Below are 226,707 nucleotides of genomic sequence, written 5' to 3'. Positions count from 1 at the left end.
GACAGGACCGTCAAGATGGTTACTTAATTGGAAATGTCACCCTGGCCCTGTGTGGGGTGGAGTGTCCGTAATTTCCGGCCGGGACGGCCGTTTCCGGCCGGACGCCGCGACCCGCCCGCCCCCGCGCCCGCCCCGTGCTAGGCGCGTTTCCGGAGGTCAACGACGCCCCGCCGCACGAGCGGCCCGTCCTGAGGGACGCCCGGCGCGCGCGGTCCCGCCGCGGCGTGCGGCGGCGTGCCGGCGGGGGTCAGGGGCGGCCGATGTGGGCCACGAGGTTGAGGCCGAGGACGAGGTCCAGATGGATGAACGACTCCAGCTTCGCGCCGTCCGGGACGCCGGGGTCGTCCGCGAGGCGGTCGAGGACGGCGAGGGCGGCCGGGCTGTCGAGGTCGTCGGCGAGCGCCGCCTCGGCCTCCGCGACGTACGCGCGGTGCAGGGGGCGGCCGGGGCCGCGCGCCCAGCCGGCCACCAGCGAACGCCACCGCGCCAGGTCGTCGCGCGCCGCCGGGCCGAGGCCGGCGACGTCGACGGGGTCGCGGTAGCGGGCGCGCAGCATCGCGAGCCGTACCCAGAGCACGTCGCCGTCCGCGCCGACGCGCGCCTGGGCGTCCCACCAGTCGCCGTCCTCGAACGGCACGGCGAGCGAGGACGCGCCGTCCGGGCCCACCAGCAGGGCGCCGTCCGGCGGCGGAGCGGTCTCGAACTCCGGGACGCTGAGGTCGCCCGGCGCCACGTGGACGGGGGCCGCGCCTGGCGAACGCGTCACGACGGGATGCAGGCGGCCCCGCTCGGCCACGCGGCGGAGCAGGTCGGCGGCGACCAGCGCCCGTTCCGCGCCGCCGGACACGTGGACGCGCACGGGCCCGGGGGCAGGTCGCCGGTCCGCCCGGTGCGATGGTCGTACAGCCGCAGCATGGGACCACCCTAGGCGCGATCAGATCAGCGGGTCGGTGAGCAGGCCCCCGGGCATGGGCGCGGGGCCGTCCGCCTTGCGCACGGCCGCGAACCGCAGCCGCACGTAGTCGGCGACCCAGCCCGACTCGCGGCGCAGCGCGGGCGCGGCGAGCTCGTTGACGCGTTCGAGCAGCGGCTCGACCATCTCCGGCGGGACGTCGCCGAGCGCGCGCGCCGCGTACGCCCGGACCCAGTCGGCCGCGCCGTTCGGGCCCTCGGTCATGCGGGTCGGGCGGTCGGCGTGCTCCAGCAGCCGCAGCGTGAACCCGCCCTCCTCCAGCCGTGCCGCGTACTCGGCGGGCGACGGGAAGTACCAGGGCAGCTCGGGCTCGCCCAGCCCGAACACCCGCCACGCGGTCTGCATCGCCGCGATCAGCTCGGCGCAGTTGCCCGCGCCGCCGAGCTCGCCGACGAACCGCCCGCCGGGCCGCAGCGCCGCGTGCACCCGCGCGATCACCGCGTCGGGGTCGCGGGTCATCCAGTGCAGGGCCGCGTTGGAGGCGACCGCGTCGAACGACTCGCCGACCGTGAACTCGTGCGCGTCGCCGACGATGAACGACAGGCCGGGGTTCAGCGCGGTCGCCTGCGCGATCATCTCCGGGGCGCCGTCGATGCCCAGCACCTCGGCGCCCCGTTCGGCGATCTCCGCGGCGAACGCGCCGGTGCCGCAGCCGAGGTCGATGACCCGCTCGCCCGGCTGCGGGTCGAGCAGGTCGACCAGGGGGCGCCGTGCGCGGAGACGTACCCGAAGGCGGAGTCGTACGTCGTCACGGCCCAATTCACTGTCATAATTTATCGGACATGAGTGGCAGGGGAGGCTGCGTTGCCGAGGACGGCCACGCGGCGGTGATCCGCGTCACGCCCGCCGCGCCCCGTCCGCGCGCCGTTCCCGCGCCCGTACGGTCGGGACATGGGTGACGCGCGGGGCGAGATCCGGATCGTGGGGGCCGAGGGAAGCGACGGGCTGGAACTGCGCACTCAGGGGCTGGAGGCGCTCGGCCTGCCCGAGCTGCGCGTCACGGGCCTCCCGCCCTACCTCGGCCAAGGCTGGGCGCGGGTGCTGGCCGCCATCGCCGGGCGGCTCGCGGCGGACCCCGCCGAACGGCCCGATCTCGTCCTCCCGCCGGACGTCGCCGTCCACCTCGTCGAGAACGGCGACGGCACCCTGACCCCCGTACGCCCGCCGAGCGAGGACGGGCACGGGGACGGGGACGGGCACGAGGACGGGCGCGGGAACGGGGACGAGGGCGACTGGCGGCGGGACGTGCTGCTCAGGCTGTTCCCCGCGGCGCGGAGCTGAGCGGGCCGTCCCCGCCCCACCTGCCGGGATCGTCCCGCTACGCTCCATGGTCATCTCCGTCCGACCGAGGAGTGGCCTTGGCCCGCACGAACGCCCGCCCGGACGCCCGCCCAGACCCCGACGACCGCGCCGACCGCGATGACCGGGGCGATGACCGCGCCGACCGCGCCGACCGGGCCGACCGGGCCGACCGGGCCGACCGCCAGGCGGAACGGACGCCGTACCGGATCAGGCCGTCGCGCCTCCCGCTGCTCTGGGCCGTGCCCGGAGCGGCCGTCTCGTTCGCCCTCGCCCTGAGCTTCCTCGTGTACGACGGGTACGGCGTGTGGACGATGGTCCTCGCCGGGATCGCCGCGCTGCCCTGCTACCTCGCCGCGATCCGCACCCATCTGGCCGGCCACGTCGTCGGGGACAGGCACGGCGTCACGACCCGTTCGGCGCTGTGGAGCGTGCGCCGGTTCAGGTGGAAGGACGTCGAGAGGATCGAAATCCGTCCCACCACGTTCGGGCGCAAGGTCGCCGTGGTGCTGCGCAAGGGCAAGGGCCAGTACGTGCTCGCGGCGCCGCGCCGGACGCTCTTCGCGGGGGAGCCCGAACTCCAGGAGAAGCTCGACGCGCTGAAGAGCCGGGCCCGCCGGAACGTGCCGATCGACGGCGGCGGTGACGGCGACGGCGCCAAGGCGGCGTCGCGCTTCCGCGCGCCCGTGCTCGTGTTCTGCGCCATCGCGGTGATGCTCCTGTTCGAGCAGCCCTGGCTGAGCGACTGGTGGCCGGGCCGCAAGGAGGCCGCCGCCCTGCCGCGCGCGTGCTCGGTGGCCGACGAGGGGACGGCCCGCCGCCTGCTGCTGCGTCCCGTACGGGCCGAGGACTTCCACGCCGACCGCGACCCGTACTACACCTCGGCGTGCCGCTGGACGCACGCCCGGCCGGACGGGGTCGTGGAGCTGGGCTACCAGCGGTACCCGCGCTCGGGCCGGCAGAGCGGGTCCGGCGCGGCGGGCGAGCGGATGCGGTTCTACCGGTTCACCCTCGGCACGGTCCGGGTCCGGCGGCTCGGCGACGAGGCGTGGCAGCGCGCGGAGGAACTGGGCAGGATCCGGCACGTGGACGTGTGGGCGCGGCGCGCCAACGTGATCGTCCACGTGGACCGCGCGGGGGACGGCACGCAGGGGGAGCTGACCGCCGAGGCGCAGGCGCTCGCCCGTGAGGCCATGGGGCGCCTGCGGCTGGAGTGACCGCGTCCTAGAATCGTGTTCTAAAGTCAGGCGCGAGAAGGGGCCGCACGTGTCGTACACCGAGATCGAGTACGGGGTTCAGGACGGGATCGCCACGGTCACGCTGAACCGCCCGCACCGGATGAACGCCTACACCTACGTCATGCGCACCGAGATGCTCGATGCCTTCGACCGGATCGACGCCGACGACGCCGTGCGCGCCGTGGTGGTCACCGGGGCGGGCCGGGCGTTCTGCGCGGGCGCCGACCTCGGCGGCGGGGGCGACACGTTCGACAAGGAGAAGTCCAAGGACATGTTCGCGGGGAGGACGACGTCCTGGAGGACGGCACCCCGCGCGACGGCGGCGGCACGGTCGCGCTGCGCATCGCCCGCTGCCTGAAGCCGGTGATCGGCGCGTTCAACGGCGCGGCGGTCGGCGTCGGCGTCACGATGACGCTGCCGATGGACGTGCGGCTGGCGAGCGAGAAGGCGAAGTTCGGCTTCGTCTTCGCGCGCCGCGGGATCGTCACCGAGGCCGCGTCGAGCTGGTTCCTGCCGCGCCTGGTCGGCATCGCCCAGGCGATGGAGTGGGCGGCGACCGGGCGCGTGTTCGGCGCCGAGGAGGCCCTCGCCGGACGCCTCGTCTCCCGCGTCCACGCGCCGGACGAGCTGCTGCCCGCCGCGTACGCCCTCGCCCGCGAGATCGCCGACAACACCTCCGCCGTCTCGGTCGCCGCGATCCGCCGGCTCATGTGGTCGGGCCTGTCGGCGCCGTCCCCCTGGGACGCGCACGCCGCCGACTCCCGCCTGATGGCCGCCCTCGGCGGCGCGCCCGACGCCAACGAGGGCGTCACCTCGTTCCTGGAGAAGCGCCCCGCCGCGTTCCCCATGCGCGTCACCACCGACCTCCCCGCCCAGGTCCCCGACTGGCCCACCCGCTGACCTCCCGCCCGCCGGCCCCGCCGGCCCCGGCGCGCGCGGACGGCTGCACGGGGGGCCAAAGGGCGGGCAAACGCGGGGGCATGCGGGACGCGGGTGGTGGGGTGATCTTGTAAAGAGGTGGTCGGACGGGGCGTTTCGCGCGGGTCCGGGGGGCTTGGGGACGTGTAGGGCGCGAGACGCGGAGGGTATGTAGCGCCCCGAGGCAACACGTTTCGGGGGTGCGTGGTGCGAAGCAGTTATTCCGTTGCATTCGTCATGACCGGTGTCATGCTCGCCGCGGCCGGGTGCGGGCAGGCGCCGAGCCGGCGCGCGCAGGCGGCGCGCCAGCAGGTGGCGGTGGGAGGGCAGCGGGCCAAGCCCCCGCGCCCCCGCCGCCGCGCAGGATCGACTGCGACCAGGCCCGGTGCGTGGCGCTGACGTTCGACGACGGGCCGGGGGAGTACACCGGGCGGCTGCTCGGCACGCTGCGGACGGCCGGGGCGCGCGCCACGTTCTTCATGCTCGGGGAGAACGTGCACGCGTTCAGGGGAGTCGTGCGGCAGATGGCGCTGGACGGGCACGAGCTCGCCAACCATACGTGGTCGCACCCGCAGCTCACGGCGCTTCCCACGAGCAAGGTCCGCTCGGAGGTGCAGCGCACGCAGGCGGTCATCGAGGAGGCGTCCGGCGGCGTGCGGCCGAGGCTGATGCGGCCCCCGTACGGCGCGACCGACAAGCGGGTCGGGGCCGTCGTCGGGATGCCGGAGATCCTCTGGAGCGTCGACACCCTCGACTGGCAGCACCTGGACGCCGCGCGCAACGTCAAGGTCGGGGTGAGCGAGCCGAAGCGCGGCGGGATCGTGCTGTTTCACGACATCCACAAGCCGAGCGTGAACGCCGTGCCGAAGGTGCTGGCGGGGCTGAAGCGGCGCGGGTTCACGTTCGTGACGGTGTCGGAGCTGTTCCAGAACCGCAGGCTGGAGCCCGGCCGCACCTACACCGAGCTGGCGCCCAAGGCCGCGCCGCAGCCTCCGGGCCCGCCGCCCGGCTCGCCCGCGGGGCCGCCTTCGGCGACGACCCCGGCGAGCCCGTCGGCTCCGGCCAGCCCGTCCGGGCCGATGAACCCGGCCGCGCCGCCGCAGGGGGCGGGGCCCTCGGGGGACGCGCCGTCGCCCCCGGTCGCCGACGTGCGGGCGCCGAAGGTCCTCGCGCCCAGCATGCTCGCGCCCGAGGTCCTGTCGCCCCTGGCGCGCTAGGCGCTAGAGCTCCAGCTCGGGCTTGAGGCGCGCCAGCGTCCACGCGCGGCGGCGCCGGACGGCGAGGACGAGCAGCACGAGCGCGCCCGCCAGGAACCCGGCCAGCACGCCGCAGTCGCGCCAGGCGTGGGACGCCTCGCCGCCGAAGATCGTCGTCCGCAGCGCCGCGTCGAAGTAGGTCATCGGGACGACCCGGTGGACGGCCTGGAACGGCAGCGGCAGCGTCTCCACCGGGTACAGGCCGCCGCACGACACGAGTTGCAGCATCAGCAGGACCAGCGCGAGCGCGTCCCCGGCCGCGCCGAACACCACCCGCAGCAGGTGCACGATGCTGAGGAACGACGCGACGCCGAGCGCGAGGACGCCCAGCGTCGCGGCCGTGTGGACGGGGTCCAGACCGAGGCCGAGCTCCAGCGACGCGTACAGCACGCCGGTCCCGGCGAGGCCGATCAGCAGGGCGGGCAGGTACGCGGCGAACGCGACCGTGGCCGATCCGGCGCTGCTCGCGAGCAGCCGTCCGGGCAGGGGCCGCAGCATCAGGTACGCCACGAGCCCGAACACCCACAGCGCGATCCCGAAGAAGAACGGCGACAGGCCGCGCCCGTAGACGCCGCCGGGATGCAGGTTGGACGACGCGACGTTCACGGGCTGGGCGAGCGTCTTGGCGTCGCGGTCCCGCCGGTCGGCGGGCGGCACCGGCACCCGGCTCTCGCCCGAACGCAGCCCGGAGGCGAGCTTCGCGGCGCCGTCCTTCAGCTTCCCCTGGCCCGCGTTGAGCTTCTGAGCGCCCGCGAGGAGTTCGCCGCTGCCCGCGTTGAGCCGCTGCGCGCCGTTCAGCAGGCGGGCGTTCCCGGCGTCCAACCGGCGGGCTCCGTCGGCGAGGCGGGCGCTGCCCTGGTCGAGCGTCCGGGCGCCCTGGAGGAGGCGGGCGTTGCCGTTGTCGAGTGCGCGGGCCCCGTTCGCCAGGCGGGCGCTGCCTTGGTCGAGCGTACGGGCGCCTTGCAGGAGCCGCGCGTTGCCGTTGTCGAGCGCGCGTGCGCCGGTGAGGAGGCGGGCGTTGCCGGCGTTGAGGGCGCGGGCTCCGTTGGCGAGGCGTGCGTTGCCCCGGTCGAGCGTACGGGCGCCGGTCAGCAGCGCGCCCGCGCCCTGGTCCGCCTGCCGCGCGCCTGCGGCGAGCCGCGCGCCGCCCCGGTCGAGCCGGACGAGCCCGTTCGCCGCCTCCCGCAGCTTCCGCTGGACGGCCGGGACCTGCCGGTCCATGCGGCGCGCGTCGGCCGCGAGCCGCCGCGTCCTGCCGTTGACGCGGGCGGCGGCGTCCGCGACGAGCCGCGCCCGTGCGGCGGCGCGGTCGGCCAGGCGCAGGACGTCCCCGAACACCGGGTCCCTCCGCAGCTCGGGATGCCGTCCGGCCAGCAGGCCGAGGCGTCCGGCCATCGTCGCGTCGAGCCGCTTCGCCGCCGCGGCGGCCGCCGCGAAGCGCGGGTCGCGGGCGACGGCGGGATACCGCGCGGCGAGGGCCGACAGGCGGCGCTCGACGGTGCCGTCCACGGCCCGCACCGCCTCGCGCAGCCGCCGGAACGGCGCGCCGCCGACGATCTCGGGATGGCGGCGGCCCAGCTCGTTCAACCGCCGGTCGAGGTCCGCGGCGAGCCGCGCGGCCCGGCCGCTCAGCTCGGCCGCCAGCGCGGTCAGCCCGGCGGCCTCGCCGGACGCGCCCACCGCCGCGTCCGCCAGCCTCGGCAGCCCTGCGACCGCCCGGCCGGCGAGCGGCACCGCCTCGCCCGCGAACGCGTGGATGCCCCGCGACAGCCGGACCGTTCCCGGTGCCAGCTCGGCGGTGCCCCGCTTGAGCCGCGCTGCGCCACTCGCCAGCTCGGCGCTGCCCTGCTCGGCCCGCCCGAGCCCGGCGGCGAGCGCGGCCGAGCCCTGCCCGGACCGGCCGAGGCCCGTCGCGAGCGCTCCCGATCCCCGCTTCGCCTGCCCGAGCCCGGCGACGAGCGCGCCCGTGCCCCGCCGCGCCTGGCCGAGCCCGGCGGCCAGCTCGGCGGAGCCCTGCTTGGCCGCGCCGACGCCGCCGACGAGCGCCGCGGTTCCCTGCCGGGCCTGGCCGAGTCCGTTCGCGAGTGCGCCGGAGCCCTGCTTGGCCTGGACGAGCCCGTCCGTGAGCGCGGCCGTGCCCTGCTGGGCTTGCCCGAGCCCGGAGGCGAGCGCGGCCGAGCCGTTCTGCGCCTCCCCGAGGCCCTGCTGGAGCCGTTCCGCGCCGCCCGCCGCGTCGCCGAGGCTCTTCCTCAGCTCGGCGAGCTTGCCGAACGCCGCCGTGAAGTACGCCGAGACCGCCGACTCGTTGACGATCCGCTGGAGCTCGGACTGCGCGACCTTGGCCATCACGCTGACCAGGTAGTTGTTCGCGTCGTTCAGCGTGATCGCCATGGACGCCTGCTTCGGCGTGCCGATCGCGCCGCTGGTGATCCGCGAGCTGAAGTCGGGCGGGACGGACAGGACGGCGTAGTAGTCCCCCTCCCGCAGCCCCTTCCGGGCCCGTTCCGCGCCGGTCTCGCGCATGTCCACCAGGTGCTCGGACCGCAGCCGCCGGACGAAGTCGCCGCCCGCGTCCACCGTCCGGCCCTGCACCCGGACGGGACGGTCCTCGTTCACCACCGCGACGGGCAGCTCGCCGATCCGGTCGTACGGGTCCCAGTTGGACCACAGGTAGATGCCTCCGTACAGCAGCGGCACGAGCGCGAGGAACGCCAGCCCGGCGACCTGCATCGGCGTGCGGAAGCGCCGCAGCTCGTACGCCGCGAGCCTGAGCGCCCGCATCAGTGCTCCCCGAGCGTCAGCAGCACGTCGGCGAGGCCCCCGGCGGGCGACGGCTCGGTGGTCGAGGCGACGACCGCCGCGCCGAGGTCGGCGGCGCGCCGCGCCGAGGACCACAGCGCGTGCTGCCCGGCCCCGTCCGAGCCCGCGTCGAGGTCGTCCAGGACGAGCACGTCGGGCCGTTCCATCACCGCGAGCGCGAGGGCGAGCCGCGTCGCGTCGCCCGGGGACAGGTCGCGGACGCGCCGCCGGCCGGGCACGTCGAGGCCGACGACCTCGCAGGCCGCCCCGAACGACTTCCACGCGCCCCCGAACGACTCCCGCGCCTCCCGGCTCCGCGCCGTACCGGGCAGGGTGAGGGCGCGCTCCCGGACGTGGTCGGCGACGCGCAGCTCCGGCTCCAGCTCGGCGGCCCCGCCCGCGCGCGCGACGGCGGCGCGGCCGCGGACCCGCGCCGCGCCCTCCGGCAGGTCGAGCCCGCACACGCGCAGCGCGCCGGACGTCGGCCGCATCCGCCCCGCGACGGTCAGCAGCAGCGACGTGCGCCCGCTCCCGCCCGGCCCGGCCACCGCGACGAGCGTCCCGGCGGACGCCCGCAGCGTCACCCCGCGATAGACCCACCCGCGCCGCGTCCGCACTCCGAGGTCGTCGGCCTCGACGACGGGCGGCGGCTCCTCGCCGCGGACCTCCGCCGCGCCCGCGCCGGTGCCTTCCTCCGGACCCGTCTGCTCTGCGTCCATGTCGCCCCCCACATCGCCCCCCACGAAGACCCTGTGGAGGACGGGGCGGGAGGAAACGCCGGGACCGGTGATGACTTCCCGGTCATCGCCAAGGCTTTGCTGATCGTTGCCCGGGCCGGTGAGTCGTTCGTCTCACTCGCGGCGGCTAGGCGCGCGCGTCGCCGCCCCGGCCCTCGGCGCGGGCCTCGCCGGACCCGGGCCGCCGGACCTCGCCGGGCCCGTGCGCCGGCGCGTCGGCGCCCTCCGCCCTCTCGGCGCGTTCCTCGTCGTCCCACGGTGAACGGCGCGGGCGGCGGGGCGGCGGCTGCGGCGGGACGACCTTGGCCGCGACCATGGCGTCCTCGGGGACGTCGACCACTTCGCCGGTCCTGCGGCGCACCGTGAGCGTCTTGCCGGACCAGGATTCGAGCACGCCCACGACGTCGCTGTACTCTCCCGTTGGCAGACGGCGGCGCAGCGAGATCCGCTGACCCACGTCCGCAGGACCGATGGAGACCACCAGCCGCGCGGCGAGACGGCCGGACATGTGAGGACCCCCGTGTCGAATCGACTGAGCCGTGGTGGCAATACTATTCACAGCGAGCTTGCGGTGAGCCGTGACGTGCGGCGGGGCCGGAAACCCGAGAGGAGTCACTGACGTGACCTACGTCATTGCGCAGCCCTGCGTGGACCTGCTCGACAAGGCATGCATCGAGGAGTGCCCGGTCGACTGCATCTACGAGGGGAAGCGTCAGCTCTACATCCACCCGGACGAGTGCGTCGACTGCGGTGCGTGCGAGCCGGTTTGCCCGGTTGAGGCCATCTACTACGAGGACGACGTCCCCGAGCAGTGGAAGGACTTCTACAAGGTCAACGTGGAGTTCTTCGACGACCTCGGCTCGCCCGGCGGCGCCTCCAAGGTCGGGAAGATCGAGAAGGACCACCCGATCGTCGCCGCGCTGCCCCCGCAGAGCCAGGACGACTGACCCCGGTAGGAGCTGACCTCAAGGCCGTGCCTCCCGCACCGGGGGTCACGGCCTTGTGTCCTGTGAGGCGCTCTCGCGACGAGAAGCGCGCACCGCACGTGACGTCTTCGAGGAGGATGCGGGTTGTTCACCCTGCCGGATTTCCCGTGGGATCGGCTCCAGCCCTACAAGGAGCGGGCCGCCGCCCACCCCGGCGGGATCGTCGACCTGTCGGTCGGCACGCCGGTGGACCCGACGCCCGCGCCCGTCCGCGAGGCGCTCGCCGCCGCGTCCGACGCGCCCGGCTACCCGCAGACGTACGGGACGCCCGCGCTGCGCGAGGCCGTCGCCGGGTGGCTGCGCCGCCGGCTCGGCGTCGCGGGCGCCGACCCCGACGCCGTGCTGCCGGTGATCGGCACCAAGGAGCTGGTCGCCTGGCTGCCCACGCTGCTCGGCGCGGGCCCCGGCGACCGGGTCGTGTTCCCCGAGCTGGCGTACCCGACCTACGACGTCGGCGCGCGGCTCGCCGGCGCCGAGTCCGTCGCGACCGACGGGCTGCTGGCCCTCGGCCCCGGCACCCCGAAGATCGTCTGGGTGAACTCGCCGTCCAACCCGACCGGCAAGGTGCTGCCCGCCGAGCACCTGCGCAAGGTCGTCGCGTGGGCGCGCGAGCGCGGCGCGGTCGTCGTCAGCGACGAGTGCTACCTGGAGTTCGGCTGGGACCCGGCGAGACCGCCGGTGTCGGTCCTGCACCCCGACGTGTGCGGCGGCTCCCACGAGGGGCTGCTCGCGGTCAACTCGCTGTCCAAGCGCTCCAACATGGCCGGGTACCGGGCGGGCGTCGTCACCGGCGACCTCGCGCTCGTCCGGCGGCTGCTGGAGGTCCGCAAGCACGCCGGGATGATCGTCCCGGCGCCGGTGCAGGCCGCCATGGCGGCGGCGTTCGGCGACGACGCGCACGTGGACGAGCAGCGCGAGCGCTACGCCCGCCGCCGCGCCGCCCTGCGCGAGGCGTTCGAACGGCACGGCTTCCGCATCGACCACTCCGAGGCGTCGCTGTACCTGTGGGCGACCCGCGACGAGCCCTGCTGGGACACCGTCGCGCACCTCGCCGAGCTCGGCGTCCTGGTCGGCCCCGGCGACTTCTACGGCCCGGCCGGCGGACGGCACGTCCGCGTCGCGTTCACCGCCACCGACGAACGCGTCGACGCCGGAGCCGCCCGCCTGTGACCCCGCTTCGAGCACGCCCCCGCTTCCGGTCCGGTGGCGGGGGCTGTTTCGTGCGGGGACCCGTGCGCGTACGGCCGGGTGCGGCCGGGTTCGGCCGCCGTAGGGGCGAAGTGCCCGCGCACGCCGTTGATGATGTCGGCTATTTCGGTAGTATCCGCAGGTCTATGCCGACCTGACGACGAATCGATGGAGGTGCGCATGGGCGGGGTGACCGTCGCGGTCCTGCTGGCGCTGATCCTGGTCGCCCTGATCGTGCTCATCGCCGTGATCGTGCTGCGCGGCCGGTCCAAGCCGTCGCCCGCCGCCGCGCCGCCCGCGCCGCGCGACCCGTTCGCGGCGGAGGACCAGGTCGGCGGCGACCCGAGGACGCTCAAGGCCGGCGACATGGTCGAGTACCTCGGCACCCGCTACTTCGTGCGCGGCTCGCTGCGGCTGCGCGAGGGCGGCTTCACCTGGAGCGAGCACCTGCTCGACGCCGACACGGCCGAGGGGGCCAAGGTCTGGATCTCCGTGGAGGAGGACCCGGACCTGGAGGTCGTCTGGTGGACCGGGTACGACATCGGCGACCTGCGGCCCGGCGAGCGCACCCTGACCGTCGAGGGCGTCGAGTACCGGCGCGACGAGCACGGCACCGCCGACTACACCAGCGAGGGGACGACCGGCGTCGGCGTCCAGGGCCGGGTCGAGTACGTCGACTACGAGGGCCCGCGCGGACGCTACCTGTCGTTCGAGCAGTACGGCGGCGGCACCTGGGAGGCGGGGCTCGGCGACCGCGTCCCGGACGGCGCGCTGACGATCTATCCCGGAAGCTGATCGTTGCTCGCCCCCCTCGACACCCCCTACGCGGACTCGCGCGCCGACGCGCTGTCGTTCGCCCTCGGCCTGCCGCCGCTCGACGCGCTCGCCGTCCTGCCCGTCGAACGCGGCGGGCTGGCCGTCGAGCTGCGGCTGCTCGGCGCGTCCCACCAGGTCATCGCGCGCCCCCTCGGAGCGAACGCCTCGCCGGGGCCGTCCGCCGGGGCCGCCGGGGCCGCGGCGGCGGAGCTCAGTGAGACCGTGGCCTGCCTGCCGTCCGGGACGGCCGGGGAGCCGCTCCCCTCGCGGGCCGCGCGGACGCTGGCGGGAGGCTGGGCGTACGAGTTCGCGGCGGCGACCGAACGGCACTCCGGCGACGCGTCGTTCGGCCGGGCCGTGGACGGCCTGCGCTCCGCCCTCGCGGGCCGCGACGACGACGCCCTCGCCGGGACGTTCCCCGGCTCCCCGCACGCCGTCACCGCGCTGGCGCTCGACGCCTCCGGAACGGGATGGCGCACCTGGCACTCCTACCCCCAGACCCGGGAGATCGTCATGACCCGCAGCAGGCTGGTGAGACGGCCGTGACCCGCAGGCACTATGTGATCGGCGCCGTCGCGGTCGCGGTGATCGCCGTGATCGTCCTGGTGGTGGTGCTGGTCAACGGCGACGACTCGCCCGACGAGTGGGTCTCCGAGAAGTACCGCAAGGTGGCGGCCGGGACGTTCCACGCGTCGAAGCCGCCGCGCGCCGTGGCGGGGGAGATCACCAAGAAGTTCCATGCGATCGACCGGGTGGACGCCCTCGGCTTCGGCGACGCCCCCGCCGGCGGCACCGGCGGCACCGGCGGCACGGTCCCGGGCACGGGCGGCACGGGCGGCACGGTCCCCGGCGCGGCGCCGGGCGGAGGGATCTTCCTCCAGTACCCGAAGACGGTCATCGGGGTGCTGCCGGACGGCCCCGGCAGCCGGATCACCGTCGACCGCCCCTCCTCGGGCTACAGCCGGTACCACTCCTACGTCGGCGGGCGCTGGAGCGCGCCGGGCCGCGACGGCTGGAACAGCAACGGCAGAGCGTCCTTCCGCGGTGGCGGGCCGGGCTCGGGCAAGTGACCGCGCAGAGCGGATAAGGAGTTTCCTTCGATGAACGACATCCTGTCCGAGGGCGGCGCCACCCTGGCGTACGGCGCGCTCGGCATCGCGCTGATGGCGCTCGGCTACCTGGTCGTGGAGGTCACCACGCCGGGGCGGCTAGGCCACCAGATCTGGACGCAGGCCAACCGGGGCGCCGCGCTGCTGCTCGCGGTCAAGCTGCTCGGCGTCGGCATGATCGTCACCACCGCGATCGTGACCAGCGACTCCGACCTCGGCGACGGCCTGGTCGACACGGCCGTCTACGGGCTGCTCGGGATCGTGCTGATGGTCCTCGCGTTCTACCTGCTCGACCTGATCACGCCCGGCCGGCTCGGCGCGACGCTGGTGGACGGCGCCGCGATCCACCCGGCGGGCTGGGTCGTCGCCGCCGCGGACCTCGCCGTCGCCGCGATCGTGGCCGGAGCCGTCTCCTGACGGCCCGGGACGGACGGGGGAGTCCTTGACCGCGGAAGCGACGGACGCGAAGCACGACCCGAAGGACGCGAAGCACGACCCGGCGGACAAGGCGGCCGCGGAGGACGGCGGCGAGGCCGCGCCGCTGAGCGTGCCCGCGCGCGCCGCCCGCGCGATGGTGCTGGCGGCGGTGTTCGCGTGCGCCGCGTGCGGGCTGGTGTACGAGCTGGCGCTCGTCGCGCTCGGCAGCTACCTGGTCGGCAACTCGGTCACGCAGGCGTCGATCGTGCTGTCGGTGATGGTGTTCGCGATGGGCGTCGGGTCGCTGGCCGCCAAGCCGCTCCAGGGCCGCCCCGTCGCGGCGTTCGCGATCGTGGAGGGCGCGCTCGCGCTGGCGGGCGGGCTGTCGGTGCTCGCGCTGTACGCGGCGTTCGCCTGGCTCGACCTGTACGTGCCGGTGCTGGTGGCCGTCGCGTTCACGGTCGGGGCGCTGATCGGCGCGGAGATCCCGCTGCTGATGACGCTGCTCCAGAAGATCCGCAGGCAGGACGCGGGCAGCGCGGTCGCCGACCTGTTCGCCGCCGACTACGTCGGGGCGCTGATCGGCGGGCTGGCGTTCCCGTTCCTGCTGCTGCCGGTGTTCGGGCACGTCAAGGGCGCGCTGCTGGTCGGCGTGGTCAACGCGGTCGCCGGGATCGCCGTCGTGCTGTGGCTGTTCCGGCGGCGGCTCGGGCGCGCGACCCGGGCCGGGCTGTGGACGGGCATGGCCGCCGTGCTCGCCGTCCTCTGCACGACGTACGCGCTCGCGGACGGGTTCGAGGTGTCGGCGCGGCAGGCCCTCTACCGCGACCCGATCGCGTTCTCCACCCGGACGCCGTACCAGGAGATCGTGATCACCAGGAAGGTCGCGCTGTCGGGCCGTCCCGACGTGCGGCTGTTCCTGAACGGCGACCTCCAGTTCTCGTCGGTGGACGAGTACCGCTACCACGAGGCGCTCGTCCACCCCGCGCTCGCGGGCGCGCGCGGCAGGGTGCTCGTCCTCGGCGGCGGCGACGGCCTCGCGCTGCGCGAGGTGCTGCGCTATCCGGACGTCCGCGCCGTCACGCTCGTGGAGCTCGACCCCGAGATGCTGCGCCTCGCCCGCACGTACGGCGACATCGCGGCCCTCAACCGGCACGCGTTCTCCGACCCGCGCGTGCGGGCGGTGACCGCCGACGCGTTCTCCTGGCTGCGCGACCTGGACCAGCGGTACGACTCCGTCATCGTCGACATGCCCGACCCGGACGACGTGTCGACCGCCAAGCTCTACTCCGTCGAGTTCTACGGCCTGGTGAAGCGGGCCCTCGCGCCCGGCGGGCGGATGGTCGTCCAGTCGGGCTCGCCGTACTTCGCGCCGAAGTCGTTCTGGTCGATCGAGAAGTCGATCGCCGCCGCCGGGTTCGCGACGACCCCGTACCACGTGGACGTGCCGAGCTTCGGCGACTGGGGCTACACCCTCGCCGCGCCCGGCGCCGCGCGCCCGGAGCTGTCGCTCGCCCCGGGCGCGCCCCCGACGCGCTTCCTCGACGCCGACGTCCTGCGCGCCGCCGCCGTCTTCGGCAAGGACCTGCGCCACCGCGACGTGGACGTCAACACCCTCGACCACCCGCGCCTCGTCCAGTACGAGGATCAGGAGTGGCGCGACGCCTGAGCCGCCGCGCCCGCGGTGCCGTCCGTCCCGTCTCCGTCCTCGTCGTCCGCGAAGACGCGGCCCATCGCGCCGAGCAGGCGCGGGCGGTTGCGGACGATCCAGGCCAGGTAGCCGATCCCGGCGGCGAGCCACACCACGATCAGCGCCAGCGCGACGCGGTTCGGGCCGGTCGGCAGCGGGACGAGCTGCCCGTAGATCGGCAGCAGCAGCAGGACGGCGGCGACGGCGGGCACCGCGCCGTGCTTGAGCACCGAGAACTCGGCCCGGTGCTCGCGCAGGTAGAAGCGGATCAGCGAGACGCTGATCGAGATGTAGATGACGACCATCGCGACGCCGACGATCTGCCCGGCGAAGCCGTACATCCCGAGCGGCTCGATCCACACGCCGCCGACCAGCGCGGCGGCCATCGAGAACACCATGTAGCAGGCGAGCGCGGCCTGCGGCACCTGGCCGTGCCCGACGGTGCCGAGCCGGCGCGGGATCAGCCCCTCGCGGCCCATCGCGAAGATCACCCGGACCTGGGCGGTGACGCCGGAGATCAGGTTGGCGAACTGGCTGTTCAGCACGGTCAGCGCGAGCAGCCAGCCGACGCCCCAGTACTTGTGCATCAGCGTCGTCCACGGCTCGGCGTCGGTCGCCAGGGCCTTGTGGTCGCCGAACCCGACGGCCGCCGACCAGCCCGCGAGCACGTAGAACAGGCCGATGCCGAGCACCGCGGTGAACAGCGCGATCGGGATCGCGCGGCGCGCCGAGCGGGCCTCCTCGCCGAGCGTCCCCGCCGACTCGAAGCCGATGAACATCAGGATGCCCCACAGCATCCCCTTGCCGAGCCCGGAGATCCCGTCGTGCGCGGAGCCGGGGCTGAACGGCGCGAGCGTCACGCCGTCCGCGCCGCCCTTGCCGAGGATCATCGCGAACAGCGCCAGCAGCACGCCGATCTCCAGCACCAGGAACACCAGCGCGGTCTTGGCCGACTGCGAGACGCCGAGCGCGCTGATGCCCCAGACGACCGCGCCGAACAGCACCGTGAACACCCACCACGGAACGTTCCAGTCGAACTCGGTCCTGAAGAAGTCGGCGGTGAACGAGCCGATCGCCGACAGCAGCATCGGCCCGACCATCCCGTACGCCAGCAGCAGCAGCCACCCGGACACGAACCCGCCGCGCTGCCCGAACCCGTGGGTGTTGAAGGTGTAGGCGAAGCCCGCCGTCGGCAGCTTGCGCGCGAACGAGGCGATCACCGACGCCACCAGCAGGCAGACGACCATCGCGAGCAGGATGGCGAGCGGCAGCGCGTAGCCGGCCGCCGCCGCGGCGAGCGGCGTGTTGAAGAACACGCTCGTCGCCGGGCCCATGAAGGCCATCGATATGACCGCCGCGCCGACGGCGCTGAGCGCGCCCTTGCGCAGGCCGGAGGTCTGCTGTTCCATTGCGTTCTCCTTGAGCGGTGCCCTCGCGGGCGAGGGGGGTTCCCGGCGCGCGGCCCCGGACGGGACTCGCGGCCAGGGGGCTTACGCGACCCCGTCGGCCGGGCGGGCTTCCACGTCGTAGACCCCCCGGAGGTCGAGCGTCCCGGTGCGGACGCCCGCCACGGCCTGCGTACGCCCCCGCGTCACGAAGACCTGCGGCCGGAAGCAGAACACGACCGAGTCGCCCACCCGGACCCCGCGCGCCCGCGCGCCCGGGATCCGGCAGTAGTAGTGGATGGCGCCGGCGTCGGCGGTCTCCACGTCGAGGACACCGGCGTCCCCGTCCCGTCCGACGATCGCGGTGAGCCGGTAGTCGCCCAGCACCTTGTCGACGTAGTAGCCCGCCGCGAAGGCGTACGCGTCGTCCCCGTCGAAGTGCGATACCTCCGACACGTAGACGATCGCGGGCACCTCCGGCTGGCCTTCGTCGAACAGGTGCAGCGGCGTGGTGCCGTGCAGGCCGTTGCCGGGCTCGACGTGCGTCGCGCCGAGCCGCGCCTGCTCGGCGAACGTGCCCGCCGACGTCGTGCCGGGCGCGTTCACCTGCGTGATCTCGAAGCCCGCCGCGCGGAGCCGTTCGGCCGCGCCGGTCAGCGTGGCGAAGTTGCGGGTGGCCTTGACCGTGCGGGTCGCGGCGTCGGCGAGCATGCACGGGAAGTTGGTCACCCCGGCGACCCGCAGATTCCCGACCGCCTCGACCTGCGCCGCGGCCTTCTCGATCTCCCCGGCCGGGAACCCGCCGGCGTGGCCGAAGTAGTAGGTGTCCTCGGGGCCGCGCACGCGCAGCAGCACGTCCTGGACACGGCCCGCGCGGCGGGCGGCGGCCCCGATCCGCGCGGCGATCTCGGTGTTGAAGACGGTCACGACCTCGGGCTCGGCGGCGACCACCGCGTCCTGCGCGCCCCGGTGCGGCTGCACGAGGTGCCCGACGTGCCCGATCCTCGTCCCGGACCGCCGTACGGCCTCCATGCCCTGGACGTCCACGGCGACGGCCCGGTCGATGCCCGCCGCCGCGATCGTGCGCAGCGCGTCCGGGTTGCGGCCGAACTGCTTGGACATCACGTACAGCTCCAGGCCGTGCCGTTCCGCCTCGGCGACCTCGGCCGCGGCGTTGGCGGCGAGGGCGTCGAGGTCGAGCAGGTAGGTGTTGGCGCGGACCCGCCCCTCCTGGTGCAGCCGTACGGCCGCCGAGGCGAGACCGGGGTTGGTGTCACGCAGGCGACGCAGGAACATGCGGGTCCTCCTTGGTGAGGTGCTTCAGCACGGTCGTGGCCACGCCGCCGAGATCGGGCAGCGCGACGTCCATGCCCTGGTAGACGGCCTGGAGCGCGGTGACCCACGAGCCGATCGCGCCCGCCGGGTCGCCGAGCGCGGACGGCCGCAGCAGCGGCGGGCGCGGGGTGACCTCCGCCAGCGCCGCGCGCAGCCCCGGCAGCCACGGGCCGAACGCGGGCGCGACGCCGCCGCCGAGGACGACCACCTCCGGCTCGTACGCCACCGTCACCGCGGTCAGCAGCACGCCGAGCGCCTCGCGCGCCTCGTCCAGCACGGCGCGCAGCCCGGTGCCCGCGCCGTTCGCGGCGGCGGCGAAGATCTCGGCGGCGTCCCCGACGGCGTGGCCGCGCTCGCGGGCCCGCCGCACCATGCCGCCGCCGGAGATCGCGTCCTCCAGCGTCCCCGCGCCGTGCGGCAGCACGCCGAACTCGCCGACGCCCCCCGTACGGCCCGGCAGCGGGCGGCCGTCCAGGTGCACCGCCGCGCCGAGCCCGGTCCCGGCCGCGACCAGCACGGCCGTGCCGTGGCCCCGGGCCGCGCCCGCGGTGACCTCGCCGCGCAGCGCGGCGTTGACGTCGTTGTCGAACGCGAGGACGCCGGTCAGCAGGCCGTCCAGCGCCTCGCGCAGCGCGGTGCCCTCAAGCTGCGGCAAGTTGGGGACGGTGCGCACCGCGCCCGTTCCCGGGTGGACGGCCCCGGGCAGCCCGATCGCCGTCGCGCTCGGGGCGGTGTCGCCGGTCAGCGCGCCGATGTGCCCGGCCAGCCAGGCCGCGATCCCCGCCGCGTCGCGGTCGTGCGGCGTGGACTCCCGGGCCCACGCCCGGACCCGCCCGCCGAGGTCGGTGACCAGGAACCGGGTGTGCGTTCCGCCGAGGTCGACGCCGCAGACCACCCGGTCCTCGCCCGCCAGCCGCAGCGCGAGCGCCTGCCTGCCGGGCCCGCCGCCGGACATCGGGCCGCCCTCGCGCACCAGCCCGTCGTGCATCAGCTCGTCCACGACCCGCGAGACCGTCGCCTTGCTCAGCCCGGTCGCGCGGCCGATCGCGACGCGGGTCGCGGCGCCGAGGGCGAGCAGGTGCCCGAGGACCGCGGCCCGGTTGGCCCGCCGCGCGTCGCTGCTCTCCACCGCGCCCCCTTTGGTTTCACCCTGAAACAAATTGCGTGTGAGCTGGTATATCTCCAGCGAGACACCGGTGTCAAGGAAGCGTTAAGAAGGCTCAGCCGCGGGGCACCGTACGCCGGATCGCCCGGTCCACCGCCCGCTCGAACGAGGTCACCAGCGACTGGAGCATCAGCGGCTTCAGCTTCGCCGCCAGCTCCAGCAGCCGCTCGCGCTCCTCCGGCGGACGCCCGCGCTCGCGGTACGGGCGCACGACGGTGTCCTGGAAGACGTCCTGCAACTCCTCCGCGAGCGCCGTCGTGTGCCGTTCGACGGCCTCGTGCGAGGCGATCAGCGTGTCCAGCGGCATCGGCAGCCCGGCCAGCTCCGCGCTCACCCCGAGCAGCGCCGGGCTGAGCACGCGGACCCGCCCGTCCGGCAGCGCCTCCGCCACGCCGAGCGCGCCGAGCCGCGCGAGCGCCTCGTCGTCCAGATGCCGCCCCGCGCGGCGGTCCAGCTCGTGCCGGTCCAGGTCCTCGGGCCGTTCGGGGGCCCAGGGCGACAGCAGCGCCCGCTGGAGGGCCAGGTCCTCCGGCGAGGCGTCCAGCGGGATCCGGCGCAGGTGCTTCTCAACGGCGGCCAGGGTGAGCCCGAGCGACTGGAGCTCGCGCACCAGCTCCAGCCGGGCGAGGTGCTCGGGCCCGTACAGCCCCGTCCGCCCCCGCAGCCTGGGCGGGGGCAGCAGCCCGCGGCCCGCGTAGAAGCGCACGGTGCGCACCGTGACGCCCGCGCGCCCGGCCAGCTCGTCGACCGTCATCTCCATGGGCTCTCCCGCTACGTGACAGTGCCAGTGTTACATTAACCCTGTATCAGCACGTACTTACGCAAGGGAGCCCGCCGGATGGCACGAGCGATCTTCACCGAGGAGCACGAGGCGTTCCGCGAGATGGTGCGGTCCTTCATCGAGAAGGAGATCGCCCCGCACCACGAGCAGTGGGAGAAGGACGGCGTCGTCTCCCGCGACGTCTGGCTCGCCGCCGGCCGCCAGGGCCTGCTCGGCATCGACATGCCCGAGGAGTACGGGGGCGGCGGCAACCCCGACTACCGCTACTACGTGGTCCTGAACGAGGAGTTCGCCAAGGCGGGCGTGCACGGCCCCGGCTTCTCCGTCCACAACGACATCAACGGCGGCTACCTGCGCCAGCTCTGCACCCCGGAGCAGAAGGCCCGCTGGTTCCCCGGCTACTGCTCCGGCGAGCTGATCACCGGCATCGCGATGACCGAGCCCGCCGCGGGCTCCGACCTCCAGGGCATCAAGTCCACCGCGATCAAGGACGGCGACCACTACGTCCTGAACGGCTCCAAGACGTTCATCTCCAACGGCATCCTCTCCGACCTGGTCATCGTCGTCGCCAAGACCGACCCGTCCGCCGGCGCCAAGGGCGTCAGCCTCCTCGCCGTCGAGCGCGGCATGGAGGGCTTCGAGCGCGGCCGCAACCTCGACAAGGTCGGCATGCACGCCCAGGACACCGCCGAGCTGTTCTTCGACAACGTCCGCGTGCCCAAGGAGAACCTCCTCGGCGAGGAGGGCATGGGCTTCATCTACCTCATGCAGAACCTCGCCCGCGAACGCCTGTCGATCGGCGTCACCGCCCAGGCCGCCGCCGAGTCGGCGTTCGAGCAGACCCTGGAGTACTGCAAGACCCGCGAGGCGTTCGGCCGCCCGATCGGCAAGTTCCAGTACAACCGCTTCACCCTCGCCGAGATGAAGACCGAACTCACCGTCACCCGCTCGTTCACCGACGAGTGCGTGGTCAAGGAGAGCAAGGGCGAACTCACGGTAGACGAGGCCGCCATGCTCAAATACTGGAACACCGAACTCCTGAAGCGCGTCGTAGACCGCTGCCTCCAACTCCACGGCGGCTACGGCTACATGATGGAATACCCCATCGCCAAGGCCTACCAGGACGTCCGCATCCAGACCATCTTCGGCGGCACCACAGAAATCATGAAAGAAATCATCGGCCGCAGCCTCGGCGTCTAGACCGCTTCCCGGTCAGCGGTCGAAGTGATCGCGCAGGAGCTCGGCCACTTCGTCGGGGGCCTGTTCCGGGATCCAGTGCCCGATACCGGTCAGCGTGCGGGAGGTGTACGGACCGGTCACGAATCTGGGCGTGAGCTCGGCCCCCGTGCGGCCCAGCGCCGGGTCCCCGTCGCTGTTGACGAACAGTGTCGGGACGGCGACCCGGGCCAGCCGCCCCGGCGGGTTGAGGGGCATCGCCCGGTACCAGTTGAGGGCCGGGGTGAGCGCCCCCGAGTCGAGGAGGTCCGCCGTCCTCGCGGCGCTGGCCTCGGTCTGGCCGCTGGCCACCAGCCCGGCGATGACGCGTGACCTCGCCCCGCGGCTGATCCCGCGCACGAGTAGCTCGGGCAGCCAGGGAACCTGGAACAAGAACATGTACCAGGACATCAGGATCTGGCGGCTGGTGAAGAGCGCCCGCATGAACGCCGCGGGGTGCGGGACGGACAGCGCGGTCACTGTGGCCACCGCATCCGGCCGGGTGGCCGCGAGCGTCCAGGCGACGACCGCGCCCCAGTCGTGGCCGACGACGTGCACCTTGCGGCCGCCGAGCCCGGCCTCCTCGATGAGGGCGAGGACGTCCTCGACGAGTTCGGACAGGCGATAGGCGTATCTTCCGCGCGGGCGGGCCCGAGGTGAATATCCGCGCTGGTCGGGCGCCAGCGTGCGATATCCCGAGGTGTGCAGCAGCGGTGCGAGCCGTTCCCAGCAACGCGCCGTCTGAGGAAAGCCGTGCAGCAGCACCACAACGTCCCCGTCGAGCGGACCCTGGTCGGCGACGTCGAATATCAAACCGAGACGCTCGAACGACGAGATCCGCCGCCCTCCGACATTGTGCTGCGCAGTCACGGGCGCCCCTCTTCCGGTCGCCGTCGATGGCACTTCGACGGTCCAACCCAATGTAATCGCCGATTACATCCTTTCTCGGGACGTGTGTCAATGGGGCGACGCGGAAGCGGTGACCGTGCATCGTTCAGATGGGCATGAGGGCCCAGACGATCTTTCCTTCGCCGGTGGCGGAGGGGCGGGTGCCGGCTTCTTTGGCGTAGGCCGTGATGATGGTGAGGCCGCGGCCGTTCTCAGCCGTTTCGTGGGCGCGTCGGTGGACGGGAAGGGCGGGGGACGGGTCCCAGCACTCCAGCAGGGGCGCTTGGTCTTGGACGGTGCAGCGGAGGCGGATCTGGCGGCCTTGGGCGGCGGCGACCGCGTTGGTGACGATCTCGCTCATCACGAGTGCGGAGTCGTGGATGAGGGCGCGGCCGTAGCCCCACCGGGTGAGGGCATCGCGGACGAGTTCCCGGGCCAGGACGACCGAGGGCGGTTCGGCCGGCAGCGTCAATCGGACCTCGGGGATGACATGAACCGGGGCTGGCGTCTTCTGATCATTCATGAGGGCCGTCCTGGAGTCGGTGGAACGTGCCCTCACTCTCAGTGCATGGGGGTTAACGTGTAGTGGATTGAAGCCCGGACAATACACCTGTAGGTGAGCGATGAGTGTTCGAGAGTCGATCGACCCGAAGTCTTCGCTGTGGGCCTGGCTGGCCTTTGACCTGTGGTTTTACCGGACCCAGCGGGGCCTCTCACTCGCGCAGACCGCCATGATCGTCCAAGTGACGCGGGGGACTGTATCCAACTGGGAGGCGGGACGTCTGCGGCCTCGTGACACGTACATGAAACGACTGGACGAGAAGTGGAACACCGGCGGCCACTTCGAGCGGCTGCACATGTTCGCCTGCAACGGCCACGACCCCGACTGGTACAAGCAGTACTTGCAGTACGAGCGGGCGGCGACGAACATCGAGATCTACCACGGCAAGACCATCCCCGCCGTTCTACAGACCGAGGCGTATACCCGGGCTCTCGTCGCCGACAGCGAACATGGGATAGATGTCGCCAAGGAGATCGACGCGCGGCTGAAGCGCCAGGAGATTCTGGCCAGGGATGATCCGCCCTACCTGTGGGTCCTTCTTGACCAGGAGGTTCTTGAGTGCGCCGTGGGCGGCCCTGACGTGATGCGGGAACAACTCGCCTATCTGGTCGAAGTCGGAAGACTTCCCCGGGTGACCATCCGTATCATTCCAAGATCGGCAGGGCGTCATCCCGGACATGATGGGGCGATCCAGATCCTCCGGGTAAGCTCGCGGGAAGTGGCCTATGTCGGGGCGCAGCTTGGCGGACGGCTCATCGAGGGCGGAGACGAGACCGCGGCGCTCGCGCTTCGATTCGCGCAGATCGGGGCCGTCGCTCTGTCGAAGAACGACTCCCGAAGTTGGATCGAGAAGACGATGAGGGCATACGCGAGTGATCAATTGGCGTAAGAGTTCCCACAGTGGCGGCGACAGCGATCCGGCCTGTGTGGAGCTAGCGAGGTTGGCTGGTCAGGTCTGGGTTCGGGATTCCAAGGATCCGGAGGGTGGTCGGCTCCAGTTTGGGCGGGCGTCGTTCGCCGGGTTGCTGGTGCGCGTGAAGCGCGGCGACCTCGGCCTTTAGCGAGTCGATCCCCGCCCGAGCCTGTCGAGGGCGCCCAACGGATGAATGGCGCGCAGCCACAGAAGCAGGCCGAAGATCCAGAGGGATCGAACGGAGCGTTTCAGTGCGAACCGTTGGAGGAGGGCTACCGACTCTAGGAAAACATCGCTGACGCACCTGCACCGTCCAGTGGAGTTAATTTGCCCGGAGGTATGGAACCCCCGAAGCGGAGCCGATAGTTCGGATCGGTTGCTGATGGGTTCTCCCACCAAAGACGTACAGTCTAACTACTGGGATTGGTGACAACGATTCAGGGCGGAGATTCGTCAAGAAGGCATGATGTCGCGAGAGGGGAGTGGCCAAGAAGGTAAGCGCCATCGCGGTAGTCCTACGCAGCCTTTGTGGATCGATGTACCGGTGACATGATATCTCCTCATGGCGATGGGAGTCCTGCTCCGCTACCGGGGTGCATCTCGCAATCGGGATTTACCGAGTGGAATGGAGACACTGGATGACTCGGGCCGGCGCAGTGGCGCAGCGTCACCTGACACTGTTCAACGAGTGCGTGCACAGTGGGGACTTCTCGGCTCTCCTCGCAGAGTTCGCCCAAGATGCCGTGCTCAAATTCGAGAACGTACCCGGAGCGGGAACTCTGGAGTTCCAGGGACTTCAGGCCATCACCACGGCATATGAGCAGCAGCCGCCGGACGACCAGATCGACAGCACCGCCGAGGCGTTCGAAGAAGGCGAGAGCATCGTGGTTCCGTTCGCATGGCGCGCGGACAGCAGTACAGGGGTCATGCGGTTGACCTACGCCGATGGTCGTCTCGCCCAGATGGTCGTGATCTTCGACTAGGCCGTGGGTTCGGCTGCCGTCTACTGGTGCGTGGTCAGGCCGGTGTGGCCAGGCCCATGAGCTTGCCGCAGCGCCGGATCGCGGCTTCGTCTCCCGCGATCGTCAGGCGGCCGGTCGCCACTGCGTCGAACGGCGACAGCAACTCGGCGCCGATTCGAACGAAGCTCCGCGCATCTGTGGACGCCACAATGACGGGTGCGTTCGCCGGCCCCCGGTGGGCTGTGGCCTCTCATCCTGAACGCGAATGTGGAAGACCTCGTTGTCGACCCGGAACTCGTACGACTCGTCGAGAGACGGATCGGGTCTGCCGTGGATCATGGCCTGTACCGGGCGTTCGAGCGGGCGTCGTTCGCTGGGCTGCTGGTGCGGGAGAAGCGCGGCTAGCTCGGCCTTTAGCGAGTCGATCTCGGCCCGAGTCTGTCGAGTTGAGGGCGTCTGCCGGTACTTCACCCAAGAACTCGGTCAGGGGATTGTTAGGGCTAGGACGCCTTCGGTTAGGCCGATTATCAGGTGGTCGTCTACGTGGGTCAGGGCCAGGGCTCGGCTGTGGACGGGGATCGTCATGACGAGCTTGGAGCGTTCGGGGTCCCAGATGCGGACGGCCTCGTCGGTGCCCGCGGACGCCAGGTAGGTGGGGCCGTCCGGGCGGGGGACGGTGCAGATCGACTTGATCTCGCCGGTGTGGCCGGTGAGGGTGCAGCGTTCGGCGCCGGTCAAAGGGTCCCAGATTCGTACGGTCGCGTCGTCTCCGGCTGTCGCGAGGAGGGGGGCGCCGGTGGGGGTCGGCAGTGCGCACAGGGTGCTGACCCAGCCGTCGTGGCCCCGGAGGACGCGGTGCTCGCCGGTTGAGAGGTCCCAGATGCGGATCGTGCGGTCGTCGCCTGCTGAGGCGAGGAGGGACTGGCCGTCCGGGTGGGGGAGGGCGCACAGGGCGTTCACCCAGCCTCCGTGACCTCGCAGGACCGTGCGGATGCCTGAGTCGGGGTCCCAGATCCGTACGGTCGCGTCGGTGCCCGCGCTGGCCAGGCGGAGGGGCGGCCCTGGGAGTGCGCACACCGCGTTCACCCAGCCTTCGTGGCCGGTGAGGACGCGCGGGGCCTCTTCGCCTGGACTCCAGATGCGGATCTTGGTGTCGGTGCCGCCGCTGGCGAGGAGCGCGTCGCCGCTGGGCGTTGGTAGCGGGCATACCGCGCGTACCTCGCTCCAGTGGCCGGTGAGGATGCGCTGGACGGTGCCCTGGCGGGGGTCCCAGATCCGTACGGTGCCGTCGTCGCTCGCCGTCGCCAGGAGGGCGTCACCGTCGCGGCGGGGGAGCGGGCAGGCGGAGCGGAGCCAGTTGTGGTGCACTGACTCGGGTACCGGTTCGGGCGTGGGCGGGACCCGTGTCTCGCCGTGCGGAGCCCAGATCCGTACGGTCGCGTCCGCGCTGGCCGTCACCAGGAAAGCGGAGCCGTCGGGCTGGTGCAGCGCGCACACCTGGTTGACCCGCTCGTTGTGGCCGCTCAGCGTCTGCGGTGTGGAGTCGGTGCTGCTGTCCCAGAGCAGTACGGCCGGGTCGTCGCCCGCGACGGCGAGGCGCGTGCCGCCGAACGAGCCCGCGAACTGGCACAGCCCGTTCAGCGACCGGGTGCTGCCCGTACGGGCGTAGGGGAACATGCCGGTCGTCGGGTCCCAGAGCCGCACCGCCCCGGTGTCGTCGGCCATGGCCAGGCGGCCGACGCCGTCGCGCAGCGCCAGCGGGCACAGCGCCCTGACCGCGCCGCGCATCACCCCGGCCAGTTCGTGGTGGCGGACGCCGGTGTACGGGTCCCAGATCCGTACGGACGAGTCGTCGCCCGCGGTGGCCAGCAGGGCCGTGCCGGCCCACGGCATCGGGCATACCGCTCGCACCGGGCCCGCGTGCGCCATCAGCGTGCGTTCGAGCGCGCCGGTGCCGGGGTCCCAGACGCGGACGGTTCCGTCGTGGCCCGCGCTGACCAGCGACGGCGGGCCGTCGGAGGCGGGGGGAGCGCACAGCGCGTATACCGGGCCGATGTGGCCACGAAGGATGTGGTGGGTCGCGCCGGTGTCAGGGTCCGAGATGCGTACGGTCGCGTCGTCGCCCGCGGTTGCGAGTAACACTGTTTCGTCCGGCCAGAGCACGGCGGACACCGCGTACACCGGGCCGGTGTGGCCGGTGAGGACGCGGTGGGTCGCGCCGGTGTCAGGGTCCCAGACGCGGACGGTGCCGTCGTCGCCCGCCGTCGCGAGCAGGACCGTGCCGTCCGGCCAGGGGACGGGGCACACCGCGTTCACGCCGCCGTCGTGGCCGCGCAGCACGCCGATCTCCGAACGGCCCGACGTGACCGCCCACGCGGCGCGGTACGGCAGGGCCGCGCCGGGCGGCTCCAGGTCGCGCAGGCCGGCGTCGGACCGCGCCTCCATCGCCTCCGTCACGGTCAGCATGGCGGCGCGTTCGCCCGGCCCGGCCTTGAGCGCCTGCGGCGTCAGTCTCAGGAGCCGGGCGCGCGCCCGCGCCGTCGGAGACGTCGCGCGGCGCGACGCCGCCAGCAGCCGCGTGAGGTCGGCGTGCGCGATGTAGAGCCCGTCGGCGAGGACGTCGTCCATCGCGTCGCCCGCCGCCGCGTGGACCGGCAGCGAGCGCAGCAGGTAGCCGGGGACGCCGCGCCACGACCGGGCCGCGCCGAAGTCGAGGAACGCCCGGGTCAGGCACCACTGGTCGACGCGCGGCTGCGCGCGCTCGGTGCGGGCCGCGAGCAGCACGTCGTTCAGCGCCTGGTGGAACAGCCGGTACAGCGGCTCGCCGTCCTCGCCGCCCGACTCGACCAGGAAGTTGGCCGCCGAGGAACGGGCGAAGCCGTTCAGGTCCCGCGCGGGCAGGTCCGTGCCGTACAGCGCGTGCACCGCCGTACGCCACAGGTCGGGCGAGAACCCGGGCGCCTCGGCGAACGCCAGCGCGGTCAGCAGGTCGGACGCCGGGACGCCCCGCACGGGCGGCACCCGTTCGAGGAACGCCCGCAGCGCGTCGTCGACCTTCCCGACGAACGACAACTCCGCCGGATCGACGGCCCGGTCGTCGTAGAGGCCGTGGCTGCGCGCGACCAGGCCCGCGACCAGGAAGTTCCGGTCGGACAGGGCCGCGATCCGCGCCGCGACCGGGCCCGCCACCGCGTCGTCCTCGTACGGGTTGCCGGACCGTTCCGAGCCGCGGAGCTGCAACGTCGTCAGCGCGTACGCCGCCAGGTCGTCCAGCGCGAACATCTCCGGCCGGTCGAGGTCGAGCAGCGCCGCCGCCGGGCCGAACGCCCGCAGCAGGCTGCCCGTGTCGTCGTGGCGCCGCGTTCCGACGACGACGCGGACGCCGGGGCAGGTCTGGGCGAGCGGCAGCGCGATGCCCGACACGATCCGGCGGGCCTCGGCCGCCGTGGTCGCCTCGTCCAGCGCGTCCACGATGACGTTGAACCGGCGCGGGCGCTCGGTCAGCGCCTCGGCGACGTCGGGCGCGAGGTCGTCCACCCGCGCGGGCGGACGGGCGGACGCGGCGCGGGCGATCTCGCGCGCCACCTCCAGCGCGCTCTTGCCCTTGGCGTGCACCGCGCAGTGCACGGACCCCGGCGTCGCGCGCACCGCGCCGTCCTCGGGGAGCCGCGCCCGCAGCGCCCGGTCGGCGGTCGTGACGATCCGGCCCAGCACCGCCGACTTGCCGACGCCCGGCGAGCCCGTCACCACCAGCGCGCGCCGGTCGGGCGCGTCGCCGTCCAGCCACGCGACCAGCTCGGTCAGCGCGCGGGTCCGGCCCTGGAAGCGGTACCCGCGCTCGCTGTCGACCGTGACGCCCCGCGCCCGGGGGCTCCAGTGCCGCGCCGTCTCCGGATCGCCCTCCAGGCTCCAGCCGGCCGCGGGCGCGTCCCGCTCGCGCTTGAGTCCCCACGACGACAGCGCGACCTCGTCGGCGTCGCCGACCGTCCACTCGGTGAGCAGGTGCAGCTTCTGGTCGGGGAAGCACCGGTCGGCGCGGTGCAGCGTCACCGCCTCCCCGTCGCCGTGCTCGTTCGCGCCGACGACCACGGCGATGACCGCGCCCGCCTCCGGCGACCACACCCCGGCGCCGCGGAAGCCGTCCTCCAGCCGGTACGGCGAGGACCGGTCGGCGTCCAGCCGGACGAACCCGTGCCCGAGGTCGATGCCGATCCGGCCCCGCGCGTCGTTCCCGCGCGGGCTCGCGGCCGGGAACCCGAACGCCCACCACCGGCCCGCGACGAGGCTCGCGGGGCTGTGCGTGCGCAGCGGCGCGGGCGCGACCGCCGCCGGCTCCTCCAGGACCAGCAGCGCCAGCTCGTACCGCCCGTCCGAACGGACCACGTCCGCGACCCGGTACCGCCGGTCGTCGTCGTCCTCCGCCTTGGGGAACTCCACCCACAGCGGCCCCGTCCTCGCCACCCGCGCGGACGTGAGCAGCCGCCGGTCGTCCAGCAGGACGGCCGACCCCAGCCACGCGACCTCGTCGAAGACCACGGCCGCCCACGCGCTGTCGCCCGGATACGGCGAGCCGTCGTGCTCGTGAGCCTCCACACCCGTCTCCCCGCACGTCCCCGGACGCCGCCGTCCACCGGCGCCCGCCGGACCCATCCTCGCGACGCCCGCGGCCCCCGGCCTCCTTTCCCCCACAGTGACCGCTCCCGGACGTCCGCGGAACGCCTCCCACCCGGCCGCAACGGGCCCCAGAGGCTTTCGTCCAGGCCGGACGGCGCCGCACGGCAAGGCGGTACGGTGACTCGCACGGCAGCACGCACGGAGGAAGATTCGATGATGGTGGTCAGCACCGGGCGCCCCTGGGAAGTGCGCTACACCTGGTCGACCGGGCTCAACGGCGTCGAACGCTTCCCCACCTCCGAACGCGCCCTCCGCTTCTGGAGCGAGCTGCTGAAGCGGGCCTCCCCGCCCCTCTCGGTCACGGTCACCGCCGAGAACACCGACACTCACGAGACGCTGCCGGCCCCTCTCGTCGCCAAGAACTGCGGCACCTGCGACGGCGCGGGCGGATGGACGGACATCAAGACCGACAGATGGGTCACCTGCTCCCGCTGCAACGGCACCGGCCAGGAGTAACCGGCCGGAAGCGCCCGCCCGGGGCCCGTTCCCGCAGACGCCTGAATGAATGTGCGCGGATGCCTCTGTCAGCGTGCGCAGGCGCGGTCGGGCCCATCCCGGCCACGCCGCTCCGCGCGGGGCGGGTCAGCGGAGGATGACGCGGTCGGTGGGGGCCTTGGTGTCGGGGGTCCAGCCGTCGTGGCCGGCATCGGCCTTCCAGTGCTTGCCGGCGTAGCGGACCTCGGCGAGGCCGTACGGCTGGGCGTGGGCGACGGCCCAGGAGGCGACGGCCCAGCCCGAGCGGCGGGTGGTGACGCGCAGGGCGTCGGTGGGGGCGGGGGAGGCGGTGCCGCCGGCCAGGAGCTGGGGGCCGTCGAGCTGGAGCCGGCCGCCGAAGGCGCGGCGCAGCTCGCGGACGGCCTCGGCGCGGCGCGGGGCCGTGCGCTCGTCGGGCGGGTACCAGCAGCGGGCGGCGGCCGGGTCGCGGCCGGTGAAGACGCGGGCGAGCAGCTCGCCGTCGTCCTCGTGCTGGGCGTACGCGTTGCCGTCGGCGCTGCGCTGCACGATCTGCGCGGCGTCGTGCAGGTCGCGGTCGAGGTAGTCCTTGACCTTGACCAGCGCGTCGTAGAACTTGCTGGTCGCCTGGACGGGGTCGCGGAGCTTCTCCGGGGTGCCCCAGCCCTGCGAGGGGCGCTGCTGGAACATGCCGACCGAGTCGCGGTCGCCGCCCGGCAGGTTGCGGATGTGCGACTCCTGCATGGCGGTCGCGTAGGCGATCACCGCGGCCCGTTCGGGGAGCTGCTTGCGGAACGCGACGGCGGCGATGGTGGAGGCGTTGGCGGCCTGTTCGAGGTCCAGCGGCATCTTGCCGAGCGAGGAGCGGATCTCGCACCCCGAGCCGTGCAGATAGGGGCGGGCGCGGTCGAACGCGACATAGCCGCCGACGCCCAGGAGCAGCACGGCGACCGACCCGGCGGCGGCCCAGCGCCACCGCCGGCCGTGCCCCTTCACCCTCGACCAAGCAGCCACGCGATGACCGTACCGGGAGATGGCCCCCAGTAAGCTCAAGGGCCATGACCGAAACGTTCACCAGCCCGATCTCCAGCGCCATCGACGAGCTGTGGGAGCGGCGCGCGGAGCTCAGCCCGGACGACACGGGCGCGCGCGGCGCCATCGTCGCCGCCGTCGACCAGATCGACTCGGGAGAGGCCCGGGTCGCGCTCATCGACCCCTCGTCCGACGAGGTGGTGGTGGACGAGCGCGCCAAGCGCGCCATCCTGCTGAGCTTCAAGGTGCTCGGCATGGTGCGCTCGCAGGTCGGCGACTTCCAGTACCACGACCGCATCCCGCTGAAGAGCCGCCTCGACGGTGTGCGCGTCGTGCCCGGCGCGATCGCCCGCTGGGGCGCGTACCTGGCGCCGGGCGTGGTGCTGATGCCGTCGTTCACCAACATCGGCGCCTACGTCGACTCCGGCACGATGGTCGACACGTGGGCGACGGTCGGCTCGTGCGCGCAGATCGGCAAGAACGTGCACCTGAGCGGCGGCGTCGGCATCGGCGGCGTGCTGGAGCCGCCGAACGCCAAGCCCGTGGTCATCGAGGACGAGGCGATGATCGGCAGCCGTTCGATGATCGTCGAGGGCGCGCGGGTCGGCCGGGGCGCGGTCGTCGGGTCGGGCACCAACCTGTCGGCGTCCATGCCGGTGATCGACGTGGAGACCGGCGAGGAGATCAGCCGGGGCCGCATCCCCGACTGGTGCGTCGCGGTCGGCGGCACCCGGACCAAGGAGTTCAAGGGCGGCACGTTCGGGCTCCCGGCCGTGCTGATCCTCAAGCGGCTGGAGGAGGGGCAGCGGCACGACAAGGCGTCGCTGAACGACATCCTGCGCGACCACGGCGTCAACACCTGAGCCGCGCGCATGCGCCTTGAGCGCCCCCGGCCCCGCCAGGGCCGGGGGCGCTCGGCGTTCAGACGGGGAGGGAGAGGCCGAGGAACGAGCCGCCCGTCGCGTCGATCGTCTGCGCGGTGACCCAGCGGGCGCCGTCCGAGGCGAGGTAGGCGACGATGTCGGCGATGTCGTCCGGCTGCCCGACCCGGCCGAACGCCGAGTAGGACGCGGCCTCGGCCCGCTTGGCGGGGTCGTCGAGCCAGGAGTTCATGTCGGTCTCGACGATGCCGGGGGACACCGCGTTGACGGTGATGCCGCGCGGTCCGAGCTCGTGCGCGAGGGTCAGCGTGAGGGTCTCCAGCGCGCCCTTGGTCATCGCGTACGCGCCGATCGCCGGGGACGCGATGCGGGTGGAGCCGGTCGAGACGTTGACGATCCGGCCGCCGTCGCGCAGGCGCGGCAGCGCCAGCTTGATGACGAAGAACGGCGCCTTGGCGTTGACCGCGAAGACCCGGTCGAACGCCTCCTCGTCCACGTCGGCGATCGGCGCGGCGAGGCTCACCGCCGCGTTGTTGACCAGGATGTCCAGGCCCGGCTCGGCGCCCGCGGCGGCGAGGCCCGCGTCGAACGCGGCCCACAGCGCCTCGGCGTCGCCGGGGACGCCCAGCTCGGCGCCGACCGCGAACGCCCGCCCGCCCTCCGCCTCGATCGCCGCCACCGTCTCCTTCGCGGCCGCCTCGTTCGAGCCGTAGTGGACGGCGACGAGCGCCCCGTCCGCCGCGAGCCGGCGCGAGATGCCCGCGCCGATGCCCCGGCTGCCGCCCGTGACCAGTGCCGTCCTGCCGTCGAGCGTGCCCATGGCCGCGCCCACCTTTCTCTAGTGATCGCTACAGAAAGGAACCGTAGCACATAATCTAGCGATCGCTATATAATTCGTTCCATGGCGACGAGACAGCGCGGCAGGCCGAGGGCCTTCGACCGGGACGCGGCCCTGGACAGCGCGACGCGGCTGTTCTGGGAGCGCGGCTACGAGGCGACCTCCGTCGCCGACCTGACCAGGGCGATGGGCATCGGCACGCCCAGCCTGTACGCGGCGTTCGGCGACAAGCGGGCGCTGTTCAGGGAGGCCGTGGCGGGCTACGCGGGCCGCTACGGCGACTTCACGCGGCGCGCGATGGAGGAGGAGCCCACCGCGCGGGCCGCCGCGGCGCGGCTGCTGCGCGAGGCCGCCGCCGAGTACACCGAGCCGGGCCGCCCGCGCGGCTGCCTGGTGATCACGGCCGCGACCAACTGCTCGCCCGCGTCCGCCGAGGTCGAGGAGGAACTGCGGGCGATCCGCAACGGCAACGTCGAGGCGTTCGAGCGCAAGATCCAGCACGACGTGGACGAGGGGGTCCTGCCCGCGGACGCCGACGCCCGCGTGCTGGCGCGCCTCCTCGGCGCCGTTCTCCAGGGCCTCTCCCAGCAGGCGCGCGACGGCGCGTCCCGCGCGGACCTGGAGGCCGTGGCCGACACCGTCATGCGCGCCTGGCCCGCCGAGACCCGCTGACCCGCCCGCGCGAACGCGGGCCCGGCCTCAGGGCAGCAGGGACGGCTCGTACGGAGTGATCTTGAGGGTGCGGGTGGTCAGGGCGGCGAGCGCGGCGGCGTAGCCCTCGCCCGCGTCCAGGTCGGCCAGCCGGACGGCCGGGACGGCGGCGTCGTGGTCCCAGGCCAGCACCTCGGCGGGCTCTCCGGGCGCCGACACGTGGACGGCCGACATCGGCGCGGCCAGCCCGTGCCCGGTGGCCTTCAGCAGCGCCTCCTTGCGGCTCCAGTACGCGTGGAACGCGGTCCGGCGGCCCGCGGGCGGCAGCGCCGCGAGCACGTCGCGCTCGGCGGGCGTGAGCACCATGTCGCCGATGGCGTCGATGTCGCGGTCGCTCTCGCGCTCGACGTCCACGCCGAGCTCGACGCCCTCGGCCAGCGCCAGCACGACCCGTTCGCCCGAGTGGGACAGCGAGAACGACCACCGCGACCCGGCGAGGCGGGGCTTGCCGTGGTCGCCGCCGCAGTGCTCGCACCGCGTGCCGAACGCGATCTCGGCGGGGGCAGCCCGGTCGCCTCCGCCAGCGCCCGCCGGGCCAGCGCGCGGCCCGTGACGAACCGGGCCTTGTCCTCGGCCCGCATGAAGCGCTCGTAGCGTTCCCGCTCGCGCCCGTCGAGCATGGCGCGCAGCCCCGCCCCGTCCACCGGACGCGACCAGTGGACGGCGATCTCCAGCACAGGCATCTCCACGCCGCGATGATAGATCGGCCGCCTTGGGGACCGCTTGGGCCGCGAGGCCCGGGAACGGTCCCGGCCCGGCGTACGCTTGCTGCCCATGCGGCTCGATCTCTTCTCCGACGTGGCGGACCTGACAGCGGCGATCGTCGACATCCCATCGGTCAGCGGGAGGAGAAGCCCCTCGCCGACGCGGTGGAGGAGGCGCTGCGCGCGCTTCCGCACCTCGCGGTCGTCCGCGACGGCGACACGGTGGTCGCCCGCACCGCCCTCGGCCGTCCCGAACGCGTCGTGCTCGCCGGGCACCTCGACACCGTCCCGCTGAACGGCAACCTGCCGTCCCGCGTGGTGGGCGACCGGCTCTACGGCTGCGGAACCACCGACATGAAGAGCGGCGTGGCCGTCGCGCTGAAGCTCGCCGCCGCCGTGACCGAGCCCACCCGCGACCTGACGTACGTGTTCTACGAGTGCGAGGAGGTCGAGGCAGGGCGCAACGGCCTCAAGCGCCTCGCCGAGACCCGCCCCGAGCTGCTCGCGGGCGACTTCGCGGTGCTGATGGAGCCGACCGGCGGGCTCATCGAGGGCGGCTGCCAGGGAACGATGCGCGTCGACGTCAAGGCCACCGGCGCGCGGGCGCACAGCGCGCGCGCCTGGATGGGGTCCAACGCGATCCACGGAGCGGGCGCGATCCTCGACGTCCTGCGGGCGTACGAGCCGACCCGTCCGGTCGTGGACGGGCTGGAGTACCACGAGGGCCTGAACGCCGTGTTCATCTCCGGCGGCGTCGCGGGCAACGTCGTCCCGGACGAGTGCGTCGTCACCGTCAACTACCGCTTCGCGCCCGACAAGTCCCTGGCCGACGCCGAGGCGTACCTTCGGCGAACGTTCGACGGCTTCGAGGTGACCGTGACCGACGCCGCGTCCGGCGCCCGGCCCGGCCTGACCCACCCGGCCGCCGCCGCGTTCGTCGCGGAGAGCGGCGCCGAGGTCCGCGCCAAGCTCGGCTGGACGGACGTGGCGCGCTTCACCGAGCTCGGCGTCCCGGCCGTCAACTACGGGCCCGGCGAGCCCACCCTCGCCCACACCAAGGACGAGCACGTCGAGCTGCCCCTGATCGCCGACTGCGAGCGCCGGATGCTCGCCTGGCTCGCCGCCCCCGCCGGACCCGCCTGACCTCGCCCGGCGCCCGGCGGCGGCGCGCCGCCGGGCCCGCCGGAAATGGGACGTGGCCGCCGCGGGTCCCGGCTACGGTGAGGGTCATGACATCCGAAGTGAGCCCCCGTACGCGACGGCAGGGGCCCGCCACGCTGCGTGGAAGGGCCGTACCGCAGACGACCACCGACCAGCGGCTGCTCGACAGCCGCGGCCCGTCGGACTGGCTGCACGCCGACCCCTGGCGGGTGCTGCGGATCCAGGCCGAGTTCGTCGAGGGCTTCGGGCTGCTCGCCGAGCTGCCGAAGGCGGTCAGCGTGTTCGGCAGCGCCCGCACCAAGCCGGGCTCCGAGGAGTACGAGCTCGGCGTGGACATCGGCGCCCGGCTGCACGACGCCGGCTACGCGGTGATCACCGGCGGCGGCCCCGGGATCATGGAGGCGGCCAACAAGGGCTGCGACGACAACGGCGGCCTGTCGGTCGGGCTCGGCATCGAGCTGCCCTTCGAGCAGAAGCTCAACGACCACATCGACATCGGGCTGGAGTTCCGCTACTTCTTCGTCCGCAAGACGATGTTCGTCAAGTACAGCCAGGCGTTCATCGTGCTGCCCGGCGGGTTCGGGACGCTGGACGAGCTGTTCGAGGCGATCACCCTCGTCCAGACCGGGAAGGTCACCCGGTTCCCGATCGTGCTGGTCGGCACCGCGTTCTGGGGCGGGCTGATCGAGTGGATCCGCGCCACGATGCTGCCGTCGGGCAAGATCTCGCCCGAGGACATGGACCTGATCCACGTCACCGACGACCCCGACGAGGTCGTGCGGATCGTGGTCGACGCGCACCACCTGCACGAGCAGCGCCTCCAGGAGGAGGAGGCCGCCCGCGCCGCCGCCCGCGAGGCCGGGAACGGCAGCTGATGGGGCTCGCCGTCTGCGTGTTCTGCGCCTCCAGCACCAAGATCGACAAGATCCATGTGGACCTGGCCGCCGAGGCGGGCGCCGAGCTGGCCCGCCGCGGGCACAGCCTGGTCAGCGGCGGCGCGCAGGTGTCGTGCATGGGCGCGGTCGCCCGCGCCGCACGCGCCGGGGGCGCCCGCACCGTCGGGGTGATCCCCGAGGCGCTGGTCGACGTCGAGATCTCCGACGAGGCCAACGACGAGCTGATCGTCACCCCCGACATGCGGGCCCGCAAGGGCGAGATGGACCGCCGCAGCGACGCGTTCCTCGTGCTGCCCGGCGGCATCGGCACCCTGGAGGAGCTGTTCGAGATCTGGACGGCCCGCGTCCTCGGCATGCACGACAAGCCCGTCGTGATCCTCGACCCGACCGGGGTGTACGAGCCGCTGCGCGAGCTGATGAAGGGCCTCGCCGAGCAGGGCTTCGCACGCGCCAAGATCTTCGACGCGATCGGCTGGACCGAGTCCGTCGAGGAGGCGTTCGACCTGCTGGAGCGCTCCCAGCCGCGGATCCAGGCCACCCCCGAGGACTACGCCGAAGCCGAAATCTGACCCCCCGCCCCACCGCCCCGCTCCGGTGCCCAGCGCGTCCGCGCGCCCGCGCCGGGCCGTGGGGCGCGGGGCGGGCGAAACGTCGTCCCTAATCCTCCGCGCCGCTCGGTTGCTCGCGTGCGGACGGGGGCGGTCACGGGGGGTGACGGGGCGGCGGCGCGGCAAGGCGGATGTGTCCTGGGGGTTTGTCGGCGGTCCGCCGCTCGTTCACACGGGGTTCAGGGGGCCGGACGAGGCTCCGGCGTGATCCCCTTACGTGAAGGAGTCCTCATGTCCGTGTCCCGTCGCGGGGTTGTGAAGGGCGGCGCGGCCGGCGCCCTGTCGATCGCGCTGGCCGGCAGCCTCGACGCCGTCTTCCAGACCTCCGCGGGCGCCGACGCCGGCGAGGCGTACGGCTACGGCCCCCTCATCCCCGACCCGAAGGGCGTGCTCGACCTGCCCGAAGGCTTCTCGTACAAGACGCTGTCGGTGGAGGGCGCCCCGATCTCGTCCGGCGTGGTCGTCCCCGGCCACCACGACGGGATGGCGACGTTCCCCGGCAGCAAGCCCGACCGCACGCGGCTCGTGCGCAACCACGAGCAGTCGAACAACGGCACCCGCGCCGTCGCCCCGCCGGAGCTCACCTACGACCCCGCCGCGTGGGGCGGCACCACCACCCTGGAGGTGGACCGGAAGGGCGACCTGCTCTCGCAGTACGTGAGCCTCGCCGGCACCTCCACCAACTGCGCGGGCGGCCGTACCCCCTGGGGAACGTGGCTGACCTGTGAGGAGACCGAGGGGTTCGGCGCACAGACCAAGAGCCACGGGTGGGTGTTCGAGGTCGACCCGCACGGCAAGCGCACCAAGCCCGTCCCGCTGACCGGGCTCGGCCGCTTCGCGCACGAGGCCGTCGCGGTGGACCCGCACACCCTCACCGCCTACCTGACCGAGGACGCCGCCGGACCGTTCGGCCTGTTCTACCGGTTCCGGCCCCGGGCGCACCGCGGCGACTACCACGCCTACCTCCAGGGCGGACGGCTTGAGGCGCTGAACGTCCGCGGCGTCCCGGACCTGTCGCTCGTCCAGGAGCCGGGCACCAAGCTGCACTGCCGCTGGGTCGCGGTCCCTGACCCGTCGGCGGCCAAGACCTCCACCCGCAAGCAGTTCGACACGATCACGCGCAGCCAGAAGCTCGAAGGCGCCTGGTGGGGCCACGGCAAGGCGTACTTCGTGTGCAGCTTCTCGCACAAGTCCGACGGCGCCGCCGCCGACCACGCCGGGCAGGTCTGGACGTACGATCCGAACACCAACGAGATCGAGCTCCAGCTCGTGTTCAAGCCCGGCGGGCGCTTCGACGGCCCGGACAACATCACCGTCTCCCCGTACGGCGGCGGCGTGATCCTGGCCGAGGACGGCGACGGCGAGCAGTACCTCGTCGGCACGACCAAGAAGAACAAGCCGTTCGCCATGGCCCGCAACGCCCTGAACGGCAGCGAGTTCACGGGCGTGACGTTCTCGCCGGACGGGCGGATCCTGTTCGCCAACCGCCAGTCCGACCCGGGCGCCACGTTCGCCATCACCGGCCCCTGGGACCGCCTCCGAGGCTGAGCTCCGCCGAGCCCGTGCCACGCCCCTCCGGGGCACGGGCCCCCGGCCCGCCGTCACCCGCCCGGACGGCGGGCCTTCGCGCGTACGGGCGCCGGGCCTCGCCTGTACGGGCGGCGTTGCGCGGCGGGGCCTTCGCGCGTACGGGGCGTTCGTTGTCGTCGGCGGGTGCCGCGGTCGTCGAGCAGGCGCCCGAGCCCTCGCCCGGCGGGGCGGTCAGGCGAGGCCGCGCCGGGAGACCAGGGGTTGGCGGGTGCCCTCGATCGACGCGACCATGTCCAGGACCTGGCGCAACGCGGCCTCGTGGTCGTCCGGGGCGCGGAACACCCGCGCTCCGAGCCAGGCGTAGACGGACGCGGCGGCGAGCAGGCCGGCGTCGGGCACGTCCGGCCCGTCCGCCGTGAGGGTGACCAGGACGGGCGCGCCCCGGCCACCAGCTCCGCCACCCGGGCCGCCGGAGGGGCCGTTCCCGCGTCCGCCACCCCGGCGGGCACCGCCGCGTCCAGCGGCAGGACGCTCCGTTCACCTGAACCCATAACCCCTGATCGTGGCACGGCCGCGCCGGTGGAAGGTACGCGCGGCGGGCCGGAACCCCGCGGCGGGACCGGGGCGTTCACGGGGGAGGAGGACCCGCCGGGGCGAACGCACGGCCCCGATCGTGGCACGATCGTCCTGCGGAGACTCCGCGGCGCGCAGGTGCCGCGGTGCGGAGACGCGGACAGATCGGAGCTTGATCGTGGTTGTGGTGCTCGTCCTGGCCGGGGTGGCCGTGCTGGGCGCCGTCGTGGCCCTCGCCATGGGCAGGGGCGGCGAACTGGCCGAGCCGCAGCCCGACCATCCGCCGCTGCCGCTCGGGGACCCGATCACCGGCGCCGACGCCGCGCTGCTGCGGCTCCCGCAGTCCCTGTGGGGATACCGCAAGGACATCACCGACGAGGCCGTTCACCGGCTCGCCTACGCCCTGGCCGAACGGGACGCGCGGATGGCGCTGCTCGAACGGCGGCTCGACGACCTGCGCCACCGCCTGGGCGAGACCGAGGGCCTGCCGGGCGCGTTCCCCCCGGACACCGGCACGTGGACGTTCGGCGCCCTGGACGGCCTGCACACCGCCACAGCCGCCGCCCTGGCCGCCCCCGCGCCCGTTCCCCTTGCCGAGGAGCCGCCCGCCGCCCCGCACGCGGAGGCTCCCGTGGAGGCCGCGGCCACACCCGCTGGCACGGAGGCCGCAGACGCCACGGAGAACGCGATCGGAGCCACAGCGGCACGACCGGCGACTGAGCCCGGCCACGCGGACGCGCTCGGCGGTGCGGAAGGCGCGCCCGCGGGCGGGAACGGTGCGACGCGGGTCGGGGCGGCGGGGAGCAGGACGACGGGGACGAGGCGGAGCTGTTCGAGGACGACCCGGTGGAGCTGCCCGAGCCGGAGCCGGAGGAGACCACCGATCCGGTGCGGACGCCTCGGCGTCCGCGGCCCGTCGGGCTGGTCAAGGAGAGGAAGGACCGGCCGTGAGCGCCGTCGCCGTGCACGCCGAGGCCGTCGCGGACGCCCCGGCGGAGAGGCTGTTCGCCGTGCTGACCGACTGGCCGCGGCACGCCGAGTGGATGCCGTTCACCCGGGCCGAGGGCGGGCACGAGGAGGGCGCGGAGCTGGAGGCATGGACGGGCGTCGGCCCCGTCGGCTTCCTGGACACCATGGTGATCACCGACTGGCGGCCCGGACGGCGGGTCGCGGTCCGGCACACGGGCCGGGTGGTGCGCGGGGAGGCGTGGTTCCGGGTCGATCCGCTGCCGGACGGCCGCAGCCGCGTCATGTGGGCCGAACGGGTCGACCTGCCGTTCGGCGTGCTCGGCCGCGCGGGCTGGACGGTCGCCGGGCCGGTCGTCCGCGCGTTCATGGCCCTCGGCCTCCGCCGCCTGGCGCGCCTCGCCTCGGCCTGACCCGCCCCGGCGCGGGTCGGGCGGACGGCCGGGAGGGATGCGGTACGGCCGGAGTTGTCCGAGGTATGAGGTAGAACGGGCCGGTGAGCACCGCGATTCTCGGCGACGACGGGCTGGCCCGATGCCCGTGGGGAGTGTCGGCCCCCGACTACGTCGCCTACCACGACGAGGAATGGGGCCGTCCGGTCAGGGACGACCGGGGCCTGTACGAGCGGCTCTGCCTGGAGGCGTTCCAGTCGGGGCTGTCCTGGCTGACGATCCTGCGCAAGCGGGAGGGGTTCCGCGCGGCGTTCGCCGGGTTCGACCCGGAGAAGGTCGCCGCGTTCGGGCCGTCCGACGTCGAACGGCTGATGCTGGACGCCTCGATCGTCCGCAACCGGGCCAAGATCGAGGCGGCGGTCGCCAACGCGCGGGCGGCGCTCGACCTGCCCGGCGGCCTCGCCGCGACCGCCTGGCGCTACGCCGACCCCGACGCCCCCGCCCGCGCCGACACGGCCGACGTCCCCGCGTCCACCGACGGCTCCAAGGCCCTCGCCAAGGAACTGAAGAACAACGGCTTCCGCTTCGTCGGCCCGACCACGGCGTACGCGCTGATGCAGGCGTGCGGCCTCGTCGACGACCACCTCCTCGACTGCCACCGCCACGGCGCCTACCGCTGACCCCCGCCGGGGCCTGCGGTGGGGGCCTGGCGGGGCCGAGGGGCTCGCCGCGTCGCCGTTCCATCACGGGTGGGCGCGGAGGGGCCGGCCGTGGGTCATTCGGCCTTGGCCGCCTCCAGCACCGGTACCCCGGCGGCGCGGCGGGCCGGGAGGGCCGAGGTGGCGAGCGTCACGAGCGCGGCCCCGGCCGTGACCAGGACCGGCAGCCACCACGGCGCGTGCGGGCGGAGGAACGAGCTGCCCGAGGCCGCGTACATCAGCGCCACCGTGCCGACGGCGGTGGCGAGGCCGAGGAACGTCCCGAGCAGGACGACGGTCGCGGCCTCCCAGCGGACGATCGAGCGGATCTGCGCCGCCGTCGCGCCGACCGCGCCGAGCAGCCCGAACTCGCGGGTGCGTTCGCTGACGCTCATCGAGACGGTCGTCGCCATCCCGAACAGCGCGAGCACGAGCGACATGCCGATGAAGCCGTAGATCACGCTGAGGCCGTTGGTCATCGCGCGGGACGCGTGCCTGACGTACGCCGAGCGGTCCATGACCTTCGCGCCCGGCACGCCCGCGACGGCCCGTTCGAGGTCGCGCGCCGTTCCGCCGCGGACGAGGACGGCGCGCGTCTCCGCGTCCGGGTCGATCCGGTCCATCGTGGCGGGCGAGACGAGGGCGCCGTCGGCGAAGACGTGCGACGGGTCGTGGTAGATGCCCGCGATGCTCAGCGTGACGCGGCCGCGCGTCCCCTTGACGACGATCTTCTGGCCGCGCTTGAGGCGCTGCTTGTTCGCGATCGCGGAGGTGACGCCGACCTCGCCGGGCCCGAGCGGGCGCAGGCGCCCGCCGAGCCGCATCATCGAGGACAGCCCGGTCTGGTCGGCGCCCGTCAGCGAGAGGTAGAGCGGTTCGGGCTCCTCCCCGGGGACGGGCGGCGCGGCGGGGGCGAGACGAGCTTGGCGTCCGAGGCGGTCAGCGCGGTCGCCTTCGCGACGCCGGGCGCCCGCGCGATCTTGTCGGCGGTGTCGCGGGGCAGCGGCACGGGCCCGTTGGACGTCTTGCCCGTGGTGGTGACGGCGTGCTCGGCCCGCATCACCTTCGTCCCGGCCTCGTCGAACCGGGCGTTCGCCGACAGCACGATCAGCGCGGTCGCCGAGACCAGCGCGACGCCGAGCATCAGCGACGACGCGGCGGACGACACGCGGCGCGGGCTGCGGGTGATCGTGGCGCGGGCGAGCCGTCCGGCCTCGCCGCTGACCGCGTGCCCGATCCGCCCGACCAGGCCGCCGAGCGGGCCGACGAAGAACGGCGCGAGGACGGCGAGCGCCGAGACCGTCACCATCGAGCCCATGAGGATCAGAATCATCGTGCCGATGGTGCGGTCCTCGCCCGACTCCTCGGCCCTGATCGCGAAGACCGGGCCGTAGAACATCCAGGCGCACGCGAACACCGCGAACGCCGCCGCGAGCCGCGGCCACCGGCGGCCCTCCGCCTCGGCGGTGGTGGCGCGCAGCGCCTCCATGGGCGCGATCCGCGCGGCCCGGCGCGCCGCCCGCCACGCGGCGAGCTGCGTCACGGCGACCCCGGCGGCGGCGGGGATCGCGAGCGCGACCCACCCGAACTGCGCGTCCGCGGCGCTGATGTCGAACCCGTCCCGCGCGAACAGCGACGTCAGCACCGCCGACACCGGGTAGCCGAACAGCACCCCGCCGATCGACGCGACCACGCCGAGCACCAGCGCCTCCAGCCGGATCAGCGCCTTGATCTGCCGGGGCGTCGCGCCGATCGCGCCGAGCAGCGCGAGCCGCCGGGTGCGCTGGCGGACGAGCGTGCCGAACGTGTTGGCCACCACGAACAGCCCCACGAACACCGCGACCGACGCCAGCATCCCGATCGCGCCCCCGACGGACGCGCCCGCGCCCTGGAGCTCGGCGGACTGCGCGTCCTGGACCGACCGCGCCGTCCGCACCGTCGCGGCGTCCTTGCCGAGGTCGCGGGCCAGGTCGCGCTTGAGCCGCTGGGGCGTGACGCCCGGCGCGGCCTTGACCCACACGGTCTGCCACGTCCCGGCGGGCAGCCCCGCCGCCTGCCGTACGGTCTCGGGCGGCGCGAGGATCAGGTCGCCGGCCGCGACGGAGCTGTGCCCCTGAACGGTCACGACCCCGACGACCTTCACGTCGCGGGTCTGCCGGGGAGCAGCACCTTCATGGACGAGCCGGTCTTCAGATGCCCGGCCCGCGCGACGTGCCGCAGGACGGCGACCTCGCCGTCGGCGGCGGGAGCGCGTCCGGACTCCAGCTTGTACGGGTTCAGCCGCGGGTCGCCGACCCACGGGCGCAGCAGCGTGCGGGCGCCGCCGGGCGGCACGATCGTCCCCTTGCGGCCGGCGGCCGTCACGTACACCGCGGCGTCCCCGGCCGCCGCCGCGACGCCGGGCCGCCCGGCGATCCGGTCGGTCCGCACCCGGCCGTCGGGCGCGGCGTAGACGTCGTCGGGGTCCGCGGACCCGCCCTGGACGAGCACGTCCGCGCGGGAGTACTCGCTGGCGTCGCTGCCCGACATCGCCTCCTGCGCCCGCAGCGCGAACTGGAGCGATCCGGCGATCAGCCCCACCGAGAACAGCGCGGCGAGCATGGTCGCGATGAGCCGTACCCAGCCTTCGGCGAACGACCGGCGCGCGATGAGCCACACGGGTATCAGCCCTCCATCCGGCGCATGCGCTCGTGGACCTGGTCGATCGTCGGCGCGGGCAGCTCGTCCACGATGAGGCCGTCGGCGAGGAACAGGACCCGGTCGGCGTAGGCGGCGGCGACGGGGTCGTGGGTGACCATGATCACTGTCTGCCGGTAGGCGTCCACCGCCCCGCGCAGGAAGCCGAGGACCTCGGCGCCGGCGCGGGAGTCGAGGTTGCCGGTCGGCTCGTCGGCGAACAGCACCTCGGGCCGGGTGAGCAGTGCGCGTGCGACCGCGACGCGCTGCTGCTGCCCGCCCGACAGCTCGGTCGGCCGGTGCCGGAGCCGCTGCCGCAGCCCGAGCGCGTCCACGATGGCGTCGAACCACTCGCGGTCGGCGCGGCGTCCGCCGAGTCGTCCGGTGAGGCGGATGTTCTCCTCGGCGGTGAGCATCGGCAGCAGGTTGAACGACTGGAACACGAATCCCAGGCGGTCTCGCCGGAGTTTGGTGAGTTTCGTTCGCGAGAGCCCGGTGATGTCGACTCCGCCGATCAGGACCCGTCCGGAGGTGGCGGTGTCCAGGCCGGCCAGGCAGTGCAGGAACGTCGACTTCCCCGACCCGGACGGCCCCATGATCGCGGTGAACTGACCCCGCGGGAACACCGCCGACACGCCCCGCAGCGCGGCGACCGCCCCGTCCCCCTGCCCGTACGACTTGGTCAGCTCCGCCGCCACGGCGACGTGGTCGACGACGGGCGGCGCGGCGGATGTCTGTGTCATGCCTCAAGCCAACCGCCCGGACCCCGCCGCCCACACTGGCGCGCCCCGGAGGACCCGAGGTAGGGGCAGCCCCACTACGGCCGGATGGAGAACGGGAGTAGACCTGGCCCTACCCCGGGTCGGCGGTCCGGTCTACAGACCCGGGGCGTCCCGCCGCGATTGCCTGAACGAGCGAGAAACCGCAGTTCAGACGATGACGGAACGGGGTGACCACGACCGTGGCGGCGCTTCGAGAGACACCACCGGTCCGACCGGCGGGCCCGGCCCGCGCCACCGGCCCGACCCGCCCGGCGATCCGTCGCGCGACGCCCCGCACGGTGCGGGTGGCCGGGGGCGCGGGGGCCTGGCTGTACGGGGGGTCGGCGGTGTTCGCCGCAGGGACGGCGGCCGTGACGCACCTCGGGCCGCACCGCGTGTGGGGGCAGATCGCGGCCGTCGCGTACGGGCTCGGGGCGCTGGCCGCGGTGACGGGCCGGGGACGGCGGCGTCCGGACGCGGTGGCGTGGGGGTGGCGTTCGGGGCCGTGCTCGTGCCGCTGGCGGTGCTGGTGCTGAACGGCTGGGCGCAGCCCGAGGTGGGAGTGGTCGAACGGGCGGGCGCCAGGCTGTGGGAGCACGGGACGCCGTACCTGGGGCCCGATGACCTGCACGGCGGGTACGAGGCGTACAACCCGTACCTCCCCGGCATGGCGCTGCTCGGAATCCCGGACGCGCGGCTCGTGTTCGGCGCTGTGCTGGTCGGGGCCCTGGCGCTGGCGGGCCCGTGCCGCGGCCCGGTGGGGCAGGGCCGAGGGACAGCGGGACCGGTCGCCTCGCCGCCGGCGGCGATGGCGGCGGTGGCGGCGCTGGTCGCCTCGCCGGTGGTGGCGCTGCCGATGGCGGTCGGCGGCGACGACCTGCCGGTGATCGGGCTGGTGTGCCTGGGGCTGTCCCTGGCCGGGCGCGGCCGGGACGGCGCGGCCGGGCTCGTGCTCGGGCTGGCGGGCACGCTCAAGGCGACCGCCTGGCCCGCGCTGGCCGTGTGCCTGGTGCTGGTCGCGGTACGGCGCGGGCGGGCGCGGAGGTACGCGGGCGCGGCCGGGGGCGTCCTCGCGCTGGGGGTGCTCGTGCCGTTCGCCGTCGATCCGAGCGGCTTCGTGGAGAACGCGGTGCGGTTCCCGCTGGGGCTCGCCGGGGCGGCCTCGCCCGCCGACTCGCCGCTGCCCGGTCGGCTGCTCGCGGAACTCGGGCCGTACGGGCACGCGGCGGCGCTGGCCGCGCTGGGCGCCGCCGCCGCGGGGATGGCGGTGTGGCTCTTCGCGCGGCCGCCCCGCGACGTGCGGGCCGCCGCGTACAGGATCGCGGTGGGGCTGGCGCTCGCCACGGCGCTGATGCCCGCGAGCCGTTGGGGCTACCTGGTGTACCCCGCCGTGCTGGGCGTGTGGGCCCGGCTGCGCCGCGAGGAGGAACTGTGCCTCGCTGCCTGATCATCACCAACGATTTCCCGCCCCGCAAGGGCGGCATCGAGACGTTCGTGTACGAGGTGGCGCGGCGTTTTCCGGAAGGCGAGGCCGTCGTTTATACGTCGGCTGAGGCGGGTGGCGCGGAATTCGACGCCGGGCTGCCTTTTCCGGTGATTCGGGACCGTTCTCGGACGCTGTTGCCGACAAAGCGCGTCGAACGGCGCGTGCGGGAACTCGTCGCGTTTTACGGGTGCGATTCGGTGTGGTTCGGCGCCGCCGCCCCGCTGGGCCTGCTGGCGGGCCGGGTGGGCGTCCCGTCGGTCGCCACCACGCACGGGCACGAGGTCTGGTGGGCGGGCGTTCCGGGCGCCCGCCGGGTCCTGCGCCGCATCGGCGAACGGGCCGACGTGGTGACCTGTCTGGGCGGGTTCACGCGGGCGCGGATCGCGGCGGCGATGGGTCCGGGCGTGGAGCTGGCACGGCTCGTTCCGGGCGTTGATTCGGATGTTTTCCGGCCGGATCTCGACGGTTCGAGCGTACGGGAGCGTTACCGGCTGGGTGATCGTCCGGTCGTTCTCAGCGTTTCCAGGTTGGTCCGCCGGAAGGGACAGGATCGGCTGATCCGCGCCATGGCGGAGGTGCGCGAGGAGATTCCGGGAGCGACGCTCCTCGTCGTCGGCTCGGGGCCCGAGGAATTCTGGCTGCGCGGCCTCGCGCGCGACGGGGTCGTCTTCGCGGGCGGGGTTCCGCACGCCGAGCTGCCGCCGTTCTACGCGGCGGCCGACGCGTTCGCGATGCCGTGCCGGACGCGCCGCCTCGGGCTGGAGGCGGAGGGCCTCGGCATCGTGTTCCTGGAGGCCGCGGCGGCCGGGCTGCCCGTCCTCGCGGGCGACTCGGGCGGCGCGCCGGACGCCGTGCGCGACGGCGTGACGGGCCGCGTCGTGGACCCGTCGTCCGTCTCCGGGATCGCGCGGGCCGTCGTCCAACTGCTGAACGCCCCGGAGATGGGCGCGCGCGGGCGCGCGTGGGTACGGGACGAGTGGTCCTGGGACGGCACGTACCTGCGGCTCCGTCACCTGCTGGCCCGCGCGTCTCGTACGGTCGGGGCATGAGGACGGGGGACGGCGGGGCATGAGGACGGGGGACACGGTCTGGCGCGCGATGGCCGGGAACCCGGTGCGGTTCCTGCTGTCGCCGTGGCCGTGGCGCTCGCTCGCCTACCTGGCGTCCGGCCCGTTCACCGGGGTGGCCTGGCTGCTCGCGGCGGCCGCCCTGCTCGGGCTCGGAGTGGTCCTCACACCGGTCGTGGTCGGGGTCTTCCTGCTGGCGTGCCTGCCGCTGTCGGCGATGGTGTTCGCGGCGGCGGAACGCCGGCGGCTGCGCCTGGTGGACCGGCGTCCCGCGCCGTCCCCGCACGGCGAGCCCCGGCAGACCGGCGTGCTGCCCTGGGCGCGGTACCGGCTCGGAGAGGCCGCCACCTGGCGCGAGCTCGGCTACGCGCTCCTCGCCGCGCTGCTCACCGCCGTGGACGTCGCCGTGCCGTTCGTCCTGCTCGTCGGGGCGGCGGCTCCGGCGTCCGCGCCGGTGTACCTCGCGCTGGGCGACCCGGTCGTCTTCGGCCCGGACGTGACGATCGACCGGCAGGAGACCGCGTGGCCCGTCGCGGCCGTCGGCCTGCTTCTGCTGGTGCTCGCGCTGTACGTCCTCACCGCCCTCGCCGGGGCGCGGGCGGCGCTGGCGCGGGCGCTGCTCGTCCGCCCCGCCGAGGAGGAGCTCGGCGAACGGCTCATCGCGGTCCGCGCGTCCCGCGCCCGGATGGCCGACGCGTTCGAGGCCGAGCGCCGGAGGATCGAGCGCGACCTGCACGACGGCGCGCAGCAGCGGCTCACCGGCCTGATCATGACGCTCGGCCTCGCCGGGATGGACGCGGCCGGGTCCGCGGAGCTGATCGACCGGGCGCGCGGGGAGGCGCGGGCGGCGCTGGAGGAGCTGCGCGACCTGGTGCGCGGCATCCACCCGTCCGTGCTGACCGACCGGGGCCTGCGGGCCGCGGTGGAGTCCCTCGCCGAACGGTCCCCGGTCCGCGTGGAGGTGGACGTCGAGCTGCCCGGACGGCCGCCGGAGGGCGTCGAGTCCGCCGCGTACTTCGTGATCGCCGAGGCGCTCGCCAACGTCGCCAAGCACAGCGGCGCGACCGTCGCGACGGTGACGGCCCGCCGGGACGGCGCGGCGCTGCTGCTGCGGATCCGCGACGACGGCCGCGGCGGCGCGGCGGTCGAGGGCGGCGGCGGGCTCCAGGGCCTCGCCGACCGGGTCGCGGTCTACGACGGGACGGTCCGGCTGTCCAGCCCGGAGGGCGGTCCTACGATGCTGCGGGTGGAGATTCCGTGCGAGTGGTGATCCCGTGCGAGTGGTGATCGCCGAGGACTCGGTGCTGCTGCGCGAGGGCCTGAGCCAGATCCTCGACCGTTCCGGCCACGAGGTGGTCGCGGCCGTCGCCGACGCGCCCGGCCTCGCGGACGCGGTCGCCGCGCACGCGCCCGACGTCGTCGTCACCGACGTGCGGATGCCGCCCGGCTTCCGCGACGAGGGCCTGCGCGCCGCCCTCGCCCTGCGCGAGGAGCGCCCCGGCCTGCCCGTCCTCGTGCTGTCGCAGTACGTCGAGCAGTCGTACGCGGCCGACCTGCTCCAGACCGGCGGCGGCGTCGGCTACCTGCTGAAGGACCGCGTCGGCGAGGTCGCCGAGTTCCTCGACGCGCTCGGCCGCGTCGCGTCCGGCGGCACGGTCATCGACCCGGAGGTGGTGCGGCGGCTGCTCGCCCGCCGCCGCGACGGCACCCCGCTGGACCGCCTCACGGCCCGCGAGCGCGAGGTGCTCGCGCTGATGGCCGAGGGCCGCTCGAACGGCGCGATCGCCCGGAGCCTCGTCGTCTCGGAGGCCGCCGTGATCAAGCACGTCGGCTCCATCTTCACCAAGCTCGACCTGCACCGGACGCCGGACGACCACCGCCGCGTCCTCGCCGTCCTCACCCACCTCCGCACCCCGCCCCCGCCCTGACCACCCGCCCGCCGAACCGGGTCTCACGGCTCGGGGTCGAGGATCGGGGCCGGGTAGGGGAGGGCGCGCCGGTCCTCCGGGGGCAGCCGCCACGGCGCGTGGGCGTCCCGCGCGTCCAGCCCGGCCAGTTCGGGCACGTACCTGCGGACGTACGCGCCGTCGGCGTCGAAGCGGGCGGCCTGGCGCAGCGGGTTCAGCACCCGGTTGGGACGGGTGTCGTTGCCGGTGCCCGCGACCCACTGCCAGTTCCCGGCGTTGTCGGCCACGTCGCCGTCGGTGAGCCACGCGCCGAAGTGGGCGAGCCCGTGCCGCCAGTCCACGCGCAGGTTCCGGGTGAGGAACGAGGCGGAGATCATCCGGGCCCGGTTGTGCATCCAGCCCTCCCGGCGGAGCTGCCGCATCCCGGCGTCCACGATGGGCAGCCCGGTGCGGCCCTCCCGCCACGCGTCGAGCGCGTCCGCGTCGTCGTGCCAGCGCCGGTCGCGCGGACGGTAGTCGCGGCGGCCGATGTCGGGGAACGCGGCGGTGACCTGGTGGTGGAAGTCGCGCCAGGCGAGCTGGCGGACGAACGGCTCGCCGCCGGGCCGTCCCCGCGCCGCCGCGGCCAGCTCCAGCGGCGACACGCACCCGAACCGCAGGTACGCGCTCAGGCGGGACGTGCGGTCGCCGGCGAGGTCGTCGTGCCCGTCGCCGTACCCGGGCAGGCCCTCGTCCAGCCAGCGCCGCATCCGCTCGCGCCCCGCGGCCTCCCCGCCCGCGAGCAGGTCCGGCGAGGCGCCCGCGGCGAACTTCTCCGCCACCACGTCCAGCTCCACGTGCCCGTCCGGGCATCGCCGGTCGGTCAGGCCGTCGGCGGGCGGGGGTGCCACGCGGTCCGGGAGCGCGGCGGCGGGACGTCGCGGCGCGGCCTCCCAGGCCCGCCAGTACGGGGTGAAGACCTTGTAGTGGTCGCCGCCCGCCGGGGCCAGGGCGCCCGGCGGGACGACCGTCGCGCCCGGCAGGGCGGACACGCCGATCCGCGCCGCCTCGCATTCGCGCTCCAGCCGGGCGAGCCGCCGCGCCGCGTACCGGGACACGTCGCCGGACAGGAACACCGCCTGCGCCCCGGCTCGTCCGGCGACCCGGACGGTCTCCGCCACCGGGTCGCCGCGCCGCAGCAGCAGCCCGCCGCCGAGCGCGCGGAGCGACCCGTCCAGATCCCGGAGGGCATCCACCAGGAAACGCACGCGGTTGGGCGACGCGGGCAGCAGAGCCTCGTCGAACACGAACATCGGCACGACGTGCCGCGCGGCGGCGCAGGCGGCGGCCAGGGCGGGGTTGTCGTGCACCCGGAGGTCGCGGGTGAAGAGCATCACAGCGGTGTCCATACCTGCGCCCCGCCTTCCCTTGATCCTTACCGGTTCCCAGGCATAGGGGGACGGGCGGCGAGGGGCAACCGCGGACGGGCAAAGATCACGCCCGGATCGGGGCACCTCGAAGCCCCGCTCGGCACCGCAAGGCCCGTACGGCGCGGCACCGCAAGGCCCGTACGGCGCGCGGCCTGCACCGCCTGGAGACTCTCCCGACCCCGTCCCCCTGACCCGGGCCCCGGTTCCCGGCCGGGAGGCGCTCCAAGGGGCTCCTGAGGCCGCGGAGGGGGCAGTGGCCGCAGGCGGTCAGTGGGTCAGCGGCCTTGGAAGGTCGGCTGCTCCTTGTTGAGGAACGCCTCCGTCGCGTTGTGGTGGTCGGCGGTTTTCTCGCAGAGGTCCTGGAGTTCGGCCTCGCGCTCCAGGGAGGACGCCAGGTCGTGCGTGGCCGCGTGGTCGAGGGCGGCCTTGACCGCGCCGTACGCGACGGTCGGGCCCGCGGCGAGGCGGCGGGCCAGCTCGACCGAGGCCGGAGCCAGCTCGTCGGCCGGCACGACGCGGCTGACGAGGCCGAGGGCGAGGGCCTCGGGCGCCTTCACGGGTTCGGCGAGCAGCAGCAGCTCGGCGGCCTTCGCCCGGCCGACGAGGCGTTGCAGCGTCCACGACATCCCGCTGTCGGGCGCGAGGCCGATCCTGGTGAACGCCGTGGCGAACGACGCCTTCTCCGACGCCACGACCAGGTCGCACGCGTACGCCAGGGACGCCCCCGCCCCGGCCGCGACGCCGTTGACCGCCGCCACCACGGGCTTGGCCATGCCCGCGAGCGCCAGCACGATCGGGTTGTAGTGCTCCCGGACGGTGCCGTCGAGGCCCTTGCCCGCGGCGAGGTTGTCGGCGTGCTCGCGCAGGTCCTGGCCCGCGCAGAACGCCCGGCCCGCGCCCGTGAGGACCACCGCCCGCGCCTCGCCGTCCGCCGCCGCCCGCTCGACCGTCTCGCGCAGAGCCGCCTTCATCCCGGCCGTCAGCGCGTTCATCCCCTGGGGGCGGTTGAGTGTGATCGTCGCCACGCCCTCCGTGACGTCGTACAGCACCGTCTCGGCCTCAACGGTCTCCGACGTCTTCGGCATCTCCGACACCTTGGTCCTCGCCTTCCGCTCGGGAGCCTCCGAGGCAACCTTCGACGAACCGGGACGCCGCGGGCAAGAGCCGCGCCGCCTCCGCGTCGAACAGCCGCGCGGCCCGCGTCCCCGGCCACCCGTCCGGCAGCAGGTCGGCGGGCAGCCCGGGTCGCTGAACAGGAACTTGCGCCACTCGTGCACCAGTCTGCTCCGCACCGCGAACGCCCGCTCGTCCGGGTCCGGCCCCGCCTCCCCGGCGGAGGCCAGCAGCGGGCGGGCGTCGGCGAGCCACCGCTCGTACGAGCGGCCGAGGCCGTCCAGGTCCCAGGCCCGCGCCACGAGGCCGCGCGCGTCGCCCTCGTACGCCGAGCGGAACCGCTCGGCCCGGACGGACTCCGCCGACAGCAGCGCGTCCAGCTCGCTCGACGCCCTCGGCCCGATCCAGGTCGTCTCGTCCAGCCGCGCGTAGCCGAGGTACGTCAGCCCGGCCCCGAGCCGTTCCCGGCGGGCCCGGTCCCGCACCCGCTCGACCACCAGGACGTGCCACAGCCCGTCCCAGGGTTCGAGGTCGCGGTAGATGCGGTGCGCCGCCTCGTCCAGCCTCCGGACGGCGGGCGGCGTGAGCGCGTAACCGGGCCCGAGCGGCGTCGGAACGGGCTCCAGCCAGCCCTGCCGCACCATCCGCGAGACCGCGGTGCGGACGGCGGGCGCCGCCACGCCGAGCGCGGCCAGCAGCCGGACCAGGGCCGCGACCGGGGCCCTTCCGCCGCGCTCCCTGAGGTGGTCGCCGTACAGATCGAACAGCGCCGAACGTGCGTTCATGCCCGCAGTCTCTCGATCTGGAGGCTGATCGTTACCACTTCGCGCCCGGAAGACGAGATAATGGACCACTACTGATGACGCGGATGCGACAGGCGGCCACGCGGCCAACGGTGCCCGGAGGCCCCACGCGGCCCTAGGCAGGAAGGGGATGCACGCATGGCGGCGATGAAGCCGCGGACGGGAGACGGTCCGCTCGAAGTGACCAAGGAGGGGCGCGGCATCGTCATGCGGGTCCCGCTTGAAGGCGGCGGACGCCTCGTGGTCGAGCTCTCCGCCGACGAGGCCAAGGAGCTCGGCGAGGCCCTCAAGCAGGTCGTGGGCTGACGGTCACGCACGCCCCGAGACGCGGTGACGGTCCCGGCGTGCCCGCCGGGGCCCTCGCCGCACCCGCGCCCCCGCCCGGCAGGAGCGGCGCCGGACCCGGCGCCCGCGCAGCGAAGATCTGAGAAGGGGAACCACCACCATGCCCATCGACACCCGGGTCGTGCCCGCCGGCGGAACCGTGTCCAGCGCGGCCGCCGAGCTCGGGGCCGAGCTGGTGGCGGTGCCCGTCCGGCAGGGCCCGATCGCGCCCGCGGCCGAGGTCGCCCAGGGCCTGCCGTTCACCCTGGACGAACTGCTGGCGCTGCACCGGGCCAAGGGCGAGCCCGGCGAGATCGTCGCCACCCAGGTCCGGATCGACGGCACGGTGCGGGAGCTGCTGCTCTACGGCGTGGGCGAGGCGACCCCGGCCGACCTGCGCAGGGCCGGGGCCGCGCTGGCCCGGCGCGGGAAGGGCCGCGACGCGCTCGTCGCGGGCGTCCCCGACGGCGACCTCGCGGCGTTCGCCGAGGGCGCGCTGCTCGCCTCGTACGAGTTCCGGATCGGGGCCGCGCCCGCCAAGCCCGCCCTCGGCGTCCTGACGGTGCTGACCGAGGCCGGGCCCGAGGCGGCCGGGCCCGCGGTGGCGCTCGGCGCCGCGCGCGCCCGCGCGGCGGCCCTCGCCCGCGACCTGGCCAACACCCCGTCCGGCGAGAAGGGCCCCTCCTGGCTCGCCGAGCGCGCCGCCCAGGTCGCCACCGACGCCGGCCTCACCGTCCGCGTCCGGGGCGAGAAGGAGCTGGCCGAGGGCGGCTTCGGCGGGCTGCTCGCCGTCGGCGCCGGCTCGGCCCGCCCGCCCCGCCTGATCGAGCTGGCCTACGACCCGGGCACGCCGTCCGAGCCGGCCGCGCGGCACGTCGTGCTCGTCGGCAAGGGCATCACGTTCGACAGCGGCGGGCTGTCCCTCAAGCCCAACGAGGGCATGAAGACCATGAAGACCGACATGGCGGGCGGCGGCGCCGTCATCGCGGTCATGAGCGCGTTGCGCGACCTCGGCGTGCGCGCCCGCGTCACCGGCCTCGTCGCCGCCGCCGAGAACATGCCGTCCGGCTCGTCCATGCGGCCCGGCGACGTGATCACCCACTTCGGCGGGACGACCTCCGAGGTGCTCAACACCGACGCCGAGGGCCGCCTCGTGCTCGCCGACGCCCTCGCGTACGCCGACGCCGAGCTCGACCCCGACGTCGTCGTCGACGTCGCCACGCTCACCGGCGCCGCCAAGGTCGCGCTCGGGCTGCGCACCGGCGCGCTGTTCGCCACCGACGACGACCTCGCCGCGGCCCTGTCCGCCGCCGGGGAGGCCGCGGGCGAGCCGCTGTGGCGCCTCCCGCTGGTCGACGACTACCGTCCCGCGATCGACTCCGACGTCGCCGACATCAACAACATCGGCCGCGGCGGCTACGGCGGCGGGTCCATCACCGCCGCGCTGTTCCTGCGCGAGTTCACCGGCGGACGCTCCTGGGCCCACCTCGACATCGCCGGACCGGGCCGCGCCACGTCCGACGACGGCGAGCTCACCCGCGGCGCCACCGGCTTCGGCGCCCGGCTCCTGCTGCGCTGGCTCGCCGCCTGACCGCGCGCCGCCGAGGCGGCCGCCCCGGGCGGCCGGCCTCGGCGCGGGTCACTTCGTCCGGCGGTCGATCACCGTGACGCGGTGCCGGCGCCGCGCCTGCCGGACGATCTCCGGGAGGGTGGCGTCCCAGCCGGGCTCGACCGGGAAGCACCACGGCACGGCCTCGCGCGTCGCCGGAACGTCCTGGAGCGTCAGCGCCACCAGGTGGGGCCGCTCGGCCGTACGGGCCAGCTCGGCGAGCTCGGGCGTCGGCAGGAACACCAGGTAGTCCTGCACGCCCCCGCGGGTCCCCGCGACGCCGCGGCGCACGGCCGTCAGCGCCGCCGTCCGCGACCAGGGCAGCCCGCGGTCGGCGCGGCGCGGCATCGGCCACCGGGCCGGACGCCGCACGCCCTCGGAGTCGATCTCCAGAACGGGACGGCGCGCCAGCATCGCCCCCGCCGACATCAGCATCCCGGCGCCGAACAGCAGGACGCCCGACCCGCCGAGCACGACGAACACCAGGCTCCCCGCGCCCTTCCCGCGCATCACGCCGCCCGCGATGAACACCCCGGCCGCCAGGAACAGGATCACGAACGCGACGAGCTGCCACATCCCGCGCCACGTCACCCGCGTCCGCACCGCGAACGCCGCCTGCGTCCCCGCCGCGCCGTCCCCGTCGCCCTCGGCCGTGATGTCCTCGACCGGCTCACCGTCCTCGGCCTCTTCGCCGTCCTCGGCGGTGTCGCCTTCCCGGTCCGAAGAGGCGCCTTCGGCCGACGCGGACCGCTTCGCCGGGGCGGGCTTCGCGGGGCGTTCGGGGGCGGTGTCGTCCTCGGGGCGGGGGGCGCTGGCGGGTCCGTCCGGGGGTCGGCGTCGTCCATGCGGAGCCTCAGTCGCGCTTGACGGCGCACAGCAGGCCGTCGCCGACGGGGAGCAGGAGCGAGACGAGCCGTTCGTCCTCGCGGACCATGCGGCCCACCTCGCGGATCGCGGCCGTCTCCGGGTCGCGCCGCTCGGGGTCGGCGACGCGGTGGCCGCCGAGGGCGTTGTCGAACGCCACGACGCCGCCCGGCCGCAGCAGCCGCAGCGCGGCCGTCAGGTAGTCGGGGTACTCCTGCTTGACCGCGTCGCAGAAGACCATGTCGTACGCGCCGTCGGTGAGCCGCGGCAGCACCTCCAGCGCCCGGCCGATGATCATCCGGGTGCGGGACGCGCCGAGCCCGGCCTCGGCGTAGGCGTGCTTGGCCAGCCGCTGGTACTCGGGCTCCACGTCGACGCTCGTCAGCACCGCGTCCTTGGCCATGCCGCGCAGCAGCCAGATGCCGGACACGCCGCAGCCCGACCCGACCTCCACGACCGTCCGGGCCCCGATCAGGGTCGCCAGGAAGCGCAGCGCCGCGCCGCCCGCCGGGCCGATCGGCGTGGCGCCGACCTCTTCGCCGCGCCGGCGCGCGTTCAGTAGTGGCTCGTCTTCGGGGAGGAATTCCTCCACGTAGGCCAGGGTGGCCTGAATGGCGTCGATGGCTGCCTCCTCGCGGGACCCCCGCCTGGCTCATGCTGGAAAGACCATATCGCTGACCGGGAACCAACCGGCGTTTCAGCGCGTTGCAAAGAGCGATGGCACCCGCCCTACCGGCGGTGGCCGTCGCAGGAAGAAGTAATGGACGTCGGTCCACAACCGCCCCAGCCCAGGCGCGACCGTGTCGTTCCCAAGCGACAGCATTGGCCAGCAGAGAGGAACAGCCCGGCACCATGGGAGTCGCAGCACTTGGTTTTAAGGGCGCTGTGGGGGTCGGCCCCAGGCAGGGGTTCGGTAACGCAGCAGCCGCGCGCACCCGCGAGAACGTCCCGGAGGCCGATTGGGCGCCTCCGTCCTGGGACGAGGTGGTGCGCGAGCACTCGGCCCGCGTGTACCGGCTGGCCTACCGCCTGACCGGCAACCAGCACGACGCCGAGGACCTCACCCAGGAGGTCTTCGTCCGCGTGTTCCGTTCACTGTCCAACTACACCCCGGGCACCTTCGAAGGATGGCTGCACCGGATCACCACGAACCTGTTCCTCGACATGGCGCGGCGCCGCCAGCGCATCCGCTTCGAGGGACTCGCCGACGACGCCGCCGAGCGCCTCCAGGGTCGCGAGCCGACCCCGGCCCAGGCGTTCGACGACGCCAATTTCGACGCCGACGTCCAGGCCGCGCTCGACGCCCTGGCCCCCGAGTACCGGGCGGCCGTGGTGCTGTGCGACATCGAGGGTCTGTCGTACGAGGAGATCTCGGCGACGTTGGGTGTCAAACTTGGAACCGTGCGCAGCCGCATCCACCGGGGGAGGGCGCAGCTGCGCGCAGCGCTGGAGCACCGGGCACCGCGCCGCAGGCGGCCCGGCACGCGCAACGAGTTCCAGCACGCCGCCGCGCGGGCCGCGGAGAGCGGGCCCGGGTTCGCCGCCGCGCCGACGGAGGCCGTGTAGGGACCCCGGGCGCGGCCGCGCCCGCGCGAGAGAAGAACGGACCGACGAGGGAGCCGCGTGAGTTGTCTGGGGGAGCGTCTGACCGCTCTGGTCGACGGTGAGCTGGGGCACGAGGAGCGCGATCGCGTGCTCGCCCATCTCGCGGGCTGTGCGCGGTGCCGGGGGGAGGCGGACGCGCTGCGGCGGCTCAAGGGCCGGCTGCGCGAGCTCGCCCAGCCCCCGGGGGCGGCGGACGCCGACGAGATCCCGAGCGGGGACTTCCTGACCCGCCTGCGCGCGCTCGGCGAGGGCGCGGGGGAGACCACCTCCACCCAGCCGACCCGTCCCGTACGGCCGAGCGGCCGCCCCGCGAGGCCCGCACCGCAGTCCCGCCCGCGCGACAACCGCCCGGCCGGACGCGCCGCGGCGGCCGCCGGCGGGCGTCCCCGCCGCCGCTACCTCGCGGTCGGCGCCGCCACCCTGTTCATCGGGCTCGGCACCGCCTCGTACGTCGCGGGCGGCGGCCAGGAGCCCGCGACGGTCACGCCCGCGTTCGACCGGTTCGCCGTCGAGCACGCCCTCACCTCCGGTGACGTCCCGCTGACGGACCCGCTCACCGACCCCTCCGAGCAGATCCCCGTCCAGGCCCCGCCGGAGCCGTGAGCGGGAGCAGCCCGGCCCGCGACAGACAGCGCTGGTGCGGTCTGCTGGCCGGCGGGCTCGCCGCGGCGCTCGCGCTCGCGGCCGTGCTGAACGGCGACGCCGGGGTCCGGCGCGCCCGCAGCGACCCCGAGGCCGTCCGGCTGCTGCGCGCCGCCGCCGAGGCCGCGGGCCGCGTCCCGTACGAGGGCAGGCGGTTCCTGACGACCTGGAGCCGGCGCAGGCCGTCCACCACGACCGTGTCGGTGTCCCACACGCCGGGCGACGGCACCTACTACGAGGGCCGCGCCTACCGGTCGGACGCCGGCGCCTTCTGGGGCGGCGCGTCCGGCTTCACCTCCGAGACCCTCGGCCTGCTGGCCCGCAACTACGTGATCGTGCGGTCCGCCGACTCCGCGGTCTGCGGGCGGCGCACCCGCGTGGTCGAGGCGCGCCGCGGCGACGGCAGCGCGGCGGGCCGCTTCTGGATCGACTCCGAGACCAACCTGATCCTGCACCGCGAGCTGCTGGACGCCATGGGCCACAAGGTCGCCGCGACCGGTTTCACCGAGGTCGACCTGTCCCGCCGCGCGTACTCGGTCCGCGCCGCCGGGCCCGCCGCGTCCCCGGCCACGCTGTGGGCCGACCGGCTGGACCGTGCCGAGCTCAGCGACCTGCGCCACGACGGCTGGCCCGTCCCGAAGGACCTGCCGGGCCGCCTCACGCTCTACGACGCCCGCCGCCCCGAGCCGGGCGGCGTCGTCCACCTCAGCTACTCCGATGGTCTCGCCGCCGTCTCCGTCTTCGTCCAGCGCGGCGCCCTCGACGAGGACCGCTTCACCGGGTGGCAGAAGACCGTCAAACGCGGCCGTACGGTCTTCCGCCGCGAATCCCTCCAGCGCTGGGCCGTCTCGGCGGGCGGCGGGTACGTCTACACCGTCCTCACCGACGCGCCGCAGAGCACCGCGGACGCGGTGGCGAGGGGCCTGCCGCACGACCGGCCGCCGTTCTGGACCCGCGTCGGCCGGGGCGCCCGGCGCCTGGGATCCTGGATTAATCCCTTTGGCTGATGAGGTCTTATGCTCGCCACATGCCCGGCTGGGCACGATGAGCGCGGAATAGAGAACCATGCTCGGTAGGAGATGGGGATGACGGAAGAGAACCGCGGGCCGGTCAAGGCGTCGCCGGGGGACGACGACCTCGTCCCCGGTTTCGGGGCTGAGCGGCGGGACGCCACCGGTCCCCAGGAGACGGCCGGGCCGCCGGAGACGGTGGCCGACCAGGAGATCCCCGAGCCGGAGGGCTCAGCCGGGCCGGAGGCGCCCGCCGCGGCGGAGCCGTCAGGGAACGAGGCGCCCGCGGGATACGGGGCGTCCGCCGCGTCCGAGACGCCCGCCGGGTCCGGGGCGTCCGTCCGCGAGGACGACGGCCCCGACCGCCTCGTCGCCGGAGGGTTCGCGCCGCCGGACGCGCCGCGGGACGGCAGGCCCACCGAGGGCCCGCCGCAGGACGGGCCGTACGCGCGGGAGATGCCGGTCCAGCAGCCGCCGGCCGGGCTCGAAGCGCCGGACGAGCGGGGCAGGCCCGCGTTCGCCCCGCACAACCAGGACCCCCGGGCCCAGCAGTACGGATGGCCGCAGCACCAGTCGCAGCAGCCCCCGCCGCCGCATCCGGGCGCGCGCCCGATGGGACCGCCGCCGATGGGCGGGGGGCCGATGGGCCCGCCGCCGCCCGGCGCGCGGCCGATGGGGCCGCCCCCGGCTACGGTCCGCCTCCCGGCGGGGGGCCCAACTGGGCGCCCGTCCCCGCGATGCCGTCGGCGTCGCGCGGAGGCCCGAGCCTCGGCGTGCTGGCCGTGGTGGCGCTGATCGTCGCGCTGGTCGCGGGCGGCGTCGGCGCGGGGATCGGGGTGATGGCCACCGGCAGCGACGACGACGGCGGCGGCGTGAACCTCGGCGGCAGCGACTCGGGCACGGGCCCGGCCGTCAAGAGCCGTCCGCCGGACTCGGTCGCGGGCGTGGCGCAGAAGGTGCTGCCCAGCGTCGTGTCGATCAAGGCGCAGGCCGCGAACGGGCAGGGCGCCGGCGGGACGGGCTTCATCGTCAACGGCGGCTACATCGTCACCAACAACCACGTGGTGCAGGCGGCCGGCAGCGGCGGCGAGATCCAGGTCCAGTTCAACGACAAGAAGACGCTGCCCGCCACGATCAAGGGCCACGACCCGGGCTCGGACGTCGCGGTGCTGAAGCCGGAGGGCGGCCACTCGCTGCCCGCGCTCCAGGTCGGCAACTCCGACGCCCTCGCGGTCGGCGACCCGGTCATCGCGATCGGCTCCCCGCTCGGCCTCCAGGGCTCGGTGACGACCGGCATCGTCAGCTCGCTCAACCGCGCCGTACCGACGCAGGGCGAGGGCGGCGGCGACGCCAACGTGCTGAACGCCATCCAGACCGACGCGGCGATCAACCCGGGCAACTCCGGCGGGCCGCTGGTGGACGCGCAGGGCCGCGTGATCGGCATCAACACCGCCATCCTGACCCTCGGCGGCCAGTCGCTCGGCGGCGAGCAGCAGAGCGGCAACATCGGCCTCGGCTTCGCGATCCCGATCAACCAGGGCAAGCGGGTCGCCGAGGAGATCATCCGGACCGGCACCGCCAAGCGGGCGCAGCTCGGCATCGGGATGGACCAGAAGTACCAGGGGCCCGGCGTGAAGATCGCCGAGCGGGCCACCGGCGGCGTCGAGCCGGTCGCCAAGGGCGGGCCGGCCGAGCGGGCGGGCCTGAAGGCGGGCGACGTGATCACCAAGCTGGGCGACCAGCCGATCGAGGACCCCGCCGACCTGTCCGCGCAGATCCGCAGCCGCGCCCCCGGCGAGAAGGTCAAGGTCACCTACGTGCGGGCCGGGAAGGAGACCACGGTCGAGGTGACGCTCGGCGCCGCCAACTGATGTTCGGGCCGGGTTCACCCGGCCTGGGGATACTCTGAGGGGCCGGGCCGGGAAGGTCCGGTCCCCGGGTGCTTGTGGAGGACGGGTTGTTCGACGTCGGACTGGGCGAGATGGCGGTTCTCGTCGTGCTCGCCCTCGTCATCTTCGGCGACAAGCTGCCCCAGGTCGCCGGGCAGGTCGGGCGCACGCTGCGGCAGCTCCGCGAGATGGCCAACAGCGCCAAGGCCGATCTCCAGGACGGGCTCGGCCCGGAGTTCAAGGACTTCGACGTCGCCGACCTCAACCCGAAGACGTTCGTCCGCAAGCACCTGTTCGAGGACCCGCCGGACGACGTCCCCGTCAGCAACGGCGCGGTGTTCGACGACGAGCCGTCCTACCTGTCCACGGCGGGCGGCCTGGACTACGGCGAACGGCCCCCGTTCGACAACGAGGCCACCTGACCCCGCCGCCGGGCGCGACCGCGCGCCCAGGCGCGTGACCGGAAACGGCCCCGTCCCCGGATCGCTCCGGGAACGGGGCCGTTCGGCGTCGTGCTCAGTCGTACCGGTCGTGCGGCACGGCTCTCGGCGGCGGGTCAGCGGCCCTTGGGGAGATGCCGAGCGACATGCCCGCGAGGCCGCGGCTGCGGCCGGCGAGCTTGTCGGCGATCGTGCGCAGCTCCTTGGCGGCGCCCGCGTCGGGGTCGGACAGCACGAGCGGCGTGCCGTTGTCGCCGCCCTCCCGCAGCCGCGGGTCGATCTCGACCTGGCCGAGCAGCGGCACCCGGGTGCCGAGCGTCTGGGCGAGGGCGTCGGCGACGGCCTGGCCGCCGCCGGAGCCGAAGATGTCCTGCCGCTCGCCGCAGTGCGGGCAGCTCAGGAACGACATGTTCTCGATCACGCCGACGACCTGCTGGTGGGTCTGCGCGGCGATCGCCCCGGCCCGTTCGGCGACCTCCGCCGCGGCCTGCTGCGGGGTGGTGACGACGAGGATCTCGGCGGACGGCAGGAGCTGCGCCACCGAGATCGCGATGTCGCCGGTGCCCGGGGGCAGGTCCATGAGCAGGATGTCGAGGTCGCCCCAGTAGACGTCGGCGAGGAACTGCTGGAGCGCCCGGTGCAGCATCGGCCCGCGCCACACCACCGGCTGGTTGCCGGCCGTGAACATGCCGACCGAGATCACCTTCACGTCGTGCGCGGACGGCGGCATGATCATGTCTTCGACCTTGGTCGGCGGGTGCTCCACGCCGAGCATCCGCGGCACCGAGTGGCCGTAGATGTCGGCGTCGACCACGCCCACCTTGCGGCCCTGCGCGGCGAGCGCGGCGGCCAGGTTGACGGTCACCGACGACTTGCCGACGCCGCCCTTGCCGCTCGCGACCGCGTACACCTTGGTCAGCGAGTTGGGCTTGGCGAACGGGATCTCCTTGGCGGGCTCGCCGCCGCGGAGCTTGGTCTGGAGCGCCTTGCGCTGCTCCTCGCTCATCACGTCCAGCTCGACCCGGACCGAGGTCACCCCGTCGACCCCGGCGACGGCCTCGGTGACGTTGCGGGTGAGGGTGTCCTTCATGGGACACCCGGCCACGGTCAGGAGGATGCCGACCTGCACCGAGCCGTCCGGCGCGATGTCGACGTTCCTGACCATGTCGAGCTCGGTGATGGGCTTGCGGATCTCAGGATCGTGCACGGTGGCGAGCGCCGCGGTCACCTGCTCGGTCGTCAACTGGGAGGCCATACGCCCATGGTATGAACTCGCCGCGGCTGCCCGCGAATCCGGGGCGGCCCGAATCCGGCCGCGCATGATCGGCACGCCCGCGCCCGCACCGGCGCGCGACACCCCGCGGCCGCCATCGCTTCCGGCGTGCCGTGGCCGTACGATCGGGGCGTGACCCTGTCGACCAGCACGCCGACCAGCCAGATCTCCGCCGCGGAGCTGACCGTGTGGCGGACGATGCTCCGCGCCCAGGTCCAGATCTCCCGGCGGCTCCAGACCGACCTGCTGGCCGACCACGACCTCGCGCTCGGCTCGTACGACGTGCTCATGCACCTCGGCGAGGCGCCCGAGGGGCGGCTGCGGATGAACGACCTCGCCGACCGGGTGCTGCTGTCGCGCAGCGGCCTCACCCGCCTGGTCGACCGGCTCCAGCGGGAGGGCCTGGTCGTCCGGCAGTCCTGCGACAGCGACGCCCGCGGGCTGTACGCGGTGCTCACCCCGGCGGGCCGCGCCCGGCTGGACGCGGCGACCCCGACCTACCAGCGCGGCGTCCGCGAGTACGTGCTGAGCAGGCTGGACGAGGCCGACCTGCGCCAGTTCGGCCTGATCCTCGACAAGCTCGCCGACGAGCCCGCCCGCGACCGCCCCCGGGACCGCAGCGCCGTCCCCGCCTGACGGCCGCCCGGGGCGGGCGCGCCCTCGCCCGGCCCGGCGGGGCCCGGCCCCGCCCCGGTCATGGGACGGTGCGGTGCCCGTCCTTGGCGTCGAGCTCCTTGACGAGCTGCTGGAGCTCCGAGCGCAGGAAGTCGCGGGTGGCGACCTCGCTGAGCGCGACGCGCAGCCCGGCGATCTCCCGGGTGAGGTACTCGGTGTCGGCGATCGAACGGTCGTTGCGGGCCCGGTCCTGCTCGTACTGGACGCGGTCGCGGTCGTCCTGGCGGTTCTGCGCGAGCAGGATCAGCGGCGCGGCGTACGACGCCTGGAGCGACAGCATCAGGGTCAGGAAGATGAACGGGTACGGGTCGAACCGCAGGAACGCGGGGCGAGCAGGTTCCAGCCGATCCAGACCAGCACGAACACCGTCATGTAGACCAGGAACCGGGCCGTCCCGAGGAACCGGGCGATCCGTTCCGACAGCCGCCCGAACGACTCGGGGTCGTAGTGGGGCCGCGGCACGAGGGTGCGGCGGATCTCGCGGGGCTGGTCCAGGCGCGAGGTCATCGCGTCGTCTCCCTGTCCGTCGCGTCCGCCGCGCCCGGCCCGTCCCGTCCAGCCGCAGAGTCCGGCCCGGCGGCGGAGTCCGGCCCGTCCGGCCCGGCCGCGGGGTACGGGCTCGCCCGGCCGTCGGGCTCGGCGCCGCGCAGGGCCTCCTCCTCCGGGTCGGCGCCCTCGGCGGCGGCGCCGGGCCCGGCGGCGTCGGCGGTGGCGTCCATCACGGTCTCCCGCCAGTCGTCGGGCAGCAGGTGGTCGAGGACGTCGTCGATCGTGACCGCGCCGAGCAGGTGGCCGTTCTCGTCCACCACCGCCCCGGCGACCAGGTTGTAGGTTGCGAGGAACGTCGCGACCGACTCCAGCGTCATGGTGGGGCGCAGCGGGTCCAGCTCGGTGTCCACGATGCCGCTGACGAGCGTCGGCGGCGGCTCGCGCAGCAGCCGCTGGAAGTGGACGGTGCCGAGGAACCGGCCGGTCGGCGTCTCGGTCGGCGGGCGGCACACGTACACCTGCGCGGCGAGCGCGGGGTTGAGGTCGGGGTTGCGGATCTGCGCGAGCGCCTCGGCGACGGACGCGTCGGGCGCGACGACGACGGGATCGGTGGTCATCAGCCCGCCCGCCGAGTCGTCGGCGTAGGTGAGCAGCCGCCGGACGGGGGCGGCCTCCTGCGGCTCCATCAGCGTCAGGAGCTGCTCGCGCTGCTCGGTCGGCAGCTCGCCGAGCAGGTCGGCGGCGTCGTCGGGCCCCATCGCCTCCAGCACGTCGGCCGCGCGCTCCACGCCGAGCTTGCCGAGGATCTCGATCTGGTCGTCCTCGGGCAGCTCCTCCAGGACGTCGGCGAGCCGTTCGTCGTCGAGGGCGACCGCGACCTCGGTGCGGCGCTTCTCCGGCAGGTCGTGGACGTACCCGGCGAGGTCGGCGGGCTTCATCCGCTCGAACGCGGCGATGATCCCGGCGGCGCCCTGCCCGTGCTCGACGGCGGAGAACCCCTCCACGGCGTCCCAGTCGACCACGACGGTCCCGCCGCCGCGGCGCAGCCCGCGGGTGCGGCTCCGGCCCCGGCCCGCGCGGCGGCGGACCGCGACCTTCCCGACGAGCCAGTCGCGGGTCCGGGTCGGCTCCATCGCGACGTCCACGACCGAGACGGGCTCGCCGGTCTCGCGGAACCGGACCGTGCGGTCCAGCAGCTCGGAGATCACCAGGGTCTCCGGGCCGCGCTGCTGGAACCGGCGGACGTTGAGCCGCCCGTCGAACACGATCGCGTCGGCCTCGATCACCGTGACCCGGGTGATCGGCAGGAACACCGGGCGGCGCGGCGACACCTCCACCACCAGGCCGAGCACGCGCGGCGGCCGCGACCCGAGGCGCAGCGCGGCGACGACGTCGCGCACCCGCCCCACCTGGTCGCCGGCCGGGTCGAACACCGCGATCCCGGCGAGCCGGGCGATGAACACCCGGTTCGGTGATCCGCTCATGCGAGGGAGATTACCCGCGATCTTGCAGCTCATCCGGCCCGCGCGGCGCGTGGCAGGGGTCACAGCGGCGCGATGTCACATCCGGCGCGGCCGGGCCCGTCGTTCGTGGCGAACGGAGCGGACCGCGACGTACGGAGGGACGCCATGAGAGGCTCTCGCGTGATGAGCGACGAGGCCACGGCCGTGTTCGACGAGCACCGCAACCTGCTGTTCGCGGTGGCGTACCGGATGCTCGGCACCGCCGCCGACGCCGAGGACGTCGTCCAGGACGCCTGGATCAAGTGGTCCGGGGTGGACCGCGCGGGGGTCGCCGACCCGAAGGCGTACCTGGTGCGGATCACCACCAACGTCGCGCTGGACCGGCTGCGGACGGCGCGCGTCCAGCGGGAGACCTACGTCGGCCCGTGGCTGCCCGAGCCCATGCTGACGTCCCCGGACGTCGCCGAGGAGGCCGAGCTGTCGGAGTCGGTGTCGATGGCGATGCTCGTGGTGCTGGAGACGCTGAGCCCGCTCGAACGGGCCGTGTTCGTCCTGAAGGAGGTCTTCGGGTTCCCGTACGCGGAGATCGCCCGCGCGCTGGACCGTTCGGAGGCGTCGGTCCGGCAGCTCGGCACCCGCGCCCGCAAGCACGTGGAGGCGCGGCGGCCCCGGTTCGAGACCGCGGGCGCGCAGCGGCGGGCGGTGACCGAGCGGTTCCTGGACGCGGCGCTCGGCGGCGACATCAACCGGCTCATGGAGGTGCTCGCGCCGGACGTGGCGCTGTGGACCGACGGCGGCGGCAAGGTCAGGGCGGCGCTGCGCACCATCCACGGCGCGCCGAAGGTCGGCCGCTGGGTCGCGGCGGTCGCCGGCACGGCGTACGCCGGGGTCGCGCCGGAGGACATGCGGGTGCGCCGGGCCTCGATCAACGGCGAGCCGGGCCTGGTCATCGACGGCCCCGCCGGACCGATCACGGCGATCACCTGCGACGTCGACGACGCCGGCCTGATCCGCGCCATCCACCTGGTCGCCAACCCCGACAAGCTCCGCGCCATCGGCGCGGGCCGCGAACTCCCCATGTGACCCCGCGCGAGCGGAACGCGCGGCGGAACGGGACAGGCGGAACGGCGCGCGCGGAACGCGCGGCGGAACGGGACCGGCGGACGGGACGGGCGGTCAGCGGTCGACGCGGCGGCGCTTGGCGCCGTACATGCGAGGCGGGGCGGACGCCGTCGTGGCGGGCGTCTCGACCGGGCGTACGGTCGCGTAGTCGGCGGGCTCGCCCGGTGCGCGTGCGATCCCGCCGTCCGGTACGAGCCGGACGATGTACGACTCGCGCGCCCACCGTTCGAGCTGGCCCTCGTGCGTCGGCGCGTTGAGCCGGTCCTTGGCGAGCAGCGGCGCGACGGCGTCCCAGGTCTCCGAGCCCGGCTCGACCCGTTCGCATGCGGCGGTGAACGACACGAGCCGTCCGCCCTTGTCCTTGCCGCGCAGGATGACCGTGACGTGCCGGGCCTCGGGGAGTCCGGGCATCGGCTGCTCGCCCTCCCCGCCGGTCAGCACGTACGCCGCGCCCTCGTGCCACAGGTGCCAGGCCGCGCGGGGCTGCGGCAGGCCCGGCAGGTCGAGCCAGAGCAGGCCCGACTTCTTGGCCGCCTCCTCCACCAGCGCCGCGTCCAGCGCGTCCGCGGGCCGCGGTTCGGGTTCCGGCGCGGGCCCGGGGTCCGGGGCCGGCTCGGCGTTCAGATCAGCACCGCCCATGCCCGCAGGGTCTCACAGCCGGACGGGGATCGGCCGCGCGCGAAGGCGGTCGGTAGCATCCGCCCATGCGATCGCGACGTACCACCCTGGCCGTTCCCGGGAGCAACCCCCGCTTCATCGAGAAGGCCCAGGGGCTCCCCGCCGACGAGATCTTCCTCGACCTGGAGGACGCGGTCGCGCCCTCGGCGAAGGAGGCCGCCCGCAAGAGCGTCGTCGCGGCCCTCAACGAGGGCGACTGGACCGGGAAGGTCCGGACCGTCCGCGTCAACGACCTGAACACGCCGTGGGCGTACCGCGACGTCATCGAGGTCGTGGAGGGCGCGGGCGCGAACCTCGACGCGATCCTGCTGCCGAAGGCGCAGGACGCCACGCACGTCCAGTGGCTCGACCGGCTCCTCACCCAGATCGAGGCCGCCATGGGGTACGAGCCGGGCCGCATCGGCATCGAGGCGCAGATCGAGGACGCGCGCGGCATGGTCGAGATCGACGCGATCGCCGCCTCGTCCCCCCGGCTGGAGGCCCTGGTGTTCGGCCCCGGCGACTTCATGGCCTCGATCAACATGAAGACCCTCGTGGTCGGCGAGCAGCCGCCCGGCTACACCGAGGGCGACGCCTACCACTACATCCTCATGCGGATTCTGCTGTCCGCCCGCGCGAACGACCTCCAGGCCATCGACGGGCCCTACTTCAACGTCCGCGACGTGGACGCCTTCACCCGCGTCGCCCGCCGCTCGGCCGCGCTCGGCTTCGACGGCAAGTGGGTTCTGCACCCGTCCCAGGTGGAGGCGGGCAACGAGGTGTTCTCCCCGACGCAGGACGACTACGACCACGCCGAGCTCATCCTCGACGCCTACGACCACTACACCCGGGTCGAGGGCCGGGGCGCGGCCACGCTCGGCGACGAGATGATCGACGAGGCGTCCCGCAAGATGGCCCTCGTCGTCTCCGCCAAGGGCCGCGCGGCCGGGATGGCCCGGACCAAGCGCTTCGACCCCCCGACCGCCTAGGGCACGTACGATTCCTCCCAGGTGTCGCCACAGCCACGGGAGGGTCACACGTGTCGGATCCGGTCGACGACAACGGCTGGGCGCCGCCCGACCCCGGGGCGTCCGCCCCCGGTCCGGAGGCCCCGCCGCCGCCCGCCGGCCCGACCGGACACGCCGCCCCAGCCGGGAGCGCAGGCCAGCCGGGCCAGCCGGGCCAGCCGGGGCAGGTTCCGTTGGAGCCGTACGCCGCGCAGGACCCGTACGGGCAAGCCCAGCAGGCGCAATGGCCGGGCCCGCAAGCCCCCTACGCCCCGTACGGAGCGCCAGGCTACGGAGCGCACCCGCAGGGGCCATACCCGCAACACCCGCAACACCCGCAGCAGCAGCCGTACGGGTATCCGCCGCAAGCGCCCCAGGGGAGCCCGTACCCGCTGCCAGGGCAACAGCAGCAGGGTTACGGCTATCCGCCGCCGCAGGCCCATCCGTACGGCTACGGGATGCCGTTCCAGGGGTACGCGCCGCCGGTGAAACGCCCGTGGACGGTCCCGGTACAGCCCGGCCGGCCGTTCCACCAGGTGGCCCGAACGGAGGCGCACCGCTGGTGGAGGCCGCTCGTCGGCACCCTCGGCATCGCCGCCGTCGGCATGGCCCTGGTGATCATCGTCATGATCGCCGGGATGGTCGTGTACGCGATCGCGACCGGCGACATGCCCGGCGACGACGACGATCCCAACGCGATCTTCGGCAACGACACCGCCGACCTCGCGTTCAACCTCCTGATGCTCGCCGTGTTCCTGCCGGTGGTGCTGGGCGCGGCGTGGTTCGTGCAGAGGCGCCGCCCCGGCACGCTGTCGTCGGTGGCGGGGCGGCTGCGCTGGCGCTGGCTCGCCATCTGCTGCGCGCCGGCCATCGCGTTCTGCGTGGTGTCGTTCGGCTCGTCGTGGCTGGCGAGCCTGGTCGTGGACGACTCTTCCGACTCGGACGGGTCGTGGGTCGGGTGGGGCGGGTTCCTCGGTCCGGCGCTCGTCATCGTCCTGCTGGTGCCGTTCCAGTCGGCGGCCGAGGAGTACGCGTTCCGCGGCTGGATCCTCCAGGCGTTCGGCGCGTGCACCCTGGAGACGCGCCGGGGCCGCGTCGGCCGCGCGTTCAGCGTGGTCTTCCGCACGCCGTGGCCGGGCATCGTCGTCGGAGCCGCGCTGTTCACGTCCGGGCACGGCTACACCGGCTGGGGGATGCTCGACATCTTCGTCTTCGGCGCGCTCGCGGGCTGGCTGACCGTACGGACCGGCGGCCTTGAGGCGTCCATCGCGATGCACGTGTTCAACAACCTGATGGCGTTCCTGCTCCCGGCGGCCGTCGGCGAGCTGGACATCGAGCAGGGCGGCGTGCCCTGGCAGTACGTCGTCGCCGACGTCCTCCCGATGCTGCTGTACGCGGCGGGCGTGCTCTGGCTGGCCCGGCGCTTCAAGATCCAGACCGTCACCGCCGACCCGGCCCCGGCGACGGCGGCTGCGGCAGCGGCGTCCGGCCCGTACCCCGCAGACGCGCCGTTCGCCGCCGAAGCGCCGTTCGCCGGTGTGGATTCCGCAGGCGGCGATGGGCGGCCGGAGCCGGACGGCCGTGCACAGGATGTGGACACGCCGCCGGAGGAGTTCAGCCGGGAGAGCGCTGGTCGTTAGCGCGTCCGCCGGGCGTTAGGGGGATGACGCCCCAGGAGGCGAGGGCGTCGAGGAGCCCGGTCACGGTCGGAAGCGCGCGCAGCTCGGCGTCCGTCACCCAGCGGACCTCGGCCGCGTCGTCCCCGGCGCGGGCCGCGCCGCCGGTGACGGTCGCCGCGTAGTCGTGGATCTCGTACGTGACGCCGCCGGGACCCGGGCGTTCGACGGTGCCGATCAGGCGTCCGGCGCGCACGGTGAAGCCGGTCTCCTCGGCCAGCTCGCGGACGACGGCGGCGGCGTCGTCCTCACCGGGCTCGACGCGCCCGCCGGGGATCGACCACAGCCCCTCGCCGGGCGGACGCCCCCGCCTGACCAGCAGCAACCGCCCCTCGCCGTCCCGGACGACCCCGCCCACACACCGCACCGACTGCACCGACATCACCCCATTCTTTCCCATTTGTCCCTCTGGTGCGCCGGTCCCGGCTTGACGCGGGCGGAGCCGGCCGCGCACTGTTGGTAAGCATGAGGGCGGAGCCCACCTGCCCGCGCTGCGCGGGTCCGTTGAGCGCGCCGAGCCTCTGGTCGAGCGACTGGAGTTGCGGCGCGCACGGCGCGGTACTGCCGAGACAGCCGTCCAAGCGCCCCGGCGCCGAGGGACTCGCCGCCGCCCTGCGCGACGCGCGCGTCCCGGTCTGGACCCCGTGGCCGCTGCCGCCCGGCTGGCTGGTCACCGGGTTCGCGACGGTCGGCGACGACCGCAGCGGCACCCGCGCGTGCGCCGTCGCGCTGGCCGGCCCCGGCCTGCTCACCGGCCCCGCCGACTTGCTGCTGATCGCCGAGCAGCCGGGCGTCGGCCTCGGCGCCCACCACGCCGGCTTGGACGGGCCCGACCCCGGCGAGGGGTTCGGCAAGGAACCGCCGCACGTCAAGCTCGTCGTGGGCGGTCCCGCCGCGACCGCCGAGCACTCGGTGCCGATGTGGGCGGTCGAGGCGCCGCCCGACCGCGCCGTCTACGTCGGTGAGGCGCTCGGCGACTGGCTGTGGGCGGTGCTGTGGCCGCCCGACGCGGGCGCCCTGCTGCTCGAACGCCGCCACCTCCTCGACCTGCGCGAGCCCGGCATGGAGCTCGACCTCCCGTACGGCGCGTTCAGCCCCCGCCTCGACGGCTGACCCCGCGACCGGTCGGGCCGGTAGGACGGGCGGGCCGGTGGGACGGGCGGGCCGGTGGGACGGGCGGGCCGGTGGGACGGGCGGGCCGGTGGGACGGGCGGGCCGGTGGGACGGGCGGGCCGGTGGGACGGGCGGGCCGGTGGGACGGGCGGGCCGGTGGGACGGGCGGGCCGGTGGGACGGGCGGGCCGGTGGGACGGGCGGGCCGGTGGGACGGGCGGTGCCGGTGGGACGGGCGGTGCTGGTAGGAAGAGGGCATGCGGATTGATCTGCACGCGCACAGCAGCGTGTCGGACGGGACGCGGCCCCCGCCGAGGTCGTACGGCGCGCCCGGGCGGCCGGGCTGGACGCCGTCGCGCTCACCGACCACGACTCGGTCGCCGGCTGGGACGAGGCCGCCGCCGCCCTCCCGGACGGGCTCGCGCTCGTTCCCGGGATCGAGCTGTCGTGCGAGCACGCCGGGGCGAGCGTGCACCTGCTCGGCTACCTGTTCGACCCGGGCGACGCGGAGCTGGCCGCCGAGATCGCCCGCATCCGCGACGACCGGGTGATCCGCGCGCGGACCATGGTCGAACGGCTCCGCGAGCTCGGCGCCGACGTCACCTGGGAACGCGTCCGGGCCCTCGCGCGGGGCGAGGCGGTCGGCCGCCCGCACATCGCGCGCGCGATGGTGGAGGCGGGCGCGGTCGCCACGATCGACGAGGCGTTCACCCCGGAGTGGATCGCGCCCGGCGGCCGGGCGCACGCCGACCGGTACGCGCCCGACCCCGTCCGCGCCGTCGGGCTCGTCCGCGCGGCGGGCGGCGTCTGCGTGCTCGCGCACCCGCGCGCCCGCGCGTACGGCTACGTCGCCCCCGACGAGCTGATCGCGGAGCTGGCCGCCGCCGGGCTCGCCGGGCTGGAGGCCGACCACCCCGACCAGGCCCCGCCGGACCGGGCCGAGCTGCGCGGCCTGGCCGCCGACCTGGGCGTTGTCGCGACCGGCTCCAGTGACGACCACGGCGCGATGACCGGCGACCGCCTCGGCGCCGAGACGACCGCGCCCGCCGCGTACGAGGCGCTCCTGGACGCCGCGTCCGGCGGGCCCCGAAGGAGCCCGGAAACCCGGTAGGGTGCGGGGCGTGGACGCGCGCATCGAACAGGTGGTGACGACGGGGAAGCTCACCCTGGACGACACCGAACACGACGTCGAGAACAACACCTACATCGTCGGCGACGACGACGAGGTCATCGTGATCGACCCGGCCTACGACGCCGAGGCCATCCTCAAGGAGGTCGGCGACCGCGAGGTCATGGCCGTGATCCTCACCGACGGCAACGAGCACCACCTCGGCGTGGTGCTGGAGGTCGCCGCCGCGGGCGAGGACGACGAGGAGGACTGGGCCCCCATCGCGCTGCACCGCGCCGACCGGCTGCTGTGGCGCGACTACTTCGGCCGGCTCGCCAAGCAGGAGGAGGACGAGGACGACGCCAAGGCCCTGCGCGCCCTCGAACCCGACATCTGGCTGGAGGACGGCGGGGTCTTCGAGATCGGCGGCGCCGCCCTGGAGGTCGTGCACACGCCCGGCCACACCCCGGGCAGCATCAGCGTGATCAGCGAGCAGCTCGGCGTGCTGCTGTCGGGCGACACCCTGCACCGCGGCCGTCCCGGCTCGATCGGCGGCCAGTACGAGGACCTGCGCAAGCAGCTCAACTCCATCGGCGCGCTGCTCACCCCCCTGCCCAAGGACCTGAAGGTCCTCCCGGGGCAGGGCGAGGAGACGACCGTCGGTGAGGAGGACGCCCGCTGGGAGACCTGGGGCGCCCTCGCCCGCGAGGACGACGCCTGAGCGCGGGCCGCTGAGGCCGGCGGGCGGGCGGACGACGTGGGCGCGGAGCAGCTCGGCTTCGAGGGCATGCCGCGACGGCTCTACACCTGCACGCCGTCGCGGCTGAACGCGTGGCTCGACTGCCCGCGCCGCTACCGGATGACCTACCTCGACCGTCCGATGCCGCCCAAGGGCCCGCCGTGGGCCCACAACAGCTTCGGCGCCAGCGTCCACAACGCGCTCGCCGCGTGGTGGCGCCTGCCGCGGGCCGAGCGCACGGCCGAGGCGGCGGGCGCGCTGCTCGTGCGCGGCTGGCTGACCGACGGGTTCCGCGACGAGGCGCAGTCCGCCGAGCAGCGCGAGCGGGCCCGCGAGATGGTCGAACGGTACGCCGCGGGCCTCGACCCGTCCGACGAGCCCCTCGGCGTCGAACGGACCGTCGCGACCCGCACCGACCGGATCGCGGTCTCGGGCCGCATCGACCGGCTCGACGCGCGCGGCTCCGAGCTGGTCATCGTCGACTACAAGACCGGGCGGCACGTCCTCACCGCCGACGACGCGCGCGGCTCGCTGGCCCTCGCCCTCTACGCGATCGCGGCGTCCCGCGTCCTGCGCCGCCCCTGCCACCGCGTCGAGCTGCACCACCTGCCGTCCGGCGAGGTCGCGGTCTGGGACCACACCGACGAGACGCTCCAGCGGCACCTGCGCCGCGCGGAGGGCATCGCCGCCGAGGCCGCAGCGGCCGACGAGGCGTACAAGACGCGACTCGGAGGCGTTCCGCGGCCCCGCTCCGGCGAGGGCCCGGCGATCGACCACGCCCCGTACGACGAGGTCTTCCCGCCGCGTCCGGGCTCCCTCTGCTCCTGGTGCGACTTCGCCCGCCACTGCCCCGAGGGCCTGGAGGCCGCGCCGCGCAAGGACCCGTGGGCGGCCCTACCCGTCCTCGAAGCCTGAACGACCCGGAACCCCGCACCACGCCGTACGCGGTGGGTGCGGGGCTTTTCCGTTCTGCCCGGGTCCCCTCCCGCCTAGGCGGCGACGAGGGGCGGGGGCGGGCCAGCGGCGCGGGTCGCGCAGGCCGTAGAGGCCCTTGCCGACGTCGTAGCCCTCGGCGGCGAGCCGCCGGCGGGCCCGTTCGAGCATGTCGCGGGTGGGCTTGGCGAACGCGTAGTCGTGCACCCGTTCGGGCAGCGTGCTCATCGTCGTCCGGAACGACCTGAGGGCCGCCGTCACGGCGGGCTGCGGCACCTCGGGCAGCGTCCCGTACATCCTGCGCGCCCAGCCGGGCAGCGAGTAGTAGCAGAGCGCCCCGAACGGGAAGTAGCCCGGCTTGCCGGGGTTCAGGAACTTCAGGTTCTCCGGCATCGTCGGCCACAGCAGGAACCGCACCGTGGCCGCCGCCTCCTCGGTGACGCGGAGCTGGGGCCGCATCGAGGCGAGGTAGTCCTCCATCTCCGCGACGCTGCCCGGCACGTCCTCGGCGTGCAGCCCGACGTACGTCGCGGTGTGGCGCTGCTCGTCCAGGTACCGGTCGGCCATCGCGTCGGTCAGCGGCAGCCCGGCGCGCCGCGCGACCTCCAGGTAGGAGTAGACCTCGGCGCAGTGCACCCACAGCAGCAGCTCGGGCTGGTCGAGCCGCTCCTTCTTGCCGGTGTCGTGGTTGAGGATGCGCAGGCTGCGGTGGATCCGCGGACCTTCGCGGCCAGCGCGTCGATCTCCTCGTGGCTGCCGAACGTGGCCATGCCGACGAAGTCGGCGGTGCGCTGGAGCCGTCCGAGCGGGTCCTCCTGGAAGTTGGAGTTCTGCCAGACGCCCCACATGGCCATGGGGTGCAGGGCCTGGAGCATGAGGCTGCGGACCCCGCCGACCCACATGGACCGGTCGATGTGGACGCGCCACGTGACGCTTTCGGGTGGCTGGACGGTGGCCGTCATGAGCACCTCGCGGCTTCTCCGGGGGAGGGCGCTCCCCGCATGGCGTGAGACAAACTGAAGTAAGTGTGTCATTACGCCGCCGCGCCCGCACACCCGCCCCCCATGAACGGGATCGGAAGCGCCGGAAAGCCGCTTCCGGGCCCAAGGAGCCCCAGGGGGGAGGCGAGGGAGGGCGGGCGCTCCGCGGAAGCCTGTACGGGGCTCTCAGGCGTTCTGGCGGACGGTCCCGGTCAGCGGACGACGCAGCGTTCGGCGTGGTTCCAGAACTCGGTGAGGGCGCTCGCGGTGGTCTCCGGCGCCTCGACGGCGGGGGAGTGCGCGGCGCTCGGGATGACGACCTTGCCGGCGCCCAGGCGTTCGGCCATGGCCGCCTGCTCGCGCGGGTCCCAGACGTCGTCGTCCTCGCCGTACAGGACGAGCAGCCGCAGCGCGGCGTCCTCGGCGGTCTTGGCGAGCTCGTCGACGCGGTCGGGCGCCTCCAGCAGCTCGCGGGCCATCGCCACGAGCCCGGTCTCGGAGTTGCCGAGCGTGCGGGCCTTGAGGAAGGCGACGATCTCGGGCGGGACGCCGCGCCGGGCCGCGTCCGGCTCCAGGCTGATCGCCCAGATCCGTCCCATCCCGAGCTGCGGGATCGCGTCGCGCAGGGCCTGCGCCTTCGCCGCCGCCTGGCCGGTCACCCCGGACGGCCCCGAGCTCATCAGGGTGAACGAGGCGGGCGCGCATCCGCTCGACAGCACCGCCTCGCGCGTCACCAGGCCGCCGAACGAGTGCCCGACCAGGTGCACCGGGTCGGGCCCGAGCGCCTCGGCGAGCGCCGCCACGTCGTCGCCGAGCGCGCCGCACGCGTACGCGGCCGGATCGTCGGGCCCCTCGGTCTCGTACTGGCCGCGCAGGTCGATCGCGACCACCCGCCGCCCGGCGCCTGCGAGCGTCTGGAGGACGGCGATGAAGTCCTCCTTGCTGCCGGTGTAGCCGGGGACGAGGAGGGCGGGGCGGCGTTCGGGTACGCCCGACCCCGGGAGCGCCTCCAGAGCCGCGAACGGGCCGCGGGACGTCTCGACGGTCGTCCGGCGAACGCCGGGGGGCAGAGTCAGGAACCGGGGCGTACTCACAGAGGGCCACCATACTAAATATGCACAGGCAGACACCGGTGAAGAAGGTTCGGTGGTAGCGTCCGAAACGTGGACTCCCGTCTCCGCCGCGGCGCCGAGCCGTCATGACCGCCGTGTCCGCGCACCGCCGGGACGACGCGGGCCTGTCCGGGCTCCGCGACGCCGTCGCCTCCGGGGCCGAGTACGCCGAGATCGACGTGCGCCGCACGGGCGACGGCCGCCTCGTCGTCCACCACGACGCCGCCGTCGAAGGCGTTCCGCTCAACCGTCTCCCCTACGCGCGGGCGCGCGAGCTGGCGGGCGGGCGGTCCCTCCCGCTCGTGACCGAGGCGCTGGAGATCATGGCGGGCCGCGTCCGCGGCCACCTCGACCTCAAGGAGCACGGCTGCGAGCACGAGACCGTCGCGCTGGGCCTGGAGGCGTTCGGGCCGGACGGGTTCGTCGTCACCACCCGCGAGGTCCGCTCGATCGCCGAGATCAAGCGCGCGTACCCGCGGGTCAGGGCGGCCCTGTCGGTGGGGCGCAGCCTCTGGGAGCCGGGCGTGGTCGCCGACTTCGCGCCGCTGCGGCTGATCCGCCGCTCCGGCGCCGACATGGTCGCGCTCAACCACCGCCTCGCGCGGGTCGGCGTGCTGCGGCAGTGCGCCCGCGCCGGGTTCCCCGCGATGGTCTGGACGGTCAACGCGGTGCCCCTGATGCGCCGTTTCATCGGCGACCCGAGGGTGGCCGTGCTCGTGACCGACCACCCCGGCACCGCCCTGTCCCTCCGCGACGCGGGTGCGGGGCTCGTGCCGTGACTCGTGGCGAGAAGAGTGCGGCCGCCCGGTAGCGGGACGGCCGCGATCATGCGTCCGGCCGGCAACGAGCGTGAAGGTGGTTCACGGCCGTCGCCCGGCCGGTCCTGCGCGGGCTGCCCGGAGAGGACCGGACGGCCCGGTGGGGACGGGCGGGGGCGCGAGCGGGAGCGCCCCTCCCGTCAGGCGCTCTGCGGCGCCTCGGCGGCCTCGCCGCGCTCGGACGGCTTGCCCCCGCGCGTGCGGCGCCGGCTCCGGGACCGCTTGCGCTCGGCGCCTCCCGCGCCGGTGGAGGCGTCGTGCCCGCCGTCGTCGGCCTTGGCCTGGTCGGCGGCGGCCTCCGGCGCCGCGGGCTCGGCGCCCGCCGTGCCGGTCGCGACGGGCTTGCCGCCGCGGGTCCGGGCGCGGGGACGGCGCGCGCGCCGCCGCGGCCGGGACCGCTCGCCGTCGTGGTCGCCGTCATGGTCGCGATCGCGGTCGCGGGTGTGCGAACGGATCTTGCCGGTCTCGCCGATGTCCTCCAGCTCCTCGGCGTCGAGGCCCGCGCGCTCGCCGCGCTGCTCCTTGGGCAGCTTGCCCTTGGTGCCCGCGGGGATGCCGAGCGCCTCGAAGAAGTGCGGGGAGGTGGAGTAGGTCTCCTCCGGCGCACCGAACGGCAGGTCGAGCGTGCCGTTGATCAGCTTCCACCGGGTCAGGTCGGCCCAGTCGACGAGCGTGACGGCGATGCCCTCCTTGCCCGCGCGGCCGGTGCGGCCGATGCGGTGCACGTAGGTGTCGGCGCTGTCGGGGCACTCGTAGTTGACCACGTGGGTGACGTCGTCGACGTCGAGCCCGCGGGCCGCCACGTCGGTGGCCACCAGCACGTCGATCTTGCCATTGCGGAACGCGCGCAGCGCCCGCTCCCGCTGGCCCTGGCCGAGGTCGCCGTGCACGGCGGCGGCGGAGAAGCCGCGCTGCGCGAGGTCGGCCGCGACCCGGTCGCAGGCCCGCTTGGTCTGGCAGAACACCATGGTCAGCCCGCGGCCCTCGGCCTGGAGCAGGCGCGCCAGCATCTCAGGCTTGTCCATCTGGTGGGCCTGGAAGACGTGCTGGACGACCTGCGGCGTCGCGTCGGACTCGGTGTGCGACTCGGCGCGCACGTTGGTCGGCCGGGTCAGGTAGCGGCGCGACAGCGCGACGATCTCGCCGGGCATGGTGGCCGAGAACAGCATGGTCTGCCGCTTGGCCGGGATCCGCTCGACGATCCGCTCGATGTCGGGCAGGAAGCCCAGGTCGAGCATCCGGTCGGCCTCGTCCAGGACGAGGATGCCGACCTGCGAGAGGTCCAGGTGCTTCTGCTTGACCAGGTCGAGCAGCCGCCCCGGGGTGCCGACGACGACGTCGACGCCCTCGCGCAGGGCCTCGATCTGGGGCTCGTACGCCCGGCCGCCGTACACCGACAGCACGCGGGAGCCGAGCTTGCCGCCCGCCACCAGCAGGTCGTCGGTGACCTGGAGGGCCAGCTCGCGGGTCGGCGCGACGACGAGCGCCTGCGGCTTCTTTCCGCCGTGCTCGATGCGCTGGAGCAGCGCGGCGCCGAACGCGAGGGTCTTGCCGGTGCCCGTACGGGCCTGGCCGATGATGTCGTGCCCGCCCAGCGCGATCGGCAGGGCGAGCTCCTGGATGGGGAACGCTTGGACGATGCCCTCGGCTTCGAGGGCGTCTGCTATCTCGGGTACGACCCCGAGTTCACGAAAGGTAGTCAGGGCTTTCAGCCTCCAAAAGTGCGGGGTCCTCACTCCCCTGGGCGGCGCTGCTCGGTGCCCGGCGCGGCCTGATGCCGACGGCGGGAAGCCGATGGGCCGGGCCGTTCAAGAACACGGGCGGCGCCGACGGGGCTCTGCGTGTCGAGCATGCCCGCCGGTCGCTTCCTGTGGCCGCGCGCTCGCGCGGGAGGGACCAGCCGTCAATCAATTCGTCGGGCGACCGCGGTCAGGGGATGAGAGCAGTCACTCGCTGTGGCTGCGTGCGGTCACACTCCGCGACGCAGTGTACCGACCGTGGTTCGCCTACACCAATAGCCGATCACCTGTACCAACGGTTCCCTGTTCCCAGGTATTCCATGCGCGCGGCGCGGTCGGCCATGCGAAAGGCCCGCAAGCCCCTGCCCGTACCGCCTCCCGGGAGGTAGCGGCCACATCCGGACATCCCGCACCGGCCTCGACTTCCTGTCATTCTTGGACCCGCTGAGACGGGAGCCCGGCGCGGGCCGGGCGAGGAGGTACGGAACGTATGCGGGCGAGTGTGAAGGGCGTGCTGGCCATGGCCGCCGCGGCCGTGACGGTGGCGGCGGGGGCGGCCGGGTGCTCCTCGTCGGACGGCGGGGGCGAGGGCTCGGGCCCGGGGGCGGGACGGGCGAACGGCCCGGTCGTGGAGCAGGACGGCACCGCCCACCCGGCGCAGCTCGTCAAGCTGAACAACGCCCAGCACGTGAAGGTCCCGGGCGTGGCGGACGCGGCGGCGGCCAAGAAGATCGACGACGCGTTCCACGCCCCGATCGACTGGGCGGTGAAGTGGGCCGGGGCCACGCTGCTGAAGGAGCAGCGGGCCGAGTGCGGGAACCGGTCCAACGTGATCAGCGTCGGCGTGCGGATCGGGCTGCGGGGCGACATCGTCTCCGCCGCGAGCGCGATCAGGATGGTGCCCTGCTACGAGGGGGAGGGCAGCCTGCCGACCGTCCCGGTGACGGCGGACGTCAAGGCGGGCAAGGTCCTCGCGCCCGAGGACGTCCTCACCGCCGGGGCCCTGCGCGGGAAGGGCCTGAAGACCCTCTTCGACCGCCTGTCGGGCCCGAAGGACGACTGGAAGGACTGCGAGCTGGAGCTCCGGCGCGCGGACCTGTACCCGGGCAAGCGCGACGGCGACCCGATCGAGTCGCCCGCGCCCGCCGGGCTGCTGTTCACCCAGCAGGGCCTGGAGCTGATCTGGTCCACCACCGGCACCGACTGCAACAACTTCACGTTCACCGCCCCGTACGACAAGGTGAAGGACCTGATCAAGCCCGACCTTTACCCGCGCCTGGTCGCCGCGGCGGGCGCGAAATGACCTCCGGCCCCCCGGACGGTTCGCGTGCCGACGGACCGTTCTCCGACGGCTCCCCGGACGGCTCCCCGGACGGCGGCCCGGTGGGCGGGCCGGTAGGCGGCGGCCCGCTGGGCGGATCGGACGCGGGGCCCGAGGCCGGACCCGGCACCCCGGACGGGTCGGCCGACGGCTCTTCCGGCGGACCGGCGGCGGGGCCCGCGTGGCGGCTGGCCGGGTACACCGAGATCCGCGAGCTGGGCGCGGGCGCGCAGGGCCGGGTCGTCCTCGCGCGCGACGACTTCGCCGGCGAGCAGGTCGCGATCAAGTACCTGGCCCGGCACGAGGGCGACGGCACGGCCGTCGCGCGGCTGCGGGAAGAGGCGGCCATGCTCGCGCAGGTCACCGACCCGCATGTGGTGCGGCTGCTGCGGTTCGAGTCCGGGGAGCAGGGCGCGGCGCTCGTCATGGAGGCGGTGAACGGTGTCTCGCTGAAGCGGGTCCTTGCCGAGCATGGTGCGCTGGAGCCGGAGGCGGCGCTGGCCGTTCTCAAGGGTTCGCTGCTGGGGTTGGCCGCCGCGCACGGCGTGGGGGTCGTGCACCGTGACTACAAGCCCGCCAACGTCGTGGTGCGGGCGGACGGGCTGAGCAAGCTGATCGACTTCGGGATCGCGGCCCTCGCCGGGGACGCGTCCCGTTCGGGCACGCCCGCGTACATGGCGCCTGAGCAGTGGCGCGGCGAGCCGTCCTCGCCCGCCACCGACGTGTACGCGGCGACCTGCGTGTTCTTCGAGTGCGTGACCGGCCGCCGCCCGTACGGCCCCGGCTCGCTCGCGGAGACGCGCGACCGCCACCTGAACGCCCCCGCTCCCGTGGACGACGTGCCCGAGCCCCTGCGCCCGCTGCTCGAACGCGGCCTCGCCAAGAGCGCCTGGGACCGTCCGCCGGGCGCGTCCGCGTTCGTCGGCGAACTGGAGGAGGCCGCGAGCGCCGCGTACGGGCCGGACTGGGAGCAGCGCGGGGTGCGCGCCCTCGCCGTGGCCGCGGCGGCGCTCGCCGCCCTCTTCCCGCTCGGCGCGGCGGTGGTCGGCACGGGCGCCGCGGCCGGGAGCGCGGCGGCCGGGAGCGCCGCCTCGGGAACGGCCGCCGCAGCGGGCGGCGGGCTCCTCGCGTCCACCGGGGCCAAGGTCGCCCTCGCCGTCGGCACCGCCGCCGTCGTCGCCACCGGAGGCGGCACCGCCGCGTACATCGCGTCCGACGACGGGCCGGGCGACCGGCGGACGAGGAACGGCGCGCCGTCCGCGAGCCCGGCCGCCGCGGTCCCGGTCTCCGCGATCTCGGCCCTCAACCGGACCACGCCGCTGCCGGGCCGTCCCGCCCTCCAGCTCCAGAACGCCCAGTACGTGCAGGTCAGCGGCATCGCGGACCCCGCGCTCCGCACCCGCGTCAACGCCGCCCTGCGCGCCCCGCTCGACCGCCGGGTGGACCAGTTCCGGGCGTACGTCGCCGGCCCGCACACCAGCGCCGTCGACACGCCCCGGTGCGCGCGGCTGACGAGCCGGGTGTCGATCCGCTACAGCGGCCCCCGGCTGATCTCCGTACGGCACCTGTTCGAACGCCGGACCTGCAACGTCGTGGACGAGGGGCTCCCGTACAAGGAGACCGTGACCGTCGACCTGCGCACGGGCCGGGCCCTCGGGCCCGCCGACGTCTTCCGCGACCTCGGCCCGTCCGGGATCTCGGCGATCGCCCGGACGGTCCCGAAGCCGCCGCCCGGCAAGCGCGACTGCGTGCAGGGGCCGCTGAAACGCGCCGATCTGGAGCCCGCCGCCGCGGCGGGCGGGCTCGTCCAGGTGCAGCTCTCGTTCGCCCGCGACGGCCTCGAACTGAACTACGCGGGCTGGGTCGAGTGCGGCGACGGCCTCGTCCTCACCGTCCCGTACGCCCGCGTCACGGGCCTGCTGAGACCCGGCCTCGTCCCCGCCCTGCCCGCCGCCGCGCCGCCCGCCGGGCCGTCCCCCTCGCGCACATGAGCGGCTGGCGGGTCGAGGGCTTCACCGAGGTCCGCGAGCTGGGATCGGGCGCGCAGGGCCGAGTCGTCCTCGCCCGGCACGCCACCGCGGGCACGCCCGTCGCGATCAAGTACCTGGCCCGCAGGGACGGCGACGAGCGCGCGGTCGAACGGCTGCGCGGCGAGGCGCTCATGCTCGGCCGGGTGGACGACCCGCACGTGGTGCGGCTGTACCGGTTCGTCTCCGGGGAGCAGGGCGCGGCGCTGGTCATGGAGGCGGTGAACGGCGTCTCGCTCAAACGGGTCCTTGCCGAGCATGGTGCGCTGGAGCCGGAGGCGGCGCTGGCCGTTCTCAAGGGTTCGCTGCTGGGGTTGGCCGCCGCGCACGGCGTCGGGGTCGTGCACCGTGACTACAAGCCCGCCAACGTCGTCGTGCAGGCGGACGGGCTGAGCAAGCTGATCGACTTCGGGGTCGCCACGCTCGCCGGGGAGGGCGCGGGCTCCGGCACGCCCGCGTACATGGCGCCCGAGCAGTGGGAGCGGCGGCCCTCCGGCCCGGCCACCGACGTGTACGCCGCGACGTGCGTGTTCTTCGAGTGCGTGACCGGCCGCCGCCCGTACGGGCCCGGCGACGCCGCCGCCCTCGCCGCCGCGCACCTGCGCGCGCCCGTGCCCGTCGAGGACGTCCCCGAGCCGCTGCGCGACCTGGTCGCGCGGGGCATGGCCAAGCGGCCGGACGACCGCCCGGCCGGAGCGGCGGCGTTCGCGGCCGACCTGGAACGGGCCGCGGGCGCCGCGTACGGCCCGGACTGGGAGCGCCGCGGCGTCCGCGCCCTCGCCGGTGCCGCCGTCGCCCTCGCCGCCGTGTTCCCGCTGGTCGTCGCGGGCCTCGCCCCGGCGGGCGGCGGAGCCGCGGTGGCCGTCACGGCCGGGGGAGCCGCGGGCGGGACGGCGGCCGGAACGGGCGGCGGCCTGCTGGCCGCCACGGGCGCGAAGGTCACGGCGGGCGTGATCGCGACGGCGGCCGTCACCGCGGGCGGCGCGGGCGTCTACGCGGCCGGAACGGGCGGCGGCCCGGACCGTCCCGCCGCCTCGGCGTCGCCGGTGATCGCCGTGCGGCCGGCGTCGTTCAGCCGGACGCTCAGCGGCCCCGCCGCCCGCGTCTCGGTCCGCTACCCCCGGATCACCGGCCTCGCGACGCCCGCCCTGGAGCGCCGGGTCAACGAGATCGTCCGCGCCCCGGTCGAACGCTGGGCCTCGTCGATCAACAAGGACGTCCTGGCGTTCGACACCGCCGAGCCGCGGTCCCCGTACGAGGGCACGGCGGGCTACGAGGTCGGGCTGAAGGGCCCGCGCTACTTCAGCGTCCGCTACACCTACGGCGGCAGCGTCCTGACGAAGAACGCGACGGTCAAGGAGATCGTGACCGTGGACCTCGCGACCGGCCGCGCGCTGAAGCCGACCGACCTGCTCCGCCCCGAGACGGCCACGGCATCCGGCGCGAGCGCGCTCACCGCGCGCCTGGTCGAGCACGGGCCGGGCGGCGTGGCGCTCTGCGGGGGACCGTTCTGGGACTCGGAAGGCCAGCGCTACACCGCCCGCAACCCGGAGGCGGAGGACCTCACGCCCGCGCAGATCAGGTCGGAGGACGTCCGGCTGTTCCTGACCGGGCGCGGCGCCGAGTTCTACCTGCCGCTGCCGAGCATGGGCTACAGCATGGCGTGCGGGCGCGCGTGGAAGCCGGTCGTCGTGCCGTACGCGCGGCTGGGGGAGTTCCTGCGGCCGGACGTCTTCCGCGCGGCGGGCGTCCCCGTCCCCGCCGCCCGCCCCTGACGCGGCGGCCGGGCAGGAGGAAGCCCCCCGCGTGCAGGGTCGCGGGGGGCTTCCGGGTCTATCGGGTCGGTCGCCGTGCCGGGGTCAGAACGTGCGCCTGCGCGTACGCCAGCCGCCTCCGCGCCAGCCTCGCGAACCGCCGCGCGTGTTGAGCTGGGTGAGGGCCGCCACGCCGAGCGCGGCGATGATCACCGCGAACACGAACGCGACGAGGCTGCCCGCGCCGAGGGCGCTCGCCACCACTCCGCCGAGGATCGCCCCGGCGATGCCGACGAGGATCGTCAGCAGGACGCCGATGGGGTTGCGGCCCGGGAGGATCAGCCGTGCCAGGGCTCCGATGACGGCACCGACGACGATGAACCAGAGAATCGTCGTGAGCATTGTCGATCACCATTCCGATGTCCGTGGGCCGCGTCGCGTGCCGTTCGGCGGCCCGTGGTCGGCATCGGTATGCCCGCCGTCCCGGGTTCAAACAAAACGCAGGTCAACCGGGGGTCAGGTGTACTGCGAGCCGCCGAACCCGACCCGGCGGCCCTCCTCCTCGGTGATCTCCAGGTAGCCGACCTTGTCGGCGGGGATGACCACGCGGCCGTTGCGCTGGTCGCGGAGCGTGAACACGCCGTTCTCGACCGCCAGCGCCTCGGCCAGCTCCCGCTGGACCTCCTCGGCGGACTGCGCGGTCTCGACCACGAGTTCCTTGGGGACGTACTGGACGCCGATGCGAACCTGCACACGATCTCCCTGGGGTGCGTCCCGTCCGCCGACGGCCGGCGGGGGCTGACTCCGATGGTCGCACGCGCACCGCCGGACGCGCCGCCCCGCCGCCTTCGCCACGAGAGAACGCGCCGCCGGACGACACGCGCGCACGCACCGCCCGGAGCGGACGCCTGGAGCGGACGTCCGGACGCGTCGCCCGGAGCGGACGCCCGGACGCAACGCCCGGAGCGGACGCCTGGACGGGTCGCCGGACACGCGACGGCCGCCGCCCCCGGTGCGGGGAGCGGCGGCCACGACGCGCGGGACGCGCGGAACGGACGAGGGTCAGCCGGTGCGCGGGAAACCGGAGATGCCGCGCCAGGCCAGCCGGGCGATGATCTTCTCGGCGGTGTCCTTCGGGATGGCCCGGTGCTGCGAGAGCCAGTAGCGGGCGCTGACCTCGGCCATGCCGACCAGGCCCATGCCGAGCAGGTGCGCCTCGTCGGCGGGGGCGTTGGTGTCCTCGGCGATCACCTGGGCGATCATCTCGGCGCACTGGGTGTTGGCGCGCTCGACGCGCGCGCGGACCGGGGCGACGTTGCGCAGGTCGGACTCGAAGACCAGGCGGTACGCCTCGCCCTCGCCCGCGACGAAGTCGTAGAACGCCTGCATGCTCGCCTGGACGCGCAGCTTGTTGTCCGTGGTGGACCCGAGCGCGTCGCGGACGGTGTTCACCAGCGCCTCGGCGTGCTCGTCGAGCAGGGCGAGGTAGAGCTCCAGCTTGCCCGGGAAGTGCTGGTAGAGCACGGGCTTGCTGACGCCCGCGCGTTCGGCGATCTCGTCCATCGCCGCGGCGTGATAGCCCTGGGCGACGAACACCTCCTGCGCGGCGCCGAGGAGCTGCCTACGGCGCGCCAGTCGCGGCAGTCTCGTGCCACGGGGGCGGGCGTCCGGGGTCGCGGTCACCACACTCTCCGATCACCGGTCATTGCGACGGGAGAGGGTGACCCGTCGCGGGGAATCAATCCCATCATCCTACGCGCCAGTAACCTCGCTGGTCACTAACAAAGCCGGGCACGTTCCTTCGTACCGCCATGCCAAAACCTCCGATCCGTCCGGCGGGAGCCCCCGCTCCGCCGGTCGGGAGCCCCGATCGGCCGTGCGGGCGGCCTTCCTGGCGGTCAGCGGTAGTCGTCCTCGTCGATCTCGACGACCCTCTGCTGCTCGGCGGCGTCGGCCTCGTTGACCTCGTAGGGTACCGGGCCCCCGTGCGCGGCGGGCCCGTCCTCCTCGTCCTCCAGCAGCGCGGCGCGCTGCTCGGCGGCGTCGGCCTCCGGCGCCTCCTCCGGCACGGTCGGCTCGGATCCGGTCGTCTCGCTCATCTCAGCTCCTCCCCTCAGAGCCGCCCGGCCAGTTCCCGCAACGGCGCCTCGATCGACTCGCCGTAGGTGGGGAACGCGTGCACGACGTCGGTGAGCAGGCTCAGCGGCGTCTCCGCACGGATGGCCAGCGCGATCTCGCTCATCCATTCCTCAGCGTAGAGCCCGGCGGCGGCGGCGCCGACCAGCAGTCCACGCGAACGGTCCGCGTAGAGCTCCACCCGGCCGCGCTCGTCCGCCTCCACCGTGGCGCGGGCCGTCGCCGCGAGGTCGTACCCGGCGGTGAGCACGTCCATGCCGAGCTCCTCGGCGCGCGCCGGGGAGATCCCGACCGAGTAGACCGTCGGCGTCGTGTAGACGACGCGGGGGATCGCCCGGTAGTCGGCCGCGCGGCGCCGCCCGAGCACGTTGGAGGCCACCACCCGCGCCTGGTAGCGGGCCGCGTGCGTCGTCCTCGCGATGCCCGTCACGTCGCCGGCGGCCCAGACGCCGCCGGCCGCCGCGCCCGCCCGGCCGCCCTGCGCCTCGCCGACCGGGCGCGCGGGCCCGCCTGGCGCCCGCCGCGGCTCGGGCGGGGCGGCGGGCTCGTCCTGCTCGCCGTCGTCACGGCCGGGCGGCGCGCCCTCGGTCACGAGGACGTGGCACGTCTCGTCCACCGGCAGGCCGCGGCCGGGCGGCGCGGCGACGCCGAGCGTCTCCAGGCCGAGGCCGTCCACCCGCGGGCGGCGGCCGGCGGCGACGAGCACGCGGTCGGCGTCGAGCGTGCCGCCGTCCGACAGCCACAGCCGCAGCCCCGTCTCCTTGCGCTCGGCGCGGGCGACCTCCGCGCCGAGGCGCAGGTCGACGCCCATCCGGCGGAGCGCGTCGGCGAGCGCCTCCCCGGCGAACGGGGCCTCGGCGGTCAGCAGCCGCCCGGACGACTCGACGATCGCGACCTGCGAGCCGAACGCGGCGTACACCTGGGCCATCTCGCAGCCGACCGGGCCGCCGCCGAGGACGACCAGCCGGCGCGGCAGGTCGGGCACCGTCAGCGCCTCGTCGCTGGTCCACGTCGGGACGGCCGCCAGGCCGTCCACCGCCGGGACGGCCGGCTCGCTGCCGGTGCACACGACCAGGTCGGTGAAGCCGTGCGCGGCGCCGTCCACCTCGATCCGGCCCGGCCCGAGGACGCGGCCCCAGCCGCGCAGCACGGTGACGCCGGCCTCGGCCATCCGCGCGACCGCGCGGTCGTCGTCGAGGTGCCCGGTGACCTCGTCGCGGCGGGCGGTCGCCAGCTCCCACGTCTCCCCGCGCCGCGCCGACAGCAGCAGCGACTTGGACGGGACGCAGGCGAAGTACGGCGACTCGCCCCCGACGAGCCGGTTCTCCACGAGCGCGACGTCCCGGCCTGCGCGGGCCAGCTCGGACGCCACGAGCTCCCCCGCGGTCCCCCCGCCCAGCACCACGGCGTCGTAGTGATGGTCACGCGACACGTTCTCAACCCCTCCACGCCGTTCACGATGTCCCCGCGGGTCCATGGTGACTGAAATCGGTGCCGGAGAGTGGCCGTTCGAACACTTACGGCTTCTGGAAAAGCGGGCATGTGAAATGGGGAATCGACCGCGAACGGCTCAGGGAAGCGGCGGGCCCTCGCGCAGCAGCGGTTCGAGGAGGTCGCCGTGCTCGTCGATCCTGGCGAGCACCTCGTCCGGCGTGAACGCCAGGTCGGCGGGCTTCCGGCAGTTCTCCACCTCGTCCCAGGTGACCGGGGTGGACACGCCCGGACTCTCGGAGGCGCGCAGCGAGTACGGCGCGACGGTCGTCTTGGCCGGGTTGTTCTGGCTCCAGTCGACGAGGATCTTGCCCTTGCGCAGGCGCTTGTCCATCTTGCTGACCACCAGGCCCCCGTGGTCGGACTCCAGCCGCTGGGCCGCCCGCTTCGCGTACTCCGACGTCCGGTCGGACTCCTTGACCGGCACGTACAGGTGCAGCCCCTTCTTCCCGGACGTCTTCGGGTACGAGTCGAGCCCGTCGTCCGCGAGCAGGTCCCGCAGCAGCCGCGCCACCTCGCACGCCTCCACGATGGTCGCCGGAGCGCCCGGGTCCAGGTCGAACACCATCAGGTCGGGGCTGTGGATCGCGCCGCGCGGCCCGACCGTCCACTGCGGGACGTGCAGTTCCAGCGCCGCGAGGTTGGCCAGCCACACCAGCGTCGGCAGGTCGTCCACCACGACGAAGTCGAGGGACTCGCGGCCGGTCGAGCTGCCCGGCGTGGGGACCGTGACGGTGCGGACCCAGTCGGGCGTGTGCGAGGGGGCGTTCTTCTCGAAGAACGACTGGGCGTCGACCCCGTCCGGGTAGCGCTTGCGCGTGGCGGGACGGCCCTTCAGGTGCGCCAGCATGACCGGGGCGGCCTTGGCGTAGTAGTCGATGACCTCGCCCTTGGTGAACTCCGGGTAGAGGTTCTTGTCGAGGTTGGACAGGTTGAGGTCCCGTCCCTCCACCTCGACGCTGACTTTCTTAGGGCTCACGGATCACCTCGTGTGGGTCCTTGTCGTCGCGCCGCCCGCGCCAGGACGGGAAGCGCAGCCGCCCGTCCCTGGTCCGGGCGCTGTAGGCCACGTCCCCTACCAGCAGCGGCTCAACCCACTGCGCGTCGCGCGCGAACTCCCTCGGCACCGCCTCGTCGTACGGGCTGGCCGCGCGGCGCAGCGGCCACAGCGCCTCGTACAGCTCGTCCAGCGCCCGGTCGGAGAACCCGGTCCCGACGTGCCCGACGAAGCACAGCCGGCCCTTCAGGTCGTACTCGCCGAGCAGCAGCGAGCCGACGCCGCCCTCGCGCCGCCCCCGGCCCGGCTTCCAGCCGCAGACGATCACTTCGCGGGTGAGGAAGTTCTTGACCTTGCGCCAGAACTCCACCCGCCGCCCCGGCCGGTACGGCGAGTCGAGCCGCTTGGCCATCACCCCTTCCAGACGCTGCTCCCGGGTGAACTCGATCAGCTCCTTCACCTGGGCGGAGTCGCCGCCGTCCAGGTACGGGGGACCTCGACGGGCCCGGTGGCGGCGAGGTCGAGGTCGGCGAGCAGCGCGCGCCGGTCGGCGTACGGAAGGTCGTAGAGCGGGTGCCCGTCCAGGAACAGCAGGTCGAACACCACGTACCGGACGGGCACCTCGCGGATCAGCCGCTGGTCGGGGCGCTGGACGTGCATCCGGCGCTGGAGCCGCTCGAAGCTCGGGCGGCCGTCCTCGAACGCGACGACCTCGCCGTCCAGCACCACGTCGTGCTGCGGCAGCAGGTCGGCGAGCACCGACAGCTCCGGGTAGCGCGCGGTGACGTCGCCCGCCTTCCGGCCGCTCGCCCGGACGCCGTCGGCGGAGACGTACGCGATGGCGCGCACGCCGTCCCACTTGAGTTCCAGCCCCCACCGCCCCGCGTCCGCGGGCAGTTCACCGGTGTCGGCCATCATCGGCCGCACGGGCCACGGCATGGTCATAGTCGCCTTGTACCCGCAAGCGCTCGATATGGCGCAAATCGAACGGGGTCGCGATGCTAGGCCCGAGGACGCGCTGGGTAGGGACCGGACATGCGCAGTATCTGGAAAGGCGCGATCTCCTTCGGGCTGGTGACCATACCGGTCAAGGTGTACTCGGCGACCGAGCAGCGGGACGTCGCCTTCCACCAGGTGCACCGGCAGGACGGGGGGCGCATCAAGTACAAGCGGGTCTGCTCGGTCGACGGCGAGGAGGTCCCCTACTCCGACATCGCCAAGGGGTACGAGCTGCCGAGCGGCGAGATGGTCGTGCTGACCGACGAGGACTTCGCCGACCTGCCGCTGTCGTCGAGCCGCCGCATCGACGTGCTCCAGTTCGTGGAGGCCGCCGAGGTCGACCCGATCTACTTCGCCAAGTCGTACTACCTGGAGCCGGACGGCGCGCAGGGCGCCAAGCCGTACGTCCTGCTGCGCGACGCGCTGGAGGACAGCGGCCAGGTCGCCATCGTCAAGATCGCGCTGCGGCAGCGCGAGTCGCTGGCGACGGTGCGGGTCCGCGAGGGCGTGTTCGTCCTGGAGACCATGCTGTGGCCGGACGAGGTCCGCGCGCCCGACTTCCCGTTCCTGGACGAGGACATCGAGGTCCGCAAGCAGGAGCTGACGATGGCGACGTCCCTGATCGAGAGCATGGAGGGCGACTTCGACCCCTCGGAGTACAAGGACGCCTACCGCGAGGCGCTCCAGGCCGTCATCGACGCCAAGGTCGAGGGCCGCGAGGTCACCCGGCCGGCGGCGGAGGCCGAGGAGGAGCCCGCCGCCGACCTGCTCAGCGCGCTGCGCGCCAGCGTCGAGGCCGCGAAGAAGAGCCGCGGGGAGGCGGGGCGAAGAAGCCCGCCGCCAAGAGCGGCGGACGGGCCGCGTCGTCGAAGTCCTCCGGGTCCGGCCGTTCGGCGTCGCGCTCCTCGTCGGGGCGGACGTCGCGGTCGGCGTCCTCGTCGTCCGGGTCGTCGTCGTCCGCGTCGCGTTCCTCGTCGTCGCGGAAGGCGGGGGAGAAGAAGACCGAGTCGAAGCCGAGGCGGCGCAAGTCGGCCTGAGCGTCACTCCGCGGGCCTGAGCGTCACTCCACGGGGGCGAACGCGGGGCGCTTGGCGGTGACGGCGTCGCCGGACGACCGGCCGCGCAGCCGCCGCCCGACCCAGGGCGCGAGGTGGCCGCGGGCCCACCGCAGGTCGAACAGCATCCGCGCGCCCCGGCTCAGCTCCGGCAGCGGCGCCAGCGGCGGCTCGCGCCAGTCGCCCGCCGGGACGCCGAGGGTCTCCAGCAGGGCGAGGGCGACGCGGCGGTGGCCCTCCGGCGACATGTGCAGCCGGTCCACGCCCCACATCCGCCAGTCGCGCAGGACGTCCATGGACCACTGGTCCACGACGCGCGCGCCGCGCCGGGCGGCGATCGCGCGCAGGTGCTCGTTGTAGACGGCGACGCGTCCCCGGGTGCGGCGGATCACCGAGGAGCCGACCGGGTCGACGCCGGTGAACAGCACCACGTCGGCGCCGGCGGCGCGCAGCTCGGCGACGGCGGCGTCCATCCGCGCGGCGAGGACGTCCACGTCGGTGCCGGGCCGCAGCAGGTCGTTGCCGCCGCCGGACACCGAGACCAGGTCGGGTTCCAGGGCCAGCGCCGCGGGGAGCTGCTCGTCGAGGATCTCGCCGAGCAGCCGGCCGCGGATCGCGAGGTTGGCGTAGGCGAAGCCGTCCGCGCGGGACGCGAGCTCCGCGGCGGCGCGGTCGGCCCAGCCGCGCCACCGGCCGTCGGGATAGGGGTCCCCGATGCCTTCGCTGAACGAGTCGCCGATCGCTGCATAACGCGTCCAAAACATGGACACATGCTATTTGAGCTGCGGGAAGGCGGGACACCGGCCGGGAGGGGCCGGGCGGGGCCGGGAGGGTGCTCAGCCCTTGGCGGGGACGTCCAGGACGCGGCCGAGCAGCGCGGCGGCGGCCTCGGGCTCGGTGCACGGCGCGATCCGCTCGCCCCAGCCGTAGAAGTAGGACCAGCTCCCGTCGGACGGCTCGCGCACGGCGATCACGCTCTCGTTGAACAGCGTCATCCCCGGGTTGGCGACCAGCGCGGACGGCCAGCGGTCGGCGTGCGCGGACACCTCGACCGTCCAGCCGCGCGAGCGCAGCACCTCGGTCAGGCGTTCGAGGTGCCCGAGCGAGATCTCGGCCTCGTCGACGATCACCTGCGTGGACATGGTTCCTCCAGAGGACGGCGTGCCGGGGAGAGGGCGCTGCCGGGCGGGATCGACGTCGTGCATCGACGGACGCGCGCCCGGGAACGTGCCAAGTGTCCCCCCGGGCCGGTGCGCGCACAACCGCTTTGGGGTTAATCGCCGTCCGGGTCTTCGGCCGAGACCCACGCGGCGATCTGCGTCCGGGAGCGGAACCCGAGCTTGGCGAGGATGTGCTCGACGTGGGAGTCGGCCGTGCGCTTGGCGATCACGAGCCGTTCGGCGATCTCGCGGTTGGACAGGCCCTCGGCGACCAGCGCCGCGATCTCCCGCTCGCGGCGGGTGAGCGGGGCCGCGCCGGGCGCGGGACGCGGTGCGCCGGGGCTTCCGAGGCCGCCGGGTCCGCGCCCGTCCTCGCCGAGCGCGACGGCGAGCGCCTCGTCGAGGGAGAGCGCCGCGCCGCGCGCGCGGGCGGCCTCGTAGCGCTCCCGGCCGAGGGCGCGGCGCGCGAGGTCGCCCGCTGTGGCGGGCAGCAGCGCGTAGCCGGGACCGGCCATGTCGGTGCGCAGCACCCGCCACAGCCGCCCGGTCGCGCCGAGCAGCACCGCGGCGCGCTCGGGCTCGCCGGTGCGCGCGGCGCAGCCCGCGGCGAGGTCGAGCGCCATCGCCAGGCCCATCTCCTCGCCGAACGACCGCCGGATCTCCAGGCACTCGCGCAGCGCGGCGCGCGCCGCGTCGAGGTCGCCGCGCAGCAGGTGCAGGCTGCCGAGCGTCCACAGGGTGTACGAGCGGCACCAGCGGTCGCCGGTCTCGTCGCTGATCCGCAGGCTCCGCGCGCACAGCTCCTCGGCCTCGCCGAACGCGCCGTCCAGGCAGTGCGTCCCGGCCAGCGCGGAGATGAACTGGAGCGTGAACACCTCGCGGTGGCCGACGCGGTCGTGGACGGCGAGGGCCCGTTCGAACCGTTCGCGCGCGGCGCGGTGGTCGCCGGCGTAGACGGCGACGAGGCCGGCGCAGCCCTCGACGAACGCCGCGCACTCGGGGTCGCCGACCTCGGCGGCGACGCCGGTCGCGGCCGCCAGCAGCGGGCGCGCCTCGCCGAGGTCGCCGCGCATCGCCGCGTACACCGCGCACTGGGCCGTGGCGCGGGCCCGGTCGGGCGTGGCGGGTCCGCCGCGCGCGATCGCCTTGCCGAGCCAGTGGCACGCCTCGCCGATCAGCCCGTTCGAGATCCAGTAGTAGATCATCCGGTCGGCCAGCCGGAGCGCCGGCCCGTCCTCGCCGGACGCGGTGGCGTGGTCGAGGGCGGCGCGCAGGTTGGCGTGCTCCAGCCGGATCCGGGCGAGCGCGCCGGCCTGGCCGGGGCCGAGCGCGCCGAGGTCGTGCCGTTCGAGCAGCGCGAGGTAGTGGTCGCGGTGGCGGCGGGCGAGCGCGGCGCGCTCGCCGGCGCGGTCCAGCTCCTCCAGGCCGTACTCGCGGATCGTGCCGAGCAGCCGGTAGCGGCCGGTCGGCGTGTGCAGGACGATCGACTTGTCGACCAGGCGGCGGAGCACGTCGAGCACGTCGGCGGCGGGCAGCGCCGCGGCGGCGCGCGGGCCCGCGTGCGGGGACGGGCCCGCGCCCTCGTCCGGGGGCGGGTCGGCGCAGACCTCCTCGGCGGACTCCAGATCGAAGTCGGCCGGGAAGACCGACAGCCGCGCCCACAGGAGCCGTTCGGGCCCGGTGCACAGGTCGTGGCTCCACGCGATCGTGGCGCGCAGCGTCTGGTGCCGGCCGCGGGACGCCCGCGCGCCGCCGAGCAGCCGGAACCGGTCGTCGAGCCGTTCGGCGATCTGCTCCACCGACAGGGCGCGCAGCCGGGCGGCGGCCAGCTCGATCGCGAGCGGGATGCCGTCGAGGCGGCGGCACAGCCGCGCGATCGCGGCGCGGTCGCCCTCGGTCGCGGCGTAGCCGGGCAGCACGGCCGCCGCCCGGTCGGCGAACAGCTCCAGCGCCGCCGACCCGCCCTCCTCGCCCGGCGCGGGCAGCGGGGCGACGGGCAGGATGTGCTCGCCGATCACCTCCAGCGGCTCCCGGCTGGTCGCGATCACCGACAGCCGGGGCGCGGCCCGCAGCAGCACCTCGCTGAGCATCGCGCAGCCGTCCACCAGGTGCTCGCAGGTGTCGAGGACGAGCAGCAGGTGCCGGTCGGCGAGGTGGTCGGCGAGCTGGTCGAGCTGGTCGCCGCCGGCGCGGCCGGCGAGCCGCAGCGCGCTCGCGACGGCGTGCGCGAGGGTCTCGGTGTCGCGCAGCCCCGACAGCTCCACGTGCCAGGCGCCGTCGGCGTACGACCCGCGCAGCTCGTCGGCCAGGCGCAGCGCGAGCCGCGTCTTGCCGACGCCGCCGGGCCCGGTGAGGGTGACGAGCCTGGCCCGGTCGAGCAGCCCGCGGAGCTGGGCCAGCTCCGCCTCCCGGCCGATGAACCTGGTCATCTGCGCGGGCAGGTTCCCCGCTCGCTCTGTTACCGCAAGACTCGCCACTGCCGCCCCGGGGAGGTCGTCCGCCGCCGGGTGCGCGGCGGGGGGTGAACTGCGTTCAGAGTACCCATCGAACATGGGCGGTCACTGACCGATTATGGACTGTGTCCGCCGGGACATGCGGACGACCGCCACGGCCGCCGCGTCCGCCGGGGAACGGTCGCGGCGGCCGTGGCGGGCCGCGGAGGGGCCGGCTACCCGACGGGTTCGAGCTCCCGCGCCGGGGCGTCGCTCTCGCCGATGCCGTACCGCCGGTGGACGCGGGCGAGGGGGCCCGGGGCCCACCAGTTGGCGCGGCCGAGCAGCCGCATGGCCGCCGGGACCAGCAGCGCCCGCACCACGGTCGCGTCCAGCGCGATCGCGATCACCATCCCGACCCCGGTCATCTTGATGAACGCGACGCCCGAGGTGGCGAACGCGCCGATCACCACGATGAACAGCAGCGCCGCGCTGGTGATGATCGCCCCGGTGCGCTGCACCCCGGCGGTGACGGCCGCGGTGGTGTCGCCGGTCAGGTCGTACTGCTCGCGGACCCGCGACAGCAGGAACACCTCGTAGTCCATCGAGATCCCGAACAGCATGGCGAGCATCAGGATCGGCATCTGCGGGGAGATCGACCCCGTCGCGGTGAAGCCGAGCAGGTCCGACAGGTGCCCGTCCTGGAAGATCAGCACCACCGCGCCGAACGTCGCCGACAGCGACAGCAGGTTCATCACGATCGCCTTCAGCGGCAGGACCAGCGACCCGAACGCCAGGAACAGCAGCGCGAACGTCGCGCCCCCGACCGTCAGCGCCAGCCACGGCAGCGTCGCCCCGACGCTCGCGAGCTGGTCCACCACCGTGGCCGTCTCGCCCCCGATCTGGGAGACGGCCCCCGGCGGCGGCGGGACGTCCCGCACCCGTTCGACGATCGTGCGGGCCGCCCCGGAGTTGGGGTCGGCGTCGTACCTCAGCGCGATCCGCGTCGTGGCGCCCTTCGCGCCGGTCACGGCCGCGTCCGTCACGCCGGGCACGGCGGTGAGCCGGTCGGCGTACGCCTGGAGCGCCGCCCGGTCCCCGGTGCCGGTGACGACGGCCTCGATGGGACTGGTCGCGTTGCGCGGGAACCGCGTTTCGAGGGTGTCGGCCACCACCCGCGCCTCCGCGCTCGCCGGCAGCGCCTTGGCGTCCACGCCGCCCCAGTTGATCCGCAGGAACGGCGACCCGAGGACGAGCAGCAGCGCGACGGTCGCGACGACGTACAGCACCGGACGGCGCATGACGCTGCGCGCGACCCGTCCCCACCAGCCGCTCTCCGCCGACGGCGCCGACGGCGTGGACTGCGTGGACTGCGCGGACGGCTTGGAGTGCGCGGGGGCGGGGGCGTTCTTGCGGCGGCGGCGGAGCGACAGCGCGTTCACCCGGGCGCCGAGCACGCCGAGCAGCGCGGGCAGGACGGTCAGCGCGCCGGCCATGCACACGAACACGGTGGCGATCCCGCCGTACCCCATGGACCGCAGGAAGTTCTGGTCGAACAGCAGCAGCCCGGCCAGCGACACCGCGACCGTCACGCCCGACACCGCGACGGTGCGGCCGGCCGTCGCCATCGTCGCGCCGAGCGCGCCCTCGACGTCGCCGTCCCGCCGGGCCAGCTCCTCGCGGAACCGGCTCACCACGAACAGGCCGTAGTCGATCGCGAGGCCGAGGCCGAGGAAGGTGGTGATGTTCACCGCGAAGATCGACACGTCGGTCGCGTACGTCAGCAGGTGCAGCGCGGTGAACGAGCCGAGGATGGCGAGGCCGCCGACCAGCAGCGGCAGGCTCGCCGCGACCAGCCCGCCGAAGATCAGCACCAGCAGCACGAGCAGCACCGGCAGCGCCATGGCCTCGGCGCGGCCGATGTCGGACGAGACGCGCTCGTTGATCGCGGTCTGGGTGCCCATGGCGCCGCCGACCTTGGCGGTCAGCCCGCCGCCGGTCCGGGTGAGCCCGTCCTTGATCGCGTCGAACGAGTCCTGCCGCGCCGCCTCGTCGGCCCCCTTGAGCCGCAGCACCGCGTACGTCGCCTTGCGGTCCTGGCTGACGAACTGCGGGGCCTTCGCCGTCCAGTACGTGAGCGCGGCGTCGATCCGCTCCTTCGGGACGGCGGCGACGGCCCGCTCCACCGCCGTCCTGAACGCCGGGTCGTCCACCGTGCGCCCGCCGGCCTCGTACAGGACCACCACGTCGGCCTCGTCGCGGCCGAGGTCCCGATCGGCGGTCGCCGCCGCCCTGCCGCTCTCGCTCCCCGGGGTGTCGAAGCCGCCGGACGAGGTGAGCGCGCCGAACACGCCCGTCCCCCACACGGCGGCCACCACCAGGAAGGCCAGGGACGCGACCAGCAGCGGCCTCCGCCTGCGGTACGTCCACCGTCCCCATCGATCGAACATGCCGGTACCCCCGACTCGTAGTTACTAGGAGTAAGGTGAGTGAATGGTGTTTACCTGCTAACACCGTTAACGTTGCATATACCGTTCACTGTCGTCAATGGGGTTTTTGCGGAATCATGCGAGGACGGCCGCACCAGGCCGGTCCCGCGAGCGAGAGCGAGGAAGCGTTGGAGTCACGTCGCGACCGGCTGCGCGCGGCGACCGTCCGGGAGATCGGGCAGACCGCGCGGCGGATCCTGGTGGAGCAGGGCGCCGACGCGGTGACGCTGCGCGCCATCGCCCGCGAGATGGGGATGACCGCGCCCGCCCTCTACCGCTACTTCGGCAGCCACGGCGAGCTGCTGCGCCACCTCGTCGGCGAGCTGTTCACCGAGCTGACCGCCGCGCTGCGCGCCGGGCTCGCGGACGTCCCGCCCGGGGACATGAGCGGCAAGTTCCTCACGGCGGCGCGGGAGTTCCGCGGCTGGTCCCTCGCGCATCCCGGCGAGTACACGCTGCTGTTCGGGGTGCCCGTCCGCGGCGCGGAGGAGGTCGACTTCGCCGAGGAGTGCGCGCGCGAGTTCGCCGGGACGTTCATGGCGCTCTTCCTCGACCTGTGGCACAAGCACCCGTTCCCCGTGCCGCCCGACGAGGAGATCGACCCGGCCCTGCGCGAGCAGCTCCGCGACTACCGCGAGCGGGCCCTCGGCACGTGCCTGCCGCTCGGGATGATCCAGCTCTTCCTCCAGTGCTGGGTCCGCCTCAGGGCGCCGTCAGCCTGGAGGTCTTCGGGCACCTCGACTTCGCCCTGTCCGATCCCGAGCCGATGTTCGAGCTGATGCTCGCCGACCTGGCCCGGCTCCTGCACCTCGCCTACACGCCGCCGGCGTCCTGACGAACGGGCCCGTCCGCCGGGCGGGCCGGTCCGCCGGGCGGGCGCGCCCTCGCGAGGCGGGCCGGGAACGCGGAACGCCCCGGGCCGCCGGCGCGGTCCGGGGCGTTCGGGACGTCCGGGCGTTCAGGTGGAGCGGGGCGTCAGTAGGACGGGAGGCTCGGGTCGATCTGGTTGACCCAGGCGACCACGCCGCCGCCGACGTGGACGGCGTCGGAGAAGCCCGCGCTCTTGACGACGGCGAGGGCCTCGGCGCTGCGCACGCCCGACTTGCAGTGCAGGACGATCTTGCGGTCCTGCGGCAGCCGCTCCAGCGCCGAGCCGTTCAGGAACTCGCCCTTCGGGATCAGCGTCGCGCCGGGGATCGAGACGATCTCGTACTCGTTCGGCTCGCGGACGTCCACCAGGAACACGTCGTCGCCGCGGTCCTGCATGGCCTTGAGGTCGTGCACGGAGATCGTGGAGTCCTTGACGGCCTCGGTGGCCTCCTCCGAGACCGCGCCGCAGAACGCCTCGTAGTCCTCCAGCAGCTCGGTCTGCGTCGGGTTCTTGCCGCACAGCGGGCACTCGGGGTCCTTGCGGACCTTGACCGAGCGGTACGACATCTCCAGGGCGTCGTAGATCATCAGACGGCCGACGAGCGGCTCGCCGATGCCGGCCACGAGCTTGATCGCCTCGTTCACCTGGATGGAGCCGATCGACGCGCACAGCACGCCGAGCACGCCGCCCTCGGCGCAGGACGGGACCATGCCGGGCGGCGGGGGCTCGGGGTAGAGGCAGCGGTAGCACGGGCCGTGCTCGGCCCAGAAGACCGCGGCCTGGCCGTCGAAGCGGTAGATCGACCCCCACACGTACGGCTTGCCGAGCAGCACGGCCGCGTCGTTGACCATGTAGCGGGTCGCGAAGTTGTCGGTGCCGTCGACGATCAGGTCGTACTGGCCGAAGATGTCCATGATGTTGTCGCGGTCGAGCGCGGTGTTGTGCACCACCACGTCCACCAGCGGGTTGATCTCGCGGACGGTGTCGGCCGCGGACTCGGCCTTCGGCTTGCCCAGCGACGACTGCCGGTGGATGACCTGGCGCTGGAGGTTGGACTCGTCGACGACGTCGAAGTCGATGATGCCGAGCGTCCCGACGCCGGCGGCGGCGAGGTACATCAGCGCGGGGGAGCCGAGGCCGCCCGCGCCCACGCACAGGACCTTGGCGTTCTTGAGGCGCTTCTGCCCGGTCATCCCGACGTCGGGGATGATCAGATGCCGCGAGTAGCGGTTGACCTCGTCGCGGGTGAGCTCCGCTGCGGGCTCTACCAGAGGTGGCAACGACACGGTGGATGCTCCTGTGCTGACGCTCGGCGGTAACGGGGGCGGACGCCGTTGTCCTGCCAACAGTGTCCTGTCAACCGACAACCTTGCCATGCCCGCCCGCATTCCCCGAACCCCGTCCAGCGGAACGCCCCACGTCAGCGCCCCTGCCGGGACCCGGGGGCGCGGACCGCTCACCCCGACGGGAGGGCGGAATGTCATGAACGAGAGCTAATCTTTGCGGTTGTGGCGTTCCTGCCCCCCTCCCACCAGCCGCCCCCGCCGGGGCCGGCCCACCGGCCGCCCGGACCGCACGCCGGTCCGCCCGCCGGTCCGCCGCCCGCGGGCGGCTCCGGCGCGCGCCCGGTCACGGTGCTCGGGCTGCGCGGCCGGCAGTGGATGGTCGTCGCGATCGTGCTCGGCTGCTGCTACCTCAGCACCAGCGCCGCCGCCCTCACCGGCGCGTGGGCCACGCTGCGGCGCGACCCGACCAACGCCGAGCTCCAGCGCGCCGCCAACGCCGAGGTCGCGCGCCGCTGGCAGGCGTGGCCGGCGGGCCGCATCTTCCCCGACCGCGTGTCCTACCAGCCCGAGGAGGGCGACAGCGAGTACGCGACGCGGATGGGCATCGCCACGACGAGCACCTGCGGCGACGCCGTCGACCCCGACCTCGCCGTGATCCTCGGCAAGCACGGCTGCCGCGCGGTGCTGCGCGCCACGTACGCCGACCGGCTCCAGGGCGTGGTGATCACGGTCGGCGTCGTCGCGTTCCCCGACCCCTGGCGCGCCGACGCCGCCTACAAGGAGATCCCGTCCGCGCGCGACGCGGGGCGGGCGGCGCAGAGCGGCGGCGTGCGGCCCGCGCTGCGCGCCGCGCCGTTCCCCGGAACGGCCGCCGCGCGGTTCGACGACGCGGCGCGGCAGACCCGCTCCTCCGACCGGGGCGGCCCGTACGTGCTGCTGTCCACGGCGGGGCAGGCCGACGGACGGCCCGCCGCCGCGGTCAAGAAGCAGCGGCCCGGCGACGTGTTCGGGCCCGAGCCGCAGATCGCCCACCAGATAGCCCGCGCCCTGTCGGTGCGTTCGCTGCCCGACTGCCGCAACAGCGAGTGGCGGTGCTGATGCCGCCACGGACCGGGCCGCGCCGCGTACGGGCGCTGCCGCGCGCACGGGTGCTGCCGTGCGCACGGGTGCTGCCGCGCGTACGGGCTCTGCTGCGCGGGTCGGCGGCGGTGGCGTCGGCGTCGCTGCTGGCCGCCGGGAGCGCGGTGCTCCTCCAGGCGCCCGCCGCCGCGCCCGCCCGCGCCGACGAGATCCGCGAACGGCAGCAGCCGATCCTCGACGCGCTCGGGGCCGAGGACGCGTGGAAGACCTCGCGCGGCGCGGGCGTGACGGTCGCGGTCGTCGACTCCGGCACCGACGTCACGCAGCCCGACCTCGCCGGCGCGGTCACGACCGGGCCCAACATGCTCGCCGGCGTGGACGGCGGCACCAAGCCGGCGCGGCTCCACGGGACCTACATGGCCACGCTGATCGCCGGGCGCGGCCACGGACCGGGCGGCGGCCAGGGCGTCATCGGCATCGCCCCGCAGGCGCGGATCCTCGCGATCCGCGCGATCGCCGAGCCCGAGGACGCCGCCTTCGGCCGCTACCGCGCGTCGAAGGGCGCCGACGGGGCGGTGGCGCGCGGCATCCGCTACGCGGCCGACCACGGCGCCGACATCATCAACCTGTCGCTCGGCAAGTACCAGGAGGAGCCCGCCGAACGCGACGCCATCGGCTACGCGATCGGCAAGGGCGTGGTCGTCGTGTCGGCGGTCGGCAACGACGGCGACAGCGAGCGCCGCCTCGACTCCGACGGGTTCGCGCCGTACTCCTACCCGGCGTCCTACCCGGGCGTGGTCGCCGTCGCCGCGACCGAGTACGGCCACCGCCGCGCGCCGTTCTCCAACCGCAACTACTCGGTGCTGGTGTCCGCGCCGGGCATCGCGATCCCGGCGGGCGGGCCCGGCGGCCGGTACGTCAGCACCAACGGGACGAGCGACTCCAGCGCGCTGGTGTCGGGGGTCGCGGCGCTGATCCGCTCCGAGCACCCGAAGCTGCCCCGGCGCTCGTCGCGCAGGCGCTCATCGCGGGCACCCGCTTCGGGCCGTCCGGCCGGTACGACCCGGAGACCGGGTTCGGCGAGGTCAGCGCGCCGCGCGCCCTCACCGCCGCCGCCAACCTCACCTCGCCGCGGCCCGGCCGCGCCGACAAGCCCGGCGCCGAGCGCTTCGGCGACGGCAGGCCCGGACCGGTGAAGGTGATCGACCGGCCGTTCTGGGTGCGCCCGCTGATCGTCGTGGTCGTCGGCGCCGGACTCGCCGGCACGGCGGCGGCCGTCGTGGTCGCGGTCATGTTCGCGCGCCGCCACCCCCGGCACCCGGCCTGACGCCGGCCGACCGCCCTCCGCCCCGTGTCGCGCGCCGAGATCTCCGCCACCGACCTCCCGCCGGAACCGTCCCCCGGCGCGTCCGGCGCGTCCGGTGAGGCCGGACGGCACCGCGCGCGGATCGCCGCGGTCGCGGTCGCCGGGTGCGCGGGGTCCTCGCCGTCGCGGGCGTCCGCCTCGCGGCGGAGCTGGCCCGCGACCCGACCCCCGGCGAACGGGCGTCCGCCGCCGCCCGCGAGGTCGCCCGCCGGTACGAGACGTGGCCCGCCGGGCGGGTGTTCCCCGCCGGCGTCCGCTACACCGTCGACCAGGGCTCGTCCGAGACGGCCCGGCGCGTCGGGATCGGCACCGACACCCGCTGCGAGACGGCGGTGGACGCGTCGCTCGCCCGTTCGCTCACCGCGCGCGGCTGCCGGGCCGTCCTGCGCGCCACGTACCTGGACCAGCCGCAGGGCCTCGCCGTCACGGTCGGCGTGGTCGTGCTGCCGGGGGAGGCCGCGGCGCGTTCCGTCCTGCCGTGGTTCGGCACGCGGGCGGGACGGCCGGGGCTGCGCGCGCTGCCGTTCCCCGGGTCGGTCGCGGCGCGCTTCGGCGACGCGGCGCGGCAGGCGTCGGCGGTGGCGCAGCGCGGTCCGTACGTCGTCGCGGCCACGGTGGGCTACGCCGACGGGCGGCCGACGCTGCGGACGCGGCAGCAGCAGCCCGACCTCGGCGCGCTCGGCCCCCAGCTCGCCGGCGGCGTCCTGCGCGCCCTGACCGCGCCCGCGCCCGTCCGCTGCGGCGAGCGGGAGTGGTCGTGCTGACGGCGCGGCGGGCGCTCGCGGCGCTCGCCGCCGCCGCGCTCGCGGCCGGACCGACCGCGGCGGCGCCGCCCGCGCGGGCCGACCGGGTACGGGACGCGATGACGCCCGTCCTGGAGTCGCTGAACGTGCCGCGCGCCTGGTCGCTGGCGCGGGGCCGCGGCGTCACCGTCGCCGTCCTGGACTCGGGCGTGGACCCGGAGCAGGCGGACCTCGCGGGCTCGGTCGCGCCCGGCCCCGACTACACGCGCGGCGCCAACCCGGCGGGCGTCGCGCCGAAGCGCCTGCACGGCACCAACATGGCGTCCATCATCGCCGGGCACGGCCACGGCCCCGACGGCGGCGACGGCGTGCTCGGCGTCGCGCCGGAGGCCCGCGTCCTCGCGCCCCGCGTGATCCTCGAACGCGACGAACCCGGGTTCACCGCGTTCACCGGGAACGAGCGGTACGAGGGGACGATCGCGGCGGGCATCCGCTACGCGGTGGACCACGGCGCGGACGTCGTCAACCTCTCCCTCGGCCGCTCGTACCCGACGCGCCGCGAGCGCGAGGCCGTCGCGTACGCCATCGCCCGCGGCGCGGTCGTCGTCGCCGCGGCGGGCAACGGCGGCGCGGACCGGCGGGCCCGGCGCGGCGGCCACACCGAGTACTCCTATCCCGCGTCATTCCCCGGTGTGATCTCCGTCGCGGCGGTGGACGCCGAGGGACGCCACGCGGGGTTCTCCAACCGCAACTCGGCGGTCGTGGTGTCCGCGCCCGGCGTGCGGATCATCGGCGCGGGGCCGGACGGGCGGTACTGGATCGGGGACGGGACGAGTCCGGCGACCGCGTTCGTGTCGGGGATCGCGGCCCTGATCCGTTCGCGCCACCCGAAGATGGCGCCCGCGCTCGTCACGCAGGCGATCGTCGCGGGCACGGGCGAACGTCCAGCGCGCGGCTACGACCTCGGCGTCGGCTTCGGGCGCGTGGACGCCCTGGCGGCCCTAGCCGAGTCCGACCGGCTGGCGTCCGCCCGCACGCAGGGCCTCGGCCTTCCCGCGGACCAGCGGTTCGGCACCGGGCCCGTCCGCCCGGTCGAGGTCGTCCACCGGTCCGGCGGGCTCATCACGGCGTACGCGGTGTGCTGCCTCCTCGCCGCGGTCGGCGCGGCGGCCGGAACGGCCTACCTGTGGCGGCGGCGGTACGGGCCCGATTAACGTCCCGCCGCCGTCTGTCGCCACAATCGGCGGATGCGAGCGGAACCGGACGAGTACGCGGAGCTGGTGCTGGACACGGTGGAGCGGATCCCGCCCGGCAAGGTGATGGCGTACGGCGACATCGCCGAGCTGGTCGGCGTCGGCGGCCCCCGCCAGGTCGGGCGCGTCATGTCGCTGTACGGCGGCGGCGTCCCGTGGTGGCGCGTCGTCCGCGCCGACGGCAGGCCCGCGGCCGGCCACGAGGTCCGCGCCCACGAGGAGTACCGGGTGGAGGGCACGCCCCTCAGCAAGGACGGCAGCCGCGTGGACATGCGCGAGGCCCGCTGGGACGGCCGCCCGGCCCGCTGACCCGTTCTCCGGTGGCCTCCGGTGTCGGTGCGGGCTTCGGTGCCGTCACTGTGCGGAAGGGGCGCAGGTCGCGCGGGTGCCGTGCGGGGCAAGTGGGCGACATGCGGGCGATGTGGTCAGAGCAGGCCCGATGATCTGCTGGAATCGTCTGTTGTGCCGGCAGCCTCCTATCGTCTCGTGCGACGCGCGGGACCCGCGCGGAACGGCCCGCCCGCGCTCGACGAGCGGCAGCGGCGGGTGGTCGAGCACGCCGGCGGGCCGATGCTCGTGCTCGCGGGCCCCGGCACCGGCAAGACGACCACGATCGTGGAGGCCGTGGTCGACCGGATCGACAACCGCGGCGTCGATCCCGAACGCGTCCTGGTCCTGACGTTCGGCCGGAAGGCGGCCGGCGAGCTGCGCGAGCGGATCACCGGACGGCTGCGCCGCACCACCCGCACGCCGCTCGCGCTGACGTTCCACAGCTACGCCTACGCCCTGCTGCGCCGCGACGCCGTGCTGAACGAGGAGCCCGCGCCGCGCCTGCTGTCGGGGCCCGAGCAGCTCCTGGAGGTGCGGCGGCTGCTGGAGGGCGAGCTGGCCGACGGGGCGCGCGACTGGCCCGAACGGCTCCGCGCGGCGCTCGCCACCCGCGGGTTCGCCGAGGAGCTGCGCGACTTCTCGATGCGCGCCGCCGAGCGCGGCTACGGGCCGGGCGACCTGGCCGGGCTCGGGCGGACGCGGGGCCGCGACGACTGGCCCGCGATCGGCGGGTTCATGGACCGCTACGTCGACCGGTTCGCGCTCGACCCCGTCCCGACCTACGACTACGCCGAGCTGATCCACCTGGCCGCCGAGATGCTCGCCGACGAGGAGGTGCGGATCCGCGAGCGCGACTCCTACGACGTGGTGTTCGTGGACGAGTACCAGGACACCGACCCGGCGCAGGAGAGGCTGCTGCGCCTGCTCGCGGGCGAGGGCCGGGACCTGGTCGTCGTCGGCGACCCCGACCAGTCGATCTACGGGTTCCGCGGCGCGGACGTGCGGGGCATCCTCGGCTTCCCCGACCGGTTCCGCACGCTGGACGGCGAGGAGGCGCCGGTCGTCGCGCTGCGCACGTGCCGCCGGATGGGCCCGGAGATCCTCGCCGCGTCGCGGCGGATCGCGCGCCGCCTGCCCGCCGTCCTCGCGGGCGCCGCCGAGCACCGCGCGCTGCTGCCGGCCGAGGGCGCCGACGAGGGCGAGGTGCGGGCCGTCATCGCCGACTCCGAGAGCCAGGAGTCGGCGCTGGTCGCCGACGAGCTGCGCCGCGCGCACCTGCTCGACGGGGTGCCGTGGTCGCGGATGGCGGTGCTCGTGCGCAGCGCCGTCCGGCAGGTCCCGGTGCTGCGGCGCGCGCTCGCGCAGTCGGGCGTGCCGGTGGTGGTGGCGGGCGACGAGGTGCCCCTGATCGCCGAGCCCGCCGTCCGGCCGATCCTGGTGCTGCTGCGCGCCGCGCTGAAGAAGGGCCATCTGGACGAGGTCGTCGCCGAGGACCTGCTGACCGGCCCGCTCGGCGGCGCCGACGCGCTCGCGATGCGGCGGCTGAAGCGCGCGCTGCGCGACCTGGAGGACCTGTCCGGCGGCGGCCGTCCGCTGAGCGAGCTGCTCGTCGCCGCGGTGGACGACCCGCGCGAGCTGGCCCTCGTCCACGAGCGGGTCCGCGCCCCCGCCGAACGGGTCGGGCGGCTCATCGCGGTCGCCCGCGAGGCCGCCGAGAAGGGCACGGCCGAGGACGTGCTGTGGGCGGTGTGGCGCGAGAGCGGCCAGGCCGACGCGCTGCTGGAGCAGAGCGTCAAGGGCGGCACCCGCGGCGCCGCCGCCGACCGCGACCTCGACGCGGTGGTCGCGCTGTTCGACCACGCGGCGCGGTTCGTGGACCGGCTGCCGCAGGCGGGGCCCGAGCTGTTCGTGGACAACATCGCCTCCCAGGAGATCGCGGGCGACACGCTCGCCGAGCAGGCGCCGCACGGCGAGGCCGTCCGCATCCTGACCGCGCACCGCTCCAAGGGCCTGGAGTGGGACGTGGTCGTGGTCGCGGGCGTGCAGGAGGGCGTCTGGCCGGACGTGCGGCTGCGCGGCTCGCTGCTCGGCGTCGAGGAGCTGGTCGAGCACGCGGCGGGCAACGAGGTCGAGGCGATGGCGGGCGCGGGCGGCGGCATGAGCGAGGCCGCGGCGGGCGCGTCGATGGCCGCCAAGATGCTCGACGAGGAGCGCCGCCTGTTCTACGTCGCGGCCACGCGCGCCCGCAAGCGCCTGGTCGTCACGGCGGTCGGCGGCGACGACACCGAGGAGCGCCCGTCCCGGTTCCTGAACGAGCTGGTGCCCGGGGCGCTGGAGGAGTCGCAGCTCGACGAGAAGACCCGCTGGCTGTCGCTGCCCGCGCTGGTCGCCGACCTGCGCTCGGCGGCCGGCGACCCGTCCCGCCCCGAGCCGCTGCGGCGGGCCGCGGCCGGGCACCTCGCGCGCCTCGCCCGCGCGGGCGTGCGGGGCGCCAGGCCCGAGAACTGGTACGCGATCACCGCGCTGTCCGACCCGGGCCCGGCGTTCTCCGAGGACGAGCCGATCACGATCTCCCCGTCGCAGGTCGAGGCGTTCACCACCTGCGGGCTGCGGTGGCTGCTGGCCTCGGCGGTGGGCGCGCAGGAGGGCGGGCCCAACGAGTACAGCACGATGGGCAAGGTCATCCACGCGGTCGCGGAGATGGCGGGGGCCGACGACGGGATCGAGGAGGTCCACGTCGCCGAGCGGCTGGACGAGATCTGGAACGACCTGGAGTTCCGCTCGTCGTGGTACTCGGAGAAGCAGCGCGAGCAGGCCGCGACGATGGTCGACCGGTTCCTGTCCTGGCACCGCGACAACCCCAACGAGGTCGTGGCGCTGGAGGAGTCGTTCAAGGTCGACCTCGGCCGCGTCGTGATCAAGGGCCGCATCGACCGGGCCGAGCGCGACGAGCAGGGCCGCGCCGTCATCATCGACATCAAGACCTCCACCACGGCCGTCCCGAAGGACGACCTGGCCCGCCACCCGCAGCTCGGCGTCTACCAGTACGCGGTGATGCTCGGCGCGTTCGAGCGGCACGGGCTCATCGAGCCGGGCGGCGCGAAGCTCGTCCAGGTCGGCAAGGCCGCGTTCACCGCGAAGGCCCGCGAGCAGGAGCAGGGGCCGCCCGGCGAGGACGAGGACCCGGAGTGGCCGAAGAAGCTCGTGGAGATCGTCGCGACCGGCATGGCCAGCGACGTCTTCCAGGCGCGGGCCAACGACAAGTGTCGGACCTGCCCCGTACGGTCCTGCTGCCCGGTGCATGATGAGGGCGGACAGGTAGGTGACTAGCGCGTCCCGTGCCGCCGGCGCGGCGGCCGGCCCCGTGAGGGCTACGGGGGCGCGCGGGGCACGGCGGGAACGAGCGGCTCGGGGGGAGCGGGGTGATCACTCCGGCGGAGCTGGCGCGGCTGCTGAAGGTCCCCGAGCCCACGGAGGAGCAGGCCCGGGTGATCGAGGCGCCGCTCGCGCCGATGGCCGTGATCGCGGGCGCCGGTTCCGGCAAGAGCGAGACGATGGCGGCGCGCGTGGTGTGGCTCGTCGCCAACGGGTTCGTCCGGCCCGAACGGGTCCTCGGCCTCACCTTCACCCGCAAGGCGGCGGCCGAGCTCGCCGCGCGCGTCCGCAAGCGGCTCGACATGCTGCGCGAGGAGCTGCCGGGCGACGAGCTCGAACGGCTCGGCGGCGACGCGCTGTTCGACGGCGAGCCGATGGTGTCGACCTACCACTCGTACGCCTCGCGGCTGTTCGGCGACCACGCGCTGCGCGAGGGCCTCGAACCGACGATGCGGCTCATCTCCCCGGCGGTCGCCTGGCAGATCTGCTCGCGCGTGGTCGACGCCTACAACGGGCCGATGGACCGCATCGACTGGACGCCCGACACCGTCACCAAGGCCGTGATGGAGCTGGCGGGCGACCTGTCGGAGCACCTGCGCACCGCCGACGACGTCCGCAGGGTCGGGGCGTGGCTGGACGAGCGGTTCGCCGCGCTCGCCAAGCCGCTGAAGGCGCAGCGCGACATCCTCGCCAAGCACGCCGTGCGCGAGCAGCTCATGCCGCTGATCGAGGCGTACCACCGGGCCAAGCACGACCGGGAGGTGGTGGACCACGGCGACCAGATGGCGCTCGCCGCGCGGATCGCCTACAAGCATCCCGAGGTCGGGATGATCGAGCGGTCGCGGTTCTCGGTCGTGCTGCTGGACGAGTATCAGGACACGAGCCAGGCGCAGCTCGTCCTGCTGCGGTCGCTGTTCGCCGGCGGGCACCCGGTCACCGCCGTCGGCGACCCGTGCCAGTCGATCTACGGCTGGCGCGGCGCGAGCGCGGGCAACCTGCTGCGCTTCGCCCACGACTTCCCGCTCCAGGCGCCCGTCGCGGGACGGCGGCCGCCGCCCGCGCCCGTCGTCCAGCTCAGCCGCAGCTTCCGCAACGGCGAGCAGATCCTGGAGGCCGCCGCCAGGGTCCAGGAGGAGCTGCGCGCCGACACGTCGGCCGTGCCGAGGCTCGTCCCCGGGGCGGGGCGCGAGGGGCGCGGGCGCGTCGAGTGCGCGCTGTTCGAGACGATCGAGGAGGAGGCCGACCGGATCGCCGCGCGGGTCGCCCGCGTGATGGCGGGGGACCCGGCGGTCGCGCCCGACGGCGGCGCCTGGGAGGGCGAGCCGCTGCGCCACTCCGACATCGCCGTCCTCGCCCGCAAGCGGTCGCAGTTCCCGCTGATCAGGCGCGCGCTGGAGAGCCGCGGCATCCCCGTCGAGGTCGTCGGGCTCGGCGGGCTGCTGACCGTCCCCGAGGTGCAGGACGTGGTCGCCACGCTCCGCGTCATGCACGACCCGACGTCCGGCGCGTCCCTCGCCCGCCTGCTCACCGGGCCGCGCTGGCGGCTCGGCCCCGCGACCTGGTCGCGCTCGGCCGCCGCGCCCGCGCCCTCGCGCAGGAGTCCTCGCGCGACGTCACCCCGCCCGAGCGCGCCCCCGAGAGCGGAGACGGGGCCGGGGGCGGGGCCGGGCCGGACGACGCCCCGCCCGGGGACGCCCCGGACGCCCCCGGGGAGGACCCGCTGCGGCAGCTCGTCAGCGAGCTCAACCAGGAGACCGGCAGCCTGGTCGACGCGCTCGACGACCTCGGCGACCCGGCCGCCTACTCCCCGGACGGCTACGCGCGGCTCCGGCGGCTCCGCGACGAGCTGCGCGGCCTGCGCTCGCAGGTCGGCCTGCCGCTGCCCGACCTGGTCAACGAGGTCGAACGGGCCCTCGGCCTCGACATCGAGGTCGCGGCGCGGTCCGGGCTCGACCCCGTCACGGCCCGCGCCGACCTCGACGCGTTCATCGACGCCGCCGCCACGTTCGCGGGCGACGCCGAGGACCCGACGCTCGGCGCGCTGCTCGCCTACCTCAAGGCCGCCGAGACCGAGGAGTTCGGGCTGGAGGCGGGCCGGGTCGGCGAGACCGACAGCGTCAAGCTGCTGACCGTGCACGCGTCCAAGGGCCTGGAGTGGCCGGTCGTCATCGTGCCCGGCCTCGCGTTCACGCCGCAAAAGAACGGGTCCCCGGCCAAGGGGTCGATCTTCCCGTCCCCGCCGCAGAACGCCACCCGCTGGACCGCCAACCCGCGCGTCCTGCCGTTCATGCTGCGCGGCGACCGCGCCGACCTGCCGGCGCTGCCCGGCCTGGACAAGGACGACCTCGCGGCGTTCGACCAGGCGTGCGGCGAGCGGGACCTGCGCGAGGAGCGGCGGCTCGCCTACGTCGCCGTCACCCGCGCGTCCAGCCTGCTGATCGCCACCGGCTACTGGTGGGGCGCGTCCGGCCGGCCGCTCGGCCCGTCGCCGTTCCTGGAGGAGGTGCGGGACGTCTGCCTCGCCGGGGCGGGCTCGATCGCCGTCTGGGCCGACCCGCCGGAGGAGGGCGCGGCCAACCCGCTGCTCGCCGACGCCGACGAGGCGCGGTGGCCGGTCGCGCCGGGCGAGCGGGGCCGCACCGACCTGTCCGCCCGCGAACGCTACGAGGCGGTCGTCGAGGCGGCGCGCATGGTGGACGACGCCATGCACGGCCGCGACCTGCACTGGGCCGGGGACGAGGGCCTCACCGCCGCCGACCGGGGGCGGATGACGGCGTGGGCGCGCGACGTCGAGCTGCTGCTCGCCGAGCGCGACCGGGGCCGCGGCGGCGACGGCCTCCTGGTCGAGCTGCCGCCCAACCTGTCGGTGTCGTCGCTGGTGTCGCTCGCCCGCGACCCGGCCGCGCTCGCCCGCCAGATCCGCCGCCCGATGCCGCGCCCGCCCGCCCCCTACGCCCGCCGCGGCACCGCGTTCCACGCCTGGCTGGAGAGCCGCTGGGGCCAGCAGCGCCTGCTCGACCCCGACGAGCTGCCGGGCGCGGCCGACGAGGGCGCGGCCGACGACTCGTTCCTCGCGAGCCTGCGCGAACGGTTCGAGGAGTCCGAGTGGGCCTCGCGCGAACCGGTCGACATCGAGGTCCCGTTCGAGACCGTCATCGGCGACCGGCTGGTGCGCGGCCGGATGGACGCGGTGTTCCGCGCGCGCTCCGCCGACGGCGGCGAGGCGTACGAGGTGGTCGACTGGAAGACCGGCTCGCCGCCGTCCGGCGACGAGGCCCGCCACGCGTCGGTGCAGCTCGCGGCGTACCGGCTGGCGTGGGCGGCGCTCGCGGGCGTCCCGGTCGAACGGGTCAGCGCCGCGTTCCACTACGTCGCGGCCAACGTCACCGTCCGCCCCGCCGACCTGCTCAACGCCGCGGGCCTCGCCGCGCTGCTGGAGTCGGTCCCGAACGCCTGACGCCCGCGCGCGTTACGCGGTCCGGGCGGTGAGGAGTCTCACTCCCTCTGTTCAGCGGCTGCTCATTCGGGGATGATCCGGGCACACACCTACGAGGAGGCAGCGTGTCGGTGACGCATGACGCGAAGGTCGTACAGGAGTTCTCCAAGCAGGCGGCCTCTTTCGGGGACCCCGCGCTGAACGTCGCGTTCACCCGGCATCTCGAACGCCTCGTCCGCTTCGCCGAACCCGAGCTCGACCCCGAGGACGTCGTGCTGGAGGTCGCGGCCGGGACCGCGATCGTCTCGCGCGCGATCGCCGGGCGGGTCCGGCACGCCACGGCGCTGGACCTGACGCCCGCGATGCTCGCCGAGGGCAAGCGCGCCGCCGACTCCGAGGGCCTCACCAACCTGACCTTCACCGAGGGCGACGCCGCCGCCCTGCCCTACCTCGACCGCTCGTTCACCCTCGTGATCACGCGGCTGGCGCTGCACCAGGTGGCGGACCCGGTCGCGGTCGTCGGGGAGATGGCGCGGGTCAGCCGGCCGGGCGCCGCGCTGATCGTCGCCGACCTGGTCCGCCCCGCGGACGTCCCGGACGACGTGGACGTCGACCGGCTGGAACGGCTCCGCGACCCCTCGCACGGCACGATCCTCAGCGAGGAGCGCATCACCGGGCTGCTCGCCGACGCGGGCGCGGAGGTGCGGCGCACCGACCGGTTCGAGCACGTCCGGCCGCTGGAGCCGTGGCTCGCCATGTCGCAGACGCCCGAGGACGTCGCGGCCGGGATCCGCGCGGAGCTGCGCGCCGAGCTGGACGGCGGACCGGCGACGGGCCTGCGCCCGAGCCTGGTGGACGGCGAGCTGAACTTCACCCACTCCTACCTCCACGTCCACGCCAACGTCGGCTGAACGCCCCGCGCCCGCCCATTCGGCCGCGCCGTCCGCCCTCACGTTCGCGTACCGCTTTTTCGAGCAAACGTTCGACGTGTGGGACGCGTGTGTTCTATGTTGTCGAACATGGGTTCTACCAGCAGTGCGCGCACCGTTCCCCCGGCCGCCGCCCGGCGCGTGGACCGCGAGCCCGCCGCCCTCGCGATGCGCATCGGCGTCGTCGCGGCCGAGGCCGCCCTCGCCACGTTCGCCCGCAACCTCGACCTGGACGACCTGGAGGACGGCGGCGTCGACTTCCAGGGCGCCATCGGCCCGGCGGAGTGGCCGGTGTTCTCCCTGGTGATCGACACCCTCGCCGAGGCCGACCGCGGCGACGGCCGCACGCTCGACGAGCGCCGCGCCGACGCGCTCAACGACCTCGCCCGCATCTGCATGGCCGCCAAGGAACGCGTCGTCGCCTGACCCGGCTCCCGGCTCCCGGCGGCGCCCCCCGGGGTCCGGCGACTCGCGGGCGGCTAGCGGGACGTCTCGGCGGAGCCGAGCGCCTTGGCCCTGACCTTGCCCGTGCTGGTGCGGGGCAGCTCGTCCACGAAGTGGACGTCGCGCGGCACCTTGTAGCGGGCGAGGCGGTCCTTCACGTACGCCTTGACGGCGTCCTCGGTGAGGTCCCCGTCCGGCCCGTCCGCCGGGACGACGTAGGCGGCCAGCCGCTGCCCGAACCGCTCGTCGTCCACGCCCGTGACCGACACCTCGGCGACGCCCGGATGGCGGCCCAGCAGGTCCTCGACCTCGCCGGGGAAGACGTTCTCCCCGCCCGAGACGATCATGTCGTCCGCGCGGCCGTCGATGAACAGCCGGCCCTCCGCGTCGAAGTGGCCGAGGTCGCCGCTGCCGGTCAGCCCGTCCCGCATCCGCTTGCCGCCGCCCCCGGTGTACCCGGCGAACCGCAGCCCGCCGCCGGTGTGGATCTCGCCGACCTCGCCGGGCGGCAGCTCCCGGCCGTCCTCGTCGAGGATCTTCAGGGTGAGCCGGAACGACGGCCTGCCGACCGTGCCGGGCGCGGCGCGCAGGTCCTCGGGCGTCGCGATCGTGGCCCAGCCGGTCTCGGTCGCCCCGTACACGTTGTGCACCACGTCCCCGAACGCGTCCATGAATGCCTCGGAGAGGTGCGGGTGCAGCGCGGACCCGCCGCAGACGACGACGCGCAGCGACGCGGGCCGCGCCCGGTCCGGCACGTCCAGGATCCGTTGGAGCATCACGGGCACCGCGACCAGCGTCTCCGCCTCGTACACGTCGATCGCCCGCAGCGTCGCCGCCGGGTCGAACCGCCGCGCCAGCACGAGCGGCATCCCCATCCCGAGCCCCACCGACAGGTACGCGAACCCGAGCACGTGGAACAGCGGCGGCGCGACCACGATCGGCGCGCCCGACCGCACCGGCACCCGCATGAGGTGGCTCAGCGCGGCGGGCAGCAGCGCGCCGATCGAGATGTCGTGCCGCGCGCCCTTCGGCGTCCCCGTGGTGCCGGACGTCATGACGACGACGTTGCTGGTCCGCTCCGGCTTCAGCGGTACGGCGCGCGTCGCCTCGACCAGGTCGTCGACGCCGTCGCGCCGCCCGCCGCCCGCGGAGTCGGCGTGGATCCGCTCGCCGGCGAACCCGGAGCCGTCCACGACGTCCTCGAACTCCTCATCGTGCAGCAGCAGGGCGACGCCCTCGCGCTCGGCGACCTCGCCGAGCTGCGCGGCGGAGAAGTCGGTGTTGAGCAGCACCACGTCGTTGCCGAGCCGCGAGCCCGCCAGCACCGCCTGCACGAACCCGCGGTGGTTGCGGCAGAGCACGCCGATCCGGCCGTCCTCGGGGACCCGGTCGCGCAGCGCGGTCGCCAGCGACGACACGCGCGCGTCCAGCTCCGCGTGCGTCAGCGCGCCCCGGTCGTCGTACAGCGCGACGCGGTCGGGGAACCGCAGCGCCGCCATCGCGCCGACGGCGGCGGGCACCGGGCCGAACCGGACGTACGGGAACAGCAGCCGCGCCGCCCGGTCGGGCCGCACCGGATGCAGCACCCCGACGTCCCGCACGGCGCGCGCCGCCCGTGCCCCCACACTCGCGAACGAACGCACCCGGTCGAGCAGCAGCACTGACCTTCTCCTCTTGTGAACCCGCGACCGCGGACGGGTCAGGTGGATACCCGGCTTCCCCGCACATATGTGGCCGAGTATGTCGGGACGGCCCCGCCGCCGGGACCCCCGGGCTACGTGAGGTGGTGGACGGACGGCTTCGGATGCATGAGGAAGTCGTGGTGGGAGATGTTCCACGCGTACGCGCCCGCCATCCCGAACGCGACGATGTCGCCCGGACGGAGCGTCGGGACGGGCACGTCGCGGGCGAGAACGTCCTTGGGCGTGCAGAGCTGCCCGACGAGAGTGGCCTTGCCCGTGCGCTCCCCGGAACCGAATCCGGAGCCGAATCCGGAGCCGGAGCCCGTCAGGACGGTGAACGGCTGGTCGTGCCCCTTCGTGACCGGTGTGCGGATGTGGTGCGTTCCGCCGCGCAGGATCACGTACGCGTCGCCGCGGGTCGTCTTCACGTCCAGGACGTCGGTGACGTACCAGCCGTGGTACGCGGTGAGGGCGCGGCCGGGCTCGATGCGCAGGCGGGCGCCGTCGGGAAGGCCGCCGGACAGGCCGCCGAGGAGGCCGCGGGCGTACGCCGGCCAGTCGAAGAGGGTCTCGGGCGAGGTGTAGTCGACCGCCATCCCGCCGCCGAGGTTGATCTCGGGGGCCTCGACGGAACGGGCCGCCAGCCACGGGACGGCCCAGCCGACGATGCGTTCGGCCAGGCGCAGCATCGCCGGGGCGTCCAGGCCGGACGCCAGGTGGGCGTGCACGCCCCGCACGGACGCGCCCCCGACACCGGTGTCCAGGCAGGCGTCGAGCGCGGGCTCGTCCATGCCGAACGGGCCGTTCATGGCCAGCGCGGCCCCGGCCGCCTCGAAGGCGAGGTTGGCGCGCAGCAGGATCCGCGGCGCGGCCGTGAGCCTCAGCAGCCGGGCCATCTCGCGCGGGCTCTCCACGTGGACGCGTTCCACGCCGAGGTCCAGCGCGAGGGCGAGCTCCTCGTCGGTCTTGCCCGGCCCGCCGAACGCGATGCGGGCATCCGGGAGCGTGCGCCGCACATGGGCCAGCTCGCCGCCGGACGACACCTCCACGCCGTCCACGAACGGCGCGAGCGTGCGCAGGATCTCGGCGTCGGGATTGGCCTTCGCCGCGTAGAACAGCTCGACCGGGCCGAGCGCCGCGCGGATCCGCGCCGCGTGGTCCGCGAGGCCCCGCAGGTCGTAGACGTACGCGGGGAAGCGGTCGAGGGCGCGGGCGAACGACGCGACGTGCGGCGGTGCCTGCACGGCCCGCCTCCTTCCTGGGGTCGGGGACGGCCTCGGTTGGGGACGGCCCCCGTTTGGGGACGGTCCTCAGTTCAGGGACGGGGCGGGCGGGGCCAGCGGGTTCGGCACGTCCACGTACGTCGCGGCCCGGTCGGCGGAGCGGGCCCAGCGGGCGCGCAGGTTCGCCTTGGCCGGGATCGGGACGCCCGCGAGCAGCGCCCGCAGCTCCGGCGCGTCCGGCGCGAACGCGAAGTGGCGGCGGGCCTGGTCCCACATCACCCGTTCCAGCGCGGGGTGCAGGTCGGCGACGGTCGCGGCGATCTCCGCGAGGTGGTTGACGACGAGGCAGTAGACGACGCGGTTCCACCCCCGGTCGGGGTCGTAGGTGAGCGCCTCCCGGACGCGGCGCGGCAGGCCCGCGGTCTCGCGGTCCCAGCGGCCGGCGGTGAGCTTGGTCCCCTCCAGGTCGCGGAACACGGCCCGTACGGGCATCCCGTCGCCGTCCACGCAGACCAGGACGTTCTGGAGGTGCGGCTCCAGGACGACGCCGTGGTCCAGGTACGCGCGCAGGGCGGGCGGCGCGAGCTGCGCCACGTAGGCGTCCCACCAGGCCAGCGCGCCGTCCGGCGTGCCGAGGGCCGGGAGCCCGGCCAGCGTCGAGCCGTACGGCGCGGCGAGCGCGCCCGCGAGCAGCGGCGTGCCGGGCAGGCCGCCGACGCCCTGCCGCAGGATCACGCCGAGGCCCTCGTGCAGGCGGCGGTCCGCGAGCCCGACCGAACGGTACGCGGGCTCGGCGAGCAGCGTGCCCGGCTCGAAGAGCGGCCCGAGCAGGCGGTTCAGGGCGACGGCGCCCGACAGCTCGTACCAGGCGTTCTTGCGCACGCAGTTGGTGATGCGCACGTCCAGGCTGAACTTGCAGAACAGGTCCGCCGCCGGGACGTACACGGTGCGGACGGACGACGTCACGACCGCCTCGGGCCCGGCCGGGCCGAGGTCGGTGACCAGGCCCTGCGCGAGCGCGTCGCGCAGGACGGGCCGTTCGGCGAGCAGCGAGAGCTGCCACGGGTGCGCGGGGAGCAGGCGCGTGCCCGGCGGCGCGGGCGGGGCGAGGGCTTCGAGCGCCGCGAACGCCTCGCCGTCGCCCTCCCCGGCGACGAGGTCGTCCCGTACGGCCAGCCAGTGCGGGCGGAACCGCGACCGCGTCTCGGGCGCGTACCGCAGCCACACCGACGGCGCGCCCTGCCGCGACTTCGGGGACGGGTGGAAGCGGTGCCCGGCGACGAGGTCCTGCTCCGACTCGACGTACCGCGCGATCGCCGCGGGCAGGCCGCCGGGACCCGGCTCCGCGCGCGCGTCGAGGATCGCGGCGAGCGCGCCGCGGCTGTCGCCGACCTGCGTCAGGAACTCGGGGTTGGCGCGCCCGGTGGCGAGCTCCAGCTCGCCGGCCACCAGGTCCGCGAGCCGGTCCCAGGCCGCCGCGATCCACGCGCCCTCGCGGTGCTCCTCGTAGGGCGGCCCGAGCCGGTACACCGGCCCGGCGGGAGGCCGGGCGAGCGCGGCCCGCAGCATCACCCCGGCCCTCGGCAGCCGGACGACGAGCCGCCCGCCGTCCCGCCAGACCTGCTGCTCGGGCGCGCACACCTCCCTGACCAGGCAGTTGAGCAGCGCGGTGGCGGTGGCGTCGTCGGCCGTCAGAGCGGCCCGTCCGGTCAGCAGCACGTGTCGTCCCGTAGGTAGTTCGGCCCGGGCGGGCCGTAGTGCTTGTTGATGTCGGCCGCGCCGGTCCTGGCCTTGTCGACCAGCGTGCCGGCGGTGAGCATGGCCTTGCCGGGCAGCGCGCCCGCCTCCAGCGTCCGCGAGCGCAGGAACGCGTCGCCGGGCCCGAGCGCGGCGTCCAGCCGGTCGCGGACCATGCGCAGGCCGGTCCGCAGCGGCAGCAGGCCCCGTTCCGCCAGCCCGAACGCGGGCGCGGCGGCGCACAGGTGCAGCGTGATCGTGACGAACACGCGGGCGAGCGCGTCGGGGTCGCGGGTCGCCATCCGGGGGTCGGTGAACGCGGGGGCGGACGTGCCGAGCGTCGCGGCGACCCGGCCCGGATCGACGAGCGTGCCGTCGTTGTCCTTGACCAGGAGCCGCAGCGTGCGGGGGCCGCCGTCGCCGATGACGAGCGCGACGTTCTGCTGGTGGGCCTCCAGCGCGATCCCGTGCCGGAACAGCGCGACGTTCCAGGCGAGCAGCGCGTCGAGGTAGGCGGCGAACAGCTCCGGGACGTCCCAGCGCTCCATCACGCACCCGCCCTCCGGGGCCTCGGCGAGCAGCGCGGCCACCGGCACCACGTGCGCCCGCGCGGTCTCCTCCGGGAACCGCCGCACGAGGTAGCCGAGCAGCGGGGACCCGGCGTGACCGTAAGTCTGCTCGTCCGCCGTCAGCACGGGAAGGCCGGGCGCGCGGTCCAGCACCCGCCGCAGGAGCCGTTCGGCGAGCGCGCCGTCCGGCAGCGTGCCCGGCACGATGGTGCGGCGGTTGCGGCGGCCGAGCGTGCTGGTCGGCAGCGGCGCCTTCAGGTGGGTCAGCGGGTCGGCGGCCACCGTCCGCATCGACAGCGTCGGCGAGACCCGCAGGTACGGCTCGGGGAGCACCGCGACGCCCGGCCGGTCGCGCAGCAGCGGCACCGTCAGCGGATGCACCGGGAACAGGTCGCGGTCGCCGTCCTCCGCCTCCGGCCACCAGTCCGGCAGGACGCCCGCGGCGGTCACCTCGCGCCGGGGGACCGACGCCCAGCGCATCGCGAACGCGGGCGCGAACTCCGGCGCGTACCGGGCCAGGTCCGTCGTGCCGAGCCCGAACCGGCAGCGTCCCGCCGGGTGGACGGGATGGTCGTTGAACGCGGCGAGCGTCTCGTAGAACGTTCCGGGCCCGCGCCGCGCCGCGTCCGGCATCCGGCCGAGGCGCCGCAGCACGGCCGGGCGGACCTCCTCGTGCAGCAGCGCCGTCGCGAGCGCCTCCCGGCATTCGCGCTCGAACGACTCGACGTCGTCGCGCGGGTCCGCGACCGCCCGCACCGTCGCGAACACGTCGCCGTCCAGCCGCAGCGCCCGGCCGCCCGGCGCGACCCTCCGGTCGCAGAGGAACCGGCTCGGCGCCAGCGGAACGAGCCGTCCGTTCGGCAGCGCGAGCACGTCCGCCGCCGCACCCGCCTTGGCCGGGCCGGTCCGCGGCCGTCCCGGACGGATCAGGCGGCGCAGCCCGCCGTAGTCCTCGCGCAGCAGCGCGTCGAGGACGCGGGCGGCGAGGCCGCTCTCGACGGCGGACGCGGCGGGGCCGGTGCCGGGGCCAGAGCCGAGACCGAGACCGGGGCCGGGGTCGCTCACGCGATCCTCCACGCGTGCTCGGCGCGGAACCGTCCGATCGCCGCGTCCACCTCGGCCGCGGACGGGCCGATGGCGCGGACGGTGCCGAGGTAGTCGCGGTTGGTGCGGGTGAGCGCGACCGCGTCGCCCGCGCGGCGCTGCGGCCGGTACGACAGCCGTACCGCGCCGTCGGCCCGTTCCATCGCCTCGGGCGCGTCGGTGAGCGTCCCGGCCCGCGTGGCGATGACCGGCTCGGCCACCGCGTGCCCGGACGGGACGGGCGGCGGCGCGCCGAGCCGTCCGCCGAGATGGACGCGCAGGATCCGCTCGAACAGCGGGACGCCCAGCAGGTCGGCCAGCAGGAAGTCGCAGTGGTCGCCGATCACCCGGTAGTTGACCTCGATGATCCGCGCCCGCCCGTCGCGCACCGCGAACTCGGTGTGGCACGCCCCGAACCCGACGCCGAGCCGTTCGAGCTGCGCCAGGACCTGGCCGGTCTCCGGCGGCGGGGGCGTCCATTCGAGCCGTTCCTCCACGAAGTGCGGGGGCGCGGACAGCCGCGTGCGGAACGACCCGAGGACGTGCAGGTCATGGCCGTCGCCGAGGGTCTCCAGGGTGTGCAGGGCGCCGGGCAGGTACTCCTCGGCGACGAGCGGCCCGGCGCGCCGCGCGCTGATCTCCTCGCGGCGCGCCGCCAGCTCGCGCGCGTCGTTCACGAGGAACACGTCCTCGCTCGCCACGCCCTCGCGCGGCTTGAGGACGAGGGGGTACGGCGCGTCCGCCGGGACGCGCGCCGCGTCGGCCGAGAAGACCGGATCGACCGCGGCGAGGTGCGCGCGCATGAGCGCCTTGTCCTTGGCGCGGGCCGCGGCGCGCCAGTCCTTGGCGGGCAGCCCGAAGTACGCGGCGGCGAGCGCGGCCGGCACCTGGAGGAAGTCGCTGTTGGAGAAGATCCCGGCGGGAGCCCCGAGCGGCGGGCCCGCCGCGTGCGCGAGGTGTGCGACGATCGCGCGGAAGTCGGTCACGTCGCACCGCGCGACGGTCGGCGCGGGGTCCGTCCCGGCGTACGCTTCGGCGTGGTCGGACGGGCGGTCGGTGAGCACGGTCACGTCCAGCCCGAGGCGCGCGGCGGCGGGCAGGAAGCCGTGCGTCACCGAGTCGGTCACCTTGCCCGCGACGAGCACGAGAGACTGCGAGGCGGCCACCGCCACCCTTCCAGGTAAGTGAGGTAAGGCTTGCCTAACTCTGAGTGGCAACCATAGTGGCGGCGGCCCCGGACGCGCGCAAGAACGATGCCACCGCGTGTCCCCGCCCGTCCCCCGATCCGCGCGGACGGCCCGTGCGCGACGACGGGGCCTGCGCGCGAGGACCGGCCCGCGCGCAGGGACGGCCCGTGCGCGACGATGAGGCCATGCGCGACGATGGGACCATGGACCTTGTCGACCGGTGGACCGCGCTCGCGGGCGCCCAGACCCGGCACATCGGCGCCGAGCTCGACGCCCGCTACGGCGAGCGGCACCGCCGCTACCACACCCGCGAGCACCTGATCGCGGTGCTCGACCTGGTGGACGAGCTGGCCGCCCACGCCACCGCTCCGGACGCCGTCCGGCTCGCGGCCTGGTTCCACGACGCCGTCTACGACCCCGAGCGCGCCGACAACGAGGAGCGCAGCGCCCGCCTCGCCGCCCGGATGCTGAACGACACCGACCTCGGGCCCGGCACCGTCGCCGAGGTCGGGCGGCTCGTCCGGCTCACCGAGACCCACGCGCCCGATCCCGTCGACCGCAACGGCCAGGTGCTGTGCGACGCCGACCTCGCGATCCTCGGCTCCGGCCCCGACCGGTACGCGGCCTACGCCGCCGCCGTGCGGGAGGAGTACGCGTTCGTCCCCGACGAGTTCTTCAACGCCGCGCGCGCCGAGGTGCTCCAAGGGCTGCTCGCGCTGCCCGCGCTGTTCCACACGCCCGCCGCCCGCGAACGCTTCGAGGCCGCCGCCCGCCGCAACGTCGAGACCGAGCTGACGCTCCTCAAGGCGTGACCCCGCGCCCGCCCGAACGCGGGAGGCGCGGCTCAGCGCGGCACGGGCGGAGCCGGGCGCGGCGCGGAGGCCCGCGGCCGGTACCGCTTGCGGCGGCGCAGGCCCGCCCGGGTCAGCCGGGCGAGCAGCTCCTGGCAGCCCACGGCCTCGGCGCCGAGCGCCACCGCCGCCTCGTACAGCTCGGACGGCACGTCGTAGTGGTCGCGGTCGAACGCCCGCGGCGGCATCCCGAGCCGGGCCGCGAACGCGTGCAGCTCCGCGTACGAGACGTCGCTGACCAGGTGCGACCAGACCCGCCCACGGGCGGGCCACAGCGGCGGGTCGATCAGGATCACGACAGCTCCAAGCTCACCGGGCGGATCCCTTACAGTGCCAGACAGTACGGCATGCATCGGCCGTCAACGGGACGGGAAGAGGGGTAGCGAGGTTGGACGTGGTCGCGTACATCGAGGGAGAGCGGGAGCGGTTCCTCGCGGACCTGAGCGAGTGGCTGGCGATCCCCTCGATATCGGGGGACCCCGCGCACGCGGGCGACGTGCGCCGGTCGGCGGAGTGGCTCGCCGGCCACCTGCGCGCGACGGGGTTCCCGGTCGTGGAGGTCTGGGAGACCGGCGCCGCCGACGATCCCGGCTGCCCGGCGGTGTTCGCCGAGTGGCCCGCCGCCGACCCCGACGCCCCGTCGGTGCTGGTGTACGGGCACCACGACGTCCAGCCCGTCGAGCCGCTCGCGGAGTGGGACACCGACCCGTTCGCCCCGGTGGTGGACGGCGACCGGCTGATCGGGCGCGGCGCGTCCGACGACAAGGGCCAGGTGTTCTTCCACACCCTCGGCATCCGCGCCGGGCTCGCCGCGTCCGGCGCCGACGCGCCGCCCGTCACGATCAAGCTGCTGGTCGAGGGCGAGGAGGAGTCGGGGTCGGTGCACTTCCCCGACCTGCTGCGCGCCCGCCGCGACCGGCTCGGCTGCGACGCGGTCGTGATCAGCGACACCACCATGTGGGCGGCGGACGTGCCGTCCATGTGCACCGGGATGCGCGGGCTGACCGAGGCGGAGGTGTCGCTGTACGGGCCGGCCACCGACCTGCACTCGGGATCGTTCGGCGGCGCCGTCCCCAACCCGCTGCACGCGATGGCGGCGCTGCTGGCCGCCCTGCACGACGCGGACGGCCGCGTCACGGTGCCCGGCTTCTACGAGGACGTCGTGCCGCTGACCGACGAGGAGCGCGCGCTGTTCGCCCGGCTCCCGTTCGACGAGGAGGCGTGGCTGCGCACGGCGGGCGAGAGCCGCGCCCCGTACGGCGAGAAGGGCTACACCACCCTCGAACGGGTCTGGGCCCGCCCGACCGCCGAGGTCAACGGCATGTGGGGCGGGCACACCGGCCCCGGCGGCAAGACGATCGTGCCGCGCGAGGCCCACGCCAAGATCTCGTTCCGGCTGGTCGCCGGGCAGGACCCGGGCAAGGTGCAGGCCGCGTTCCGCGAGTGGGTCGCCGCCAGCACCCCGCCCGGCGTGCGGGCCGAGGTCAAGATCCCCGGCGGCGGCGTCCGGCCCTGCTTCTCGCCGATCGACTCGGCGGGCGTGCGGGCGGCGCGGCGGGCGATGGAACGGGCGTTCGGCACCGAGGTCCTGTTCACCCGGGAGGGCGGCAGCGGCCCCGAGGCCGACCTCGCCGACATCCTGGAGGCGCCGCTGATCTTCGTCGCGGTCGGCCTGGACGACGACCGCATCCACGCGCCCAACGAGAAGGCCGAGATCCCGCTGCTGCTCAAGGGCGCCGAGACCGCCGCCCACCTGTGGGAAGAACTCGCCGTCGCGCTGCGCTGACCGGGAGGGCGCCGCCCGGCCCGCCGCCGACGCCCGCCCCCCCCGCCGCCGACCCCGCGCCGACGCACCCCGTGCCGGACCGAATGGAGAGCAGGACCCGTGACCGACCACGCACCCCTCGAATGGCTGGCGCTCGCGCGCGGCACCCTCGACCGGGTGGCGCTGCGGCGCCGCGACGACGCCTGGGTGAAGGCGGCGTGGGCGGCGCCGGGCACGCGGGTGCTGGTCGTCGAGGGCGGGCGCGCGCCGGTGGTGTACGAGCCGTCCCCGACCCTCGCGTTCGTGGCCCCGGACGAGGCGCCCCGGGCGACCGGTGGCTGCTCGGCGTCGACCCGTCCGGCACCGCCTACTTCGGCGCGGCCGGGCCGCTCCCGGAGGTCGAGGGCGCGGCGCCCGCCGGGCTCCGCGAGGTCGGCGCGCTGCTGGAGGACCGCGACTCGGGCCTGCTCACGCACGTCGTCGCGCTGGAGCACTGGCACGCGACGCACCGGTTCTGCCCGCGCTGCGGCGCGCCCACGGAGGTCCGCTCGGCCGGGCACGTGCGGGTGTGCACGGTGGACGGCTCGGAGCACTTCCCCCGCGTCGACCCGGCCGTGATCATGCTCGTCCGGGACGAGGCCGACCGGATCCTGCTGGCCCGCGGCCCGTCCTGGCCCGCGGACCGGCGCTCGGTCCTCGCCGGGTTCGTCGAGCCCGGCGAGTCGCTGGAGCAGGCCGTCGCCCGCGAGGTGATCGAGGAGGTCGGCCTCGCCGTCCGCGACGTCCGCTACCTCGGCAGCCAGCCGTGGCCGCTGCCGCGCAGCCTGATGCTCGGCTTCACCGCCCGCGCCGACGGCCGCGCCCCGCTCCGGCCCGACCCGGAGGAGATCCTCGACGCCGCCTGGTTCACCCGCGAGGAGCTGCGCGCCGCCATCGACGCCGGCGAGGTCGTCGCGCCCGGTCCGCTGTCGATCGCCGCGCAGCTCATTATGCGCTGGTACGGCGGCCCGCTGCCGAAGATGCCCCTGTTCTGAACGGCCCGCGCACCGCGCCCGCGCACCGCGCCCGCGCGCCGGTACGGCTCCGGGAACGACAAAGGCCCGCCGCCCGGGAACGGGTCGGCGGGCCTTCGGAGCGCGGGCGATGTGCGGACCGCGCGCTCTGGAGGGGGTCAGAGAGGGCGGTCAGACGCCGAGCAGGCGCTTGACCTCCTTGGCACTCGGGTTGGTGAGGACGTGGCGGCCGGCGTCCGGGGTGTCGACCACGACCGTCGGAACGGTCTGGTTGCCGCCGTTCACGCTCATCACGAACTCGGCGGCGGCCGGGTCGCGCTCGATGTCGATCTCGGCCATCTCGATGCCGTCGCGGGCGAGCTGGCTCTTCAGGCGGCGGCAGAAGCCGCACCATGTGGTGGTGTACATGGTGAGCGGCCCGGCCGGGCCCTTCGCCTGGTCGGCGGTCGGCGTCGCCATCGGTGCGTCGTCTCCCTCGTTCGAATGATCTGTTGACTGCGGCGTCAGGAAGAACATCCGAACCCTCCCACGCATTCCGGGCCGGGACACGGCGTTCGCGGCCGCCGTCCGGGCGCGGGCCCGCGTTTCGGAAGGGGTGTCGGCGCGCGCCCGTGACGGCTGCAAGGATGGGGGGATGGTGGCTGAGGGGGTGCTGGAGGGACTCGACCCGGACCAGCGCGCGGTCGCGGAGGCGGTGCGCGGCCCGGTGTGCGTGCTGGCGGGCGCGGGCACCGGCAAGACCCGGGCGATCACCCACCGGATCGCGTACGCGACGCTGACCGGCGTGGTGGCCCCGCAGCGGGTCCTCGCCGTGACGTTCACCACCCGCGCGGCCGGCGAGCTGCGCGGACGGCTCCGGCAGCTCGGCGCGCCCGGCGTGCAGGCCCGCACGTTCCACGCGGCGGCGCTGCGCCAGCTCACCTACTTCTGGCCGCGCGTCGTCGGCGGCGAGCCGCCGAGGATCATCGACTCCAAGATCGGGCTCGTCGCGGACGCCGCCCGCGCCTGCCGCCTGTCGTACGGGCGCAGCGAGCTGCGCGACGTCGCGAGCGAGATCGAGTGGGCCAAGGTCACCCAGCACCGCCCCGAGGACTACCCGGCCGCCGTGGTCCGCGCGGCCCGCAGGCCGCCCGCCGAGGTCGTCGACGTCGCCCGCGTCTACGCGATGTACGAGCAGCTCAGGCGCGAGCGCAACCTGCTCGACTTCGAGGAGATGCTCCAGCTCACCGCCGCCGTCCTCACCGACCACCCCGAGGTGGCCCGGCAGGTCCGCGACCAGTACCGCTACTTCGTCGTGGACGAGTTCCAGGACGTCAACCCGCTCCAGAAGCTGCTGCTCGACACCTGGGTCGGCCCGGGCCGCGACGACCTGTGCGTGGTCGGCGACCCCAACCAGACGATCTACTCGTTCACCGGCGCGACCCCGTCCTACCTGCTCGGCTTCACCGCCGAGCACCCCGGCGCCAAGACCGTGAAGCTGACCCGCGACTACCGTTCGACGCCGCAGGTCGTCCGGCTCGCCAACGGGGTGATCGGGCAGGCGCGCGGCGAGGCGGCGCGGCGGCACCGGCTGGAGCTGGTCGCGCAGCGCGCCGACGGGCCCGAGCCGGTCTTCAACGAGTACGACGACGAGATGGCCGAGGCCGACGACGTCGCCCGCCGCGCCCGCAAGCTCATCGAGGAGGGCGTCCCGGCGCGCGAGATCGCCGTCCTCTACCGGATCAACGCGCAGTCCGAGGCGTACGAGACCGCGCTCGCCGCCGCGGGCGTCCCCTACGTGCTGCGCGGCGCCGAGCGGTTCTTCGAGCGGCCCGAGGTGCGCGAGGCCGTGATCAGGCTGCGCGGCGCGGCCCGCGCGGGCGCCGACGCCGAGACCGACGGCACCGGCCTCATACTGACCGTCCGGCACGTGCTGTCCGGCGCGGGCTTCAGCGACCGCCCGCCCGAGGGCGCGGGCGCCGCGCGGGCCCGCTGGGAGTCGCTCGCCGCGCTCGCGCAGCTCGCCGAGGACATGGCCGCCGACGACCCGCGCGCCGGGCTGCCCGAGTTCGTCGCCGAGCTGGAGGAGCGCGCCGCCGCCCAGCACGCCCCGCCGCTGGAGGGCGTCACGCTCGCGTCCCTGCACGCGGCCAAGGGCCTGGAGTGGGACGCGGTGTTCCTCGCCGGGCTCGCCGAGGGCACCCTGCCGATCATCTACGCCGAGACCCCCGAGCAGGTCGAGGAGGAGCGCCGGCTGCTGTACGTCGGCGTGACCCGCGCCCGCGCGCACCTGTCGCTGTCGTGGGCGCTGTCGCGGTCGCCCGGCGGGGCCCGGCGGCGCAAGCCGTCCCGGTTCCTCGACGGGCTGACCGGCAAGACCACCACCCACACCCCGGCCCGCGTCGACCGCGGCAAGCGGCGCGGCGCCAAGGGCCCGCAGCCGTGCCGGGTGTGCGGGCGCCCCCTCACCGCCGCCGTCGAGCGCAAGCTCGGCCGCTGCGAGGACTGCCCCGCCGAGCTCAACGAGGGCCTGCTGCTCGCGCTCAAGGACTGGCGGACCGAGGTGTCCGCCGAGCAGCGCGTCCCCGCCTACGTCGTCTTCACCGACGCGACCCTCCAGGCCATCGCCGAACGCGGACCCGAGTCCCTGGAGGACCTGGCGCAGATCCCCGGCGTCGGCAAGACCAAGCTCGACAGGTACGGCGAGGCCGTCCTCGCCCTCCTCAACGCCTGACCGCCACCGCCGTCCGCGAGGGCGGCGGCGCGCCCGAGGCGGGGTGAGACCCCGCTCACTCGGGCCCCTTTGGGAGACTGGCCGCTGTGAAGGAGACTCTGAAGGCCCTGCTCGACCTGCTGGACCTCGAGCAGATCGAGAACGACATCTTCCGAGGGCGCAGTCCCGAGGACCGCCAGCAGCGCGTGTTCGGCGGCCAGGTCGCGGGCCAGGCGCTCGTCGCCGCCGGACGGACCGTCCCGGTCAACCGCCCCGTGCACTCGCTGCACGCCTACTTCATCCGCCCCGGCGACCCGCTCGTCCCGATCGTCTACACGGTCGACCGCGTCCGGGACGGGCGGTCCTTCACCACCCGCCGCGTCCTCGCCGTCCAGCACGGCAAGGCGATCTTCAGCCTGTCGGCGTCGTTCCAGATCGTCGAGGACGGCCCGGCGCACCAGGCGGCGATGCCCGACGCGCCCGCGCCCGAGACGCTCCCGCACGCGGTCGAGCGGCTCACCCCGGTGTTCGGGGAGCGCGCCGCCAACGCGTTCGTCGGCCGCCGCCCGTTCGACGTCCGGCACGTCACCCCGCTCACGTGGGAGGCCGCCAAGGACCCGAGCCTCGCGACCCCCGAGTCGAAGGTGTGGCTCAAGGTCGACGGCGAGCTGCCGGACGACCCGATGCTGCACGTGTGCCTGATGACGTACGCGTCGGACATGACGCTGCTCGACACCGTCCTGCTCAACCACGGCCTCGCGTGGGGCGACAAGCGGACGATGGGCGCCAGCCTCGACCACGCGATGTGGTTCCACCGGCCGTTCCGCGCGGACGACTGGCTGCTGTACTACCAGGACACGCCGTTCGCGGGCGGCGCGCGCGGCCTCGCCCGCGGGCAGGTCTTCACCCGCTCCGGCGACCTGGTCGTGTCGGTGATGCAGGAGGGCCTGGTCAGGGTCTCCGACTCCTGACCGCCCCGCCGGGGTGAAGTGACCCACAAAACCGCAGGTCAAAAATACCTTGATTGATTCGCCGAGGTCCCCGTACGCTCGACGCGAGCATTCAGACGGCCGTGCCGCGAGGATCTTGAGATCCGATCGGCCCGAGTAGCCAGGAAGGTGGTGTGCAGTCCGGTGAGCATCGTGATGACCAAATCAGGCCAGTCCTGGACCGCCGCCTGCCCGGCGACCTCGGCTTGGTCCGTCCTCGCGTCCGGCGAGGCGCCGCTGAGCGGCGCCGGCACCCGCTATGGCGGCGTGGCGCTCGACGGCACGCGGATCGACCAGCGGATCAATGGCGCGCTCGCGGCCAATGGCGGCTTCGGCGGCTTCGGCACGCGACTGCGTGATCTGCGCGACGAGCAGCGAGTCCAGGACGAGCAGGGGCGGACTGTCTTCGGCACCGAGAACGAGGACATGTCCATCCCGGCTCCGGCCCACGCCCCCTCCGCCAAGGGTGGCGCGTCGGGTCCGTACCCCTGGAGGCGACCGGTCTAGAAAGACACCGGCAAGCCCCCAGGCCGCGGATCCGACACCGGATCCGCGGCCTTCTTATTTGCCCGGACAACCCGACCGACACGACCCGTTGAGATCCAACGAGAGGAAACAGGGTGACTGTGATGCAGGGGGCTCTCGCAGTGAGCGAGGAGGACCTCACGCTTCCGTGCCGGACCGACCCGGAACTCTTCTTCGCCGAGGCGCCCGCCGACGTCGAGCTCGCCAAGGCCCTGTGCCTGGAGTGCCCGCTCCGCAAGGAGTGCCTCGCCGGAGCGCTGGAGCGCAACGAGCCCTGGGGCGTCTGGGGCGGCGAACTGTTCGTCCGCGGCGTCATCGTGCCCCGCAAGCGGCCGCGTGGCCGCCCGCGGAAGCACCCGCTCCCGGACGAGGCCGGCGCGCGGGCCTGATGCCCGCCGCCGTGACCGGACCCGGCCACGCGGACCCGTGGAGCGCGACCCCGACGCCGGGGTCGCCTCCCCGGGCCGCCGAGGGAGAGAAGAAGACCTTGCTCGCCGAGGAGCCGTCCCGGGACCTGGCCCGGGACCTGAACGAGGAGGCCGAGCGGCGCCTGATGGCCGCTCGGGTGCGCGCCGTACGGCGCGCCCGCCGGGACGCCCGCACGCGGTCCGCCCGCGTGCGGCGCGCCCTGCTCGCGCCGACCTCCACCGCCCAGCCGGCCGGGACCGCGGACCCGTACGTCCCGCACCCCCGCCGCCACTGACCGTCCATCCGCGGCCCCGCCGCAACCGACCATCCGACCCGTCCGTCTGCGGCCCCGCCGCTACCAACCGTCCGTCCGCGGGCCCGCTGCCACTGACCGTCCGTCTGCGGGCCCGCCGTTACCGACCGTCCGACCCGTCCGTCTGCGGGCCCGCCGCGACCGACCGTCCGTCCGCGGCCCGCCGTAACCGACCGTCAGTCCGCGGCCTCGCCGCTACCGACCGTCCGAGCGCGGTCCGCCGCTACCGACCGTCCGACCCGTCCGTCCCCCCGTCCGCTAACGATCTGTTCGCTGGACCGTGGCGCGGCGCGGGTGAGGGCCCCCTCTCGCCCGCGTCGCGCCGCGGGTCGGCGAGTCCGTCCCCTGGCGTTAGGGGCGGCCACCGTCTTCGGCCCGGCCGGTCGCAGGCCCGCTCGTCCTTCTTGGATGGTTTGGCGAGTCGCGCGCCTCCCGGCGGGCGTCCGGGGCGCCCGGTGATCCCCTCACCGGGCGCTCCTGAAGCGGGGCCCGCGTACCTCATCAGTACGCGGGCCCCGCTCTGCTGCTTCTCCGGCCTCGGCGCCTCGGCGGACGCTTGTCCGGTGCCGGCGCGGCTCAGCCGCTGACCAGCTCGCCGTCCTCCTCGTCGGCGAAGCCGGGGATCCAGCGCAGCGACTCGGCGCGCGCGGGGATCTCGCATTCGAGCTGGCACAGCACGCCGGTGCCCGCCGACAGCACGCGGTGCACGATCACGTACTCCGGCGGCAGGTTGAGCTGCCGGACGACGTTGGTCGGGCGCAGGTCGGTGACCCGGGCGGCCATGTCGCGCAGCCACTCGCGGGTGAACGCGAACGTCTCGTTGACGAACGGCTCGGTGATCGGCGCCAGGAACGCCTGGAGCGACTCGGCGTCGATCGTCACGCCCTCGCGGATGAAGTCCTCGTCGCGCAGCGCGTCCTCGACCTCGGTGATGTCGGACATGGTGCCGATGCGCAGCAGCCGGCCCATCCGGTGCAGGAAGTCGGCGGGGATCCGGTCCACGGCGCCGAAGTCCAGGACGCCGAGGCGGCCGTCGGCCAGCAGCCGGAAGTTGCCGGGGTGCGGGTCGCCGTGCAGCAGCCCCGACCGCTTCGGCCCCGACAGCAGGAACCGGCAGTACAGCAGCGCGGCGTGGTCGCGGGTCTCCTGGTCGCCCTCGCTGATGATCTTCGAGAGCGGGGTCCCGTCGATCCACTCGGTGACCAGCACGTTGCCGTCCTGGGCGACGACCTCGGGAACGTAGAAGTCGGGGTCGTCCAGGTACGCCGCGCGGATCCTGGTCTGCGAGTCGGCCTCGATCGTGTAGTCGAGCTCCTCGACGACGCGTTCCTTCAGCTCGGCGAGCATCGACTTGACGTCCAGGCCCGGCATCAGGACGCCGAACAGCTTGCCGAGCCGGGCGAGCTGGTTGAAGTCGCTGATCAGGGCCTTGCCCGCGCCCGGGTACTGGACCTTCACCGCGACCGGGCGGCCGTCGGCCCACACGCCCTTGTGCACCTGCCCGATGGACGCGGCGGCGGCGGGCCTGTCGTCGAACGACTCGAAGCGGTCGCGCCAGTCGTCCCCGAGCGCCTCGGCGAGCACCTTGTGCACGGCGGACGCGGGCAGCGGCGGGGCCGCCTCCTGGAGCTTGGTGAGCGTCGCCCGGTACGGCCCGGCGATCTCCGGCGGGAGCGCCGCCTCGAAGATCGAGAGCATCTGGCCGAGCTTCATGGCCCCGCCCTTGAGCTCGCCGAGCACCTTGAACAGCTGCTCGGCGGTGCGCGCCTGGATCTCTATCGCGACGGCCTCGGCGGGCTTGCCCAGCGTGCGTTTCCCCACGCCGAGGGCGGTGCGTCCGGCGAAACCGAGGGGGAGGGACGCCAGCTTTGCTGACCGCGTCACCGCGCGGCGGGGAAGATCGCTCACGATGACCATTGTCGGTGATGCGGTCTCGTTCGCGCCACAACGACCGGAACTATTCCTGACGTGCGCGATCGCCGCACCCCCGCGACCAGGGCCGATCGCGTAAGTGTGCGCTTTCTCACGCCCGGCCCGCAGCGGCCGCGGGCCCGTTCGGTACGGTGCGGGCCATGCCCGATGAGCTTGTGGTGGAACGCCGGCCTGACGCAATCGCCGTCCTCACGCTGAACGACCCCGACCGGCGCAACGCGATGTCCGACGCGATGACCGAGCGCTGGAAGGCGGCCATGGCGGAGCTGCGCGCGGACGCGGGGCTGCGCTGCGTGGTGCTGACCGGCGCGGGCAGCGCGTTCACCTCCGGCGGCGACCTCGGCTGGATCGCCGACAAGAGCGCCGGATCGGTGCCGGCGCTGCGCGACCGGATGCTGGAGTTCTACCGGACGTGGCTGGCGATCCGTTCGCTGGAGGTGCCGACGATCGCCGCCGTCAACGGCCACGCGGTCGGCGCCGGGCTGTGCCTCGCCCTCGCCTGCGACCTGCGGTACGCGGCGCGGGACGCCAAGCTGCTCGTCCCGTTCACCGCGCTCGGCCTGCACCCGGGCATGGCCGCGACCTGGCTGCTGCCCGAGGTCGCCGGGCTGCCGCTGGCCCGCGAGCTGCTGTTCACCGGACGCGCCGTCACCGGGACCGAGGCCGCCGCGTCCGGCCTGGTCAACCGGGCCTTCGACCGGGACGCGGTGCTCGCCGAGTCGCTCGCGGTGGCCGAACGGATCGCCGCGCAGGCCCCCGTCGCGACCCGGCTGACCAAGGTCGCCCTGTCGAACGGCGGCCACCGCGACATGGAGAGCGCCCTGCGCTGGGAGTCGCTCGCCCAGCCCGTGACCATGACGTCCCGCGACATGCTGGAGGGCATCGCCGCCCAGCGCGAGAAGCGCCGCCCGGACTTCACCGGCGAGTAGCGCCGGGCCCGTCCGCCGGGTCGGCGCGTGCACGGTCAGTCGAGGGCCATGGCGCCGGGCGGCTCGGCGTTCCGGCGGGCGCGCCCGCCGGGGCCGGACCGCCGCGCCTGCCTGCGGGCCCTGCGCTTGGCGGCCCCGGCCATGGCGAACGAGATCACGACCGGCGCGGCGACCTCCACGGCGCGCGTCAGGGTACGGACGGGCACCCCGTACCGCCTGGCCGCCCGGCCCGCGACCGGGCCAGCGCCCGGCCCGCGACCCGTCCGGCGAGAGCCCCCGCCACGCCCCGGCCGACACGCGCGGCCAGCGAACGGGACCCGCCGCGCCCCGAGCCGCCGCCGTCCGCCCCGCCCGCGCCGTCCATGCCGCCGGACAGGCCGGCGAGGCCGGCGAGGGTCTCCCGGCGGCGGGCGGCGAGCCGTTCGGCCGCGCGGGCGTCGAGCGGGGGTCGTGCCGTTTCGTGGTGCGCCTGCTCACGTTGCTCCTCCGGGTATTCGGCTGTCACTCTACGTACCCAGTCGAATACGTAAAGAAGCTCTGGCCGCCGGGCCTCGCCGTGTGCCCTTACAAAACGCGTCCGGCGGTGCGGAGCCGACGTGGGAACCGAAGGCGGGAGTGGGGTGCATCACCGACTTGTGCGCGGTGCGGACAACGCCCGGAGATCCGTGGGGAAGCGTTGGGGCGACGGCGTGGAAAGGACAGGGAGAACATGTGGAAACCCTTTGGAGAAAGGTAAAAACAAGCGCGTTGACCTGGGGAAACGTCAAACACCCCCTGTGGAGGACGCAAAATTTTGGGTACGGTTCTGACGTGCCCCAAACGTTGAGGTCCGCCGGAGCAGCCGACGTCGGCGGACGGTGTCCGCCTACCGCGACGGGGACAAGGTGGTGGTGATGATGCCGTCCAGGCTGAGCAAGGCCGAAGAGGAACAGTGGATCGCCACCATCCTGGAACGCCTGGAGGAAAGGGAACGGCGCCGCCGGCCCTCCGACGCCGACCTTGAGACGCGCGCCCGCGAGCTTTCCCGCCGTTATCTGGAAGGCCGCGCCGACCCCGTCAGCGTCCGCTGGGTCGCCAACCAGCGCACCCGCTGGGGCTCGTGCACGCCCGACGACGGCACCATCCGGCTGTCCACGCGGCTGCGCGGGATGCCGTCCTGGGTCGTCGACTACGTGCTGGTCCACGAGCTCGCCCACCTGCTGATCCCGGGCCACGGCACCGACTTCTGGGACCTGGTCGCCCACTACCCGAAGGCCGACCGCGCCCGCGGCTATCTGGAGGGCGTCGCCGCCGCGGCGCACCTGCCGATGGAGGACGACGCGCCCGGCGACGAGCACGCCAGCGACAGGGACGCCCTGCACCGCGCGGGCGCCCCGCACCGCGGCGACGACCTGCACCACGGGGTCGCCGGGTGACCTCGACCCGCTACGCGGCCGTGCTGTCCCCGCGTCCCGGGACCGAGGCGCCGCCGGGGGTCGATCCCGCCGAGTTCCGGCTCGCGCTGCTGGAGGACACCTGCGAGGTCGCCGCCGGGCTGGAACTCGTCACGCCCGCCCTCGTCCTGGACCCGCCCGACCAGCCGGACGCCGAGGCCGTCACCTGGCCCGGCACGGCGATCGTCCGGGAGCCCACCCTCGCCGGGGCCTTCGCGGCGCTGCACGCCCTCGGCGCCGAGGAGGCCGCGCTGCTCGCGCCCGACGCGCCGGACCTGCCGCCGCTGCTGGTGGGCAAGCTGTTCCGCGCGCTCGGCGGCGCGCCGGCCGCCGCCTGCCAGGCCGAGAGCGCCGCGGGGGGAGTGCCGGACGGCCTGGTCGCGCTGGCCGCCCGCCTGCCGCTGCCCGGCTGGCTCGCCACCGCCCTGGAGACCGTGACGCTCGACACGCCGGACGCGCTCGCCCGGCTCCGCGCCGCCGCGCCCCGTCCCGGCCAGGTGCCGCAGGGGCCGGGCTGGCACCGCCTGCGCACCCGCGCCGACCTGCGCTTCCTGGACCCCGGCCTGGAAGGCTGGGAGACCACCCGTGCTGTTTTGAGCCCCGGCCCACGACACTCGCCTAGCGGCAGTGTTGATTGAAGCCCCGGCCCAGGCAGCTCGCCTGGGGGCAGTGTTGATTGACGCCCCGGCCCAGGCCGCTCGCCTGGGGGCTCGCGGCCTGACCGTTGCTTTGCGAGTGCTGCATCGCTTCGCGATCTGTCAGGGGAGGCTCGCCTTCGGCTTCGCCTCTCCGGACAGTTAACGCACTCGCGCGACGGCTGATCACTGCGAAACAGGCTGGGGCCGGCTACGGGCGGCGGCGGACGTCTAGCGGGGAGGGCGGAGGCTCTCGCCACCAGGCGGCGGACGGCGTCGTCGGTCGGTTCGGGCAGCGCGTCCACGGGGAACCAGCGCAGGTCGTCGGACTCGTCGCTGACCTCGTAGCGGGCGTTCTCCGGGGCGTACGAGACGTACTGGACGTCCAGGTGCCAGGTGGTGCCGTCCGGATGGCAGCGCACCCGGTGCCGGTCGAGCTGGACCGGCTCGGGGCGCAGGCGCAGGCCCGCGATGCCCGATTCCTCCGTGGCCTCCCGCAGCGCGGCGCCCGCGAGCGTGGCGTCGCGCGGCTCGCAGTGGCCGCCGAGCTGGAGCCACGCCTTGATCTTGCGGTGCAGGGTCAGCAGGACGCGGGACCCCTCGGCGTCGAGCACGGCGGTGCTCGCGGTGATGTGCCCGGGGAGGCACTCGCGCCAGAGCCCGTCGCCGTACGTCCCGAGGTGCCCGAGGAAGTCGAGCCGGAGCCGTTCCTGCTCGGGATCGGGCGCCCGCCACGCCTCCAGGACCCGTACGGCGTCGTCGTGCAGCGCCCCGCCCGCCGCGCCGGCCGGGGGGCCGGGGGAGGACGTCACGTCCGCCCGACGCGCGGGTAACGGGAGTTGGCGGGGTGGCGGCGCCGCCGCTCCTGGTCGATCGGCCGCTGCCAGCACAGCCGGGCGCGGGCGATCCGGCGCCTGATCACGTTGGTCGAGGAGTCGGGCTCGTAGCGGCAGCCGCTGGCGCGCGAACCCGTCCGGTAGCTCACGAGCGGGGCTCCCCGCCGCCGTCCTCGCCCTTGCCGTCCTTCTCGTCCTTCTCGTCCGCGTCCTCGGCGGGCCCGTCCTCGTCCTTGCTCTCGGCCTTGGTGGCGCCGCCGCCCGCGGTCAGGGCGGAGATGTCGAGGTCGGAGAGGCCCTCGATCTCGTCGCGGCCGTGGACGAAGCCCTCGGGGTCGTCGAGGTCCTCGGCGGTCGGCAGCAGGTCGGGGTGCTCCCACACCGCGTCGCGGCCCTGCGTGCCGCGGGCCTCGGTCAGCAGCCGCCACAGGGCGCCCGCCTCGCGCAGCCGCCGGGGGCGCAGTTCCAGGCCGACGAGCGTCGCGAACGTCCGCTCGGCGGGGCCGCCGGTCGCCCGGCGGCGCCGGACGGCCTCGGCCAGCTTCGCCGAACCGGGCAGCCGGTCCCCGGCGACCTGGTTGACCACGGTGTCGACCCAGCCCTCGACCAGCGCGAGCGTGGTCTCCAGGCGGGCGAGCGCCGCCTTCTGCCTGGGGGTCTCCTCGGGCTGGAGGGAGATCTCGCCGCCGAGCGCCTCCTGGAGCGCCTCGGGGTTGCTCAGGTCCAGGCCCTGCACGGCCTGCTCGATGCCCGACAGGTCGACCGTGATGCCCCGCGCGTACTCCTCGACCGCGCCGAGCAGGTGCGCGCGCAGCCACGGGACGTGCGCGAACAGCCGCTGGTGGGCGGCCTCGCGCAGCGCCAGGTAGAGCCGCACCTCGTCGTCGGAGACCTCCAGGCCCGCGCCGAACGCCTCGACCCCGGCGGGCAGCAGCGCGCCGACGCCGTTCGGCGCCAGCGGCAGGCCGACATCGGCCGAGCCGGTCACCTCGCGGGCGAGCGCGCCGAGCGCCTGCCCGGCCTGGCCGCCGACCATGGCCCCGGCCATCTGCTTGACCATGCCGATCAGCGGGCCCGCCATCGCCTGCATGTCGGCGGGGATGTCCCCGGCGCCGCCGAGCGCGCCGCCCATGGACTCGACCATCCGGGACGCGATCGGGTCGCACACCTTCGCCCACACCGGCAGCGTCTGCTCGATCCACTCCGACCGGCTCCACGCCTGCGGCGTGCGGATCCCGGCCGGGAGCGTCGTGCCCTCGTCCAGCCACAGCTCGGCGAGCCGCAGCGCCTCCTGCACCTGGCGCCGCTCGGCGTCGACGATCGAAGGGTCGCCCTGCTCGGCGACGGTGTGCCGCGCGATGTTCTTCGCCAGGTCCCAGTTCAGGGGGCCACCCGTGCCGCCTCCCGCACCCTGGCCGCCGATCATGTCGGCGAAGCGGTGCAGCATGTCGGCGAACTGCGACATGTCGCCGCCCATGGCCTTGAATGGATCCTGGGGCTTGTCGTCGTCCCCGTCTCCAGGACGGTTGAAGCCGAAGGGAGTGTCACTCATCGGTTTGCCCCTGGGATGCATGATGGGCTCATATCCGCAACGTTAGCCGGTCCCGGCGAAGTCGCGTACACGAGGAAGGGGGCACCCCCGTGGCAACGGGCAAGGTTCGCCCTCGGCGTAGTAAGGGCCCGGTCGTCGCCGTCACCGGGGCGGCCACCGGGGTGGGGCGGCTGCTGGCCGCCCGGCTCGCCGAGCGCGAGGAGATCCGCAAGGTCGTCGCGATCGACGGGCAGCGGGGGGACGTGCCGGGCGTCACCTGGCGCGTGGTCGACATCCGCGACCCGTTGCTGTCCAACCGGCTGTCGGACGTGGACGTGATCGTCAACCTCGACGTCGAGCGTTCGCCCGAGGCGGACGCCCGCGACCGCCGCACCCACAACGTGCGGGGCGCGCAGACCGCCGTCACCGCCGCCGCGGCGGCGCGCGTGCGGCGGGTGGTCCTCGTCACGAGCGCGATGGTCTACGGGGCGGGCCCCGACAACGGGATCCCCCTCAACGAGGACGCCCCGCTGCTCGCCGAGGCCAACGCGAGCATCGCGGGCGACTACCTGGAGATCGAGGACCTCGCGGCGAACGCCCCGGTCACCCACCCCGGCCTGGAGGTCACCGTCGTACGGCCCGCCGCGCTCGTCGGGCCCGGCATCGACACCGTGATCACCCGGCACTTCGAGGCGCCCCGGCTGCTGTCGGTCAAGGGCAGCACGCCCGGCTGGCAGTTCTGCCACGTCGAGGACCTGGCGTCCGCCCTCGAACTCGTCGTCGTCGAGGACGTGCCGGGCCCGGTCGCGGTCGGCTGCGAGGGCTGGCTCGGCGCCGAGGAGGTCATCGAGATCACCGGCAAGCGCGGCTTCGAGCTGCCCGCCGCCCTCACGTTCGGCATGGCGCAGCGCCTGCACCGGCTCGGCATGACGCCCGCGCCCGCCACCGACCTCACCTACGTCACGTACCCGTGGGTGGTCGACTGCGCCCGCCTGCGCGCCGCCGGGTGGAAGCCCGCCTACGACAACGCCACGGCCCTGCTCGCGCTGATGGAGGAGACGGCGGGCCGGCACGCCGTCGTCGGCCGCCGCGTGGGCGGCAAGGAGGCGACGATGGCCACGGCGGCGGGCGCCACGGTCGCCGCCATCGGCGCCGCCGCCGCGATCCGCCGAGCCCGCAAGCGCCGCCGCTGACCCGAGCCCCGCCGGGCCCGGAAGCACCCGGCGGGCTCGGCCCGCGCCCGCGCCGCTAGCCGGACGGCTTGGCGGTCGGGCTCGTCGACGGCGTCGGCGATTCCGACGGGTTCGGCGACGGGGACGCGGGCGGCGCGGCCTTCTGGGCGGCGGCCAGGGCGTCGCGGGCCTTCTTGATGCGGGCCCAGGCGTTGCCCATCTCGGTGTAGTCCTGGGACCCCTGGGCCTTCTCGTACGCCTTGATCGCGTCCGCCAGCTCGTTGATCGCCTTGCTCACCTCGGGGTCGATCGCCCCGCCCTTCCCGCCCTTCGCGCCGGTGTCCGGCGGGGGCGGCGTCGTGCCCCCGCCCCGGAAGAGCTCGCGGAGCGCCTCGTCCAGGGTCCTGCCGTGCGCGACCGCGTCGCCGTACTTCACGAGGACGGCGAGCAGCGTCGGGTACGGCGCCTGGTTGCTCTGCGTGGCCTGGCTGTAGACCGGCTCGACGTTGAGCAGCCCGCCCGCGAACGGCAGCGTGAGCAGGTTGCCGAGCTTGGTCTCGGTGCCGCTGTTGCGCTGCGGGAACAGCAGCGTCCGGATCGGGCCGTCGTTCTCGAACGCCTGCTGGACCTGGCCCGGCCCCTGCGGCCTCTTCAGCCCCGGCTGGTCGACGCTCGGCATCTCCAGCAGCCTGAGCTTGCCGTAGCCGCTGCCGGGCGTGGAGTCGGCCGTCAGGAACGCCGACAGGTAGCGCTGGTTGCGCGGCGTGTAGACGGACGTGAGGGAGAAGCGCGGCTCCTGGGCCGCCGGCGGGGGATCGGGCTCCTGAGGCCGCCCGGACGGCTGCGCCGCCGGTCTCGCCTGCGGTCCCGTCGCCGGGGGCCCCTGCGCCGGGACCTGCCCGCCAGGGGCCTGCCCGCCGCCCTGCGGCTGCGCCGCCGACTGCTGCGCGGTCGCCGGCATCTGGAGGCTCAGGTAGTACGGCGGCTGCGTCTTGCCCTTGTTGGCCGGGTTGGGGTCCTCGGGGACGTCCCAGAAGCCCTGCCCGTTGTAGAACGAGTCGGCCTGCGTCACGTGGTACTTCGCGAGGATGCGCCGCTGGACCTTGAACAGGTCCTCCGGGTAGCGCAGGTGCGCGAGCAGCTCCTGCGGGATCTTCGCCTTCGGCTCGACGTTCTTGAAGACCTTCATCCACGTTCTGGCGATCGGGTCCTGCTCGTCCCACTGGTAGAGGTGGACGGTCCCGTCGTAGGCGTCCACCGTGGCCTTCACCGAGTTGCGCAGGTAGTTGATCCGGTGGTCGGCCTGCTTCGCGACCGCCGAACGGGTGTCGGTGATCGTGTCGCGGGTGGCGTCCTGGAGCCCGAGCGTCTCGGAATACGGGTAGCCGTTGGACGTGGTGTAGCCGTCCACGACCCACAGGATCCGGCCGTTCACGACGGTCGGGTACGGGTTGCCGTCGAGGGTCAGCCAGGGCGCGGCGCGCTGCACCATCTCGCGCGGCGTCCGGTTGTAGAGGATCTTCGCGTCCTTCTTGATCGCGCCCGACAGCAGCAGGTTGGTGTCCTGGAACTTGGTCGCGAACATCAGCCGCCGCAGGAACGAGTCGACCTTGACGCCGCCCTCGCCCGCGTAGGTGTGGTCGTGCTGCCCCGTCTGGACGGCGCCGTCGGGGTAGTCCAGCTCGTTCTGCCCCCGGCCGCCGACGACGGAGTACGACGACGACCGCTCGCCGAAGTAGATCTGCGGCCTGGCGACCTGCGGGGTGCCGTCGGGCTTCTGCGGCATGTCCTTCTGCTGGAAGTCGGGCGTGCCGTCCTTGCTGAGGGACCCGCCGAGCGCCCGGACGAAGCCGTACCCGTGCGTGTAGATCAGGTGGTCCTTCACCCAGCCGCGCTGCCCGTTCGGCGGCCCCTGCAACTCGCGGACGGCGACGACCGAGTCCTGCGTCTTGCCGTCGATCAGGTAGCGGTCCACGTCGAGGGTGTCGGGGAACTTGTAGAAGTCGCGGATCTGCTGGAGCTGCTGGAACGCCGGGCCGACCACCGCCGGGTCGAGCAGCCGCACCCCGGAGTGCTCGCCGCGCCGGTCCGCGAGCTTCTTCGGGTCGGTCTCCGGCCTGGTCCCGTACGGCTCGGGCCGGACGTCGGCGACGCCGTACGCCTTGCGGGTCTGGGCGATGTTGCGCTGGATGAACTGCCGCTCCTTGGCCAGCTCGTCCGGCCCGACCTGGACCCTCTGGATCAGCAGCGGGTACAGGCCGCCGACCAGGATCGCCGACAGCACCAGCAGCGTGAAGCCGACGCCGGGCAGCATCATCCCGCGCCGCATCAGGTTGCTGAAGAACATCACCGCGCAGATCACCGCGATGACGGCCAGGATCGTCTTGGCGGGCAGCAGCGCGTTGACGTCGGTGTACGAGGCGCCCGTCGTGACGCCCCGTTCGGAGTGGACGAGCCCGTAGCGGTCGAACCAGTAGGCGAACGCCTTCAGCAGCACGAACAGGCCGACCAGCACCGACAGGTGGGCGCGCGCGGGCGGGCTCGCCTTGTCGCCCGGCCCCTGGAGCCGCAGCCCCCCGTACAGGTAGTGCACCATCACGGCGGCCAGCACCGACAGGATCACGGTCGCGAACACCACGCCCAGCACCAGCCGCAGGAACGGGTAGGTGAAGACGTAGAACGAGATGTCCTTGTGGAACTGCGGGTCCTTCTCCCCGAACGACGTCCGGTTGAGGAACGCCAGCCAGACCGGCCACTGCCCCGACACCGACGAGCCGGTCAGGATCGCGAGCAGCCCGAGCGTGCCCGCCATGATCAGCCTGCGGCGCGGGTCGATGACCGTCCGGTAGCGCTCCAGCCCCTGCTGCTCGACCGACAGCGGCCGGTACGCGGGGCGGAGCCGGTGCGCGACCACCACGTTGGCGCCGACGACGAGGGCCATGAACAGGCCGGAGCCGGCGAACAGGACGGCCCGCGCCTGGAGCTGCGTCGTGTAGACCTCCTCGAACCCGACCGATCTGTACCAGAGCAGGTTCGTCCAGACCGCCGTGTACACGATGAAGACGATCAGCAGCAGCGCCAGTGCCACCAGGACCGGCAGCACCAGCCTCGTCCGGCCGGTTCCGAGCCGGCGCCCGAAGCCGGGAGTCCGGAAGGTCAAGGGCCCCTCCGTTCAAGGTCTCGCCCACCGGCGGCCCGCCGGTGCTGTGTATGCAACTTACCGACCCGGCGGGGGTTCCCGCATGTCCCCGGCCCGATCCGGGGCCGTTCCGGCAATTCCGGTGCGCGATTGGGGGAAAGATGGCCCCGTGAGTCTTCTGGAAGAAGTCGTACTGGACCTCGAACGCCACACCGCCCAGGAGGGCTGGGACCGTCCGCCGCGCCTCTACGCGCTGGTGCGCAGCGGCGAGCTGCGCCAGGCCGAGCCCGAGCTCGCCGACCAGCTCGGGCTGGCGCCGGACGCCGAGACCCTCGCCGCGCTGGAGCAGCCCGCCCTGCCCGAGCAGGCCGCCGTCGAGGACGCCCTCGCCACCATCGCCTGGCCGGACGCGGTCGCGGGCTGCGCCCTCGTGCTCGAACGGGTCGTCCTGCCGCCGGACGCCGAGGACGGCATCCCCGAGGACGAGTCGGAGGCCGCCGCGTACGCCGCCGAGCACCCCTCCCGCGAGGACGTCCGCATGATCGTCGGCGTGCTGCGGGACGGCACCCGCCACTCCGCGCTGCGGCTGCGGCGCCACGAGGCCGACGACGAGGTGCTCGCCGGGCCCGAGCTCGTCCCCGCCCTCGCCGAGGCCCTGGCCGCGACGCTCGAACCGGACGAGCCGGAACCGGCGGCGGCGGCCGAGCCCGACACCGGTTCGGCGGGGTAGCCTGCGGGACGTGAGCGACGTCATCAGGCTGATCGGCATCCGCGACACGCCCCTGTCGGTGGACGAGGTGTTCGCCGCCGTCGGCGACCCCGGCGCCGGCGGCACCGCCCTGTTCGTCGGGACCGTGCGCGACTCCGACCACGCGCGCGCGGTCAGCGCCCTGGCCTACAGCGCGCACCCCACGGTCGAACGGGAACTGCGCGCCGTCATGGAGAAGGTCGCCGCCGACTTCCCGGTCCGGGCCCTCGCCGCGGTGCACCGCGTCGGCGACCTGCGGATCGGCGACCTCGCCGTCGTCGTCGCCGCGTCCTGCCCGCACCGCGGCGAGGCGTTCGAGGCGTGCCGGCGCCTGATCGACGACCTCAAGGCCCAGGTGCCGATCTGGAAGCACCAGACGTTCGCCGACGGCGGGGACGAGTGGGTCGGCGCCTGCTGAGGGCCCGTTTGCGCATAGAGTTTCCGCCATGTCTCGTCGTGCCGCCACGCTCACCGTCGCGAGCGTGCTCGTCCTCGTCCTGGCCCTCGTCGGCTCGCTGATGCCCGTGCCGTACGTGGCGCTCATGCCCGGCCCGACGAGCAACACCCTCGGCACGAACGAGAAGGGCGAGCCGCTCATCAAGATCGACGGGCGCCGGACCTACGACGACAAGGGCCACCTCAACTTCGTCACCGTCACCTACCGGGGCGGGCCCGGCGGCCGGATCGACCTGTTCACCGCGCTGCGCGGCTGGCTCCAGAGCGACACGGCGATCGTCCCCGAGGAGACGATCTTCCCCAAGAACGAGTCGCAGAAGCAGGTGGACCAGGAGAACGTCCGCCAGATGCAGGACTCCCAGCAGTCCGCCGAGGCCGCCGCGCTGAACGAGCTCGGCATCAAGCTGTCCACTCAGACCGTCGTGAACAGCGTCCAGAAGGGCATGCCCGCCGAGGGCAGGCTCCAGCCCGGCGACGAGATCGTCAGCCTGGACGGCACAAAGATCACCAGCACCTCCCAGGTCACCGACCTGATGGCCAAGCGCAAGATCGGCGCGTCCGCCGCGCTCACGGTCAAGCGCTCCGGCAAGGAGCAGAAGGTCACCCTCACCACCGCCGCCGACCCGACCGGCAAGCGCCCGGTCGTCGGCGTCGTCCTCGGCGACCAGTACAAGTTCCCCTTCAAGATCGACATCAGCGTCGGCGACGTCGGCGGCCCCTCCGCCGGGCTGATGTTCTCCCTCGCCATCATCGACAAGCTCACCCCCGAGTCGATGACCGGCGGCAAGTTCATCGCCGGAACCGGCACCATCACCGCCGAGGGCAAGGTCGGCCCCATCGGCGGCATCCAGCAGAAGATGGTCGCCGCCCGCAAGGCCGGCGCCACCACCTTCCTCACCCCCAAGGGCAACTGCTCCGACGCCAAGGCCGCCAAGCCCGACGGCCTCCGCCTCGTCCGCGCCGACACCCTCCACGGAGCCCGCGAATCCATCGCCGCCCTCAACGGCGGCAAGGGCGAGATCCCGTCCTGCTGAAACGATTTGGCCCAAGCCCCTCGGGCCCGCTACAGTTGAGGCATCGCCGCGGGGTGGAGCAGTTCGGTAGCTCGCTGGGCTCATAACCCAGAGGTCGCAGGTTCAAATCCTGCCCCCGCTACTGGCTTGGGGCTCCCCTGGTCGCAAACCGTTGGTTTGCTTCCGGGGGAGCCATTCGCTTTTTATCGGGGGGGCGACCCCCCGAGCCCCCCGGCTGTGGGGGCTTCCGCCCCCACACCCCTTGGTGGCTGGGCTTGTTGGGCCGTTCGGGACTTCGTCCCTGCGGCTTGGTTTCGGTGTGCGCGTGGTTTTTGGGGCTTCGCCCCTTGCCCCCTGCCCTTCGGGGCTTCGGTCCTTGGTCCTGGTCGGTCTTCGGTCCTTGTTAGGGGCGGTCGGCTAGGACGTTGGCGGCGAAGGCGAAGAAGGCTACGCCGGTTACCTGTTCCATGCGGCGGCGGAAGGCGGGGCGTCTGATTCGCTCGCTCAGGGCTGAGGCCGCACCGGCGAGAAGCCAGTACCAGACGGCCAGTTCCACTAGGTCGATCGCGGTGAACAGGAGCGTCGTACTGAACGTCGGTGCGCCGTCCGGGATGAACTGCGGGATCAGGCTCATGTAGAAGACGCCCGCTTTGGGGTTGAGCAGATTCGTGCCCATTCCGGCGCGGAACGCGGCCCAGTGGCCGGTGGGGGCGATGAGTTGTTCGGTGGGTTCCTCGGCGGGTTTTCTGGATCGCCAGAGGGCCGTCGCGCCCAGGTAGACGAGGTAGGCGGCGCCGCAGATGCGGAGGGTGTCGTACGCCACGTGGGAGGCGGTCAGCAGGGCCGTCAGGCCGATGGCCGTCGTGAGTCCCCAGGCCACGCAGCCGGTGAGGATGCCTAGGGTCGCGGCCAGGCCGCCCTTGCGGCCCTGGGCGACGGACGTCCGTACGACGAGCAGCGTGTCGAGGCCGGGCATCACGTTGATGAGCATCGCGGCGCCCGCGAAGGCCAGCGCGGCGGTCATGGTGTCCGTTTCGGGTCTCCTTGCGTTGCGAGATAGGCCAGGAGTCTACGGAGGGTCTCCGCGGCGAGTGGCGCTCAGGTGGGGGGCGAGGGTGAGGGCCAGGTGGAGGGTCAGGCGGTCTTGGCCGTTCGCCAGGTGCAGGCCGGTGATCTCCTCGACGCGGCGGAGGCGGTGGTAGAGGGTCTGGCGGTGGACGTTCAGGGCGCGGGCCGTGTCCTGGGCGCCGCCCGCGTGGTCCAGGTAGGCGCGGGCCGTCGACGCCAGGACGGGGTGGTCGAGCAGTCGGGTGACGTCCGGGGGAGGACGGCCTGGGCGAGGGGGCCGTCGCCCGCGCAGCGCAGGAGGCGCAGGACGCCGAGCGAGTCCCAGGCCAGGGTCTCGCCGGACGCGGCGGCGCGGGCGGCGACGCGGGCGCGCAGCCAGCCCTCGCGGACGTCGGCGAGGGACGCGCACGGGCCGTACGAGCCGGCCTGGACGGGGTCGGGGCTGCGTTCGGCCAGGAGGCGTCGGGCCCGTTCGACCACGTCGCCGGAGCGGGCCATCGGGAACAGCAGGACGTGGTCGCGTTCCCACACGGTGGTCAGGACGGAGCGGGGCAGCAGCCACGGGTTGAGCGGCTGCGGGTCGGGGCCGGGCGCGTGCAGGACGGCGACGCCGAACGGCGGGGTCAGGGTGTCGGCGAGCTCGCCCGCGGCCTGGGCGCGCACGTCGGGCTGGGCCGACAGCAGGTCGGCCAGCTTCCAGCCGAGGTCGTCGCGCTCGCGGGCCTGGCGCGCCATGAGCAGGCCCGCGCGTTCGACCAGCGGCATCGCCTGGGCGGCGAGCGCGTCGGAGATCGTTCCGGCGTCGTCCAGGAGCCACAGGTAGCCGTAGGTGACGTTGTTCCAGCGGGCGGGCAGGCACAGGCGGCCGAGCACGCCTCCGGCGCGGTCGGCGGGGATGCGGACGGGGCCGGTCGCGCGCGCGATGCCGTACCGCTCGAACCGCGAACGCACGGCGTCGGTCGAGCGGCGGTGCAGGATCGACTCCATCCGCACCGGGTCGATCATGTCGCCGTGCGCCGCGTACGCGACGAGGTGGAAGTCGCGGTCCTCCAGGGTCGCCGGGGCCCCGAGCAGCTCCACCGCGCTCTCGACGATCTCCTGGAGGTCGATGGCCATGCGGCCATCATACAAATGTATGAAATGGGCTCTGCTGGGAGTGACGTTCGTCCGTGGCCGGGGATCGGTGCGGCTTCTAGCGTGGATGGAGGGAGATCCCCTGCGTTCGGGAGGTCATCGTGCTCAGCCCTCTGCTCCTCGCCGCCGCGCGCAGCCGCCGGATGCGCTCGCTCGTCACCGCCGTCCCCGTGACCCGGGGCGTGGTCGACCGGTTCGTGGCGGGCGAGGACCTCGACGCCGCGCTGCGGGCCGCCGGTGAGCTCACCGGCGACGGACTCGCCGTCACCCTCGACCACCTCGGCGAGGACACCACCGACCGGGCCCAGGCGGAACGGACCCGCGACGCGTACCTCGCGCTGTTCGCCGCGTTCGCCGAGCACGGCCTCACCCGCGACGCCGACGCGTCGGTGAAGCTGTCGGCGCTCGGCCGGGCGCTGCCCGGCGACGGCGAGGCCGTCGCCCTCGACCTCGCCCGCGAGATCGCCGCCGCCGCCGACCGGCACGGCATGACGGTCACCCTGGACATGGAGGACCACACCACGGTCGACTCCACCCTCGACGCCCTCGCCAAGCTGCGCGCCGACTTCCCGTCCACCGGCGTCGCGATCCAGGCGATGCTGCGCCGCACCGAGGGCGACCTGAAGGACCTCGCGCACGACGGCTCGCGCGTACGGCTCGTCAAGGGCGCCTACGCCGAGCCCGCCTCCGTCGCGTTCCAGAGCAGGCGCGAGGTCGACCGCGCGTACGTGCGGGACCTGCGGCTGCTCATGGAGGGCGGCGGCCACCCGATGATCGGCAGCCACGACCCGCGGATCATCGACATCGCGCTCGACCTCGCCCGCCGTACCGGCCGCGCCCCGGAGTCGTACGAGTTCCAGATGCTGTACGGGATCCGCGCGTCCGAGCAGCGCCGCCTGGCCGGGTCGGGGCAGCGCATGCGCGTGTACGTCCCGTACGGCTCGGACTGGTACGGCTACTTCATGCGCCGCCTCGCCGAGCGCCCCGCCAACCTCGCGTTCTTCCTGCGCTCGTTCGTCTCCCGCTGAACCCCGGCCGCCACCCACAAGGAGGAGTGACCCCATGGACGCCGTGACCAACGTCCCGACGCCGGCCAACGAGCCGGTGCGCGGCTACGCCCCCGGCAGCCCCGAACGGGCCCGGCTGGAGGCCAAGCTGACCGAGCTGGCGGACGCCGCCCCGGTCGACCTGCCGATGACCATCGGCGGCGAGCGGCGGCTCGGCGCCGGCGGCAAGGTGGACGTCGTCCAGCCGCACCGCCACGCCGCCGTGCTCGGCACGTTCGGCACCGCCACCGAGGACGACGCCCGCGACGCGATCGACGCCGCGCTCGCCGCCGCCCCGGCCTGGCGCGCGCTGTCGTTCGACGACCGCGCCGCGGTCTTCCTGAAGGCCGCCGACCTGCTGGCGGGCCCGTGGCGCGAGACGATCGCCGCCGCCACCATGCTCGGCCAGTCCAAGACCGCCCAGCAGGCCGAGATCGACAGCCCCTGCGAGCTGATCGACTTCTGGCGGTTCAACGTGCACTTCGCGCGGGGCATCATGGCCGAGCAGCCGATCAGCTCGCCGGGCGTGTGGAACCGCACCGACCACCGGCCGCTGGAGGGGTTCGTCTACGCGATCACCCCGTTCAACTTCACCGCGATCGCCGCGAACCTCCCCACCGCGCCCGCCCTGATGGGCAACGTCGTCGTCTGGAAGCCGTCCCCGACCCAGACGTACTCGGCCGTCCTCGTGATGCGGCTGCTGGAGGAGGCCGGCCTCCCGCCGGGCGTGATCAACCTGGTCACCGGCGACGGCGTCGCCGTGTCGAACGTCGCGCTCGCCCACCGCGACCTCGCCGGGATCCACTTCACCGGCTCCACCGCCACGTTCCAGCACCTGTGGAAGACGGTCGGCGCCAACATCGACAGGTACCGCGCGTACCCGCGCCTCGTCGGCGAGACCGGCGGCAAGGACTTCGTCGTCGCGCACCCGTCCGCCGACCCGGCCGTGCTGAAGACCGCGCTCGTCCGCGGCGCGTTCGAGTACCAGGGCCAGAAGTGCTCGGCCGCGTCCCGCGCCTACATCCCGCGCTCCCTCTGGGAGAACGGCTTCCGCGAGGCGCTGGTGGACGAGGTCGAGTGGCTGTCCATGGGCGACGTCACCGACCTGCGCAACTTCATCGGCGCCGTCATCGACGAGCGCGCGTTCGCCAAGAACAAAGCGGCGATCGACCGCGCCAAGGACGACCCGGCCGTGGAGATCGCCGCGGGCGGCTCGTACGACGACTCGGTGGGCTACTTCGTCCGCCCGACCGTCCTGGTCTCCGACGACCCGGACAACGAGATCTTCAGCACCGAGTACTTCGGCCCGATCCTCGCCGTCCACGTCTACGACGACGACCGCTACGACGCGATGCTGGCGCAGATGGAGTCGGCCGCCCCGTACGCGCTGACCGGCGCCGTCATCGCGCAGGACCGCGAGGCCGTCGCGCACACCATGGACGTCCTGCGGTACGCCGCGGGCAACTTCTACATCAACGACAAGCCGACCGGCGCGGTCGTCGGCCAGCAGCCGTTCGGCGGCGCCCGCGCGTCCGGCACCAACGACAAGGCCGGCTCCCCGCAGAACCTCCTGCGCTGGACCTCGCCCCGTTCCATCAAGGAGACCTTCGTCCCGCCGACGGAGACCCCCTACCCCCACATGGGCTGAGCTTCAGCAGCCCCTGGGTCCCGCTGACCCGCTCCGGGCCGCCCGCCACTCCTCCGGCGGGCGGCCCGCTGCTGGGACACGTTCCCCGGCTGGTTCACGTTCTGTGTCGGCCTGGAGGAAGAGGCCGCGGACAGCGGGTCCTACCAAGCGGAGCTGGTGTTCGGGCTCTTGCAGACCGAGGACTACATGCGCGCGGTCATGAAGACCGAGATCCGCACGCCTTCGCGGGAGGGTCTCGATCGCTGGGGGTCAATCCAGGTGTCGTCTACATCCAATACCGGTGCGGCGGCCTTTGCCTGGAGGGGACGCGGCCGACGTGAACGAGTACCACGAGATCTTCGGCCACCTGCGCGCCGGAGCCCTCGGCCCGGAGGCGTCCCGTGAGATGATCGCGCGCATAAGTGCCGATATGTAATCATTCGGCGGCGTGAGGTCATGGAAGGTGCGCGTTGGTCATGGCGGACTCGTGGCGCCTCGCTTGGCGCAAGAGCAGTCACAGCGGCTCACAGGGCGCGTGTGTCGAGGTCGCGGCTTGGCGCGAAGGCCGGCGCAGCAGCACTCAGGGTTCGTGTGTCGAAGTCGGGACATGTGAACGCCATGGAGTCGCCGCACGGGACAGCAAGGATCCTGCCGGTCCTGAGCTGACCTTCACTCGGGCGGAGTGGAACGCGTTTCACCGGCGAGTCCTCAGTGGTGAGCTCGACCTCCACTGGACGCAGGTCTGAAACGAACCGCTCTAGGGGCCTTTGCCCATGTCGTACGGGTGGGCGTCACCGGGGCCATGAGGGGAGTTTGCTGGTGGACCTGTTGGTGGCCGCGGGCGGCGTGGCCGGGCAGTGCGTGCCGGGCGGCGGGGTGGCCAACGTCAGTAGGTATCGGTCGGTGGCCGCGGTGATGCACGGTTCCCACACGTAGTTGAGATGGTTGATGCCGTCGTGGGTGAGCAGGACCGCACCGGGAATCTGCCGCGCCACGTTGGACGCCCACGGATACGGTGTCGCGATGTCGTACCGGCTGTTGGTCATCAGGATCGGCGGGGCTCCCTTGACTCGGTACGGGTGTTGGGGATTGCGGGTCCTCGGAAGATAACCCTGGCATCCGGTGATGTCGGTCCATCCCAACGGGCTGACCCGAGTGTGCGGTGCCACCCGTCGAGACGAGGCCATCAGGGTCTTCAGTTGCTTGTAGTCGCGGATCGGGAAGCTGAAGTCGGAGCAGAAGATGGCGTGGTAGGGGTCCTTCTCGACACCGGTACGTAGCGTCCCGGTGATTCCGGTCCGCATCTTGTTGAGGCGCTGGGCCAGATCCACCCAGTCCACCGTCCCGTACATCGCCCGGCGGATTATCTCGGACAGGTCTTCGGCAGTGATTGTGGAACCTGGCTCGTCGGGATCGTGCAGCTCACCGCGGTCTGCCTTAGCCATTAGCTCGTCCAGGACCTTCAATGCGTCCTGGCCGTGCAGTTTGCAGCGCGTGCTCTTGGCGCACCACGCGCTGAACTGGCGGTAGCTCTGCTCCAGTACGAGGGACTGGGGAACGAGGTACCCGCGGGCACTGGTAATGCTGTGGTCCATGCTGCTGTCAAGTACGAGAGCCCGGACGTGACGAGGGTATTCCTCGGCGTACTGCTGACCGAGCAGCGTGCCGTACGACCCTCCATGAAGGGAGATCTTCTGCTGGCCCAACGCGGCGCGGATCGCATCTGTGTCCCGGGCGACGCTGAGGGTGTCAACGCGGTCGAACAACGGCCCGGTGAGCCGTCGGCATGCGCCTGCCTTTTGCCTGTGATATTCCACCAGCCGCCGGTACGCCTTCGCGTTTCGCGGGAATTCCGAGGGCGGATGGGAAGCGGTGGGGCACAGCACCGGGTGACTGCGGCCGATTCCACGGGCGTCGAATCCGATGAGGTCGAAGCGCCGAAGGATTTCGGGCGCGAGGAACTCGCGGAGAATGGACACGGAGTCCACGCCCGAGCCGCCGGGGCCGCCGGGAAGCAGGAACAGCGAGCCGATCCGCGCTTTCGGATCGCCGGCCCGCACCCGAGCCGTGACGATGTCGATCCGTGGGCCCGCCGGACGCGCCCAGTCAACAGGCACCGACACCGTGCCGCACTCCACGGCCTCATCGTCGGGGCACGGCTTCCAGTCGATCCCCTTGGCCGTCGATGCTCGGGCCTCCACGCCGGAGACCTGCCCCAACGGCAGCAGGACGGACAACAGCAGCGACAACGAGATCCAGCCGATCCCCGCATCGGACCTCCTGGGAGCGAGTCGGGTCCAGGCGGATCATCCACCGATCCGTCGCGGCTGGCGATATCCCGGCCGCGGCAGGCACCCCCGGTCGAGCAGCGGCGTTCCGAACGCCCGCCCGCTCACCAGCCCAAACCCGAGGCCGAACCCGGCCACGATCCGCCGCCCGGCGAGAACCTCGGCCGCGCCGGTCAACCCCCGCAGATCTCTTGGGCGTCTCTGCCGCGCCATCATTCCTGCTCGGGCATGAAAGGGAGCCCCGCCTATCCCAGAACGTCACCCACCCGCTCAGCAAATTAGTCGGCGGGGTCAGCGGTGCGGTGATTCCTGTTCCTCGGCAGGAGGCCGTCTATGCCGTCCAGAATTCGAGTTAGACCGAAAGTCACATCACTGTCGTCGATATCATCTGAAAAATCATCGTCCACCATCAGGGCCGCCACAATGGGATATCCGTGCTCGCGCAGCAGCGGCAGCAGGAAATCCTGCACGGCGGTCGATTGCGCGGGGCCCGCGCTGTTCTGCCTGAGGTCGCGGCGCATGTCGGCGATCCGGCGCGCATATACATCGAGCAGCAACGCGCACTGAATCGCCTCCTTGGGGCTGAGCCCGGCGCCGGTGAAGGTTTGCAGAATGACCTCCGTCCAGCGCAGCAGGTTCGGCGTCATCGGCGCGCCCCGGGCGGGCAGGTCCACCAGCCAGGGATGGACATCGCACCGGTCGATCATCGCCTGAGTCCAGGTCGTCGCCGCGGTTCGCCAGCGGTCGGCGCCCGCCGCCAGATCCGGTGCGGGGCCCCACCCGGTCTCGGCGACCAGCACCAGCAGCTCATCCCTGGATCGGACATATCGGTAGATCGCGTTGGCCGTGAGCCCGAGCCTCTTGGCGAGCTTCGGCATCGACAGCGCCGCGAAGCCCTCCGCGTCGGCCAGGTCGATGGCCGCCTCGACGACCTGCTCGACGCTTTGGGACGGCGGCCGCCCGAGCTTGCTCGTCTTGACGGGCAGGCCCCAGGCGAGGGCCAACCCCGGTGGCAGCTCCTGCGGATCAACGCCAGTCGACATCAGTGGATCGCCCTCACAGATCTCGCCGAACCCTTGACTTTGTGCGTCCCTTACACTTTCATTCGTGTGGCCCTTGCACAAAGAGGATCGGGATGTGAACACTTGAGACAGCTCATGCAGGGCCCAGCGCCAGGCCGCGACCGTTCGCAGCCCACCGTGCCGGGTCGCATACGGACACTACTCGTCGCAGCGGTGCTCGTCGGCGCCTCGGCATGCGCCGGAACGGCCGGTGCCGCGTCGGCGGACAGTGCCGGGACGAGCCACGATCACTCCACGGTGATCTCAACCGATGCCGGCGCCGTACGTGGCAAGCTCACCGCGAGCGCGCGGCTGTTCCAAGGGATCCCGTACGCCGCCCCACCGGAGGGGCCGCTGCGCTGGGCCTCTCCCCAACGTGCCGCATCGTGGTCAGGAATCAGGGACGCGACCGAGCCCGGCAACCGGTGCGCGCAAGCGGAGGGATTGATCGACGAGGCCAGCATCACTGAGGACTGCCTCTACCTCAACGTCACCACGCCCCGCCACAGCAGCGCCCGCAAACTCCCGGTGATGGTGTGGATCCACGGCAACGGCTTCATCAACGGCGCCGGCAGCCTCTATGACGCACAGCGCCTGGCGAACGCGGGCAACGTGATCGTGGTGTCACCGAACTACCGCCTGGGCATCTTCGGATTCCTCGCACATCCCGCCCTCGATCACGGTGCGGCCCGGCACCTTTCGGGCAACTTCGGATTGGAGGACCAGCAGGCCGCGCTGCAATGGGTCCAGCGTAACGCCTCAGCATTCGGTGGCGATCGGGCGAACGTCACCATATTCGGCGAGTCAGCCGGAGGTACGAGCGTCTGCTCCCATCTGGCGGCCCCCGGCTCGGCAGGGCTCTTCCAGAAGGCGATCATCCAGAGCGCGGAATGCACCGGGAGGAAATGGTCCCCGGGCCCACCGACCTGGTTCCCGCTACCGCGCGCGGAGCGTGAACAGCACGGACTCGACGTCGCCTCCGAACTCGACTGTCCCGAAGTCCGTGCAGCTGCGGCCTGCCTCCGTAAAATAGCACCGGAGGTGCTCGCCAAGTGGTCCGACCGCGGCCTCGGATCCGGGCCTACAACGGGTGGCGGCGTGCTTCCCATCAGCCCGCAGAAGGCATTCGCCACAGGCCATTTCAATCGCGTGCCGATCATCGAAGGCACCACGCGCGATGAACATCACCTCTTCACCGCCGCCATCGAGGCCGCGGCCGGCAAGGAGACGACCGATGCCAGCTACCGGGATGAGCTCCACACGCTCTTCGGGCCGACCGACGCCGCGCGGATCCTGGCTCGTTACCCCAGCGACCATTTTCACTCCGCCGGTGAGGCGCTGTCCACCGTCGTGACCGACTGGGCGTGGGCCTGCCCCGTTATCGATCGAAACCGCGCACTGTCCGCACACGCGCCCCTCTACGCTTATGAGTTCAGCGACGAGAACGCCCCATGGTTCACCACCCTGAAGAAGCCGAACTTCCCCACCGGCGCATTTCATGGGGGCGAGCTCCAGTACCTCTTCGACGACAAGCAGCTTCCCGGCCCGGCAACGAGCGCGCAACGCAAGCTCTCGGATCAGATGATGCGTTACTGGAGCCAGTTCGCACATACCGGGAACCCGAATGGTCACGACCTGCCGAAGTGGTCGCCATTCCAAGGACGTGAGCACGTGCAATCGCTGGCACCGGACGCAATCGGGCCAGTGGATCTCGCCCAAGAACACCAGTGCGCCTTCTGGGCCACGATCGGCAACTGATCGCGTGGTGCGAACCGTCCACACGCGGAAGGCCCCGCCGAACCGCTAACCGCGCCCAGCGGTGCTCCCCGCCCGCGTAGCGGGGAGCACCGGCGGGCCACGGCGCCACGCTGTGAGGTCTACCGGCAGATGGAACGTGTGGGTCGCGTCGCAACGGGCTGCGGGCACGGAACCCGATGATCACGACTTTGCCGCGCTCCGTGATCTCCGAGGCGTTCCGTGCCCGCCGCGCCATTACCTGACTTCCTCAAGCAAGTGCACACCTTCCGAGCGGCGAATCTACCCGAGCGCGTGGCGCAGGCCGTCGAGGCTGGAAGTTTTGTTCGCTCTCGCTGAGCGTGGCGAACCCGCAGGGATCTGTGACACTGGTTCTCTTGAATTGATCGGCTGTCAAAGTAACCGGTGCGGGTGTGGCGTCGGCAAGTGGATGACCGAAAATGGGAATGGGGGATTGGGGTCAAAGGGGGGTGTGGTGGCTGAAGGTGTGTTCGAGGGTGCCTTCGCCGCTGGTGAGGCCCGGGAGGCGTTGGTCGAGGGCGTGGATCGAGGCGGCTGGGATCGTGCCTTCCAGAACGGCGGATTCGCCTTGTTGGGACGAGGTCTGGGGGACGGCGCGGAGGCGGGCCAAGGCGGGGAGGACGGTGCCGAGCGTGTCCGCCGGGACGTCGAGGGTGAAGCGGTGCATCGGTTCGTACACGCGGGTGCCGGCCTGTTTCAGGGCGTTTCGCAGGACGATCGGGGTGAGGGCGCGGAAATCGCCGGCGGTGCTCGACATGTTCTTGTCGAAACCGCCGTGGGCGCTGCTCTGCCGTGCGAGGTAGCCCGAGTGCGTCATGGTGACGGTGCAGTCGATGACGCGCCAGCCTTGCGGGCCCCGGCGCAGCGTTTCGTGAACGGTTTCCTCTACCGCTTTGAAGAACGCGTACGGCATCGAGCCCAATTCGACTTCGAGGGCGAACGTTACGCCGGAGGGCGCGGGTTCGACGCGTAGGCCGATGGTCGCCAGATAGGGGTTCGTGGGGGTGTGGAGGAATTCCGCTGCGGAGCCTGTGGCGATGGGGCGTTCGACGTGGACCGTGGTGGTCTCGCGGAACGTGACATGCACGCCGTAGTCGTTCGCGAGGGTGGCTTGGAGGACCTCCTTCTGCACCTCGCCGTACAGCGAGACGGAGGTCTGGCCGTCGTCGCGGCGGACGTTGATCAGCGGGTCCTGCTCGGCGAGCTGGGTGAGCGCGACGTGGAGCGCGTTGTCGTCGGACGGGCGGGACGGCACGACGACCGTTTCCAGCGTGGGCGGGGGAAGTGTGCGGAACGGGTGGGTGTCGAGCCGTTCTCTGAGGGGGCGCGGAGTTCGTCGCCGATGCGGACGGCGGGCAGGCCCCACAGCTTCGCGATCCGCCCGGCGGTGAACGAGGCGGCGGGCGCGTCGGCGCCGTGTTCGAAGACGGTGAGGGCGGTGACCTTGCCCTCGCCGTCGCGGCCGTACCGCAGGCGGTCCCGGACGCGGACGGTGCCGGTGAAGAGGCGCGCGTAGGCGATCTTCTCCCCGGCCGGGCCGCGTTCGACCTTGAAGACCGTGCCGGTGGGCGGCGCGTCGGGGGCGCCCGGCTCGGCGGGCAGGAGCTCGGTGAGGGCGTCGATGAGGGGGGCTACGCCCGCGCCGGTGATCGCCGAGCCGAAGAGGACCGGGTGGACGAGCGCGCGGCGGGTCTGCGCGGCGAGTTCGGTGCGGAGGCGGGCGTACGGGAGCGGGCCGTCCAGGTACGCGGCGAGGAGCGCGTCGTCGTGGCGGGTGAGGACGTCGGCGAGGCGGGCCGTGAACGCGGGATCGTCCGCGCCGTACGGGACGGCGGCGGCGTCGCGGGTGCCGAGGCCGGTGACCGAGGCGAGCGCGACGCTCGCGGGGTGAGCCGGGTCACGAGGACGTCGCGGGCGCCCCGGCGGTCGATCTTGTTGACGAACAGCAGGGTCGGGACGCGCAGCCGCCGCAGCGTCCGCATCAGGACGCGGGTCTGCGGCTGGACGCCCTCCACGGCCGACAGGACGAGCACGGCGCCGTCCAGGACGCCGAGGGCCCGTTCGACCTCCGCGATGAAGTCGGGGTGGCCGGGCGTGTCGATCAGGTTGACCGCGACGCCGTTCGCGGTGAACGAGGCGACAGCGGACTTGATGGTGATGCCCCGGCGGCGTTCCAGCTCCAGGGAGTCGGTGAGGGTGCTGCCCGCGTCGACGCTGCCGACCGCGTCGAGCACTCCGGCGGCGTGCAGGAGCCGCTCGGTCAGGCTGGTCTTACCCGCGTCGACATGCGCCAGGATTCCGAGGTTGAGCGATCGCACGAAGTGTCATGTCCCCTGCGTAGGCGGTGGTTTCCGTCTGGTTGGACATGAGGGTTCCTCGCATGATCGCGTCTCCTCGGTCGCGGATGGCCGCCCGTAGTGCAGCAGACGGGCGGGAAGGCGGGCAACGGGTTTTCAGCGCGGCCGAGCCGTCAGCAGGGTGTCAGGTCGCCAAGGCCCTTGAAGAGGTGTCTCCTGGGCACATCCCTGCGGCCTCGACCACTCTTCGATCGGTCTTTCGTGTCAACTCGTCGGGTAGGTGAGGATCTCGCCGTCACCCAGATCGAGTCGCCAACTGTCTCCGGGTTTCGGGGTCATCGTCAGATGCCAGCGGTTGGAGAAAACGATCCGTTGGGCTCCGGTGTTGAATACGACCCATGATGCGGGGGCGGCTGAGATCAACTCCGACAGTTCATGCTGGGAGAATTCCGAGAGCAGGCGACGATGGGCGTCCGGTGTCCTCGGGCCGAGCGTGTGCACGACCTCGCCGGTGAAATCCAACTCGACATCGCCGGTGAGGCGGAGGAAGAAGCGCGGTGCGGCTCTGACTTCGAGGACCTTGGCGTCTCGAAGTCGGAGGATCTTCCGATCGTCCGTCGTCTGGTAAAGCATGATCATTCCGTCTCTGTCATTCCTTGGGACGCAAGTGGTCGTAGACGTTGCCTATGCTGCTCTCACCTATTCCGGTCGCCGTCTGCGGGTACACGTAACCTGTCTCGGTGTCCACCACCACGTCGGGGTTGGTGTTGTCGCCTATGCCGCGCCACGAGGTGCCGCCCTTTACCGCATGAATCGCGTCCTTGATCTCTTTGATCGTATACCCCATCTTCTTGGCGATCTTCTTCTCGTTCTTCTCAAGGTTCTCGGAATCCGGGTCGCCTGAGGAGTCGTCCCACTCGCGTATTACTGAATCGTCCAGATCGGCTTGGAGGATGCGGAGGTCGGGGGCGTTGGCGGTGCCGATGGTGACCGCGGTGGTCAGGTGGTCGGCGAGGGCGCCTGCGGTGATGACGGTGACGGTTTGGAGGAGTTTGGTGGCGGCTGCGGCGAGGCTGGCGCGGAGGGCGGCGGTGGAGGCTAGGGCGGCGGCGGGGTTTCCGGCGGCGCTGCTTGTCTGGATCTGGGCTTGTTGGACGGCGGTGGCGTACTCGCGGCAGGCGCGGGCGAGGCCGCCGCACAGTTGGGGGAGGCCCTCCAGAAGGGTGGTGGGGGAGCCGGGGGTGTAGATCTTCTTCCAGAAGCCGCCGAAGGCGTCGATGTCGGGGGCGTCGCTGTGGGTCGTGACGGTCCGGGCGTGGGCGGCGAGGCGGCCTTGTGTCTCGGTGAGGGCGGTCTGTGCGCTCTGCCAGGCATTGGCGGCGTCGGTGAGCGCGATGGGATCGCCGGTCGGCCAGTACGCGGAGATGTCGATGATCTCGATGCCGGTCAGGGAGCCCAGGAGGGAGTGCGGCGGGGACTTGCCGGGACCGGCGGCGGGCGGGGGCGGGGGGACGTTCAACGGGCCCGACACCGTGTGGCCGAGAAGCTGGTCGCGGAACGAGCCGCGTTGCCGCGGGACCATGGAGAAGCCGCCGATGACGGAGTGCTGGTCGGCTCGGGTGTGGTTGTTCGCGGTCTGGGTGAGCCCGTGGGACATGCCGCCGACGGAGCGGTGCAACGCGGCGAATCCTTGCCATGCGGCTTGGGCGGCCGGTGTGTAGGCGTTGATGAACGCGGCGGCGGACTTGTCTTTGGCGGGGTTTCCGGCCATGCCGTTGGCAGGGGCAAGGGCGCTGGAGAGGCTGGTCCAGGCGTAGCCGATTCTGTTCTGACCGGAGGCGACGTTCCCGGCCGTCGCCTGAATCAGGTCAGTGTCTATTTTGACGCGGGTCACGCCGACCACATTCGTACGTTAGTGCTGCTTGAGCTGCGAAAATTCCGGTGGGCCCGTGCAATCGTCTGGTGCAGGCGGGCCAGTTCCGCGTGCATGGCCCGGGCGGCCGCGTCCCATCGGGCGCGGGCGGCCGCGTAGGCCCTCTGGTCGTCACCCTCCCATTCGGTGAGGGAATGCGCGAGCTTTCGCTCGAGGTCATCGAGTGCGCTCTCCAGTTCTTGCAGCGCTCTTTGGAAGCCACGCTCCCCCTCGCTGAACGCTGCGAACTCCGCCAGGATCTGTACCACCGATGTCTCCTACACCACGAGTTGACTGGCGGCAACGTATCCGGTGTCAATGCGCCGGGCGCAAGGTGGTTCTGAGATGCGGGCGGCCTAAAACGGTTACGGAGGGTGTTGCCTACTGGAACAGGTGGGTCCTGATCACTTCGGCGATGCGGGGGCCGGCTTTGCCGTCCCAGAGGGGTGGGGTGCGGGGGGTGGTGGGGGCGGCGTCGAGGGCCTTGCGGGCGGCGGACGGGAGTTCGTCCACGGAGACGAGGCGGTTGGTGCCGTGGGTGATGGTGATGGGGCGTTCGGTGTTGGGGCGGATGGTCAGGCAGGGGACGCCGAGGATCGTGGTCTCCTCCTGGAGGCCGCCGGAGTCGGTCACGACGGCGGCGGCGCCGCGGACGGCGGCGATGAACTCCAGGTAGCCGAGGGGGTCCAGGACGCGGACGGACGGGTGGGCGTCGAGGCCGGCGGCGTGCAGGACGGCGCGGCCCCGGGGGTGCAGGGGGATGACCAGGTCGGCCTGCTCGGCCACCTGGTGCAGGCCGCGGACGAGGGCGCGGGCGGTGTCCGGGTCGTCGACGTTGGCGGGGCGGTGGACGGTCGCGAGGACGTAGCGGTCCGGGAGGCCGTGGGCCGCGCGGACAGCGGCCGTGTCGAAGCGGTCGAGGTTGCGCAGGAGCGTGTCGATCATCGGGTTGCCGACCAGGTGGATCCGGTCGGCGGCGACGCCCTCGCGGGCCAGGTGGCCGACCGCCTCGGGGCTGGTGACCAGGCACAGGTCGGAGAGCTGGTCGGTGAGCCTGCGGTTGACCTCCTCGGGCATGGTCATGTCGAACGAGCGGAGCCCGGCCTCGACGTGCGCGACGGGGACGCCGAGCTTGGCCGCGACGAGGGCGGCGGCGATGGTGGAGTTCACGTCGCCGTAGACGACGGCGAGGGCGGGGGAGCGGTCGAGGAACTCGCGCTCCAGGCCGACCATCAGCGCGGCCGTCTGGGCGGCGTGCGAGCCGGAGCCGACGCCGAGGTTGACGTCCGGCTCGGGGAGGCCGAGCTGGTCGAAGAAGATCTCCGACATGCGCGCGTCGTAGTGCTGGCCGGTGTGGATCGTCACCTGGTCCGCGTCGGCGGCGAGCGCGTCGATCACCGGCGCGGCCTTGACGAAGTTGGGACGGGCCCCGAGGACGTGCGCGATCGGTCCGTACATCCATTCCCCCGTGCTCGATGATCAGCTCTGCTGCGAAAGTCGCCCGATGGTCCGGAGCGGAAATCTAGTGAAACATTAGATCCGGTGAAAACGACGGGGAAGGCTTGCCATGGGATTTCTGCGGGAGGCGGACGACGATCCGCGAATGGCCGTTGACGGAGTGTCGGCGGTGGTGGTCACTTTCCGGAACGCGGCGCATATCGAGGCGTGCGCGGCGGCGCTGCGGGAGGCGGCCCCGGCCGTCCCGATGGAGCTCATCGTCGTGGACAACGACTCCGGCGACGGCACCGCGGGCCTGGCCAGGAAGATCGCGCCGGACGCGCGGGTGCTGGAGAGCGGGCGCAACGGCGGGTTCGCGTTCGGCTGCCACGCCGGGGCGGACGTCGCGCGGGGCCGCTGGCTGCTGTTCCTCAACCCCGACGCGCTGCCCGCGCCCGGCAGCGTGGACGCGCTGCTCGACTGCGCGCGCAGCGTCCCGCGCGCCGGGATCGTCGGCGGGCACTGCGTGCGGGCGGACGGCTCGGACGACCCGAGGTCGTGGTGGCGGAGACCCACGCTGTGGTCGCTGTTCTGCTTCGCGACGCTGCTCAGCACGGCGTTCCCCGGCGGCCGGTTCGATCCCGAGGTGCCGCTGCCCTGGTCGGAGGAGGGCACCGAGATCCGCGGCGTTCCCATCGTGACCGGCGGGTTCATGCTGGTCGCGCGGGAGGCGTGGGAGGCGACCGGCGGGTTCGACCGGGCGTTTTTCATGTACGCCGAGGACGCCGACCTGTGCCTGCGCGCGGCGGCGGCGGGGTACCGGCCGCACGTGACGGGGCGGGCGGTGTTCCAGCACGAGGTCGGCGCGTCGTCCGACCCGGCGCGCAAGCAGCTCCTGCTGTTCACCGGGAAGGCGACGCTGGTCAGGCGGCACTTCCCGCGCGGGACGCGGTGGCTCGGCGTGCGGCTGCTGATGCTCGGCGTGCTCGGCCGCGCGCTGCTCGGGCGGGTGCTGACCGCGCGCCCGGAACGGCAGGGCAGGGCCACGACCGGCGGCGACGCGTGGCGCGCGCTGTGGGCGGCGCGCCGCGAGTGGACCGGGGGCTGGACGGCGTGATCACGTACGGCTGCTCTCGTCCCGCTCCCACTGGCCGGTACCGGCCGTCCGGGCGCGCCGCCGAGCGATCACCGCGACGGCCGCGAACACCGCCAGCGACGGGACGAGCCGGGGGTCGCGCCGCGCCATCGCCAGCAGGTCGCGCGTCCCGGTGCGCGCGGACCCGGCGGCCTGGGCGGCGTCGGACGCCTCCAGCTCGCCCGTGCCGCGCACCGCGCGGACCCTGCGTCGCAGCAGGTCGCCCCAGGTGCGCGGCGGATGGACGGTGACGCGGGCGGACGCGACGACGCGGCGTTCGGCGGGCGCGAACGCCTGCGAGGCGGCCAGGTCGTCCGCGATGACCGGCGGCAGCGCCCGCAGCCGCCGGTGCCCCTCCGCGCCGACCCCGACGACGCCGCGCCCGAACAGGCCGCGCCGCACCTCGGGCAGCCGCGTCCACACCCGGTAGTACGCCCGGACGGCCCACGGGCGACCGGCCAGCTCCAGGTCGCGTTCGGGCGCGACGGCGAGCACGCCCGGCTCGTCCAGCGCACGCGCGAGGGCCCGCGCGCCGTCCGCGCCGAGCTGCACGTCGGCGTCCACGTACAGGCGGGGGAAGCGCGTCGCGGCCGCGTCCCCGGCGCGCAGCGCGGCGGCCTTGGACGCCGCGGCCGTCTCCACGACCCGGACCGGGTAGCGGGCGGCGACCTCGGCCGTCGCGTCGGTGCAGCCGTTCGGCACGACGACGATCTCGAACTCCCCGGGGCGCGCCCCGTCCAGCAGCCCGTCCAGCAGCCGCCCGATGACCCGCGCCTCGTCGTGCGCGGGGACCACGATGCTCACCACGTCGGGCAGTATGTCCGATCCGACGACCAGCAGGAGGCAGCCATGGCGGCAGCGCGCGTCCACCCGGGAGCCGACGTCGATCCGTCCGCGACGCTCGGCGAGGACACGGTGGTCTGGCATCTCGCGCAGGTCAGGGAGGGTGCGGTGCTCGGCGGGGAGTGCATCGTCGGGCGCGGCGCGTACGTCGGGCCCGGCGTGCGGATCGGCGACCGCGTCAAGCTCCAGAACCACGCCCTGGTGTACGAGCCGGCGGTGCTGGAGGACGGGGTGTTCATCGGCCCGGCGGTGGTGCTGACCAACGACCTGTACCCGCGCTCGACCGGCGTGGACGGCGCGCTGAAGCGGCCGGACGACTGGGACGCGCTCGGCGTGACGGTGCGGGAGGGCGCGTCGGTGGGCGCCCGCGCGGTCGTCGTCGCGGGCCGGACGATCGGCCGCTGGGCGCTGGTCGGCGCGGGCGCGACGGTGACGGCGGACGTGCCGGACCACGCGCTCGTCGTCGGGACGCCCGCGCGCCGGATCGGCTGGGTCGGCCGGGCGGGCGAGCCGCTGGAACGGGCGGGCGACGGGAAATGGCGCTGCCCGCGCACCGGCGAGATTTATGTCGAAGGGGAGGGACGCCTGGAACGGGTCTCCGGTTGACGCAATTATGTGGCCGGTTCGCGGCCCGTCCGCCCCCGGCCACTTTCGGATCTTTCGCGTTATCACGTCTCTATAGTTCGGGTTGTTTTCGCTGTGGCCGGCGGGGACGGGGCCGAGCCCTGCGCGAAAGGCGCGGGCGGCCCGCTCCGTGCAAACGAACTGGGGGTCGGCCATGTCCGCTGCGCCCGCGCGCCTGAGGAGGACGGCGCTGTTCGCGCTGCTGACGGCGGCGGTGCTGCTGGCGGGCGCGCTGTCGTCCTTCGCCGCGCCCGCGGCGAACGGCGCGGTCGGGCCCTGCGACGCGGGCGGCAACCCGGTGGCGTGCGAGAACACCAAGACGGGCGCGCCGAAGTCGGAGTGGGAGAAGATCGACGGCGGCGGGCAGACGATCGAGGGCTACGCCGCGCAGTTCAGCGTGAACGTCGGCGGCACCGTCCAGTTCAAGATCAACACTCCGGCCCGCGGCTACGCGATCGACGTCTACCGGATGGGCTACTACGGCGGCCGCGGCGCCCGCAAGATCGGCTCCGCGACGCCGTCGGCGGCGCTGCCGCAGCGCCAGCCGCCGTGCGCCAGCGACTCCACGACCGGCCTGGTGGACTGCGGCTCCTGGGGCGTGTCGGCGAGCTGGACCGTCCCGTCGAACGCGGTGTCGGGCGTCTACTTCGCGCACATCTCCCGCACCGACGGGACGAGCGACGACAACCACGTCATGTTCGTCGTCCGCGACGAGTCCAGCCGCTCGGGCATGGTCGTCAAGACCTCCGACACGACCTGGCAGGCGTACAACCAGTGGGGCGGCAACAGCCTCTACCACGGCACGAGCGGCGTCGCCGAGGGCCGGGCCGTCAAGGTCAGCTACAACCGGCCGTTCACCACGCGCGAGAACACCCCGTGGGGCCGCGACTTCGTGTTCGCCAACGAGTACCCGATGATCCGGTTCCTGGAGGCGAACGGCTACGACCTCACCTACCTCGCGACGCAGGACGTGGACCGCGACGGCGCGCTGCTGCGCAACCACCGCACGTTCCTGTCGGTCGGGCACGACGAGTACTGGTCGCGGGGCGAGCGCGAGAACGTCGAGGCGGCCCGCGACGCGGGCGTCAACCTCGCGTTCTTCAGCGGCAACGAGGTGTACTGGAAGACCCGCTGGGAGAACGCCTCGGACGGCTCGCCGTACCGCACGCTGGTCGTCTACAAGGAGTCGACCGCCAACGCCAAGACCGACCCGACGGGCTCGTGGACCGGCATCTGGCGCGACCCGAGGTTCCTGGCGCCGCCCGAGGCCGGCCGGCCGGAGAACAGCCTCACCGGGACGATCTTCACGGTCAACTGCTGCGGCGTCGCGCTGAAGGTCCCGGCGGCGGACGGGAGGATGCGCTTCTGGCGCGGCACGAGCGTCGCGAACCAGGCGCCCGGCGCCACCGCGACCCTGGCCGACCAGACCGTCGGGTACGAGTGGGACGAGGACCTCGACAACGGGGCGAGACCCGCGGGCCTGTTCCGCATGTCGTCCACGACCGCGCAGGTCCCCGAGAAGCTCGTCGCGTACGGCCCGGACGTCGAGCCGGGCACGGCCACGCACAGCCTGACCATGTACAGGGCGCCGAGCGGCGCGCTCGTCTTCGGGGCCGGGACCGTCCAGTGGTCGTGGGGCCTGGACCCCGACCACGACGGCAACGGCGACGCGCCGGAGAGCGCCGACGCGGCGATGCGGCAGGCGACGGTCAACCTGCTCGCCGACATGGGGCACCAGCCCGCCACCCGGCAGAGCGACCTCGCCGCCGCGGCGAAGTCCACCGACACGGCCGCGCCGACGTCGCGGATCACCTCGCCCGCCGGGGGCACGAGCCTCGGCAACGGCGGCCGGACCACGATCTCGGGGACGGCGTCCGACACGGGCGGCGGGCAGGTCGGGGGCGTCGAGGTCTCCACCGACAACGGCGCGACGTGGCATCCGGCGAACGGCCGCGCGTCCTGGTCGTACACGTGGGACGCGGCGGGCAGCGGGCCGACCGTGCTGCGGTCGCGGGCCGTGGACGACAGCGGCAACATCGAGGCGCCCGGCGCCGGCGTGACCGTGGACGTCAAGTGCCCGTGCCGGCTGTTCGGCGACTCGGCCGTGCCGGTCAAGGCGGCCGACGCGGACACGACCGGCACCGAGGTCGGCGTGAAGTTCACCGCGAGCACGGGCGGCTGGGTGACCGGCGTCCGGTTCTACAAGGGGCCCGGCAACACCGGCACGCACACCGGCACGCTGTGGCGGCAGTCGGACGGCGCGAAGCTCGCGACGACGACGTTCACCGGCGAGACCGCGGGCGGCTGGCAGCAGGCGAGCTTCGGGACGGCCGTGCAGGTGCAGCCCGGCGCGACGTACGTCGTGTCCTACTACGCACCGAACGGGCACTACGCGGCCGACGCCCAGTACTTCGCGCGGTCCCCGCTGGTCAACCCGCCGCTGACGGCGCCGCAGACCAGCCCGGAGGCCCCGAACGGCGTGTACCGGTCGGGTAGCCCCGGATTCCCGTCCAGCACCTACCAGGGCGGCAACTACTGGGTGGACGTGCTGTTCGCGACGGTGAAGCCGCCGGACACGCAGGCGCCGACCGTCATCGACGCGACCCCCTACACCGGGTCGTCCAGCGTGAAGACCTCCGCCAGGCCGACCGTGACGTTCAGCGAGCCGGTGCGGGCGGGCACGCCGTCGTTCACGCTGAAGAACGGCGCGACGACGATCCCCGGCACCGCCGCGCTCGACTCCGGCCGGACGGTCGTGACGTTCGCGCCGTCGAGCCCGCTGCCGAGCAACGCGCAGCTCACCGCCACCGTCACCGGCGCGGAGGACGACGCGGGCAACGCGATGGCGGCGTACTCCTACGGGTTCCGGACGGCGAAGGCGCCGCCCCCGCCGGGCACCTGCCCGTGCAGCATCTGGACCGACGACACCGCTCCCGAGGTCGAGAGCGTCAGCGACCCGAAGGAGACCGAGCTCGGCGTGCGGTTCACGCCCGACGCCGACGGGTTCGTCAAGGGCGTCCGGTTCTACAAGGGACGCAACAACGACGGCCCGCACGTCGGAACGCTGTGGGGCGGCAACGGCCAGGAGCTCGCGACCGCGACGTTCTCCGGGGAGTCGACGCTCGGGTGGCAGGAGGTCACGTTCTCCCAGCCGGTCGCCGTCACCGCCGGAACGCCCTACGTCGCCTCGTACCACACGACCAAGGGCTGGTACTCGGCGACGAACGGCGGCCTCAGCGCGCCCGTCGAGAACCCGCCGCTGAAGGCGCTCGGCAACACGACCGGCGCCGGCAACGGCGTCTACAAGTACGGCGCGCGGTCGTTCCCCGACCAGAGCTGGGGCGCGGCGAACTACTGGGTGGACGTGGTGTTCACGCTGCCGCCCGACAACACGCCGCCGAAGGTCGCCTCCGCCAGCCCGTCGGACGGCGCGACGAGCGTCCCCGCGCGGACGCCGGTCCGGGTCACGTTCAGCGAGCCGGTCCGGGAGAGCGGCCCGTCGATCGCGGTGACGAACGGCTCCGCGCCGGTCGCGGGCACCGCGTCGCTCGACAGCGCGCGCCGCGTCCTGACGTTCACGCCGTCCTCGCCGCTGCCCGCCGCGACGCGGCTCACGGTCGCGGTGAGCGGCGCGGTCGACGCGGCGGGCAACGCGATGCAGGGCACCGCGACGTCGTCGTTCACGACCGGCGGGCAGTGCCCGTGCACGCTGTTCGCCAGCGACGCGCGGCCCGGGACGGAGGCCGACTCCGACGGCCAGTCGGTCGAGGTCGGCGTCAAGTTCACGACCGACGCGCCGGGCTGGGTGACGGGCGTCCGGTTCTACAAGGGCCCCGGCAACACCGGCACGCACACCGGGACGCTGTGGCGCCAGGGGGACGGCGCGAAGCTCGCGACCGGCACGTTCACCGGCGAGTCGGCGTCCGGATGGCAGACGCTCACGTTCTCCGCGCCCGTCCCGGTCACCGACGCCACGACGTACGTCGCGTCCTACCACGCGCCGAACGGCCACTACTCCGCAGACGGCGGCTACTTCACCGCCGCGATCGACAACGCGCCGCTGCACGGGCTCGCCAAGGACGCCCCGGGCGGCAACGGCGTCTACCGGTACGGCGCGGGGACCGTGTTCCCCAACAGCACCTACAACGGCGCCAACTACTGGGTGGACCCGGTCTTCTCCACCGCGCAGCCGGGCGACTCGAAGCCGCCGACCGTCGCGGCCGTGTCCCCGGCGAACGGGACGTCCAGCGCGCCGCGCGCGGTGCGGCCCGCCGTGACGTTCGACGAGCCGGTGCAGCCCGCCACGGTCGACCTGACCGTCACCGGGCCGGGCGGGACGCAGGTCGCGGGGGCCGTCGGCTACGACGCCGCGTCCCGCACCGCCGCGTTCACCCCGGCGGCGGCGCTGCCGTGGGACACCCCGTACACCGTGCGGGTGCAGGGCGTGAAGGACGCGGCGGGCAACCCCCTCGCCAACCCCTACACCTGGTCGTTCCGGACGGCGAAGCAGATCCCGGCGGGCACCTCCACCATCTGGACGAACGAGGCGGAGCCCGGCACCCCCGACGTGGACGACGGCGCGTCCGTCGAGGTCGGCCTGAAGTTCCGCAGCGACAAGGCCGGCAAGGTCACCGGCGTCCGGTTCTACAAGGGCCCGGGCAACACCGGCGCGCACGTCGGGAGGCTCTACCGGTCGGACGGGACGCCCCTCGCGTCCGTCACGTTCACCGGTGAGACCGCCGGGGGCTGGCAGGAGGCCAGGTTCTCCACGCCCGTCGCGATCGACGCCGCCACGACCTACGTCGTCTCGTACACGGCGCCGAACGGCCACTACTCCGTCAGCAACGGCGCGTTCGCCTCGGCGGGCGTGGACAGCCCGCCGCTGCACGCCCTGCGGAACGGCGAGGACGGCCCGAACGGCGTCTACGCCTACGGCGGCGGCTTCCCCACCAGCCCGAGCACCTCCAACTACTGGGTCGACGTGATGTTCGAGGAGACACCATGAACCCGACGACCGGCCACGCCGCCGCGGCCGTCCCCCGGGATCGGCACGCCCGGCGGCCCCGCCCGCGCCGACCGGGCTCGCCGTGGTCGGCGCGGGCTACTGGGGCCCGAACCTCGTCCGCAACGCGCAGGCCACCCCCGCGCTGCGGCTGGAATGGCTGTGCGACCTGGACGAGGAGCGCGCCCGCGCCGTCCTCGGCGGCTACACCACCGTCCGCGTGACCGGCTCGTTCGAGGCGGTGCTGAACGATCCGGCGGTCGGGGCGGTGGCGGTCGCGACGCCCGCCGCCACGCACTTCGACCTGGTGCGGGCCGCGCTGGAGGCGGGCAAGCACGTGCTCGTGGAGAAGCCGCTCACCCCCTCGTCGGGCGAGGCGGCGAAGCTCGTGGCGCTCGCCGAGCGGTCCGGGCTCGTGCTGATGTGCGACCACACCTACTGCTACACCCCGGCCGTCCGGAAGATCCGCGAGCTGGTGCGCGGCGGGGAGATCGGCGAGGTCCAGTTCGTGGACTCGGTCCGGATCAATCTCGGGCTCGTCCAGCCGGACGTGGACGTGCTGTGGGACCTCGCGCCGCACGACCTGTCGATCCTGGACTTCGTGCTGCCGCCGGACGCCCGCCCGGTCGCGGTCTCCGCGCACGGCAGCGACCCGATCGACGCGGGCCGCTCCTGCGTGGCGTACCTGTCGATCTGGCTGTCCACCGGCGCGCTCGCGCACGCGCACGTGAACTGGCTCAGCCCGACCAAGATCCGCACGACGGTGATCGGCGGGTCGCGCCGCACGATCGTGTGGGACGACCTCAACCCGAGCCAGCGCGTCTCGGTGCACGACCGGGGCGTGGACCTCGCGTACGCCGGGTCGCTCGGCCGGGAGGAACGGCGCGAGGCGCTCATCTCGTACCGCGTCGGGGACGTGCTCGTCCCCGCGCTGCCCGAGCAGGAGGCGCTGCGCGGGGTGATGGCCGAGTTCGCCGCCGCGATCGCGGCGGGCCGCCCGGCCCTCACCGACGGGCGGGCCGGGCTGCGGGTCGTCCGCCTGCTGGAGGCCGCGACGCGCAGCGCCGCCGCGGGCGGAGCCAGGGAGACCGTCGACATCGGGGAGAACGAATGATCAAGGGTGGCCGCTGCCTCGTCACGGGCGGCGCGGGCACGATCGGCTCGACGATCGTGGACCAGCTCCTGGCGGCGGGCGCCGCCGAGGTGGTGGTGCTCGACAACCTCGTCCGGGGGCGGCGCGCGAACCTCGCCGCCGCGCTCGCCGACGCGCGGGTCCGGCTGGTGGAGGGCGACATCCGCGACCGGGCGCTCGTGCGGTCGGTGACGGACGGCATGGACGTGGTGTTCCACCAGGCCGCGATCCGCATCACCCAGTGCGCCGAGGAGCCGAGGCTCGCCCTCCAGGTCCTCGTGGACGGCACGTACGAGGTGGTCGAGGCCGCCGCCGACCTCGGCGTCCGCAAGGTCGTCGCCGCGTCGTCGGCGTCGGTGTACGGGCTGGCGACGGAGTTCCCGACGCGCGAGGACCACCATCCGTACGACAACGACACGTTCTACGGCGCGGCCAAGACGTTCAACGAGGGGATGCTGCGCAGCTTCCACGCGATGCGCGGCCTCGACTACGTCGCGCTGCGCTACTTCAACGTGTACGGGCCCCGGATGGACATCCACGGCCTCTACACCGAGGTGCTGATCCGCTGGATGGAGCGGATCGCGAACGGCGAGCCGCCGCTGATCCTCGGCGACGGCCTCCAGACGATGGACTTCGTCTACACCGAGGACATCGCCCGCGCCAACCTCCTCGCCGCCGACGGCGACGCCACCGACGAGGTCTTCAACATCGGCAACTGCGAGGAGACGAGCCTGCGGGGCCTCGCCGAGGCGCTGCTGCGGGCCATGGACGCCGACGGCCTCGGCGTGGAGTTCGGCCCGCCGCGCGCGGTGAACGGCGTCACCCGCCGCCTCGCCGACATCTCCGCCGCCCGCGACCGGCTCGGCTGGAAGCCCGAGATCGGCCTGGACGAGGGCCTGCGCCGCCTCGTCGCCTGGTGGCGTGCCGAACGGTGATCGTCTACTTCGCCGGCACCCGCTACCACGGGCGCCCGGGGACCGACCGGCACCTCGCCGACGCGCTCGGCCGGCTCGCGCCCGTGCTGTTCGTCGAGCAGCCCGTGTCGCCGCTGACCCGGTTCGTGCACGCCCACCTGGCCGAGTCGCGGCGGCAGCCCGAGCTCGGCCGGGAGAACGAGCGGCTGTGGCGGCTGACCCCGCGCGTCCTGCCGGGCGCGCACCGGCCGGGCATGCACCACGTGACCGCGGCGCTGATGCGGCGCAAGGCGCGGCGCGCCGCCGCGGCGATCGGGGAGCGCGTGGACGGCGTCGTCGTGACCGTCCCCGGCGACCTGCTCGGCACGGTGCCCGGCGCCCGCACCGTCTACTTCGCCACCGACGACCTGGTCGCGGGAGCCGAGCTGCTCGGCCTGCCGCGCCGCAGGCTGGAGGCGGCCGAGGCCGGCCACCTGGCGCGCGCCGACGCGGTCGCCGCCGTCTCGCCCGCCCTGTGCGAACGGTTCCGGACGCGCGGCCGGGACGCGGCGTTCATCCCGAACGGCTGCGCGCCCGAGGCGTACACCGGCGTGGACGAGGCGCCCTGGCCGGACGACGTGCCCCGCTTCGACCGCCCGGCGGCGGGCTTCGTCGGGCACGTCAACGCCCGCATCGACCTCGGCCTGCTGGAGGCCGTCGCGGACGCCGGGCATCCGCTGCTCATCGTCGGCGCGCTCGCGGGCGGCGCGAAGGGTGGCGGCGACCGGGCCCGCTTCGCCGCGCTCACCGCCCGGCCCGGCGTCACGTGGGTCGGCGCGAAGCCGTTCGGCGAGCTGCCCGGCTACCTGCGCGCGATCACCGTCGGCCTCACCCCGTACGCGGCGGGCGGGTTCAACGAGGCCAGCTTCCCGCTGAAGACCCTCGAATACCTCGCCGCCGGGCGCGGGGCCGTCGCGACGCCGCTGCCCGCGACGGCGTGGCTGCGCGCGGACGGCGACGGCGCCGACCTGATCCGCTCCGAGGCGTCGCCCGACGCGTTCGCCAAGGCGGTGGGGGAGGAGCTCGCCGCCCGCCCGTCGCCCGGACTCGCCGCGCGCCGCCGCGCGTTCGCCCGGCGGCACGGCTGGGACGGCCGCGCCCGCGCGCTCGCGGCCCTGCTCGACCTGCCCGGGGCATCCGTCCCGCCCGACCCCGCGGCACCGCCCGTACCGCCCGTACCATCCGTTCCGCCCGCTCGATCCGAGGGAGACGCCCGTTGATACCGGTGATCAAGCCCGTGCTGGGCGAGGAGGAGGCCGCCGCCGTCGCGGACGTCGTCCGCTCCGGATGGGTGGCGCAGGGCCCGCGCGTCGCCGAGTTCGAGGCGTCGTTCGCGGCGCGGATGGCGGCGGCGCACGGCGTCGCGACCAGCTCGTGCACGACCGCCCTGCACCTGGCGCTGCTGCTGGCGGGCGTCGGCGCGGGCGACGAGGTCGTGGTGCCCTCGCTGTCGTTCATCGCGACCGCCAACGCCGTCCGCTACGTCGGCGCCGCGCCGGTCTTCGCCGACATCGACCTCGCCACCGGCAACCTCACGCCCGAGACGGTCGAGGCCGTCCTCACCACGCGGACGAGGGCCGTCATCGCGGTCGACCAGGGCGGCGTCCCGGTGGACCTCGACGCCGTCCGCGCGGTCTGCGACCCGCGCGGCATCACCGTGGTGGAGGACGCCGCGTGCGCCGCGGGCTCGACGTACCGGGGCCGCCCGGCGGGCGCGGGCGCCGAGATCTCCGCCTGGTCGTTCCACCCGCGCAAGCTCCTCACCACCGGCGAGGGCGGCATGCTCACCACCGGCCGCGAGGAGTGGGCCGTCCGGGCGCGGCGGCTGCGCGAGCACGCGATGAGCGTCAGCGCCGCCGAACGGCACGCCGCCGCCGGGGTGATCATCGAGGAGTACGCCGAGACCGGCTACAACTACCGGATGACCGACCTCCAGGCGGCGCTCGGCCTCGTCCAGCTCCGCCGCCTGGACGCCGTCGTCGCGCGCCGCCGCGAGCTCGCCGCCCGCTACCGCAAGCTGCTCGGCGAGGTGCCCGGCGTCCTCACCGCCGCCGACCCCGACTGCGGCGAGACCAACTACCAGTCGTTCTGGATCCTGCTGCCCGACGGCTACCCGGTCGGCCGGGACGCGCTGCTGCGCGGGCTGTTCGACGCGGGGATCTCGGCGCGGCGCGGGATCATGGCCGCGCACCGCGAGCCCGCCTACGAGGGCGTGCGCGCCGACCTCCCGGCCACCGAGGTGTTCACGAGCCGGTCGCTGATCCTGCCGCTGTTCCACGAGATGACGCCCGTCCAGCAGGAACGCGTCGTCGAGGTCGTCGCGGCGGCCCGATGAGGATCCTGGTCTACCCGCACGCGATGGAGATCGGCGGCAGCCAGCTCAACGCCGTCGAACTGGCCGCCGCCGTCCGCGGCCTCGGCCACGAGGTCGCGGTCGTCAGCGAGCCCGGCCCCCTCGTCGAACGCGTCACGGCGGCCGGGATCGAGCACGTCCCCCTCCCCGCGGACCGCCGCCGCCCGTCCCCGTCCACCGTCCGGCTGCTGCGCGGCCTCGCCGAACGGCGCGGCTTCGACGTCGTCCACGGGTACGAGTGGCCGCCCGGGATCGAGGCGTTCCACGCGATGCGCGGGCGGCGCGGCGCGGCGGCCGTCTGCACGGTGATGTCGATGTCGGTCGCGCCGTTCCTCCCGCCCGCCCTCCCGCTCGTCGTCGGCACCGAGGAGATCCGCCGGACCGTTCTCGAACGGCGCGGCGGGCGGCCCGGCGCGGTGCACCTCATCGAGCCGCCCGTGGACGTCGCCGCCAACGCCCCGACCACCCGGCGGACGGCTTCCGGGAGCGGTTCGACCTGACCGGCGACGCGCTCGACGTCGTCGTGGTGAGCCGCCTCGTCCCCGAGCTGAAGCTGGAGGGCATCCTCACCGCCATCGAGGTCGTGTCGCGGCTGTCCGCCGAGCTGCCGCTCCGGCTCGTGATCGTCGGCGACGGCCCGTCCCGCGGCGAGGTCGAGGCGCGGGCCGCCGCCGCGAACGAGCGCGCCGGCCGCCGCACCGTCGTCGTCACCGGCCCCCTGGACGACCCGCGCCCCGCCTACGCCGCCGCGTCGATCGCGCTCGGCATGGGCGGCTCGGCGCTGCGCGCCCTCGCGTTCGGCCGCCCGCTGATCGTGCAGGGCGAGCGCGGCTTCTTCGAGCTGCTCACGCCCGAGTCGAGCGGCACGTTCCTCGGCCAGGGCTGGTACGGCGTCGGCGGAACGGGCGCCGCCGCGCTGGAGGGCGCGCTGCGCGAGCTGGCCCGCGAGCCCGGCCGCCGCAAGGAGCTCGGCGACTACGGGCGGCGCCTCGTCGTCGAACGGTTCAGCCTGGAGCGCGCCGCCCGCGTCCAGGAGACGATCTACCGGGAGGCCCTCGCGGCGAGCGGCGCGCCCGCCCGCCGGGACGCCCTGGCCAGCGCGGGCGGCGTCCTCGCCTACAAGGTCGCGCGCCGCTGGCAGCGCCTCCGGGGCACCGCCGCCCGGGACGACTTCAACGCCGTCGCCCCGCGGAAGCCCGCATGACGGGCGACGGGACCCTCTACCGCAAGGCGTCGCGGGCGCTCGGATGGAGCTTCCTCAACACCGCCGTCGGACGGCTCGGCACCCTCGCCATCGGCATCGCCCTCGCCCGGCTCCTCGGCCCGCACGAGTTCGGCGCGTTCGCCGTCGCGATGGTCGCGCTGCTCGCCGTGCTCAGCTTCAACGAGCTCGGCGTCAGCCTCGCCATCGTCCGCTGGCCCGGCGACCCCCGCGAGATCGCGCCGACCGTCGCGACCGTGTCCGTCGTCTCCAGCGCCCTGGTCTACGCGGGCTGCTTCCTCGCCGCGCCGCCGTTCGCCGCCGCGATGGGCTCCCCGCAGTCCACCGGCGTGATCCGCGTGCTCACGTTGAACGTGCTGGTCAGCGGGGTCGTCGCGGTCCCCAACACGCTGCTCCAGCGCGCGTTCCGGCAGGACCGCAAGATGATCGCCGACCAGGTCAACACCTGGGGCGGCGCGCTGGTCTCGATCGGCCTCGCCGCCACCGGCATGGGCGCGATGAGCCTCGCCGCCGGACGCCTCGCCGGGGCCGCCGCGTCCGGCGTGCTGTTCGTGCTGTACTCGCCGGAGCCGCTGCGCTTCGGCTTCGACCGCGGCAAGGCCCGCGACCTGCTGCGCTTCGGGATCCCGCTCGCCGGGTCGAGCGTCGTCGTGTTCGCCGTCGCGAACGCCGACCAGCTCATCGTCGGCAACCTCCTCGGCCCGACCGCGCTCGGCTTCTTCGTCCTCGCGTTCAACCTGTCGAACTGGCCGGTCACGATGTTCTCCCAGCCGGTCCGCAACGTCGCGCCCGCCGCGTTCGCCCGGCTCCAGCACGACCCGCCCGCGATGCGCCGCGCGTTCCTGTCGTCCGCCGGGCTCCTCGCCGGGATCACCCTCCCCGTCTGCCTCCTGCTCAGCGGCGCGGCGAAGCCCCTGATCCGGTTCGTGTACGGGGCGTCGTGGGAACCGGCCGCCACCGCCCTGCTCTGGCTCGCGGTACTCGGCGGTTTCCGGGTGCTGTTCGAGCTGTTCTACGACTACTTCGTGGTGCTCGCCCGCACCCGCGTGGTGTTCACCGTCCAGCTCCTCTGGCTGGTCGTCCTCGTCCCGTCCCTGATCGCGGGCGCGAAGCTCGACGGCCTCGCCGGGGTCGGCCTGGCGCACGTCGCCGTCGCCGCCCTCCTCGTCCTGCCCTGCTACCTGTGGGAGCTGCGCCGGGAGGGCATCGCCCCCGTACGGCTCGCGGCCCGCGTCGCCCCCGCCGCCCTCGTCGCCGCCGCGACCGGCGCCGCCGCCGCGGGGGCCGGACGGCTCATCTCCCTCGACGTCATCGCGCTCGGCGTCGCCGGCGCGCTCACCCTCGCCGCCGTCGCGGCGCTCTCGTACCGGATGCGCGACGCCCTGCGCGGGCTCAGGACCATGGAGGGCGCGGATGCCTGACCTGCTGATCGTCGGCGCGGGCGGCTTCGCCCGCGAGACCGCGCAGCTCGTCCGCGCCCTGCCGGGCCGCCGGTTGGCGGGCTTCCTGGAGGACGGAACGTCCCGCCGCGGGACCCTCGTGGACGGCGTGCCCGTGCTCGGCCCGCCCGAGGACGCGACCCGTTCGGACGCCGACGTCGTCGTCTGCACCGGCAGCCCCCGCGACTACGCCAGCCGCGCCCGCATCGTCGCCCGGCTCGCCCTGCCCGCGTCCCGCTACGCGACGCTCGTCCACCCCACCGCGTGGACGGCGGAGTCCTGCGCGCTCGGCCCCGGCACGGTGGTCCTCGCCGGAACCGTCCTCACCGCCTCCGTCACCGTCGGCGCGCACGTCGCGGTCATGCCGCACACGACCCTCACCCACGACGACGTGATCGAGGACTTCGCCACGATCGCGTCCGGCGTACGCCTCGGCGGGAGCGTCCGCGTCGGCGCGGGCGCGTACGTCGGCGCGGGGGCCCTCGTCCGCGAGGGCGTCACGGTCGGCGCGGGCGCCCTGGTCGGCATGGGCGCGGTCGTCCTGGAGGACGTCCCGCCCGGCGAGGTGTGGGCCGGGAACCCCGCCCGCCGCCTACGTTCCCCTGGAGGTTCCGGATGATCCCCTTCGTCGACCTGGCCGCCGCGCACGCCGAGGTGGACGCCGAGGTGCGGGAGGGCTTCGACCGCGTCCTGGCGGGCACGGCTTTCGTGCAGGGCCCCGACGTGGCGGAGTTCGAGCGCGAGTACGCCGCGTTCTGCCGTACCGCGCACTGCGTCGGCCTCGGCAACGGCACCGACGCGCTCGAACTCGCCCTGCGCGCCGTCGGCGTCGGCCCCGGCAGCGAAGTCGTCCTCCCCGCCAACACGTTCGTCGCCACCGCCGAAGCCGTCGCCCGCGCCGGCGCGCGCCCCGTCCTGGTCGACCCGGACCCCGGCACCCTCCTGATGGACCCGCTCGCCGCCCTCCAGGCCGTCGGCGCGTCCACCGCCGCGATCGTCCCCGTCCACCTCTTCGGCCGCCTCGCCCCCATGGACCTCCTCCTCCACGCGGGCGTCCCCGTCGTCGAGGACGCCGCCCAGTCCCAGGGCGCCGAACGCGACGGCCGCCGGACGTTCGGCGCCATCGCCGCCACCAGCTTCTACCCGGGCAAGAACCTCGGCGCCTACGGCGACGCGGGCGCCGTCGTCACCGCCTCACCGGACCTGGCCCGTTCCGTGCGCCTGCTCGCCAACCACGGCAGCGAACGCAAGTACCACCACGAGACCCTGGGCTTCAACTCCCGCCTCGACACCCTCCAGGCGGTGGTCCTGCGCGCCAAGCTCCGCCGCCTGGAAACCTGGAACGCCCGCCGCCAGACCGCCGCCGCCCGCTACGCCGAACTCCTGGCCGACGTCCCAGGAGTCGTCCTCCCCCCGCAGCCGCCCCCGGGCGAGCACGTCTGGCACCTGTACGTCATCCGCGTCCCCGACCGCGACCGCGTCCTCGCCGCCCTCAACGACGCCGGCATCGGCTGCGGCATCCACTATCCGGACCCGGTGCACCTCACCCCGGCGTTCCGCCACCTCGGCCACGCCCGAGGCGACTTCCCGGCGGCCGAAAAGGCCGCCGCCGAAATCCTCTCCCTTCCCATGCACCCCCACCTGACAGAAGCCCACCAGCACCAGGTGGCGGCAGCCCTCCGCGAAGCCCTGCACTGAATTTCCGCCCGCGCGACTCGTCTACGTGAGGTCGAAGGGCGTCGGGTCGTGCCCCTCCCAGATCCGGCGAGAGACCTCTTCCGGGTAAGGCATGGTCGTCGACTCGGCGTCCAGGACGCGAGTCAGCCGCCCCTCGGGCCCGTGGGCCGGCCACCCGGGGGCGCCCGTCTTGGCGAAGCTGACCCACGCCCGCTGCAATTCCCGGGACACCGCCGAGACCTCCGGCGTCGGCCGTTCGCCGAAGAGGTGCAGGCCCGCAGGGCTGTCCAACGTGCCGAACGCCAGGGGGACGTCGAGGCTGTGGCAGGCGCCCAGGACTCCACCGGACGCCGGGGCCGCCAGCCGCAGCTCGAAGAGGAACGACGTGCCTCCGGCCGCCCGGTTCGCCTCGGCCAGCCGCAGTGTGGGCATCCGGAAGAGGGCGTCGGAGTACACCAGTTCGATCAGTTCTTCAGGGGTGGCCCGCGCATAGGCGGCACGGTAGGCGCCCGCGCCGTCCGGTGCCGGGGCGAACAGCTCCAGGGCCGTACGGGCCTCGTCCTCAGTGAAGGTGCCCAGCCGCCCCATCATGACGCTGAACAGCCGGAACTCGTCGCGGGTGTGGCCGGCGAGGATCTCGATCCCGCCCGTACGGCCACCGGCCAGCGCCGTCCAGGGCGGTTCGGTGAGCACCGCGCCGTCGAGCACCGGGCCCACGGCGACACCGGTCTGCGCGAGCCGTCCCCATCTCTCGCGGTGCCCGGCGAGGTCGGCGCCCAGAGCGGTCAGCTCGCCGGCCAGGAGCGAGGGGTCGACGCCGGACAGGGCCTCAACGTCACGCGCCGCACCGACCCGGCCCGCGAGCGCGTCGGCGACCTCTTCCGCCAACGCGCGGGTGCACAGCGTTCCCGGAACCGAGTGCACGATGGCCCTGCGGAACAACCCGTGCGCCTGCTTCATCGTCATGAGGGCAGCGATCGACCCCGCCCCGGCGGACTGCCCCGCCACCGTGACCTGGTCAGGGTCTCCGCCGAAAGCGGCGATGTTGCGCCGCACCCATTCCAAGGCCGCGATCTGGTCGAGGAACCCGCGATTGGCCGGGGCGCCCTCGACAAGGGCGAACCCCTCGGCCGCCACCCGGTAGTTGATGCTCACCACGACCAGGCCCGCGCCGGTCAGCGCCGCGGGGTCGTACATCGGATCGCTGGAGGCCCCCGCGATATAGGCGCCGCCGTGGATCCACACGAGCACGGGCAGCCCGGACGTCCCGAGGGCCGGGGTGCTGACGTTGAGCGTGAGCCACTCGTCGTTCCCGACCGAGCTCTCGGCCGTCGGCCCCGCCTGCGGCACGACGGGTCCGAACTCGGTCGCGGGCCGCGCCCCGTCCCACTTCACGACCGGCACAGGCGCCTGGAACCGCAGCGCCCCGACCGGCGGCCGAGCATAGGGAATGCCGCGGAACACCGCATGCCCTCCACATCGGCGCCCCACAACGAGCCCCTCCGCGGTCCGCACCCTTGGCTCTTCGGACATGCCACGCCCTTCCTCCGTGAACGGACGTCCAGCCTTTACCGGTCACCTGTAATATGTCAACCGTATTGGAACAGGGAGGCGGACCATGCCCAAGCAGGTGGACCATCGCGAACGCCGCGAGGCGATCGCCCGAGCACTGTGGCGCGTGGTGGAACAGCGCGGCATCGCGCACGCCAGCGTCCGCGAGGTCGCGCAGGAGGCGGGCATCTCCCACGGCGCGGTGCAGCACTACTTCGCCACCCGCGAGGAGATGCTGGTCTTCGCCATGGACTACGCGTCCGAACGGACCTCACGCCGCGTCGCCGAAGCCGTCAGAGACCTCGGCGACCCGCCACACCCCCGTGACGTGCTCCGAGCGATGCTCACGGAGATGCTCCCCCTGCATCCCGACGCCCGCGCGACGAGCCGGATGAGCGCCGCCTACGTCCTGGAGGCGCTGCACGACGCGAACATCCGCACCCGCGCACGCGACGGCCTGACCCACGGCCGCGACCTCGTCGAACGGATCGTCCGCCAAGCGATCACCGACGGCCACATCGGCTCCGACCGCGACCCGGCGACGGAGACCGACCTGCTCCTGGCACTCACCGGCCTGACTCCCCTCATCGAACTGAACGTGATCGCCCCCCAAGCGGCCCTGACCGCCCTCGACCAACACCTCAACCGCCTGTTCACCACCCCGAAACCCTGACCCCACCCCAACACCACCGAACCACCACCCCCAGCCCGACCGCCCCCGGTGACGCCCACGGCCGACCGCGTATTTCTCGTTCGCCCCGGCGGAGTCTTGCTGTCCCGTACGCCCACGCTTTGAGGCAGCGTGGCCAACTACACGCACCGTGCCGTAGAGGCCGCTGTGCCGTTCTTCACGGACAACAAAATATGCCGGTCTCGGCGTCCTGTTCCCAGCGTTGTTCAGAGACGCTGAAGGCGGCACGATCTGGCTCAACTCACCGGAAAACCCGATCAGCATCTGAAAACCGTAGGACGGCTCGCGGATGGGGTGGGCCGGGACACCTCAAACGTGGCGTCGAGCCGCGTTATGGCAAGGAGGTACAGCACCATGGGTAAGCACGAGGATCCGGCGGAGAAGAACGGTCACAAGCCGGACAAACCTATTCCGCCGCCGAACAAGGATGACAAGGGCGACGGCAAGCGGGGGAAGTGATCGGCTGATGGGAGACGTCGCGCAGCGCACCGAGGCGCTGATCGAGCGGCTGGCCGCCGCCGGATGGCTGACGCAGGCGTCCATCAAGGAAGCGCTGCGTGACGTTCCCCGGCACGTGTTCGCGCCTCCGGTGGCCTGGACCGGCGAGGGCGGCCGGGTACGGAAGCGATCCGCCCCCGAAGCCTGGCTTGATCTCGTCTACGGAGATGATGCGCTCATCACGCAGCTCGATGACGGGGCGACCGACCTGGCGGCCGGCGCGGGACATTTCACCTCGTCGTTGTCGGCGTCGAGCACCGTGGTGTCGCTGCTGGAACTGCTCGACGCCGAGCCGGGGCACCGCGTTCTGGACGTGGGCACCGGCACCGGCTGGACGGCCGCGCTGCTGTCGCGTCTGGTCGGTTCGGAGAACGTCGTCAGCGTCGAGGTCGATCCCGCGATCTCGGAGCGGGCCGCCGCGAACCTCAAGCAGACGGACGTCTCTCCGCGGCTGGTCGTGGGCGACGGTGCCCGGGGCTGGACGCGAGAAGCGCCCTACGACCGGGTGCACGCCACCTGCGCGGTCGCGCGCGTGCCGTACGCGTGGGTGGAGCAGACCCGCCCCGGCGGGGTGATCGTGACACCCTATGCCCCGGGGTTCGGTTCCAGTCATGAGCTGCGGCTCGTGGTGATGCCGGACGGGACGGCCGTGGGCGGGTTCGCCGGCTACGCCTCGTACATGATGATGCGGAAGCAGCGGCACCCCGAGTGGGACCCGTCCGGCAGGCCCGCGGAACGGACGACGACCGATGTCGACCCTCGGACGATCGGTTACGCACCGGCGGGCGCGGACCTGGCGATGGGGCGGCGCTGCCGGGCGTGTGCGCCAGGGGCATACGCGACGGCGACGCCTACACCCTGCGGATCTGGGGGCCGGACGCCTGGGCCAGCGCCCGCTACGAGCCCGGCCGCGTCTCCTTCGAGGTCGAGCAGGGCGGGACCAGGCCCCTCTGGGACTTGGCGGTGTCGGCCTACTTCGGCTGGATCACCGACCGCAGTCCCGGCCGCGACCGATTCGGCCTGACAGTGACCCCCACGGGCGACCACGTATGGCTGGACCGCCCCGGCGACACCCTCTGACCGTCGTTCCACCCGGGAGCAGCTCCCAGCCGCCGCTAACGCTTGATGTCGGCGGCGAGCGCGCGGAACGCCTCACGGCTCAGCAGCAGACGTGGTCCGTCGGGGTCCTTGCTGTCCCGTACGCCGACTCCTGCCGAGAGGGCCGCCACCTCGACGCACTCGGCGCCTTGGTCGTTGCTACGACTCGCCTTGCGCCAGATCACAGTGTCCATCGGGCCATCGCCTTCTCGATGAGGACGCGCGATTCGTTCACGCTCGGGCTGCGCGCCTGCATCGCTGCGAAGGCGCTGCTGAATTAGACGATATCGGCATTGGGTGAGGACATCCTGTCCGGTGCCGGACTCGACCGCACCGTTCCCCAACTCGTCGTCACCGGCTACGCCGTGGACATGGAATTCTGGGAGGCCGGAGCCGGGGCGGGCTGCTGCCCGCCGGAGTGCAGCTCACCAGGTGGCGGGTGAAGTAGCGAAGGGTACGCATGCGTAGGGACTGGGCCGATCTGTCCGAGGCGTTGCGGAACGCGATCGAGGAGCGGATCGGTCCAGTCGGCAGCGTCCAGCCTGCCTCTGCGGGCAGGAACGCGGACTTCACTTCCACGCTGCGCACTTCGCAGGGCAGGACGTTCGTCAAGGCCGCGCAGAGGTCCACCGACCAAGACGGCCCTCAGGTCCGGTCACTCCGCAGGGAGGCCACGTTCGCCTCGTACATGTCCGAGTTCGCCCCCGACTTCTGTGGCACTTCGAGGCCGGCGGGTGGCTCGCGCTTGGATTCGAGCACGTGGACGGACGCCACGCCGATTATTCGCCCGGCCCTCCTGACCTTGACCTCGTGGCCGAGACCGTTCACGGACTCCAGAGCAGACCTTGCCCCGAGGCAGTGGAGATGAAGGTGGAACGGCGCTGGGAGAAGCTGACAGACGACGTGTCGCCGATCGCGGGCGACTCCCTGCTCCACACGGACCTGAACCGCGCCAACCTGTTGCTCACCTCCGATGGGCGTGTGCACGTCGTTGACTGGGATTCGCTTCGCGCGGGGCTCCATGGGTGGAGATGGGGCAGATCATTCCCTGGCTCATCCGGGCAGGACACAGCCCCGCCGAGGCGGAAGAGTGGGCCGCGCAGTTCCCCGCCTGGTCCAGTGCCGACCCCCGTGCCATCGACCTGTACGCGCAGGTCTCGGCGGAACGTTGGAGACGACACAGCGCCGCTGACCCCACACCCCAGGCCCCGCGCTACGTAACCGTTGCACAGCAATGGGCCGCCCACCGCCTGCGAGGCCACAACGGCAGGGTCCAGTTCGTCGTTTGAGGGGACACCGTCCGTGGGTTCACTTTCTCGCCCATTGCTCGGACGCGACCCAACGACGCCGACCCTTGCGCGCGGTCGGCTACACGGAAGCTCGTACCCAGACGCTCGCTAACGCTTGAGGTTGGCGGTGAGTGTGCGGAACGCGTCGCGGCTCAGCAGGAGGCGGGGGCCGTCGGGGTCCTTGCTGTCTCGTACGCCGACTCCCTGCGGCAGCGTCGCTACCTCTACGCACGAACCGCCGGTGTCGTTGCTCCTGCTCGCCTTGCGCCATTGGGTTACGTTTCCGTCCATCGCTCCAACGCAACCTTCCGTATGAGCTCTCGGGAGTCGTCGGCGCTCAATGCCCGTGCCTGCAACAGCGTGAACGCCTTCACGATGTGCAAGATATCGGCCCGGTCGCTCGACGTGTGTCCTCCCACCGAGGTTTCCAGGTAGAGCAGTTCTGCCCCGTCCTCCTGCGTGGCGAGATCGAAGGAACCGCTCACGCCACGGTAGTGGGCCGTGGGTGCGATTTGCAGCGTGACGTTCTCCCACTGCGACACTTCCACGAGGTAGTCGAGCTGTTCGCGCATGAGTTGCGGGCTGCCGACCTGGCGGTACAGCGCGGCCTCGCCGAGAACGAGGCCGATCGTGGGCGGATTCTCCGACTTCAGGACCGCCTGCCTGCGCATTCGTCCTTCGAAGTCGTTGTCATCGAGCAGGAGCGTGCGGGCGTATGCCTTGGTCTGGAACAGGCCGAAGACGAAGGTCTCGTGGTATGCGCGGAGGAGGACGGCGGTGGCTTCGGCGGCGGGGTAGTCGCGGAAGAACTTGGGGTACGCGGCGGAGCGGAGGATGTCGTCCCAGAGGTCGGCGAGGGCCGTTCCGGACGAGAACACCTTGTCGAGTCGTTCGGCGAAGTCCTTGCGGCAGCGGGTGATGCCGTTCTCGACCTGGGCGATGTAGCCGCGCGTCACGCAGGCGCGTTTGGCGAGTTCGAGGCGCGTGAGTCCGGCCTCGATGCGCAGGCGGGTGACCTCGGCGCCGAACGCGATGGTCTGGGCGGTGGGCTTGCGTGGAGCCATGGGGGGACACCTCTCTGATACCGCGTGCTACCGGCTTTGCTGTGGCTTCGCGATGCACCTTCGACATTACTCGTCGTGCTCGATTCTGTGCGTGGAGTAATGGACATTCGGAGGTGATCCCGTGCCGGAGCCCGCGACCATCGTGATCAAGGCTCATCCGCAGGCGATCAAACAGGTGCGCGATTTCGCCGCCCTCGTGTTCGGCGATTGGGGGCTCGAAGACCACATCGCGAGAACGGTCGTCACTGAGTTGGCCACCAACGCGATCAAGCACGGGTCGGCCGAGGGCGATCCGGTCGTCGTTCGCGTTTATCGACGCGAGGACGGGTGCCCCGTACTGGAGGCGTGGGACCGCTCCGACGCGCTGCCCGTGGCGCGCCCGTTCGACCTCACGCGGGAGTCCGGGCGGGGGCTGCTGTTGATGGGCGCGCTAGTGCGGCGGTGGGGCACGCGTCCGCTGGCCGAACGGGGCAAGGTCGTGTTCGCCGAGCTGGAGCCGACCCGGGCGCCGGACTAGCGGGACGGGAGCGTTGCCGGGGGCGTTGTGGGGTCAGCGGTGGGGGACGGGGGTGTGCTTGCGGTCGTGTCCGTGCTGACCGTCCACCTTGGCCTCGGTCTTCGCGCCCAGGATGTTGCCGAGGACGACGCCCGCGCCGATCGCCGCCGTGGTGACGAGGGCGCTCAGCAGTCCCCGTCCCGCGCCCGGCGCGCCCGCGGTGTAGTCCGAGAGGCTCCGGTAGACCGACGAGGCCGGGAGCAGCGCGCCGGTGACGCCGGGGGTGACCAGGGCCGCCGCGGGGATGCGCAGCCACGGGCTGAGCTGCCCGGCGACCGTGCCGAGCACGATCGCGGCCAGCAGGACGGCCATCGGCGGCGGCAGGTGGAGGATGCCCGCCCCGGTGAGCCGTACGCCCATCGCGAGCACGCCCATCAGCGACGCGAACGGGATCAGCCGGGCCACGCCGCCCATCGCGATCCCGTTGGCGGCGGACCCGACGGCCGCCGCCAGCAGGGCGAGCAGCACGGGGAGCCCGACGAACTGGGCCTGCTGGGTGTTGCCGATCGCGTGCGAATCGCTCGCGAGGACGCCGACCGCGCCGACCGCCGCGCTCAGCGAGACGAAGGCCAGCACGACCCTGATCAGGCGCGACGCCGCGGTGAGCTCGAAGCCCGTGATCGCGTCCTGCGCGAGGGACACGATCGACAGCGTCGGCAGCAGCAGCACCAGATTGGCGGCGGTCGTGCTCGCGGCGGTCTGGCCCTGGACGAGCCCGCCCTCCAGCGCGAGCACGCCCAGCCCGACGACCACCGCCGCCTGCACGAACGTCACGTAGTAGCTCGGGATGCCGCCCCGCGGCAGCGCCCAGCCGAGCCGGTTGCTGATCACGAGGACGGCCATCGCCGCGAGCGTCCCGGGCAGGGTGCCGTGCGCCTGGAGGCTGATGGACGCGGCGAGGACCGTGCTGCCCGCCAGCATGGCCCACCACGGCCACACGGGCGCGAGCCGCCTGATCCGGTCCAGCTCCCGGCTCGCGTCGCGGCGGTCGAGCCTGCCCTTGGTGATGTCGTCCACCAGGCGGTAGATGGCGTGCATCCGCCGCAGGTCCCGGCCCTCCTCGGTGCGCGCGACCTTCAGCATCACCACCGGCGTGCGGCCCGGCGGGGCGTACTGGAGGTGGACGGTGCGCCCGGCGATGACCAGCTCGATCGGCCCGAGCCCGAACGTGGCGGCGACGGCGATCAGCCCGGTCTCGATCGAACGGGTCTCGGACCCGGCGATGAACATCTGCTCGCCCAGATCGAGGAGGAACTCCATCGTCGCCCGCGTCTGCCGGGGGTCGAGCGACTCGCGCTGCGGCGGCAGCCCCTCGAACCGGCTCCCGGTCAGCAGTCCCACCAGCGACGGGTCCTCCGCCGGGGCGGCCTCCTCGGCGCGTCCCAGCAGGCGGCGCAGCCCATGCCGAACGCGCCCCTTGACCATGCCTCCCCTTCCGCCGGCGCTTCCCCTCCTCCGCGCCCGGCAGCACGAGTCTCCTGCCCGCGGAGCCGGAAGGCCCAGCGCGACGAGCCCGCCGAACGGGTCCTGGGCCGAATCATGGCCCCCCTATGGCCCGGACGCCGGGCGGCCTCCGTCCCCAGGCGCGCGCCGCGACGGCCCCGTCCCAGGGCCGTCTGGGCACGCCGTTCGGCGTTGCCGGGGGCTGGACATGCGAAAGCGGCGGCATCCGGTTGGATGCCGCCGCTTTCGTGAGGCCCCGGGGGGGACGGGGCGCAGGGTCACCGGTACTGCGGGTAACCGTAGCCCGCGACCTGCGAGGTCGGACGGACCTTCTGCTTCACCGCGTCGCCGGTGTTGCCCTCGATGGTCTTGATGGTGCCGTCGCCGTTGTCCTTGACGACGATCCCGACGTGGTCGATGTCGGAGATGCCGCCGCCGCCCCAGGCGAAGAACACCACGGCGCCGGGCTTGGCCTTGTCGCCGAACCGGCCGTGGTCCTTGAACCACTGGGCGTGGTCGACGGTGTAGGCGTCCGAGCCCATGCCCTTGGCCCCGGTCTCCTGGCCGAGCCAGGTGACGAACATGTCGCACCAGGACTGGCCCTTGTAGACGTCGGCGCTGGACGCGCCGGCCCGCTTGGCGTTGGCCTTGCCGAGGTCGGACCCGGCGTACCACTCGTTGAACTTGGTGTTGCCCGAACCGTCCTCGCTGATGCCCACCTGCGTGCGGGCCAGCTTGATGACGTCCTGGGCGCGGCCGCCCTGGGCGCCGGCCTTGGCGGCCTCGCTCCCGACGGGCTTGGCGTCGGCGGGCTTGCCGGCCGCCACCTTGCTCACGGCGGGCTTGCCCGCCACGGGCTTGGCGTCGGCGTGCGCGGCCTGGGCGAGCCCCGCCGCACCGGCGAGGCCGGCGAACGAGAGGACCGAAGCGGTCGCGAGACGGGTACCCAAGCGCTTGGTGGTGTCAGTGGTGCGAACGAACATGAGAAGGCTGCTCCTGGTTGCTCGGTCCGCCTACCGGCCGGCGCGCTCCAGGCTCGGGGCCCGGGCGGGCCGCACCGCTCCCCGAAGGGGGGTGAGCCCTGGTGGCGCTGGGTTTCCGGCTCCACACACTCGGTGAGGGGTGTGGGTCAGGCGGACAGACGGCCCCGGAAGGAGGGCGTCTTGGTGATCAGGTCGCGCCCCTCACGCTCAGATGGGGAGTGGGCGCCGCGGACGGCCTGTTCTCGCTGCCGTCACGGGTTGTAACGACCCCATCTCCTCCCATATTTCCCCCAAGCGCGGTCCAAACCACGTCACCAGCGGTAAGACAGGGCAAAGCCCCCTACGCGTAAGGGTTACGCACGGTCATACCAGCGCGAGAATCCTTCGTATCTCGCCCGCCCGCCCCCCCGCGCCAGGCCCTACTCAGCCGCCCCCGCGATGCGCGGGGGCGGCCAGGCCGAACGGGGCGCGGGTGCGTTCAGCAGGGCCTGGGGCTCGAGGTGCGTTCACCAGCGCCCGGGGGCCGGGGCGCGGGGTGCGTTCAGCAGGGCCTGGGGCGGGCTTGCTGGTGGCGGCGATTTGAGGAGACGCGCGGGATCTCCCGCGCGTCAGGCCGTCATAGCGCGTCCCCGCCCCCGGCCCGCGTAAGGGCGCGTTCCCGCCTCTGGTCCGCGTGAGGGCGCCTCCCCGCCCTGGTCCGCGTGAGGGCGCGTTCCCGCCCCTGGTCCGCGTGAGGGCAGTCCGGGCAAAGGGCGTGCCAGGGCAAGGGCGCCTCCCCGCCCCTGGCCGGGGTAAGGGGTAGGCCCGGGTAAGGGCTTGCCTGGGCAAGGGGTGTGTCCCAGGTGGAAGCCGAGCCTCCGGGAAAGCGCCGTGTCCTGGGGCTAGGGGCGCGAGGCGGGGGACGGGGAGGGGGAGGGAGGGGAGGGTCAGCGGGTGCGGGCTACCTCGGCGGCTACGGCGCGGAAGGCGGGGAGGGTCTCGCTCTCGTCCAGGTTGAGGAACGTGCTCTTGACGATGACCACGTCGTGCTTGGTGGAGACGTAGATGCTCTGGCCGCCGAGGCCGCTGGCGTAGTAGCCGTTCGACCCGTCGAGCCACCAGTGCAGGCCGTAGCCGGGGTTCGCGGGGGAGGGGGCGGTCGCCTGCTCGATCCAGGAGGCGGGGACGACCTGGCGGCCGTCCACCTTGCCGCCGTTCAGCATCATCTTGCCGAAGCGGGCGAAGTCGCGGTCGTTGGCGTAGACGCAGCAGTAGCCGAGGCCGTCGCCGTGCCCGTCGTTGCCGACGTAGGCGGTGGACGCCATCCCGGCCGGGCCCCAGATCTTGTCCTGCACGTACTTGTAGTACGGCACGCCGGTGGCCTTCTGGAGGACGAGCGCCAGGACGGCGGAGTTCATGCTCGTGTAGTTGAACCTGCTGCCGGGCTCCCAGCCGCGCTTGCGGTACGACGCGAGCTGGAGCGTGGACGCCCAGCCCATGCTGACCGACACGTGCAGCGGGACGTCGTCCACGGGCTCGTTCCACTCGATCCCGGACGACATGCGCAGCAGGTTCCGCAGCGACACGTCCCCGTAGCCGGACTTGGCCAGCTCGGGCAGGTACTCGGCCACGGTGTCGTCCAGCGAGCCGATCTTGCCTTCGGCGAGGGCGATCCCGATCACGTCGGAGGTGTACGACTTGGCCATGGACCACGACTGGAACAGGCTGTTCTTGGAGTAGCCGGCGGCGTACCACTCCTTGACGATCTTGCTGCCGTCCAGCACGACGAAGCCCTGCGCCGAGCGGTTCAGGAAGTCCTTGAGGGTGCGGGTCTGGCCGTTGACGGTGTAGGTGACGTCCAGATCGCGGGGCGCCTCGGTGAGCGCGGCCGGGGTGGCGGACGGCTTCAGCTCGTCGAACCCCGGCAGCATCGAGGCGATCGACGAGGCGGACGCGGGCGGCGCGGACGGGGCCGGGCGCGGGGCGGCTAACGCGGCGGGCGCGGGGGCGGCGACGCCGATGGTCAGCGCGGCGGCCACGGCCAGGGACAGGGATCTGCGGCGCATGGGGGCTCCAGGGGCGGGGGAGGTCGGGGCCCGCGCGGGGCCGGGGGTGCTCGCGCGGGAGGTCGGGGATGCCCGCCGGACCCGAAGTGAAGGGGACTTCAGAACCGGCGTAGCGGAGGCTAGACCTTGAGCGGCCGGGCCACTACGGCCGCAGGTGACAAGCATCCGGAGCCGACCTGTGCTCTCTGGAGCGTCCTCCCGCCCGCCATACCGCCGCGGGTTCGCCGGCGGCGGCGCCGACCGGCCGGAATTCCGGACGATCTTCCCGCGCGCCGGGAGGCGGGCGTGCGCATTCGGCGGTGGGGAGGGAGTGGCCGTTCTGACCATTCTGGCCTAACGCGGCCAATGGGGAATATCGACAAAAGGGAAATGGCAGACTCGGGCCCGTCGCTCCCGGCCGGGGAGACAGGCGCTCGGAGGCATCGCATGTACACGCGCACCGTGCTGGCGCTCGCTCTCGCCGGGGCGGCGCTCACCGCCTGCGGCGGCGACGGCAGGGAGGCGGCAACGCAGGGGAGCACCGGCACGCCGTCACGCATCGTGACCCCCACGCCCGCCGACGTCCAGCCGACGGGCGCGCCGCCGCTGAAACTCGACCTCGACCGCAAGAGCGCCTCGACGTCCGGCGGGGAGGGCGCGCAGGCGGCCTGGCCCAACTACTCGACGACCGGCGTCCCGGCGGGGCGCAGGCTGACCCGCACCGGGCCGCTGACCATCCGCAGGGACGGCGCGATCGTGGACGGCAAGGAGGTCCACGGCGAGATCAACGTGCAGGCCAACAACGTGACCGTACGGAACACCCACGTCGTCGGCGCGGGCGGCGACTGGGTGGTCATCCAGCGGCAGGGGTACGGCGGGCTGCGGATCGAGCGGACCGAGATCAACGGCACGCCGAAGGTCCGGTCGCAGAAGGCCGTGCTGAACTTCGGCGGCGCGCTCACCGTCCGCGGCGCGCGCATCCACACCGTCAGCGAGGGCGTGGTCACCCCGCACGGGCTGATCGAGAACTCGCTGATCATGAAGCTCAAGCACTTCCCCGGCGACCACAACGACGCGATCGCGTCCCCGTCCGGCCCGGCGGCCGGGCAGAGCCTGGTGATCAGGCACAACGTCATCCTCAACCCGCTCGGCCAGACCGCCGCGATCGCGCTCTGGCAGGACTTCGGCCGCGCCCACCACGCGACGATCCAGCGCAACTACCTGGCCGGCGGCGGGTACGCGGTGTACGGCGGGAAGGGCAAGTACGGCAGGCCGACCGACATCAAGGTCATCGGCAACGTGTTCAGCCGGAGATACTTCAAGAAGGGCGGCTTCTACGGCCCCGTCACCTCCTTCGACCCGTCCGGACGCGGCAACGTCTGGCGCTCCAACGTCTGGGACGACGGCAAGCCCGTACGCCCCTGACCACCAGGTCCGCCCGGTCCCCGCCCCGGTCGCCGTGCCGGTCCTCGCCTCGGTCGCCGCGCCGGTCCTCGCCCGCGCTCCGGCCGCGCCCCGCGCCGTTCCCGCCGTCCCGCCCGCTCGCGCCGTCCGACCCGTTCGCGTCGCTCGCCCCGTTCCCGCCGTCCCGCCCGCTCGCGCCGTCCGACCCGTTCGCGTCGCTCGCCCCGTTCCCGCCGTCCCGCCTGCCCGCGCCGCTCGGCCCGTTCGCGCCCTCCACGCCGCTCGCACCGGTCGCCTCGTTCGCCTCCGCGCGGGGGCGCCGGACGACACCTCGGGTGACTCGCGGGCCAGGCGCCACAGTGCGGCGCCGCAGCCGACCAGCAGGAACGTCAGGTTCGCGGCCATCGGGAAGCTGAACGCGTCGAACGTCCCGTAGGCGAACGCCGCGACCGCCACCGACGCCGCGAGGCACTGCGCGAGGTGCCGGGTCTCGGGGTCGCGGGACGCGCGCCGCGCCCCGCGCGCCAGGAACCAGCCGCCCAGCATCACCGCGAGCAGCGCCGCCAGCCCGACCAGGCCGGTCTCGACCAGCGAGCCGAGGTACTGGTTGTCGAGGATCCGGTACACCCTCGGCAGGTACGTGCCGAAACCCTGCCCGAACAGCGGCCGGTCGTGGACCGACCGCGCGACCGCCGTGTAGTCGTCGGTGCGCGCCGTGGTGCTGGAGTCGGAGCCGATGTTGAGCACCAGCTTGGAGACCGTCCCGATGAGGCCCGGCACGGCCGCCGACATGACCACCGTCCCGGCGCCGCCGACCACCAGGGACCAGAACCGCAGCCGTCCCGGCCACACCGGCAGCATGACCAGGCCGACGACGAGCAGCCCGAGGATCGCCGACCGCGACACCGTCATCGGGATCGTCACCAGCAGCACCAGGACCGGCAGGCAGCGCCGCGCCCGGCGGCCCTTCGGCGCGTACAGCAGGCCGTGCAGGGCGAGCGGCAGCGCCATCACGAGGACGACGCCGAGCTCGATCGGGTGCGTCGCGGTCGCCATCGGCCGGTTGAAGCCGTCCCGCGAGAGCACCGAGCTGAACTCGGTGTTGGCCTGCAAGCCGGGGAACGCCAGGTGGGACGCCACGTCCAGACCGGTGAAGAACTGCACGAGCCCGAGCACCCCGACGATCGTGCAGCACAGCACGAGCCGCCGCCGGACGTCCTCCAGGCGGTCCAGGCGCGTGATCCCGTCCGCCGCGAGCAGCGCGATCCCGACCCAGCCCGCCACCAGGATCAGGCCGCGGTCCGCGCCGTTGGTCTCCAGCGCCGGCAGGTTGCGGCCCATCGCCGCCGCGTACGAGGCGAGCATCGAGCACAGCAGGACCAGCATCACCGCGCGCAGCGGCTGGCGCCCGCGCAGCGGCGTGGTCGCCGGATTGATCATCGCGGCCAGGTACCAGAACAGGCACAGCACGGCCATCACGCCCGCGGGCGTGCCCGCCGCGCCGAGCGGCCCGAGCACGTACCGCGCGGGCAGCAGCGTCAGCGTCACGACGAACACGGTCAGCACCGTCGCCGGGTCCACGATCGGGTCCGCCGCCCGCCCGGCCGCCGGCGTCACCCCGCACCACCCGCGCGGCGGCGGCCGGGCGGGCCGGCTAGGCGTCGCGTTCCGACCATTGGCCGTCCTGGCGGCGGGTCCCCGCGCGGCGGGGCTGGTCGCGCGGCCCGCTCGGCACCTCGGGGCGGGTGGCGTCCGGGCGGCCGGTCTCCTGGCGCAGCGCCTCCAGCGCCTCCATGCGCTTGGCCCGGTCGCGCGCGCTCGCCTTGGGCCGCGGGCGTCCGGACTGGCCGTCCCTGGACAGCCCGTTCCGCGCGCGTGCCGGACGCTGCTGCTCCGCGGCCTGCCCGCCCTGCGCCTCCTGCTCGTACTGGACGGGCTGGGGGCCCGACTCGCGCGAACCCGTGGACGGCTCGGGCCGCCGGTCCGCGGGTGGCAGCCCGTTCTCCCCGGTACGCGTGGCCCGCCCGGCCGACGGCCCGTTCTCCGCAGGCGGGGGCCCGGCCTGCGCGGACCGGGGCGGCGGCGGGTACGGCTCGGCCTGCGTGCCGCGCGCGTCGTACGGCCCGTACGGGTCGGCGGGCTCGCCGCGTCCGCCGCGTCCGCCGCGTCCGGTGGCCGGTTCCGGCCGTTCCCGGTGGTGCCTGCGGGTCGCGAGCGACTCCACCGACAGCGGCAGCGCGACCGTCAGCGCGAGGCCCGCGAACAGGATCACCGCGATCGTGCGGATCTTGTCGGTGGCCTTGAGGTCGGCGTGCGGGGTGGACGACACGAACCGCGACTTGATCCGCGAGTACGGCGCGACGCCGCCGTCCGCCTGGATCCGCTCCAGCTTCTCGGGGATCAGCTTCATCAGCGCGACCAGCGTCGCCTCGGTCGTGCGGGCGTTCTCGCCGGTCACGTCGATCTGGAGGACGGGGCCGCTGGTGTCGGGCGGCACCGACACCAGGTACTCGGCGGTCAGGCCGCGCCCGCGCAGTTCGGCGGCGGTGCGCGCGTCCATCAGCTCGCGGCCGACGACCTCGGCGGTCACGGTGAGTGAGCCGTCGAAGACCAGCCACGGGTTGCCGCCGACCTCCTTCGCCTGGATCGGCGAGGCGAGGAACACCGTGGTCGCCTTCGCCTCGTAGCTCCACGGCAGGATCACCATCGCGGCGAGCACCCCGGCGCCGGTCAGCAGCAGCAGCGGGAGCGTCAGCAGCCATCTCCGGAGCAGGATGTTCAGCGAGTCGAGCAGGTCCACCGGCCCCCCATTTTCCCGCGCATCGGCAGAAAGCAGATAGCTGGAAATATCTCACCTATATCCCGAACAACGTGCCACCATATCGGGGACATGTGAACGGGGAGCGTCAGGTGACTTTTCGCGATTTCTTCGTCTCGGTCCGGCGCCGTCCGCTGGTGACGCTGATCATGGCCGCGCTCACCGGGCTGGTCGCGCTCCAGACCCTCGCGGCCGCCCCGTCGTACGAGGCGCGGGCCGTGCTGACCTTCCTGTCGCCGCAGCCGTCCTCCCGCAACACGTTCGCGACGTTCCCGCCGTTCCTGGTGCTGATGGCCGAGGTGTCGGCGCGCGGGCTCGACTCGCCCGCCGGACGGCGCGCGGTGCGCAGGGCCGGCGGCCGGGCCGGGTTCCAGGTCGCGCTCGCCAACCGGGGCAGCCAGGAGGTCCCGGTGCACGACCAGCCGTACGTGACGATCAGCAGCGCCTCCACCCGGCCGGCCGAGGCGCGGCGCACGCTCCAGGCGGTCGAGGACGTGCTGCGCGACGAACTGCGTCGGCGGCAGGTCGAGGCGGGCGCGCGGGGCCGGTCGGTCATCACCTGGCGGGTCACCGAGAGCACCCGCGACCCCATCGCGATCACCGGAATGCCGACGCGGCGGCTCGCCGCCATCCTGCTGATGGGCGCGATCGCGACCGTGTACGCGGCGGTCCTCGCCGACCGCCGCGCGCCCCGCCTGAACGCGCGGACCCCCTGGCCCCGGACGCGCCGCCGCCCCCGCGAGACCCCCGACCCCACCACCCCCTGACCCCGCCCGTACGGGACCGTTCGCGCGGGAACGGGCGCGCGGGCGCTCAGCGCGGGCGGGGCGGCGAGGGGGACGGCGGGGCTCACGGGGTTCCTACAGATGCTCGACCTGGGGGCCGGTCACCCGGCGGCGGCAGTCCAGGACGAGCCGCGCGTGCTCCACGACCGCGTCGTAGTCGAACCGGTCGTGGTCGGTGAGCAGCACGACCGCCGTCGCGCCCGCCAGCTCCTCCGGCGTCGCCTCGGCGCGGCGGACCAGGCCGTCCACCGGCGTCGGCTCCACCACGTGCGGGTCCACGCCGCGCAGCTCGGCGCCCATCCCGGCGAGGAGCTGCGCGATCCGCACCGCGGGCGACTCGCGGGCGTCGCCGGTGTTCTTCTTGTACGCCAGGCCGAGCAGCAGGATCCGCGAGCCGTTCACCGTCTGGCGGCGCGCGTTGAGCGCCGCCGTGATCCGCTGCACGACGTAGTCGGGCATGTGCCCGTTGATGTCGTTGGCGAGCTCCACGAACCGGAAGCTCTGGCCGAGCTCGCGCTCCACGTGCCACGACAGGTACGACGGGTCGATCGGCAGGCAGTGCCCGCCGACGCCGGGCCCCGGCGTGAACCGCATGAACCCGTACGGCTTGGTCGCCGCGGCGTCGATCGCCTCCCACACGTCGATGCCGAGCCCGCCGGCGAACATCGCCAGCTCGTTCACCAGCGCGATGTTGACGTGCCTGAACGTGTTCTCGACCAGCTTGGCCAGCTCCGCCGAACGGGTCGAGGACACCGGCACCGTGGTGTCCACGACCGTGTCGTAGAACGCGCGGACGGCGGCCAGCGACGCCGCGTCGATGCCCGCGACGATCTTCGGGGTGGTGGCCAGCGTCCACTCGGCGTTGCCGGGGTCGATCCGCTCCGGGCTGTACCCGAGGTGGAAGTCCGCGCCCGCGACCAGGCCCGAGCCGTCCTCCAGGATCGGGCCGACGAGGTCCTCGGTCGTGCCCGGATAGGTCGTCGACTCCACGACGACCGTCGCGCCCGGCCGCAGGAACCGCGCGAGCGTCCGCGCCGCCCCCTCGATGTAGTCCAGGTCGGGCAGGCCCTCGCGCAGCGGCGTCGGCACGGCGATCAGCGCCACGTCGAACCCGGCGAGGTCGCGCGGCGCCGACGTCGCCCGGAACCGCCCCGAGTCCAGGACGGCCCCGAGCGCCTCGGACGGCACGTCCTCGATGTACGACTCGCCCGCGGACAGCGACTTGACCCGGTCCTCGTCCACGTCGAACCCGACGACCCGGCGGCCCGTCTGCGCCGCCCGCACCGCGAGCGGCAGCCCGACGTACCCGAGGCCGACCACCACGACCCGTCCGCCCGCGCTCCGCGTCTCCTCCGCTCCGGCACTCACGGCGTCACTTCCTTCGCGGGGGCAGGCGGCGCAGCAGGAACTCGCGGCCGAGCATCAGCAAGAACGCGGTGTTGGTCGTCAAATACCGCGGCCCGAGCCGCATCGGCTCCTGGACGGCCCGGTAGAGCCACTCCAGCCCGTTGCGCCGCCAGAACTCGGGCGCGCGCCGCACCTTCCCGGCCAGCACGTCGAACGAGCCGCCGACGCCGTGCACCAGCGACGCGCCCGTCCGCTCGCCGTGGTGGTGGACGAACAGCTCCTTCTTCGGCGAGGAGGTGCCGATGAACAGCATGTCGGCGCCGGACGCGCGGACGGCGTCGGCGACGGCGGCCTCCTCCTCCTGGTCGAAGTAGCCGTTGCGGTGGCCCGCGATCCGCAGCCCGGGGTACCGCCTGCGGACGGCGGCGAGCATGTCCTGGAGGACGTCCTCGCGCGCGCCGAGGAAGTAGACGCTGTGCCCGTGCCGTTCGGCCTCGGGCAGCAGCGCGGTCATCAGGTCGATGCCGGCGACGCGTTCGGGCAGCGGCCGGTCCAGCACCCTGCCCGCCCACACCACCGACTGCCCGTCGGCCACGACGAGGTCGCAGCCCAGCACGGCCTCGCGGAGCCGCGCGTCGTCCCGCATCTTGACGATCTTGGCGGCGTTCACGCAGCCGACGCGGACCGCCGACCGCTCCTCCACCGCCTTGACGCACAGCGCGACGCTCTCCTCCAGCGTCAGCGGCGCCAGCCAGACGCCGAGGAAGCGGCGCCGTTCGCCGATCGTGTCGTCGTTCATCCCGCGGTTCCTCATGCGCCCTCCAGCCAGGCGAACAAGAGCCATCCGAGCTCGTACGGCCGGCATTCGCGGTCGACGGCGGTCGGGGGGAAGACCCGGTCGAGCCCTCCCAGCCGCCAGCCCGCGCGAACGCCGGTGCTGACCGCCCGCGCCCCCCGCACGGCCTTGCGGGGGTCGGACCTGGCGGTCTTGCGCCAGGTCACCCCGAGGTCGTCGTGGATCAGCGGGACGTCGGTCTCGGCGGGTTCGGTCATCCAGCGCAGCCCGCGCCGGATCGGGTCGAGGTGCGCGGTGCCGCCCGCGCGGGCGAGGTCGAGCAGCGCCATCGGCGCCATCGCGTGCTGGTGCACGCTGTAGACCGGGAACTCCTCCACGACGCCGCCCGTCCGCGCGTCGTAGTGCCACCACCACTGGCCGCCGGAGCCCTGCGCGGCGACGATGCGCCGCGCCGCCGCGTCCGCCGCGGCGACCGCCTCCTGGTCGCCGGCGCGCGCCAGCGCCTGGATCGGGTACACCTGGTCGGCGAAGCAGCCGACGTGCGCCCGGTAGCGCGGAACGAGCCCCGTCCCGCCGACCTGGTGGGAGAACAGGCCGCTCGCGGCGGCGCCGGCCAGCAGCCGCGCCCGCGCGCGCTCGAAGTGGCCGGACGTCTCCGCCTGGCCGCGGGCGGCGGCGAGCGCCGACAGCACCCAGGCCGCGTCCACCGTGAACACCGCGCGTCCCGTCCCCGGCGGATCCGCCTCGGCCAGGCGTTTCAGCGCGCGGTCCAGCCCGTCGTGCCGCGCGGCGGCCGCGGCCCATGCGATCAGCGCGACGTCGCCGAGCGAGGTCACGGCGGCCGGGCCGGACTCGTCCAGCAGCGCGACGAGCCGCGCGATCAGGTCCTCGACCGGCTCGCCGCCGAGCGCCGCCGCCCGCGCCTCCGGCGGCAGGGCGAGCACGCCCAGCGCGGTGATCGCGGCGTACCGGACGCTGCGCCCGGACGGCTCCGTCCGCCAGCCGCCCGCGCCGTCGGGCACGCCGCGCAGGGTGAACGCGAAGCCGTCGCCGTCCCGCATCCGGGGCAGGCCCGTCAGGGCCAGCGCCACCAGGCGGTCGACGAGGCCGCGGACCGCCGCGTCGCCCCCGGCGACGAGGTCCGCGCGCGGTGAGGAGGGATGGGACACACAGGCTCCCCCGAGTAGACCTGCGCAAGGCCCGCAGGTAGGCAAAGAGTCAGGACAAATCGTCCTCCCTAACTATGTGGATCGCGCGAGGGAAAAGAAGCGTTTGGGATGACCTTCTTAGGTCGGCGCACCGGTAAACCGGCCGACCCCCTCGGGCGTCCGGGCGAGGAAAACGTGCGCCCACCCAGATAAACACACGTTTACAACGTTGGCCTACCGGCGGGTCACAATGGCGGGAAGGCCGGAACCGGCCGTTCCCGAGAAGCCGACTCTGGTAAGCGCCGCCTTATCGACAGGGAACGGCCTTCTCCCGAAGGCCGGCCGTTCGGATACCGCGCGGAACGTTCAGGAACGGTCCCGGGCATTCACCTAGCGAACGCGCCGTCCGAGAGACCGCGGACGCTCCGGGAGACTTCCGGCGGCTCAGGAGACCACGGACGGGGAGAACGCGTTGCGGGCGAGCAGCCGCGGCGGGCCCGACCCGTCCGCCGGGACCGTCCAGACGTTCGTCGTCGCCCTGTCCACCCGCCCGTACATCACCGTGCGGGCGTCCAGCCAGGCCGCCTGGTCGTCCACGTTCGACGCCTCGGCGAGCGGCTCGTCCCGCATCGTCCGCAGGTCGAGCACGTGCAGCCGCCACGGCCGCGCCGCAAGCCCGGTCGCCTTCTTGTACGCGACGCGGCGGCCGTCGGGGGACAGGGACGGGCACTCGACGTTCGTGCGCAGCGTCCGCATCCGGCGCCCCGACACGCTGCCCTCGACCAGGTACGTCGTGCCCTTCGTCTTCACCGTCGCGTAGAAGCGGTCGTCGTCCGCCGCGAACGTCACGCCCCAGTAGTTCAGGTCCGCGGCGCGCAGCGGACGGCCGTTCCTGGTCAGCGCGAACTCCTCCAGGGAGTGCACCGTCGCGCCGGTGCGGGTGTCCATGATCCCGGTGGTGGTGGACATGTCCTTGCCCGCGTAGGAGTGCCCGTTCACGAACACCGTCCACGCCGCCATCCGCCCGCTCGCCGACACCCGCGTCCGGCTCGGGATGCCCGGCAGCGCGAACCGCCGCCGCTCCCGCAGGCCGCGGTCGAAGACGACCCCGAACAGCCGCGCCTTCGCCGTCCGCTCCATGCTCAGGCACAGGCCCGTCCCGCCGGCGAAGTACGCCCGCGCGCAGGACAGCGCGCTCGTGCGCCGCCCCGAGTCGGGCGCGCCGCGCGGCGCGGTCGCCACCATCCCGCCGCCCCGCACCGCCCCGGTGTTCCCGAAGAGCAGTTCCCCGGAACGCAGCGTGACGGGGCTCGCGGCCGGCCGATTTCCCGACACTCCCCGTTCCCGTTCGGTGGCGTGTTGTGCGCAGGAGGACGCGGCGAGGATCGGCGCGACCAGGGCTGCGGTAAAAGCCGGAATTCGCGCGCGCGTCAGAATGGCGATGGCGTCGATCGATCCAGCCGATACCATCCGGCGCCCCGCCGTCCAGATTCCCGGGTGACCGTTTGAGGACAGCGCGCCGGCGTGCTCGAAACCGGCTCTTGATTCGTCTCCCTATCCGGCGTGGAGTGATTTTTCGACGCGGGAATCATTCTGGGGGTAACGGGGTGGCGGGTCATCGGGGCCTCAAGGACATCGCGGGCGAGCGCCCGCTCGGCCACGCGCGCGGCCGCCAGGCCGTGCCGGTGCCGTGGGTCGCGGGCTACGCGCGCCGCGCCATGGCGGCCGACTTCACCTGCGGCGTCACCGCCGCGTTCGCCGGGTACGCGGTCCGCTTCGGCCCGGACGAGGCCGCGCGCTGGCCCAACATGGTGCTCGCCGTGGCCCTGCCGTTCGTGTGGGTGCTGTGGGTCGCCGCCGCCCGCGCGTACGAGCACCGCTTCTTCGGCACCGGCTCCGACGAGTACAACCGGATCTTCAACGCGGGCATCGGCCTCACCGCCGCCGTCGCGATCCTGTCGTACGCCACCAAGGCCGAGGTCGCGCGCGGCTACGTCGTGGTCGCGCTGCCGCTGCTCACGCTGCTCGACCTGTTCGCCCGCCGGGCCCTGCGCAGGCACCTGCACCGGTCGCGCGAGCGCGGCGAGTGCATGCGCCGCGTCGTCGCGGTCGGGCACCGCGACTCGGTCGCGGGCCTGATCCGCGAGCTCGGCCGCACCCCCGACCACGGCATGCAGATCGTGGGCGCGTGCCTGTCCGACGGCGGCGAGGGCGAGCCCTGGCACGTCCCCGTGCACGGCGGGCTCGGCGACGTCGTGCAGGCCGTGGACCGGTACCGCGCCGACACCGTCGCCGTGCTCGCCGGGCCCGACATCGACGGCCTCGCCCTGCGCCGGCTCGCCTGGGCGCTGGAGGCGTCCGGCACCCAGCTCCTCGTCGCGTCCGCGCTGATCGACGTCGCCGGGCCGCGCACCACGATCCGCGCGATCGCCGGCCTGCCGCTGCTGCACGTCGAGCACGCCGAGCTCGGCGGGACGCGGCGCTTCGTCAAGGGCGCGTTCGACAAGGTCGTCGCCGTGCTGATCCTGCTCGCGGCGCTGCCCGTGATGGCCGCGGTCGCGCTCGCCATCCGGCTGGACGACGGCGGGCCGGCGCTGTTCGCCCAGCGGCGGGTCGGGCGCGACGGCCTGCCGTTCCGGATGCTGAAGTTCCGCACGATGGTCGAGGACGCCGAGCGGCTGCGCCCGCGCCTGGTCGAGTCGCACGGCGGCACGAGCGTGATCTTCAAGATGCGCGACGACCCGCGCATCACCCGGGTCGGCCGGCTGCTGCGCAAGTACTCCCTGGACGAGCTGCCGCAGCTGTTCAACGTCCTGCACGGCGACATGTCCCTCGTCGGCCCGCGCCCCCCGCTGCCGTCCGAGGTCGAGCGGTACGGCGCGGACGTGCACCGCCGCCTCGTCGTCAAGCCCGGCCTCACCGGCCTCTGGCAGATCAGCGGCCGGTCCGACCTGGAGTGGGAGGACGCCGTACGGCTCGACCTGCGCTACGTCGAGAACTGGTCGCTGACCCTCGACCTGCTCATCCTCGGCAAGACCGCCGCCGCCGTCCTCCGCGGCGACGGCGCCTACTGACCCTCCGCCCGCCCCGTCCGGCCGTCCGCCATCGGCCACCCCCGCTGACCGCCTCTGGCCACCCCCACCCCAGCCCCCACACCGGCCCCCGCCCCCTGCGTTGGAACGGTGCGGGCGTCGTCGGACCGGTCAGCTCGCGTCGGCGCCGATGCCGGTGGCGGGGAGCGACACCCAGCCCCGCGTGAACGCCGAGGACAGCCGTTCGGCGCGGTCCAGGTCCACGCCGACGTGCGGGTGCGCGGCGAGCAGCTCCTCCAGCGCGACCCGGGCCTGGAGCTTGGCGAGATGCGACCCGATGCAGAAGTGCACGCCGCTCGCGAACCCGAGATGGCGCGGGATCTCCCGCGCCACGTCCAGCCGGTCGGCGGTCGGGCCGAACTCGCGCTCGTCCCGGTTCGCCGCCCCGTACATCATCATCACCTTCTCCCCGGCGGGGATCTCGACGCCGTGCAGGACGACCGGCGCGGTCGTCGTCCGGGCGAGGGCCTGCACCGACCCCTCAAGGCGCAGGAACTCCAGCAGCGCGTTCGGGATGAGGGACGGGTCGGCGGCGAGCCGTTCCCGCTGCCCGTGGTCGCCGTCCAGCAGCGCGACGCCGTGCGAGATCAGGTTGCCGGTCGTGTCGTTGCCGCCCGCGACCATCACGAAGCAGAACCCGAGGATGTCCCAGTCGGTGAGCCGCTCCCCATCCGCCTCCGCCGCGGCCAGCGCGCTGATCAGGTCGCCGGTCGGCTCCGCCCGCCGCGCCGCGACCAGGTCCGTGAAGTACTGGAACATCTCCGAGACCGCCTCGATCGCGCCCCCGGCGTTCAGCGCCTCCGCGCCGAACCCGCCGTCCTGGAACCCGACGAGCGCCGCCACCCACGGGTCGAACCGGGCCCGGTCCGCCTCCGGGACGCCGAGCAGGTGCGCGAGCGCGAACGTCGGCAGCGGCGAGGAGAAGTCGCGGTGCAGGTCCACCGGCTCGCCGTCCGCCGCCTTGCGCTCCATCAGCGCGATCCGTCCCCGGACGAACGCGCGGAGCAGGTCCTCCAGCGCCGCCGTCCGCCGGGGCGTGAACCCGTGGCTGATCAGCTTGCGCAGGACGGTGTGCCGCGGCGGGTCGAGCATCACCATCGTCGGCGCGAGCCCGAGCGTGCCGATCTCGTCCGGGAAGAACGTCAGGCCCTGCGCGGACGAGAACGCCGCCGCGTCCCGCACCGCCGCCCACACGTCGTCGAACCGCGACAGCGCCCAGAACGGCGGCTCCGCGTGCCGGTGCACGGGCTCCTCGTCGCGCAGCCGCCGGTACGCGGGATAGGGGTCGGCCTGGAAGGCGGGGTCGAACGGGTCGTAGACGTCGGTCATGGCGCGGCACCTTTCGGTAGTAGCGGCCGCTCGGGTTGTAACGACTCCCGTTATTAACGCCCCCTGTTAGTATCATCGGGGTGCCGAGAGACGCAAGGACCACCAGGGACCGCCTGCTGCGCGCCGGAGCCCGCCTCTTCGCCGCCGAAGGCGTCGACGCCGCCCGCACCCGCGACATCGTCGCCCTCGCCGGCCAGGCCAACGACTCGGCGATCACCTACCACTTCGGGTCCCGGCGCGGCCTGCTCGAAGCGATCCTCCGCGCCGGCGTCCAGCGCATGGAACCCGCCAGGACCGCCGCCCTCCCCGGCCTCGCGGGCGCCCGCCTCCCCGCCGTCGTCGCCGCCGTCGTCGAACCCACCGCCGCCGAACTGCGCACCGAAGAGGGCCGCGACTTCCTCCGCATCGTCGCCCAGGTCTCCGGCCACGCCGGCATCCGCAGCCACACCGTCCCCGCCGTCATCGAGGACACCGCCCTCGCCGCCCAACTCGCCCTCCTCGAACGGCACTGCCTCGCCCTCCTCCCGAAGCCCGTGGCCCTCGAACGGATCGCCGTCGTCATCTCGTTCCTCACCACCGCCCTCGCCGACCGCACCGGCCGCCTCGGCGCGGAGGGCGCCCGCGAGGACGACGGCACCCTCCTCGCCCACGACGCGTTCGTCGCCGACCTGACCGCCATGCTCACCGCCGCCCTCAGCGCCCCCGCCGCCGCGCCGCACAACCGGTTTGCCTAAGCCCCCGCCGCCCCATAGAGTTAAGACATCGCCGCGGGGTGGAGCAGTTCGGTAGCTCGCTGGGCTCATAACCCAGAGGTCGCAGGTTCAAATCCTGCCCCCGCTACTGGCTCGGGGCTCCCCTGGTCGCAAACCGTTGGTTTGCTTCCGGGGGAGCCATTCGCTTTTTATCGGGGGGGCGACCCCCCGAGCCCCCCGGCTGGGCTTCGCCCGCCGTGGCTTGGGTTTGTGGGCTCGGCTTCGCCATTGCTTGTGCCGGTTTCCGCGGGGCTTTGAGGGCTCGGCTTCGCCATCGCGGCTTGTGGGCTCGGCTTCGCCATCGGGTTTGTGGGCTTGGCTTCGCCTTCGCTGGTGCGGGTTTCCGTGGGGGTTTGAGGGCTCGGCTTCGCCATCGCGGCTTGGGGGCTCGGCTTCGCCTTTGCTGGTGGGGCTCGGCTTTGCCTTTGGGGGCTCCTGGGGAGGGGGGTGGCGGTGGGCTTTTAGGGTGGGGGTATGCGTAAGGGGTTGGCGTTGGGGCTGGATGTTTGTTGTGTGCTCGTCTTCGTTGCGATCGGGCGGTCTTCGCATGAGGAGGCGGGGAGTTTGGGGGGCTGGCTTGGACGGCTTGGCCGTTTCTGGTTGGGGTGGGGGTTGGGTGGGGTGTGTTTCGGGTTTGGCGGCGGCCGGTTGAGGTGGTGCCTTCTGGGGTGGGGGTCTGGCTTGTCGTCGTGGGGGCGGGGATGGGGCTTCGGATTGTCTCCGGGCAGGGGACGGCTTTCGCTTTCGTTCTTGTGAGCTTGGCGTTTCTCGGGGTGACGCTTCTTGGGTGGCGGGTCGTGGGGAGTCGGGTGCTGGGCGGGCGCTGATCTACGGATGACCGGGTGGTCTCACCTGTTGACGCGGACGCTGCCGCGCTGGTGAAGTTACCCGCGAGTCACGTACTGAAGGGGACACGATGGCAACTGCGCTGCGCGACTGGCTGGAGAAGCCGAACCCCGGACGCGGCGTCCACCTGGCGGCCGACGACGGCGGGTGGGACTACCGCGACTACGGCGAGCTGGCCTCTGCCGCACGGCGGACCGCCGCGGCGCTCATCGAGGACGGGGTGCGGCCCGGCGACGTCGTGTGCGTGATCCTTCCGACGGACTACACGTGCATCGAGACGTACTTCGGGGTGTGGGCGGCGGGGGCGACCGTGTGCCTCATCACGCCGCCGCTGTTCCAGGACGGCGAGGAGTACGTGGCGCATGTCGCCGCGATCCTGCGGCAGGCGCGGCCTGTGCTGACGATCGCTTCGGCCGATCTCGCGGGGCGGGCGGGTGAGGCGATGCGGGCGGCGGAGCTGCCCGGGGAGCCGTGGCTGCCTCGGCAGGCGGGGTACGAGGCGCGGGTGCAGACGGCTGGGGAGCTGGCGCTGTTGCAGTTCACGTCCGGGTCGAGCGGGGCGCCGCGGGGCGTCATGGTGACGTGGGCGAATCTGGAGGCCAACGCTGAGCTGATCGCGCGCACGGCGGGGTTCAGCGAGGATGACGTGGTGGCCTCGTGGTTGCCGCTTTATCACGATATGGGGCTGATCGGGTGTTTTCTTACGCCGATCGCTCTCCAGGGTGAGCTGCGGTTGATGCGGCCCGATCATTTCGTACGGGATCCCGCGCGGTGGATCCGGTGTTTCGGGGAGGCGGCGCATACGGCCGCGCCGCCGTTCGCCTACGCGTACTGCGCGCGGCGGGTGAAGCCCGAGCAGCTTGAGGGCGTGGACCTGTCCGGCTGGCGTACGGCGATCATCGGCGCGGAGCCCATCGACCCGCACGCGCTGGAGAGTTTCGCGCGGCTCGTGGAGCCGTTCGGGTTCCGGCGCGAGGCGTTCAAGCCCGCGTACGGGATGGCGGAGACCACATTGCTGGTGACCATGGACCATCCGTGGCGGGTGCCGCTCGCCGTACGGCCGGACGGGGAGTCGCTGGCGTTCGGGGAGCCGGTGCGGATCGCCGAGGAGCATGTGCTCGGGCCCGAGTCGCTCGGTGCGAAGGCCGGGTGGGTCGTCGGGTGCGGGACGCCTGAGGGTGATGTTCCCGTCTCGATCGTGAGCGATGACGGCACGCCGTTGGGGGAGGGGCTGCTCGGGGAGATCGTGGTGGGGGGCGCTTCCGCTTGTCCCGGGTACTACGCGGGGGCTGAGGCCAAGTCCACGCGGTTTGTGGGCGGTGCCGTGCATACGGGGGACGCGGGGTTCTTCCACGAGGGGCGGCTCTTCGTGCTGGGGCGGATGGGCGACAGCATCAAGGTGCGGGGCCGTTCGGTGTACGTCGAGGACCTCGAAGCGCGGATCGCGGAGCAGACCGGGCTCGGCAAGGGGCGGATCGTGGTGGTCGGCGTGCCGGGCGCGGGCACCAAGGGGCTGGTGCTGTTCGCCGAGACGGTGGACGACGCGTGGGCGCCCGATGTCCGCGAGTCGCTGCGGCGGCGGCTGGGCGAGGACGTCGAGCTCACCGTTGTCGTCGGCACCGGGCTGATCCATCGGACGTCCAGCGGCAAGCCGCGCCGGCGGTACATGCACGAGCTGCTGCGGGCCGGGGAGCTGGAGGGCGCACGAATCGTTCCGTGACGTACTCCCGGCGGCGTACGCCGGGAGCCGCCCTCGCTATGACGACGGCGGCGGGACCTTCTCCAGACGATGGGGCGCGTTCGTCGCCGTCGGAGGGATTCTCACGTGTACGTCGCTTCGTCCAATGCCCGCAGGCTCGCGGCGGCGGGCCTCGCGCTCGCGGCCGTCGCCATCCCGGTCCAGATCGCTGGGGGCATGAACTATCCGGTGGTGCCGCCGGGGCTGATCCTGTTCACGGTGGGTGCTCTGATCGCGCTGTTCGTCCGGCCGCGGTGGGCGATGGCCGTGCCGACGCTGATCGCGGCGGCGCTCTCGGTGGGCGCCGTCGCGACGCCCAATCTGCGGGACGCGCTCGGGGATCCTGGAGAGTTCCTCGCGTTCGCCGGGTCACTGGTGCAGAGCGTCGGGCTGGTCGCGGGGCTGGCGGGGTGCCTCGCCTCGCTGCGGTCCGATTGCTAAAGGCGTTGATAACGGACACCATGTCGTTGACGCTCTGAGAGGTCGACGATGCCCCCTGTTGTCACAGTGCTCCGCCGCCTGGGCTCCACCGCCCAGAACGCCCTGGAGGTCGCGCGCTTCGGCGGGCTCGACACCGACGAGGACGCCTCGCCGTACGCGGTGGCGGCCGAGCAGCGCGTCTACCGGCTCCGGCACTATTTTCCGGACGACCCGGACGACCGGCCGGCGATGCTGCTCGTCCCGCCCCTCATGATCACCGCCGAGGTGTACGACATCTCCTCGCGGGTCAGCGCCGTCGGGGTGCTGCGCGACCTCGGGGTGGACCCGTGGGTGGTCGACTTCGGCGCGCCCGAGCGGGAGCCCGGCGGGCTGGAGCGCACCATCACCGACCATGTCCTCGCGGTCAGCGACGCCGTGGACCGGATCAGGGCGGCGACCGGACGCGACGTCCACCTCGCGGGCTACTCGCAGGGCGGCATGTTCGTCTACCAGGCCGCCGCGTACCGGCGCAGCGAGGGCGTCGCGTCGGTCGTGACGTTCGGCAGCCCCGCCGACACCAGCGTCGGGCTCCCGTTCGGGCTGCCGAGCTGGGTGGCGTCGGAGGGGGCGGGGCGCATCCCGGACGCGCTGCTGCGCAGCGTCGCGGTGCCCGGCTGGGTGACCAGGACCGGGTTCCAGCTCCTCAGCCCGGTCAAGTCGGTGCGCAGCCGCGTCGAGTTCATCCTCCAGCTCCACGACCGCGAACGGCTCGCGCCGCGCGAGCGCCAGCGCCGGTTCCTCGAACGCGAGGGCTGGGTGTCGTGGCCCGGTCCCGCGCTCGCCGAGTTCGTCCGGCAGTTCATCCAGCACAACCGGATGCTGACCGGCGGCTTCGTCATCGGCGACCGGCTCGTCACGCTCGCCGACATCGCCTGCCCGGTGCTGACGTTCGTCGGCGAGGTGGACGAGATCGCGCCGCCGCCGATGGTGCGCGGCATCCGCCGCGCCGCGTCCCGCGCCGAGGTGTACGAGGCGTCGCTGCGGGCCGGGCACTTCGGCCTGGTCGTCGGCAGCCTCGCGATCGCGCAGACCTGGCCCGCCGTCGCGGCCTGGGCCCGCTGGCGCGACCACGCCGACGCGAACGGCGCGGAGGCGGCGGGCCTGCCCGAGATCGTGCGGCCGGTCGGACGCGGCGAGGAGGCGGCCGAGGCGCCCGCGCTGCCCGGCGGCGTCGCCGGGTACGGGCTCCAGCTCGCCATGGGCATCGGGTCCAGCGCGGTCCGTTCGGCCGCGGCGACCGCCGCGCGCGCCGTCCGGGGGACGCGGCAGCTCTCGCACGAGGCCACGCGCAACCTCCCGCGACTCGCCCGCCTGGAGCGCATCCACTCCAGCACCCGGATGTCGCTCGGACTGCTGCTGGACGAGCAGGCGGCCGGCTCGCCCGACGGGGTGTTCTTCCTCTACCAGGGGCGCGCCCACACGCACGAGGCGGCGAAGGGCCGCATCGACGCGATCGTCCGCGGGCTCGTCCACATCGGCGTGCGGCAGGGCGACGCGGTCGGCGTGCTCATGGGCACCCGCCCGACCGCCCTCGCGCTCGTCGCCGCGCTCAGCCGGCTCGGCGCCGTCGCCGTGCTGCTGCGGCCCGACGGCGACCCCGCCCGCGAGGCGGAGCTCGGCCGGATCGCGCGCGTCATCGCCGACCCCGAGCACGCCGCCGTCGCCGCCCGGCTGGACGTCCCCGGCCACGTCCTCGGCGGCGGCGCCGACCGCGACCCCGGCGCTCCGCTGCCCGACATGGAACGGATCGACCCCGGCGAGGTCGAGCTGCCCGGCTGGTACCGGCCCAACCCGGGGCGGGCGGGCGACGTGGCGTTCGTGCTGTTCACCGGCGACGGCGACCGGGTCCGCGCGGCCCGCGTCACCAACCGGCGGTGGGCGCTGTCGGCGTTCGGCACCGCCTCGTCCGCCACGCTGTCCCCGGCCGACACCGTCTACAGCATCACCCCGATCCAGCACCCGTCCGCGCTGCTGATGAGCCTCGGCGGCGCGGTCGCCGGCGGCGCCAGGCTCGCGCTCGCCGGCGCGTACGACCCCGAGACGTTCTGGGACGAGGCGCGCCGCTACGGCGTCACCGTCGCCTCGTACACCTGGACGCTGCTGCGCGACCTCGTCGACGCCCCGCCGCACCCGGGCGAACGGCACCACGCGGTGCGGCTGTTCATCGGGTCGGGCATGCCGCGCGGGCTGTGGCGGCGCGTGGAGGAGCGCTTCGCGCCCGCGCGCGTCCTGGAGTTCTACGCCGCGACGGAGGGCGAGGCGGTCCTGGTCAACCTGACCGGCAAGAAGCCCGGCTCGCTCGGCCGCCCGCTGCCGGGCAGCACGCGCGTCCGGCTCGCCCGGTACGACCTGGAGCGCGGGCGGCTCGCCGAGGGCCCGGACGGGTTCGCGGTCGAGTGCGAGCCCGGCGAGATCGGGATGCTGCTGGCCCGGCTGCGTCCCGCCGCGGTCGCGTCCGCCGCCCGCCCCGTCCGCGGCGCCTTCGCGCCCGACGACGCCTGGACGATCACCGGCGACCTGTTCCGGCGCGACGCCGACGGCGACTTCTGGCTGGTCGGCCGCGAGACCGAGCTGATCCGCACGGCCGAGGGGATCGTCCCGCCCGGCCCGATCCGCGACGCGCTCGGCGACCTGCCGTACATCGACTCGGTCGCCGTCTACGGCGTCCCGGCGGGGGACGGCGCCGACCTGGCCGCCGCGGCGGTGACGCTGCGGCCCGGCGCGGCGGGGACGGACGGCGCCGGCGTGGTGAAGCCCGTCGACCTGTCCGAGGCGCTCCTGCGCGTCGAGCCGGAGCTGCGTCCGGCGATCGTCCGGGTGGTGGACGACATCCCGGTCACCGCGGGCCGCCGGCTCCTGACCGCGCCGCTGCGCGACGAGGGCGTCCCGCCGTCCGAGCACTCCCGCACGTTCTACCGCGACCGGTCGGGCGCGTACCGGCCGCTGACGGAGGCGGCCCGCAAGCGCCTCCGCAAGGCGCGTCCGGCGAGCCGGGCGCGCTGAGCGCGTGCGGTCTCGGCGTGCCGCCGGCACGAGGCCGCCCATGCCGGCGGCACGCCGAGAGCCTGCGGGGGCGGGGTCAGCGCCGTACGTGCACCGGCGTGCGGTTCCTGACCAGGCGCGGGACGATGTCGGCGGTGTGCATCGGGATCCGGACGCACCCGTGCGACACCGGCCGCAAAGGGACCTTGACCGAGCCGTGCATCGCGTAGCCGTTGTGGAAGTACAGCGGCCGGTACATGTAGCCGAGCGGCGAGTGCCGCCAGCCCCTCACCCGCCGCGTCACCCGGAAGTCGCCCCTCGGCGTGCGCGCGATGCCGCACCGGCCGCGGTGGCAGTAGCGGCGGCCCGACCCGGTCGAGATGTGCGTGATCAGCGCGACCCGTCCCTTGCGGTACACGACGAGGACCTGCCGCCTGAGGTCGATCTCGACCCGGTTCCGCGCCCGGTGCCGGACGAGCCGCCGCGGCGCGCGCGGGTGCTTGAGCGCGGCGCGCTCGCGCTTGCCGACGATCCCGGTCGGGCGCATCCGGTTGACCTTCTGGAACGCCCACACGGCGGCCCGCGTCGTCTCGCCGTACGAGCCGTTCGCCGGTCCCGGGTCGTAGCGCAGCGTCCGCAGCCGCTTCTGGAGCGCGCGCACCGCGGGCCCGCGGTCCCCGGGCCTGATCGCCCGCACTCCCGCCGCGCCGCCGCGCACGGCGGTCACGGCGTGCGCGGTCGCCGTGCCGTGGGCGGACGGGGGCGGGGGCGCGGTGAGGGGCGGGGCGGCGGTGGCGAGGAGGCCGGTGGCCGCGAGCGCGAAGCCGACGATCATGAACGGAGGCTAGAACGCGGCGGCCGGGAAAGCGCGCGCCCCGGTCCGCACCGCGCGATCTTTGCCGTGCCGTGGCCGTACCGGGAGTCCGAACTCACCTCCGCGTTCCCTGGACTTTCCGATGTCGCCTGCGTTACAACAAAGCTACACATTCCGCACTTTTGTTGCACGCCCGGGAGCGCCCCCGCGTTCCGCCCCGGGCACCGGAGGGGTCCCATGGCCACGAGCATCCTCGCGCCGCCGCCGGAGGGCAGCGGCCTCAAACCGGTCCGCGGCGAACCGGGCATCCCGCTCATCGGCAACACCTTCCAGGTGATGCGGCAGCCGTTCAAGGTCGCCCGGCAGCGGTACGAGCAGTTCGGGCCGGTCACGTGGGGATGGCTGCTCGGGCAGCGCACCGTCACCGTGCAGGGCCCCGAGGCGGCCGAGGCGGTGCTGGTCAACCGCGACAAGGCGTTCGCGAACGGCCCCGCCTGGAGCTACTTCATCGGGCCGTTCTTCTACCGCGGCATCATGCTGCTGGACTTCGAGGAGCACCTGCACCACCGGCGCATCATGCAGCAGGCGTTCAACAAGCCGCGGCTGCGCGCGTACATGGAGGCGATGGCGCCCGGCATCGAACGCGGCCTGGACGCGTGGGAGCCCGGCCTCGGCTTCACCGTGTACGACCACGTCAAGCAGCTCACCCTGGACCTCGCCGCCGACGTGTTCATGGGCGTCGAGCTCGACCGCGCCGAGGCCGACCGGATCAACGGCGCGTTCATCGACGCCGTGCGGGCCGGGACGGCGTACGTCCGGTTCCCGGTGCCGGGGCTGCGCTGGCACAAGGGCATGAAGGCCCGCAGGGTGCTGGAGGCGTTCTTCGCCGCGCACCTGCCGGCCAAGCGCCGCGACGGCGGCGACGACCTGTTCGCCGCGCTGTGCCAGGCCGAGACCGACGACGGCCACCGGTTCACCGACGAGGACGTCGTCAACCACATGATCTTCGCGCTGATGGCGGCGCACGACACGACGACGATCACGCTCACCACGATGGCGTACTACCTCGCCAAGTACCCCGAGTGGCAGGAGCGGCTGCGCGACGAGTCGTTCGCGCTGGTGGACGAGCACGGGCGGACGGGCCTGGAGTTCGACGACCTCGACGAGCTGACCGGCATCGACATGGTGATGAAGGAGGCGCTGCGGCTCGTCGCGCCCGTGCCCGCGCTGCCGCGCAAGGTCGTCAAGGACACCGAGCTGCTCGGCTTCCACATCCCCGCCGGGACGACCGTCGTCGTCCCGCCGCTGACCAACCACCACATGCCCGAGTGGTGGCCCGAGCCCGAGCGGTTCGACCCCGAGCGGTTCGCCCCCGAACGCCGCGAGGACAAGGCGCACAAGTACGCGTGGGCGCCGTTCGGCGGCGGCGCGCACAAGTGCATCGGCCTGCACTTCGCGGGGATGCAGGTCAAGAGCGTGCTGCACCAGGTGCTCCAGCGCTACCGCTGGAGCGTGCCCGCGCGGTACCAATGGCCTCTGGACACCACGTCCCTGCCCTCTCCCAAGGACGGCCTGCCCGTCCGCCTCGACCGTTTGGAGAAGAGCCGATGAGCAAGGTCATCGCGATCACCGGGGGCGCCCGCGGGATCGGCTACGCGACGGCGCGCGCGCTGAAGGCCAAGGGCGGCACGGTCGTCGTCGGCGACATCGACGAGGCCGCCGCCAAGGAGGCGGGCGAGCGGCTCGGCGTCGCCGCGCTCACCGTGGACGTCACCTCGCGCGAGTCGTTCGCGGCGTTCCTCGACCGGGCGGAGGAGAGCGCGGGCCGCCTGGACGTCCTGGTCAACAACGCGGGGATCATGCCGATCGGCCCCGTCACCGGGGAGAGCGACGCCGACGCGCGCCGCTGCCTCGACATCAACGTGCACGGCGTCATGCTCGGCACCAAGCTCGCCCTCGACCGGATGCTGCCGCGCGGCCGCGGCCACGTGATCAACATCGCCTCGCTCGCGGGCGTCCTGCCGACCCCCGGCCTCGCGCTCTACAACGCGAGCAAGGCCGCCGTCGTCGCGTTCACCGAGGCGGCGCGGCTGGAGGTCCAGGACCGGGGCGTGCACGTCAGCGCCGTGCTGCCGTCGTTCACCAACACCGAGCTGATCGCCGGGACGCGCAGCCCGAAGGGCATGAGGAACTGCGAGCCCGAGGACATCGCGGACGCCGTCGTCGCGCTGATCGGACGGCCCCGGCCGCAGGCCGTCGTGCCGAAGGCGCTCGCCGCGCAGACCCGCCTGGGCGCGCTGTTCCCGGACCGCCTGAAGCAGGCGATCGGCCGCCGCTACGGGCTCGACACGATCTTCCTCGACTACGACGAGCAGGCCAGGAAGTCCTATGACGCCAGGATCCGCACGTCCGGCTGACGCGCGGCGTGCCGGGGCCGGGGCGGCGGCTCCGGCCCCGGCGCGCTCCGGGTCAGCGTGCGCGCGGACGGCCCTCGCGGCGGAACGCGCGGCGCGCGTGCGGGAGGTAGCGGACGGCCTCCGGCAGCAGCGGCCACACCGGGCCGAGCCGCCGGACGGCCGCGGCGAACCGCCGGTAGCGGCGCTCGTCGGCGGCGCTCCACGGAAGGTCGAGCAGCTCCCGCGTCCGCGGCGGCATCCCGCCGACGGTGAGGAAGCGGGCGACGGCGTTCAGCGGCGGGCTCACCGCGCGCCAGACCGGCGCGGGCACCCGGGGCGGCGCCGGCAGGCCCTTGGTCACGTAGCCGACGCCGTAGCGCGCCGTCTTGTGCGGCACGACGACCTCTTCGAGCATCCGCTTCCAGTACGCCTGGAACGCCTCCCAGTCCTCCGGCATCGCCCGGTCGCTGACCCCGTACATGCGGAACCAGGTCTTGGACTCCTCGTAGAGGCGCCGCTTGTCCGCCTCGCTCAGCGGCCGGATGAACGTCTCGACGGCGTAGAGCATGTTGTCGAGGAACGTCGCGTGCGCCCAGTAGTACGTCTCGGGATCGAGCGCGTGGTAGCGCGAGCCGTCCGGCATCGTCCCCTTGATCTCGCGGTGGAAGTCGCGGACCCGCCGCCCGGTCCCGGGGGAGCGCGCGCCCCCGTACACCGTGTCCAGGATCGGGCCCGCCGAGCGCCGGAGGCGGGCGAACGTCTCGGAGAAGAAGACCGAGTGGTCCAGGACGCCCTGGCCGAGGGCGGGCAGCATGTTCTGGAGCACGGCGGCGCGCGGGCCGACCAGCAGCGTCCGGGTGTCGCCGAAGTAGCGCCAGGTCAGGGAGGACGGCCCGAGCGGGGCGGGCTCGTCGTCGCGGGTCTGGTCCGTCATGGGCACCGCCGGGGGGATCACTGTGAAGGACAGAACTACAAGTATTGTAGCTCTGTATTGACGCGGGGCGCGGAGCGGGCCCGCCGCGCGGTTAGGGTGCGGCTATGACCATGGACACGACCCCGCTGGCCGGGCTGCTCGCGGCCGTTCCGGACACCGACGGCCTCGACACGCGGATCCTGGACGCCGCGCTCGCGGAGTTCGAGACCTACGGGCTGCGGCGGGTCAGCGTGGAGGACGTCGCCAAGCGCGCCGGGGTCGCCCGCACCACGATCTACCGGCGGTTCACCAACAAGGAGCAGCTCCTCCAGGCGGTGATCCTGCGGGAGGTGCGGCGGTTCCTCACCGCGATCGCCGAGGCCACCGAGCGGCTCGGCTCGGCCGAGGAGGCGGTGGTGGAGGGGTTCGTGGTCGGCCTCCAGGCCGCCCGCGACCAGGCCCTGCTGACCCGCGTCCTGCACAGCGAGCCCGAGTCGTTCCTCCCGCAGCTCAGCATGAACGGCGGCGCGGTCATGCTCGCCGCGCGCGACATCCTCGCCGACCGGCTCCGGCGGGCCCGGCCCGGCGACCGCCAGGACTTCGACACGGTCGCCGAGGTGCTGCTGCGCGTCGCGGTGTCGCTGCTGCTCGTCCCGGACGGCGGCCTGCGGCTCGACGGTGAGGACGAGATCCGCGCGTTCGCCCGGGAGCACCTCACCCGCCTGCTGCGCCCGTCCCCCTGAACGCGGCGGTACGCGCCCGCCCCCCGATCGCGCGTCCGCCGCGCCGGGCCGGGGTGATTCCGGCGCCGGAGGGCGGTCGCGTACGCTGGTCGAATCTCGTTCTAGAACCGGAGGGCGCGGGCATGGAGCCGATCGTTGCGACGGCGTACGGCAGGGTCCGGGGGAGGGCCCTGGACGGCGGGGTGACCGCCTACCTCGGCATCCCCTACGCGGCGGCCCCGTTCGGGCCGGACCGGTTCCGCGAGCCGCGCCCGCCCGAGCCGTGGGACGGCGTCCGCGACGCCGTCCGGTTCGGGCCGACCGCGCCGAAGCCCGGCTACCCGCGCCCGTACGACCGGCTGCTGCCCGACCCGTCGATCGGCGGCGAGGACTGCCTCAACCTCAACGTGTGGACGCCCGGCGGCGAGGGCCTGCCGGTGATGGTGTGGATCCACGGCGGCGCGTTCCGCAACGGCTCGGGCGCCGTCGGCGTCTACGACGGCGCCAACTTCGCCCGCGACGGCGTGGTCTGCGTGACGATCAACTACCGGCTCGGCGTGGAGGGCTTCGCGCACCTGCCCGGCGCCCCGGCGAACCGCGGGCTGCGCGACCAGATCGCCGCGCTCGCCTGGGTCCGCGACAACATCGCGGCGTTCGGCGGCGACCCGGCGCGGGTGACGGTGTTCGGCGAGTCGGCCGGCGCGATGAGCGTCACGACGCTGCTCTCCCTCGACCTCGGCCTGTTCCACCGGGCGATCGCGCAGAGCGGCGCGGGCAACATCGCGCAGACCCCGGACGACGCGCTGCTCGTCACGGAGGAGATGGCGCGGCGGCTCGGCGTCGAGCCGACCGCCGAGGGTTTCGCGGCGCTCGACCCGGCCGCGGTCATCCCCGTCCAGGCGGCCGTCGCCGCGGAGGTCGCCGCGCTGCCCGACCCGGGCCGCTGGGGCGCGACGACGGCGTCCGGCGGCATGTCGCTGCAACCGGTCCTGGACGGCGACCTGCTCCGCCGCAGGCCCGAGGACGCCATCGCGGACGGCGCCGGACGCGGCGTGGACCTGCTGATCGGCTACACGGCCGAGGAGTTCCGGCTGTTCCTGATGCCGAGCGGGCTCGCCGCCGTCCTCACCCACGACCTGGTCGCGGCCGTCGCCGACGGGATGGGCGTGCCGCCCGCCGTCGCCGCCGGGTACCGCGACCGGCACCCGGAACTGGAGGCCGGCGAGCTGCTGGCCGTCCTGATCACCGACGGGCTGTTCCGCGTCCCCGCCAACCGCGTCGCGGACGGGCACCGCGGCAACCGCTGGATGTACGAGTTCGGCTGGCGCTCGCCCGTGCACGGTCTCGGCGCCTGCCACGCCCTCGAACTCGGCTTCGTCTTCGACAACCTCAGCGCCGGGACCGAGGAGATGGCCGGGCCCGACGCGCCGCAGGCCCTCGCCGACGCCATGCACGGCGCGTGGGTGCGGTTCGCGGCCGAGGGCGACCCCGGCTGGACGCCGTTCGACCCGGACGCCCGCGGCGTCAAGGTCTTCGACGGCGCGGAGAACCCCGTGGTGAACGACCCGCGCGGCGACGACCGCAAGCTCTGGACCGCCGGCTGACGCCCCGGCCTCGGACGGGTCAGTCCTTGAGGCGGTCGACGACGTGCTCGGCGATCGCGAGGGACGAGGTGGCGGCCGGGGACGGGGCGTTGCGGACCGTGACGACCGGGCCGAGCCGGCCGATCCGGAAGTCGTCCACCAGGGAGCCGTCCGGGTCGACGGCCTGGGCGCGCACCCCGGCGGGCGCCGGGACCACGTCGGCGTCGCGCAGCGCCGGGACGAACGCGCGGGCCTCCGCGACGAACGCCCGCCTGACCGCCGAGCCGTACAGCTCCCTGGCCCCCGTGCGCCAGTGCCGCCGCGCCAGGCGCCGGAACCCCGGCCAGCGCAGCGTCTCCCACAGGTCGGCGGCGCGGACGTCGCGCCGCCGGTAGCCCTCGCGGGCGAGCGCCAGCACCGCGTTGGGGCCGATGTCGACGCCGCCGTCCACGCGGCGGGTGAAGTGCACGCCGAGAAAGGGGTAGCGCGGGTCGGGCACCGGGTAGATGAGCCCGCGCACCAGGTCCGTACGGCCGGGGACCAGCCGCAGGTACTCGCCGCGGAACGGCACGATCGCGGGGGCCGCGGAGCCGCCCGCCAGCCGCGCGACCCGGTCGGACTGGAGCCCCGCGCAGACCACCAGCCGGTCGAAGACCAGCTCCTCGCGCGGCGAGCGGACCGCGACCCGCTCGCCGGCCGGGCCCGCGCGCCGCATCCGGACGACCTCGAACCCGAGCCTGACCTCCCCGCCCGCCGCGCGCACGTCGTCGGCGTACGCGGCGGCCACGGCGGGGAAGTCGACGATCGCGGTGGTGGGGGAGTGCAGGGCGGCGGCCCCGGCCGCGTGCGGCTCGATCTCGCGCAGCTCCCCGGCGGACAGCCGCCGCAGCCCGGGGACGCCGTTGGCGGCGGCGCGCTCTTCGATGCCGTCGAGCGCGGCCAGCTCGCGCCCGTCGCGCGCCACCACGACCTTGCCGCACTCCTCGTACGGCAGGCCGCGGTCCGCGCAGTAGTCCTTCAGCAGCCCGACGCCGCGCCGGCACAGCGTCGCCTTCAGCGAGCCCGGCGCGTAGTAGAGGCCCGCGTGCGCGACGCCGCTGTTGTGCCCGGTCTGGTGCGCGGCGATCCGGTCCTCCTTGTCGAGGACCGTCACGCTCGCGCCCGGGTACGCCTCGGCCAGCCGGCGGGCGACGGCGAGGCCGAGGATCCCGGCGCCGACGACGCCCATCCGCAACTCGGTCACGCCCGCACCCTACCGAGGCGGGGGACGGGCCCGCGCCCCGTCCGCCCGGCGGACCGGAAGGACCGGACGGGCGGAAGGGGCGGGCGGTCAGGCGGGGGCGCGGGTCGGCTCAGCTCCCGATCCTCTTGCGTCCCTGCGCGCGGACGCGTTTGCGCTGCGACGGGTCGAGCATCATGTACCCGACCACGGGGGCCCCGAGCACGGCCAGGACGATCAGTGCGCTGAGCCACCACGGGAACCACACCAGGGTCACGACGCCGACGACGACTCCGCCGATGACGAGTTTTGTCTTGGCCGACATCTGCCTCTACCTCCGAAAACGGCCGCCCACTGGGACAACGGCCGCCCCGCGACCGTTGTTCCACGATATGTCGCGAGTACGGGCGATGCCAGTCGCGCGGGCCCCGGCGCCGGGCCGGGGCCCGGCCGGTCACGGCTTGCGGCCGACCCCGCAGAACTCGTCGATCTCCTCGGGAGCGCCGATGTCGCTGGGCTCGGGCCGCCAGAACGGGCACGACACGATGCCGGGCTCGACCAGCTCCAGGCCCTCGAAGAACTCGCCCAGCTCGTCCGGCGTCCGCAGCACGTAGGGCGGCTTGGCCGACTCGTTCCAGATCCGGATGGCCTCGTTGGTCTCCGGGCTCCTGATCACGTTGGTCGCGTCGTACAGGGCGAGGTGGCTGCCGCTCGGCAGGGCCTCGACCAGCCGCCGGACGATCGACTTGGCCTCGTCGAACTCCGTCATGTGCCCGAGGATGCCCATGAGCATCAGCGCGATCGGCCGGTCGAAGTCGAGCGTCTCGGCCGCGCCCGCCAGCACCGCCTCGGGGTCGCGCAGGTCGGCGTCCAGGAACGCGGTGCGGCCCTGCGGCGAGCTGGTCAGCAGGGCGCGCGCGTGGACGAGCACGAGCGGGTCGTTGTCCACGTACACGATCTTGGAGTCGGGCGCCGCGCGCTGCGCGACCTCGTGGGTGTTGTCGGCGGTGGGCAGCCCGGTGCCGATGTCGAGGAACTGCCGCACCCCCGCCTCGGCCGCGAGGTAGCGGACGGCGCGGGTGAGGAACTGCCGCGTCGCCTGCGCCATCAGCGCCATGTCGGGGATCATCTTGAGGATGTCGTCGCCGACCTCGCGGTCCACGGGGTAGTTGTCCTTGCCGCCCAGCCAGTAGTTCCAGATGCGGGCGGTCTGCGGAACGGTGTCGTCGACCGAGGGCGGCCGACCGGATGCGTCCGTCATGAGGTTCCCTCTCAGATAGCCGGAATCGGAAGCGCGGGGTTCTGGTGGCGGGTTCGGTTGGCGGGTTCCCGGGCGGCGGGCCTCGGGCGGCGCGCCCGGAGGCGGGCGGCGCCGGAGCAGGGGGCGGGAGTCAGATGCGCAGGGAGAGCTGGCCGCCGCCGAGCGTGCGCAGCACCTCGGCGTGCAGGCGGCCGTTGGTGCACACCACGCTGCCGCCGTCCGGGCCCGGCACGCCCGACAGGTCGGTGAACATCCCTCCGGCCTCCTCGACGATCACCTGGAGCGGCGCCAGGTCCCACAGCGACACCTCCGGCTCGGCGGACACGTCCACCGCGCCCTCGGCGACCATCATGTGCGACCAGAAGTCGCCGAACGCCCGGGTGCGCCACACCGCGCGCGTCAGGTCGAGGAACCGGTCGAGCCGGTCCTGCTCCTCCCACCCGCTCAGGCTGGAGAACGACAGCGAGGCGTCCGACAGCTCGGTCACCGAGGACACCTGCATCCGGCTGGCGCGGGCGAGGCTGCGGCCCGTCCACGCGCCGCCGCCGCGCGCCGCCCACCAGCGGCGGTTCAGCGCGGGCGCCGACACCACCCCGACGACGATCTCGTCCTGCTCCATCAGCGCGATCAGCGTCGCCCACACCGGGACGCCGCGGACGAAGTTCTTGGTGGCGTCGATCGGGTCGATGATCCAGCAGCGCTGCCCGTAGCCGGTGCGGCCGTACTCCTCGCCGAGCACCGCGTCGCGGGGGCGCGCCCGCTTCAGCGTGCCGCGGATCTGCTCCTCCACGCTGCGGTCGGCGTCGCTGACCGGCGTCAGGTCCGGCTTGGTCTCGATGTCCAGGTCGAGCGCGCGGAAGCGCTTGGTCGTGATGTCGTCGGCCCCGTCCGCGAGCACGTGCGCGAGACGCAGGTCATCGGAATAGCCCGCCACGGCGTGCCACGCTACCGTGATCACGCCGCGCGCCGACACACTTGCCGCCGTCCGGGCCGGGGGCCGCGCCGAACGGTCGCGGCGCCCGCACCGCGCGGCTTTCCCGGACGACTTCGGCCGGTGGGCGCGTGCGCGCCGCCGCCGGGCCGCGCGGGTGGGAGCATGGGCGCATGGCCCACGACCTTCCCGGCTGGGTGGCCGAGCTGACCGATCCCCGCCGCGCAGCCACGCTCGACGAGCTCGCCGACCGGCTCGTCCCCCTGGCCGAGCACGCCATCGACGTCTCGCGGCGCCTCCAGGCGCTGCTCAACGAGCTGAACGACCCGTTCAAGCGGGAGGCGCTGTACGGGCGGGTGGAGCGGCTCAAGGCCCGCGCCGCCGAGGCCCTGGAGGAGATCACCGCGGAGATCACCGCGTCCGGGGAGGAGCGGCTCCAGCGGGTCTGGTCCGACTGGGCCGAGCGGGCCGGACCGGACGACGGCGCCGACCGCGCCGACCGCGAGCGCGAGCTGCGCCGCAAGCTCGACGCCGCCGTCGTCCCCGCGCTCGACCGCCAGCAGCGCGACGTCGCCGAACGGGTCGCCGCGCGCACCTCGGCGGCGATGGAGGACGCAACCCGGACGCTGCTGACCCGGGTCGAGGAGCTGGCCAAGGCGGTGACCGACCTGATCCACGATGTGCTGCCGCTCGCCCGCGAGGGGCTGACGCTCGCGAGCCGGATCTCCACGCTGTCCAGCCACGCCCGGCAGGCGGGCCGCGGGCCGATCCCCGAGGCGCTGAAGGAGGCGAGCGACGAGACGTCCCGGGCGTTCGACGAGGCGGTCGCGCGGCTGGAGCTGGAGTGGTCGGCGCTCGGGGCGCGTTCGGCGAGCGTGCGCGCCGCGCTGCGCGGCGCGGAGGAGAGCGCGTTCAGCCACGTCACCGAGGAGATGACCCGGTGCGTGGAGGAGCTGGCGCCCGAGCACGTCAAGGCGCTGAACGAGGCGGAGGCCAAGGCCCGCACGTTCCTCGACGAGCCCACCAAGGGCTGACCGCGCCCCGTCCCCTAGATCGCCTGGGGGAAGCGGAACAGGCGTCCCGGGTCGTACGCGGCCTTGACCTTGGCGAGCCGGTCGGCGTTCGCGCCGTAGTACGCGCGTCGCCACCCCGGCAGGCCGGGGTCGATGTAGTTGACGTACGCCGCGCCGCCCCAGTACGGCTCCATCGCGCCGTGCGCGCCGCGCAGCCACGCCCCGTCCGGTGCGAGGTACTGCACGCAGAACAGCCCGGCGCGGTGCGCGAACGCGGTGTCGCCCGGCCCGACGCGGCCGATCGCGCCGCCCATCGCGTCCATCAGCACCGAGCGGTCGCCGACCGCGTTGCCCTGCGCGAACCGGCGCAGCAGCGCGTCGATCCCGTCGTCCGGCAGCGGCTTGAACGCGATGTGCGACGCGCCCGCGTAGTCGGTGCGGGGGAACCGGCCCTCGGGGCTCTGCCCGGGGAGCGTCCCGCGCGCGTGGCACTGCCCGGTCGTCTGCCCCGCGCACCCCGCGAGCAGCCGCATGGCGTCCAGGTACGGCCGGGTCCGCACGTCGCTGCTACTCGGGTCGCTCCCGGCCGCCGCGGTGAGCCGGTCGAGGTGGCCGCGCGCTCCCGCGAGCGCGACTCCGGCGATCTCGATGCTCGGCGTCCCGGCGTCCGGCTCGGTGTTGAGCTGGAGGCTCGTCCACAGCTCGTCCGGCGCGGACGGGGCCCAGCGCTGCCAGCCGCGGATCACGTCGGCGGCGCGCGACCAGGGCCAGCGCAGGAAGAACGGCGTGACGTCGTCCACCCGGTGCGTGCGGAACGCGAACTCGACCGCCACGCCGAAGTTGCCGCCGCCCCCGCCGCGCGAGGCCCAGTACAGGTCGGCGTCGCGGTGCGCGTCGCAGTCCAGGATCCGCCCGTCCGCCGTGACGATCCGCACGGACTCCAGGACGTCGCAGGTCAGCCCGTACGCCCGGCCCGTCACGCCGAGGCCGCCGCCGAGCGCCAGCCCGGCCACGCCGACCGTCGGGCACGTCCCGCCGGGCACGCCGAGCCCGGCGCCCGCGAGCCGGTCGTACAGGTCGATGAGGCGGGTGCCCGCGCCGACGGCCGCGCGGTCGCCGTCGGGACGGACCCGGTCCAGCGGCGACACGTCCACGACCAGGCCCGTGCCGGTGGACCAGCCCGCGTAGGAGTGCCCGCCGCTGCGGGCCGCGACCGGCAGCCTGCGCCGGGCCGCGAACGCCAGGCACTCGGCGACGTCCTCCGGCGTCCCGCAGTAGGCGATCCCGGCGGGACGGACCCGGTCGAAGCGGGGGATGTAGAGCCGGCGGGCCTCGGCGTACGCGGCGTCGCCCGGCCGGATCAGCCTGCCCTCCAGCCCGCGCGCGAGGGCGTCCCAGTCGGCGGGCCCGGTCGGGGCGGTGGCCCGCGGGCGCCGGGACGACGGCCGCGCCGAGGGTCCGGACCCGCCGCCGGGCGAGCACCCGGCCGCCGCCCCGGCCGCCGCCGCCCCGGCCGCGACCGAGCCGAGCGCCGCCGCCTTGAGCAGCGCGCGCCGCCGCGCGCCGTCCCCGGTCACGGCGCGCGGAAGGTGTCGAGGAACGTGGTGAAGTACGGCCTGCTCGCCTCCCAGTTCCCCTGCTGCGCGATCATGACGATGTCGTAGAGGCCGCCGTTGAACGAGAACAGCCGCGTCCAGACCCGCCCCGGCTTGCCGTTCTTGGTGAACGTGAACTCCATCTCGGCGGCCTGCCCGCCGAGGAACGGCACATTCTCCTGATAGCGGACCTGCTTGTAGTCCGGGTAGTCCTTGTCGTTCTTGAACTGGGCGGCGGCGTCGTCGAGCCACTTCGCCTCGTTGCCGGTGACGTCGGCGACGCGCTGGACGGAGATGCCGCGGGTGGCCGCACCGTCCGGGTCGCGGAACGTCACGTCCCGGCTCTCGGGCTCGGCCTTCCAGCCCTCGGGGACGGCCGCGACCCACGCGGGCCCGTTGTAGAGCCGGTACCCGGCCGGGACGGACCCCCGGGACCCCGAGCCGCGGGCCGGGCCGGACCGCGGGCCCGAGCCGGACGCGCCCGCGCTGGGACGGCCGGACGGCGGGTCGCCCGCGCCGTCCCCGCCGCCGTTCACGAAGATCACGACCGCGACCACGCCGGCGACCAGCACCGCCGCGAAGACCGCCGCCGGGACGATCACCGCCCAGCGGGCCGGCGCGGCCGGGCGCCTCCCGTCCCCGGCGGCGTCCCCGTCCCCGTGCGTGGTGGTCGCCGGCGCGGGCGGCGCCGTGAGGTTGGCCGGGCCCGGCGCGAGGTCGCCGTGCGGCGGGGCCCACGCCGGAACGTGCCGCGCGGGGCCCTGCGCGATCTCCCGCAGCAGCCGTCCCGCCTCGTCGGGGTGCATCCGCTGGGCCGGGTCCTTGCGGAGCAGCCCGTCCAGGACGGGACGCAGCGGCCCGGACAGCCGCTGCGGGTCGGGCTCGTCGGAGAGCACGGCGGCCATCACGCCCCACACGTCCGGCCGCACGTACGGCGGATGCCCCTCGACGGCGGCGTACAGCGTCGCGCCGAGCGACCACAGGTCCGAGGACGGCGACGCCTTCTGCCGCCGGGCCTGCTCGGGCGCCAGGTAGGCGGGGGAGCCGACGATCGCGCCCGCCTGCGTCAGCGTCTCGTCGCCCGCCACGGTCGCGATGCCGAAGTCGGTGAGCACCGCCCGGTCGCGGGTGAGCAGCACGTTGCCGGGCTTGACGTCGCGGTGCACGACCCCCGCCTCGTGCGCGGCGCGCAGCGCGTCCAGCAGGTCGGCGCCGATCGCGGCGACGCGGGCGGGCGGCAGCGGCCCCTCCGCGCGCACCACCCGGTCCAGCGCGGGCGCCGGGACGAGCCGCATCACGATCCAGGGGCGGCCGTCCTCCTCGACGACGTCGTGGACGGTGACGATGCCGGGATGGTCGAGCCGGGCCGCCGAGCGCGCCTCCCGGAACGTGCGCGCGTAGACCCGTTCGACCTGGGCCCCGTCCAGGCCCTGCGGGAGCGAGACCTCCTTGATCGCCACCTCGCGGTCCAGCGTGCGGTCCCGGGCCCGCCACACCGCGCCCATCCCGCCCCGGCCGAGCAGCTCGACCAGCTCGTAGCGCGCTGCGATCACTTGGGGCATGGGAGGACGATACCGACGTTCGGGGCGCGCCACCCGGCGCGCGCGGACACCGGCGGCCCGCCCCCGCCCGGGCCCGCCCCCGCTACTCGGGCCCGCCCCGCTACTCGGGCTCGCCCTCGCGGCTCGCGAGCAGGCGGCGCAGCGAGTCGAGCCGGGCCCGGCTCGCGCGCCCCTCCTCGACCCACGCGTCGAGCCCGCAGTCGGGCTGGAGGTGGTCGCACAGCGGCGGGCAGCGCTCGGCCGCGCCCTCCGCCAGGTCCTCGAACGCGTTGATCACGTTCTCCGGCTTGACGTGCGCGAGCCCGAAGCTCCGCACGCCCGGCGTGTCGATGATCCAGCCCCCCGCGTCCGGCAGCTCCAGCGCGAGCGCGGACGAGGAGGTGTGGCGGCCCCGGCCGGTGACGGCGTTGACGTGGCTGACGGCCCGTTCGGCGTCCGGGACCAGGGCGTTGACGAGCGTGGACTTGCCGACGCCCGAGTGCCCGACGAACACGCTCGTGCGGCCCGCCAGGTGCGCGCGCAGGTCCGCCAGGCCGCCGCCGCGCTCGGTCACCGCGTACGGGACGCCGAGCGGCGCGTACGCGGCGACCAGCTCGGCCGGGTCGGCGAGGTCGGCCTTGGTGAGCACGAGCAGCGGGTCCATCCCGGCGTCGTACCCGGCGACGAGCTGCCGGTCGATCATCCGCGGGCGCGGCTCCGGGTCGGCGAGCGCGGTCACGATCGCGAGCTGGTCGGCGTTGGCGACGATGATCCGCTCGAACGGGTCGGTGTCGTCGGCCGTGCGGCGCAGCGCGGACGAGCGCGGCTCGACCCGGACGATGCGGGCGAGCGTGTCGGGCCGCCCCGAGACGTCCCCGACGAGCGCGACGCGGTCGCCGACGACCACGCCCTTGCGGCCGAGCTCGCGGGCCCGCATCGCGGTCACCGCGCGGTCGCCGACCAGGCAGCGGTAGCGGCCCCGGTCCACGGCGGTCACGAACCCGGCGACCGCGTCCTCGTGCGCGGGGCGGCGGCGGGTGCGCGGCCTGGACCCCCGGCGGCCGGGCCGGACCCGGACGTCGTCCTCGTCGTAGTCGCTCGTACGGCGGGCCACTCAGGCGGTCCTCAGCATCGGGCGGTCCTCGGCATCCGGGCGGTCCTCGGCATCAGGCGGCCCCCAGCATGGCCGTCCACAGGTCGGTGAAGCCGGGCATGGTCTTGCCCACGGTCGCCGGGTTCTCCACCAGGACGCCGGGGACGGCGAGGCCGAGCGCCGCCGCCGCCATCACCATCCGGTGGTCGTCGTAGGTGCGGAACACGCCGCCGCGCAGCGGGCGCGGCCGGATCTCCAGCCCGTCCGGCAGCTCCCGCACGTCGCCGCCGAGCCCGTTCAGCTCGGTCACCAGGGCGGCGAGGCGGTCGGTCTCGTGGCCGCGCAGGTGCGCGATGCCGGTCAGCCGGGACGGCCCCTCGGCGAGGGCCGCGAGCGCGGCGAGCACCGGCGTCAGCTCGCCCACCTCGTGCAGGTCGGCGTCGATCCCGCGGAACGCGCCCGTGCCCCGCACGGTCAGCCCGTCCGCGCCGAGCGTGACCTCGGCGCCCATCGCGGCGAGCAGGCCGCGCAGCGCGTCGCCCGGCTGGGCCGTGTCGCCCGGCCAGCCCGGCACCGTGACGCGCCCGCCGGTGACCAGCGCCGCCCCGAGGAACTGCGCCGCGTTCGACAGGTCGGGCTCGATGACCCGCTCGCCGCCGCGCAGCGCGCCCGGCCCGACGCGCCACACGTCCTCGCCGGCCTCGACCTCCGCGCCCGCCTCGCGCAGCATCCGCACGGTCATCTCCAGGTGCGGGGCGGACGGCACGGGCGGCCCCTCGTGCCGTACCTCCAGGCCCTTGGCGAACCGCGGGGCCGACAGCAGCAGGCCCGACACGAGCTGGGACGACCCGGACGCGTCGATCGTCACCGCGCCGCCGTCCACCGCGCCCCGGCCGCGGACGGTGAACGGCAGCGCGGCCCGCCCGCCGTCGTCGATCTCGACCCCGAGCGTCCGCAGCGCCGTGATGATCGGGCCCATCGGCCGTTCCCTGGCGCGCGGGTCCCCGTCGATCGCCACCGCGCCCGTCGCGAGCGCCGCGACCGGCGGCAGGAACCGCATCACCGTCCCCGCGAGCCCCACGTCGATCCGCGCGGGCCCGGCGAGCGCGCCGTCCGCCGGCGGCGTCACGTGCCAGTCGGCGCCCTCGTCGCGGACACCGGCGCCGAGGGCGCGCAGCGCGCCGGCCATCAGCTCGGTGTCGCGGCTGCGCAGCGGCCGTACGACGCGGACCGGCTCCCCGGCGAGCGCGGCCAGGATCAGCGCGCGGTTGGTCATCGACTTGGACCCGGGCAGGGCCACCGTGGCGTCGACCGGCGCGTGCGCGACCGGGGCGGGCCAATGCGGAACGGACATGGCCCAAGGTTATCGGGCGCGCCCGGGAAGCCCCACAGGCAAGAACGCGACAAGCCTCGGGAAACCATCGGCCCGACCGCGGGCGGCCCGCGCGGGCCCGGTCTACGTTCGTGCCCGCCGTGCCCCGCCGTGCCGGCCGCCGTCCGACCCCGGGGGGAACGGGTGCACCTCTACGACCTGTGGTTCGCCGCCATCGCGGCGCTCATCGCGGGCTACCTCCTGCTGGAGGGGTTCGAGCTCGGCGTCGGCGTCCTCCTGCGCGCCCTGGCCCGCGACGACGCCGAACGGCGCGTGCTGACCGCGATCGTCGCGCCGGTGTGGGACGGCAACGAGGTCTGGCTGATCGCGGCGGGCGGGGCGATGTACGCCGCGTTCCCCGCGTGGTGCGCCTCGCTGTCCAGCGCCCTGCGCCCGCTGCTCCTGGCGATCGTGCTCGCGCTGGTCGCGCGCGGCGTCGCGCTCGCCTGCCGGGACGTGCGGCCCGGCCCGTCCTGGCGGCGCGGCTGGGACGTGGTGACCTTCTTCGGTTCGCTGGTTCCCGCGTTCCTGTGGGGCGTCGCGTCCGCCAACGTCGTGCGGGGCCTCGCCCTGGACGACCGGCACCTGCACACCGGGACGCCCCGGGACCTGCTGAACGTCTACGCGCTGATCGGCGGCGCGGCCGCGCTGCTGCTGTTCATCTTCCACGGCGCGGCGTTCACGACGCTGAGGACGTCCGGCGAGCTGAGGGAGCGGGCCCGGCGGCTCTCCCGGCAGGTTGGGGGCGGGGCGCTCGCCGCGACCGCGGTGTTCCTGCTCTGGACGCAGGCCGGGTACGGCTCGGCCGCCTCCGCCGTGACCGGCGCCCTCGCCGTCCTCGCGCTCGCGGGGTCGCTCGCGCTGGGCCGCGCCGCGACCGCCCGCGACGGCCGGGCGTTCGCGCTGTCCGCCGCCGCGGTCGTCCTCGGCACGGTCACGCTGTTCGCGGCGCTGTACCCGGACGCGCTGCCCTCGACGACCGACCCGGCCCACGGCCTCACCGCCGCGAACGCCTCCGCCGCCCCGGACGCCCTCCGCACCACGACCGTGGTCGCGGCGTTCGTCCTGCCGCTCCTGCTGATCCACCAGGGCCGGACGTACCGGATCTTCCGCAGGCGCGTCGGCACCCGCCGCGTCCCGGCCTGACGAACGGCTCCCCGCTCACAGGGACCCCGGCGACTCACGGGGACCCCGGCGAACTCACAGGGACTCCGGCGAACTCACACGGGGATCGTCAGCAGCGTCCCGCCGCCACCGCCGTCGATCCGGACCTCGAACCGGGCGATCTCCGGCCTGCGGATCCCCGTGCCGCCGTGCGTGACCAGCGGCTGCGGCGCGCCGGGCACGCCGTACCCCTTGGCGGGCACCTGCCAGCCGGTCACCACGCTGCGCTCGCCGTCGCGCGACACGGCCTCCAGATGGCACCGCAGCGGCCCCTTCACGTTGCGCAGCTCCAGCCCGACGTGCGTGCCCCAGCCCTTGCTCTCCAGGCCGACGGCGCCCGAAGCGCCCGTCTTCGCGTCCTTGGCCTCGTACCGTTCGCCCCAGACGACCAGGGACTGCGCGGGCCCCTGCGCCGAACCCTGCGGCGGGCCGCCGTGCGCGCTGTGCCCGCCGTCCGGCACGGACGCCGTGCCGTCGTTCCCGATCGAGGTCCCGACCGTCACGCCCGTGGCGAAGAGGGCGGCCGCCGCCGCGGCGCCGATGACGTACGTCCCGCGGCGAAACCGGCGCTCGGCCGTACGGCGCCTCCGCAGCAGGTCGATCACCTGCGCGGGCGGCTCGTCCCCGCCGCCGGCCGGTTCCGCGGCGCGCGGAGGCGCGGCTTCCGCGCCGCCCGTGGCTTCCCGCTCGTCCGCCACCAGTTCCTCGGCCCCCGCGTCGGTGTATTGGGCGACGCCGGAAAGCGCCTCGGCCAGTCCCGTCATTTCATTGAGCTCGGCCGCGCACTCATCGCAATCGCGGAGATGCTCCTCGAAAGCCCTGTGGTCGTCCTCCTCCAGCAGCCCCAAGGCGTAGGCGCCGACATCGGTGTGCTCGACCCGGGAAGTCATGCCGTCACCCCTCGTTCCTCCAAAGCGGCGCGCAGCGCCCGCAGCGCGTAGTAGACGCGTGACTTGACCGTCCCGACGGGAACCGCGAGGACGTCCGCAGCCTGGTTGACGGTGCGGTCGCGGAGGACCGTTTCCGTGAGCACCCGCCGGTGCGCCGGGGACAGCGCGCTCAACGCGTCGGCCACGACCACCTTGTGCAGCAGGCCGTCCAGCCCGTCCGCCGTCGGCACGTTCTCCAAGGGTCCGTCGCCGACCTCGGGCGGGCGGACGTCGCGGTACCGCCTCCGGTCGATCACGATGCGGCGCGCCGCGGTCGCCAGCCAGGGCATCAGCGACGCGCTGCGGGCGTCGAGCCGGTCCCGGCTCCGCCACGCGCGGATCATGGTCTCCTGGACCACGTCCTCGGCCCACTGCCGGTCGCCGCCGGTCAGGCGCAGCGCGAACGCGAGCAGGGGCCGCTGGTACTCGCGGTACAGCTCGGCGGCGAGCCGTTCGCCGTCGGCGGCCGGTGCCGGCCGGGGGCCGCGGATCGGGCTCCGCAGGCCCCCGGCCGGACGGCCGGTGGTTCCGGGTGCTGCCATGGCCGGGCGTCTCCGTCAGGTGAGGAGGATCCCTGGTGGAACGGGCGGTCAGCAGGCAGTACGGGGACGGCCCGGCCACGGTTCAACGGATTTGAGACTCTTTTAAGGCCGCCTTCGGGAAACCGCGTCAGCCCCCGACGGCCCCAGCGACCTTCGCCTTGGCCTTCCCGAACCCGGACTTCCGGCTCGACCTGCCGAACCCGCCGAGCTTCCCGCTTTTCACCGCCTTGCCGAACTTCGCCGGGCCCTTCCCGGCCCTGCCCGCCTTGCGGCCCTTGCCCGGCAGCCCCGGCTTCGACGCCTGGATCGCCTTCGCGGTCCGTACCTTGCGGGCGGTCTTCGCCGCCTTCGCCGCGCCCTTGGCCGCGCCCTTCGCCGCCTTCCGGCCGCCGAGGTCGCGCGCGTCCCGCACCTGCCGGGCCGCCTCCCGGCGCGCGTTGCGCAGCTCGACCGCGGCCTCCCGGCGCAGCGCCCGGCTCTCCGCGCCCGCCCGCACCTGCGCGTCGTGGACCTGCCGCCGCAGCTCGGCGGTCCGGGGCGAACGGCGCGGCTCGGTCGCCACCATCAGCAGCGCGCCGAACAGGCTGGCGTTCTTCAGCAGATGGGACCGCTCGCTGGCGCGGCGCTCGGGGTCGTCCTCGGTCCAGTAGCGGTGCTCGGTCGCGAGCGAGGGGACGAGCTGCGCGGCGAGCAGCAGCGTGGTGAGCCGCCGGAACTTCCCGGTGAGCAGCAGCGCCCCCGTCCCCAGGCTGAGCGCCCCCTCGATGCGGACCAGCGTCTCCGGGTCCTTCGGCAGCCAGTCGACGCGGTCGGCGATCGGCTTGACCGTGGGCGCGACCTGCTCGGCGCGCGTGCGCGGGTCGCGGAGCGTCTCCAGGCCGGTCATGATGTACGGCGCCGCCACGAACGGGCGGGCCAGGGTCGTGATGGGTCGCATGTCCGTCTCCATGCCCACAGCGCCGCGCCTCAAGCACCGCCCCCACCGGCGTGACGTCCGGAAACGGCCCGCGGAACGGGCGGGACGCGGGCGGACCGGGCAGGATGGGGGCATGTGCGGTCGATATGCCACAGCCCGTGCCCGCCAGGAGCTCCTGGACGAGTTCCGCGTCCAGGTGGACGCCGTCGAGGAGGCCCTTGAGCCGGACTACAACGTCGCGCCCACCAAGCGGGTCCCGGCCGTCCTCACCCGGCGGCCGAAGGACGCCCCCGAGGAGGCCGAGGCCGTCCGGCAGCTCAGGACGCTCCGCTGGGGCCTCGTCCCGTCCTGGGCGAAGGACCTGTCCATCGGCTCCCGCATGATCAACGCGCGGGCCGAGACGGTGGACGAGAAGCCCTCGTTCCGCCGGGCGTTCGCCAAGCGCCGCTGCCTGCTGCCCGCCGACGGCTACTTCGAGTGGTACACCCTCCAGGACGGCGAGGAGCCCGCGGGCGACGCGCCCTCCGACCCCGCCGCCAAGGAGAAGAAGAGCAAGGCCAAGCCGCGCAAGCAGCCGTTCTACATCCGCCCCAAGGACGGCGCGGTCATGGCCATGGCCGGGCTCTACGAGCTGTGGAAGTCGCCCGAGGACGAGTGGGTGTGGACCTGCACGGTGATCACCACCGACGCGCCCGACGACCTCGGCCGGATCCACGACCGGATGCCGATGATCGTCGAGCCGGACCGCTGGGACGACTGGCTCGACCCGGAGCTGACCGAGCCCGACCGGGTCCGCGGGCTGCTGGTCCCCGCCATGAGCGGCACCATGGAGGCCTATCCCGTATCAAAGGCCGTGAACAGCGTGAAAAACAACGGGCCGGAACTCATAGAACCCTCCACAAACGGGAACAGTTCTGGCAACCATTCCGACACCCTGTTCTGACCGCTGTCGCGTCGCCGGTGCGGCCGGAACCGTTCCCCCCTTGCCCGGGCCCCCACCGGGAGGAGATCGGAGCACCGTGGACACCGCCGCCGCCCGTTCCCGCCTCGAGGCCATGCTCGCCGACCTCGATCGTTCGATCGCGATCCTGAAGGGGGAGCACCCGGAGCGCGACGCGTCCGCGGCCGACGCGGGGGCCGGCCTCTGCGACAGCGACCGCGTCGAGGCCGCGCTGGAATCCCTCCAGCGGCACCGCAAGGGCGTGGACGCCGCCCTCGCCCGCCTGGACGAGGGCACCTACGGCCAGTGCGTCGGCTGCGGGAAGGACGTCCCGGAAGGCCGCCTGGAGGCCAGGCCCGACGCCGCCAGGTGCGTGACCTGCCAGACCAAGCACGACCGCGCCATGCGCTGACCGGACCCGCGGCGACTCGGGGGACGCCGCCCACCGGACACTCGTGCACCGCCCCGCGCGGCCGTCCCGGCACCGGAGACCACCGGGTGCCGGGACCGGCGCGTGCGCGCGGGTCGCGCGGGCCGTGCGGGCCGTGCGGGCCGCGCGCGGGTCAGGTGCGGCGGCGGGCGCTGGCCACCAGGTGGATGCCGAGGGACTCGTCCCCGGGCGGCGCGCTCAGCTCCGTCCGGACGAGCCGCGCCATCGCGTGCGGGGACGCCTTCAGCACGTGCTCGACCGTCGAGGGCGACAGCACCGTGCGCGGCTTGATCCACTCCACCTCCAGGCCGACCTCGGTCAGCAGCTCGCGGAGCTGGTCGGCCCAGAAGCAGCGGGTGATCGTCCCGTCCGGCCACGGCACGAGCACGACCTCCGCGCTCGGCACGTCCGACAGGTGCGCCCAGCAGTTCTGCTCGGCGAGCAGCGCCATCCCGAGCGTCAGCGAGTCGACCGACAGCAGCACCCGGCCGCCCGGCCGCAGCACCCGCGCGATCTCCGCGACCGTCGACTCGGTCACCAGGTGCCGCGACAGCACGCGGTTCTCGGCGACCACCGCGTCCACGGTCCCGTCGCCGAGGAACGCCAGCGACCCGGCCTCGCCGATGACCCGGACCGGCCCCTCGTCCCGTCCCGGCCCGCCGTGCCCGCGCCGCGCCGGCACGGGCTGCCGGCCGTTGCCGTTCCCCTGCGCGCCCTGCGCGCCGGCCTCCCAGACCGCGGCCCGTCCGGACCGGGCGGCGCCCTGCCCCGCGGTCCCGTTGCCCGACCCGGTGACCGCCCGGCCGTCCGCCTCGGCGGGCCGCGCGGCGGGCCGCGCGGACGCGCCCGGCCCCGCGCCGTTCGAGCGGCGCTCCGGGGCCAGGCGCTCGCGCTCGTTCTCCAGGGGGTCGAGCACCTCGATCACCGAATGCCCGGCCGCGGCGGCCTGGGCGGCGCTGTGCCCGCCGCCGCCCGAGACGTCCAGCACCCGGGAGGGCCGCCTCGGCAGCCAGCGGGCGATCTGCGCCTCCGCGACCGCCCAGTAGAACGTCCAGTAGAGGGCCATGGAGTCACCGTCGCCCGCGCCGTCTCCGGGGGCGTCGCGCAGGCTCGCGATGGTGGGCTCGGGAGGTCTCGCCGGCACCGGTAGCAACGGTTTGCTCCTGTTCTAGCCGTGTATGTGACTTCTTCCCCGTCAGGGCCCGGTCATCACCCTGCGTACAGGTCGAGGTGAGGTGTCCCCTCCCCGTACGGAGTCGGCCGCGAAACCTGTTCCGCGCGTCACTCCCGGTCAGGGAATCGACGGGACGGTCCCGGCGTTGCACCGTCTCACAACCGTCTACGCGGAACGGTCGGACCGGGGTAAAGAATCCCGCCCGGCCGCACCGGATGGACGGGGCGGGATGGAATGCACAGCGGAGGTGCAGGCAGATGACCACAGCCGTTGCCGAGCACCGTGGGGATACCACGGTGGGCGAGCCGCGGGGCCAGGCACCGGCCCCCAGCGGCGTGATCAGGCAGCGCGGCCCGATATCGTCTGTGGGGTACGACGCCGCCGGCGTCGCCACAGCCAAGGGGGTGGGTCAGGTACCGGGCACCACGGAGACCGTGGAGCAGCGCCAGGAGCGGTTTCAGCGCGACGTGCTCCCGTTCTTGGACCAGCTGTATTCGGCCGCGCTGCGCATGACGCGCAACCCGGCGGACGCCGAGGATCTCGTACAGGAGACCTTCGCCAAGGCGTTCGCGTCCTTCCACCAGTTCAAGGAAGGCACGAACCTCAAGGCGTGGCTCTACCGGATCCTGACCAACACGTTCATCAACTCCTACCGCAAGAAGCAGCGCCAGCCGCAGCAGTCGGCCACCGAGGAGATCGAGGACTGGCAGCTCGCGCGCGCCGAGTCGCACACCTCCAGCGGGCTGAAGTCCGCCGAGGCCGAGGCGCTTGAGCACCTGCCCGACTCCGACGTCAAGCGGGCCCTCCAGGACCTGCCGGAGGAGTTCCGCATCGCGGTCTACCTCGCCGACGTGGAAGGCTTCGCGTACAAGGAGATCGCCGACATCATGGGCACGCCCATCGGTACGGTGATGTCCCGTCTGCACCGGGGCCGCCGCCAGTTGCGCGGCATGCTGGAGGACTACGCTCAGGAGCGCGGCCTTACGCGCGCGAGGGAGGGGTCGGCATGACCCGAGTACGGACCCGACGCGGTGAGCGGAGCGGCCGGCCCGGAGGCCGGCCGGAAGGCGGAGCCGTCCGCCCTGCGAGGGGTGAGTGAGCCATGAGCTGTGGCAACCACCACGAGACGCCCTGCGATGAGGTTCTCGCCCGCGTCTACACCTATCTCGACGGCGAGCTCGAAGAGGGCGGCTGCGGCGAGGTCCGCGACCACCTCGACGAATGCGGGCCCTGCCTGCGGGAGTACGGCCTGGAAGAGGCCGTCAAGAAGCTCGTGAACAAGTCCTGCGGCTGCGAGCCCGTCCCCGACGACCTGCGCGCCAAGGTC

Annotated in this window: 211 protein-coding genes, 2 tRNA genes and 9 pseudogenes (1 of these 222 running past the window's edge); 119 read left to right on the top strand and 103 right to left on the bottom strand. The window is 74.0% G+C overall.

Annotated features, from left to right (window positions below; translation table 11 throughout):
- Positions 1-247 precede the first annotated feature (247 nt).
- Positions 248-859: a hypothetical protein gene (locus GEV43_RS07225; protein WP_160820006.1), complete on the bottom strand. Its 612-nt coding sequence runs from the start codon at positions 857-859 to the stop codon at positions 248-250.
- Positions 860-934: 75 nt separating this feature from the next.
- Positions 935-1,732, bottom strand: coding sequence for a trans-aconitate 2-methyltransferase (locus GEV43_RS07220; protein WP_241682822.1), 798 nt, complete (start codon positions 1,730-1,732; stop codon positions 935-937).
- A 132-nt stretch (positions 1,733-1,864) separates the two neighbouring features.
- Here GEV43_RS07220 and GEV43_RS07215 point away from each other — a divergent pair, with 132 nt between their 5' ends.
- The 5 genes from GEV43_RS07215 (at position 1,865) to GEV43_RS07200 (ending at position 5,645) form a co-directional block, all read left to right on the top strand.
- The gene (locus GEV43_RS07215) at positions 1,865-2,254 is read left to right on the top strand and encodes a hypothetical protein (RefSeq protein WP_160820005.1); all 390 of its coding nucleotides are present in this window, start codon (positions 1,865-1,867) and stop codon (positions 2,252-2,254) included.
- A 77-nt stretch (positions 2,255-2,331) separates the two neighbouring features.
- Positions 2,332-3,489, top strand: coding sequence for a hypothetical protein (locus tag GEV43_RS47585; RefSeq protein ID WP_160820004.1), 1,158 nt, complete (start codon positions 2,332-2,334; stop codon positions 3,487-3,489).
- Between the two features lie 49 nt (positions 3,490-3,538).
- The gene (locus tag GEV43_RS53195; RefSeq protein ID WP_309239506.1) at positions 3,539-3,868 is read left to right on the top strand and encodes an enoyl-CoA hydratase-related protein; all 330 of its coding nucleotides are present in this window, start codon (positions 3,539-3,541) and stop codon (positions 3,866-3,868) included.
- A gap of 5 nt (positions 3,869-3,873) precedes the next feature.
- Complete coding sequence (locus GEV43_RS07205; RefSeq protein ID WP_309239505.1) at positions 3,874-4,410, top strand: enoyl-CoA hydratase-related protein; 537 nt, start codon at positions 3,874-3,876, stop codon at positions 4,408-4,410.
- Between the two features lie 407 nt (positions 4,411-4,817).
- Positions 4,818-5,645 carry a polysaccharide deacetylase family protein gene (locus GEV43_RS07200; protein ID WP_309239504.1) on the top strand — a complete coding sequence of 276 codons (828 nt, stop codon included), beginning with the start codon at positions 4,818-4,820 and terminating at the stop codon, positions 5,643-5,645.
- 3 nt (positions 5,646-5,648) lie between these two features.
- Here GEV43_RS07200 and GEV43_RS07195 read toward each other — a convergent pair whose 3' ends face one another.
- The 3 genes from GEV43_RS07195 to GEV43_RS54640 all read right to left on the bottom strand — a co-directional run bounded on the left by GEV43_RS07195 (position 5,649) and on the right by GEV43_RS54640 (position 9,620).
- Positions 5,649-8,465, bottom strand: a complete 2,817-nt coding sequence (locus GEV43_RS07195; protein ID WP_160820003.1) for a YhgE/Pip domain-containing protein — start codon at positions 8,463-8,465, stop codon at positions 5,649-5,651.
- Positions 8,465-9,202 carry an ATP-binding cassette domain-containing protein gene (locus tag GEV43_RS07190; protein ID WP_160820002.1) on the bottom strand — a complete coding sequence of 246 codons (738 nt, stop codon included), beginning with the start codon at positions 9,200-9,202 and terminating at the stop codon, positions 8,465-8,467. Before GEV43_RS07190 ends, GEV43_RS07195 begins: the two co-directional genes overlap by 1 nt.
- A 145-nt stretch (positions 9,203-9,347) precedes the next feature.
- Positions 9,348-9,620: a hypothetical protein gene (locus GEV43_RS54640; protein ID WP_309239503.1), complete on the bottom strand. Its 273-nt coding sequence runs from the start codon at positions 9,618-9,620 to the stop codon at positions 9,348-9,350.
- Positions 9,621-9,840: 220 nt separating this feature from the next.
- Here GEV43_RS54640 and fdxA point away from each other — a divergent pair, with 220 nt between their 5' ends.
- The 7 genes from fdxA to GEV43_RS07150 all read left to right on the top strand — a co-directional run bounded on the left by fdxA (position 9,841) and on the right by GEV43_RS07150 (position 15,405).
- Complete coding sequence (gene fdxA, locus GEV43_RS07180) at positions 9,841-10,167, top strand: ferredoxin (RefSeq protein WP_160820001.1); 327 nt, start codon at positions 9,841-9,843, stop codon at positions 10,165-10,167.
- A gap of 123 nt (positions 10,168-10,290) precedes the next feature.
- Positions 10,291-11,376: a succinyldiaminopimelate transaminase gene (dapC, locus tag GEV43_RS07175; protein ID WP_160820000.1), complete on the top strand. Its 1,086-nt coding sequence runs from the start codon at positions 10,291-10,293 to the stop codon at positions 11,374-11,376.
- Between the two features lie 198 nt (positions 11,377-11,574).
- Entirely contained in the window at positions 11,575-12,189 is a 615-nt protein-coding gene (locus tag GEV43_RS07170) for a DUF4178 domain-containing protein (RefSeq protein WP_160819999.1), read from the top strand.
- Positions 12,190-12,192: 3 nt separating this feature from the next.
- A complete protein-coding gene (locus GEV43_RS07165; protein ID WP_160819998.1) occupies positions 12,193-12,756 on the top strand; it encodes a DUF2617 family protein in 564 nt (187 codons plus the stop codon).
- Complete coding sequence (locus tag GEV43_RS47150; RefSeq protein WP_175249999.1) at positions 12,753-13,280, top strand: DUF4247 domain-containing protein; 528 nt, start codon at positions 12,753-12,755, stop codon at positions 13,278-13,280. The genes GEV43_RS07165 and GEV43_RS47150 overlap by 4 nt, the downstream gene beginning before the upstream one ends.
- Before the next feature lie 30 nt (positions 13,281-13,310).
- The gene (locus tag GEV43_RS07155; RefSeq protein ID WP_160819997.1) at positions 13,311-13,736 is read left to right on the top strand and encodes a DUF350 domain-containing protein; all 426 of its coding nucleotides are present in this window, start codon (positions 13,311-13,313) and stop codon (positions 13,734-13,736) included.
- 154 nt (positions 13,737-13,890) lie between these two features.
- Positions 13,891-15,405, top strand: coding sequence for a polyamine aminopropyltransferase (locus tag GEV43_RS07150; RefSeq protein ID WP_206681438.1), 1,515 nt, complete (start codon positions 13,891-13,893; stop codon positions 15,403-15,405).
- Here GEV43_RS07150 and GEV43_RS07145 read toward each other — a convergent pair.
- The 4 genes from GEV43_RS07145 to GEV43_RS07130 all read right to left on the bottom strand — a co-directional run bounded on the left by GEV43_RS07145 (position 15,384) and on the right by GEV43_RS07130 (position 20,071).
- The gene (locus tag GEV43_RS07145; RefSeq protein WP_206681086.1) at positions 15,384-16,835 is read right to left on the bottom strand and encodes an APC family permease; all 1,452 of its coding nucleotides are present in this window, start codon (positions 16,833-16,835) and stop codon (positions 15,384-15,386) included. The two genes, GEV43_RS07150 and GEV43_RS07145, sit on opposite strands and share 22 nt — an antisense overlap.
- A gap of 81 nt (positions 16,836-16,916) precedes the next feature.
- Entirely contained in the window at positions 16,917-18,107 is a 1,191-nt protein-coding gene (locus GEV43_RS07140; RefSeq protein ID WP_160819995.1) for an alanine racemase, read from the bottom strand.
- On the bottom strand, positions 18,085-19,275 hold the full coding sequence (locus GEV43_RS07135; protein WP_160819994.1) for an ROK family transcriptional regulator: 1,191 nt from the start codon (positions 19,273-19,275) through the stop codon (positions 18,085-18,087). Before GEV43_RS07135 ends, GEV43_RS07140 begins: the two co-directional genes overlap by 23 nt.
- Positions 19,276-19,366: 91 nt before the next feature.
- The gene (locus GEV43_RS07130) at positions 19,367-20,071 is read right to left on the bottom strand and encodes a MerR family transcriptional regulator (protein WP_160819993.1); all 705 of its coding nucleotides are present in this window, start codon (positions 20,069-20,071) and stop codon (positions 19,367-19,369) included.
- Between the two features lie 78 nt (positions 20,072-20,149).
- Here GEV43_RS07130 and GEV43_RS07125 point away from each other — a divergent pair, with 78 nt between their 5' ends.
- Positions 20,150-21,292, top strand: a complete 1,143-nt coding sequence (locus GEV43_RS07125; RefSeq protein ID WP_160819992.1) for an acyl-CoA dehydrogenase family protein — start codon at positions 20,150-20,152, stop codon at positions 21,290-21,292.
- A gap of 12 nt (positions 21,293-21,304) precedes the next feature.
- Here the strand turns inward: GEV43_RS07125 and GEV43_RS07120 are convergent, their stop codons facing one another.
- Both GEV43_RS07120 and GEV43_RS07115 read right to left on the bottom strand, forming a co-directional pair.
- Complete coding sequence (locus GEV43_RS07120) at positions 21,305-22,177, bottom strand: alpha/beta fold hydrolase (protein WP_160819991.1); 873 nt, start codon at positions 22,175-22,177, stop codon at positions 21,305-21,307.
- A 124-nt stretch (positions 22,178-22,301) separates the two neighbouring features.
- On the bottom strand, positions 22,302-22,667 hold the full coding sequence (locus GEV43_RS07115) for an ATP-binding protein (RefSeq protein ID WP_160819990.1): 366 nt from the start codon (positions 22,665-22,667) through the stop codon (positions 22,302-22,304).
- 151 nt (positions 22,668-22,818) lie between these two features.
- On the opposite strand from GEV43_RS07115, the gene GEV43_RS07110 reads away from it, so the two are divergent.
- The 3 genes from GEV43_RS07110 to GEV43_RS07100 all read left to right on the top strand — a co-directional run bounded on the left by GEV43_RS07110 (position 22,819) and on the right by GEV43_RS07100 (position 24,653).
- The gene (locus GEV43_RS07110) at positions 22,819-23,646 is read left to right on the top strand and encodes a helix-turn-helix transcriptional regulator (RefSeq protein WP_160819989.1); all 828 of its coding nucleotides are present in this window, start codon (positions 22,819-22,821) and stop codon (positions 23,644-23,646) included.
- Positions 23,630-23,818 (top strand): DUF397 domain-containing protein, encoded by a 189-nt coding sequence (locus GEV43_RS07105; protein ID WP_160819988.1) that lies wholly within the window; start codon positions 23,630-23,632, stop codon positions 23,816-23,818. Before GEV43_RS07110 ends, GEV43_RS07105 begins: the two co-directional genes overlap by 17 nt.
- A gap of 490 nt (positions 23,819-24,308) precedes the next feature.
- Positions 24,309-24,653: a hypothetical protein gene (locus tag GEV43_RS07100; RefSeq protein WP_160819987.1), complete on the top strand. Its 345-nt coding sequence runs from the start codon at positions 24,309-24,311 to the stop codon at positions 24,651-24,653.
- Positions 24,654-25,115: 462 nt separating this feature from the next.
- On the opposite strand, the gene GEV43_RS54635 is transcribed toward GEV43_RS07100, so the two are convergent.
- Positions 25,116-29,225, bottom strand: a complete 4,110-nt coding sequence (locus GEV43_RS54635) for an AAA family ATPase (RefSeq protein WP_160819986.1) — start codon at positions 29,223-29,225, stop codon at positions 25,116-25,118.
- A 234-nt stretch (positions 29,226-29,459) separates the two neighbouring features.
- On the opposite strand from GEV43_RS54635, the gene GEV43_RS07090 reads away from it, so the two are divergent.
- Complete coding sequence (locus tag GEV43_RS07090) at positions 29,460-29,762, top strand: hypothetical protein (RefSeq protein WP_160819985.1); 303 nt, start codon at positions 29,460-29,462, stop codon at positions 29,760-29,762.
- A 126-nt stretch (positions 29,763-29,888) separates the two neighbouring features.
- Here GEV43_RS07090 and GEV43_RS07085 read toward each other — a convergent pair whose 3' ends face one another.
- Entirely contained in the window at positions 29,889-30,773 is an 885-nt protein-coding gene (locus GEV43_RS07085) for a hypothetical protein (RefSeq protein ID WP_309239502.1), read from the bottom strand.
- 44 nt (positions 30,774-30,817) lie between these two features.
- On the opposite strand from GEV43_RS07085, the gene GEV43_RS07080 reads away from it, so the two are divergent.
- Complete coding sequence (locus GEV43_RS07080; protein ID WP_160819984.1) at positions 30,818-31,654, top strand: 2,3,4,5-tetrahydropyridine-2,6-dicarboxylate N-succinyltransferase; 837 nt, start codon at positions 30,818-30,820, stop codon at positions 31,652-31,654.
- Between the two features lie 58 nt (positions 31,655-31,712).
- Here GEV43_RS07080 and GEV43_RS07075 read toward each other — a convergent pair whose 3' ends face one another.
- Positions 31,713-32,492: an SDR family oxidoreductase gene (locus GEV43_RS07075; protein WP_160819983.1), complete on the bottom strand. Its 780-nt coding sequence runs from the start codon at positions 32,490-32,492 to the stop codon at positions 31,713-31,715.
- A gap of 81 nt (positions 32,493-32,573) precedes the next feature.
- On the opposite strand from GEV43_RS07075, the gene GEV43_RS07070 reads away from it, so the two are divergent.
- Entirely contained in the window at positions 32,574-33,182 is a 609-nt protein-coding gene (locus tag GEV43_RS07070; protein ID WP_160819982.1) for a TetR/AcrR family transcriptional regulator, read from the top strand.
- A gap of 27 nt (positions 33,183-33,209) precedes the next feature.
- Here GEV43_RS07070 and GEV43_RS49600 read toward each other — a convergent pair whose 3' ends face one another.
- Positions 33,210-33,608 (bottom strand): 4'-phosphopantetheinyl transferase superfamily protein, encoded by a 399-nt coding sequence (locus GEV43_RS49600; RefSeq protein WP_309239501.1) that lies wholly within the window; start codon positions 33,606-33,608, stop codon positions 33,210-33,212.
- A gap of 387 nt (positions 33,609-33,995) precedes the next feature.
- Here GEV43_RS49600 and dapE point away from each other — a divergent pair.
- The 4 genes and pseudogenes from dapE (at position 33,996) to GEV43_RS07045 (ending at position 38,138) form a co-directional block, all read left to right on the top strand.
- Positions 33,996-35,068 (top strand): annotated as a pseudogene (gene dapE / locus GEV43_RS07060) (succinyl-diaminopimelate desuccinylase).
- 86 nt (positions 35,069-35,154) lie between these two features.
- Positions 35,155-35,961, top strand: coding sequence for a TIGR00730 family Rossman fold protein (locus GEV43_RS07055; RefSeq protein ID WP_160819981.1), 807 nt, complete (start codon positions 35,155-35,157; stop codon positions 35,959-35,961).
- Positions 35,961-36,551 carry a TIGR00730 family Rossman fold protein gene (locus GEV43_RS07050; RefSeq protein ID WP_160819980.1) on the top strand — a complete coding sequence of 197 codons (591 nt, stop codon included), beginning with the start codon at positions 35,961-35,963 and terminating at the stop codon, positions 36,549-36,551. The genes GEV43_RS07055 and GEV43_RS07050 overlap by 1 nt, the downstream gene beginning before the upstream one ends.
- A gap of 270 nt (positions 36,552-36,821) precedes the next feature.
- Positions 36,822-38,138 (top strand): alkaline phosphatase PhoX, encoded by a 1,317-nt coding sequence (locus GEV43_RS07045; protein ID WP_160819979.1) that lies wholly within the window; start codon positions 36,822-36,824, stop codon positions 38,136-38,138.
- A gap of 213 nt (positions 38,139-38,351) precedes the next feature.
- Here the strand turns inward: GEV43_RS07045 and GEV43_RS49595 are convergent, their stop codons facing one another.
- Together GEV43_RS49595 and GEV43_RS07035 are read right to left on the bottom strand one after the other, a co-directional pair.
- On the bottom strand, positions 38,352-38,519 hold the full coding sequence (locus tag GEV43_RS49595; RefSeq protein WP_241682821.1) for a hypothetical protein: 168 nt from the start codon (positions 38,517-38,519) through the stop codon (positions 38,352-38,354).
- 229 nt (positions 38,520-38,748) lie between these two features.
- Positions 38,749-39,156, bottom strand: a complete 408-nt coding sequence (locus GEV43_RS07035; RefSeq protein WP_160819978.1) for a hypothetical protein — start codon at positions 39,154-39,156, stop codon at positions 38,749-38,751.
- Positions 39,157-39,640: 484 nt separating this feature from the next.
- Here GEV43_RS07035 and GEV43_RS49590 point away from each other — a divergent pair, with 484 nt between their 5' ends.
- Positions 39,641-40,072: an SRPBCC family protein gene (locus tag GEV43_RS49590; RefSeq protein ID WP_160819977.1), complete on the top strand. Its 432-nt coding sequence runs from the start codon at positions 39,641-39,643 to the stop codon at positions 40,070-40,072.
- A gap of 83 nt (positions 40,073-40,155) precedes the next feature.
- Positions 40,156-40,731: a DNA-3-methyladenine glycosylase I gene (locus GEV43_RS07025; protein WP_160819976.1), complete on the top strand. Its 576-nt coding sequence runs from the start codon at positions 40,156-40,158 to the stop codon at positions 40,729-40,731.
- Positions 40,732-40,826: 95 nt separating this feature from the next.
- Here the strand turns inward: GEV43_RS07025 and GEV43_RS07020 are convergent, their stop codons facing one another.
- The 4 genes from GEV43_RS07020 to GEV43_RS07005 are packed head-to-tail and all read right to left on the bottom strand — an operon-like array spanning position 40,827 to position 44,168.
- Complete coding sequence (locus GEV43_RS07020; RefSeq protein ID WP_160819975.1) at positions 40,827-41,576, bottom strand: ABC transporter permease; 750 nt, start codon at positions 41,574-41,576, stop codon at positions 40,827-40,829.
- Positions 41,577-41,605: 29 nt separating this feature from the next.
- Complete coding sequence (locus GEV43_RS07015) at positions 41,606-42,892, bottom strand: ABC transporter permease (protein ID WP_160819974.1); 1,287 nt, start codon at positions 42,890-42,892, stop codon at positions 41,606-41,608.
- On the bottom strand, positions 42,889-43,407 hold the full coding sequence (locus GEV43_RS07010; protein WP_160819973.1) for a hypothetical protein: 519 nt from the start codon (positions 43,405-43,407) through the stop codon (positions 42,889-42,891). Before GEV43_RS07010 ends, GEV43_RS07015 begins: the two co-directional genes overlap by 4 nt.
- Positions 43,408-43,412: 5 nt before the next feature.
- Entirely contained in the window at positions 43,413-44,168 is a 756-nt protein-coding gene (locus GEV43_RS07005; RefSeq protein WP_160819972.1) for an ABC transporter ATP-binding protein, read from the bottom strand.
- A gap of 206 nt (positions 44,169-44,374) precedes the next feature.
- Between GEV43_RS07005 and GEV43_RS07000 the strand changes: the two genes are divergently transcribed.
- Genes GEV43_RS07000 through GEV43_RS06980 form a run of 5 tightly spaced genes read left to right on the top strand, consistent with a single transcriptional unit; the run spans position 44,375 to position 48,667 of the window.
- Complete coding sequence (locus tag GEV43_RS07000; protein WP_160819971.1) at positions 44,375-44,722, top strand: hypothetical protein; 348 nt, start codon at positions 44,375-44,377, stop codon at positions 44,720-44,722.
- A complete protein-coding gene (locus GEV43_RS06995) occupies positions 44,677-45,633 on the top strand; it encodes a glycosyltransferase 87 family protein (RefSeq protein ID WP_160819970.1) in 957 nt (318 codons plus the stop codon). The genes GEV43_RS07000 and GEV43_RS06995 overlap by 46 nt, the downstream gene beginning before the upstream one ends.
- A complete protein-coding gene (locus GEV43_RS06990) occupies positions 45,618-46,721 on the top strand; it encodes a glycosyltransferase family 4 protein (protein ID WP_160819969.1) in 1,104 nt (367 codons plus the stop codon). The genes GEV43_RS06995 and GEV43_RS06990 overlap by 16 nt, the downstream gene beginning before the upstream one ends.
- Positions 46,722-46,740: 19 nt before the next feature.
- Positions 46,741-48,009 (top strand): sensor domain-containing protein, encoded by a 1,269-nt coding sequence (locus GEV43_RS06985; RefSeq protein WP_160819968.1) that lies wholly within the window; start codon positions 46,741-46,743, stop codon positions 48,007-48,009.
- Between the two features lie 4 nt (positions 48,010-48,013).
- On the top strand, positions 48,014-48,667 hold the full coding sequence (locus GEV43_RS06980) for a response regulator transcription factor (RefSeq protein WP_309239500.1): 654 nt from the start codon (positions 48,014-48,016) through the stop codon (positions 48,665-48,667).
- 23 nt (positions 48,668-48,690) lie between these two features.
- Here GEV43_RS06980 and GEV43_RS06975 read toward each other — a convergent pair whose 3' ends face one another.
- The 3 genes and pseudogenes from GEV43_RS06975 to GEV43_RS55885 all read right to left on the bottom strand — a co-directional run bounded on the left by GEV43_RS06975 (position 48,691) and on the right by GEV43_RS55885 (position 51,953).
- Positions 48,691-50,034, bottom strand: a complete 1,344-nt coding sequence (locus GEV43_RS06975) for a deoxyribodipyrimidine photo-lyase (protein WP_160819967.1) — start codon at positions 50,032-50,034, stop codon at positions 48,691-48,693.
- Positions 50,035-50,330: 296 nt separating this feature from the next.
- On the bottom strand, positions 50,331-51,140 hold the full coding sequence (locus tag GEV43_RS06970; RefSeq protein WP_160819966.1) for an enoyl-CoA hydratase-related protein: 810 nt from the start codon (positions 51,138-51,140) through the stop codon (positions 50,331-50,333).
- A pseudogene (locus GEV43_RS55885) lies at positions 51,115-51,953 on the bottom strand (PaaX family transcriptional regulator C-terminal domain-containing protein). Before GEV43_RS55885 ends, GEV43_RS06970 begins: the two are co-directional and overlap by 26 nt.
- A 156-nt stretch (positions 51,954-52,109) precedes the next feature.
- Here GEV43_RS55885 and GEV43_RS06960 point away from each other — a divergent pair.
- The gene (locus GEV43_RS06960) at positions 52,110-52,277 is read left to right on the top strand and encodes a DUF3117 domain-containing protein (protein ID WP_083952185.1); all 168 of its coding nucleotides are present in this window, start codon (positions 52,110-52,112) and stop codon (positions 52,275-52,277) included.
- 139 nt (positions 52,278-52,416) lie between these two features.
- Positions 52,417-53,886: a M17 family metallopeptidase gene (locus GEV43_RS06955; protein ID WP_160819965.1), complete on the top strand. Its 1,470-nt coding sequence runs from the start codon at positions 52,417-52,419 to the stop codon at positions 53,884-53,886.
- Between the two features lie 48 nt (positions 53,887-53,934).
- Here the strand turns inward: GEV43_RS06955 and GEV43_RS06950 are convergent, their stop codons facing one another.
- A complete protein-coding gene (locus tag GEV43_RS06950) occupies positions 53,935-54,507 on the bottom strand; it encodes a hypothetical protein (protein ID WP_309239499.1) in 573 nt (190 codons plus the stop codon).
- Positions 54,508-54,757: 250 nt separating this feature from the next.
- Positions 54,758-55,360 (bottom strand): O-methyltransferase, encoded by a 603-nt coding sequence (locus tag GEV43_RS06945; protein WP_160819964.1) that lies wholly within the window; start codon positions 55,358-55,360, stop codon positions 54,758-54,760.
- A gap of 260 nt (positions 55,361-55,620) precedes the next feature.
- Between GEV43_RS06945 and sigE the strand changes: the two genes are divergently transcribed.
- From sigE to GEV43_RS06920, 6 genes are all read left to right on the top strand, one after another.
- A complete protein-coding gene (gene sigE, locus GEV43_RS06940) occupies positions 55,621-56,334 on the top strand; it encodes an RNA polymerase sigma factor SigE (RefSeq protein WP_241682820.1) in 714 nt (237 codons plus the stop codon).
- Between the two features lie 57 nt (positions 56,335-56,391).
- Entirely contained in the window at positions 56,392-56,976 is a 585-nt protein-coding gene (locus GEV43_RS49580) for a zf-HC2 domain-containing protein (RefSeq protein ID WP_309239498.1), read from the top strand.
- Positions 56,973-58,022 (top strand): hypothetical protein, encoded by a 1,050-nt coding sequence (locus GEV43_RS06930; protein ID WP_160819963.1) that lies wholly within the window; start codon positions 56,973-56,975, stop codon positions 58,020-58,022. Before GEV43_RS49580 ends, GEV43_RS06930 begins: the two co-directional genes overlap by 4 nt.
- A gap of 78 nt (positions 58,023-58,100) precedes the next feature.
- Positions 58,101-58,820: a hypothetical protein gene (locus GEV43_RS49575; RefSeq protein ID WP_241682819.1), complete on the top strand. Its 720-nt coding sequence runs from the start codon at positions 58,101-58,103 to the stop codon at positions 58,818-58,820.
- Positions 58,763-59,896 (top strand): S1C family serine protease, encoded by a 1,134-nt coding sequence (locus GEV43_RS49570; protein WP_241682818.1) that lies wholly within the window; start codon positions 58,763-58,765, stop codon positions 59,894-59,896. Before GEV43_RS49575 ends, GEV43_RS49570 begins: the two co-directional genes overlap by 58 nt.
- An 86-nt stretch (positions 59,897-59,982) precedes the next feature.
- Complete coding sequence (locus GEV43_RS06920; protein WP_160819962.1) at positions 59,983-60,336, top strand: sec-independent translocase; 354 nt, start codon at positions 59,983-59,985, stop codon at positions 60,334-60,336.
- 94 nt (positions 60,337-60,430) lie between these two features.
- On the opposite strand, the gene GEV43_RS06915 is transcribed toward GEV43_RS06920, so the two are convergent.
- Complete coding sequence (locus GEV43_RS06915; RefSeq protein ID WP_160819961.1) at positions 60,431-61,609, bottom strand: Mrp/NBP35 family ATP-binding protein; 1,179 nt, start codon at positions 61,607-61,609, stop codon at positions 60,431-60,433.
- 150 nt (positions 61,610-61,759) lie between these two features.
- Here GEV43_RS06915 and GEV43_RS06910 point away from each other — a divergent pair, with 150 nt between their 5' ends.
- Positions 61,760-62,263, top strand: a complete 504-nt coding sequence (locus GEV43_RS06910) for a MarR family transcriptional regulator (protein ID WP_309239497.1) — start codon at positions 61,760-61,762, stop codon at positions 62,261-62,263.
- A 58-nt stretch (positions 62,264-62,321) separates the two neighbouring features.
- Here the strand turns inward: GEV43_RS06910 and GEV43_RS49565 are convergent, their stop codons facing one another.
- From GEV43_RS49565 to GEV43_RS06900, 3 genes are read right to left on the bottom strand one after another with little or no spacing between them, the layout of a single operon-like run.
- Positions 62,322-62,582, bottom strand: a complete 261-nt coding sequence (locus GEV43_RS49565) for a DUF1003 domain-containing protein (RefSeq protein WP_241682817.1) — start codon at positions 62,580-62,582, stop codon at positions 62,322-62,324.
- A gap of 5 nt (positions 62,583-62,587) precedes the next feature.
- The gene (locus GEV43_RS49560) at positions 62,588-62,809 is read right to left on the bottom strand and encodes a hypothetical protein (protein ID WP_241682816.1); all 222 of its coding nucleotides are present in this window, start codon (positions 62,807-62,809) and stop codon (positions 62,588-62,590) included.
- Positions 62,806-64,275, bottom strand: a complete 1,470-nt coding sequence (locus tag GEV43_RS06900; protein ID WP_164717178.1) for a magnesium transporter MgtE N-terminal domain-containing protein — start codon at positions 64,273-64,275, stop codon at positions 62,806-62,808. The genes GEV43_RS49560 and GEV43_RS06900 overlap by 4 nt, the downstream gene beginning before the upstream one ends.
- Before the next feature lie 144 nt (positions 64,276-64,419).
- Here GEV43_RS06900 and GEV43_RS06895 point away from each other — a divergent pair, with 144 nt between their 5' ends.
- Positions 64,420-65,337, top strand: a complete 918-nt coding sequence (locus GEV43_RS06895; protein ID WP_160819960.1) for an RNA polymerase sigma-70 factor — start codon at positions 64,420-64,422, stop codon at positions 65,335-65,337.
- A 93-nt stretch (positions 65,338-65,430) separates the two neighbouring features.
- Here GEV43_RS06895 and GEV43_RS06890 read toward each other — a convergent pair whose 3' ends face one another.
- Entirely contained in the window at positions 65,431-66,015 is a 585-nt protein-coding gene (locus GEV43_RS06890) for a hypothetical protein (RefSeq protein WP_241682815.1), read from the bottom strand.
- A gap of 65 nt (positions 66,016-66,080) precedes the next feature.
- On the opposite strand from GEV43_RS06890, the gene GEV43_RS06885 reads away from it, so the two are divergent.
- Together GEV43_RS06885 and GEV43_RS06880 are read left to right on the top strand one after the other, a co-directional pair.
- A complete protein-coding gene (locus GEV43_RS06885; protein WP_160819959.1) occupies positions 66,081-67,022 on the top strand; it encodes a CoA ester lyase in 942 nt (313 codons plus the stop codon).
- Between the two features lie 476 nt (positions 67,023-67,498).
- On the top strand, positions 67,499-68,680 hold the full coding sequence (locus tag GEV43_RS06880; protein ID WP_160819958.1) for a CPBP family intramembrane glutamic endopeptidase: 1,182 nt from the start codon (positions 67,499-67,501) through the stop codon (positions 68,678-68,680).
- Here the strand turns inward: GEV43_RS06880 and GEV43_RS06875 are convergent.
- Positions 68,655-69,098, bottom strand: coding sequence for an NUDIX hydrolase (locus GEV43_RS06875; RefSeq protein WP_160819957.1), 444 nt, complete (start codon positions 69,096-69,098; stop codon positions 68,655-68,657). The two genes, GEV43_RS06880 and GEV43_RS06875, sit on opposite strands and share 26 nt — an antisense overlap.
- Positions 69,099-69,181: 83 nt before the next feature.
- Here GEV43_RS06875 and GEV43_RS06870 point away from each other — a divergent pair, with 83 nt between their 5' ends.
- From GEV43_RS06870 to GEV43_RS06855, 4 genes and pseudogenes are all read left to right on the top strand, one after another.
- Entirely contained in the window at positions 69,182-69,829 is a 648-nt protein-coding gene (locus GEV43_RS06870; RefSeq protein WP_160819956.1) for a DUF6758 family protein, read from the top strand.
- A gap of 256 nt (positions 69,830-70,085) precedes the next feature.
- Positions 70,086-70,939 (top strand): annotated as a pseudogene (locus tag GEV43_RS06865) (PHP domain-containing protein).
- Between the two features lie 10 nt (positions 70,940-70,949).
- Positions 70,950-71,657: an MBL fold metallo-hydrolase gene (locus tag GEV43_RS06860; RefSeq protein WP_160819955.1), complete on the top strand. Its 708-nt coding sequence runs from the start codon at positions 70,950-70,952 to the stop codon at positions 71,655-71,657.
- Positions 71,658-71,693: 36 nt separating this feature from the next.
- Positions 71,694-72,590: a PD-(D/E)XK nuclease family protein gene (locus GEV43_RS06855; protein WP_309239496.1), complete on the top strand. Its 897-nt coding sequence runs from the start codon at positions 71,694-71,696 to the stop codon at positions 72,588-72,590.
- Here the strand turns inward: GEV43_RS06855 and GEV43_RS06850 are convergent.
- Together GEV43_RS06850 and GEV43_RS06845 are read right to left on the bottom strand one after the other, a co-directional pair.
- Positions 72,570-73,570 (bottom strand): annotated as a pseudogene (locus GEV43_RS06850) (oxygenase MpaB family protein). The gene GEV43_RS06855 and the pseudogene GEV43_RS06850 overlap by 21 nt on opposite strands.
- A gap of 230 nt (positions 73,571-73,800) precedes the next feature.
- Positions 73,801-74,682, bottom strand: coding sequence for an alpha/beta fold hydrolase (locus GEV43_RS06845; RefSeq protein WP_160819954.1), 882 nt, complete (start codon positions 74,680-74,682; stop codon positions 73,801-73,803).
- A gap of 104 nt (positions 74,683-74,786) precedes the next feature.
- Here GEV43_RS06845 and GEV43_RS06840 point away from each other — a divergent pair, with 104 nt between their 5' ends.
- Positions 74,787-75,479 (top strand): glycerophosphodiester phosphodiesterase, encoded by a 693-nt coding sequence (locus GEV43_RS06840; protein WP_160819953.1) that lies wholly within the window; start codon positions 74,787-74,789, stop codon positions 75,477-75,479.
- 179 nt (positions 75,480-75,658) lie between these two features.
- On the opposite strand, the gene GEV43_RS06835 is transcribed toward GEV43_RS06840, so the two are convergent.
- Positions 75,659-77,185 (bottom strand): DEAD/DEAH box helicase, encoded by a 1,527-nt coding sequence (locus GEV43_RS06835; RefSeq protein ID WP_375539085.1) that lies wholly within the window; start codon positions 77,183-77,185, stop codon positions 75,659-75,661.
- 562 nt (positions 77,186-77,747) lie between these two features.
- On the opposite strand from GEV43_RS06835, the gene GEV43_RS06830 reads away from it, so the two are divergent.
- The 3 genes from GEV43_RS06830 to GEV43_RS06820 are packed head-to-tail and all read left to right on the top strand — an operon-like array spanning position 77,748 to position 82,380.
- Positions 77,748-78,560, top strand: a complete 813-nt coding sequence (locus GEV43_RS06830; RefSeq protein ID WP_160819952.1) for a hypothetical protein — start codon at positions 77,748-77,750, stop codon at positions 78,558-78,560.
- Positions 78,557-80,569, top strand: coding sequence for a serine/threonine-protein kinase (locus GEV43_RS06825; RefSeq protein WP_160819951.1), 2,013 nt, complete (start codon positions 78,557-78,559; stop codon positions 80,567-80,569). The genes GEV43_RS06830 and GEV43_RS06825 overlap by 4 nt, the downstream gene beginning before the upstream one ends.
- Positions 80,566-82,380 carry a protein kinase gene (locus GEV43_RS06820; protein WP_160819950.1) on the top strand — a complete coding sequence of 605 codons (1,815 nt, stop codon included), beginning with the start codon at positions 80,566-80,568 and terminating at the stop codon, positions 82,378-82,380. Before GEV43_RS06825 ends, GEV43_RS06820 begins: the two co-directional genes overlap by 4 nt.
- 84 nt (positions 82,381-82,464) lie before the next feature.
- Here the strand turns inward: GEV43_RS06820 and GEV43_RS06815 are convergent, their stop codons facing one another.
- The 8 genes from GEV43_RS06815 to GEV43_RS49545 all read right to left on the bottom strand — a co-directional run bounded on the left by GEV43_RS06815 (position 82,465) and on the right by GEV43_RS49545 (position 87,928).
- Positions 82,465-82,761 carry a GlsB/YeaQ/YmgE family stress response membrane protein gene (locus tag GEV43_RS06815; protein ID WP_160819949.1) on the bottom strand — a complete coding sequence of 99 codons (297 nt, stop codon included), beginning with the start codon at positions 82,759-82,761 and terminating at the stop codon, positions 82,465-82,467.
- A gap of 114 nt (positions 82,762-82,875) precedes the next feature.
- A complete protein-coding gene (locus GEV43_RS54630) occupies positions 82,876-83,112 on the bottom strand; it encodes a DUF3107 domain-containing protein (protein WP_160819948.1) in 237 nt (78 codons plus the stop codon).
- 309 nt (positions 83,113-83,421) lie between these two features.
- Positions 83,422-84,042, bottom strand: coding sequence for a TetR/AcrR family transcriptional regulator (locus GEV43_RS06805; protein WP_160819947.1), 621 nt, complete (start codon positions 84,040-84,042; stop codon positions 83,422-83,424).
- Positions 84,043-84,257: 215 nt separating this feature from the next.
- Positions 84,258-84,458: a hypothetical protein gene (locus GEV43_RS06800; protein ID WP_160819946.1), complete on the bottom strand. Its 201-nt coding sequence runs from the start codon at positions 84,456-84,458 to the stop codon at positions 84,258-84,260.
- Positions 84,459-84,472: 14 nt separating this feature from the next.
- Complete coding sequence (locus tag GEV43_RS49555) at positions 84,473-85,927, bottom strand: NAD(P)/FAD-dependent oxidoreductase (RefSeq protein WP_309239494.1); 1,455 nt, start codon at positions 85,925-85,927, stop codon at positions 84,473-84,475.
- 138 nt (positions 85,928-86,065) lie between these two features.
- Positions 86,066-86,965, bottom strand: coding sequence for a non-homologous end-joining DNA ligase (ligD, locus tag GEV43_RS06790; protein ID WP_160819945.1), 900 nt, complete (start codon positions 86,963-86,965; stop codon positions 86,066-86,068).
- Positions 86,955-87,443 carry a hypothetical protein gene (locus GEV43_RS49550; protein ID WP_309239493.1) on the bottom strand — a complete coding sequence of 163 codons (489 nt, stop codon included), beginning with the start codon at positions 87,441-87,443 and terminating at the stop codon, positions 86,955-86,957. Before GEV43_RS49550 ends, ligD begins: the two co-directional genes overlap by 11 nt.
- A complete protein-coding gene (locus GEV43_RS49545; RefSeq protein WP_254715862.1) occupies positions 87,440-87,928 on the bottom strand; it encodes a hypothetical protein in 489 nt (162 codons plus the stop codon). The genes GEV43_RS49550 and GEV43_RS49545 overlap by 4 nt, the downstream gene beginning before the upstream one ends.
- Before the next feature lie 90 nt (positions 87,929-88,018).
- Between GEV43_RS49545 and GEV43_RS06780 the strand changes: the two genes are divergently transcribed.
- On the top strand, positions 88,019-89,080 hold the full coding sequence (locus tag GEV43_RS06780; RefSeq protein ID WP_241682814.1) for a Ku protein: 1,062 nt from the start codon (positions 88,019-88,021) through the stop codon (positions 89,078-89,080).
- Here GEV43_RS06780 and GEV43_RS06775 read toward each other — a convergent pair.
- The 4 genes from GEV43_RS06775 to GEV43_RS06760 all read right to left on the bottom strand — a co-directional run bounded on the left by GEV43_RS06775 (position 89,043) and on the right by GEV43_RS06760 (position 95,079).
- Positions 89,043-89,801, bottom strand: a complete 759-nt coding sequence (locus GEV43_RS06775) for an SGNH/GDSL hydrolase family protein (protein WP_160819944.1) — start codon at positions 89,799-89,801, stop codon at positions 89,043-89,045. The two genes, GEV43_RS06780 and GEV43_RS06775, sit on opposite strands and share 38 nt — an antisense overlap.
- Before the next feature lie 72 nt (positions 89,802-89,873).
- Entirely contained in the window at positions 89,874-90,179 is a 306-nt protein-coding gene (locus tag GEV43_RS06770; RefSeq protein ID WP_160819943.1) for a hypothetical protein, read from the bottom strand.
- 131 nt (positions 90,180-90,310) lie between these two features.
- The gene (locus tag GEV43_RS06765; RefSeq protein ID WP_241682813.1) at positions 90,311-92,626 is read right to left on the bottom strand and encodes a tetratricopeptide repeat protein; all 2,316 of its coding nucleotides are present in this window, start codon (positions 92,624-92,626) and stop codon (positions 90,311-90,313) included.
- Between the two features lie 239 nt (positions 92,627-92,865).
- A complete protein-coding gene (locus GEV43_RS06760; protein WP_160819941.1) occupies positions 92,866-95,079 on the bottom strand; it encodes an MMPL family transporter in 2,214 nt (737 codons plus the stop codon).
- Positions 95,080-95,246: 167 nt separating this feature from the next.
- Here GEV43_RS06760 and GEV43_RS06755 point away from each other — a divergent pair, with 167 nt between their 5' ends.
- The gene (locus tag GEV43_RS06755; protein WP_241682812.1) at positions 95,247-95,897 is read left to right on the top strand and encodes a TetR/AcrR family transcriptional regulator; all 651 of its coding nucleotides are present in this window, start codon (positions 95,247-95,249) and stop codon (positions 95,895-95,897) included.
- A 196-nt stretch (positions 95,898-96,093) separates the two neighbouring features.
- Here the strand turns inward: GEV43_RS06755 and moeZ are convergent, their stop codons facing one another.
- Positions 96,094-97,275, bottom strand: coding sequence for an adenylyltransferase/sulfurtransferase MoeZ (moeZ, locus tag GEV43_RS06750; RefSeq protein ID WP_160819940.1), 1,182 nt, complete (start codon positions 97,273-97,275; stop codon positions 96,094-96,096).
- Between the two features lie 222 nt (positions 97,276-97,497).
- On the opposite strand from moeZ, the gene GEV43_RS06745 reads away from it, so the two are divergent.
- The 10 genes and pseudogenes from GEV43_RS06745 (at position 97,498) to GEV43_RS06705 (ending at position 110,213) form a co-directional block, all read left to right on the top strand.
- Positions 97,498-98,373 (top strand): hypothetical protein, encoded by an 876-nt coding sequence (locus tag GEV43_RS06745; RefSeq protein WP_160819939.1) that lies wholly within the window; start codon positions 97,498-97,500, stop codon positions 98,371-98,373.
- Positions 98,373-99,551, top strand: coding sequence for a S8 family serine peptidase (locus GEV43_RS06740; RefSeq protein WP_241682811.1), 1,179 nt, complete (start codon positions 98,373-98,375; stop codon positions 99,549-99,551). Before GEV43_RS06745 ends, GEV43_RS06740 begins: the two co-directional genes overlap by 1 nt.
- Entirely contained in the window at positions 99,548-99,682 is a 135-nt protein-coding gene (locus tag GEV43_RS53655; RefSeq protein ID WP_302930681.1) for a hypothetical protein, read from the top strand. Before GEV43_RS06740 ends, GEV43_RS53655 begins: the two co-directional genes overlap by 4 nt.
- Before the next feature lie 143 nt (positions 99,683-99,825).
- Entirely contained in the window at positions 99,826-100,485 is a 660-nt protein-coding gene (locus tag GEV43_RS06735; protein WP_160819938.1) for a hypothetical protein, read from the top strand.
- Positions 100,479-101,678 (top strand): S8 family serine peptidase, encoded by a 1,200-nt coding sequence (locus tag GEV43_RS06730; protein WP_309239492.1) that lies wholly within the window; start codon positions 100,479-100,481, stop codon positions 101,676-101,678. Before GEV43_RS06735 ends, GEV43_RS06730 begins: the two co-directional genes overlap by 7 nt.
- A gap of 33 nt (positions 101,679-101,711) precedes the next feature.
- Positions 101,712-102,026 (top strand): MGMT family protein, encoded by a 315-nt coding sequence (locus GEV43_RS06725; RefSeq protein ID WP_160819937.1) that lies wholly within the window; start codon positions 101,712-101,714, stop codon positions 102,024-102,026.
- Between the two features lie 177 nt (positions 102,027-102,203).
- Complete coding sequence (locus GEV43_RS06720) at positions 102,204-105,377, top strand: ATP-dependent DNA helicase (protein WP_160819936.1); 3,174 nt, start codon at positions 102,204-102,206, stop codon at positions 105,375-105,377.
- 92 nt (positions 105,378-105,469) lie between these two features.
- A pseudogene (locus GEV43_RS06715) lies at positions 105,470-108,879 on the top strand (ATP-dependent helicase).
- A 104-nt stretch (positions 108,880-108,983) separates the two neighbouring features.
- Complete coding sequence (locus tag GEV43_RS06710) at positions 108,984-109,769, top strand: methyltransferase domain-containing protein (RefSeq protein WP_160819935.1); 786 nt, start codon at positions 108,984-108,986, stop codon at positions 109,767-109,769.
- 108 nt (positions 109,770-109,877) lie between these two features.
- Positions 109,878-110,213, top strand: a complete 336-nt coding sequence (locus GEV43_RS06705; protein ID WP_160819934.1) for a hypothetical protein — start codon at positions 109,878-109,880, stop codon at positions 110,211-110,213.
- A gap of 53 nt (positions 110,214-110,266) precedes the next feature.
- On the opposite strand, the gene GEV43_RS06700 is transcribed toward GEV43_RS06705, so the two are convergent.
- The 5 genes from GEV43_RS06700 to GEV43_RS06685 form a co-directional block, all read right to left on the bottom strand.
- On the bottom strand, positions 110,267-111,892 hold the full coding sequence (locus tag GEV43_RS06700) for an AMP-binding protein (RefSeq protein WP_309239491.1): 1,626 nt from the start codon (positions 111,890-111,892) through the stop codon (positions 110,267-110,269).
- A 113-nt stretch (positions 111,893-112,005) separates the two neighbouring features.
- A complete protein-coding gene (locus GEV43_RS06695; protein ID WP_160819933.1) occupies positions 112,006-113,157 on the bottom strand; it encodes a type III PLP-dependent enzyme in 1,152 nt (383 codons plus the stop codon).
- A 66-nt stretch (positions 113,158-113,223) separates the two neighbouring features.
- Positions 113,224-114,855, bottom strand: a complete 1,632-nt coding sequence (locus GEV43_RS47935) for an IucA/IucC family protein (RefSeq protein WP_309239490.1) — start codon at positions 114,853-114,855, stop codon at positions 113,224-113,226.
- Positions 114,846-116,507, bottom strand: a complete 1,662-nt coding sequence (locus GEV43_RS47930) for an IucA/IucC family protein (protein ID WP_309239489.1) — start codon at positions 116,505-116,507, stop codon at positions 114,846-114,848. Before GEV43_RS47930 ends, GEV43_RS47935 begins: the two co-directional genes overlap by 10 nt.
- The gene (locus tag GEV43_RS06685; RefSeq protein WP_160819932.1) at positions 116,504-117,691 is read right to left on the bottom strand and encodes an acetyl-CoA carboxylase biotin carboxylase subunit family protein; all 1,188 of its coding nucleotides are present in this window, start codon (positions 117,689-117,691) and stop codon (positions 116,504-116,506) included. Before GEV43_RS06685 ends, GEV43_RS47930 begins: the two co-directional genes overlap by 4 nt.
- Before the next feature lie 224 nt (positions 117,692-117,915).
- Between GEV43_RS06685 and GEV43_RS06680 the strand changes: the two genes are divergently transcribed.
- Positions 117,916-118,524, top strand: a complete 609-nt coding sequence (locus GEV43_RS06680) for an HD domain-containing protein (RefSeq protein WP_160819931.1) — start codon at positions 117,916-117,918, stop codon at positions 118,522-118,524.
- A gap of 32 nt (positions 118,525-118,556) precedes the next feature.
- On the opposite strand, the gene GEV43_RS06675 is transcribed toward GEV43_RS06680, so the two are convergent.
- Positions 118,557-118,859, bottom strand: coding sequence for a DUF4031 domain-containing protein (locus GEV43_RS06675; RefSeq protein WP_309239488.1), 303 nt, complete (start codon positions 118,857-118,859; stop codon positions 118,557-118,559).
- A gap of 92 nt (positions 118,860-118,951) precedes the next feature.
- Between GEV43_RS06675 and GEV43_RS06670 the strand changes: the two genes are divergently transcribed.
- Both GEV43_RS06670 and nudC read left to right on the top strand, forming a co-directional pair.
- Positions 118,952-120,349, top strand: a complete 1,398-nt coding sequence (locus GEV43_RS06670; protein WP_160819929.1) for a dipeptidase — start codon at positions 118,952-118,954, stop codon at positions 120,347-120,349.
- Between the two features lie 99 nt (positions 120,350-120,448).
- Positions 120,449-121,362 (top strand): annotated as a pseudogene (gene nudC / locus GEV43_RS06665) (NAD(+) diphosphatase).
- Positions 121,363-121,512: 150 nt separating this feature from the next.
- Here nudC and GEV43_RS06660 read toward each other — a convergent pair.
- A complete protein-coding gene (locus tag GEV43_RS06660; RefSeq protein ID WP_160819928.1) occupies positions 121,513-121,800 on the bottom strand; it encodes a mycoredoxin in 288 nt (95 codons plus the stop codon).
- Between the two features lie 175 nt (positions 121,801-121,975).
- Between GEV43_RS06660 and GEV43_RS06655 the strand changes: the two genes are divergently transcribed.
- From GEV43_RS06655 to GEV43_RS06635, 5 genes are all read left to right on the top strand, one after another.
- On the top strand, positions 121,976-124,054 hold the full coding sequence (locus GEV43_RS06655; protein ID WP_160819927.1) for an ATP-dependent DNA helicase UvrD2: 2,079 nt from the start codon (positions 121,976-121,978) through the stop codon (positions 124,052-124,054).
- 86 nt (positions 124,055-124,140) lie between these two features.
- Positions 124,141-125,004 carry an acyl-CoA thioesterase II gene (tesB, locus tag GEV43_RS06650; protein ID WP_160819926.1) on the top strand — a complete coding sequence of 288 codons (864 nt, stop codon included), beginning with the start codon at positions 124,141-124,143 and terminating at the stop codon, positions 125,002-125,004.
- Between the two features lie 162 nt (positions 125,005-125,166).
- Positions 125,167-125,529 carry a hypothetical protein gene (locus GEV43_RS06645; protein ID WP_160819925.1) on the top strand — a complete coding sequence of 121 codons (363 nt, stop codon included), beginning with the start codon at positions 125,167-125,169 and terminating at the stop codon, positions 125,527-125,529.
- 122 nt (positions 125,530-125,651) lie between these two features.
- Positions 125,652-125,936: a WhiB family transcriptional regulator gene (locus tag GEV43_RS06640; RefSeq protein ID WP_160819924.1), complete on the top strand. Its 285-nt coding sequence runs from the start codon at positions 125,652-125,654 to the stop codon at positions 125,934-125,936.
- Positions 125,937-125,947: 11 nt separating this feature from the next.
- Positions 125,948-126,250, top strand: coding sequence for a hypothetical protein (locus GEV43_RS06635; protein WP_160819923.1), 303 nt, complete (start codon positions 125,948-125,950; stop codon positions 126,248-126,250).
- Between the two features lie 594 nt (positions 126,251-126,844).
- Here GEV43_RS06635 and GEV43_RS06630 read toward each other — a convergent pair.
- Positions 126,845-128,176, bottom strand: coding sequence for an AarF/ABC1/UbiB kinase family protein (locus GEV43_RS06630; protein WP_309239487.1), 1,332 nt, complete (start codon positions 128,174-128,176; stop codon positions 126,845-126,847).
- Positions 128,177-128,340: 164 nt separating this feature from the next.
- On the opposite strand from GEV43_RS06630, the gene GEV43_RS06625 reads away from it, so the two are divergent.
- Positions 128,341-129,129, top strand: coding sequence for an enoyl-CoA hydratase/isomerase family protein (locus GEV43_RS06625; RefSeq protein ID WP_160819921.1), 789 nt, complete (start codon positions 128,341-128,343; stop codon positions 129,127-129,129).
- Between the two features lie 35 nt (positions 129,130-129,164).
- Here GEV43_RS06625 and GEV43_RS06620 read toward each other — a convergent pair whose 3' ends face one another.
- Both GEV43_RS06620 and GEV43_RS06615 read right to left on the bottom strand, forming a co-directional pair.
- Positions 129,165-129,335, bottom strand: coding sequence for a hypothetical protein (locus GEV43_RS06620; RefSeq protein ID WP_160819920.1), 171 nt, complete (start codon positions 129,333-129,335; stop codon positions 129,165-129,167).
- Positions 129,317-129,634 carry a hypothetical protein gene (locus GEV43_RS06615; RefSeq protein ID WP_160819919.1) on the bottom strand — a complete coding sequence of 106 codons (318 nt, stop codon included), beginning with the start codon at positions 129,632-129,634 and terminating at the stop codon, positions 129,317-129,319. Before GEV43_RS06615 ends, GEV43_RS06620 begins: the two co-directional genes overlap by 19 nt.
- A gap of 352 nt (positions 129,635-129,986) precedes the next feature.
- Here GEV43_RS06615 and GEV43_RS06610 point away from each other — a divergent pair, with 352 nt between their 5' ends.
- Entirely contained in the window at positions 129,987-130,544 is a 558-nt protein-coding gene (locus GEV43_RS06610; RefSeq protein ID WP_160819918.1) for a M48 family metallopeptidase, read from the top strand.
- Positions 130,541-131,200 (top strand): hypothetical protein, encoded by a 660-nt coding sequence (locus GEV43_RS06605; protein WP_309239486.1) that lies wholly within the window; start codon positions 130,541-130,543, stop codon positions 131,198-131,200. The genes GEV43_RS06610 and GEV43_RS06605 overlap by 4 nt, the downstream gene beginning before the upstream one ends.
- A 239-nt stretch (positions 131,201-131,439) precedes the next feature.
- On the opposite strand, the pseudogene GEV43_RS06600 reads toward GEV43_RS06605, so the two are convergent.
- The 3 genes and pseudogenes from GEV43_RS06600 to GEV43_RS06590 form a co-directional block, all read right to left on the bottom strand.
- Positions 131,440-132,009, bottom strand: a pseudogene (locus GEV43_RS06600) (NUDIX hydrolase); the annotation flags it as partial.
- Complete coding sequence (locus GEV43_RS06595) at positions 132,006-132,182, bottom strand: hypothetical protein (RefSeq protein ID WP_160819917.1); 177 nt, start codon at positions 132,180-132,182, stop codon at positions 132,006-132,008. The gene GEV43_RS06595 and the pseudogene GEV43_RS06600, both read right to left, overlap by 4 nt.
- Positions 132,179-133,585 (bottom strand): zinc-dependent metalloprotease, encoded by a 1,407-nt coding sequence (locus GEV43_RS06590; protein ID WP_160819916.1) that lies wholly within the window; start codon positions 133,583-133,585, stop codon positions 132,179-132,181. Before GEV43_RS06590 ends, GEV43_RS06595 begins: the two co-directional genes overlap by 4 nt.
- Positions 133,586-133,674: 89 nt before the next feature.
- Between GEV43_RS06590 and GEV43_RS06585 the strand changes: the two genes are divergently transcribed.
- A complete protein-coding gene (locus tag GEV43_RS06585) occupies positions 133,675-134,757 on the top strand; it encodes an NAD-dependent epimerase/dehydratase family protein (RefSeq protein ID WP_160819915.1) in 1,083 nt (360 codons plus the stop codon).
- Between the two features lie 55 nt (positions 134,758-134,812).
- Here the strand turns inward: GEV43_RS06585 and GEV43_RS06580 are convergent, their stop codons facing one another.
- The gene (locus tag GEV43_RS06580) at positions 134,813-137,896 is read right to left on the bottom strand and encodes a UPF0182 family protein (RefSeq protein ID WP_160819914.1); all 3,084 of its coding nucleotides are present in this window, start codon (positions 137,894-137,896) and stop codon (positions 134,813-134,815) included.
- Positions 137,897-138,044: 148 nt separating this feature from the next.
- On the opposite strand from GEV43_RS06580, the gene GEV43_RS06575 reads away from it, so the two are divergent.
- The 4 genes from GEV43_RS06575 to GEV43_RS06560 all read left to right on the top strand — a co-directional run bounded on the left by GEV43_RS06575 (position 138,045) and on the right by GEV43_RS06560 (position 140,234).
- Positions 138,045-138,605 carry a PPA1309 family protein gene (locus GEV43_RS06575; RefSeq protein WP_160819913.1) on the top strand — a complete coding sequence of 187 codons (561 nt, stop codon included), beginning with the start codon at positions 138,045-138,047 and terminating at the stop codon, positions 138,603-138,605.
- A 10-nt stretch (positions 138,606-138,615) separates the two neighbouring features.
- Positions 138,616-139,041 carry a molybdenum cofactor biosynthesis protein MoaE gene (locus tag GEV43_RS06570; RefSeq protein WP_309239485.1) on the top strand — a complete coding sequence of 142 codons (426 nt, stop codon included), beginning with the start codon at positions 138,616-138,618 and terminating at the stop codon, positions 139,039-139,041.
- Between the two features lie 28 nt (positions 139,042-139,069).
- Positions 139,070-140,113: a PDZ domain-containing protein gene (locus GEV43_RS06565; RefSeq protein ID WP_160819912.1), complete on the top strand. Its 1,044-nt coding sequence runs from the start codon at positions 139,070-139,072 to the stop codon at positions 140,111-140,113.
- A gap of 47 nt (positions 140,114-140,160) precedes the next feature.
- Positions 140,161-140,234, top strand: a tRNA-Met gene (locus GEV43_RS06560).
- Positions 140,235-140,495: 261 nt separating this feature from the next.
- Here GEV43_RS06560 and GEV43_RS06555 read toward each other — a convergent pair.
- The 3 genes from GEV43_RS06555 to GEV43_RS49530 are packed head-to-tail and all read right to left on the bottom strand — an operon-like array spanning position 140,496 to position 142,276.
- A complete protein-coding gene (locus GEV43_RS06555) occupies positions 140,496-141,116 on the bottom strand; it encodes a LysE family translocator (RefSeq protein WP_160819911.1) in 621 nt (206 codons plus the stop codon).
- Positions 141,117-141,161: 45 nt separating this feature from the next.
- A complete protein-coding gene (locus GEV43_RS55880) occupies positions 141,162-141,356 on the bottom strand; it encodes a helix-turn-helix domain-containing protein (protein WP_375539084.1) in 195 nt (64 codons plus the stop codon).
- Entirely contained in the window at positions 141,314-142,276 is a 963-nt protein-coding gene (locus tag GEV43_RS49530) for a PucR family transcriptional regulator (RefSeq protein WP_241682809.1), read from the bottom strand. The genes GEV43_RS55880 and GEV43_RS49530 overlap by 43 nt, the downstream gene beginning before the upstream one ends.
- 119 nt (positions 142,277-142,395) lie before the next feature.
- On the opposite strand from GEV43_RS49530, the gene GEV43_RS06545 reads away from it, so the two are divergent.
- From GEV43_RS06545 to GEV43_RS06535, 4 genes and pseudogenes are all read left to right on the top strand, one after another.
- On the top strand, positions 142,396-143,322 hold the full coding sequence (locus GEV43_RS06545) for a proline dehydrogenase family protein (RefSeq protein WP_160819910.1): 927 nt from the start codon (positions 142,396-142,398) through the stop codon (positions 143,320-143,322).
- A gap of 34 nt (positions 143,323-143,356) precedes the next feature.
- Positions 143,357-144,988, top strand: coding sequence for an L-glutamate gamma-semialdehyde dehydrogenase (pruA, locus tag GEV43_RS06540; protein WP_160819909.1), 1,632 nt, complete (start codon positions 143,357-143,359; stop codon positions 144,986-144,988).
- 111 nt (positions 144,989-145,099) lie between these two features.
- A pseudogene (locus tag GEV43_RS54625) lies at positions 145,100-145,213 on the top strand (Scr1 family TA system antitoxin-like transcriptional regulator); the annotation flags it as partial.
- A gap of 230 nt (positions 145,214-145,443) precedes the next feature.
- A complete protein-coding gene (locus GEV43_RS06535) occupies positions 145,444-145,713 on the top strand; it encodes a DUF397 domain-containing protein (RefSeq protein WP_160819908.1) in 270 nt (89 codons plus the stop codon).
- A 45-nt stretch (positions 145,714-145,758) separates the two neighbouring features.
- On the opposite strand, the gene GEV43_RS06530 is transcribed toward GEV43_RS06535, so the two are convergent.
- Both GEV43_RS06530 and GEV43_RS06525 read right to left on the bottom strand, forming a co-directional pair.
- The gene (locus tag GEV43_RS06530) at positions 145,759-147,216 is read right to left on the bottom strand and encodes an alpha/beta fold hydrolase (RefSeq protein WP_160819907.1); all 1,458 of its coding nucleotides are present in this window, start codon (positions 147,214-147,216) and stop codon (positions 145,759-145,761) included.
- 317 nt (positions 147,217-147,533) lie between these two features.
- Positions 147,534-148,298 (bottom strand): TetR/AcrR family transcriptional regulator, encoded by a 765-nt coding sequence (locus GEV43_RS06525; protein WP_160819906.1) that lies wholly within the window; start codon positions 148,296-148,298, stop codon positions 147,534-147,536.
- 192 nt (positions 148,299-148,490) lie between these two features.
- Between GEV43_RS06525 and GEV43_RS06520 the strand changes: the two genes are divergently transcribed.
- Positions 148,491-150,074, top strand: coding sequence for a carboxylesterase/lipase family protein (locus tag GEV43_RS06520; protein WP_206681084.1), 1,584 nt, complete (start codon positions 148,491-148,493; stop codon positions 150,072-150,074).
- Positions 150,075-150,531: 457 nt separating this feature from the next.
- On the opposite strand, the gene GEV43_RS54620 is transcribed toward GEV43_RS06520, so the two are convergent.
- From GEV43_RS54620 to wecB, 6 genes are all read right to left on the bottom strand, one after another.
- Positions 150,532-151,458: a hypothetical protein gene (locus tag GEV43_RS54620; protein WP_309239484.1), complete on the bottom strand. Its 927-nt coding sequence runs from the start codon at positions 151,456-151,458 to the stop codon at positions 150,532-150,534.
- Between the two features lie 265 nt (positions 151,459-151,723).
- Complete coding sequence (locus GEV43_RS53645) at positions 151,724-152,410, bottom strand: GTP-binding protein (protein WP_309239483.1); 687 nt, start codon at positions 152,408-152,410, stop codon at positions 151,724-151,726.
- A gap of 243 nt (positions 152,411-152,653) precedes the next feature.
- The gene (locus GEV43_RS06510) at positions 152,654-153,028 is read right to left on the bottom strand and encodes a hypothetical protein (RefSeq protein WP_241682808.1); all 375 of its coding nucleotides are present in this window, start codon (positions 153,026-153,028) and stop codon (positions 152,654-152,656) included.
- 10 nt (positions 153,029-153,038) lie between these two features.
- A complete protein-coding gene (locus tag GEV43_RS06505; RefSeq protein WP_160819905.1) occupies positions 153,039-154,292 on the bottom strand; it encodes a hypothetical protein in 1,254 nt (417 codons plus the stop codon).
- The gene (locus GEV43_RS06500) at positions 154,280-154,570 is read right to left on the bottom strand and encodes a WXG100 family type VII secretion target (RefSeq protein ID WP_160819904.1); all 291 of its coding nucleotides are present in this window, start codon (positions 154,568-154,570) and stop codon (positions 154,280-154,282) included. The genes GEV43_RS06505 and GEV43_RS06500 overlap by 13 nt, the downstream gene beginning before the upstream one ends.
- Before the next feature lie 112 nt (positions 154,571-154,682).
- Positions 154,683-155,759, bottom strand: coding sequence for a non-hydrolyzing UDP-N-acetylglucosamine 2-epimerase (gene wecB, locus GEV43_RS06495; RefSeq protein ID WP_160819903.1), 1,077 nt, complete (start codon positions 155,757-155,759; stop codon positions 154,683-154,685).
- Positions 155,760-155,904: 145 nt separating this feature from the next.
- Here wecB and GEV43_RS06490 point away from each other — a divergent pair, with 145 nt between their 5' ends.
- Positions 155,905-156,855 (top strand): glycosyltransferase family 2 protein, encoded by a 951-nt coding sequence (locus tag GEV43_RS06490; protein ID WP_160819902.1) that lies wholly within the window; start codon positions 155,905-155,907, stop codon positions 156,853-156,855.
- Here the strand turns inward: GEV43_RS06490 and GEV43_RS06485 are convergent, their stop codons facing one another.
- Positions 156,856-157,680, bottom strand: a complete 825-nt coding sequence (locus GEV43_RS06485; RefSeq protein WP_160819901.1) for a glycosyltransferase family 2 protein — start codon at positions 157,678-157,680, stop codon at positions 156,856-156,858.
- Positions 157,681-157,722: 42 nt separating this feature from the next.
- On the opposite strand from GEV43_RS06485, the gene GEV43_RS06480 reads away from it, so the two are divergent.
- From GEV43_RS06480 to GEV43_RS06435, 11 genes are all read left to right on the top strand, one after another.
- Complete coding sequence (locus GEV43_RS06480) at positions 157,723-158,322, top strand: acyltransferase (RefSeq protein WP_160819900.1); 600 nt, start codon at positions 157,723-157,725, stop codon at positions 158,320-158,322.
- Between the two features lie 172 nt (positions 158,323-158,494).
- Positions 158,495-163,345, top strand: coding sequence for a DUF4082 domain-containing protein (locus tag GEV43_RS06475; RefSeq protein WP_160819899.1), 4,851 nt, complete (start codon positions 158,495-158,497; stop codon positions 163,343-163,345).
- An 82-nt stretch (positions 163,346-163,427) separates the two neighbouring features.
- Positions 163,428-164,456 (top strand): Gfo/Idh/MocA family protein, encoded by a 1,029-nt coding sequence (locus GEV43_RS06470; RefSeq protein ID WP_160819898.1) that lies wholly within the window; start codon positions 163,428-163,430, stop codon positions 164,454-164,456.
- Positions 164,453-165,409 (top strand): NAD-dependent epimerase/dehydratase family protein, encoded by a 957-nt coding sequence (locus GEV43_RS06465; RefSeq protein ID WP_160819897.1) that lies wholly within the window; start codon positions 164,453-164,455, stop codon positions 165,407-165,409. The genes GEV43_RS06470 and GEV43_RS06465 overlap by 4 nt, the downstream gene beginning before the upstream one ends.
- Positions 165,391-166,647, top strand: a complete 1,257-nt coding sequence (locus GEV43_RS06460; protein ID WP_160819896.1) for a glycosyltransferase — start codon at positions 165,391-165,393, stop codon at positions 166,645-166,647. The genes GEV43_RS06465 and GEV43_RS06460 overlap by 19 nt, the downstream gene beginning before the upstream one ends.
- Before the next feature lie 5 nt (positions 166,648-166,652).
- The gene (locus GEV43_RS06455) at positions 166,653-167,762 is read left to right on the top strand and encodes a DegT/DnrJ/EryC1/StrS aminotransferase family protein (RefSeq protein WP_206681082.1); all 1,110 of its coding nucleotides are present in this window, start codon (positions 166,653-166,655) and stop codon (positions 167,760-167,762) included.
- Entirely contained in the window at positions 167,759-168,280 is a 522-nt protein-coding gene (locus tag GEV43_RS47910) for a glycosyltransferase family 4 protein (protein WP_206681081.1), read from the top strand. Before GEV43_RS06455 ends, GEV43_RS47910 begins: the two co-directional genes overlap by 4 nt.
- Positions 168,281-168,306: 26 nt before the next feature.
- Positions 168,307-168,984, top strand: coding sequence for a glycosyltransferase (locus GEV43_RS47905; RefSeq protein ID WP_206681080.1), 678 nt, complete (start codon positions 168,307-168,309; stop codon positions 168,982-168,984).
- Complete coding sequence (locus GEV43_RS06445; protein WP_160819895.1) at positions 168,981-170,423, top strand: lipopolysaccharide biosynthesis protein; 1,443 nt, start codon at positions 168,981-168,983, stop codon at positions 170,421-170,423. The genes GEV43_RS47905 and GEV43_RS06445 overlap by 4 nt, the downstream gene beginning before the upstream one ends.
- On the top strand, positions 170,416-171,060 hold the full coding sequence (locus tag GEV43_RS06440; protein ID WP_160819894.1) for a NeuD/PglB/VioB family sugar acetyltransferase: 645 nt from the start codon (positions 170,416-170,418) through the stop codon (positions 171,058-171,060). The genes GEV43_RS06445 and GEV43_RS06440 overlap by 8 nt, the downstream gene beginning before the upstream one ends.
- Entirely contained in the window at positions 171,057-172,139 is a 1,083-nt protein-coding gene (locus tag GEV43_RS06435; RefSeq protein ID WP_160819893.1) for a DegT/DnrJ/EryC1/StrS aminotransferase family protein, read from the top strand. Before GEV43_RS06440 ends, GEV43_RS06435 begins: the two co-directional genes overlap by 4 nt.
- 21 nt (positions 172,140-172,160) lie before the next feature.
- Here GEV43_RS06435 and GEV43_RS06430 read toward each other — a convergent pair whose 3' ends face one another.
- On the bottom strand, positions 172,161-173,651 hold the full coding sequence (locus GEV43_RS06430; protein ID WP_160819892.1) for a carboxylesterase/lipase family protein: 1,491 nt from the start codon (positions 173,649-173,651) through the stop codon (positions 172,161-172,163).
- A gap of 85 nt (positions 173,652-173,736) precedes the next feature.
- Between GEV43_RS06430 and GEV43_RS06425 the strand changes: the two genes are divergently transcribed.
- Together GEV43_RS06425 and GEV43_RS06420 are read left to right on the top strand one after the other, a co-directional pair.
- The gene (locus tag GEV43_RS06425) at positions 173,737-174,342 is read left to right on the top strand and encodes a TetR/AcrR family transcriptional regulator (RefSeq protein WP_160819891.1); all 606 of its coding nucleotides are present in this window, start codon (positions 173,737-173,739) and stop codon (positions 174,340-174,342) included.
- A 484-nt stretch (positions 174,343-174,826) separates the two neighbouring features.
- Positions 174,827-175,882: a methyltransferase domain-containing protein gene (locus tag GEV43_RS06420; protein WP_160819890.1), complete on the top strand. Its 1,056-nt coding sequence runs from the start codon at positions 174,827-174,829 to the stop codon at positions 175,880-175,882.
- Positions 175,883-175,973: 91 nt separating this feature from the next.
- Here the strand turns inward: GEV43_RS06420 and GEV43_RS06415 are convergent, their stop codons facing one another.
- Entirely contained in the window at positions 175,974-176,150 is a 177-nt protein-coding gene (locus GEV43_RS06415; protein ID WP_160819889.1) for a DUF397 domain-containing protein, read from the bottom strand.
- A gap of 99 nt (positions 176,151-176,249) precedes the next feature.
- Here GEV43_RS06415 and GEV43_RS06410 point away from each other — a divergent pair, with 99 nt between their 5' ends.
- The gene (locus tag GEV43_RS06410) at positions 176,250-176,399 is read left to right on the top strand and encodes a hypothetical protein (RefSeq protein ID WP_160819888.1); all 150 of its coding nucleotides are present in this window, start codon (positions 176,250-176,252) and stop codon (positions 176,397-176,399) included.
- 202 nt (positions 176,400-176,601) lie between these two features.
- On the opposite strand, the gene GEV43_RS06405 is transcribed toward GEV43_RS06410, so the two are convergent.
- The 3 genes from GEV43_RS06405 to GEV43_RS06395 all read right to left on the bottom strand — a co-directional run bounded on the left by GEV43_RS06405 (position 176,602) and on the right by GEV43_RS06395 (position 178,309).
- A complete protein-coding gene (locus tag GEV43_RS06405) occupies positions 176,602-176,943 on the bottom strand; it encodes a hypothetical protein (protein ID WP_160819887.1) in 342 nt (113 codons plus the stop codon).
- A gap of 410 nt (positions 176,944-177,353) precedes the next feature.
- Positions 177,354-177,536, bottom strand: coding sequence for a DUF397 domain-containing protein (locus GEV43_RS06400; RefSeq protein ID WP_160819886.1), 183 nt, complete (start codon positions 177,534-177,536; stop codon positions 177,354-177,356).
- Positions 177,521-178,309 (bottom strand): helix-turn-helix transcriptional regulator, encoded by a 789-nt coding sequence (locus tag GEV43_RS06395; RefSeq protein WP_160819885.1) that lies wholly within the window; start codon positions 178,307-178,309, stop codon positions 177,521-177,523. Before GEV43_RS06395 ends, GEV43_RS06400 begins: the two co-directional genes overlap by 16 nt.
- 121 nt (positions 178,310-178,430) lie before the next feature.
- Between GEV43_RS06395 and GEV43_RS06390 the strand changes: the two genes are divergently transcribed.
- On the top strand, positions 178,431-178,826 hold the full coding sequence (locus GEV43_RS06390) for an ATP-binding protein (protein WP_160819884.1): 396 nt from the start codon (positions 178,431-178,433) through the stop codon (positions 178,824-178,826).
- Positions 178,827-178,859: 33 nt separating this feature from the next.
- On the opposite strand, the gene GEV43_RS06385 is transcribed toward GEV43_RS06390, so the two are convergent.
- From GEV43_RS06385 to GEV43_RS06375, 3 genes are all read right to left on the bottom strand, one after another.
- Positions 178,860-180,290: a threonine/serine exporter ThrE family protein gene (locus GEV43_RS06385; RefSeq protein ID WP_160819883.1), complete on the bottom strand. Its 1,431-nt coding sequence runs from the start codon at positions 180,288-180,290 to the stop codon at positions 178,860-178,862.
- Between the two features lie 296 nt (positions 180,291-180,586).
- Positions 180,587-181,258, bottom strand: coding sequence for a CHAP domain-containing protein (locus GEV43_RS06380; protein ID WP_241682806.1), 672 nt, complete (start codon positions 181,256-181,258; stop codon positions 180,587-180,589).
- A gap of 959 nt (positions 181,259-182,217) precedes the next feature.
- Positions 182,218-183,336: a serine hydrolase gene (locus GEV43_RS06375; RefSeq protein ID WP_160819881.1), complete on the bottom strand. Its 1,119-nt coding sequence runs from the start codon at positions 183,334-183,336 to the stop codon at positions 182,218-182,220.
- A 426-nt stretch (positions 183,337-183,762) separates the two neighbouring features.
- Here GEV43_RS06375 and GEV43_RS49515 point away from each other — a divergent pair, with 426 nt between their 5' ends.
- A complete protein-coding gene (locus tag GEV43_RS49515) occupies positions 183,763-184,740 on the top strand; it encodes a hypothetical protein (protein ID WP_241682805.1) in 978 nt (325 codons plus the stop codon).
- 543 nt (positions 184,741-185,283) lie between these two features.
- Here GEV43_RS49515 and GEV43_RS55875 read toward each other — a convergent pair.
- Both GEV43_RS55875 and GEV43_RS06365 read right to left on the bottom strand, forming a co-directional pair.
- Positions 185,284-185,730 (bottom strand): annotated as a pseudogene (locus tag GEV43_RS55875) (O-antigen ligase family protein); the annotation flags it as partial.
- Positions 185,731-186,373: 643 nt separating this feature from the next.
- A complete protein-coding gene (locus GEV43_RS06365; protein WP_160819879.1) occupies positions 186,374-187,519 on the bottom strand; it encodes a hypothetical protein in 1,146 nt (381 codons plus the stop codon).
- A 110-nt stretch (positions 187,520-187,629) separates the two neighbouring features.
- On the opposite strand from GEV43_RS06365, the gene GEV43_RS06360 reads away from it, so the two are divergent.
- Complete coding sequence (locus GEV43_RS06360) at positions 187,630-188,304, top strand: hypothetical protein (RefSeq protein WP_160819878.1); 675 nt, start codon at positions 187,630-187,632, stop codon at positions 188,302-188,304.
- A gap of 93 nt (positions 188,305-188,397) precedes the next feature.
- On the opposite strand, the gene GEV43_RS06355 is transcribed toward GEV43_RS06360, so the two are convergent.
- The 4 genes from GEV43_RS06355 to GEV43_RS06340 all read right to left on the bottom strand — a co-directional run bounded on the left by GEV43_RS06355 (position 188,398) and on the right by GEV43_RS06340 (position 192,948).
- Positions 188,398-189,690 carry a nucleotide sugar dehydrogenase gene (locus GEV43_RS06355; protein WP_160819877.1) on the bottom strand — a complete coding sequence of 431 codons (1,293 nt, stop codon included), beginning with the start codon at positions 189,688-189,690 and terminating at the stop codon, positions 188,398-188,400.
- Positions 189,691-189,694: 4 nt separating this feature from the next.
- Positions 189,695-190,468, bottom strand: a complete 774-nt coding sequence (locus GEV43_RS06350) for a WecB/TagA/CpsF family glycosyltransferase (RefSeq protein ID WP_175249994.1) — start codon at positions 190,466-190,468, stop codon at positions 189,695-189,697.
- A gap of 11 nt (positions 190,469-190,479) precedes the next feature.
- Positions 190,480-191,634: a hypothetical protein gene (locus tag GEV43_RS06345; RefSeq protein ID WP_206681079.1), complete on the bottom strand. Its 1,155-nt coding sequence runs from the start codon at positions 191,632-191,634 to the stop codon at positions 190,480-190,482.
- 423 nt (positions 191,635-192,057) lie between these two features.
- Positions 192,058-192,948: a hypothetical protein gene (locus GEV43_RS06340; protein WP_160819876.1), complete on the bottom strand. Its 891-nt coding sequence runs from the start codon at positions 192,946-192,948 to the stop codon at positions 192,058-192,060.
- Between the two features lie 272 nt (positions 192,949-193,220).
- Between GEV43_RS06340 and GEV43_RS06335 the strand changes: the two genes are divergently transcribed.
- Positions 193,221-194,687: a sugar transferase gene (locus tag GEV43_RS06335; protein WP_309239482.1), complete on the top strand. Its 1,467-nt coding sequence runs from the start codon at positions 193,221-193,223 to the stop codon at positions 194,685-194,687.
- Positions 194,688-194,816: 129 nt separating this feature from the next.
- Here the strand turns inward: GEV43_RS06335 and GEV43_RS06330 are convergent, their stop codons facing one another.
- Positions 194,817-196,034 carry a cytochrome P450 gene (locus GEV43_RS06330; protein WP_160819875.1) on the bottom strand — a complete coding sequence of 406 codons (1,218 nt, stop codon included), beginning with the start codon at positions 196,032-196,034 and terminating at the stop codon, positions 194,817-194,819.
- An 80-nt stretch (positions 196,035-196,114) separates the two neighbouring features.
- Between GEV43_RS06330 and GEV43_RS06325 the strand changes: the two genes are divergently transcribed.
- The 7 genes from GEV43_RS06325 to GEV43_RS06300 all read left to right on the top strand — a co-directional run bounded on the left by GEV43_RS06325 (position 196,115) and on the right by GEV43_RS06300 (position 202,853).
- Complete coding sequence (locus GEV43_RS06325) at positions 196,115-196,768, top strand: TetR family transcriptional regulator (protein WP_206681078.1); 654 nt, start codon at positions 196,115-196,117, stop codon at positions 196,766-196,768.
- Between the two features lie 32 nt (positions 196,769-196,800).
- A tRNA-Met gene (locus GEV43_RS06320) sits at positions 196,801-196,874 on the top strand.
- A gap of 386 nt (positions 196,875-197,260) precedes the next feature.
- Complete coding sequence (locus tag GEV43_RS55870; protein WP_375539032.1) at positions 197,261-197,542, top strand: DUF3054 domain-containing protein; 282 nt, start codon at positions 197,261-197,263, stop codon at positions 197,540-197,542.
- Positions 197,488-197,613 carry a DUF3054 family protein gene (locus GEV43_RS55865; protein WP_375539031.1) on the top strand — a complete coding sequence of 42 codons (126 nt, stop codon included), beginning with the start codon at positions 197,488-197,490 and terminating at the stop codon, positions 197,611-197,613. The genes GEV43_RS55870 and GEV43_RS55865 overlap by 55 nt, the downstream gene beginning before the upstream one ends.
- Positions 197,614-197,702: 89 nt before the next feature.
- Positions 197,703-199,352 carry an AMP-binding protein gene (locus tag GEV43_RS06310; RefSeq protein WP_160819874.1) on the top strand — a complete coding sequence of 550 codons (1,650 nt, stop codon included), beginning with the start codon at positions 197,703-197,705 and terminating at the stop codon, positions 199,350-199,352.
- Between the two features lie 105 nt (positions 199,353-199,457).
- Positions 199,458-199,811, top strand: coding sequence for a hypothetical protein (locus tag GEV43_RS06305; RefSeq protein ID WP_160819873.1), 354 nt, complete (start codon positions 199,458-199,460; stop codon positions 199,809-199,811).
- Between the two features lie 66 nt (positions 199,812-199,877).
- Positions 199,878-202,853, top strand: a complete 2,976-nt coding sequence (locus GEV43_RS06300; RefSeq protein ID WP_309239480.1) for an AMP-binding protein — start codon at positions 199,878-199,880, stop codon at positions 202,851-202,853.
- Between the two features lie 76 nt (positions 202,854-202,929).
- Here the strand turns inward: GEV43_RS06300 and GEV43_RS06295 are convergent, their stop codons facing one another.
- Complete coding sequence (locus tag GEV43_RS06295; protein ID WP_160819871.1) at positions 202,930-203,667, bottom strand: L,D-transpeptidase family protein; 738 nt, start codon at positions 203,665-203,667, stop codon at positions 202,930-202,932.
- Between the two features lie 216 nt (positions 203,668-203,883).
- Between GEV43_RS06295 and GEV43_RS06290 the strand changes: the two genes are divergently transcribed.
- Positions 203,884-205,257 (top strand): cytochrome P450, encoded by a 1,374-nt coding sequence (locus GEV43_RS06290; RefSeq protein ID WP_160819870.1) that lies wholly within the window; start codon positions 203,884-203,886, stop codon positions 205,255-205,257.
- On the top strand, positions 205,254-206,063 hold the full coding sequence (locus GEV43_RS06285) for an SDR family oxidoreductase (RefSeq protein WP_160819869.1): 810 nt from the start codon (positions 205,254-205,256) through the stop codon (positions 206,061-206,063). The genes GEV43_RS06290 and GEV43_RS06285 overlap by 4 nt, the downstream gene beginning before the upstream one ends.
- Positions 206,064-206,115: 52 nt before the next feature.
- Here the strand turns inward: GEV43_RS06285 and GEV43_RS06280 are convergent, their stop codons facing one another.
- The gene (locus GEV43_RS06280) at positions 206,116-206,976 is read right to left on the bottom strand and encodes an oxygenase MpaB family protein (protein ID WP_160819868.1); all 861 of its coding nucleotides are present in this window, start codon (positions 206,974-206,976) and stop codon (positions 206,116-206,118) included.
- Between the two features lie 104 nt (positions 206,977-207,080).
- Between GEV43_RS06280 and GEV43_RS06275 the strand changes: the two genes are divergently transcribed.
- A complete protein-coding gene (locus GEV43_RS06275; RefSeq protein ID WP_206681077.1) occupies positions 207,081-207,698 on the top strand; it encodes a TetR/AcrR family transcriptional regulator in 618 nt (205 codons plus the stop codon).
- Between the two features lie 122 nt (positions 207,699-207,820).
- Positions 207,821-209,281 (top strand): carboxylesterase/lipase family protein, encoded by a 1,461-nt coding sequence (locus tag GEV43_RS06270; RefSeq protein ID WP_160819867.1) that lies wholly within the window; start codon positions 207,821-207,823, stop codon positions 209,279-209,281.
- Between the two features lie 19 nt (positions 209,282-209,300).
- Here the strand turns inward: GEV43_RS06270 and lhgO are convergent, their stop codons facing one another.
- The 4 genes from lhgO to hisN all read right to left on the bottom strand — a co-directional run bounded on the left by lhgO (position 209,301) and on the right by hisN (position 212,674).
- Positions 209,301-210,488: an L-2-hydroxyglutarate oxidase gene (gene lhgO, locus GEV43_RS06265; protein WP_160824347.1), complete on the bottom strand. Its 1,188-nt coding sequence runs from the start codon at positions 210,486-210,488 to the stop codon at positions 209,301-209,303.
- A gap of 124 nt (positions 210,489-210,612) precedes the next feature.
- Positions 210,613-210,804 (bottom strand): hypothetical protein, encoded by a 192-nt coding sequence (locus tag GEV43_RS06260; protein ID WP_160819866.1) that lies wholly within the window; start codon positions 210,802-210,804, stop codon positions 210,613-210,615.
- A gap of 129 nt (positions 210,805-210,933) precedes the next feature.
- A complete protein-coding gene (locus GEV43_RS06255; protein ID WP_160819865.1) occupies positions 210,934-211,740 on the bottom strand; it encodes an SAM-dependent methyltransferase in 807 nt (268 codons plus the stop codon).
- A gap of 130 nt (positions 211,741-211,870) precedes the next feature.
- Positions 211,871-212,674 (bottom strand): histidinol-phosphatase, encoded by an 804-nt coding sequence (gene hisN / locus GEV43_RS06250; RefSeq protein ID WP_160819864.1) that lies wholly within the window; start codon positions 212,672-212,674, stop codon positions 211,871-211,873.
- A gap of 170 nt (positions 212,675-212,844) precedes the next feature.
- Between hisN and GEV43_RS06245 the strand changes: the two genes are divergently transcribed.
- Positions 212,845-213,705 (top strand): hypothetical protein, encoded by an 861-nt coding sequence (locus GEV43_RS06245; RefSeq protein ID WP_160819863.1) that lies wholly within the window; start codon positions 212,845-212,847, stop codon positions 213,703-213,705.
- Between the two features lie 14 nt (positions 213,706-213,719).
- Here GEV43_RS06245 and GEV43_RS06240 read toward each other — a convergent pair whose 3' ends face one another.
- The 4 genes from GEV43_RS06240 to aroA form a co-directional block, all read right to left on the bottom strand.
- A complete protein-coding gene (locus tag GEV43_RS06240; RefSeq protein WP_206681076.1) occupies positions 213,720-215,261 on the bottom strand; it encodes an FAD-binding oxidoreductase in 1,542 nt (513 codons plus the stop codon).
- Entirely contained in the window at positions 215,258-216,874 is a 1,617-nt protein-coding gene (locus GEV43_RS06235) for a serine/threonine-protein kinase (protein WP_375539030.1), read from the bottom strand. The genes GEV43_RS06240 and GEV43_RS06235 overlap by 4 nt, the downstream gene beginning before the upstream one ends.
- A gap of 67 nt (positions 216,875-216,941) precedes the next feature.
- Positions 216,942-217,934, bottom strand: a complete 993-nt coding sequence (gene rsgA, locus GEV43_RS06230; protein ID WP_160819861.1) for a ribosome small subunit-dependent GTPase A — start codon at positions 217,932-217,934, stop codon at positions 216,942-216,944.
- A gap of 52 nt (positions 217,935-217,986) precedes the next feature.
- A complete protein-coding gene (aroA, locus tag GEV43_RS06225) occupies positions 217,987-219,267 on the bottom strand; it encodes a 3-phosphoshikimate 1-carboxyvinyltransferase (protein ID WP_160819860.1) in 1,281 nt (426 codons plus the stop codon).
- Positions 219,268-219,429: 162 nt separating this feature from the next.
- On the opposite strand from aroA, the gene cydB reads away from it, so the two are divergent.
- The gene (gene cydB / locus GEV43_RS06220) at positions 219,430-220,431 is read left to right on the top strand and encodes a cytochrome d ubiquinol oxidase subunit II (protein ID WP_160819859.1); all 1,002 of its coding nucleotides are present in this window, start codon (positions 219,430-219,432) and stop codon (positions 220,429-220,431) included.
- A 74-nt stretch (positions 220,432-220,505) separates the two neighbouring features.
- On the opposite strand, the gene GEV43_RS06215 is transcribed toward cydB, so the two are convergent.
- The 3 genes from GEV43_RS06215 to GEV43_RS06205 form a co-directional block, all read right to left on the bottom strand.
- Positions 220,506-221,339, bottom strand: a complete 834-nt coding sequence (locus GEV43_RS06215; protein ID WP_160819858.1) for an anti-sigma factor — start codon at positions 221,337-221,339, stop codon at positions 220,506-220,508.
- Positions 221,336-221,920 (bottom strand): sigma-70 family RNA polymerase sigma factor, encoded by a 585-nt coding sequence (locus tag GEV43_RS06210; RefSeq protein WP_160819857.1) that lies wholly within the window; start codon positions 221,918-221,920, stop codon positions 221,336-221,338. Before GEV43_RS06210 ends, GEV43_RS06215 begins: the two co-directional genes overlap by 4 nt.
- A gap of 127 nt (positions 221,921-222,047) precedes the next feature.
- Positions 222,048-222,857, bottom strand: a complete 810-nt coding sequence (locus tag GEV43_RS06205) for a DoxX family membrane protein (RefSeq protein WP_160819856.1) — start codon at positions 222,855-222,857, stop codon at positions 222,048-222,050.
- Between the two features lie 112 nt (positions 222,858-222,969).
- Here GEV43_RS06205 and GEV43_RS06200 point away from each other — a divergent pair, with 112 nt between their 5' ends.
- Entirely contained in the window at positions 222,970-223,779 is an 810-nt protein-coding gene (locus GEV43_RS06200) for an SOS response-associated peptidase (protein WP_160819855.1), read from the top strand.
- Positions 223,780-223,855: 76 nt separating this feature from the next.
- Positions 223,856-224,188, top strand: a complete 333-nt coding sequence (locus GEV43_RS06195; RefSeq protein WP_164717177.1) for a TraR/DksA family transcriptional regulator — start codon at positions 223,856-223,858, stop codon at positions 224,186-224,188.
- 151 nt (positions 224,189-224,339) lie between these two features.
- Here GEV43_RS06195 and GEV43_RS06190 read toward each other — a convergent pair whose 3' ends face one another.
- Complete coding sequence (locus GEV43_RS06190) at positions 224,340-225,350, bottom strand: methyltransferase domain-containing protein (RefSeq protein WP_309239479.1); 1,011 nt, start codon at positions 225,348-225,350, stop codon at positions 224,340-224,342.
- 287 nt (positions 225,351-225,637) lie between these two features.
- Between GEV43_RS06190 and GEV43_RS06185 the strand changes: the two genes are divergently transcribed.
- Positions 225,638-226,390: a sigma-70 family RNA polymerase sigma factor gene (locus GEV43_RS06185; protein ID WP_175249992.1), complete on the top strand. Its 753-nt coding sequence runs from the start codon at positions 225,638-225,640 to the stop codon at positions 226,388-226,390.
- Between the two features lie 92 nt (positions 226,391-226,482).
- Positions 226,483-226,707 carry the 5' portion of a mycothiol system anti-sigma-R factor gene (gene rsrA / locus GEV43_RS06180; RefSeq protein ID WP_160819853.1) on the top strand. 69 nt of this gene lie beyond the right edge of the window, so the window shows 225 of its 294 coding nt (coding positions 1-225); its start codon is at positions 226,483-226,485; its stop codon lies off the right edge, out of view.

Origin of the sequence: Actinomadura sp. J1-007 (assembly GCF_009793335.1) — a bacterium.
Classification (GTDB): Bacteria; Actinomycetota; Actinomycetes; order Streptosporangiales; family Streptosporangiaceae; genus Spirillospora; species Spirillospora yumaensis.
This window is presented reverse-complemented; position numbering and strand designations above follow the sequence as displayed.

Bases quoted from the DNA above. Each gene is read 5' to 3' on its own strand.
- GEV43_RS07215 (WP_160820005.1), top strand. From the start codon at position 1,865: ATGGGTGACGCGCGGGGCGAGATCCGGATCGTGGGGGCCGAGGGAAGC.
- GEV43_RS07195 (WP_160820003.1), bottom strand. From the start codon at position 8,465: ATGCGGGCGCTCAGGCTCGCGGCGTACGAGCTGCGGCGCTTCCGCACG.
- GEV43_RS07190 (WP_160820002.1), bottom strand. From the start codon at position 9,202: ATGGACGCAGAGCAGACGGGTCCGGAGGAAGGCACCGGCGCGGGCGCG.
- GEV43_RS07170 (WP_160819999.1), top strand. From the start codon at position 11,575: ATGGGCGGGGTGACCGTCGCGGTCCTGCTGGCGCTGATCCTGGTCGCC.
- GEV43_RS07155 (WP_160819997.1), top strand. From the start codon at position 13,311: ATGAACGACATCCTGTCCGAGGGCGGCGCCACCCTGGCGTACGGCGCG.
- GEV43_RS07150 (WP_206681438.1), top strand. From the start codon at position 13,891: ATGGTGCTGGCGGCGGTGTTCGCGTGCGCCGCGTGCGGGCTGGTGTAC.
- GEV43_RS07145 (WP_206681086.1), bottom strand. From the start codon at position 16,835: ATGGAACAGCAGACCTCCGGCCTGCGCAAGGGCGCGCTCAGCGCCGTC.
- GEV43_RS07140 (WP_160819995.1), bottom strand. From the start codon at position 18,107: ATGTTCCTGCGTCGCCTGCGTGACACCAACCCCGGTCTCGCCTCGGCG.
- GEV43_RS07130 (WP_160819993.1), bottom strand. From the start codon at position 20,071: ATGGAGATGACGGTCGACGAGCTGGCCGGGCGCGCGGGCGTCACGGTG.
- GEV43_RS07125 (WP_160819992.1), top strand. From the start codon at position 20,150: ATGGCACGAGCGATCTTCACCGAGGAGCACGAGGCGTTCCGCGAGATG.
- GEV43_RS07110 (WP_160819989.1), top strand. From the start codon at position 22,819: ATGAGTGTTCGAGAGTCGATCGACCCGAAGTCTTCGCTGTGGGCCTGG.
- GEV43_RS07100 (WP_160819987.1), top strand. From the start codon at position 24,309: ATGACTCGGGCCGGCGCAGTGGCGCAGCGTCACCTGACACTGTTCAAC.
- GEV43_RS07090 (WP_160819985.1), top strand. From the start codon at position 29,460: ATGATGGTGGTCAGCACCGGGCGCCCCTGGGAAGTGCGCTACACCTGG.
- GEV43_RS07080 (WP_160819984.1), top strand. From the start codon at position 30,818: ATGACCGAAACGTTCACCAGCCCGATCTCCAGCGCCATCGACGAGCTG.
- GEV43_RS07075 (WP_160819983.1), bottom strand. From the start codon at position 32,492: ATGGGCACGCTCGACGGCAGGACGGCACTGGTCACGGGCGGCAGCCGG.
- GEV43_RS07070 (WP_160819982.1), top strand. From the start codon at position 32,574: ATGGCGACGAGACAGCGCGGCAGGCCGAGGGCCTTCGACCGGGACGCG.
- GEV43_RS07055 (WP_160819981.1), top strand. From the start codon at position 35,155: ATGACATCCGAAGTGAGCCCCCGTACGCGACGGCAGGGGCCCGCCACG.
- GEV43_RS07050 (WP_160819980.1), top strand. From the start codon at position 35,961: ATGGGGCTCGCCGTCTGCGTGTTCTGCGCCTCCAGCACCAAGATCGAC.
- GEV43_RS07045 (WP_160819979.1), top strand. From the start codon at position 36,822: ATGTCCGTGTCCCGTCGCGGGGTTGTGAAGGGCGGCGCGGCCGGCGCC.
- GEV43_RS07020 (WP_160819975.1), bottom strand. From the start codon at position 41,576: ATGATGCGGCTCGGCGGGCGCCTGCGCCCGCTCGGGCCCGGCGAGGTC.
- GEV43_RS07005 (WP_160819972.1), bottom strand. From the start codon at position 44,168: ATGACACAGACATCCGCCGCGCCGCCCGTCGTCGACCACGTCGCCGTG.
- GEV43_RS06985 (WP_160819968.1), top strand. From the start codon at position 46,741: ATGAGGACGGGGGACACGGTCTGGCGCGCGATGGCCGGGAACCCGGTG.
- GEV43_RS06975 (WP_160819967.1), bottom strand. From the start codon at position 50,034: ATGGACACCGCTGTGATGCTCTTCACCCGCGACCTCCGGGTGCACGAC.
- GEV43_RS06970 (WP_160819966.1), bottom strand. From the start codon at position 51,140: ATGCCGAAGACGTCGGAGACCGTTGAGGCCGAGACGGTGCTGTACGAC.
- GEV43_RS06960 (WP_083952185.1), top strand. From the start codon at position 52,110: ATGGCGGCGATGAAGCCGCGGACGGGAGACGGTCCGCTCGAAGTGACC.
- GEV43_RS06955 (WP_160819965.1), top strand. From the start codon at position 52,417: ATGCCCATCGACACCCGGGTCGTGCCCGCCGGCGGAACCGTGTCCAGC.
- sigE (WP_241682820.1), top strand. From the start codon at position 55,621: ATGGGAGTCGCAGCACTTGGTTTTAAGGGCGCTGTGGGGGTCGGCCCC.
- GEV43_RS49575 (WP_241682819.1), top strand. From the start codon at position 58,101: ATGACGGAAGAGAACCGCGGGCCGGTCAAGGCGTCGCCGGGGGACGAC.
- GEV43_RS49570 (WP_241682818.1), top strand. From the start codon at position 58,763: ATGCCGTCGGCGTCGCGCGGAGGCCCGAGCCTCGGCGTGCTGGCCGTG.
- GEV43_RS06915 (WP_160819961.1), bottom strand. From the start codon at position 61,609: ATGGCCTCCCAGTTGACGACCGAGCAGGTGACCGCGGCGCTCGCCACC.
- GEV43_RS49565 (WP_241682817.1), bottom strand. From the start codon at position 62,582: ATGCTGTCGCTCCAGGCGTCGTACGCCGCGCCGCTGATCCTGCTCGCG.
- GEV43_RS49560 (WP_241682816.1), bottom strand. From the start codon at position 62,809: ATGACCTCGCGCCTGGACCAGCCCCGCGAGATCCGCCGCACCCTCGTG.
- GEV43_RS06900 (WP_164717178.1), bottom strand. From the start codon at position 64,275: ATGAGCGGATCACCGAACCGGGTGTTCATCGCCCGGCTCGCCGGGATC.
- GEV43_RS06895 (WP_160819960.1), top strand. From the start codon at position 64,420: ATGAGAGGCTCTCGCGTGATGAGCGACGAGGCCACGGCCGTGTTCGAC.
- GEV43_RS06890 (WP_241682815.1), bottom strand. From the start codon at position 66,015: ATGGGCGGTGCTGATCTGAACGCCGAGCCGGCCCCGGACCCCGGGCCC.
- GEV43_RS06885 (WP_160819959.1), top strand. From the start codon at position 66,081: ATGCGATCGCGACGTACCACCCTGGCCGTTCCCGGGAGCAACCCCCGC.
- GEV43_RS06880 (WP_160819958.1), top strand. From the start codon at position 67,499: ATGCCGTTCCAGGGGTACGCGCCGCCGGTGAAACGCCCGTGGACGGTC.
- GEV43_RS06875 (WP_160819957.1), bottom strand. From the start codon at position 69,098: ATGTCGGTGCAGTCGGTGCGGTGTGTGGGCGGGGTCGTCCGGGACGGC.
- GEV43_RS06870 (WP_160819956.1), top strand. From the start codon at position 69,182: ATGAGGGCGGAGCCCACCTGCCCGCGCTGCGCGGGTCCGTTGAGCGCG.
- GEV43_RS06840 (WP_160819953.1), top strand. From the start codon at position 74,787: ATGACCGCCGTGTCCGCGCACCGCCGGGACGACGCGGGCCTGTCCGGG.
- GEV43_RS06830 (WP_160819952.1), top strand. From the start codon at position 77,748: ATGCGGGCGAGTGTGAAGGGCGTGCTGGCCATGGCCGCCGCGGCCGTG.
- GEV43_RS06825 (WP_160819951.1), top strand. From the start codon at position 78,557: ATGACCTCCGGCCCCCCGGACGGTTCGCGTGCCGACGGACCGTTCTCC.
- GEV43_RS06820 (WP_160819950.1), top strand. From the start codon at position 80,566: ATGAGCGGCTGGCGGGTCGAGGGCTTCACCGAGGTCCGCGAGCTGGGA.
- GEV43_RS06815 (WP_160819949.1), bottom strand. From the start codon at position 82,761: ATGCTCACGACGATTCTCTGGTTCATCGTCGTCGGTGCCGTCATCGGA.
- GEV43_RS06800 (WP_160819946.1), bottom strand. From the start codon at position 84,458: ATGAGCGAGACGACCGGATCCGAGCCGACCGTGCCGGAGGAGGCGCCG.
- GEV43_RS49545 (WP_254715862.1), bottom strand. From the start codon at position 87,928: ATGACCATGCCGTGGCCCGTGCGGCCGATGATGGCCGACACCGGTGAA.
- GEV43_RS06780 (WP_241682814.1), top strand. From the start codon at position 88,019: ATGCGCAGTATCTGGAAAGGCGCGATCTCCTTCGGGCTGGTGACCATA.
- GEV43_RS06775 (WP_160819944.1), bottom strand. From the start codon at position 89,801: ATGTTTTGGACGCGTTATGCAGCGATCGGCGACTCGTTCAGCGAAGGC.
- GEV43_RS06770 (WP_160819943.1), bottom strand. From the start codon at position 90,179: ATGTCCACGCAGGTGATCGTCGACGAGGCCGAGATCTCGCTCGGGCAC.
- GEV43_RS06765 (WP_241682813.1), bottom strand. From the start codon at position 92,626: ATGACCAGGTTCATCGGCCGGGAGGCGGAGCTGGCCCAGCTCCGCGGG.
- GEV43_RS06760 (WP_160819941.1), bottom strand. From the start codon at position 95,079: ATGTTCGATCGATGGGGACGGTGGACGTACCGCAGGCGGAGGCCGCTG.
- GEV43_RS06740 (WP_241682811.1), top strand. From the start codon at position 98,373: ATGCCGCCACGGACCGGGCCGCGCCGCGTACGGGCGCTGCCGCGCGCA.
- GEV43_RS06725 (WP_160819937.1), top strand. From the start codon at position 101,712: ATGCGAGCGGAACCGGACGAGTACGCGGAGCTGGTGCTGGACACGGTG.
- GEV43_RS06705 (WP_160819934.1), top strand. From the start codon at position 109,878: ATGGGTTCTACCAGCAGTGCGCGCACCGTTCCCCCGGCCGCCGCCCGG.
- GEV43_RS06680 (WP_160819931.1), top strand. From the start codon at position 117,916: ATGGACCTTGTCGACCGGTGGACCGCGCTCGCGGGCGCCCAGACCCGG.
- GEV43_RS06660 (WP_160819928.1), bottom strand. From the start codon at position 121,800: ATGGCGACGCCGACCGCCGACCAGGCGAAGGGCCCGGCCGGGCCGCTC.
- GEV43_RS06655 (WP_160819927.1), top strand. From the start codon at position 121,976: ATGGTGGCTGAGGGGGTGCTGGAGGGACTCGACCCGGACCAGCGCGCG.
- GEV43_RS06640 (WP_160819924.1), top strand. From the start codon at position 125,652: ATGCAGGGGGCTCTCGCAGTGAGCGAGGAGGACCTCACGCTTCCGTGC.
- GEV43_RS06625 (WP_160819921.1), top strand. From the start codon at position 128,341: ATGCCCGATGAGCTTGTGGTGGAACGCCGGCCTGACGCAATCGCCGTC.
- GEV43_RS06590 (WP_160819916.1), bottom strand. From the start codon at position 133,585: ATGAGTGACACTCCCTTCGGCTTCAACCGTCCTGGAGACGGGGACGAC.
- GEV43_RS06565 (WP_160819912.1), top strand. From the start codon at position 139,070: ATGTCTCGTCGTGCCGCCACGCTCACCGTCGCGAGCGTGCTCGTCCTC.
- GEV43_RS06555 (WP_160819911.1), bottom strand. From the start codon at position 141,116: ATGACCGCCGCGCTGGCCTTCGCGGGCGCCGCGATGCTCATCAACGTG.
- GEV43_RS49530 (WP_241682809.1), bottom strand. From the start codon at position 142,276: ATGGCCATCGACCTCCAGGAGATCGTCGAGAGCGCGGTGGAGCTGCTC.
- pruA (WP_160819909.1), top strand. From the start codon at position 143,357: ATGGACGCCGTGACCAACGTCCCGACGCCGGCCAACGAGCCGGTGCGC.
- GEV43_RS06535 (WP_160819908.1), top strand. From the start codon at position 145,444: ATGGCGGACTCGTGGCGCCTCGCTTGGCGCAAGAGCAGTCACAGCGGC.
- GEV43_RS06525 (WP_160819906.1), bottom strand. From the start codon at position 148,298: ATGTCGACTGGCGTTGATCCGCAGGAGCTGCCACCGGGGTTGGCCCTC.
- GEV43_RS06510 (WP_241682808.1), bottom strand. From the start codon at position 153,028: ATGATCATGCTTTACCAGACGACGGACGATCGGAAGATCCTCCGACTT.
- wecB (WP_160819903.1), bottom strand. From the start codon at position 155,759: ATGTACGGACCGATCGCGCACGTCCTCGGGGCCCGTCCCAACTTCGTC.
- GEV43_RS06490 (WP_160819902.1), top strand. From the start codon at position 155,905: ATGGCCGTTGACGGAGTGTCGGCGGTGGTGGTCACTTTCCGGAACGCG.
- GEV43_RS06480 (WP_160819900.1), top strand. From the start codon at position 157,723: ATGGCGGCAGCGCGCGTCCACCCGGGAGCCGACGTCGATCCGTCCGCG.
- GEV43_RS06475 (WP_160819899.1), top strand. From the start codon at position 158,495: ATGTCCGCTGCGCCCGCGCGCCTGAGGAGGACGGCGCTGTTCGCGCTG.
- GEV43_RS06465 (WP_160819897.1), top strand. From the start codon at position 164,453: ATGATCAAGGGTGGCCGCTGCCTCGTCACGGGCGGCGCGGGCACGATC.
- GEV43_RS47910 (WP_206681081.1), top strand. From the start codon at position 167,759: ATGAGGATCCTGGTCTACCCGCACGCGATGGAGATCGGCGGCAGCCAG.
- GEV43_RS06445 (WP_160819895.1), top strand. From the start codon at position 168,981: ATGACGGGCGACGGGACCCTCTACCGCAAGGCGTCGCGGGCGCTCGGA.
- GEV43_RS06440 (WP_160819894.1), top strand. From the start codon at position 170,416: ATGCCTGACCTGCTGATCGTCGGCGCGGGCGGCTTCGCCCGCGAGACC.
- GEV43_RS06435 (WP_160819893.1), top strand. From the start codon at position 171,057: ATGATCCCCTTCGTCGACCTGGCCGCCGCGCACGCCGAGGTGGACGCC.
- GEV43_RS06430 (WP_160819892.1), bottom strand. From the start codon at position 173,651: ATGTCCGAAGAGCCAAGGGTGCGGACCGCGGAGGGGCTCGTTGTGGGG.
- GEV43_RS06425 (WP_160819891.1), top strand. From the start codon at position 173,737: ATGCCCAAGCAGGTGGACCATCGCGAACGCCGCGAGGCGATCGCCCGA.
- GEV43_RS06420 (WP_160819890.1), top strand. From the start codon at position 174,827: ATGGGAGACGTCGCGCAGCGCACCGAGGCGCTGATCGAGCGGCTGGCC.
- GEV43_RS06415 (WP_160819889.1), bottom strand. From the start codon at position 176,150: ATGGACACTGTGATCTGGCGCAAGGCGAGTCGTAGCAACGACCAAGGC.
- GEV43_RS06400 (WP_160819886.1), bottom strand. From the start codon at position 177,536: ATGGACGGAAACGTAACCCAATGGCGCAAGGCGAGCAGGAGCAACGAC.
- GEV43_RS06395 (WP_160819885.1), bottom strand. From the start codon at position 178,309: ATGGCTCCACGCAAGCCCACCGCCCAGACCATCGCGTTCGGCGCCGAG.
- GEV43_RS06385 (WP_160819883.1), bottom strand. From the start codon at position 180,290: ATGGTCAAGGGGCGCGTTCGGCATGGGCTGCGCCGCCTGCTGGGACGC.
- GEV43_RS06375 (WP_160819881.1), bottom strand. From the start codon at position 183,336: ATGCGCCGCAGATCCCTGTCCCTGGCCGTGGCCGCCGCGCTGACCATC.
- GEV43_RS49515 (WP_241682805.1), top strand. From the start codon at position 183,763: ATGTACACGCGCACCGTGCTGGCGCTCGCTCTCGCCGGGGCGGCGCTC.
- GEV43_RS06350 (WP_175249994.1), bottom strand. From the start codon at position 190,468: ATGAACGACGACACGATCGGCGAACGGCGCCGCTTCCTCGGCGTCTGG.
- GEV43_RS06330 (WP_160819875.1), bottom strand. From the start codon at position 196,034: ATGACCGACGTCTACGACCCGTTCGACCCCGCCTTCCAGGCCGACCCC.
- GEV43_RS55870 (WP_375539032.1), top strand. From the start codon at position 197,261: ATGCGTAAGGGGTTGGCGTTGGGGCTGGATGTTTGTTGTGTGCTCGTC.
- GEV43_RS55865 (WP_375539031.1), top strand. From the start codon at position 197,488: ATGGGGCTTCGGATTGTCTCCGGGCAGGGGACGGCTTTCGCTTTCGTT.
- GEV43_RS06310 (WP_160819874.1), top strand. From the start codon at position 197,703: ATGGCAACTGCGCTGCGCGACTGGCTGGAGAAGCCGAACCCCGGACGC.
- GEV43_RS06295 (WP_160819871.1), bottom strand. From the start codon at position 203,667: ATGATCGTCGGCTTCGCGCTCGCGGCCACCGGCCTCCTCGCCACCGCC.
- GEV43_RS06290 (WP_160819870.1), top strand. From the start codon at position 203,884: ATGGCCACGAGCATCCTCGCGCCGCCGCCGGAGGGCAGCGGCCTCAAA.
- GEV43_RS06285 (WP_160819869.1), top strand. From the start codon at position 205,254: ATGAGCAAGGTCATCGCGATCACCGGGGGCGCCCGCGGGATCGGCTAC.
- GEV43_RS06280 (WP_160819868.1), bottom strand. From the start codon at position 206,976: ATGACGGACCAGACCCGCGACGACGAGCCCGCCCCGCTCGGGCCGTCC.
- GEV43_RS06275 (WP_206681077.1), top strand. From the start codon at position 207,081: ATGACCATGGACACGACCCCGCTGGCCGGGCTGCTCGCGGCCGTTCCG.
- GEV43_RS06270 (WP_160819867.1), top strand. From the start codon at position 207,821: ATGGAGCCGATCGTTGCGACGGCGTACGGCAGGGTCCGGGGGAGGGCC.
- lhgO (WP_160824347.1), bottom strand. From the start codon at position 210,488: ATGGGCGTCGTCGGCGCCGGGATCCTCGGCCTCGCCGTCGCCCGCCGG.
- GEV43_RS06260 (WP_160819866.1), bottom strand. From the start codon at position 210,804: ATGTCGGCCAAGACAAAACTCGTCATCGGCGGAGTCGTCGTCGGCGTC.
- GEV43_RS06255 (WP_160819865.1), bottom strand. From the start codon at position 211,740: ATGACGGACGCATCCGGTCGGCCGCCCTCGGTCGACGACACCGTTCCG.
- GEV43_RS06245 (WP_160819863.1), top strand. From the start codon at position 212,845: ATGGCCCACGACCTTCCCGGCTGGGTGGCCGAGCTGACCGATCCCCGC.
- aroA (WP_160819860.1), bottom strand. From the start codon at position 219,267: ATGTCCGTTCCGCATTGGCCCGCCCCGGTCGCGCACGCGCCGGTCGAC.
- GEV43_RS06215 (WP_160819858.1), bottom strand. From the start codon at position 221,339: ATGACTTCCCGGGTCGAGCACACCGATGTCGGCGCCTACGCCTTGGGG.
- GEV43_RS06210 (WP_160819857.1), bottom strand. From the start codon at position 221,920: ATGGCAGCACCCGGAACCACCGGCCGTCCGGCCGGGGGCCTGCGGAGC.
- GEV43_RS06205 (WP_160819856.1), bottom strand. From the start codon at position 222,857: ATGCGACCCATCACGACCCTGGCCCGCCCGTTCGTGGCGGCGCCGTAC.
- GEV43_RS06200 (WP_160819855.1), top strand. From the start codon at position 222,970: ATGTGCGGTCGATATGCCACAGCCCGTGCCCGCCAGGAGCTCCTGGAC.
- GEV43_RS06185 (WP_175249992.1), top strand. From the start codon at position 225,638: ATGACCACAGCCGTTGCCGAGCACCGTGGGGATACCACGGTGGGCGAG.